204 protein-coding genes and 8 pseudogenes (1 of these 212 running past the window's edge) are annotated in these 225,521 nt (G+C 73.8%); 94 read left to right on the plus strand and 118 right to left on the minus strand.

Going from position 1 to position 225,521, the window contains the following annotated elements; all coding sequences use genetic code 11:
• Positions 1-364: 364 nt before the first annotated feature.
• From ACZ7C5_RS12665 to secD, 4 genes are all read left to right on the plus strand, one after another.
• Complete coding sequence (locus ACZ7C5_RS12665) at positions 365-2,593, plus strand: hypothetical protein (protein ID WP_470322555.1); 2,229 nt, start codon at positions 365-367, stop codon at positions 2,591-2,593.
• Positions 2,583-3,920 (plus strand): hypothetical protein, encoded by a 1,338-nt coding sequence (locus ACZ7C5_RS12670; RefSeq protein WP_470322556.1) that lies wholly within the window; start codon positions 2,583-2,585, stop codon positions 3,918-3,920. The genes ACZ7C5_RS12665 and ACZ7C5_RS12670 overlap by 11 nt, the downstream gene beginning before the upstream one ends.
• A 275-nt stretch (positions 3,921-4,195) precedes the next feature.
• Entirely contained in the window at positions 4,196-4,630 is a 435-nt protein-coding gene (locus ACZ7C5_RS12675) for a hypothetical protein (RefSeq protein ID WP_401081912.1), read from the plus strand.
• Between the two features lie 177 nt (positions 4,631-4,807).
• Complete coding sequence (secD, locus tag ACZ7C5_RS12680) at positions 4,808-7,132, plus strand: protein translocase subunit SecD (protein ID WP_470322557.1); 2,325 nt, start codon at positions 4,808-4,810, stop codon at positions 7,130-7,132.
• Positions 7,133-7,658: 526 nt separating this feature from the next.
• Here secD and ACZ7C5_RS12685 read toward each other — a convergent pair.
• Positions 7,659-8,147, minus strand: coding sequence for a DUF4265 domain-containing protein (locus ACZ7C5_RS12685; protein WP_470322558.1), 489 nt, complete (start codon positions 8,145-8,147; stop codon positions 7,659-7,661).
• Positions 8,148-8,297: 150 nt separating this feature from the next.
• Between ACZ7C5_RS12685 and ACZ7C5_RS12690 the strand changes: the two genes are divergently transcribed.
• Positions 8,298-8,453: a hypothetical protein gene (locus ACZ7C5_RS12690; protein WP_470322559.1), complete on the plus strand. Its 156-nt coding sequence runs from the start codon at positions 8,298-8,300 to the stop codon at positions 8,451-8,453.
• Positions 8,454-8,779: 326 nt separating this feature from the next.
• Positions 8,780-9,262, plus strand: coding sequence for a GNAT family N-acetyltransferase (locus tag ACZ7C5_RS12695; protein ID WP_470322560.1), 483 nt, complete (start codon positions 8,780-8,782; stop codon positions 9,260-9,262).
• 47 nt (positions 9,263-9,309) lie between these two features.
• Here the strand turns inward: ACZ7C5_RS12695 and ACZ7C5_RS12700 are convergent.
• Positions 9,310-9,435, minus strand: a pseudogene (locus tag ACZ7C5_RS12700) (IS630 family transposase); the annotation flags it as partial.
• Between the two features lie 138 nt (positions 9,436-9,573).
• Positions 9,574-10,563 (minus strand): alpha/beta fold hydrolase, encoded by a 990-nt coding sequence (locus ACZ7C5_RS12705; RefSeq protein WP_401081933.1) that lies wholly within the window; start codon positions 10,561-10,563, stop codon positions 9,574-9,576.
• 153 nt (positions 10,564-10,716) lie between these two features.
• Between ACZ7C5_RS12705 and ACZ7C5_RS12710 the strand changes: the two genes are divergently transcribed.
• Positions 10,717-11,346 carry a helix-turn-helix domain-containing protein gene (locus ACZ7C5_RS12710; protein WP_470322561.1) on the plus strand — a complete coding sequence of 210 codons (630 nt, stop codon included), beginning with the start codon at positions 10,717-10,719 and terminating at the stop codon, positions 11,344-11,346.
• Positions 11,347-11,550: 204 nt separating this feature from the next.
• On the opposite strand, the gene ACZ7C5_RS12715 is transcribed toward ACZ7C5_RS12710, so the two are convergent.
• Positions 11,551-12,318, minus strand: a complete 768-nt coding sequence (locus ACZ7C5_RS12715) for a methyltransferase domain-containing protein (protein WP_470322562.1) — start codon at positions 12,316-12,318, stop codon at positions 11,551-11,553.
• A 13-nt stretch (positions 12,319-12,331) separates the two neighbouring features.
• Between ACZ7C5_RS12715 and ACZ7C5_RS12720 the strand changes: the two are divergent.
• Positions 12,332-12,514, plus strand: a pseudogene (locus ACZ7C5_RS12720) (EF-hand domain-containing protein); the annotation flags it as partial.
• Positions 12,515-13,182: 668 nt separating this feature from the next.
• Here the strand turns inward: ACZ7C5_RS12720 and ACZ7C5_RS12725 are convergent.
• Positions 13,183-13,761 carry a hypothetical protein gene (locus ACZ7C5_RS12725; RefSeq protein ID WP_401081942.1) on the minus strand — a complete coding sequence of 193 codons (579 nt, stop codon included), beginning with the start codon at positions 13,759-13,761 and terminating at the stop codon, positions 13,183-13,185.
• 360 nt (positions 13,762-14,121) lie between these two features.
• Between ACZ7C5_RS12725 and ACZ7C5_RS12730 the strand changes: the two genes are divergently transcribed.
• From ACZ7C5_RS12730 to ACZ7C5_RS12745, 4 genes are all read left to right on the plus strand, one after another.
• On the plus strand, positions 14,122-15,123 hold the full coding sequence (locus ACZ7C5_RS12730) for an ABC transporter ATP-binding protein (protein ID WP_401081945.1): 1,002 nt from the start codon (positions 14,122-14,124) through the stop codon (positions 15,121-15,123).
• Positions 15,123-15,965: an ABC transporter permease gene (locus ACZ7C5_RS12735; RefSeq protein WP_401081948.1), complete on the plus strand. Its 843-nt coding sequence runs from the start codon at positions 15,123-15,125 to the stop codon at positions 15,963-15,965. The genes ACZ7C5_RS12730 and ACZ7C5_RS12735 overlap by 1 nt, the downstream gene beginning before the upstream one ends.
• Positions 15,966-16,036: 71 nt before the next feature.
• On the plus strand, positions 16,037-16,813 hold the full coding sequence (locus ACZ7C5_RS12740) for an ABC transporter permease (RefSeq protein ID WP_401081951.1): 777 nt from the start codon (positions 16,037-16,039) through the stop codon (positions 16,811-16,813).
• Between the two features lie 108 nt (positions 16,814-16,921).
• On the plus strand, positions 16,922-17,548 hold the full coding sequence (locus tag ACZ7C5_RS12745; protein ID WP_401081954.1) for a glycosyltransferase: 627 nt from the start codon (positions 16,922-16,924) through the stop codon (positions 17,546-17,548).
• A gap of 274 nt (positions 17,549-17,822) precedes the next feature.
• Here ACZ7C5_RS12745 and ACZ7C5_RS12750 read toward each other — a convergent pair whose 3' ends face one another.
• Positions 17,823-17,993, minus strand: coding sequence for a hypothetical protein (locus ACZ7C5_RS12750; RefSeq protein WP_401081957.1), 171 nt, complete (start codon positions 17,991-17,993; stop codon positions 17,823-17,825).
• 83 nt (positions 17,994-18,076) lie between these two features.
• Between ACZ7C5_RS12750 and ACZ7C5_RS12755 the strand changes: the two genes are divergently transcribed.
• The 4 genes and pseudogenes from ACZ7C5_RS12755 to ACZ7C5_RS12770 form a co-directional block, all read left to right on the plus strand.
• Positions 18,077-18,208 (plus strand): hypothetical protein, encoded by a 132-nt coding sequence (locus tag ACZ7C5_RS12755; RefSeq protein ID WP_401081960.1) that lies wholly within the window; start codon positions 18,077-18,079, stop codon positions 18,206-18,208.
• Positions 18,208-19,341: a methyltransferase domain-containing protein gene (locus ACZ7C5_RS12760; protein ID WP_401081963.1), complete on the plus strand. Its 1,134-nt coding sequence runs from the start codon at positions 18,208-18,210 to the stop codon at positions 19,339-19,341. The genes ACZ7C5_RS12755 and ACZ7C5_RS12760 overlap by 1 nt, the downstream gene beginning before the upstream one ends.
• Positions 19,342-20,010: 669 nt before the next feature.
• Positions 20,011-20,520: a hypothetical protein gene (locus tag ACZ7C5_RS12765; protein WP_470322563.1), complete on the plus strand. Its 510-nt coding sequence runs from the start codon at positions 20,011-20,013 to the stop codon at positions 20,518-20,520.
• 274 nt (positions 20,521-20,794) lie between these two features.
• Positions 20,795-21,040, plus strand: a pseudogene (locus ACZ7C5_RS12770) (peptidase inhibitor family I36 protein); the annotation flags it as partial.
• 125 nt (positions 21,041-21,165) lie between these two features.
• Here the strand turns inward: ACZ7C5_RS12770 and ACZ7C5_RS12775 are convergent.
• Complete coding sequence (locus tag ACZ7C5_RS12775; RefSeq protein ID WP_470322564.1) at positions 21,166-22,011, minus strand: alpha/beta fold hydrolase; 846 nt, start codon at positions 22,009-22,011, stop codon at positions 21,166-21,168.
• A gap of 526 nt (positions 22,012-22,537) precedes the next feature.
• Here ACZ7C5_RS12775 and ACZ7C5_RS12780 point away from each other — a divergent pair.
• Entirely contained in the window at positions 22,538-23,113 is a 576-nt protein-coding gene (locus tag ACZ7C5_RS12780; RefSeq protein ID WP_401081972.1) for a hypothetical protein, read from the plus strand.
• 518 nt (positions 23,114-23,631) lie between these two features.
• On the opposite strand, the gene ACZ7C5_RS12785 is transcribed toward ACZ7C5_RS12780, so the two are convergent.
• Both ACZ7C5_RS12785 and ACZ7C5_RS12790 read right to left on the minus strand, forming a co-directional pair.
• A complete protein-coding gene (locus ACZ7C5_RS12785) occupies positions 23,632-25,863 on the minus strand; it encodes a glycoside hydrolase family 3 C-terminal domain-containing protein (protein ID WP_470322565.1) in 2,232 nt (743 codons plus the stop codon).
• 29 nt (positions 25,864-25,892) lie between these two features.
• Positions 25,893-27,125 carry a glycoside hydrolase family 1 protein gene (locus tag ACZ7C5_RS12790; RefSeq protein ID WP_470322566.1) on the minus strand — a complete coding sequence of 411 codons (1,233 nt, stop codon included), beginning with the start codon at positions 27,123-27,125 and terminating at the stop codon, positions 25,893-25,895.
• A 220-nt stretch (positions 27,126-27,345) separates the two neighbouring features.
• Between ACZ7C5_RS12790 and ACZ7C5_RS12795 the strand changes: the two genes are divergently transcribed.
• The gene (locus tag ACZ7C5_RS12795; RefSeq protein ID WP_401081981.1) at positions 27,346-27,972 is read left to right on the plus strand and encodes a TetR/AcrR family transcriptional regulator; all 627 of its coding nucleotides are present in this window, start codon (positions 27,346-27,348) and stop codon (positions 27,970-27,972) included.
• Between the two features lie 133 nt (positions 27,973-28,105).
• On the opposite strand, the gene ACZ7C5_RS12800 is transcribed toward ACZ7C5_RS12795, so the two are convergent.
• The 7 genes from ACZ7C5_RS12800 to ACZ7C5_RS12830 form a co-directional block, all read right to left on the minus strand.
• Positions 28,106-28,516: a hypothetical protein gene (locus tag ACZ7C5_RS12800; protein WP_401081984.1), complete on the minus strand. Its 411-nt coding sequence runs from the start codon at positions 28,514-28,516 to the stop codon at positions 28,106-28,108.
• A 93-nt stretch (positions 28,517-28,609) separates the two neighbouring features.
• On the minus strand, positions 28,610-29,527 hold the full coding sequence (locus ACZ7C5_RS12805; protein ID WP_401081986.1) for an aminoglycoside phosphotransferase family protein: 918 nt from the start codon (positions 29,525-29,527) through the stop codon (positions 28,610-28,612).
• Between the two features lie 48 nt (positions 29,528-29,575).
• Positions 29,576-31,921 carry a PP2C family protein-serine/threonine phosphatase gene (locus ACZ7C5_RS12810; RefSeq protein ID WP_470322567.1) on the minus strand — a complete coding sequence of 782 codons (2,346 nt, stop codon included), beginning with the start codon at positions 31,919-31,921 and terminating at the stop codon, positions 29,576-29,578.
• 88 nt (positions 31,922-32,009) lie between these two features.
• Positions 32,010-34,766, minus strand: a complete 2,757-nt coding sequence (locus ACZ7C5_RS12815) for a HAMP domain-containing protein (RefSeq protein WP_470322568.1) — start codon at positions 34,764-34,766, stop codon at positions 32,010-32,012.
• 176 nt (positions 34,767-34,942) lie between these two features.
• A complete protein-coding gene (locus ACZ7C5_RS12820) occupies positions 34,943-35,320 on the minus strand; it encodes an STAS domain-containing protein (protein WP_470322569.1) in 378 nt (125 codons plus the stop codon).
• Positions 35,321-35,459: 139 nt separating this feature from the next.
• Positions 35,460-35,957, minus strand: a complete 498-nt coding sequence (locus ACZ7C5_RS12825) for an ATP-binding protein (RefSeq protein ID WP_470322570.1) — start codon at positions 35,955-35,957, stop codon at positions 35,460-35,462.
• 11 nt (positions 35,958-35,968) lie between these two features.
• Positions 35,969-36,337 carry a metal ABC transporter substrate-binding protein gene (locus ACZ7C5_RS12830; RefSeq protein WP_470322571.1) on the minus strand — a complete coding sequence of 123 codons (369 nt, stop codon included), beginning with the start codon at positions 36,335-36,337 and terminating at the stop codon, positions 35,969-35,971.
• 511 nt (positions 36,338-36,848) lie between these two features.
• Here ACZ7C5_RS12830 and ACZ7C5_RS12835 point away from each other — a divergent pair.
• The 7 genes from ACZ7C5_RS12835 to ACZ7C5_RS12865 all read left to right on the plus strand — a co-directional run bounded on the left by ACZ7C5_RS12835 (position 36,849) and on the right by ACZ7C5_RS12865 (position 43,074).
• Positions 36,849-37,532, plus strand: a complete 684-nt coding sequence (locus ACZ7C5_RS12835; protein WP_470322572.1) for a phosphoribosyltransferase — start codon at positions 36,849-36,851, stop codon at positions 37,530-37,532.
• Between the two features lie 86 nt (positions 37,533-37,618).
• On the plus strand, positions 37,619-38,176 hold the full coding sequence (locus ACZ7C5_RS12840) for a GNAT family N-acetyltransferase (RefSeq protein ID WP_470322573.1): 558 nt from the start codon (positions 37,619-37,621) through the stop codon (positions 38,174-38,176).
• A 305-nt stretch (positions 38,177-38,481) separates the two neighbouring features.
• Positions 38,482-38,943, plus strand: a complete 462-nt coding sequence (locus ACZ7C5_RS12845) for a hypothetical protein (RefSeq protein WP_401082009.1) — start codon at positions 38,482-38,484, stop codon at positions 38,941-38,943.
• Positions 38,944-39,072: 129 nt separating this feature from the next.
• Positions 39,073-39,498 carry a hypothetical protein gene (locus ACZ7C5_RS12850; protein WP_470322574.1) on the plus strand — a complete coding sequence of 142 codons (426 nt, stop codon included), beginning with the start codon at positions 39,073-39,075 and terminating at the stop codon, positions 39,496-39,498.
• A gap of 60 nt (positions 39,499-39,558) precedes the next feature.
• Complete coding sequence (locus tag ACZ7C5_RS12855) at positions 39,559-40,650, plus strand: PLP-dependent cysteine synthase family protein (protein ID WP_470322575.1); 1,092 nt, start codon at positions 39,559-39,561, stop codon at positions 40,648-40,650.
• A 50-nt stretch (positions 40,651-40,700) separates the two neighbouring features.
• Positions 40,701-41,936, plus strand: coding sequence for an MFS transporter (locus ACZ7C5_RS12860; protein WP_401082859.1), 1,236 nt, complete (start codon positions 40,701-40,703; stop codon positions 41,934-41,936).
• 253 nt (positions 41,937-42,189) lie between these two features.
• Complete coding sequence (locus ACZ7C5_RS12865; protein ID WP_470322576.1) at positions 42,190-43,074, plus strand: S1 family peptidase; 885 nt, start codon at positions 42,190-42,192, stop codon at positions 43,072-43,074.
• A 71-nt stretch (positions 43,075-43,145) separates the two neighbouring features.
• Here ACZ7C5_RS12865 and ACZ7C5_RS12870 read toward each other — a convergent pair whose 3' ends face one another.
• Positions 43,146-46,385: a cytochrome P450 gene (locus ACZ7C5_RS12870; RefSeq protein WP_470322577.1), complete on the minus strand. Its 3,240-nt coding sequence runs from the start codon at positions 46,383-46,385 to the stop codon at positions 43,146-43,148.
• Positions 46,386-46,557: 172 nt separating this feature from the next.
• On the opposite strand from ACZ7C5_RS12870, the gene ACZ7C5_RS12875 reads away from it, so the two are divergent.
• Positions 46,558-47,241 (plus strand): helix-turn-helix transcriptional regulator, encoded by a 684-nt coding sequence (locus ACZ7C5_RS12875; protein ID WP_470322578.1) that lies wholly within the window; start codon positions 46,558-46,560, stop codon positions 47,239-47,241.
• A gap of 50 nt (positions 47,242-47,291) precedes the next feature.
• On the opposite strand, the gene ACZ7C5_RS12880 is transcribed toward ACZ7C5_RS12875, so the two are convergent.
• On the minus strand, positions 47,292-48,104 hold the full coding sequence (locus ACZ7C5_RS12880; RefSeq protein WP_470322579.1) for an SAM-dependent methyltransferase: 813 nt from the start codon (positions 48,102-48,104) through the stop codon (positions 47,292-47,294).
• 54 nt (positions 48,105-48,158) lie between these two features.
• Between ACZ7C5_RS12880 and ACZ7C5_RS12885 the strand changes: the two genes are divergently transcribed.
• Positions 48,159-48,572: a MarR family winged helix-turn-helix transcriptional regulator gene (locus tag ACZ7C5_RS12885; protein WP_401082029.1), complete on the plus strand. Its 414-nt coding sequence runs from the start codon at positions 48,159-48,161 to the stop codon at positions 48,570-48,572.
• Positions 48,573-48,619: 47 nt separating this feature from the next.
• Here the strand turns inward: ACZ7C5_RS12885 and ACZ7C5_RS12890 are convergent, their stop codons facing one another.
• The 12 genes and pseudogenes from ACZ7C5_RS12890 to ACZ7C5_RS12945 form a co-directional block, all read right to left on the minus strand.
• On the minus strand, positions 48,620-51,373 hold the full coding sequence (locus ACZ7C5_RS12890) for a hypothetical protein (RefSeq protein ID WP_401082031.1): 2,754 nt from the start codon (positions 51,371-51,373) through the stop codon (positions 48,620-48,622).
• A gap of 164 nt (positions 51,374-51,537) precedes the next feature.
• Entirely contained in the window at positions 51,538-52,869 is a 1,332-nt protein-coding gene (locus ACZ7C5_RS12895) for an aldehyde dehydrogenase family protein (RefSeq protein WP_470322580.1), read from the minus strand.
• Complete coding sequence (locus tag ACZ7C5_RS12900) at positions 52,866-54,260, minus strand: carotenoid oxygenase family protein (RefSeq protein ID WP_401082036.1); 1,395 nt, start codon at positions 54,258-54,260, stop codon at positions 52,866-52,868. Before ACZ7C5_RS12900 ends, ACZ7C5_RS12895 begins: the two co-directional genes overlap by 4 nt.
• A gap of 141 nt (positions 54,261-54,401) precedes the next feature.
• On the minus strand, positions 54,402-58,703 hold the full coding sequence (locus ACZ7C5_RS12905; protein WP_470322581.1) for an nSTAND1 domain-containing NTPase: 4,302 nt from the start codon (positions 58,701-58,703) through the stop codon (positions 54,402-54,404).
• A gap of 10 nt (positions 58,704-58,713) precedes the next feature.
• Positions 58,714-59,064, minus strand: coding sequence for a CU044_2847 family protein (locus ACZ7C5_RS12910; protein ID WP_317620260.1), 351 nt, complete (start codon positions 59,062-59,064; stop codon positions 58,714-58,716).
• A 126-nt stretch (positions 59,065-59,190) separates the two neighbouring features.
• Positions 59,191-60,030: a formylglycine-generating enzyme family protein gene (locus tag ACZ7C5_RS12915; RefSeq protein WP_470322669.1), complete on the minus strand. Its 840-nt coding sequence runs from the start codon at positions 60,028-60,030 to the stop codon at positions 59,191-59,193.
• 210 nt (positions 60,031-60,240) lie between these two features.
• The gene (locus ACZ7C5_RS12920; RefSeq protein ID WP_401082862.1) at positions 60,241-62,127 is read right to left on the minus strand and encodes a sulfatase-like hydrolase/transferase; all 1,887 of its coding nucleotides are present in this window, start codon (positions 62,125-62,127) and stop codon (positions 60,241-60,243) included.
• 147 nt (positions 62,128-62,274) lie between these two features.
• Complete coding sequence (locus tag ACZ7C5_RS12925; protein WP_470322582.1) at positions 62,275-63,123, minus strand: DUF4389 domain-containing protein; 849 nt, start codon at positions 63,121-63,123, stop codon at positions 62,275-62,277.
• Between the two features lie 200 nt (positions 63,124-63,323).
• A complete protein-coding gene (locus ACZ7C5_RS12930; RefSeq protein WP_470322583.1) occupies positions 63,324-64,199 on the minus strand; it encodes a PhzF family phenazine biosynthesis protein in 876 nt (291 codons plus the stop codon).
• 133 nt (positions 64,200-64,332) lie between these two features.
• Positions 64,333-64,482, minus strand: coding sequence for a hypothetical protein (locus ACZ7C5_RS12935; protein ID WP_401082048.1), 150 nt, complete (start codon positions 64,480-64,482; stop codon positions 64,333-64,335).
• 381 nt (positions 64,483-64,863) lie between these two features.
• Positions 64,864-65,568 carry a GNAT family N-acetyltransferase gene (locus tag ACZ7C5_RS12940; protein WP_401082050.1) on the minus strand — a complete coding sequence of 235 codons (705 nt, stop codon included), beginning with the start codon at positions 65,566-65,568 and terminating at the stop codon, positions 64,864-64,866.
• 163 nt (positions 65,569-65,731) lie between these two features.
• Positions 65,732-66,345, minus strand: a pseudogene (locus ACZ7C5_RS12945) (GntR family transcriptional regulator).
• 629 nt (positions 66,346-66,974) lie between these two features.
• Between ACZ7C5_RS12945 and ACZ7C5_RS12950 the strand changes: the two are divergent.
• From ACZ7C5_RS12950 to ACZ7C5_RS12970, 5 genes and pseudogenes are all read left to right on the plus strand, one after another.
• Complete coding sequence (locus ACZ7C5_RS12950; RefSeq protein WP_401082056.1) at positions 66,975-67,337, plus strand: hypothetical protein; 363 nt, start codon at positions 66,975-66,977, stop codon at positions 67,335-67,337.
• A 123-nt stretch (positions 67,338-67,460) separates the two neighbouring features.
• Positions 67,461-68,084 (plus strand): CAP domain-containing protein, encoded by a 624-nt coding sequence (locus tag ACZ7C5_RS12955; RefSeq protein ID WP_470322584.1) that lies wholly within the window; start codon positions 67,461-67,463, stop codon positions 68,082-68,084.
• A gap of 162 nt (positions 68,085-68,246) precedes the next feature.
• Positions 68,247-68,486: pseudogene (locus tag ACZ7C5_RS12960) on the plus strand (NUDIX hydrolase); the annotation flags it as partial.
• Between the two features lie 20 nt (positions 68,487-68,506).
• Positions 68,507-69,220: an NUDIX domain-containing protein gene (locus tag ACZ7C5_RS12965; protein WP_401082062.1), complete on the plus strand. Its 714-nt coding sequence runs from the start codon at positions 68,507-68,509 to the stop codon at positions 69,218-69,220.
• The gene (locus ACZ7C5_RS12970) at positions 69,217-69,474 is read left to right on the plus strand and encodes a hypothetical protein (RefSeq protein WP_470322585.1); all 258 of its coding nucleotides are present in this window, start codon (positions 69,217-69,219) and stop codon (positions 69,472-69,474) included. Before ACZ7C5_RS12965 ends, ACZ7C5_RS12970 begins: the two co-directional genes overlap by 4 nt.
• On the opposite strand, the gene ACZ7C5_RS12975 is transcribed toward ACZ7C5_RS12970, so the two are convergent.
• Positions 69,447-71,123 (minus strand): hypothetical protein, encoded by a 1,677-nt coding sequence (locus ACZ7C5_RS12975; protein ID WP_401082068.1) that lies wholly within the window; start codon positions 71,121-71,123, stop codon positions 69,447-69,449. The genes ACZ7C5_RS12970 and ACZ7C5_RS12975 overlap by 28 nt on opposite strands.
• Positions 71,124-71,343: 220 nt before the next feature.
• Here ACZ7C5_RS12975 and ACZ7C5_RS12980 point away from each other — a divergent pair, with 220 nt between their 5' ends.
• The 3 genes from ACZ7C5_RS12980 to ACZ7C5_RS12990 all read left to right on the plus strand — a co-directional run bounded on the left by ACZ7C5_RS12980 (position 71,344) and on the right by ACZ7C5_RS12990 (position 73,061).
• Positions 71,344-71,829 (plus strand): NUDIX domain-containing protein, encoded by a 486-nt coding sequence (locus tag ACZ7C5_RS12980; RefSeq protein ID WP_401082071.1) that lies wholly within the window; start codon positions 71,344-71,346, stop codon positions 71,827-71,829.
• A gap of 5 nt (positions 71,830-71,834) precedes the next feature.
• On the plus strand, positions 71,835-72,053 hold the full coding sequence (locus ACZ7C5_RS12985) for a hypothetical protein (RefSeq protein WP_401082074.1): 219 nt from the start codon (positions 71,835-71,837) through the stop codon (positions 72,051-72,053).
• Between the two features lie 63 nt (positions 72,054-72,116).
• Positions 72,117-73,061, plus strand: a complete 945-nt coding sequence (locus ACZ7C5_RS12990) for a GNAT family N-acetyltransferase (protein ID WP_470322586.1) — start codon at positions 72,117-72,119, stop codon at positions 73,059-73,061.
• A 560-nt stretch (positions 73,062-73,621) separates the two neighbouring features.
• Here ACZ7C5_RS12990 and ACZ7C5_RS12995 read toward each other — a convergent pair.
• Entirely contained in the window at positions 73,622-74,002 is a 381-nt protein-coding gene (locus ACZ7C5_RS12995; RefSeq protein ID WP_401082080.1) for a winged helix-turn-helix domain-containing protein, read from the minus strand.
• The gene (locus ACZ7C5_RS13000) at positions 73,999-74,661 is read right to left on the minus strand and encodes a hypothetical protein (protein WP_401082083.1); all 663 of its coding nucleotides are present in this window, start codon (positions 74,659-74,661) and stop codon (positions 73,999-74,001) included. Before ACZ7C5_RS13000 ends, ACZ7C5_RS12995 begins: the two co-directional genes overlap by 4 nt.
• A gap of 260 nt (positions 74,662-74,921) precedes the next feature.
• On the opposite strand from ACZ7C5_RS13000, the gene ACZ7C5_RS13005 reads away from it, so the two are divergent.
• The 4 genes and pseudogenes from ACZ7C5_RS13005 to ACZ7C5_RS13020 all read left to right on the plus strand — a co-directional run bounded on the left by ACZ7C5_RS13005 (position 74,922) and on the right by ACZ7C5_RS13020 (position 78,705).
• The gene (locus ACZ7C5_RS13005) at positions 74,922-75,545 is read left to right on the plus strand and encodes a DUF5753 domain-containing protein (protein ID WP_401082086.1); all 624 of its coding nucleotides are present in this window, start codon (positions 74,922-74,924) and stop codon (positions 75,543-75,545) included.
• A gap of 479 nt (positions 75,546-76,024) precedes the next feature.
• A pseudogene (locus ACZ7C5_RS13010) lies at positions 76,025-76,651 on the plus strand (alkaline phosphatase family protein); the annotation flags it as partial.
• Between the two features lie 148 nt (positions 76,652-76,799).
• On the plus strand, positions 76,800-77,210 hold the full coding sequence (locus ACZ7C5_RS13015; protein WP_401082101.1) for a hypothetical protein: 411 nt from the start codon (positions 76,800-76,802) through the stop codon (positions 77,208-77,210).
• Between the two features lie 109 nt (positions 77,211-77,319).
• A complete protein-coding gene (locus tag ACZ7C5_RS13020; protein WP_470322587.1) occupies positions 77,320-78,705 on the plus strand; it encodes a cellulose binding domain-containing protein in 1,386 nt (461 codons plus the stop codon).
• A 139-nt stretch (positions 78,706-78,844) separates the two neighbouring features.
• On the opposite strand, the gene ACZ7C5_RS13025 is transcribed toward ACZ7C5_RS13020, so the two are convergent.
• From ACZ7C5_RS13025 to ACZ7C5_RS13085, 13 genes are all read right to left on the minus strand, one after another.
• The gene (locus tag ACZ7C5_RS13025) at positions 78,845-79,369 is read right to left on the minus strand and encodes a peptidylprolyl isomerase (RefSeq protein WP_470322588.1); all 525 of its coding nucleotides are present in this window, start codon (positions 79,367-79,369) and stop codon (positions 78,845-78,847) included.
• Positions 79,370-79,622: 253 nt separating this feature from the next.
• Positions 79,623-80,105 carry a GNAT family N-acetyltransferase gene (locus ACZ7C5_RS13030; protein ID WP_401082109.1) on the minus strand — a complete coding sequence of 161 codons (483 nt, stop codon included), beginning with the start codon at positions 80,103-80,105 and terminating at the stop codon, positions 79,623-79,625.
• A gap of 81 nt (positions 80,106-80,186) precedes the next feature.
• Complete coding sequence (locus tag ACZ7C5_RS13035; RefSeq protein WP_470322589.1) at positions 80,187-83,132, minus strand: carbamoyl phosphate synthase preATP-grasp domain-containing protein; 2,946 nt, start codon at positions 83,130-83,132, stop codon at positions 80,187-80,189.
• Positions 83,133-83,292: 160 nt separating this feature from the next.
• Complete coding sequence (locus tag ACZ7C5_RS13040; RefSeq protein ID WP_401082115.1) at positions 83,293-84,639, minus strand: MFS transporter; 1,347 nt, start codon at positions 84,637-84,639, stop codon at positions 83,293-83,295.
• A gap of 4 nt (positions 84,640-84,643) precedes the next feature.
• A complete protein-coding gene (locus ACZ7C5_RS13045) occupies positions 84,644-85,594 on the minus strand; it encodes an inositol monophosphatase family protein (protein ID WP_470322590.1) in 951 nt (316 codons plus the stop codon).
• A complete protein-coding gene (locus ACZ7C5_RS13050; RefSeq protein WP_401082121.1) occupies positions 85,591-86,049 on the minus strand; it encodes an NUDIX hydrolase in 459 nt (152 codons plus the stop codon). The genes ACZ7C5_RS13045 and ACZ7C5_RS13050 overlap by 4 nt, the downstream gene beginning before the upstream one ends.
• A gap of 79 nt (positions 86,050-86,128) precedes the next feature.
• Entirely contained in the window at positions 86,129-87,280 is a 1,152-nt protein-coding gene (locus ACZ7C5_RS13055) for a DegT/DnrJ/EryC1/StrS family aminotransferase (RefSeq protein ID WP_470322591.1), read from the minus strand.
• Positions 87,281-87,358: 78 nt separating this feature from the next.
• The gene (locus ACZ7C5_RS13060) at positions 87,359-88,357 is read right to left on the minus strand and encodes an NAD-dependent epimerase/dehydratase family protein (protein ID WP_470322592.1); all 999 of its coding nucleotides are present in this window, start codon (positions 88,355-88,357) and stop codon (positions 87,359-87,361) included.
• Positions 88,358-88,478: 121 nt separating this feature from the next.
• Entirely contained in the window at positions 88,479-90,821 is a 2,343-nt protein-coding gene (gene hypF / locus ACZ7C5_RS13065; protein ID WP_470322593.1) for a carbamoyltransferase HypF, read from the minus strand.
• Between the two features lie 16 nt (positions 90,822-90,837).
• Entirely contained in the window at positions 90,838-91,863 is a 1,026-nt protein-coding gene (hypE, locus tag ACZ7C5_RS13070; RefSeq protein ID WP_401082133.1) for a hydrogenase expression/formation protein HypE, read from the minus strand.
• A 252-nt stretch (positions 91,864-92,115) separates the two neighbouring features.
• Positions 92,116-92,706: a cysteine hydrolase family protein gene (locus tag ACZ7C5_RS13075; RefSeq protein WP_401082136.1), complete on the minus strand. Its 591-nt coding sequence runs from the start codon at positions 92,704-92,706 to the stop codon at positions 92,116-92,118.
• A gap of 205 nt (positions 92,707-92,911) precedes the next feature.
• Positions 92,912-93,394 carry a hypothetical protein gene (locus tag ACZ7C5_RS13080; RefSeq protein ID WP_401082139.1) on the minus strand — a complete coding sequence of 161 codons (483 nt, stop codon included), beginning with the start codon at positions 93,392-93,394 and terminating at the stop codon, positions 92,912-92,914.
• Positions 93,395-93,534: 140 nt separating this feature from the next.
• On the minus strand, positions 93,535-94,482 hold the full coding sequence (locus ACZ7C5_RS13085) for a LuxR C-terminal-related transcriptional regulator (protein ID WP_401082142.1): 948 nt from the start codon (positions 94,480-94,482) through the stop codon (positions 93,535-93,537).
• Positions 94,483-94,664: 182 nt separating this feature from the next.
• Between ACZ7C5_RS13085 and ACZ7C5_RS13090 the strand changes: the two genes are divergently transcribed.
• The 5 genes from ACZ7C5_RS13090 to ACZ7C5_RS13110 all read left to right on the plus strand — a co-directional run bounded on the left by ACZ7C5_RS13090 (position 94,665) and on the right by ACZ7C5_RS13110 (position 98,081).
• Positions 94,665-94,856: a hypothetical protein gene (locus ACZ7C5_RS13090; protein ID WP_470322594.1), complete on the plus strand. Its 192-nt coding sequence runs from the start codon at positions 94,665-94,667 to the stop codon at positions 94,854-94,856.
• A 69-nt stretch (positions 94,857-94,925) separates the two neighbouring features.
• The gene (locus ACZ7C5_RS13095) at positions 94,926-95,546 is read left to right on the plus strand and encodes a response regulator transcription factor (protein WP_470322595.1); all 621 of its coding nucleotides are present in this window, start codon (positions 94,926-94,928) and stop codon (positions 95,544-95,546) included.
• Positions 95,530-96,579, plus strand: a complete 1,050-nt coding sequence (locus tag ACZ7C5_RS13100) for an alpha-hydroxy acid oxidase (RefSeq protein WP_401082151.1) — start codon at positions 95,530-95,532, stop codon at positions 96,577-96,579. Before ACZ7C5_RS13095 ends, ACZ7C5_RS13100 begins: the two co-directional genes overlap by 17 nt.
• Before the next feature lie 201 nt (positions 96,580-96,780).
• Positions 96,781-97,113, plus strand: a complete 333-nt coding sequence (locus ACZ7C5_RS13105) for a PadR family transcriptional regulator (RefSeq protein ID WP_188295301.1) — start codon at positions 96,781-96,783, stop codon at positions 97,111-97,113.
• Positions 97,110-98,081: a hypothetical protein gene (locus ACZ7C5_RS13110; RefSeq protein ID WP_470322596.1), complete on the plus strand. Its 972-nt coding sequence runs from the start codon at positions 97,110-97,112 to the stop codon at positions 98,079-98,081. The genes ACZ7C5_RS13105 and ACZ7C5_RS13110 overlap by 4 nt, the downstream gene beginning before the upstream one ends.
• Positions 98,082-98,342: 261 nt before the next feature.
• Here ACZ7C5_RS13110 and ACZ7C5_RS13115 read toward each other — a convergent pair whose 3' ends face one another.
• Positions 98,343-99,434: a hypothetical protein gene (locus tag ACZ7C5_RS13115; protein ID WP_470322597.1), complete on the minus strand. Its 1,092-nt coding sequence runs from the start codon at positions 99,432-99,434 to the stop codon at positions 98,343-98,345.
• A 361-nt stretch (positions 99,435-99,795) separates the two neighbouring features.
• Between ACZ7C5_RS13115 and ACZ7C5_RS13120 the strand changes: the two genes are divergently transcribed.
• Positions 99,796-101,298 (plus strand): FAD-binding oxidoreductase, encoded by a 1,503-nt coding sequence (locus ACZ7C5_RS13120; protein ID WP_470322598.1) that lies wholly within the window; start codon positions 99,796-99,798, stop codon positions 101,296-101,298.
• A 165-nt stretch (positions 101,299-101,463) separates the two neighbouring features.
• Here ACZ7C5_RS13120 and ACZ7C5_RS13125 read toward each other — a convergent pair whose 3' ends face one another.
• A complete protein-coding gene (locus ACZ7C5_RS13125) occupies positions 101,464-103,872 on the minus strand; it encodes an ATP-binding SpoIIE family protein phosphatase (RefSeq protein ID WP_470322599.1) in 2,409 nt (802 codons plus the stop codon).
• Positions 103,873-104,024: 152 nt separating this feature from the next.
• On the opposite strand from ACZ7C5_RS13125, the gene ACZ7C5_RS13130 reads away from it, so the two are divergent.
• Positions 104,025-104,231 (plus strand): hypothetical protein, encoded by a 207-nt coding sequence (locus tag ACZ7C5_RS13130; RefSeq protein WP_470322600.1) that lies wholly within the window; start codon positions 104,025-104,027, stop codon positions 104,229-104,231.
• A gap of 147 nt (positions 104,232-104,378) precedes the next feature.
• A complete protein-coding gene (locus ACZ7C5_RS13135; RefSeq protein ID WP_470322601.1) occupies positions 104,379-105,743 on the plus strand; it encodes a M14 family metallopeptidase in 1,365 nt (454 codons plus the stop codon).
• Positions 105,744-105,876: 133 nt separating this feature from the next.
• On the opposite strand, the gene ACZ7C5_RS13140 is transcribed toward ACZ7C5_RS13135, so the two are convergent.
• From ACZ7C5_RS13140 to ACZ7C5_RS13150, 3 genes are all read right to left on the minus strand, one after another.
• A complete protein-coding gene (locus tag ACZ7C5_RS13140) occupies positions 105,877-106,860 on the minus strand; it encodes a hypothetical protein (protein WP_470322602.1) in 984 nt (327 codons plus the stop codon).
• A 196-nt stretch (positions 106,861-107,056) separates the two neighbouring features.
• Positions 107,057-108,142, minus strand: coding sequence for a HEAT repeat domain-containing protein (locus tag ACZ7C5_RS13145; protein ID WP_470322603.1), 1,086 nt, complete (start codon positions 108,140-108,142; stop codon positions 107,057-107,059).
• A gap of 118 nt (positions 108,143-108,260) precedes the next feature.
• Entirely contained in the window at positions 108,261-109,229 is a 969-nt protein-coding gene (locus ACZ7C5_RS13150) for a proline dehydrogenase family protein (RefSeq protein WP_401082178.1), read from the minus strand.
• A gap of 133 nt (positions 109,230-109,362) precedes the next feature.
• Between ACZ7C5_RS13150 and ACZ7C5_RS13155 the strand changes: the two genes are divergently transcribed.
• Positions 109,363-110,322, plus strand: coding sequence for a GlxA family transcriptional regulator (locus ACZ7C5_RS13155; protein ID WP_470322604.1), 960 nt, complete (start codon positions 109,363-109,365; stop codon positions 110,320-110,322).
• Between the two features lie 611 nt (positions 110,323-110,933).
• Here the strand turns inward: ACZ7C5_RS13155 and ACZ7C5_RS13160 are convergent.
• The gene (locus ACZ7C5_RS13160) at positions 110,934-111,179 is read right to left on the minus strand and encodes a hypothetical protein (protein ID WP_401082184.1); all 246 of its coding nucleotides are present in this window, start codon (positions 111,177-111,179) and stop codon (positions 110,934-110,936) included.
• Positions 111,176-112,333: an inorganic phosphate transporter gene (locus ACZ7C5_RS13165; RefSeq protein ID WP_401082187.1), complete on the minus strand. Its 1,158-nt coding sequence runs from the start codon at positions 112,331-112,333 to the stop codon at positions 111,176-111,178. Before ACZ7C5_RS13165 ends, ACZ7C5_RS13160 begins: the two co-directional genes overlap by 4 nt.
• 175 nt (positions 112,334-112,508) lie before the next feature.
• Here ACZ7C5_RS13165 and ACZ7C5_RS13170 point away from each other — a divergent pair, with 175 nt between their 5' ends.
• Both ACZ7C5_RS13170 and ACZ7C5_RS13175 read left to right on the plus strand, forming a co-directional pair.
• Positions 112,509-113,240, plus strand: a complete 732-nt coding sequence (locus ACZ7C5_RS13170) for a DUF7873 family protein (protein WP_401082190.1) — start codon at positions 112,509-112,511, stop codon at positions 113,238-113,240.
• A 519-nt stretch (positions 113,241-113,759) separates the two neighbouring features.
• Positions 113,760-114,335 carry a helix-turn-helix domain-containing protein gene (locus ACZ7C5_RS13175; RefSeq protein ID WP_401082193.1) on the plus strand — a complete coding sequence of 192 codons (576 nt, stop codon included), beginning with the start codon at positions 113,760-113,762 and terminating at the stop codon, positions 114,333-114,335.
• A gap of 30 nt (positions 114,336-114,365) precedes the next feature.
• Here the strand turns inward: ACZ7C5_RS13175 and ACZ7C5_RS13180 are convergent, their stop codons facing one another.
• Together ACZ7C5_RS13180 and ACZ7C5_RS13185 are read right to left on the minus strand one after the other, a co-directional pair.
• The gene (locus ACZ7C5_RS13180; RefSeq protein ID WP_401082196.1) at positions 114,366-115,286 is read right to left on the minus strand and encodes a dihydrodipicolinate synthase family protein; all 921 of its coding nucleotides are present in this window, start codon (positions 115,284-115,286) and stop codon (positions 114,366-114,368) included.
• A gap of 1 nt (position 115,287) precedes the next feature.
• Complete coding sequence (locus tag ACZ7C5_RS13185; protein WP_401082199.1) at positions 115,288-116,088, minus strand: aldolase; 801 nt, start codon at positions 116,086-116,088, stop codon at positions 115,288-115,290.
• Between the two features lie 472 nt (positions 116,089-116,560).
• On the opposite strand from ACZ7C5_RS13185, the gene ACZ7C5_RS13190 reads away from it, so the two are divergent.
• Both ACZ7C5_RS13190 and ACZ7C5_RS13195 read left to right on the plus strand, forming a co-directional pair.
• Positions 116,561-117,172, plus strand: coding sequence for a hypothetical protein (locus ACZ7C5_RS13190; protein ID WP_401082202.1), 612 nt, complete (start codon positions 116,561-116,563; stop codon positions 117,170-117,172).
• A gap of 71 nt (positions 117,173-117,243) precedes the next feature.
• Positions 117,244-118,065, plus strand: coding sequence for an ATP-grasp domain-containing protein (locus ACZ7C5_RS13195; RefSeq protein ID WP_401082205.1), 822 nt, complete (start codon positions 117,244-117,246; stop codon positions 118,063-118,065).
• 58 nt (positions 118,066-118,123) lie between these two features.
• On the opposite strand, the gene hypE (ACZ7C5_RS13200) is transcribed toward ACZ7C5_RS13195, so the two are convergent.
• The 15 genes from hypE (ACZ7C5_RS13200) to ACZ7C5_RS13270 form a co-directional block, all read right to left on the minus strand.
• A complete protein-coding gene (gene hypE / locus ACZ7C5_RS13200) occupies positions 118,124-119,197 on the minus strand; it encodes a hydrogenase expression/formation protein HypE (RefSeq protein WP_401082871.1) in 1,074 nt (357 codons plus the stop codon).
• A gap of 79 nt (positions 119,198-119,276) precedes the next feature.
• The gene (gene hypD / locus ACZ7C5_RS13205) at positions 119,277-120,410 is read right to left on the minus strand and encodes a hydrogenase formation protein HypD (protein ID WP_470322605.1); all 1,134 of its coding nucleotides are present in this window, start codon (positions 120,408-120,410) and stop codon (positions 119,277-119,279) included.
• Entirely contained in the window at positions 120,407-120,697 is a 291-nt protein-coding gene (locus tag ACZ7C5_RS13210; protein WP_401082211.1) for a HypC/HybG/HupF family hydrogenase formation chaperone, read from the minus strand. Before ACZ7C5_RS13210 ends, hypD begins: the two co-directional genes overlap by 4 nt.
• 6 nt (positions 120,698-120,703) lie before the next feature.
• Positions 120,704-123,016, minus strand: a complete 2,313-nt coding sequence (hypF, locus tag ACZ7C5_RS13215) for a carbamoyltransferase HypF (RefSeq protein ID WP_470322606.1) — start codon at positions 123,014-123,016, stop codon at positions 120,704-120,706.
• Positions 123,013-123,840 carry a hydrogenase nickel incorporation protein HypB gene (hypB, locus tag ACZ7C5_RS13220; protein WP_401082217.1) on the minus strand — a complete coding sequence of 276 codons (828 nt, stop codon included), beginning with the start codon at positions 123,838-123,840 and terminating at the stop codon, positions 123,013-123,015. The genes hypF (ACZ7C5_RS13215) and hypB overlap by 4 nt, the downstream gene beginning before the upstream one ends.
• A 5-nt stretch (positions 123,841-123,845) precedes the next feature.
• Entirely contained in the window at positions 123,846-124,226 is a 381-nt protein-coding gene (gene hypA, locus ACZ7C5_RS13225) for a hydrogenase maturation nickel metallochaperone HypA (RefSeq protein ID WP_470322607.1), read from the minus strand.
• Positions 124,227-124,385: 159 nt separating this feature from the next.
• Complete coding sequence (locus tag ACZ7C5_RS13230; protein ID WP_380354177.1) at positions 124,386-124,490, minus strand: DUF6893 family small protein; 105 nt, start codon at positions 124,488-124,490, stop codon at positions 124,386-124,388.
• Positions 124,484-124,993, minus strand: coding sequence for a hydrogenase maturation protease (locus tag ACZ7C5_RS13235; RefSeq protein WP_401082224.1), 510 nt, complete (start codon positions 124,991-124,993; stop codon positions 124,484-124,486). Before ACZ7C5_RS13235 ends, ACZ7C5_RS13230 begins: the two co-directional genes overlap by 7 nt.
• Entirely contained in the window at positions 124,990-126,420 is a 1,431-nt protein-coding gene (locus tag ACZ7C5_RS13240; RefSeq protein ID WP_470322608.1) for a hypothetical protein, read from the minus strand. Before ACZ7C5_RS13240 ends, ACZ7C5_RS13235 begins: the two co-directional genes overlap by 4 nt.
• On the minus strand, positions 126,417-127,061 hold the full coding sequence (locus ACZ7C5_RS13245; RefSeq protein WP_401082230.1) for a DUF6084 family protein: 645 nt from the start codon (positions 127,059-127,061) through the stop codon (positions 126,417-126,419). The genes ACZ7C5_RS13240 and ACZ7C5_RS13245 overlap by 4 nt, the downstream gene beginning before the upstream one ends.
• Positions 127,058-127,705, minus strand: coding sequence for a DUF5947 family protein (locus tag ACZ7C5_RS13250; protein ID WP_470322609.1), 648 nt, complete (start codon positions 127,703-127,705; stop codon positions 127,058-127,060). The genes ACZ7C5_RS13245 and ACZ7C5_RS13250 overlap by 4 nt, the downstream gene beginning before the upstream one ends.
• Entirely contained in the window at positions 127,702-128,169 is a 468-nt protein-coding gene (locus tag ACZ7C5_RS13255; RefSeq protein ID WP_401082236.1) for a thioredoxin, read from the minus strand. Before ACZ7C5_RS13255 ends, ACZ7C5_RS13250 begins: the two co-directional genes overlap by 4 nt.
• Positions 128,166-129,953, minus strand: a complete 1,788-nt coding sequence (locus ACZ7C5_RS13260; protein ID WP_470322610.1) for a nickel-dependent hydrogenase large subunit — start codon at positions 129,951-129,953, stop codon at positions 128,166-128,168. The genes ACZ7C5_RS13255 and ACZ7C5_RS13260 overlap by 4 nt, the downstream gene beginning before the upstream one ends.
• A 125-nt stretch (positions 129,954-130,078) precedes the next feature.
• Positions 130,079-131,143, minus strand: a complete 1,065-nt coding sequence (locus ACZ7C5_RS13265) for an NADH-quinone oxidoreductase subunit B family protein (protein WP_401082242.1) — start codon at positions 131,141-131,143, stop codon at positions 130,079-130,081.
• A 133-nt stretch (positions 131,144-131,276) separates the two neighbouring features.
• On the minus strand, positions 131,277-132,965 hold the full coding sequence (locus ACZ7C5_RS13270) for an enoyl-CoA hydratase-related protein (protein WP_470322611.1): 1,689 nt from the start codon (positions 132,963-132,965) through the stop codon (positions 131,277-131,279).
• Positions 132,966-133,111: 146 nt separating this feature from the next.
• On the opposite strand from ACZ7C5_RS13270, the gene ACZ7C5_RS13275 reads away from it, so the two are divergent.
• Together ACZ7C5_RS13275 and ACZ7C5_RS13280 are read left to right on the plus strand one after the other, a co-directional pair.
• Complete coding sequence (locus tag ACZ7C5_RS13275; protein WP_401082248.1) at positions 133,112-133,543, plus strand: GNAT family N-acetyltransferase; 432 nt, start codon at positions 133,112-133,114, stop codon at positions 133,541-133,543.
• Between the two features lie 76 nt (positions 133,544-133,619).
• The gene (locus ACZ7C5_RS13280; RefSeq protein ID WP_470322612.1) at positions 133,620-134,090 is read left to right on the plus strand and encodes a hypothetical protein; all 471 of its coding nucleotides are present in this window, start codon (positions 133,620-133,622) and stop codon (positions 134,088-134,090) included.
• Positions 134,091-134,121: 31 nt separating this feature from the next.
• On the opposite strand, the gene ACZ7C5_RS13285 is transcribed toward ACZ7C5_RS13280, so the two are convergent.
• The 4 genes from ACZ7C5_RS13285 to ACZ7C5_RS13300 form a co-directional block, all read right to left on the minus strand.
• Positions 134,122-136,059, minus strand: coding sequence for a DUF8189 domain-containing protein (locus tag ACZ7C5_RS13285; RefSeq protein ID WP_470322613.1), 1,938 nt, complete (start codon positions 136,057-136,059; stop codon positions 134,122-134,124).
• Between the two features lie 126 nt (positions 136,060-136,185).
• Positions 136,186-136,761 carry a TetR/AcrR family transcriptional regulator gene (locus tag ACZ7C5_RS13290; protein ID WP_401082257.1) on the minus strand — a complete coding sequence of 192 codons (576 nt, stop codon included), beginning with the start codon at positions 136,759-136,761 and terminating at the stop codon, positions 136,186-136,188.
• A 29-nt stretch (positions 136,762-136,790) separates the two neighbouring features.
• Positions 136,791-138,203, minus strand: a complete 1,413-nt coding sequence (locus tag ACZ7C5_RS13295) for an amidase (RefSeq protein ID WP_470322614.1) — start codon at positions 138,201-138,203, stop codon at positions 136,791-136,793.
• Positions 138,190-138,399: a hypothetical protein gene (locus ACZ7C5_RS13300; RefSeq protein ID WP_401082264.1), complete on the minus strand. Its 210-nt coding sequence runs from the start codon at positions 138,397-138,399 to the stop codon at positions 138,190-138,192. The genes ACZ7C5_RS13295 and ACZ7C5_RS13300 overlap by 14 nt, the downstream gene beginning before the upstream one ends.
• Positions 138,400-138,581: 182 nt before the next feature.
• Here ACZ7C5_RS13300 and ACZ7C5_RS13305 point away from each other — a divergent pair, with 182 nt between their 5' ends.
• Positions 138,582-139,472, plus strand: a complete 891-nt coding sequence (locus tag ACZ7C5_RS13305) for an MBL fold metallo-hydrolase (protein WP_470322615.1) — start codon at positions 138,582-138,584, stop codon at positions 139,470-139,472.
• A gap of 216 nt (positions 139,473-139,688) precedes the next feature.
• A complete protein-coding gene (locus tag ACZ7C5_RS13310; RefSeq protein ID WP_401082270.1) occupies positions 139,689-140,489 on the plus strand; it encodes an MgtC/SapB family protein in 801 nt (266 codons plus the stop codon).
• Here ACZ7C5_RS13310 and ACZ7C5_RS13315 read toward each other — a convergent pair.
• Positions 140,470-141,234, minus strand: a complete 765-nt coding sequence (locus tag ACZ7C5_RS13315; protein ID WP_470322616.1) for a PP2C family protein-serine/threonine phosphatase — start codon at positions 141,232-141,234, stop codon at positions 140,470-140,472. The two genes, ACZ7C5_RS13310 and ACZ7C5_RS13315, sit on opposite strands and share 20 nt — an antisense overlap.
• A 383-nt stretch (positions 141,235-141,617) precedes the next feature.
• Between ACZ7C5_RS13315 and ACZ7C5_RS13320 the strand changes: the two genes are divergently transcribed.
• From ACZ7C5_RS13320 to ACZ7C5_RS13335, 4 genes are all read left to right on the plus strand, one after another.
• A complete protein-coding gene (locus ACZ7C5_RS13320) occupies positions 141,618-142,097 on the plus strand; it encodes a signal peptide protein (RefSeq protein WP_401082276.1) in 480 nt (159 codons plus the stop codon).
• A 319-nt stretch (positions 142,098-142,416) separates the two neighbouring features.
• Positions 142,417-143,841, plus strand: coding sequence for a collagen-like domain-containing protein (locus ACZ7C5_RS13325; RefSeq protein ID WP_470322617.1), 1,425 nt, complete (start codon positions 142,417-142,419; stop codon positions 143,839-143,841).
• 271 nt (positions 143,842-144,112) lie between these two features.
• Positions 144,113-144,637 (plus strand): tetratricopeptide repeat protein, encoded by a 525-nt coding sequence (locus ACZ7C5_RS13330; RefSeq protein ID WP_470322618.1) that lies wholly within the window; start codon positions 144,113-144,115, stop codon positions 144,635-144,637.
• On the plus strand, positions 144,634-145,908 hold the full coding sequence (locus tag ACZ7C5_RS13335; protein WP_470322619.1) for a glycosyltransferase: 1,275 nt from the start codon (positions 144,634-144,636) through the stop codon (positions 145,906-145,908). The genes ACZ7C5_RS13330 and ACZ7C5_RS13335 overlap by 4 nt, the downstream gene beginning before the upstream one ends.
• Positions 145,909-145,962: 54 nt before the next feature.
• Here ACZ7C5_RS13335 and ACZ7C5_RS13340 read toward each other — a convergent pair whose 3' ends face one another.
• From ACZ7C5_RS13340 to ACZ7C5_RS13425, 18 genes are all read right to left on the minus strand, one after another.
• Complete coding sequence (locus ACZ7C5_RS13340; protein ID WP_470322620.1) at positions 145,963-147,213, minus strand: zinc ribbon domain-containing protein; 1,251 nt, start codon at positions 147,211-147,213, stop codon at positions 145,963-145,965.
• 3 nt (positions 147,214-147,216) lie between these two features.
• Positions 147,217-147,780, minus strand: coding sequence for a phage tail protein (locus ACZ7C5_RS13345; protein WP_401082291.1), 564 nt, complete (start codon positions 147,778-147,780; stop codon positions 147,217-147,219).
• The gene (locus ACZ7C5_RS13350; RefSeq protein ID WP_470322621.1) at positions 147,777-149,738 is read right to left on the minus strand and encodes a putative baseplate assembly protein; all 1,962 of its coding nucleotides are present in this window, start codon (positions 149,736-149,738) and stop codon (positions 147,777-147,779) included. Before ACZ7C5_RS13350 ends, ACZ7C5_RS13345 begins: the two co-directional genes overlap by 4 nt.
• A complete protein-coding gene (locus ACZ7C5_RS13355) occupies positions 149,738-150,175 on the minus strand; it encodes a GPW/gp25 family protein (RefSeq protein ID WP_401082297.1) in 438 nt (145 codons plus the stop codon). The genes ACZ7C5_RS13350 and ACZ7C5_RS13355 overlap by 1 nt, the downstream gene beginning before the upstream one ends.
• A complete protein-coding gene (locus ACZ7C5_RS13360; protein WP_188294800.1) occupies positions 150,172-150,492 on the minus strand; it encodes a PAAR domain-containing protein in 321 nt (106 codons plus the stop codon). Before ACZ7C5_RS13360 ends, ACZ7C5_RS13355 begins: the two co-directional genes overlap by 4 nt.
• Before the next feature lie 75 nt (positions 150,493-150,567).
• Positions 150,568-152,346 carry a VgrG-related protein gene (locus ACZ7C5_RS13365; protein WP_401082301.1) on the minus strand — a complete coding sequence of 593 codons (1,779 nt, stop codon included), beginning with the start codon at positions 152,344-152,346 and terminating at the stop codon, positions 150,568-150,570.
• Positions 152,343-153,080 (minus strand): CIS tube protein, encoded by a 738-nt coding sequence (locus ACZ7C5_RS13370; protein WP_188294798.1) that lies wholly within the window; start codon positions 153,078-153,080, stop codon positions 152,343-152,345. The genes ACZ7C5_RS13365 and ACZ7C5_RS13370 overlap by 4 nt, the downstream gene beginning before the upstream one ends.
• A 65-nt stretch (positions 153,081-153,145) precedes the next feature.
• Positions 153,146-153,571, minus strand: coding sequence for a phage tail protein (locus ACZ7C5_RS13375; protein WP_188294797.1), 426 nt, complete (start codon positions 153,569-153,571; stop codon positions 153,146-153,148).
• 114 nt (positions 153,572-153,685) lie between these two features.
• Positions 153,686-154,192 carry a hypothetical protein gene (locus tag ACZ7C5_RS13380; RefSeq protein ID WP_470322622.1) on the minus strand — a complete coding sequence of 169 codons (507 nt, stop codon included), beginning with the start codon at positions 154,190-154,192 and terminating at the stop codon, positions 153,686-153,688.
• A 2,832-nt stretch (positions 154,193-157,024) separates the two neighbouring features.
• A complete protein-coding gene (locus ACZ7C5_RS13385) occupies positions 157,025-157,183 on the minus strand; it encodes a DUF6760 family protein (protein WP_181970396.1) in 159 nt (52 codons plus the stop codon).
• Complete coding sequence (locus tag ACZ7C5_RS13390; RefSeq protein WP_401082310.1) at positions 157,180-157,701, minus strand: hypothetical protein; 522 nt, start codon at positions 157,699-157,701, stop codon at positions 157,180-157,182. Before ACZ7C5_RS13390 ends, ACZ7C5_RS13385 begins: the two co-directional genes overlap by 4 nt.
• Positions 157,698-158,138, minus strand: a complete 441-nt coding sequence (locus ACZ7C5_RS13395; protein ID WP_401082313.1) for a phage tail protein — start codon at positions 158,136-158,138, stop codon at positions 157,698-157,700. Before ACZ7C5_RS13395 ends, ACZ7C5_RS13390 begins: the two co-directional genes overlap by 4 nt.
• 99 nt (positions 158,139-158,237) lie before the next feature.
• On the minus strand, positions 158,238-159,770 hold the full coding sequence (locus ACZ7C5_RS13400; RefSeq protein ID WP_470322623.1) for a phage tail sheath family protein: 1,533 nt from the start codon (positions 159,768-159,770) through the stop codon (positions 158,238-158,240).
• Between the two features lie 174 nt (positions 159,771-159,944).
• Positions 159,945-162,092 carry an ATP-binding protein gene (locus ACZ7C5_RS13405; RefSeq protein WP_401082319.1) on the minus strand — a complete coding sequence of 716 codons (2,148 nt, stop codon included), beginning with the start codon at positions 162,090-162,092 and terminating at the stop codon, positions 159,945-159,947.
• Positions 162,089-162,799 (minus strand): Pvc16 family protein, encoded by a 711-nt coding sequence (locus ACZ7C5_RS13410; protein ID WP_401082322.1) that lies wholly within the window; start codon positions 162,797-162,799, stop codon positions 162,089-162,091. The genes ACZ7C5_RS13405 and ACZ7C5_RS13410 overlap by 4 nt, the downstream gene beginning before the upstream one ends.
• Complete coding sequence (locus ACZ7C5_RS13415; protein ID WP_470322670.1) at positions 162,796-165,981, minus strand: hypothetical protein; 3,186 nt, start codon at positions 165,979-165,981, stop codon at positions 162,796-162,798. Before ACZ7C5_RS13415 ends, ACZ7C5_RS13410 begins: the two co-directional genes overlap by 4 nt.
• A 303-nt stretch (positions 165,982-166,284) precedes the next feature.
• Entirely contained in the window at positions 166,285-166,431 is a 147-nt protein-coding gene (locus tag ACZ7C5_RS13420) for a hypothetical protein (protein ID WP_401082325.1), read from the minus strand.
• A 60-nt stretch (positions 166,432-166,491) separates the two neighbouring features.
• Complete coding sequence (locus tag ACZ7C5_RS13425) at positions 166,492-167,418, minus strand: LysR family transcriptional regulator (protein WP_401082328.1); 927 nt, start codon at positions 167,416-167,418, stop codon at positions 166,492-166,494.
• Between the two features lie 114 nt (positions 167,419-167,532).
• Between ACZ7C5_RS13425 and ACZ7C5_RS13430 the strand changes: the two genes are divergently transcribed.
• Positions 167,533-168,060, plus strand: a complete 528-nt coding sequence (locus ACZ7C5_RS13430) for a DapH/DapD/GlmU-related protein (RefSeq protein ID WP_401082877.1) — start codon at positions 167,533-167,535, stop codon at positions 168,058-168,060.
• Positions 168,061-168,196: 136 nt separating this feature from the next.
• On the opposite strand, the gene ACZ7C5_RS13435 is transcribed toward ACZ7C5_RS13430, so the two are convergent.
• From ACZ7C5_RS13435 to ACZ7C5_RS13460, 6 genes are all read right to left on the minus strand, one after another.
• Positions 168,197-168,787, minus strand: a complete 591-nt coding sequence (locus ACZ7C5_RS13435) for a hypothetical protein (RefSeq protein WP_401082330.1) — start codon at positions 168,785-168,787, stop codon at positions 168,197-168,199.
• Positions 168,788-168,894: 107 nt separating this feature from the next.
• Positions 168,895-169,509 (minus strand): hypothetical protein, encoded by a 615-nt coding sequence (locus ACZ7C5_RS13440; RefSeq protein WP_470322624.1) that lies wholly within the window; start codon positions 169,507-169,509, stop codon positions 168,895-168,897.
• A gap of 93 nt (positions 169,510-169,602) precedes the next feature.
• A complete protein-coding gene (locus ACZ7C5_RS13445; protein WP_401082336.1) occupies positions 169,603-170,043 on the minus strand; it encodes a hypothetical protein in 441 nt (146 codons plus the stop codon).
• Between the two features lie 185 nt (positions 170,044-170,228).
• On the minus strand, positions 170,229-170,375 hold the full coding sequence (locus ACZ7C5_RS13450; RefSeq protein ID WP_401082339.1) for a hypothetical protein: 147 nt from the start codon (positions 170,373-170,375) through the stop codon (positions 170,229-170,231).
• Positions 170,363-170,626, minus strand: coding sequence for a hypothetical protein (locus tag ACZ7C5_RS13455; protein WP_401082342.1), 264 nt, complete (start codon positions 170,624-170,626; stop codon positions 170,363-170,365). Before ACZ7C5_RS13455 ends, ACZ7C5_RS13450 begins: the two co-directional genes overlap by 13 nt.
• Positions 170,623-170,991: an ATP-binding protein gene (locus tag ACZ7C5_RS13460; protein WP_401082345.1), complete on the minus strand. Its 369-nt coding sequence runs from the start codon at positions 170,989-170,991 to the stop codon at positions 170,623-170,625. The genes ACZ7C5_RS13455 and ACZ7C5_RS13460 overlap by 4 nt, the downstream gene beginning before the upstream one ends.
• Positions 170,992-171,279: 288 nt before the next feature.
• Here ACZ7C5_RS13460 and ACZ7C5_RS13465 point away from each other — a divergent pair, with 288 nt between their 5' ends.
• Positions 171,280-172,128 carry a helix-turn-helix domain-containing protein gene (locus ACZ7C5_RS13465; RefSeq protein ID WP_401082348.1) on the plus strand — a complete coding sequence of 283 codons (849 nt, stop codon included), beginning with the start codon at positions 171,280-171,282 and terminating at the stop codon, positions 172,126-172,128.
• Positions 172,125-172,346: a DUF397 domain-containing protein gene (locus ACZ7C5_RS13470; protein ID WP_401082350.1), complete on the plus strand. Its 222-nt coding sequence runs from the start codon at positions 172,125-172,127 to the stop codon at positions 172,344-172,346. Before ACZ7C5_RS13465 ends, ACZ7C5_RS13470 begins: the two co-directional genes overlap by 4 nt.
• Before the next feature lie 202 nt (positions 172,347-172,548).
• On the opposite strand, the gene ACZ7C5_RS13475 is transcribed toward ACZ7C5_RS13470, so the two are convergent.
• Positions 172,549-173,286 carry a response regulator transcription factor gene (locus tag ACZ7C5_RS13475; protein WP_401082353.1) on the minus strand — a complete coding sequence of 246 codons (738 nt, stop codon included), beginning with the start codon at positions 173,284-173,286 and terminating at the stop codon, positions 172,549-172,551.
• A gap of 216 nt (positions 173,287-173,502) precedes the next feature.
• Between ACZ7C5_RS13475 and ACZ7C5_RS13480 the strand changes: the two genes are divergently transcribed.
• From ACZ7C5_RS13480 to ACZ7C5_RS13515, 8 genes are all read left to right on the plus strand, one after another.
• Positions 173,503-174,906: a COG1470 family protein gene (locus tag ACZ7C5_RS13480; protein WP_470322625.1), complete on the plus strand. Its 1,404-nt coding sequence runs from the start codon at positions 173,503-173,505 to the stop codon at positions 174,904-174,906.
• 417 nt (positions 174,907-175,323) lie between these two features.
• The gene (locus tag ACZ7C5_RS13485) at positions 175,324-175,917 is read left to right on the plus strand and encodes a sigma-70 family RNA polymerase sigma factor (protein WP_470322671.1); all 594 of its coding nucleotides are present in this window, start codon (positions 175,324-175,326) and stop codon (positions 175,915-175,917) included.
• 105 nt (positions 175,918-176,022) lie between these two features.
• Positions 176,023-176,976 carry a MerR family transcriptional regulator gene (locus ACZ7C5_RS13490; protein ID WP_401082359.1) on the plus strand — a complete coding sequence of 318 codons (954 nt, stop codon included), beginning with the start codon at positions 176,023-176,025 and terminating at the stop codon, positions 176,974-176,976.
• 162 nt (positions 176,977-177,138) lie between these two features.
• On the plus strand, positions 177,139-177,888 hold the full coding sequence (locus ACZ7C5_RS13495; protein WP_401082362.1) for a hypothetical protein: 750 nt from the start codon (positions 177,139-177,141) through the stop codon (positions 177,886-177,888).
• A 96-nt stretch (positions 177,889-177,984) separates the two neighbouring features.
• Positions 177,985-178,626, plus strand: coding sequence for a DedA family protein (locus ACZ7C5_RS13500; RefSeq protein ID WP_470322626.1), 642 nt, complete (start codon positions 177,985-177,987; stop codon positions 178,624-178,626).
• 272 nt (positions 178,627-178,898) lie between these two features.
• Positions 178,899-179,150, plus strand: coding sequence for a hypothetical protein (locus tag ACZ7C5_RS13505; protein WP_401082367.1), 252 nt, complete (start codon positions 178,899-178,901; stop codon positions 179,148-179,150).
• Between the two features lie 223 nt (positions 179,151-179,373).
• The gene (locus ACZ7C5_RS13510; protein WP_401082370.1) at positions 179,374-179,775 is read left to right on the plus strand and encodes an SsgA family sporulation/cell division regulator; all 402 of its coding nucleotides are present in this window, start codon (positions 179,374-179,376) and stop codon (positions 179,773-179,775) included.
• A 166-nt stretch (positions 179,776-179,941) separates the two neighbouring features.
• Entirely contained in the window at positions 179,942-180,256 is a 315-nt protein-coding gene (locus tag ACZ7C5_RS13515) for a hypothetical protein (protein WP_401082373.1), read from the plus strand.
• 15 nt (positions 180,257-180,271) lie between these two features.
• On the opposite strand, the gene ACZ7C5_RS13520 is transcribed toward ACZ7C5_RS13515, so the two are convergent.
• Positions 180,272-181,255 carry an aldo/keto reductase gene (locus tag ACZ7C5_RS13520; RefSeq protein ID WP_470322627.1) on the minus strand — a complete coding sequence of 328 codons (984 nt, stop codon included), beginning with the start codon at positions 181,253-181,255 and terminating at the stop codon, positions 180,272-180,274.
• Between the two features lie 200 nt (positions 181,256-181,455).
• Between ACZ7C5_RS13520 and ACZ7C5_RS13525 the strand changes: the two genes are divergently transcribed.
• From ACZ7C5_RS13525 to dnaE, 5 genes are all read left to right on the plus strand, one after another.
• Positions 181,456-181,818 (plus strand): hypothetical protein, encoded by a 363-nt coding sequence (locus tag ACZ7C5_RS13525; protein WP_401082379.1) that lies wholly within the window; start codon positions 181,456-181,458, stop codon positions 181,816-181,818.
• A 2-nt stretch (positions 181,819-181,820) separates the two neighbouring features.
• Positions 181,821-182,384: a hypothetical protein gene (locus ACZ7C5_RS13530; protein WP_401082382.1), complete on the plus strand. Its 564-nt coding sequence runs from the start codon at positions 181,821-181,823 to the stop codon at positions 182,382-182,384.
• A 41-nt stretch (positions 182,385-182,425) separates the two neighbouring features.
• On the plus strand, positions 182,426-183,367 hold the full coding sequence (locus ACZ7C5_RS13535) for a transporter substrate-binding domain-containing protein (RefSeq protein ID WP_470322628.1): 942 nt from the start codon (positions 182,426-182,428) through the stop codon (positions 183,365-183,367).
• Positions 183,368-183,508: 141 nt separating this feature from the next.
• Positions 183,509-184,846 carry a cryptochrome/photolyase family protein gene (locus ACZ7C5_RS13540; protein ID WP_470322629.1) on the plus strand — a complete coding sequence of 446 codons (1,338 nt, stop codon included), beginning with the start codon at positions 183,509-183,511 and terminating at the stop codon, positions 184,844-184,846.
• Between the two features lie 181 nt (positions 184,847-185,027).
• Entirely contained in the window at positions 185,028-188,582 is a 3,555-nt protein-coding gene (gene dnaE, locus ACZ7C5_RS13545; RefSeq protein ID WP_401082391.1) for a DNA polymerase III subunit alpha, read from the plus strand.
• Positions 188,583-188,972: 390 nt separating this feature from the next.
• Here dnaE and ACZ7C5_RS13550 read toward each other — a convergent pair.
• Positions 188,973-190,007: pseudogene (locus ACZ7C5_RS13550) on the minus strand (AMP-binding protein); the annotation flags it as partial.
• A gap of 195 nt (positions 190,008-190,202) precedes the next feature.
• Here ACZ7C5_RS13550 and ACZ7C5_RS13555 point away from each other — a divergent pair.
• The 4 genes from ACZ7C5_RS13555 to ACZ7C5_RS13570 all read left to right on the plus strand — a co-directional run bounded on the left by ACZ7C5_RS13555 (position 190,203) and on the right by ACZ7C5_RS13570 (position 193,079).
• The gene (locus ACZ7C5_RS13555) at positions 190,203-191,363 is read left to right on the plus strand and encodes a type III PLP-dependent enzyme domain-containing protein (RefSeq protein WP_401082397.1); all 1,161 of its coding nucleotides are present in this window, start codon (positions 190,203-190,205) and stop codon (positions 191,361-191,363) included.
• Between the two features lie 124 nt (positions 191,364-191,487).
• Positions 191,488-192,138, plus strand: coding sequence for a hypothetical protein (locus ACZ7C5_RS13560; RefSeq protein WP_470322630.1), 651 nt, complete (start codon positions 191,488-191,490; stop codon positions 192,136-192,138).
• 9 nt (positions 192,139-192,147) lie between these two features.
• Positions 192,148-192,276, plus strand: a complete 129-nt coding sequence (locus ACZ7C5_RS13565) for a hypothetical protein (RefSeq protein ID WP_401082401.1) — start codon at positions 192,148-192,150, stop codon at positions 192,274-192,276.
• On the plus strand, positions 192,261-193,079 hold the full coding sequence (locus ACZ7C5_RS13570) for a hypothetical protein (protein WP_470322631.1): 819 nt from the start codon (positions 192,261-192,263) through the stop codon (positions 193,077-193,079). The genes ACZ7C5_RS13565 and ACZ7C5_RS13570 overlap by 16 nt, the downstream gene beginning before the upstream one ends.
• A 30-nt stretch (positions 193,080-193,109) precedes the next feature.
• On the opposite strand, the gene ACZ7C5_RS13575 is transcribed toward ACZ7C5_RS13570, so the two are convergent.
• Complete coding sequence (locus ACZ7C5_RS13575; protein ID WP_470322632.1) at positions 193,110-193,316, minus strand: hypothetical protein; 207 nt, start codon at positions 193,314-193,316, stop codon at positions 193,110-193,112.
• A gap of 127 nt (positions 193,317-193,443) precedes the next feature.
• Between ACZ7C5_RS13575 and ACZ7C5_RS13580 the strand changes: the two genes are divergently transcribed.
• Positions 193,444-193,965: a pyridoxamine 5'-phosphate oxidase family protein gene (locus ACZ7C5_RS13580; protein ID WP_401082407.1), complete on the plus strand. Its 522-nt coding sequence runs from the start codon at positions 193,444-193,446 to the stop codon at positions 193,963-193,965.
• A gap of 78 nt (positions 193,966-194,043) precedes the next feature.
• On the opposite strand, the gene ACZ7C5_RS13585 is transcribed toward ACZ7C5_RS13580, so the two are convergent.
• The 7 genes from ACZ7C5_RS13585 to ACZ7C5_RS13615 all read right to left on the minus strand — a co-directional run bounded on the left by ACZ7C5_RS13585 (position 194,044) and on the right by ACZ7C5_RS13615 (position 203,049).
• On the minus strand, positions 194,044-195,573 hold the full coding sequence (locus tag ACZ7C5_RS13585; RefSeq protein WP_401082410.1) for a GMC oxidoreductase: 1,530 nt from the start codon (positions 195,571-195,573) through the stop codon (positions 194,044-194,046).
• Positions 195,570-197,054: an FAD-dependent oxidoreductase gene (locus tag ACZ7C5_RS13590; protein WP_401082413.1), complete on the minus strand. Its 1,485-nt coding sequence runs from the start codon at positions 197,052-197,054 to the stop codon at positions 195,570-195,572. Before ACZ7C5_RS13590 ends, ACZ7C5_RS13585 begins: the two co-directional genes overlap by 4 nt.
• Positions 197,051-197,482: a hypothetical protein gene (locus ACZ7C5_RS13595; RefSeq protein WP_470322633.1), complete on the minus strand. Its 432-nt coding sequence runs from the start codon at positions 197,480-197,482 to the stop codon at positions 197,051-197,053. Before ACZ7C5_RS13595 ends, ACZ7C5_RS13590 begins: the two co-directional genes overlap by 4 nt.
• Positions 197,479-198,909: an aspartate aminotransferase family protein gene (locus ACZ7C5_RS13600; protein ID WP_470322634.1), complete on the minus strand. Its 1,431-nt coding sequence runs from the start codon at positions 198,907-198,909 to the stop codon at positions 197,479-197,481. The genes ACZ7C5_RS13595 and ACZ7C5_RS13600 overlap by 4 nt, the downstream gene beginning before the upstream one ends.
• Positions 198,906-200,423 (minus strand): NAD(P)/FAD-dependent oxidoreductase, encoded by a 1,518-nt coding sequence (locus tag ACZ7C5_RS13605; RefSeq protein ID WP_470322635.1) that lies wholly within the window; start codon positions 200,421-200,423, stop codon positions 198,906-198,908. Before ACZ7C5_RS13605 ends, ACZ7C5_RS13600 begins: the two co-directional genes overlap by 4 nt.
• Positions 200,420-201,655, minus strand: a complete 1,236-nt coding sequence (locus tag ACZ7C5_RS13610; protein WP_470322636.1) for a DegT/DnrJ/EryC1/StrS family aminotransferase — start codon at positions 201,653-201,655, stop codon at positions 200,420-200,422. The genes ACZ7C5_RS13605 and ACZ7C5_RS13610 overlap by 4 nt, the downstream gene beginning before the upstream one ends.
• A 164-nt stretch (positions 201,656-201,819) precedes the next feature.
• Positions 201,820-203,049 carry a GNAT family N-acetyltransferase gene (locus tag ACZ7C5_RS13615; RefSeq protein ID WP_401082427.1) on the minus strand — a complete coding sequence of 410 codons (1,230 nt, stop codon included), beginning with the start codon at positions 203,047-203,049 and terminating at the stop codon, positions 201,820-201,822.
• Positions 203,050-203,421: 372 nt separating this feature from the next.
• Here ACZ7C5_RS13615 and ACZ7C5_RS13620 point away from each other — a divergent pair, with 372 nt between their 5' ends.
• The 4 genes from ACZ7C5_RS13620 to ACZ7C5_RS13635 all read left to right on the plus strand — a co-directional run bounded on the left by ACZ7C5_RS13620 (position 203,422) and on the right by ACZ7C5_RS13635 (position 208,960).
• Positions 203,422-203,733 (plus strand): hypothetical protein, encoded by a 312-nt coding sequence (locus tag ACZ7C5_RS13620; protein ID WP_188298395.1) that lies wholly within the window; start codon positions 203,422-203,424, stop codon positions 203,731-203,733.
• Positions 203,734-203,888: 155 nt separating this feature from the next.
• Positions 203,889-206,930 carry a non-ribosomal peptide synthetase gene (locus ACZ7C5_RS13625; protein ID WP_470322637.1) on the plus strand — a complete coding sequence of 1,014 codons (3,042 nt, stop codon included), beginning with the start codon at positions 203,889-203,891 and terminating at the stop codon, positions 206,928-206,930.
• Between the two features lie 126 nt (positions 206,931-207,056).
• The gene (locus tag ACZ7C5_RS13630; RefSeq protein WP_401082434.1) at positions 207,057-208,283 is read left to right on the plus strand and encodes a hypothetical protein; all 1,227 of its coding nucleotides are present in this window, start codon (positions 207,057-207,059) and stop codon (positions 208,281-208,283) included.
• Between the two features lie 101 nt (positions 208,284-208,384).
• Positions 208,385-208,960 (plus strand): TetR/AcrR family transcriptional regulator, encoded by a 576-nt coding sequence (locus ACZ7C5_RS13635; protein WP_401082436.1) that lies wholly within the window; start codon positions 208,385-208,387, stop codon positions 208,958-208,960.
• 223 nt (positions 208,961-209,183) lie between these two features.
• Here ACZ7C5_RS13635 and ACZ7C5_RS13640 read toward each other — a convergent pair whose 3' ends face one another.
• Positions 209,184-209,867, minus strand: a complete 684-nt coding sequence (locus ACZ7C5_RS13640; protein ID WP_470322638.1) for an MBL fold metallo-hydrolase — start codon at positions 209,865-209,867, stop codon at positions 209,184-209,186.
• A gap of 137 nt (positions 209,868-210,004) precedes the next feature.
• On the opposite strand from ACZ7C5_RS13640, the pseudogene ACZ7C5_RS13645 reads away from it, so the two are divergent.
• Both ACZ7C5_RS13645 and ACZ7C5_RS13650 read left to right on the plus strand, forming a co-directional pair.
• Positions 210,005-210,823 (plus strand): annotated as a pseudogene (locus ACZ7C5_RS13645) (helix-turn-helix domain-containing protein); the annotation flags it as partial.
• Between the two features lie 171 nt (positions 210,824-210,994).
• Entirely contained in the window at positions 210,995-212,137 is a 1,143-nt protein-coding gene (locus ACZ7C5_RS13650; protein WP_401082451.1) for an NADH:flavin oxidoreductase, read from the plus strand.
• 242 nt (positions 212,138-212,379) lie between these two features.
• Here ACZ7C5_RS13650 and ACZ7C5_RS13655 read toward each other — a convergent pair whose 3' ends face one another.
• Both ACZ7C5_RS13655 and ACZ7C5_RS13660 read right to left on the minus strand, forming a co-directional pair.
• Positions 212,380-213,942 carry a DEAD/DEAH box helicase gene (locus tag ACZ7C5_RS13655; RefSeq protein ID WP_470322639.1) on the minus strand — a complete coding sequence of 521 codons (1,563 nt, stop codon included), beginning with the start codon at positions 213,940-213,942 and terminating at the stop codon, positions 212,380-212,382.
• A gap of 370 nt (positions 213,943-214,312) precedes the next feature.
• Positions 214,313-214,516 (minus strand): cold-shock protein, encoded by a 204-nt coding sequence (locus tag ACZ7C5_RS13660; RefSeq protein WP_045694210.1) that lies wholly within the window; start codon positions 214,514-214,516, stop codon positions 214,313-214,315.
• A gap of 501 nt (positions 214,517-215,017) precedes the next feature.
• Between ACZ7C5_RS13660 and ACZ7C5_RS13665 the strand changes: the two genes are divergently transcribed.
• Both ACZ7C5_RS13665 and ACZ7C5_RS13670 read left to right on the plus strand, forming a co-directional pair.
• A complete protein-coding gene (locus ACZ7C5_RS13665) occupies positions 215,018-215,245 on the plus strand; it encodes a hypothetical protein (protein ID WP_188301407.1) in 228 nt (75 codons plus the stop codon).
• Between the two features lie 210 nt (positions 215,246-215,455).
• On the plus strand, positions 215,456-215,851 hold the full coding sequence (locus tag ACZ7C5_RS13670) for a hypothetical protein (protein WP_401082458.1): 396 nt from the start codon (positions 215,456-215,458) through the stop codon (positions 215,849-215,851).
• A 31-nt stretch (positions 215,852-215,882) separates the two neighbouring features.
• On the opposite strand, the gene ACZ7C5_RS13675 is transcribed toward ACZ7C5_RS13670, so the two are convergent.
• Both ACZ7C5_RS13675 and ACZ7C5_RS13680 read right to left on the minus strand, forming a co-directional pair.
• Positions 215,883-216,455: a hypothetical protein gene (locus tag ACZ7C5_RS13675; protein WP_401082461.1), complete on the minus strand. Its 573-nt coding sequence runs from the start codon at positions 216,453-216,455 to the stop codon at positions 215,883-215,885.
• Between the two features lie 144 nt (positions 216,456-216,599).
• Positions 216,600-216,779, minus strand: coding sequence for an Lsr2 family DNA-binding protein (locus ACZ7C5_RS13680; protein WP_401082886.1), 180 nt, complete (start codon positions 216,777-216,779; stop codon positions 216,600-216,602).
• A 498-nt stretch (positions 216,780-217,277) separates the two neighbouring features.
• Here ACZ7C5_RS13680 and ACZ7C5_RS13685 point away from each other — a divergent pair, with 498 nt between their 5' ends.
• Complete coding sequence (locus ACZ7C5_RS13685) at positions 217,278-218,156, plus strand: nuclease (RefSeq protein ID WP_401082463.1); 879 nt, start codon at positions 217,278-217,280, stop codon at positions 218,154-218,156.
• A 67-nt stretch (positions 218,157-218,223) separates the two neighbouring features.
• On the opposite strand, the gene ACZ7C5_RS13690 is transcribed toward ACZ7C5_RS13685, so the two are convergent.
• The 3 genes from ACZ7C5_RS13690 to ACZ7C5_RS13700 all read right to left on the minus strand — a co-directional run bounded on the left by ACZ7C5_RS13690 (position 218,224) and on the right by ACZ7C5_RS13700 (position 221,563).
• Positions 218,224-219,999 (minus strand): glycoside hydrolase family 3 protein, encoded by a 1,776-nt coding sequence (locus ACZ7C5_RS13690; RefSeq protein WP_401082466.1) that lies wholly within the window; start codon positions 219,997-219,999, stop codon positions 218,224-218,226.
• Positions 219,993-220,757 carry a tyrosine-protein phosphatase gene (locus ACZ7C5_RS13695; RefSeq protein ID WP_470322640.1) on the minus strand — a complete coding sequence of 255 codons (765 nt, stop codon included), beginning with the start codon at positions 220,755-220,757 and terminating at the stop codon, positions 219,993-219,995. The genes ACZ7C5_RS13690 and ACZ7C5_RS13695 overlap by 7 nt, the downstream gene beginning before the upstream one ends.
• 206 nt (positions 220,758-220,963) lie before the next feature.
• Positions 220,964-221,563 carry a TetR family transcriptional regulator gene (locus ACZ7C5_RS13700; protein WP_401082471.1) on the minus strand — a complete coding sequence of 200 codons (600 nt, stop codon included), beginning with the start codon at positions 221,561-221,563 and terminating at the stop codon, positions 220,964-220,966.
• Between the two features lie 236 nt (positions 221,564-221,799).
• Between ACZ7C5_RS13700 and ACZ7C5_RS13705 the strand changes: the two genes are divergently transcribed.
• The 4 genes in view from ACZ7C5_RS13705 to ACZ7C5_RS13720 are tightly spaced (each overlapping or abutting the next) and all read left to right on the plus strand, a layout consistent with a single transcriptional unit that may run on beyond the window.
• A complete protein-coding gene (locus tag ACZ7C5_RS13705; RefSeq protein WP_401082473.1) occupies positions 221,800-223,359 on the plus strand; it encodes an ABC transporter substrate-binding protein in 1,560 nt (519 codons plus the stop codon).
• The gene (locus ACZ7C5_RS13710; protein ID WP_401082476.1) at positions 223,356-224,324 is read left to right on the plus strand and encodes an ABC transporter permease; all 969 of its coding nucleotides are present in this window, start codon (positions 223,356-223,358) and stop codon (positions 224,322-224,324) included. Before ACZ7C5_RS13705 ends, ACZ7C5_RS13710 begins: the two co-directional genes overlap by 4 nt.
• Positions 224,311-225,306 (plus strand): ABC transporter permease, encoded by a 996-nt coding sequence (locus tag ACZ7C5_RS13715; RefSeq protein WP_401082479.1) that lies wholly within the window; start codon positions 224,311-224,313, stop codon positions 225,304-225,306. Before ACZ7C5_RS13710 ends, ACZ7C5_RS13715 begins: the two co-directional genes overlap by 14 nt.
• A protein-coding gene (locus ACZ7C5_RS13720) for an ABC transporter ATP-binding protein (RefSeq protein ID WP_401082482.1) crosses the window boundary here: on the plus strand, positions 225,303-225,521 show its start. It continues 822 nt past the right edge of the window; 219 of the gene's 1,041 nt are visible here — the first part of the coding sequence; the start codon lies at positions 225,303-225,305; its stop codon lies off the right edge, out of view. The genes ACZ7C5_RS13715 and ACZ7C5_RS13720 overlap by 4 nt, the downstream gene beginning before the upstream one ends.

The raw sequence follows: 225,521 nt of genomic DNA on the forward strand, positions 1-225,521 counted from the left end.
AATTCCTTTTTCTGGAAGATTTTCCGGGGCGGGAAAGTCCTGGGGGGCTTTTAGGATAATCCTCCACACAAAACCCCGGGGGCCCCCCCCCCCGGACCCCCCCCCTCCGGCCCGGCCCGCCCCGCGCCATGGGGGCGCGGGGCGCCCGAGTACGGACGGGCGACGCGTTCGCGGACCGATCCGGCCACGCACACGTCGGTGACGACGCCGTACACCAGCACTCGGCTCACTTTCCGGCCGCGCCCGTGACGCCGCCCCCGATCCCCCTCCCCCGCCTCGCGCCGCCCCCGGGGACCGGGGGCGTCCGCCCTCGTCGAGACCAAGCCCAGGTAAAGTGACCGGCCGAACCACCGGGAGGGCGCAGATGCGGACACCGACAGGGATACGGAGACGGACCGGGATATTCCGGGCCCGGACGGGCACGGCGCTCGCGGCGCTCGTACTGCTCGGCAGCGCCGGAACGGCCGTCGCGGCCGACCCTAGCGCCGGGCCGAGCCCCGCGGCAGCGTCCACGGCGACCGCCACCGCCGCGCCGAGCGGTCAACCCGCCGGCGGCACAACCCAGGCCGAGCGCCTGGCCGAGGAACTGCGCAAGAACCCGGTCTACGTCTCGGCCGCCGAGCCGCGCCGGCTTCCGCGCTCGCTCGCCCCGGAGATCGCCGCCCTCGCCGAGCGCACCGGCGTCCCCACCTACGTGCTGGCGCTGCCGGACGGCGACGCCGCGCTGCTCGCCCTGGTGCACGACCGGCTCGGCGCGGACGGCCTCTACGTGGTGATCAGCGGCTACGGCCTCATCACCGCGACCGCGTTCGGCGTCGACGTTCCGGTGGACGAGGCCCGCCGGGTCTCCCTGTACGGCACCCCGTACAGGGCCGGGCCGCTCGCCGGGTTCGAGAACTTCGTCGACGCCGTCGCCTCCGGCAAGGACCGGGCCGCCGCCAAGGCCGAGGAAGTGTACGGCCGGTACCGCGACAGCGACCGGCCCAGCGCGTACATCAGCGCCACCGACCGGCAGAACCAGAACCTGCTGCTCGGGCTGGCCGTGGTGGTGATCCCCGGCCTGGTGCTGGCCCTCGGCCTTCGCCTCTCCCTCCGCCGGACCCGCTCCTCCGGCGCCGACCCCGCCCGGAAGACCGGCCGGAAGGCTGGACCCAAGACCGGCCTGAAGTCGGGCAGGAAGCCCGCCGTCAGCCTGGACAAGGGCCCGGAGGTGGTGCCCCCCGCTGCCCGGACCCCGGGCGCCGGGTGGCGCCTCCGCGGCCTGCTGCCGGTGACACTGCTGGCGACGGCCGCCGCCGTGTTCGGCGTGGTGCACTACGCGCCCACCGCCTTCCCCCAGGTCATCGACAGCCCCTACCTGAACGTCACCCAGGCGGACCTGAACGCCCGCGTCGACGAAATCGCCACCGGGCTCACGGCCGACCCGGTCTACCAGGACCCGTCCGGCCCCGACGCCCTGACCGCCGCCGACCTGCCCGCGATCCGGCAGCGGCTCACCGAACTCGCCCCCAAGGGCCCGGTGCACATCGTGGTCACCTCCGCCGACAGCGACGGCGAGACCCGCTCCGACCGCGACCTGCTGCTCGCCCTGATCCACGAACGCACCGGCCGCAACGGCGTCTACATCCTCGTCGACCAGCTGACCGGCGTGATCGGACTCGACAGCTACGGCACCGGCCAGGACACCCTGCACCGCTTCGCACGCGTACCGACGGACGTCAAGTACGCGCGCGGCGAAACCAAGGGTCTGAACGTGGCACCGCGGCTGAACCAGGTGCTGGACGCCGTCGCCGCCGCCGAGCCGAAGCCGGGCTACGATCCCGCGGAACGCGACACCACGCTGCCCCCACTGCACGACAACCGGCTGCCCGCCCTGTTCAGCAACGACTTCGGCGGCGGCATCGCGCTCGGCGTGATGCTGCTCGGCGTCCTGCTGTTGCTGGCCTGGGCTGCCCTCGCCACCGCCCGGGCCGTGCTCCGCTCCCGGCGCGCCCGCGCGGCCGGCTCCTCGCAGCACACCAAGCCCCGGCACACCGGCCCGCTGCCGTCCCTGCGGCACCTGCGTGCCCGGGCCGGCGAGGGCGTCCGCGAACTCGCCGCGCGACTGGCCGCCGCCGACCAGGACGCGCCCGGCCGCACCCGCGCCTGGGACTGCCTGGACGCCGCCGGACTCCTCGCCGACAGCAGCGGGCAGCACCCCGACGGGTCGGCCGAGGCGGGCGACCTGGCCGCCGTCGTGGTACTCGCCGAGGCCGGGCTGGCCGCTCTCCGCGGCCACCTCCACCCCACCCTCTGCCGGCTCGACCCGCTGCACGGCGAGGCCACCGGCGGCCGGGTGCCGGCCTGGTTCGCCGAGCTCGGCATCGGCCCCCGGTCCGCGCAGTTGTGCCCCACCTGCCGGGACGCCCTCCGCAGCGGCGGGGCCGACCAGGCCGCCCGTGCGGGCCTGGCCCGCGACCGGCTGCTGCGCCTGCCCGGGGCGGACGACCGCACCCGGACCGCCTGGGACGAGGCCGGGCAGATCCTGCCGGCCGCCCGCGAAGGGCTCGAAGCACTCATCCTCAGGGCCAGGGAGTCCGCCAGTGTCCAGTGACCACCCGACCGTCCGCCACCCGTCCGCCGGCCCCGACCGGCGCCTGCTCGGAGGGCTGTTCGCCGCGCTGCTGACGGCTTGCGTGGCATTGCTCGGCACCGGCGCCCCCGCCCGCGCGGACAGCGCCGGCCCCGGACCGACCGCCACGACCATCGCCGAGGCGCTGGCCACCAGCCCGGTCTACGTCGACCCGTCCTTCGCGGCCGCCGTCACCGCCTCCCAACAGCGGGAACTCGCCGACCAGATCGCCGCGACCGGCCTGCCCATCAAGGTGGTGCTGGTGCCGCTGAAGAAGGGCGACGCGTTCGGCGGCAGCGCCAAGGGCCTGGCCGCGGTGCTCCAGGAACGCCTCGGCCAGCCGCAGTTGATCCTGCTCACCAACGACGAGTACGTGAGCTGGCTCAAGGGCACCGAGTGGCCGAACGACACCCACCAGACCCGCGACTCGGCCATGGCCGTGGGCATGCTCAAGGAACTCAAGGATGCCGGACTGGCCGCCCGCGTCGGCCGGGCCATCGAACTGATCAAGACCGGCCAGGGCACCGCGGTCTACAAGGCCGAGGCCGCCCGGGTCGACCGCGAGTACTCGGCCCGGCCCAAGGCGAAGGACCAGGCCGCCGACTCCTCCTCCGGTGGCCAGGGGACCCTGCTCGCGGTCGCCGCGGCGCTGGTCCTCGCCGTCGGCGGTGCCGCCTTCCTGGTGCTCCGCCGCCGCTCGCCCCGGCACACCGCCTTCACCTTCCCCGACGCCGTCTTCGCCGCCGATCAGGCCGCCGACGAGGCCGGGCTGCGCCGGCAGGCCGCCGCCGAGGTGCTCGCCCTCGGCGAGGCCGTGGACGGCGCCGACGGGGCCACCACCCCCGGCCTGGGCCGCGCCCTGGACGCCTACGACGCGGCCGGCCGGGTCCTGGACGCCGCCCGCGGCATCCCCGACCTGGCGGGCGTGCTCGCCCTGGCCGCCGAAGGACGCTCCGCGCTCGCGGCCGAACCGCGGCTTCCGCTGTGCTTCTTCGACCCCCGGCACGGCGCCGCCGTCCGCCGCACCACCTGGCGCCCGCTGGGGCGCCGGGAACGCGTCGACGTCGCCGTCTGCGAGGACTGCGCCCAGGCCCTGCGCGCCCGCCGCGCACCCCAGGTGCTCGCCGTCCGCGACCAGGGGCGCACCATCCCCTACTTCGAGATGCCCGCCGACCGCAGCCTCTGGGCCGCCACCGGCTACGGCTCGCTGCTCTCCGGCCCCGACGACACCCTCGCCGCCCGGGTCGGCACCGGCGAGTTCAGCCGGGCCCGGCAGCAGTCCGAGGACCGCGGCGCGGCCAAGGACTGAGCCCGGGAGGGTTTTCTGACGGAGCGCCGCTTCCCCGGGGGAACCGGCGCTCCGTCGTTCTGCCGTTCCCCTGTTCCGCCGGCCGTCCGACCGTCCGGGGAGGTGCAGCCGGTGGACGGGTCCGTCCGGGCCGGGTGGCGGCCCCCGCCGGACCGTGGCCCCGGCCAGTCCGCTCCGCTCCGCCACCCGGCCTCCCCCGCCGCGGGGCCGTCGCCTACAGTGAGAGGTTCTTGCGGACAGGACCGGGTGACGGCACGAGCGGGGAGGGGTCCGGAGTGGAGCGACGCGTACGCCGGACCGCGGCCGCCGCGCTGTCCTGCGCGTTCCTCGCGGTCTGGGCCGTCTGCCAGGTCCTCCTCGGCACGGCGACGGGCCCGGCGCAGCCGGTTCCTGACGCGGCGCCCGCCATCGCCGCCCCGGCCGCCCCCGCCCCGACCGCCCCCGCCGTACGGCTCGGCCCGGCGGGCGCGGAGGTCCGGCGCGCAGCGGACCACCCCGGCTTCGATGTCGCCCGGCGGCAGACGGCCACCGCCGAGCCCGGCGTCCGGCTGCCCGCGCTCCCGCCTGCCGCGCTCCCGGCCGCCCGGACGGACGTCCCCCGGCCCCGGCCCGGGGTGTACGCCCCGGGGCCGCGTCAGGAGCGGGCGCCGCCGTCCGGCCACTACGACCCCCGCCACACCCGCGGTCCTCCCGCCACCCGGTCCAGCTGACGTCTCACCGCGCCCGCCGACCCGGGTGCCGCGGCCTGTCCGCGGCCCGGACGGGGAGGACTCCGGCCACCGTGCCCGGAGCGTTCCCGGCGGCGCGCCGTCCCCTCGCGTCCGCCCGTCCCGGGTGCGGCGTCCCCCGCGGACGCCCGGCTCCCGCGGACCGCCCGTGGAGTACCCATGCCCACTCGCCGTGCCACGTTCTGGCGCGCGCTCGTCGCGCTCGCCGTCGTCGGTGTCTCGCTCTACGTCGCCCTGACCACCCCGCCCCGCCTCGGCCTCGACCTGCGCGGCGGCACCCGGATCGTCCTGGAGACCCAGGACTCGCCCACCGTCCGCGCCGACGCGGACGCCACCGACCGGGCGCTGGAGGTGCTGCGCCGCCGGGTCGACGGCCTCGGCGTCGCCGAACCCTCGCTCGCCCGCGCCGGGGAACAGCGCATCGTCGTCGAACTCCCCGGTGTCCAGGACCCCCGCGAGGCCGCCGGGGTCATCGGCCGCACCGCCCAGCTCACCTTCCACCCCGTCACCGCCGCCGCCGACGGCCCGGCCGGCCCCCCTGCGGCGGACGGCTCCCGGGTCCTCGCCGACCCGGGCCTGCCCGGCGGCCACCTGCGGCTGGGCCCGCCGGTGCTGACCGGTGACGGCGTCAAGGACGCCTCGGCCGTCCTCGACACCCGGACGGGCCTCGGCTGGAGCATCGACCTCTCCTTCCGCGGCTCGGCCGGCGACGCCTGGGCCCGGCTCACCGGGGAGGCGGCGTGCGCCGCCCCGGCCGACCCCGCCCGCCGGGTCGCCATCGTGCTCGACGACCGCGTCCTGTCCGCCCCCGGAGTCCAGGACAGCGTGCCCTGCGGGCAGGGGATCACCGGCGGTTCGACGCAGATCACCGGCGGCTTCTCGGCCGACGAGGCCCGCGACCTCGCGGCCCTGGTGAAGGGCGGCGCCCTGCCCGTCCCGGTGACGGTGATCGAGCAGAGCACCGTCGGCCCCACCCTCGGCGCCGAGGCGATCCGGGCCAGCGCCCTGGCCGCGGTCATCGGCCTGCTCTGCACCGGGGCCTTCATCATCGCGGTGTACCGCCTGCTCGGGGTGCTGGCCACCGTCGCGCTCGCCCTCTACGGACTGATCTCGTACGCCGCCGTGGTCTCGCTCGGCGCGACGCTCACCCTGCCCGGACTGGCCGGCTTCGTGCTCGCCATCGGCATGGCGGTGGACGCCAACGTGCTGGTCTTCGAACGGGCCAGGGAGGAGTACACCGCGCCCCGGGCGGCCGGCCCGGGCAAGGAGCGCGACCTGCGGCGCCCGCTCCGCGTCGGGTTCGCGAAGGCATGGAGCGCGGTGGCCGACTCCAACGTGACGACGCTGCTCGCCGCCGGACTACTCTTCGTGTTCGCCACCGGCCCGGTCAAGGGCTTCGGGGTGACGCTCTCGATCGGCGTGCTGGCCTCGATGTTCTCGGCCATGCTGATCACCCGGCTGCTCGCCGAGTGGGCGGTACGACGGCCGGCCGTCGCCCGGCGGCCCACCCTGACCGGCATGGCCACCGTCGGCCGGCTCCGGACCCGGCTGACCCGGCGGCCGCCCCGGCTGATGCGCCACCGGCGGCGCTGGCTGGGCGCCGGCGCAGGGCTGCTGCTGCTCGCCCTGGCCGGGATCGGCGGGCGCGGCCTGGACTTCGGCGTCGAGTTCACCGGCGGCCGGGTGGCTCAGTACACCGCCGCGCAGCGGGTCGACGCGGACGCCGCCCGTGCGGCGGTGGTCGACGCCGGGTTCCCGCAGGCCGTGGTGCAGACGACCGGCGACACCGGCGTGTCCGTCCGCACCAAGGAGACCGGCGACGACCAGCAGCAGCGCATCCGGGAGGCACTCACCGACGTCACCGGCGAGTTGTCCGTGGAACGCGACGAGCTGATCGGGCCGAGCCTCGGCAGCGAACTGCGGGGCTACGCGCTGGCCGCGCTCGGGCTCGCGGTCGCCGCCCAGCTGCTCTACCTCACGATCCGCTTCCGGTGGACCTTCGCGGCCGCCGCGGTGATCGCGATGGCACAGGACCTGCTGCTCGTCCTCGGCCTCTTCGCCTGGCTGGGCAAGCCGGTGGACAGCGTCTTCCTGGCCGCACTGCTCACCATCGTCGGGTACTCGGTCAACGACACGGTGGTGGTCCTGGACCGGCTGCGCGAGCTGCGCCGGACCGGGACGAAGGCGAGCTGGGCGGACCTCGCGGACCGCGCCGTGGCGCAGACCCTGCCCCGGACGGTGAACACCGGCATGGGGGCGCTGTTCGTCCTGGTCGCCCTGGCGGTCCTCGGCGGCGACTCGCTCGCCGACTTCTCGGTGGCGCTGCTGGCCGGGGTCCTGGTGGGCACGACGTCGACGGTGTTCACCGCGATGCCGGTGGTCGTGCTGCTCCAGGGCCGGTTCCCGGACCGGCCGCGGGAGGCCCGGGCGCCGCACACCACGGGCCCGGCACGGCCGCGCGACCACAACGGGGCGGTGGTCTGAGCACCGCTCGCTCCGCCCCCGGAGCCCCGCCGGGGAGCGGTGCCCCGGCCGCGCGGGACGAGCCGTCGGTTCCTGTGCGCGGTGCGCCTCGGAGCACCCTGACGAGCCGTTCCCGGTAGGCCAGGGGACAAGAAAAGGTGAAGCGTGGACCCCCTGGCCGACCGACCAGGGGGTCCTTGCCGTCGCCGAGCGATCCCCCACGGGGTCCACGTCGTGGGGGCAGGTGGAACGGGGCGCTCTCCAGACCCAGCACGGCGTGCACCCGGCCGATCGTCACTCGGAGGGGATCCCCCTTCAGCCCGGCCGAGCCTGGGACATCCATCCTGAGAACACACCCCACCCAGTGTGTCGAGAGCGTGACCGTGGCGTTCTCGAAACCCGGCGGCATCACTCTCCCGTGACACGGGGTGCTCTCGCCGCTGAGTGACAGGTGCTCACGACTCACGGAGCCAGCCATACGAACGCCGTAGTCCGGGCAACGCTCCGGGTCCGCGGCCACCGCACTGAAACACCGCCCGCGCGTCCCTCACACTGAGGCCGCGGCCTTCCAGGCGGCAGTGACACATCCTTCCTCCCAGTCCCACCACTCCTTGGCCGCACCGTGCTCCAGGAGCTTCCGAATCCTTGGGAGGTCCGCATCCGGTGGGACGTCCAACGCGACCATCCGATACTGCTCGATCCCCTCACCCGTCGTGCCGAGTCCGTGAAAGACCTCAAGCACGCTCTGCCGGGCAGCGGCCGAGCCCTCCTCCTTCAGCACGATCAACCGGATCGTGCAGTTCTCCGACGCCTGGACCGTCTCCCCGGCCCAGCGCACGCCCTCCTCGTCGATCTCCACCCGGATGACGTCCTCGCAGGCGACACCGCGCACGAACCAGGGGGTGTTGTCGAGCCGCACCGTCCCATCGCCGAGGTCGACTGCCCACAGGCTCTCGACACTCGCCGACGGCCAGCCGTCCTCGTCCACGTTCATCCGGAAGTGGACCTCCACATGGTCGTCGCTGATGTTCGTCACCGCGCCATCATCCAGCCCGAGACGGCCGTTCTGGCGGACCGGCGGCAATCCCCGCCCGGTCGAGGAAGGTGTCGTTGACATCGTCCTGGCCGGACTTCCCGGCGCCGAGTGGGATGAAGGACCTGTCCTGAGACCACGGGCGAGCTCGTCATGTTCGACGCCGCCTACTCCGGCACCGAGGTCGGGACTCTCGCGGACAGCACCGTTCTCGAACTCCGCGCCGGCCGCTACCGGGTGGACTCGGCAAGCATCGAGCCCGACCACCTGACGTCCTTTCGCGTCCACCGATTCGTGGAGCTGCCCTGACCTGAGGTCGGTGCAGGGAAGATCAAGCGGTGAGGTCGGATTCCTCCTGCCACCCGCTCAGCCGTCGCCGCGTGCCCCTCACGTGCACGTGGAAACGGCGGTTCGGAAGGCGGGCCAGGGTGGTTACTGAGCTCATCGTTTCAGGGTGACGAGCAGTCGGAAAGGTCTGCGTCCGTCGCAGGACCTCACTAACCTGCTGTGCATGGAATGCTTCGCCTCCCGGCGCATGCGCTGCTGAGGGCTCACTCGCCGCCCGCCTTCGCCGCGAGCGAGCCCGTCGATGCCTGTCCCTCCGGTTGTCGACCCCTCAGCGAGAGGCGCATTTCGTGATCATCCGCAGCTTCGAGCCGCGTGACCTTCCGCGGCTGACCGAGCTCACCATCGAGACCTTCGGGCCGTTCTACGAGGACTCCTTCCGACCGCTGGTCGGCGAGGTCGTCTTCACCCGGCAGCACGGCCAGTGGCGCGAGGACTACCACACTCTCCTCACCACGCTGCACACCCCGGAGCACAACAAGCACGCCGCCGTCGCGGACCTCGACGGACAGATCGCGGGCTATGTGGGCTGGGAGATCGACCCCGCCCGCGAGCACGGAACCATCGGCATCCTCGCCGTCGACGCGCACCACCGTCGTGACCACCTGGCAACCGAGCTGTGCGAGCACGCCTTCGGCCACATGCGTGCCCACGGAGCCGTTTACGCCGAAATCGGAACCGGCGGCGACGAGTTCCACGCCCCGGCCAGAGCACTGTACGAAAGCCTCGGGTGCATCAAGCTGCCCGTGGCCGTGTACTTCCGCGAACTGTAGCCCCGCGACCGGAACGCCGGCCGTGCCCTCAGGGCATGGTCGGCGTTTCAGGGCACCCTCGGCGGGTCGAGGCCGAGGCCGGTCCCGGCGAGGAAACCGTCCAGGACGGTTGGTCGGTACCGCAGGCGCTTGAGCCGGTTGCGTACCGGGGCTTCGAGCCGGTCGAAGGCAACGAAGACGGGTGGAGGTTCCACCACCCTGCTCGCGCCGGGGGACGCGCGGCGCTGGGCGGACGTGAGGTTCGGGCGACGCTCCGGGGTGTGTCGGCCGAGGATCTCCTGCGACGGCGCCTGAAGGGCACACCCGAGGGTTCAGCCCTGGAGGGAGGCGAGCCAGTCGGTCAGCAGGCTGTTGACCTCCTCGGGACGCTCCTGCTGGATCCAGTGTCCGCAGCCGTCCAGGATGTTGCCGGAGGCCAGGCCGGGGAGGGTGGTCGGGTAGGCGTCGATCGCGTCGGCCATCCAGGTCGTGGAGGCGTCCAGGGCGCCGCCGATGAACAGGGACGGCTGCTTGATCGGGGCGCCGGCGTACGGGGCGAGGTCCTCCCAGTCGCGGTCCATGTTGCGGTAGCGGTTGAGGGCTCCGGTCATGCCGGTGCGCTCGAACTCCGCGGCGTAGACGTCGAGGTCGTCCTCGGTCAGCCAGGCGGGCAGCTTGCCGCTGGGGAAGCGGTCGCGCAGCCGGCCGCCGGTGCGGGCCACGAAGTGGGGGTCGGGCTCGCTCGGGGCGGGCATGGTGTCGGCGGACATGGCCGCGTAGAAGCCCGCGAGCCAGCCCCGGAGGTCGGGCTCCATCTCGGCTTCGGCCCGGCCGGGCTCCTGGAAGTAGGAGACGTAGAACTCCTGGTCGCCGCCCATCCGCGCCAAGACGTCGGTGGGGCGGGGGCCGCCGGGTGGTGCGTAGGGGACGCTCAGCAGTGCGACGGCGCGGAAGACCTCGGGGTGCAGCAGGGCGGAGGCCGCGGCGATGCTGGAGCCCCAGTCGTGCCCGACGATCACCGCCCTCTCCTCGCCCAGGGCGCGTACCAGGGCGACGTTGTCCGCCACCAGGTCGAGCATCCGGTAGGCGTCGGTCGCGGCCGGCTTGGAGGAACGGCCGTAGCCGCGCACGTCGAGCGCCGCGGCCCGGTACCCCGCCGCCGCGAGGGCCGGGAGCTGGCGGCGCCAGGAGTACCAGGACTCGGGGAAGCCGTGGACGAGCAGGACCAGCGGTCCGGTGCCCTGTTCGACGAGGTGCAGGCGCCCGGCGGGTGCCTCGATGGTGCGGTGGCGCAGGTCGGCGGACGGCATGGGCGGGTGCATGGCATCTCCTCGGTTCACGGGCGGCCGCGGTTACCCATTGATCTTGTGGTGGGGCGGCCTCCCGACGCGAGCACCGTTGCCATTCTGGCAAGCTGGCAGGGCAGGGCAGGGCTGGGCGGTGGAGGCCGCACGGCTGGAGAGAGCGGGGCGACGGTGACGGACGACGGCACAGCCGACACGCTGGCGGCCATGGGCCCCCGGCTGCGGACCGCGCGCGAGCAGCGCGGCGCCACGCTCACCGACGTCAGCCGCACGACCGGCATCTCGCCGAGCACGCTGTCGCGGATCGAGACCGGTCGGCGCAAGCCGACCCTGGAGGTGCTGCTGCAGCTCGCGAAGGTGTACGGCGTCTCCCTGGACGAGTTGGCCGGCACCGCGCCCGTCACCGCACCCGGACCGCGCATCCGGACGCCGCAGGGTCCCGGCGGCGACAAGGTGGTGCTGCCGTTGACCCGGTACGTGGGGGGCCTGCACGCCCACAAGCACGTCCTGCCCGCCGTCGACGCGCCGTCGTCGCGGCCGCGGCAGGTCTCCCACGACGGGTATGAATGGCTGTGCGTCCTGTACGGGCGGCTGTGGCTGGCGCTCGGCGAGCAGGACCTCGTCCTGAGCGCCGGGGAGACGGCTGAGTTCGACACCCGCACCGCCCACGGAGTCGCGAACGCCGAACCCGGCGGACCGGTCGAATACCTGATCATGTTCGGGCCGCAGGGAGAGCGCCTACGACCGCGCACCCGCGCGTCCGGATCACGTCGCGGGCCCGGACCGCGCCGGTCCGGATAGAACCGGTGATTGGCACGACTCACGTATGAAGGCAACTCGAAGTAGGTCGTTGGCCGCCCCGGTCTGGGCGGGAATGGCGGCGCGGCCGGCCTCGCGCGGCTCCTGAAGGCCGGAATGGGGCATGGCCCCCCGTCCTGTCCGCGAGCCGGTGCGGGCACCACCGAGGCGGGGCAGCCCGCCGTCGGCCGGTGGACCGTTGCCTCCTCAGTTCGCGGGGCGGTGTCCGGAGGTGGCGACGACGGCGATGGGGAAGGAGAGGTGGCCGGGGTCATCGATCTCCTCCAGGCCGGCGTGCACGTCGGCCTCTCTGAGCAGTCCGGTGCTGACGAGTCGGGGGGCGACCGCCTGAATGGTCAGCCGGGAGAACTCGGCGATCGGTGATCCGGCGTGGAAGGCGGGAAGGTCCGCTTCGGACCGTACGTGCTCGTAGCCGGTGTCGCGCATGGCGGCCGCCACCCGCACACCCCAGGTGTCGTCCATTCCGAAGGATGTGGCGAGGGAAGCCCACCAGGCGTCGATGACCCGCCTGAGCGGGGAGGACGCGGGCAGTCCGTGCCGAGGGAAGTGGACGAGGTCCTCCACCAGGAGCACCCCGCCCGGGGCCAGCCATGGCAGCATCCGCTGGATGATCCGCTCGCGTTGAGGCAGGTGCATGAGCACGGCGCGCGCGTGGATCAGCTGGAAGGCCCCCTCCGGGAAGGCGTCCTCCGTGACGTCGTGCACCAGCACCGCGAGGTTGGCCGGCACCGGTTCCCGGACCAATGCCACGTCCAGGTCGGTCGCGGTGACACTCCCCCGGTGACAACGCGCGGCCATCCAGTGGGCGACGGTGCCGGCGCCGGCGCCGATCTCCAGACAGGACCAGTCGGGCGCGATCTCGGCGGCTTCCAGCCGTCGCCGGGTCTGCGGGTCGAAGGCGCGGCTCAGGGCGTCGAGGCGGGCCCTCTCCTCGGGGCGCCGGTGCGTCAGCACGTCGGGGACCCGCTTCCTCGACCTGATGATCGCATGGGGCTTCGACGCACCCAACATCCACGCGCTGTTCGACGCGTTCGAACCGGATGCCGCCGACCGGATCACGGTGACCGCCTGGGCCGACGGCATCCGCGACTACTACACGCCCGGTCTGGCCGGCATCCCCGGCGACCGCCTGGTCTCGCTGCCGGTCTGACCCGGCCACCGCACGGGAGGGCGGACACGCGGCCCGCTCCGTCCGAGGCCGACTGCCGTCCGGCTGGCGGGACGATCTCCTGCCCCTCGGCGGACCCGGCTCCTGGAGATCCCGTCGCCTACCACGCCGCCACACAGCGAAGCGACGAACTCTCTGACGGGCAAGGCCGATCGGGCTGTTCTCCGGTCAACTGCCCGTACAGCGGCGCGACCACCGCGCTGGGGGAGGCCCGAGGCCGCCCCCGGGAAACGCGGTAGCGTCACCGGATCCGGCGGAGCCGCCATCCGTTTCTCCGCCTGACCGCCAGACGGGCCTCAGCCTCCCACTCCGGGTGGTGCGTGCACTCTGGCGGAGGGTTACGGGTGTTGGCGAGCACCGTGTCGAGTCGGTCGCGTGCCGCGGCGAGGTCGGTGATCCGTTCGCTGATCCGGGCGCGTTCGGCCTCCAGGTGGTCCAGGAGCCCCGGCGCCGCTGTCCCGGAGTCCACACAAGGCAGCACCTCGCGCCTACGACTCGCCTCCGACCCCGCTGAGCTGTCCGGCTCCACGACCCCCGGCCGGCCCCGAGGCCGGGTGCGCCAAGCACCGAGTCGGGGAGGTGTTCGCGGCGCCGGGCCGCCGGCACGAGCGCGCGAGGCGCGCCTCCGGTGGGGTCCGCCCCGTTGCGGCCTACGGTTCACAGTGGCTTTCCCTGATGTGCCGCAGCTCGGCCAGGCTGCGTGTGGCCTCGCGCAGCCTGGCCCGCCGCAGCTCGGTGGCGTCGGGAACCGGTGTGCCACGGAGCGTCTTGTTCTCGATGCCGGAGCCCAGTTGGCCCCACAGCTCGGCCACGATCGCCACCAGGACGTGAATCAGCTCCTCCGACTCCGCGACGCCTGCCTCGGCCAGCTGCTGGGCGTGCCTGGCCCGGTCGAGCGCCTGCTGCACCATCGACCGTTCCGCCGCCGGTGACGGGTACGCCGCAGCCGCCTGGACCGCCTGTTCGTGCAGGTGGCCGGCCTGGGTGAGCAGCTCCTTCCGGGCAGACGGGTCCTTCGTGAGGTCATGGACCAACTGCTGGAGCAGGTCCCAGGGAATGTCCTTCCCCGCGGAGCGGTACTCGCTCCACGTGGTCCTGCCCGCCGGATACCGCTGGGCGAGTTCACGGACGGTGAGTCCGGAGGTCAGCTGGCGCACGAACCGGGCCAGCGCGTCGGCCTGCTCGGTCTCTCCCTTGAGTCGCCCCTGGGGGCGGCCGGTGCTTCCCACTCTTCGCTCCCGTCTGTCCGCGGCCAAGTCGGGTTGTCCGCAGTTCACTTGGGACTCAGCCGTTTTTTGTAGACGGACAATTAAGCATGGGCAACTCTGGGATCTCCACCTGGTCTTCGGACAACTTGCCGGAGTTCTTCACGGAGAGCGCTGCACCCGCCGGCGAAGGGCCCGTCGAACCGCTCACAGGGGACCTCATCGCCGCGGTCGTCTCCACGCGTGCCCGCCTCGGTCCGGCGGGCACCTTCGCCATGGAATACGGCACCCGCCCGGGATGCGAGCCCGGCTGCCGGGGATGGCCCGCGACCGACCGGAACGTCCCTCCCGTTCGGCCGTCCGTTGTCAAAGGAAGGGTGTCGTGTGTCGCTGATCGAAGTGGCGGGCCTGGTCAAGGAGTTCCGGAGGCCCAAGAGGATCGACGGGCCGTTCGGCGGCCTGCGGACCCTGCTCACCCGCCAGTACACGAGCAAGCTCGCCGTCGACGGCATCGAATTCTCGATCGGTGAAGGGGAGTTGGTCGGGTACCTGGGGCCCAACGGCGCCGGCAAGTCGACGACCGTCAAGATGCTCGCCGGGATTCTGCGGCCCACCGCCGGGCACCTGGAGGTCGCCGGGGTCGTTCCCTGGCGCGAGCGCGAGCGGCACGCCCGCAACATCGGCGTCGTCTTCGGCCAGCGCAGCCAGCTGTGGTGGGACCTTCCGCTGCGGGACTCCCTGGAGACGGTGGGCAGGCTCTACGGAGTGGAGCGAACCCGCTACCGGCGGAACATCACCCACTTCACGGACATGCTGATGCTGGGCCCGTTCCTGGACACGCCGGTGCGTCAGCTGTCCCTCGGGCAGCGCATGCGCGGAGACCTCGCCGCCGCGATGTTGCCCGAGCCGCGGATCCTCTTCCTCGACGAACCCACCATCGGGCTGGACATCATCGCCAGGGAACGCATGCGCGAGTTCATCGCCACCCAGAACCGGGTGCACGGCACCAGCGTGGTCCTGACCACCCACGACCTCGGCGACGTCGAGCGGCTGTGCACTCGTATCATCCTCATCGACGGAGGCCGGGTGCTCTACGACGGCGCCGTCGACGAGCTCAAGACTCAGTTCGCGCCGCACCGGGAACTGGTGTTCCACCTCGCCGAAGGCACCACGTGGCAGGGCGTCGACCTGCCCGGCGTCGAGTGCGTGCGGTCCGGTGCCGCCGAACCCGGGGTCGTCTCACTCCGCTTCGCTCCGAAGGAAACCCAGAGCCCGGAGATCATCGCCGCCGTACTGGCCCGGCACCGCGTCACGGACCTGTCGATCACCGAGTCGGCCCTCGAGGGTGTCATCCACCGGATCTACTCCGGAAGCGAGGGCGGGTGATGAGGCCCTCGGCCCGGCTGGGACCGCGTCAGCGCCTGGCGGCGTACACCGCCCTGGCCCGTGTCCAGGCGCGCAGCCAGTACGCCTACCGGAGCGACGTCCTCTTCGGCCTGGCGGGCCTGTTGCTCCAGATCTACATGCTTCGTCTGGTGTGGACCGCCGTCTACCCCCGCTCGGGAAGCGCGACTGTGGAGGGGGGACACGAGATCACCCTCGCCACCCAGATCACCTACGTCGTCCTGGCCTCGGTGCAGTCCTGGCTCACGGATTCCGGGGGACTGTCGACGCTCCAACTACGGGTGCGGGAGGGCGTCGTGGCCCTGGATCTCGCCCGCCCCGTCCGCTTCACCTCCCAGATGATCGCCGCCAGGGCCGGCAGCACCCTCGCCATGGTTCCGTTCGTGGCCGTCGCGCTGGTCTTCTCCGTGCTGGCGGGCGGCGCGCAGGCCCCCGCCTCCGCCACGGCGATGCTCGCCTACGTCGTCAGCCTGGTTCCCGCCTACAGCAGCGCCCTCCTGCTGGGCGTGATCGTCGGCATGATCTCGTTCTGGACCCTGGAACTGGACGGGGTCTACTCCGTCTACCTGATGACGGCGCGCTTCTTCTCCGGGGCCCTGGTGCCGTTGTGGTTCATGCCCGACTGGCTGGCCGACGTGACCCGCCTGCTGCCCTTCCAGACCATGGTCTACATCCCCACTGCCCTGTACCTCGGCCAGATGCACGGGACCCGCGACATCCTGCAGGCACTGGCCGTCCAGTGCGCCTGGGCCATCGCGCTGTGGCTGGTCCTGAGACTGGTGTGGCTCAGGGCCCTGCGACGCGTCGTCGTGCAGGGGGGGTGACCATGACGCCCCCGGGAGACTCCGCGCCCTGTTCCGCCGCCCGTCCTGTCCCACGTCCGCTCGCGTTCCGGTTGCTGCTGCACGTGGCCCTGAAGGCCCAGCTCCAGTACCGCGGGAACCTCCTGGTCGGCTGCGTCGGCGGTGCCGCCTTCCAAGGAGTGGGTCTCGTTTTCATCTGGGTCGTCTCCACCCGTTTCGGGACGGTCGGCGGATGGTCCATGGCGGAGATCTGCCTGTTGTACGGCATGCGCCTGACATCGCACGGCCTCTGGGTGGTACCGGGCAACCAGCTCTTCTATCTCGACCTCACCATTCGCACCGGCGAGTTCGACCGCTACCTGGTCCGCCCCACCGGGGTCCTGCTGCAACTGCTCTGCCGACAGGCGCACCTGCCGGCGGTCGGTGACCTGCTGACCGGGGCCGCCATCCTCGCCGGCGCCGTCTGGAACCTCGACCCGCTGCACTCGGCGACGGCCCTCCTCTACCTCGTGCCGGCCCTGGTGGGTGGCGCGATGGTCGAGGGCGCCGTCCAGATCGGTATCAGCGCGCTGTCCTTCCGAACCCTTTCCAACCGCTCCCTGCGTTCGGTGGTCGACAACGTCATGAACACCTTCGGGGGCTACCCGCTCACGGTCTTCCCCGGGCCCACCCGCTTCGTACTCACCTTCCTCGTGCCTGTCGCCTTCGTGGCCTACCTGCCGGCGACCGCGTTGATCGGCAGGGCCGGTGACCTCCGTGTCCCGCTCTGGCTCGTCCTGGCCTCGCCGTGCGCCGGGCCGCTGCTGCTGTGGCTCGCGCTGGTGTTCTGGCGGTCGCAGGCCGCCTTGTACTCCAGTTCCGGGACATGAGGATCCTGCAAGTGCACGCCGCCCCGCGGGCGTTCCCGTGGGGCGGACGAAACGCGCCGTCCTTCCGGTCGGGGCGAATCCTCCGGAAACGGAAGAGAGGACCATCACGTGTCGATACCCCGGGTTTTCCACCAGGTCTGGATGGGCGGTCCGATGCCGGAGCGGTTCCGCGCCTACTCCCGCAGTTGGCAGCACCACCACCCCGACTGGGAGTACCGGCTGTGGACCGAGGACGACCTCGACCCCTCCCGTTCCGGCTTCCTCACCAATGGTGACGCGTTCGTCGCGCTGGACAGCTGGTCGGAGAAGTCCGACGTGGCACGGTACGAGATCCTGCTGCGCCACGGCGGCATCTACATCGACACCGACTTCGAGTGCCTGCGCCCCCTGGACCGTCTCCTCGGGGAACTGGATGTCTTCGCCGCCAGTGAGGACGGCGTACACGTGTCGACGGGCATCATGGGTGCGGTGCCCGACCACCCGTTCATGGCCGCCTGTGTGCAGGAACTGCCCCTCAGGGTCAAGGAGTTCGCCGATGCGAATGCGGCGTTGAAGACCGGTCCCGGACTGGCCACCACCGTCTACAAGCGGCTGTCGGAGGAGGCCGGCCGATCGGCGATCACGGTTTTCCCGAGCGAACTGTTCTATCCGTACGGATTCAACGAGAAACACCGGGCGGGCGAGGAGTTCCCCGACGCCTACGGCGTCCACCACTGGGCCGCCAGCTGGATGTAGCGAACCGGCGTGGCCCGAAGCCGGGGGACGGCCGAGGACCCCTCCGTGGGCATCTCCGCAGCCGGCGCCGCGCCATGGGAGACGTGGCCTGACCACGTGGCCTGACCCTGTGATCAGGCCACCGAGCCCGACGACGCCCAGGAGATCCGGGCGAACACCGCGCGAGGCACATCAGGTGCCGGCCGCCGCAAGGTACGCAGGACCGGCAGGGAGCGCCATTCCGAGCATGTGATGCTCCCCCGCCGGAGCTTGCGGCGGTAGCCGCCTCACCCGGCTACGGTTCGAGGCCTTCGAGCCAGGCGACCACGGTCAGGGACCGTTGCAGGTGCGGGTCGAAGGCCTTCGGGTTCGCGTCGGCCAGCATGCGGTAGTGGCGGACGGCTTCTTCGCTGGCGGCCAGGCCTTCGGCCCGCCGGCCCATCTCGCCCGGCGGCAGCGGATCCACAACCGTCCCATTCACTTTGAGTGTCGGATCGACTACGCTCCGCCCAGCGGATCTTCGGAGCGTCATGCAGGAGGAGGAGCACCGTGGGCGACGAGAACAAGGGCGGTCCGAACGACGGCAAGGGCGGCTCTCACGCCAAGCCCGGCGGCCCTCGGATCGGCCCGATGCCGAACCCGGACGGGCAGGGGCCGGCTCCCGATCCGAAGCACAAGTGATGGCCGCCGGCGTGCAGGCCCGGCTGATCGACCAGTTGGAGGCCTCGGGCGCGCTGACCCCGGACTGGCGGGAGGCCTTCCTCGCCGTCGGCCGCCACCTGTTCCTCCCGGACCTCTTCTGGGCGAGCACCAGTGACGGCTACGAGCGCTGCGACCGGGCTAAGACTCCCGAGCGGTGGTTCGAGCTCGCGTGCTCCGACGTGGCGATCGTGACGCAGTGGGATGACGGTGCGGACGGCGGGCCGCGGGAGCCGACGTCCTCGGTGTCCATGCCGACGATGGTGGCCTCCATGCTGCGCGACCTGGACGTCCACGAAGGCCACAAGGTCTGGGAGGGCGGGACGGGCCCGGGCTGGAACGCCGCACTGCTGGCCCGGCGCCAGGGTGCGCACAACGTGGTGACCGTGGAGCTGGACCCGGAGGTCGCCGCCCAGGCCGCGGCGAACTTCCGGGTTCTCGACGCCGTCCCGACCGCGGTGGTGGGCGACGCGGCGGACGGGTACCCGCCGGAGGCCCCGTACGACCGGGGGATCCTCACCTGCTCGGTGCGGGAGGTCCCCGCAGCCGTGATCGGACAGATCCGGCCGCAGGGCGTGCTGGTGCTGCCCTTCTCGCCGCTGTTCGGGGGCGGAGCGGTGGCCCGCCTGGCCGTGGCCGGCGACAGCGCCGAGGGCCCGTTCACCGGCTCCTCGGCGTTCATGCGGATGCGGCAGCAGCGCTACCAGGCTCCGCCCGTCGACGACTACCTGCCCGGTGACTGGCCCGGGGATGCGGTGCAGGAGTTCACCGATCTCAGCCCGCTGAGCGTCGTCGACGACTGGCTGGCGTCCTTCGTCGTGGGTTTGGGCGTGCCCGACGTGTACTACCGGCGCAGCGACGGCGACGGGATGACCACCCTGTGGTTGTTCGACACGGGCGTCACGTCGTGGGCGACGGTCGACTACGTGGACGGCGCGGAACGGTACGAGGTTCGGCAGTCGGGTCCTCGCCGGGTGTGGTCGGAGGTCGAGGACGTCGTCCGGTGGTGGGAGAAGGCGGGCCGGCCGGGCTTCGAACGGTTCGGGCTGACCGTGGACGGGGAGCACCGGGCGTGGCTGGACGAGCCGGCGAACCTGATTCCGGCCACACGGTGACCGTCTGATCTGGTGCCAGCTCCCTGACCCGCGGCTTCAGCTGCGGGCCAGGACGCACTCCCGCACGCACCGCTCGCATGGCGCTGCGGGCCGCCGGCCGGCCCGTGCCGGGCTGCGGGGTGGATCAGCTCGCGTCCGATGGCGTCGCGCTCACCGGCCGGCCCGTGCCTGTTCCCGGGGCCAGGGAACAGGCACGAGCGCGCGGTCGCGGGGGCGGGGCTGAAGCTGTCTCCGGGCGCACGGGCCGGCCCCGTCGTGACCTGCGAGGCTTCGGGCGTGACCCATTCCGCGGGGCAGGCGCGCTACCGGCGGCCGACGATCGCTTCGGCGGCCGTGTGGCGGGAGGACGGATCCTCGGGGCCGCCCGGCGTCCTGGTCACGATCGAGTCGGGGGTGAAGTTGCTGGTCCTCCGCGCGGCTGACCGGAACACACTCAGGAGGGACAGAAAGGGGCGGAACCCGCTTTCGCCTGCGCGGGCCGATCCAGGGACTCTACGGTGTCCACAGCTGCATGACCACAGGTCAGGCACTCAAGGAGTGGGTGAGGCAGAACCGCACCGGTCCTGGCCGTCGGCCGGTCGACCTGCCGCCTGTAGCGGGGCAAGCCTGCCCTCCACCGACCGTTCACCGCGCACCTGGCGGCCACCGATCATGAGGAGAACCGACGACATGACCATCGACAAGCCTGCCCTCGGCAACGCGGTGAAGGCGGTCATCGCCGCCGCGCACGCCGACGACCCGGCGGCTCTGTACCAGGCGGTCATGCCGCCGGGAGGCACGGATACACCTCCGGCCGAGGCCACGACCTGGTTCGGGTCGCTCCTCATCCGACTGGCGCTCGTCGCTGCGGCCTCTTCGGACCTGGATCGGGGCTGCCCCCGGGAGGCCGTCTCGGGGTGGGTCGGAGAGGTGTTGGGCCCGCCGCCCACCCCGGCGCTGCTGCGGGCCGCGGATCCCGGCCGCATCGACCACGTCGAAGCGGCGAACGCCGCGGCGGACTACTCCCGGAGCCGCGAGTACGCCGTCGACCTGATCCGGGTGGGCTTGACCGAGCCGGATCAGGACCCGGACGAACGAGGCGTCGAAGCCCACTGCGCGGTGACGAACGACAAGAACATCCGGATCATCGTGATGGCGCTACTCGGCCGACTCGCCACCGCTCCGGGCGGGCAGGGTTGACGGTGCCTGCCGTGCCGCTGGTGCGAAGACGGCCCGGTCCCTGTGCCCGCGGTGGATCCGCTACGTCGACTGCGAAGCCCAGCGGGCGGAAGAGACCTGGCCGTTGTGCCCGTCCGACGCGTTCGTCTCCGTGAACGGAGCTGCCGGCGGCCGAACTTCGCCGAGACAGACCAGCGGGCCGGCGTCTCCTGGGGCGCCGGCGTTTGCCGCCTCGACAGTGCAGGCGGAAAACCGGGCCGCCGACACCTACCTCACATCCGGGTAGGGCAAGACCGCCTGCCCGTCGGGCCGGCTGTGCCTCTACAAGGACATCAACTACAACGGGGAGGCAGCGCTCCGATCCCGGTCACCCGCGCCAAGGTGTCCTCCCTGCAGTTCCTCTCGTAGGCTCCAATCCCCTGCCGCACCGGCCTCGCGGGGTCGGTGCGGCCGAAGTGCGCTGGGCGATGGACGAGTGCTTCCAGGCCGCCGCCCGCGGCTGCCAACGCCGGCTGCACACCATCGACGGACAGCCCGGTGAAGACCGCCCCTGATCCGGCACCAGCCCGCCACACCCACCACGCGCAGCCTCTGAGCAGGCAAAGCGTAGTACTGGACCCGGCCCCGGGATGCGGGGACAGTGCTTCCGCGCGGGATGGAAGCGGGTCAGCCCCAGAACTCCCGCAGGACGGCGTTGACGGCGGCGGGCTCCTGGGTGTGCGGGTAGTACCCGGGCACCCGCAGCAGGCGGCCCGCGAGGGAGTCGGTGAGGGACTCGGCCACGGCCATGAGGGGGAGCCCCACGTGCTCGCGGTACGCGGCCGGCGCGGGCTCCCAGGTTCCGCAGATCACCAGAACCGGCAGGGCGGCGCCCCGGATCACCTCCAGCGGGATTTCCGCCTCCCAGACGGGCCGTTCCCCCATGGAGGTGGCGACGGCACGGAGCCGGCGCGACGTGGGCTCCGGCATGTCCATCCCCAACCCCTCGGTGGACGCACGCAGATACTGCTCCGGCGTGACGCCGTCCAAGCTGCCCGGGGCACCGTCGCGGACCCGGTCGAGGAGGTCGGCGACGACCGGATGGTGCGCGGCGGCGGTGAAGGCGGAGGGCTGGATGAGGGCAAGGGAGCGGACGAGGTCGGGCCGGCGCGCGGCGGCGATGAGCGCGGCGACGGCGCCGTTCCCGTGCCCCACGAGATGGGCGCCGCCGAGCCCCTCGGCGCGGGCCCCGTCGCCGAGGACCTCCACCACGTCCGCGGCGTCGACGTCGAAGTCGCTGCGCGCGGTGTCCGGGCTGTCGCCGTAGCCCCGGCGATCCATCAGGAGGAGCCGTCGGCTGTCCGCGAGGGGCCGCTGCCCGGCGAACCCGTACGTGGAGTCGCTGCCCCAGCTGAAGATGCTGTGGACGAAGAGGGCGGGGGCGGCAGCGGTCGTCGGGACCACCGAAGCTGTCGGGGTCCGGCCTTCTCCGGCTCGATCGCGGTCATCCCACACGGTCACGTGCACCGCCATGGGTCATCCTCCCGAAGCCGAGAAACATCACCTCACGTGAGACTAACGGATCGTTGCGGAATGACGTGGTGCTGGACCACCTTCGGGGCCCTGACGGAGATCGGAGCGGTTCGCGAGCGGCACATGAGCGGCACATAGACGGCACACGAGCGGTTCGCGGACAACCCGAGCCGCTCGCGGCCGGCGGCCGTCCCCGGCCCGCGCCCGTACGAACCCGCCGACTTCCGCCCGAACGGTTCGGGCACCCCGCTTCGCCGGGCTCCCCGTCCGCCCGCCCGACGACCGGCCGCGGCACCCGCCCTGGCGGCAGCCGGGCCGCCACCGGCGACAGCCACCTCGACCAGCGGCGGATACCTCGACCCGGCCTTCTCCGGCAGCGAGTCGCCGGCCGCCCACCGCACCCGCTTCGGCATCACGCCGGAGCGCCGTCCCCGTCCCCGGGCCGGGGAATCCCGGCGTCCGGATCATGGCCGGTTCTCCGCCAGGGGGCAGACGGGACGGTCCCGGCTCCCTACGCTGCCCGCTCATGCGCACACCCCACTCCGCGACAAGACGCGTCGGCGTCGTCGCCGTCCTCGCCCTCCTCGTCAGCCTGATGGGCTTCGCCCCGCAGGCGTCCGCCACGGCCTCCGCCCAGCCGCCGTACTTCACCTTCAGCGTCGACCACCCCACCGTGACGCCCGGCCAGACCGGCACGCTGACCGTCACGTTCACCAACCGCCAGGCCGTCGACGTGACCTTCCTCTACATCTGGCTGCCCATGGTCGAGGCGGGTCCACAACCCGCCCCCGGCACCCGGGCGGTGCTCACCGGGTGCTCCGGCCAGGTGAGCTGGTGCGACCTCGGGCGCTGGGAGCCCTTCGGACTCCGGGCCCTCATGAACCTGACGGCGCCCCTGGTGCCGATCGCGCCGGGCACCAGCCGGACCATCACGCTGACCTACCAGTACCCCGCCACCTCCGACTGCACGGTGCACCCCGTCGTCAGCTTCGCCGCGCACTACTTCCACTTCGAGTACGGCGACGGCACGCAGGCCTACGACGGCTCGGAGTTCCCCGACCCGCCCGTCACCAGCACCCTGGTGTGCCCGCCCACGCCGTAGGGGCCACCGCTCCCCCGCCGACCGCCGCGCCGCAGAGCCGCAGAGCCGTGCCGGAACGGCTCCCGGCGTACGAGTCCCGGCAGTGGCCGGACCGGGACCGCTCCAGGGACGTGCTCGGCCTACCGAGCCGGGAATCGCGCGACATCTCGCCGCAACGACGGTGAGAGATCAACCAGTTCCGAGACGATCAGACGAAGCTCGCACCCGAGTTCGAGTGACCCGAACGGCCGTCCGACACCCCCCGGGGTACTCGAACTGCTTTCCCGGAAGGACTCGTCGATCGAGAACTGGTTGCCGCCTCCCGTGCGCGCCATGGTCGACCTCCACAACCCTCATACGGCTTGACGTGCTCTGCTGAACGGTTCCGGGGAGCCCGGGCCTGAGCGCGCCGCCCGGAGCGCTCAGGCGGTGAGCGGTGGGTCCGTCGGCCCGTTGCCGCCACCCCGGCCCCGTGGCAGGGCCCGCGGCCCCCTTCGCGGCATCAGCCGCTGAAAGGGGCCACAGGCGCGCGCGAGGGCCTATCCGGCGCTCAGGTCGCGGTGGGCCTCGACCAGGCGGGCGATGTCGGCCGCGGTGATGCTGCTGGTGAAGGCCGGGATGCGGCTGACCGGGAGGCCGGCGCCCATGGACATCAGCGGGCTGTCCTCGGCGATGCCGACGGAGGCGGCCATCTCCTGCATGGCGGCGCCGATGATCTGCGCGCCCAGCGGGTCGGCCAGCCACTCGCCGAGGGTGGAGTCCGCGGTGAGCGGCCGGCGGAAGCCGTCGCCGGGGCAGGTCACCGCCGTCCGCAGCCGGACGTCGCGCGAGGAGGCGCCGATCCGCAGGTCGAAGTCCCCGGTGTCGACGCGCCAGCGGTGGTCGAGCACCGACCAGTGGGCGAAGGAGCGCTCGTCGAGGGCGATGGTGATCCGGGTGCTCTCGCCGGGCTCCAGGAAGACCTTGGCGAAGCCCTTGAGCTCGTGCTCGGGGCGGCGCAGCCGGGGCGCCCGCTCGTGGACGTACAGCTGGGCGACCTCGGCGCCGGCCCGCGCACCGGTGTTGGTGACGGTGAAGGAGACGTCGAAGCGGTTGTCCCCGGTGACCGTCACCTCCGGGTCGCCGTACCCGAAGGTGGTGTAGCTCAGGCCGTGGCCGAAGGGGTGGGCGACGGGCAGGCCGAGGCTGTCGTAGTGGCGGTAGCCGACGTACAGCCCCTCGCCGTACTCGACCTGGCCGTCCCCGCCGGGGAAGTGCAGGTGGCTCGGGTTGTCCTCCAGCCGCAGCGGGATCGTCTCGGCGAGCCGGCCCGAGGGGTTGTCCAGGCCGAACAGCAGCCGGGCGAGTGCCGAGCCGCCGGCCTGGCCGAGCAGCCAGCCCTCCAGGACCGCGCCGACCCGGTCCTGCCAGGGGGTGAGTCGGACCGGCGCGCCGTTCGAAAGTACGACCGTGACGCGGGAGTTGACGGCGGCGACGGCGTCGATCAGGGCGAGCTGGTCGGCGGGCAGGCCGAGGTCGGTGCGGTCGAAGCCCTCGGACTCGGCCGACTCCGGCAGGCCGAGGAAGAGCAGGACGTGCCGGGCCGCGCCGGCCGCCGCCACCGCCTCGGCGACCAGCGCCGGGTCGGGCGCGCCGTCGAGGGTGAAGCCGGGCGCGAAGCCGATCCGCTCCGGGTCGGCGGCGAGGGCGCGCAGCGCGTCGAGGGCGCTGTCCAGCCGGGTGGGGACGACGTGCGAGCTGCCGCCGCCCTGGAACCGCGGGGTGCGGGCGAACTCGCCGATGACGGCGACGGTTTCGCCGCTCCCGGGGTCGAGCGGCAGCAGGCCGCCGTCGTTCTTGAGCAGGACGGCGCACTGGGCGGCGGCGGTGCGGGCGAGGTCGTGGTGCTCGTCCTGGTCGTAGCCGGCGCCCTCGACCCGCGCGGCGGCGGTGCGTTCCAGGAGGGTCAGCACCCGCCGGGCGGCGGTGTCCAGGGCGGCGGGGTCGAGGGTGCCGTCCTCGACGGCCGCTACCACCTCCGCCTCGCGTCCGGACGGCGGCATCTCCAGGTCGAGGCCGGCCGCGAGGGCGGCGACCCGGTCGCCGACCGCTCCCCAGTCGCTGACCACCACGCCGTCGAAGCCCCACTCCTCGCGCAGCAGTTCGGTGAGCAGCCGGGAGTTCCGGGAGGCCGGGACGCCGTTGACGGCGTTGTAGGCGCACATCACGGTGGTGGGGCGGGCGGTGGTGACGATGTGCTCGAAGGCGGGCAGGTAGATCTCGCGCAGGGTGCGCTCGTCCACGTTGGCGCTCACCCGCAGCCGGTCGGTCTCCTGGCTGTTGACGGCGAAGTGCTTGAGCGAGGTGCCGACGCCGTGGGACTGCACCCCGTGCACCACGGCGGCGCCGATCCGCGCGGTGAGCAGCGGGTCCTCGGAGAAGTACTCGAAGTTGCGACCGCCGAGCGGGGAGCGCTTGATGTTGACGCCGGGGCCGAGGACGACGGAGACGTTCTTGGCGACGGCCTCCGCGCCGATGGCCCGGCCGATCCGCTCGGCCAGCTGCGGGTCCCAGGAGGAGCCGAGGGCGCAGGCGGGCGGGTAGCAGGTGGACGGTTCGCTGGCGCCGATGCCGAGGGCGTCGCCGTCCTCGGGCTGCTTGCGCAGGCCGTGCGGTCCGTCGGTGAGCGTGACGGCCTTGATGCCCGCTTCGGGCAGGGCCCTGGTGTGCCAGAAGTCTCCGCCCGAGGTGAGGGCGGCCTGCTGTGCGATCGTCAGGTTCTCGGAGGTCATGCGGGAGCTCCTCGGTCCGGGAAGGGGGGTCAGTTGGCGGCGGTGGGCAGGACGCGGCTGCGGCCGGCCGCGCCGAGCCAGGCGGCGGAGGGCTTGGGCGTACGGGCGAAGGTGTGGCGGTCGACCGCGATCAGGCCGAAGGTGGGGGCGAAGCTGCCCCACTCGTAGTTGTCCAGGGCGCTCCAGTGGAAGTAGCCGCGCACGTCGGCGCCGTCGGCCATCGCGGCGGCCATTGCCTGGAGCGCTCCGGCGGTGTAGGCGACCCGGCGGCTGTCGTCCGCGGTGGCGATGCCGTTCTCGGTGACGATCAGCGGGACGCCGGGGGCGGTGGCGGCCGCGTGCCGCAGCGCGTCGCCGAGCGCGCCGGGGTAGAACTCCCAGCCCTTCAGGGTGAGTTCGGCGTCGTCCCGCACCGGCAGCGGCCCGTCGGGGCCGATCAGGGTACGGGTGTAGGCCTGCACGCCGAGCCAGTCGTCGCCGCGGGCGGCCTCCAGGAAGACGTCCTCGCGCGGCCGGAGGTAGGCCTCGCGGGCCGCTTCGCCGCCGGGCAGCGCGTGGCTGACCTGGCTGGCGACGGACCAGCCGGTCCGGACGTGCGGCGCGCGGGACTTGACGCCCTCGACGGCCAGCCGGTGGGCCCGGACCAGGGCCTCGGTGGCCTCCTCCCCCGGCAGCGGCAGACCGGCGGTCGGAAAGGCGTGGTCGCCGGGCTCGGTCTTGCCGAGCATCAGGTCGAGCAGCGGGACCATGATGGCGATCATGTTGGGCTCGTTGATGGTGCAGACGTGGTCGACGCCCTCGGCGTAGACCGGCGCGGCGGCCTCGACGTAGCGGGCGAAGGCCTCCCCGGAGCCGGCGGCGGTCCAGCCGCCGCGCTCGGCGAACCAGCGGGGCGAGGTGAAGTGGTGCAGGGTCACCATCGGGCGCAGGCCCCGCTCGTGGGCGCCCTCCACCATACGGCGGTAGTGGGCGATGGCGGCCTGCGAGAACTGTCCGGGGGCGGGCTCGATCCGGGCCCACTCGATGCTGAACCGGTAGTCGGTGAAGCCGAGTCCGGCCAGCAGGTCCATGTCCTCGCGCCAGCGGTGGTAGCTGTCGCAGGCGTCGCCGCTGACCTCCTGGATGTGGCCGCCGCCGGCGGCGGCGCCCTGCTCCATCGGCCACCAGTCACTGTTGGTGTTGCCGCCCTCGGTCTGGTGGGCGGAGGTGGAGGCTCCCCAGAGGAAACCCTCGGGCAGGGGGGTGTGGTGCGAGCCGGTCACGGTCTCTCCTTGGGTACGGGCGGAACGGTGGAACGGTGGTTCGGGGTGCGTCGGGGTGCGCCAGGGAGGAAGGGTGGGCGATCTGCCATGACGGCCCTCAGCCGCTTCGCACAGGGGGCTGGCCTCACCATAGGCACGAAAACATGACAGCACAACGGTTTCGCCGGTGAAAACCTGACGCCGATAGGTGTTCGTGCCCGGGAGCGCTAGACTCCCCGCCATGAGCAAGCCACGAGGGCCCTACGCCAAGACCTCGGCCAAACGGCAGGAGATCATCGACGCCGCGCTGGCGGCCTACGCCGAGGCCGGCAGCCGAGGCGTCTCGCTGCGCGACATCGCGGCCAGGGTCGGCATGACGTACGCCGGCGTCGTGCACCACTTCGGCAGCAAGGAAGCGCTGCTCACGGCCGTCCTGGAAGCCCGCGACGCGGCAGCGGCGGAGATGTTCGACCCGTTCGGGAACGGCGCCGGCCTACCGCACTCCGCCGTCCTCACCCACAACGCCTCCACCCCTGGGCTGGTCAAGCTCTTCGTGGACCTCGCCGCCGCGGCCGCCGAACCCGAACACCCGGCCCACGACTTCTTCGAGAACCGCTACGAGCGGTTCCGCACCCGCATCGCCGACCGCATCACCCGTGGCGTCGAGGACCCCACCGCCGTGGACCCCGAGTGGCTCGCCCGCATCCTCATCGCCGCCGCCGACGGCATCCAGCTCCAGTGGCTGCTCAACCCGGACATCGACATGGCCGCCGACATGGACCGCCTCGCCGACACCCTCCTCGGCCCCGCCCTCCGACCCTCCCCGCCGCCGCCGTCGGACGCCCCGTCGCCGTCGGACGCCCCGTAGGCACGGCCCCAGCCGCGCCGGCACCCCGGTGACCACCGGCCGGTGATCACGTCAGGGGCGGCCACACCCGGCCACCCGAGGCAACGCGGAGTCCACGGCGACCTCCCGGGACCGGATCGAAGCCGGCGGGCGCTCAGTGCCCGAACATGCGCCGGATCCGGCCGCCCGGTCGCGCCGCCGTCTCCCGGCCGCCCTGTTCGGCGGCCCGCTCCTCCGGCGGCATCCGCAGCTCGTCGGTGCCGCCCACGGCGCGGTCCTCGGAGGCGGCCCGCCGCACCGGTCGCGCGGTGCGCGAGGACCGCGCGGTGCGCCCGGCCCGCCGGGACAGCCGGGAGTGCCGGGACAGCCGCATCATCGCGAGACCGAGGCAGAACAGCAGCGCCAGCGCCACACCGGCGAGGAAGATGCTCAGGCTGTTCAGCGTCACCAGGTCGCTGCCCAGGATCGTCACCTGGTAGTCGGGCCCGCCGGAGAGGTTGTCCGCGACCAGCAGTCCGACGAACGCTCCGGACGCCGCCATCAACAGAAGTCCCAGCAGCAGCATGGGGATCGACCCCTTCCCTCGTGGTCTCGGTCATCCCCCTCGTCCGGTCGCGCCTACCCGGCCGGGGCTGCCCCTAACGGCCACGGCGAGCCCTCAGCGTCCGGCCGTGGCGACGAGGCGGCGCAGCGCGGCGTGGGCGGGCGGGCCCCAGGTGGGCTTGCCTCCGGGGCGGCCGTGGTCGCCGGCGTCCCCGATGAGGATGCACGAGAGGGAGCGGAGCACCGCCCAGCCGCGGGCGCGGCGCAGGGTCGCGGCGTCCTGGCCCGGCCGGTAGGCCGCGTGGAAGCGGTCGACGGCACCGTCCGGCAGCAGGACCCAGGGGGCGGCGAGGTCGCAGGCCGGATCACCGGCGAAGAGGTCTCCGAAGTCGATCACGCCGCAGAAGGTGCCGTCCGCGGTGAGGACGTTGGCCGGGTGCAGGTCACCGTGGAGCCAGAGGTCCCGGCCCGCCCAGTCAGGTGCGGCGACGGCGTCCTCCCAGACCGCGCGGACGGCGTCCGGGTCGGGGAGCAGGCCGAGCCCGGCGGCCCTGGCGAGGTACCTGGCGAACCCCTCGGCGTGGTCGGCCAGCGGCCCGCCGCGGCCGCGGCCGGCGGGTGCCCCGGCCGGGGCGGGGCGGTGCAGCGCCGTCAGGAAGGCGGCCAGCGAGTCGGCGGCTTCCTCGGCCCGGGTCGCGGGGGCCCGGTCGGCGGGCTCGCCCGGTACCCAGGTGGTGACGATCCAGGGCCGCGGGAACCGCCCGGAGGGCTCACCGAGGCGCTGCGGGACGGGAACCGGCAGCGGCAGGTGCGGGGCGAGGGCGGGCATCCAGGTGTGTTCCTTGCGCAGCAGCGCGTCGGCGGACTCCGTCGCCCAGGGCAGCCGGACGGCGAGGTCGTCACCGAGCCGCCACAGCTGGTTGTCCCAGCCGCGCGCACCGAGCCGCAGCGGCCGGTCGGCCAGGTCGGGGTGCTGGTCGCGCAGCAGGTCCCGGATCAGCTCGGCGGTGACTTCGGTCTCACTGTGGGTCATGCGCGGCAACGGTAGCCGGGCAGGGCGCGTGACACCCCGTAAAGGCGGCTACTCGGTCTGGACGGCGATCAGGCAGGTGTCGTCGTCGGTGTCGGCGGGGCTGAGTTCGAGCAGCCGGTCCAGGTACAGCTCCAGGTCGGGACCGGGGGCGCCCGCCGCGCGGAGCAGCTGCTCCACCGACTCCTCCACCGGCCGGTCCCTGCGCTCGACCAGCCCGTCGGTGTAGAGCAGCAGGACGTCGCCCGGGTCGAGCCTGGCGGTGTGCTCCTCGTACGCGGCGTCGTCCAGTGCGCCGAGCAGGACGCCGTGCGGCAGCGGCAGCACCTCGGCGCCGTCCGCGCCGAGCCGGATCGGCGGCAGGTGGCCGGCCCGGGCCCAGCGCAGCTCGCCGCTGGCCGGGTCGAGCAGCACGCAGACGGCGGTGGCGGTGATCTGGCCCGGTTCGCGCAGGGCGACGGTGTTGGCCCACGCCAGCAGCCGGCCGGGGCCGGCCCCGGTGACGGCGAGGCCGCGCAGGGCGTGCCGCAGCGCGACCATGCCGGTGGCCGCGCCGACGCCGTGCCCGGCCACGTCCCCGACCGCGAGCAGCACCCGCCGGTCGGGCAGCACCAGCACGTCGTACCAGTCGCCGCCGACCCGGTCGCGCTGGGCGGCGGGCCGGTAGCGCACGGCGGCGTGCAGGCCGGTGACGCCGAGCGGGGGCGGCGCGGCCGGCAGGATCGCCTGCTGGAGCCGGAGCGCCAGCTGCGCCCGCTCGGCCGACTCCTGCTCGCTGTCGGCCAGCCGCTCCCGGGTGGCGCCGAGCGCGACCTCCGTCCAGTGCTGGGCGGAGACGTCGTGGTAGGCGCCGCGGACGGCGACCAGCCTCCCCGTCTCGTCCACCACCGGTTCGGCGATCACCCGGGTGAAGCGGTGGGTGCCGTCCGGGCGGTCCAGCCGGACCACCGCTGAGGCGGTGCGGTGGTGGTGCCGGACGGTGTCCAGCAGGCGCCGGACCGCCGGCCGGTCGTCCGGGTGGGTGTGCCGTACGAGCCGGTCCAGCGGTACCGGCGGGGCGTCCGGCGGCAGCCCGTACAGCTCGTGCAGCCCGTCGCTCCAGCGGATCAGGCCCTCGGCGGGGCGTTCCTCGAACCCGGCCACCCTGGCCAGCCGCTGGGCCTGCCGCAGCAGGGCGGTGCGTTCGTCCTCCGCGTCCTGCTCGTCCTCCAGCTGCCAGCAGACCAGCAGCCGGCCGCCGAGCGGGACGACCGAGAGCAGGACGGCCGCGGGGACGGCGGGCCCGTCGCCCCGGAAGGCCAGCCGGATCGGCTCGGCGGTCGACGGCACGCCGGTCTCGTACGCGCGCAGCACCCGGTCGAGCAGTCCGGCGGCGCAGGCGACCGGGTAGGTCTCCAGCAGCGAGGCGCCCTCCAGTGCCTCCCGGGGGCGGCCGAGCGGGTCGCGGAACCGGGCGTTGACCCGCAGCAGCGTGAAGTCGGCGATCCGGTCGGCCCGGGAGACGGGCGCCAGCAGCATCGCGGGGGCGGGCAGCCCGTCCAGGAGGGCTGCGGCCTGCTCGGGGGCCACCGGCTCCGGGGGCGGGCCGAGCAGGGTCGCGCAGAGGTCGGCGAGGGCGTACAGCTCGCGGCGCTGGGCCCGGCCGAGCACCGGGGCGGGGACGGCGGGCGGCCAGAGCAGTTCCAGGGCGCCCCGGCGGCGGCCCCCGTCGAGCAGCGGGAGCACCGCCCGGTGGGCGCCGGTGCCCACCGAGGGCCCGTCCGTCCCCGGCTCGCCCGTCCCCGGCCCGCCCGGCCACAGCTCGGCTCCGCCGTCGACGACCAGCCGCGCCGGGGTGGGCACGCCGGGCGGCACCCGGGCCCAGTCGACCGCCTCCTCGACGGTGAGCCCGGCGTGCGCGGTGAGGGCGAGCGCGCCGCCCGGCAGCCGCTGCCAGACGGCGACGGCACGGACGCCGAGGGCCGCCGCGGCCTGGTCCAGCACGGCTCCGGCCGCGTGCTCCAGGTCGGGCGCGGCGGCGAGCGCGGGCACGACGGGCGGACCGGCCTCGGACGGCCCGACCGTCGGCGGTGCCACGGCCGACGGCTGCGGTTCCGGCTCCGACCGCGGCTCCGACTGCGGCTGCGGCTGGGGCTGCGGCTGGGGCTGGGGCAGCCCCGCGATGTCCGCCGCCAGCGCGAGCACCGGCACGCCCGCCTCCCGCGCCAGCCGCGCGAGGTGCACGGCCGCCTCGGCGACCGGCAGGCCGAGCCGCTCGGCCAGGATGCCGGTGGCCAGGTCGACGGCGGCCCGGGCCCGGGCCTCGGCGTGCGCCCGGGCGGCGGCCGCCCGGAGGCGCCGGACGGTCTCGGCCAGGGCCCTGGCGGTGCGCTCCACCGGGTCCTGCCCGGCGGTCACGGCAGCTCCCTACGCCGGGTCGCGGGGGCTGCGCGCCGAGCGCGGGTGCCCGCGGGGTGGGACGCGATGCGCCCCGGCCGGGGGACGGTCATGACGGATGCCCGCCCAACGGCAGGTACAGGGTGAACCGGCTGCCCTCCCCCGCCGTGGACCGGACCGTGAGGGTGCCCCCGAGCAGCCGGGCGAGCTCCCGGCTGATCGACAGCCCGAGGCCGGTGCCGCCGTAGCGCCGCGCGGTGGAGCCGTCGGCCTGCTGGAAGGCGTCGAAGATGGCGCCCAGGTGGGTCGCTTCGATGCCGATCCCGGTGTCGTCCACGTGGAAGGCCACCGCCGCGTGCGTCCCGCCGGACCCGGGCGGCAGCTGCGCCCCCTCGACGTGCTCGATCCGCAGTTCGACCCGCCCGGTGTCGGTGAACTTGACGGCGTTGGAGAGCAGGTTGCGCAGCACCTGGCGCAGCCGCGCCTGGTCGCTGACGATCCGCTCCGGCACGGCCGGGCCGACGGACACCTCGAAGGCGAGCCCCTTCTCGTCGGCCGGCGGCCGGAAACCGGACTCCACGTACTCCAGCAGCTCGCGCAGCTCGAAGGGTTCGATGACCAGCTCCATCTTCCCGGCCTCCACCTTGGACAGGTCGAGAATGTCGTTGATGAGCTGGAGCAGGTCGGTGCCGGCCGAGTGGATCACGCCCGCGTACTCGACCTGTTTGGGGGTGAGGTTGCCGCCGCTGTTCTCGGCGAGCAGCTGGGCGAGGATGAGCAGGCTGTTCAACGGGGTACGCAGCTCATGGCTCATGGTGGCCAGGAACTCCGACTTGTACAGCGAGGTGCGGGTCAACTCCTTCGCGCGTTCCTCCAGTTCCTGGCGGCCCTGCTCGATCTCCAGGTTCTTGGCCTCGATGTCCCGGTTGCGCTGGGCGAGCAGCGCGGCCTTCTCCTCCAACTCGGCGTTGGAGCGGCGCAGTTCCTCCTGGCCTTCCTGCAACTCCTCGGACTGGGCCTGGAGTTCCGCGGTGAGCCGCCGGGACTCGCTGAGCAGCTCGTCGGTGCGGGCGTTGGCCAGCAGGTTGCCGAGGTTGACCGCGCAGACCTCGGCGAACCGGCTCAGGAAGTCGCGGTGGACCTGGGTGAACGGGTGGACGGAGGCGAACTCCATCACGCCGATCAGCCACTCCTCCAGGGCGATCGGCAGGATGACCAGCGAGCGGGCGTCGGCGGCGCCCGCGCCGGAGGAGACGGTGGCGTAGCCGGGCGGCAGCTCGTCCACGGTGACCGTTCGCCGGGTCCTGGCGGCCTGGCCGACCAGGGACTCCCCCGGCCGCAGCCGCCGCCGCTCCCCGACCGGGCGGCCGTAGGCGCTGAGCAGCGCGAGTCCGGGGCCGTCCGGGCCCTCCTCGGCGAGGAAGAAGGCCCCGTACTGGGCGCCGACCAGCGGGGTCAGCTCGTCGGCTATCAGCCCGGCGACGGCGCGGATGTCCCGCCGGCCCTGGATGGCGGCGGAGAAGCGGGCCAGGTTGGTCTTGAGCCAGTCCTGCTCCTGGTTGGCCAGCGTGGTCTCGCGCAGCGACCCGACCATCGCGTTGATGTTGTCCTTGAGGTCGGCGACCTCCCCGGAGGCGTCGACGCTGATCGACCGGGTCAGGTCGCCGGCCGCGACGGCGCTGGTGACCTCTGCGATCGCCCGGACCTGCCGGGTCAGGTTGCCGGCCAGCTCGTTGACGTTCTCGGTGAGCCGCTTCCAGGTGCCGGAGACGCCCTCGACCCTGGCCTGCCCGCCGAGTCGGCCCTCGCTGCCGACCTCCCTCGCCACCCTGGTCACCTCGGCGGCGAACGAGGACAGCTGGTCGACCATCGTGTTGACGGTGGTCTTCAGCTCCAGGATCTCGCCGCGCGCATCCACGTCGATCTTGCGGGTGAGGTCGCCCTCGGCGACGGCGGTGGTGACCTGGGCGATGTTGCGCACCTGGCTGGTCAGGTTGTGCGCCATGAAGTTGACGTTCTCGGTGAGGTCCTTCCACGTCCCGGAGACACCCCGGACGGTGGCCTGACCGCCCAGGATGCCCTCGGTGCCGACCTCGCGGGCGACCCTGGTCACCTCGTCCGCGAACGAGGACAGGGTGTCCACCATGGTGTTGATCGCGTCGGCGAGGGCCGCGACCTCGCCCTTGGACTCGACGGTGATCTTCCGGGAGAGGTCGCCGCGCGCCACGGCGGTCGCCACCTCGGACATCGAGCGGACCTGGCCGGTCAGGTTGGAGGCCATCACGTTGACGTTGTCGGTGAGGTCCTTCCACGTCCCGGAGACACCCCGGACGTCCGCCTGGCCGCCGAGCCGGCCCTCGCTGCCGACCTCGCGGGCCACCCTGGTCACCTCGTCCGCGAACGAGGACAGCTGGTCGACCATCGTGTTGACGGTGTTCTTGAGTTCCAGGATCTCGCCGCGCGCGTCCACCTCGATCTTCTGGGTGAGGTCGCCGCGCGCCACCGCCGTGGTGACCTGGGCGATGTTGCGCACCTGCCAGGTCAGGTTGCCCGCCATCGCGTTCACCGAGTCGGTCAGCTCCAGCCAGGTCCCGGTCGCGTCCGGCACCCGTGCCTGCCCGCCCAGCCGGCCGTCGGTGCCGACCTCCCTGGCCACCCTGGTCACCTCCGAGGTCACCCGGGCGAGCCGGTCGGCCATGCCGTTGAAGACCTCGGCGATCTCCCCGAGCGCCCCTGGCCGGCCCGGGACGAGCCGGGTACGGAAGTCCCCGTCGCGCACGGCCGTCAGCCCGGCGAGCAGCTGCCGCAGCGCCTGCTCGGCCGGATCGTCGTCCGCCGGGGTTCCGCGTACCGGGTGCTCGTCCATCCGTCCACCGTCCGGATCGCTCGCACGGCCGGGGCACGCCGTCCGGGCACTCGGCCCCGAGGGCGGCGGGGCGCCGCCCTGCTCCCACTGTGCCACCGTGCGCCGGGGGGCGACACGCGAGGCGGGGCGGTGCTCCGGGCCGGAAGGCCGGCACGGGACTCCGGCCGGTACGGGACTCAGCCCGGCTCCGGTACGGTCTCGCGGATCGGGAAGGCGTCGGTGGCGCCGGTGAGTTCGAGCATCCGCAGGCTCAGCGGCCGGGGCCTGGCCAGCTCGATCCGGCTGTCGTCCACGGCGGCCCTGGCCTTGGCCCGCAGCAGGACGTTGAGCCCGGTGGAGTCGCAGAACTCCAGCCCGGCGCAGTCCACCACGACCACGGTGGCCGGCGCGACGAGCGCCCGGTCGACGGCGGCCCGCAGCTCGGTGACCGAGTCCAGGTCCAGCTCGCCGAGCAGCACCAGGACGGTGCCCAGGGCCCACGGGCGGACCTCGACGGTGAGCCCCTCGGCCCGGTCGACGGCCGGGCTCGCGGGATTGCGCGGGTGCTGCGTCATGGCGGCGGGCTCCTCTCGCGCGGTCCGGCCCCGCGCCGGCCGACGGGCCGACGCCTCGCACCGGCCGCGGCCGGCGATCACACCCACGCGGCTGTCCGCTGTGGCGCGCCGGAAACCCCGGCGCGGACAGGGGCTCCGGTCAGCCCGGCCGCTCCGGCTCCCCGACCCGTCCCCCGTCCGCACCGGCCGCCGCCAGGGCCGGCGGGCGCGGCACCTCCAGCCAGACCAGCTTCCCGCCGTCCTCGGGCTGCGAACCCCAGGCGCGGGCGAGCCGGTCCACCACCCGCAGCCCGTGCCCGCCCGGCCGTCCCGCACCGGCGAACGGGCGCAGCCGCGGCGGGACGGGGCTGGCGTCCGCGACCTCCACCCGCAGCCGGGCGCCGTCCCAGTACAGCCGGAGTTCGCGCGGGCCGCCGGGGGCGTGCAGACAGGCGTTGGTGACCAGCTCGGAGACCATCAGCAGGACGTCCTCGGCCGCGGCCAGCCGCTCCTCGTCGACGGTCGGCAGCCAGTCCCAGGACACCAGCGCCCGCCGGCTGAACTCCCGGCTGCGCTGCACCGCGCCGGCGCTGCCTGCCAGCGCCAGTCTCCTGGCCTGCTCCCGGCCTGGCGGCCCACCGTTCCCGGGGCGGTCCACGGCCTGCCTCCTCAGCTCGGTCCGGGCGGCGGGGCCGGCCCGGCGGCGCCCTCGCCGGAGGCCTCAAGGGCTGTCCGGAGGGCGGGGTGGACCGGCAGCGCGCCGTCGGCGCCGGTGACGGCGAACGGCCGCGCCACCACGGGGCGCGGACCGGTCGGTTCCGGCCACGGCCCGGCCGCCCGGGTGTCCAGCCGGGCGCACTGCGGGATGTTCGGCCTGGTCGAGTCCCAGAAGCGCAGGCCGGCGAGGCCGGCGGGGTTGGCGGGGTTGGCGGGGTTGGCGGGGTTGGCCACGAGCCGCTCGATGCCGTCCGCCGACGGCGGGTGGGCGAGGGCGGCGCGCAGCCCCTCCGCGGTGTCGTGGTCCGGCTCCCCTGTCACGGCGACGATCCGTACCGGCCCCCGGTCGCCGGCCCCGATGCGCAGGTCGCCGGACTCGTGACCGCCGGTCGGTTCGCAGGGTTGCCCGGATGACCCCGGCTTGGCCCGCTCCCGGTCCGGTCGAGGCGGCGGGGCGCCGTCGGGACCATCGTCGCGCGCACCGTACCGGGCCGCGCGGACGGCCGTACCCGCGAGCACCCCGGGTACGGGCGGGAGCACCGTCCGCCGGTCGTCCATGCCCTGCGCCTGCCCCGGCCGCGCCGCGTCACACCATCAGGCCGGGGCCCGCCGGGCGGCACGCGCCGGATCGCCCCCGGGTCGTCCCCAGGCTCACGCCCCCTTGCCGCCACGCACGCCCCGGCTCACACCCCGGACGTTAGAGCCCGCCACGACGGGGAAGGCGCCGTGGTGGCGGGGCCGGGCGGGTGCTGCCCGCAGGCCGCCCGCCGCTCCGGCCCTCGGCCCCGTCCCGGCCGGAGCGCTCGACCACCTGGAGGACAAGGACAGGCCCGTGAGATTCCTCGACCGCAGCACCGCCGGACACCAGCTGGCCCGCAGGCTCGTCCCGCTGCTGGACGGGCGGACCGGCGCCGGGGTGGTGGTCCTCGGCCTCGCTCCCGGCGGGCTCCCGGTGGCCGCCGAGGTCGCCGAGGCCCTGGGCGCCCCGCTCGACGCCACGGTGGTCCGCGCGCTGGCCGTGCCCGGCCACGACCGCCCGGTGGGCGCGATCGCCGACGGCGATCCGCCGCTGTTCGACCGGTACACCCTGAAGAGCCTCGGCGTCACCTCGGCCGAGCTGGGCGCGAGCGTGGAACGGGAACGGGTCGAGGTCCGCCGCCGCGAGGCGCTCTACCGCCAGGGCCGGACCAGGCTCCCGCTGAACGGGCGCACCGCCGTCCTCGTCTCCGACGGCCTGACCGACGTCCTGACCACCCGGGCGGCCCTCCACGCCCTCGCCGCCGACCTCCCCGAGCACCTGATCCTCGCGGCACCGATCGGCGACGCCCGGGTCGCGGCCGACCTGCGCCGGGACGTGGACCAGGTGGTCTGCCTCCACCTGCCCCGCTACGCGCACGCCGCCGGCCCCTGGTACGGCGAGTTCCACGACGTCACCGACCGCGAGGCGGCCGTCCTGCTGCGCCGGCACTCCCCGGCCGACCCGACCCCGGCCGGCCACCCGGCGGGGCGGAGCTGACACGGCGGAGCTGACGCGGCCCGGGGCCCGGGGCCCGTCGGCAAAACCCGTTGCCCGGTGAGGGGTGTACGGACCATCCTCCCGTCATGGACCTTCCCCCGCACGTCATCGCCCTGGACGGACTGACCCTGCGCCGCTTCGCCGCCGAGTCGGACCTGCCCGAGTTCTTCGCCGTCATCGAGGAGTCGCTGGAGCACCTGCGGCCCTGGATGCCCTGGGTCGCCGAGCACAGTCACGCCAAGACCGCCGAGTTCCTCGGCCGCCGCGCCGAACTCTGGGCGAAGGGGCAGGACTTCACGTACGCGATCACGCGGGACGGCGCGATCGTCGGGGCCTGCGGGCTGTTCCGGCGCGAGGACACCCCGGACGACGTCCGGGAGATCGGCTACTGGCTGCACCCAGCCGCGACCGGGCACGGCCTCGCCACCAGGACGGCACGGGCCGTGGCCGACGAGGCCTTCCGGCTTCCCGGGGTGGCCTGGGTCGAGATCGTGCACGACCCGGCCAACCACGCCAGCGGCGCCGTCCCGGCCCGTCTCGGCTTCACCGAGCACCTGCGCCGCCCGGCCGAGGCGCTCGCCCCGGCCGAGACCGGCGAGGAGCTGGTGTGGCGGCTGGCCAGGGAGCACGCCCCGGCTGCGTGAGCCCGCCCTGGTGACCCCGGCGGTCCGCAGCCGTGGGGGAGGCGTGCGAACCGCCGGGTGCGCCGGCCGGACGGGACGATCCGGCGGCGCGGCGGGAGCGGGCGCGCCCGGAGCGCCTCGGGCTCCGGGCCCCGTCGTGGTCCCTCACCCACGACGTCGCGCGCTCACTCCCTCACCCAGGAGACCCTCCCCGTCCGCACCGATAACACTTTCTTTCGATTCCGCCGCCCATCGGGCACTTGACCATTCATCACTTCGATGGAGGCGTGCTGTGGCGGAGCGGGAAGTCGGGCTAGGATCACGACATGGTCACCGCCCGGTCGCCGTTGCGTACACGACGCGCCCACCCCCGAGGGGTGGCGGCGCGGCTGTTCTGGCTGGGCGCCCTGCTGATCGCCGTGTTCACGGCGCACGGGTTCGGCGCGGAGAACGGCGCCGGGCACACCGATCCGATCCGGATCGTCTTCTCCGCCCAGACTCCGGCGGCGGGCGACACCACACCGCCCTCGCACCACCACGAGAACCACCCGGAGCACGGCCAGGAGCAGGACCAGGAGCACGACGAGGACGCCGACCACCCCGGCGGCGACTGCCTGTCCGGGAAGCCCGAGGACGGGCCGGGCGCCGAGACCGCCTGGTCGGCCGCCACCGTCCCGCCCGCTACCGGGGAAGCCGTGCCGGCGCCCGGCCCTGCGGGCCCGCCGGCCGGATCCGCCGAGGCCGGACCACCCGAACTCCCGCACCGGATCGCCAACCTGAGGGTCTAGACCGGCCCGGGCCGCGCCCTGCCACGCCCCGCCCACGCGGCGGTGCGTGCCGGCGACCGCCGCCCGCGTCCGCTCCTTCCGACCGTCACCGATCCGCTGCCGCCTCGTGCGGCCGCGCGGAGTCCCGTCATGCCCGTCAGGCTCCTGGCCGCGCTCCTGCTCGGCCTGTTCTCCCTGCTGCCCGTCGGCTGCGCACCGCAGCACCTCGGCGCCCATCAGCCCCACTCCCCCACGGCGACCGCGCAAGCCACGACGTCCCCGTCCACGACCCCCTCCGATTCCGCGCCCACGTTCACGTTCGCGCCCGGGCCGGGCGGTGTCCCCGCCGACGCCTCGCAGCGCTCCTGCCCGGAGGAGGGGGACACCGCGCCCGCGCACCGGGCGCTGCGGTCCCCCGCCGTGCCCGTCCCCTCCGGCACCCTGCCTCCGGTCACCACCCCCGGCGTCGACCGGGCGCAGCCGCCGGCGGACCGCCCGGCGGCCCCCGTCGTGCGCGCCGCCCGTACCCCCGGGCCGAGAGGCCCCCTGCTGGTCACCGGTCGGTGGCGGATATAGCGGCTCGGCGTCCGCCCGAGCTGCCGAACGTTCCGCCAACCTCCCGACAGGAGACGAGACATGACGTCCCTCACCCATCGCACCGACGACCGCCCGGCCCTCGGCGGCCTGGTCGGCAACACCCCGGTCCTGCGGATCGGCGAGCCGCTGGCCCCGGCGGGCCGCGGCTTCTGGGCCAAGCTGGAGGGCTTCAACCCCGGCGGCCTCAAGGACCGCCCGGCCCTGCACATGGTCCAGCGGGCCCTGGACCGGGGCGAGCTGCGCCCGGGCGGCCGGATCGTGGAGTCCACCAGCGGCACGCTGGGCCTGGGGCTGGCGCTGGCCGGCATGGTGCACCGGCACCCGGTCACCCTGGTCACCGACCCGGGGCTGGAGCCGGCCATGACCAGGCTCCTCACCGCCTACGGCGCCGAGGTGGAGGCGGTCACCAGCCCGCACCCCCGGGGCGGCTGGCAGCAGGCCCGGCGTGACCGGGTCGCCGAACTGCTGGCCCGCCACCCCGGCTCGTGGTGCCCCGACCAGTACAACAACCCCGACAACACCACCGCCTACACCCCGCTGGCGCTCGAACTCGCCTCCCAGCTCGGCCACTTGGACGTGCTGGTGTGCAGCGTCGGCACCGGCGGGCACTCGGCGGGCACCTCCCGGGTGCTGCGCCAGCTCTACCCGGGCCTGCGGGTGGTCGGAGTGGACACCATCGGTTCCACCATCTTCGGCCAGCCCGCCCGCGCCCGGCTGATGCGCGGCCTCGGCTCCAGCATCCACCCGCGCAACGTCGCCTACGGCGCCTTCGACGAGGTCCACTGGGTCGCCCCGGACGAGGCCGTCTGGACCTGCCGCCGACTGGCCTCCTCGCACTACGCCACCGGCGGCTGGAGCGTCGGCGCGGTCGCCCTGGTGGCCGGCTGGCTGGCCCGCACCCGGCCCGCGGGCACCCGGATCGCGGCGGTCTTCCCGGACGGGCCGCAGCGCTACCTCGGCACCGTCTACGACGACGAGTACTGCTCCGCGCACGGCCTGCTCGACCGTCCGCCGGCGGACGGCCCGGACGAACTCGCCCGGCCCGACGAGCGGGAGGTCACCCGCTGGACCCGCTGCGCCGAGGTGGTCGACCCGCTGACCCTCCCGAGCGCCGCGGGCGGTGCCGGGTGAGGGAGCTGACCGCCCAGTTCCGCGGCCACGAGCGCAGCGTCCGGCTGCTGATGGTCAACCAGTTCACCATCAACCTGGGCTTCTACATGCTGATGCCCTACCTGGCCGCGCACCTGTCCGGCGGCCTCGGCCTGGCCGGCTGGACGGTCGGGCTGGTGCTCGGGGTGCGCAACTTCACCCAGCAGGGCATGTTCCTGGTCGGCGGCACGCTGGCCGACCGGTTCGGCTACAAGCCGCTGATCGTCGCGGGCTGCCTGCTGCGCACCGCCGGCTTCGCCGCGCTCGGCCTCTCCGCCTCGCTGCCCGCCCTGATCGCGGCCTCGGCGGCGACCGGGCTGGCCGGGGCGCTGTTCAACCCGGCCGTCCGGGCGTACCTGGCGGTGGCCTCCGGCGCGGGCGAGCGGCGGGTGGCCGCGTTCGCGCTGTTCAACGTCTTCTACCAGGCGGGCATCCTGCTCGGCCCGCTGGTCGGCATGGCCCTGACCGCGGTGGACTTCCGCACCACCTGCCTGGTCGCGGCCGGGGTGTTCGCGGTGCTCAGCGCGGTCCAGATCCGCTCGCTGCCGGCCCGCAGGGGCGACGGCCCCGCCGAGGTCCCGGAGCGCACCGGGGTCCTCGCCCAGTGGCGCGGAGTGCTGGCCAACCGCCCGTTCCTGCTCTTCGCGGGCGCGATGACCGGCTCGTACGTGCTGTCCTTCCAGGTGTACCTGGCGCTGCCGCTGGAGGTCCGCCGGCTGGGCGGCGACGGAAGCGGCGGGACGGCGGCCACGGCGCTGCTGTTCGTGGTGTCCGGGCTGGGCACGATCCTGCTCCAGACCAGGGTCACCGCCTGGTGCCGGGCCCGGATCGCGCCGGGCACCGCGCTGGTCGCGGGGGTCGCCGTGATGGGCGCGGCCTTCCTGCCGCTGCTCGCCGCCTCGGCCCTGCCCGTCCCGGGCGCGGGCCCCTGGCGCTGGGCATCGGCCGTCGGACCGCCGGCCCTGGCCGCGTTCCTGCTGGCCCTGGGCACGATGCTGGCCTACCCCTTCGAGATGGACACCGTCGTCCGGCTCTCCGGGGACCGGCTGGTCGCCACCCACTACGGGCTCTACAACACCGTCTGCGGGGTCGGCATCACCCTCGGGAACCTGCTGACCGGCGCGGCCCTGGACGCCGCCCGCGCGGCCGGGCTCGCCGCGCTCCCCTGGCTCGCGCTGTGCGCCCTCGGAGTGATCTGCGCGCTGTCCCTGCACGCCCTCCACCGCGGCCGGCGACTGGCCGGGCCCGAGCCGGTGCCCGCCCGGTAGGGCCTCCGGCTCCGGCCGCCGGGAAGCCGCCGAACGGCGGATCCGCGGGCTCCCTCCCCGGCCCGCGGGTCCGCCGACACCCCCTCAGGAAGCTTGTACCGAACGGTCCGTTTCCTCATACTTCCGGTCAGTGTCTGTCAGGAGCAGATCATCCGCCGCGCTTCCGGAAAAGCCCCGGCCGGACTCCGCCCACCGCCTGACCGCGCTTCACGGCCCCGACCCCCAGGGCCGCTCACCCCCCAGGAGGAGATCGGTGAGGACCACGCGCAGGACCCCCCGCACCGGCACCACACGCCACTTCCGCCTGCTCGCCGCGGCCCTCGGCCTGCTGACCGCCACCGCGGTCGTCGCGCCGGGCGCCGCCGCCGCCCCCACCCGCACCGCACCGCCGGAGCAGTTGTCGGCGGTCAGCGAAGCCGTCCTGAACGCCGAGGTCGACGGCACCGCCTGGTACGTCGACGAGGCCGCGGGACGCGTCGTGGTGACCGCCGACAGCACCGTGTCCCCGGCGTCGATCGCCAAGCTGATGGGCGCCGCCGGGCCCGCCGCGTCCACCCTGGCCATCCACCGGGTCAGCGGCGTGTTCACCCCGCTGGTCGCCGCCGGCGACGCCATCTACGGCGGCCAGTACCGCTGCTCGCTCGGCTTCAACGTGGTGAGCGGCAGCACCCACTACTTCCTGACCGCCGGGCACTGCGGCAACGTGGCCTCCGACTGGTACACCGACGCCAACCACACCACCAGGATCGGACCGACCGTCAGCACGACCTTCCCCGGCCACGACTACGCCCTGGTCCGCTACGACAACTCCGCACTCAGCCACCCCGGCGGCTTCACCTCCGCCCCGAACGCCTACGTCGGCGAGGCGGTGAAGCGCACCGGCTCGACCACCGGCACCCACGGCGGCTCCGTCACCGGGCTCAACGCCACCGTGCGCTACACCGGCGGCGGCACCGTCACCGGCCTGATCCAGACCAACGTCTGCGCCGAGCAGGGCGACTCGGGCGGCCCGCTGTACGACGGCGCCAAGGCGCTCGGCCTCACCTCGGGCGGCAGCGGCGACTGCACCGCGGGCGGGACGACCTTCTACCAGCCGGTGAACGCGGCACTCTCCGCGTACAACGTCAGCGTGTACTGACCCCCGGCCGTCCGAGCCGTCGGCCCGCCGCACCGGTGCGGCGGGCCGACGGCCGTGTCCGGGGCGACCGGTCAGCCCGCGTACACGTCCTCGACGTACCGCCCGGCCTCGATCAGGCCCTGGAGCCAGGCCTGCGCCCGCTGCTCGTCGGCCCCCGGCGTGCGCTCCCGGTACAGCGCCCGGAAGGCCGCCCTGACGCCCGGCGCCATCCTGGCCCCGTCGCCGCACACGTACACCTCGGCGCCCGCGTCCAGCAGCTCCCAGACCTCGGCCGCCTCGGCCGCGATCCGGTCCTGCACGAAGCGCCGCCCGTCCTGCGGACGCTCGCTGAAGGCCGGCCGCATCGAGACCGCGCCGGCCGCATCGGCGGCCTCCAGCTCGCCGCGGTGCAGGTAGTCCGCGTCCGCGTCGTCACAGCCGAAGTAGAGCAGCGCCGGGGCGAGTTCGGCCCCCTCCGCGAGCAGCGCCCGGCGGTCCGCGACGGCTCCCCGGAAGGGCGCCAGGCCGGTCCCGGCCGCGATCATGACCACCGGTGTGCGGTGGCCGATCCGGAACGCCTCCCGGCACGGCTGGATCCGCGCCAGCACGGTGTCGCCCACGGCCACCCGGTCGAGGTGGCCGGAGCCGGTGCCGCGGAAGGTGCCCCGGCCCGAGCGGGCCGGACCGCTGAGCACCGAGACCATCAGCTCCACCTCGTCCGGACGGCCGGTGGGCGAGGAAGAGACCGAGTAGTGCCGCGGCCGGATCGGGGGCAGCAGCTCCAGCAGCACCGGCCAGGTGAGCCGCTCCTGCACCGCGGGGTGGTCCTCGATCAGGTCCAGCAGGGTGCGCGGGTCGTCCTCGGGCAGCGCCTCCAGCGCGGCCCGCTCGGGCGGGCAGGGGTTGAGCGCGGCCAGCGCGGCGCGCTGCCCGGCGCTCGGTCGGTCCTGCAACTCGACGTGCCGGGTGAGCAGTTCGCGCACCGTCAGCGGCCGGTCGACGGCCGGTCCGGTGCGCCGGTGCGCCACGATGCCCAGCACCGTCTCCGGATCCGCGCCGAACAGCTTGGCGGCGCGCTCGACCAGCACCGGGTCGTTGGCCGGGAGCACGGTCAGGTGGTCGGCGGTCCGGTAGCGAGTGCCCTCCGGCAGCGCGAGGCGGACCAGCCGCTTCACCCGGTGGTAGGCGGGGTCGGTCAGGCTGCCGACGGCGGTGACGGTCAGCTCGGCCATGTCGTGCCGGGCGGCCAGCGCGGCCAGCGGGCCGCCGGTCACCTCGGTCACCGAGTACGCCGCCTCCGGCTCCGACGCGGCCGGGGCGTCGGCGTCCCCGTACCGCGCCAGCAGGGCCTCGCGCAGCTCCTCGGTGAACTGCCGTACGGCGCCCGCCAGGTCGCCCGAGGCGTCGGCCTCGGCGCGGGCCAGCAGCCGGGTGCCGCCGAGCGCGGCGAGCCGGTCGTCGATCAGGGCGGGGACGCGCTGGTAGGTCGCGGCGTAGGTGCGGTCGCCGATGCCGAGCACCGCGTACTCGACCCCGGCGGCCGACCGACCCGCCTCGGCACCGCCGACCCCGTCGGTCCCATCGGTCCCATCGGTCCCATCGGTCCCCTGAGACTCCCGGGACTCCTGGAGCCGGCGGACGAAACGGGCCGCGTCGTCGGTCGGCTGCCCGTTGTACGAGGCGGCGGTGACCACCACCGGCCGGCCGGTGGGCAGCCCGTCCGCGTACGCGTCCAGCGGGGCGATCTCGGTCTCGCAGCCGAGGTCGGCGGCGGCCTCCGCGAGCTGCCGGCTGAACTCCCGGCAGGCCCCGTAGTTCGAGCCGTGCAGGAGCAGCAGTCCGGTCCCCCTGCGGACCCTCCCGGGGCGCTCGGCCGGCACGCCGACCCGCCGCTCCACGGCCCCCGCCGCGGCGGAGACCGGGAGGGGCGTGCGCCGGGCGAGGCCGAGGGAGAACCCGTCGGGCTTGATGGTGAGCGTCTGCTTGAGGCTCAGCCGGTAGTCGGCGTGGTCGATCAGCCGGTAGCGGTGGACCAGCATGCCCAGCAGCATGACGGCCTCGTGCAGCGCGAACTGCCGTCCGATGCAGGCGCGTTCGCCGGTGCCGAAGGGCTTGAAGGCGTGCGGGGAGCGGCCCTGCTCACGCTCGGGGTCGAACCGGGACGGGTCGAACAGCTCCGGGTTGTCGCCCCACGCCGGATCGCGGTGCAGCATCGGCGTGCTGACGAAGACCGTCTCCCCGGCGCGCAGCGGGATGCGGCCGCCGAGCAGGGTGTCCTCGCGCGCCTCCCGGCTGAACGCGGGCGCCGTCGGCCACAGCCGCAGCGCCTCGTTGAGCACCTGCCGGGTGTGGCGCAGCCGTCCGACGTCCTCGTAGCCGGGCTCGGGATCGGCCTGGTCGCCCCAGAGTCCGTCCACCTCCCGCTGCACCTGCCGCAGCACGGCCGGGTTCTTGACCAGGTAGTACAGCGCGAAGGAGAGCGCGCCGGAGGTGGTCTCGTGGCCGGCGATCAGGAAGGTGATCACCTGGTTGCGGATGTTCTCGGCGTCCAGCCGGCTGCCGTCCGAGGGACGCACCGCGCCGAGCATCAGGCCGAGCAGGTCCTCGGCCGGGCCCTGGACGCCCTCTCCGGCGCGGGCGGCGATCACCTCGTCCACTACGGCGGCCAGGTAGTCGGCGTCGGCCCGGAAGGCGGCGTCGCGCTCGCGGTGGTCCGCCTCCGGGTCGCGGGTGAGCCGGGTCATCGCCCAGTCCAGGCAGCGCACCATCGCCTCGACGAAGGGGTGCGGCTCGTCCCGCTCGAAGGAGCCGAAGTCGAAGCCGAAGCCGGCCAGCCCGATGGTGTCCAGGGTCATCCGGGTCATGTCGCCGGGCACGTCCACCGGCAGCCCGGCGCCCTCCCTGCGGTCCCAGGAGGCGACCAGCCTGCGGGCCACCCGCAGCATCACCGGGTGGTAGGTGCGCATCGAGCCGAGCGCGAAGGCGGGCATCAGGATGTCGTGCGCCCTGGCCCAGTTGGGCTCGTCGTTGTAGGCGGTGAACAGGCCGTCCCCGGTGAACTGGCGGACGTTCTCCAGGCCGGGCCCGATCGACTTGGTGAACCGGGTCTCGTCGGCCAGTTCCTCGACCAGTTCCAGCCCGCTGACGATCAGGGCGTCCCGGCCGTGCAGCCGCTGGCAGAAGACCGGGCCGTGCTCTCTGGCCAGGTCCATGGTGCGCAGCATCGGGACGGCGACCGGCGGCGCGGACGAGATGTCCACCAGGGGGACGGCGCCGCGCCCGGCCCCGGCCACGTGCTCGCCCTCGGTCGTGCTCTCCACGGTATCGGTCATCGGTGGACCCCTCCCACGGCAGGAAACGTATCGCTTCCTCCACTCTGCGCCCACCGGGCGGAACCGCGGACGGCAGTCACTACATGATTGTGTAGTGCCAGGGGTGCCCGCGGACTTGCCCACGGACCGTCAGCTCTGGTGCGCGCGGGCGCCACGGGGAGGAGAACCACACATGCGAACGAACGAGGGCTGCGCGCCCGTACCCGACGGCAGCCGGGACCCCGCGGTGATCTGGCGCAACCGGGCGCTGCGGCTGCTGGACCACGTGCCGCTGCCGATCGTGGTGTGCGAGTTCGGCGGTCGGATCCTGATCGTCAACCGTGCGATGGCGGCCGAATTCGGCCGGTTGCCGGGCGAGTTGCACAACCGTAGGATTCTGGAGTTCTTCACCCTGTGGGACAGCGCCACGCTCCAGGCGCTCACCGAGGCCGTCCGGATGCACCGCCGCTCGCGGTACCCGGCGCGGGTCTCCTGGACATCGGTCGGCGGACGCGAGCGGCACGGTGAGATGACCGTCGACCTGGTCGGCGACACCCCGGAGCAGATCCCGAACCTGCTGATCTCGCTGCGCGCCGCCGAGCCCGCGAGCGAGGCCACGCCCGGCCCGCGGGCCGAGGTCAGCCCGGTCGAGGCGCGGATCCTGGCCGCGGCGGCCCGGGGCGACACCACCGCGCAGATCGCCCGCGAGATCGGCGTCACCACGGACGGGGTCAACTACCACCTGGCGCGGCTCTCCCGCCGCTGGCGGGTCCCCAACCGCACCGCCCTGGTCGCGCGCGCCTACGCCACCGGCGTCCTGGCCGCCGGGACCTGGCCGCCCCAGCCGGCCCGACATGACGAATCGTCAGTTCGGTGACCGGGCAGGCAACTTCTTGATCTGGGGCGGGCAGGCCGCCGGCAGCGGTGTCAGCCGGTCGGGCGTCGCCGCGCCTCGATGAACGCCGTGGTGGCCGACGGGTCCGGAAGCGAGCGCCCGTGCTTCTCCCCGAGCCGCACCAGGGTGGTGACCTCCGTCGTCCAGCCGTGCCCGTCGAGCCAGCCGTCGGTGCCGGGCCCGAGCCCGCCGCGCCACAGTGCGGTGAGGTGGGCCAGCTCCGGGTCGTGGGGCGTGCGGCTCACGTCGCGGCCCTGCTCCAGCAGCAGCCGGCTACCCGGGGCGGCCAGCCCGGTCACCGTCGTGAGCAGGGCGGCCGCCTCCTCGGCGGTCAGGTAGACCAGCAGTCCCTCGGCCAGCCAGGCCGAGGGGCGCGCCGGGTCGAAGCCCGCCGCGACCAGCCGGTCGGGCCAGCGCGGGTCCCGCAGGTCGGCGGGCAGGGCGGTGCGTCCGGCGTGCGGCGTGGCGCCGAGCCCGTCCAGCACCTGCTGCTTGAAGGCCAGCACCGGGTCCAGGTCGAGTTCGAACACCCGGGTGCCGGCCGGCCAGTCCAGCCGGTACGCGCGGGTGTCCAGGCCCGCCGCCAGCAGCACCACCTGGTCGGCGCCGGCGTCGAGCAGCCGGTCGTCGTAGTGGCGGGTGCGCAGGATGCCGTGGGCGACCAGGGCCCTGCCGAGGCTGCTGCCCGTACCGGAGAAGTCGAGCGGCAGTCCGGCGGCGGTGACGAACGCGGCGGCGTACGGGTCGACGAAGAGCGGGGCGGGACGGGAGCTTTCGTAGGCCCGCACCCGGGCGACGGACAGGGCGGTGCGGGAGACCGGGCTGAACGGTTCTGAGGTCGTCATGCCGGGCAATCTACATCGCCACCGATGCATCAGTGAAGATGTATTCTGTCGGACATGGACGGCGTGCAACTCCTCAGACTCGGCAAGCGGTTGACCGAACTCGGCCGCGCCCTGATCATCGACCCGGCCTCCGAGCATCTCACCGCCGGGGAGATCGCCGTCATCGCCGACGTTTACCGCCACCCCGCCACCTCCGTCCAGGAGATCCGGGTCAGGACCGGCTTCGCCCAGAGCCACGTCTCGGTCTCCGTCGCCCGGCTGCGCGAACACGGCCTGCTCGACGCCGCCCCCGACCCGGCCGACGGGCGGCGCACCCTGCTGACCGCCTCCGAGGTGGCCAGGGACGCCATCCGCTCGCACGTCGCCCGGCCCGCCGAACCGGTCATCGCCAAGGCCCTCCCGGACCCGGAGCAGGCCCGCCGGGTCACCGAACTGCTCGACGAGCTCGCCGGCCTGCTGCTGCCCTGACCCGCCCCCCGGGCCCGCGTGGCCGGCGTGGCCGACGGCCGGAACGGTCAGCTCGCGAGGATCCCGGCCAGGCGGGCCGATTCCGTCCGGACCCGGCGGGGTGCGGCCGGTACGGCCAGGGCGTCGAGTACGGGCAGGGTGGTGCGGATGCCTTCGGCGGCCGCGCACTCGGCGGCCAGCACCAGGGCGTCCGCCAGCCCGCGTCGGCCGGGCTCGGCGGCGAGCCCGGTGATCAGGGCCGCGAGCACCTCCCACACCGTCCGGCCCGCGCCGCCGCGCGCGGCTTCGGCCAGGACGGGAAGGACCCGGTTCGGCTTGGCCACGGACAGCTGCCAGAGCTGCGCGAGCCAGGCACCGAGCGCCTCCGGCCGGAGCCGGCCGCGTGCGGTCATGGCGAGCACGGCGTCCAGCGCGGCGGTGCGGTGATCCGCCCCGACGGCGGTCAGCCCGTAGGCGAGCAGCAGGTGGCTCACCGGGCCGAACTCGCCCGGCAGCTCGGCGACCCGGGGCAGCAGGGGGTTGGTGCCCCCGGAGCCGCTCGTCGTGTCCGCCTGGAGCACCCCAACCGGCAGGCCGTGTGCGGCGACGGCCTCCGGGTGCCAGGGCGCCGCCCAGGGCAGGTGGGCGAGTTCGGTGGGCTGCGTCACGGCCACTCCGTTGAACCGGCCGGTCTCGGCCGGGTCGGGGAGGGTGTGGACCAGTCCGGTGACGCCGTCGGGTGCGGGCTCCCCGGTGACGGCGTGCGGGGCGATGCGCGGAAGGGTGGGCGGGGTGAAGCCGTTGTCGAGGCTCCGCTCGGGCATGGCCGGGGTCTGGACGTGGAACCGGTCGGGTGCCGGCGGCGCCGTGTCGGGAGGCAGGGCCCAGCCGAGTCCGGCAGCGGTGGCGCGGACGGCCGGCAGCGCGTGCGGGGGCACCCGGAGGAGCGACTGGGCCAGGTCCGCGGGCCACGGGCGGGCGCCGGTGACCCGGTAGGCCGCGAGCCGTTCCCTGAACACGGCGGGGTCGATCGTGCCGTCGCCGGCGGTGGGGGTGGCGAGCAGCAGCGGCACCGGTGCGTCGGTGATCCGGCACGCCGCTTCGTTGGCGCGCACTGCGGGGATCACGGCTGGGGTGCGCAGGTAGAGCGGGTAGCCGAGCAGGTCGGTCGCCTGCGCGGCGGACTCCCGGGGTCGGCCGGTCAGGGCGTCGAGCAGGCAGCCGAGTGCTCCGCCGACGCTTCGTGCCTCCCAGACCGGCACCGGGTGGTCGACGCGGCGGGCGGCGAGCGGGGCGAGGGCCGTCCGCAGTGCGGCCGGGTCGCGGTGGTGCTCCGCGACGAGGGCGGCGAACACGACCTCGAACTCACCGGGGCCGGGCAGGCGGTCGGCCATCAGGGCGCCCAGCCGCTCCGTGAGGTCGAGCGGCCCGGCGGGGGCCGTCGGCAGCGCGGCGGGCCCCGGGTGTGCGAGGGCGACGGGTGCGTCGTCCTGCCGTCCGGCGGTCGCGTCCGGGACGGCGAGCAGGCGGCGGGCCTCCGGCTGGAGGGCGGGGCCGAGACCGGTGGCGGCGGCGCGCACGGCCTCGGCGGTGGCGGGGGTGGCGTGGGGCAGATGACGGGCGACCAGGCCCAGGGCGCGTTCCTGGACCGCGGGGGCCGGGTGGGTGAAGGCCACGGCCACGGCGGGCAGCAGGCCGTCGGCTCCGGCCGGGTCACGGCGCAGCGCGGCGTCGGCCCGGCTCAGCTGGGCGGTGGCGAGTGCCTTCTCCGGGCGGGCCAGTACCGCGGCGGTGAGTTCGGTGAACAGTTCGGCCGACAGCCGGGTGTCCACGGTGTGCAGCGCCGCCTGGGCGGCCTTGGCGGCGGCGGGCGCGCCGTCGGCGGCCAGCCGGACGTGGTCGCCGGCCCGGGCGAGGACCTCCTCGGCGTCGGGTGCCAGCGCCGCGTACAGGTGGAGGAATCCGCGCAGGTTGCCGGGCCGGTCGCCGCGCAGGAGGCGCCCGAGGCAGCGGTCGATCAGTTCCGCGCGGTCGAGCAGGCCTTCGCCGGCCAGGGCGGTGAGTGCCGTGGGCCATGCGTCGTCGGGCCCGGACCGGGCGGCGTAGGGGTCGGCGAACTCGGTTCCGACGTCCGGGACTTCGAAGAGCCGGCGGACGAGTTCGACGAGCCGGGGCTGGGCGCGCAGCCAGGAGAGCAGGGTGTCGTGGTGCGGAACCGGTTCGCGCAGGCCCCGGTCGGCGAACCACTCGCCGATCTCGCGGTGGTAGGAGGAGCGCACCAGGCTGCCTTCGCGCATCCAGCCGGTCACGTAGCCGTCGGTGGCGGGGGGTTCGGCGCCGGACCAGACGGCGAGGCCGTGCAGGATGAACCAGCGGGAGCCGTCGCCTCGCGCGGGCAGCCAGGCGGCGAGCCGGCCGGCGAGTTCGTGGTGGAACGCCGCGTCGCGGTGCGGCCGGAGCAGGGCCAGCAGGAGGGTGTGGAGGTCGGGGTTGGTGGACCCGCCGCCGGGCCGCGGCCAGGTGATGTCAAGCAGACGGCGGGTGGTCAGCCAGTCGTGGGCCTCCGCCGCGGTGGCGGCGGAGAGGATCCCGGCGAGTTGCAGGGCGGCGAGCTGGTCGTACGCGGCGACGTAGCGGGGGATGTCGTCGGAGGAGAGTTCGCGCACCAGCTCGGTGCGGAGCCTGAGCAGCGGTGTGCGCAGGTGGCGCAGCTCGGTGGCGGGTACGGGGAAGAGCCGGTCGACCACGCCCTGCGGGATCCGGGCGGCGATGAGCGCGCGCACCTCGTCCCAGCCGATCGGCTCGCTCGTACGGTCGGTCACGACACCCCTCCACTGCTCCGGCTGGTATCGAGAACCTAGCGCGGCTCACTGACAGTCGCGCCGGAGGGTGACGCAGTCACTGTCGGCGATGGCAGGACGTCGGGCGGCGGAACGTCGGGCGGCGGGAGTCCGACAGGCCCCCGCCGCCGTCCGCCGGGCACGGCTCAGCCCAGCGGCACGTCCATGCAGGCCCTGCGGTGGCTGAAGGTGTCGATCGACCAGCGGCCGTGGTACCGGCCGGAGCCGCTCTCCCCCACCCCGCCGAACGGAAGCTCGGGGATGCTCAGGTGGGCCACCGGGAGGCCGAAGTTCAGGCCGCCGGAGGAGGTCTCCTCGGCGAGCCGGCGCCGGGTGTCCCCGTTGTCCGTGAAGGCGTAGAGCGCCAGCGGGTGCTCCCGGTCGTTGATGAGGGCGATCGCCTCGTCGAGGCCGGCGACGTCGAGGATCGGCAGGACGGGGCCGAAGATCTCCTCCCGCATCACCGGGGCGTCCGGCTTCACCTCGGCCAGTACGGTGGGCGCGATGTAGCGGTCCGCGCGGTCGTGCCGGCCGCCGAACACGGTGCGTCCCGAGTCGAGGAGGGCGACGACGCGGTCGAAGTGCCGCTCGTTGACGATCCGTCCGTACTCCGCCGACCGGGCCGGGTCGGGGCCGTACAGGTCCTCGACCGCCCGGGCCAGCGCTCCCTCCAGCGCACGGGCCGTCGCCGGGTCGGCCAGCAGGTAGTCGGGGGCGACGCAGGTCTGCCCGGCGTTGGAGAACTTGGCGCGGGCCACCCGGGCGGCGACGACCTCGGGATCGACGTCCCGGTCGACGAACACCGGTGACTTGCCGCCCAGTTCGAGGGTGACCGGGGTCAGGTGCTCGGCGGCGGCCCGCATCACCACCCGGCCGACGTCGGCGTTGCCGGTGTAGAAGACGTGGTCGAAGCGCTCGGCCAGCAGGGCGGTGGCCGTCTCCCGGCCGCCCTCCAGCACCGTCACCGCCGCCGGGTCGACGTACCGGGGCAGCAGCCGCGCCAGCAGCGCCGAGCTGGCCGGCGCCAGCTCGCTCGGCTTGACCAGCACGGTGTTGCCCGCGGCGAGCGCGCCCGCCATCGGCACCAGCGCCAGCTGCACCGGGTAGTTCCAGGGCGCGATCACCAGGACGGTCCCGAGCGGGTCGTGCCGGGTGTGGGCGGTCGTTCCCGGCGGCAGCCGGGTGAGCGCGGAGGCGGGCACCGGATCGGGCTGCAGCCACTGCTCCAGGTGCCGCGCGGTGTGGTCGATCTCCCGTACGGTGGAGTCGATTTCGGCGCGGTCGGCCTCGGTGCGCGGCTTGCGCAGGTCGGCGTGGAGGGCGTCGGCGATCTCGTCGCGGTGTCCGGTCAGCAGGGCGCACAGCCCGGTCAGCTGTTCGGTGCGCCAGGCGAGCGGCCGGGTGCGGCCGGTGCGGAAGGTCGTGCGCAGCCGGGCGACCGCCTCGGCCGGGGTGGGCTGACTGGGCTGGGTGTTCACGGGGATTCCTCTCGGACGACGGGGTCGGGGATCCAGCTGCCGTGGAAGCCCGCCGGTACCCGTACCGGCAGGTGGACGGTGGCGATCGGGGCGCCGGTGAAGTCCTCGGCGGAGAGGACGAGCAGGTCGCTCGCGCCCCGCCCTGGGTCGTGGACGTAGGCCAGCAGGTAGCCGTCGTCCTCGCTCCGGGCGCCGTCCCTCGGGACGAAGGAGACCTCTCCGGCGTGGCGCCCGGCGCCGAGCTGCCGCACGGTGCTGCTCTGCCGGCCCAGGTCGTGCTTGATCAGCGCGTCGCCGGCGGTCTCCGGGGGCAGGTCCTCCCGCCGGTCGGTCGCGGCGAGGTGGCGCAGCAGGTCGGTGGCGACGGTGGAGTACCCGTAGCGGTGGGCGCCGCCGACCACCGCCGGGCTGACGGCGGGGAACTCCTGCGGCCGGTCGTCGAGCCGGGTCTCGGTGACCTTGCCGGAGACGGTGTCGACGGTCCAGCGGTCCAGGGTCGGGCTGCTCTGGCCGTCCAGCGCGCCGCCGGTGAACATCCTCGGGTAGCGGACCACGTCGATGACGACCCGGTCGCCGTCCTCGTGGGCGTTGAGCGTGTGGAAGACGAAGCAGGGCTCGACCTCGAACCAGCGGACCTCGGCGCCGTCGCGGGGCAGCAGCCCGACGCGGGCGCCGCCGGTGTCGTTCCAGACCGCCGGATAGGTCTTGCGCGCCAGGTTGTCGGCCGTGCCGAGCCGCGCCGAGAGGTCGAGGACGACGGCGAAGTTCCGGGTCAGCGCCATGTCGTGGACCACCGGCCGGTGCGGCATCGGGATGTCCACGGCCCGGGTGACGGCGCCCTGCGGGGAGAGCACCAGGTGGCGCAGGTCCGCGCTGTCCCGCTGCCAGGTGATCGCGTGCAGTTCGCCGGTGACCGGGTCGAGCTTGGGGTGGGCGGCGAACCCGTCGGGCAGCGTGCCGCAGAAGTCGCTGGCCCCCACCGTCTCGATCTCGTAGGAGAGTTCGTACGGGCGGAAGCCGCCCTCGACCAGCGCGTAGGTGCGGTCGGCGTGCCCGATCACATGGGTGTTGGGTGCGACGTCGGCGATCCGCGGCGCGGCGCCGGGGCGGGCCCGTTCCCCCAGGGCCTCGGCCACGGCGGCGCTGCGGACCAGCCGGTTGCGGTACCACCTGGCCCGCCCGTCGAGCAGCCGCACCCCGTGCACCATGGCGTACCCGGCGAACAGGTGCCGCGGCCTGAGGTCCTCCGGCCGCATCCCGTTCGGGCCGTTGCGCAGGTACCGGCCATTGAGCTCGGCCGGGACGGTGCCGGTGACCGGCAGGTCGAACGCGGTGACTTCCGCGCCGACCGGGGCGTAGGCACCGGTGAACGGATCGATGACGGTGGACACCCGCTGACTCCTCCAGGCCGCTTCCGACTGCCGCTGCCCCCGCGGAGCAGCGTTAGTCGGATCAACGACCCACCCACCCTCCGGGTGACGGGCGGCGGGCGGGAACCCGGCCGCCGCGTCCGCCGGGCGGGCGCCACGGGGTCACGTCGTCGGCGCCGCGCAGGCGTCCGAGCGGCTGCCCGGGGGCAGGAGCTTGCGCTCGGTGGCGGTCAGGTCCCTGGCCGCCAGCGCACAGGCCCGTTCGCGCCAGGTCTCCGGGTCGAGCGGCAGCACGTCCACGGCCGAGCCCTCCACCCAGGCGAGCCGCCCGCCGTCCTGGGACCAGTCGCCCGTGGCCCCGTAGCCGGGAGTGAAGTGGTACCGCTCCGCACCCCGGTCCACGTCCCAGAAGGTGAACGAGTTGGCCGTGGCCGTGGTGCTCAGCCAGGACGCGGAGGGGAAGCCGTTGAGCCACTGGACGCCCTGGTAGGCCAGCGTCCGCCAGGTGTGCTCGTCCATGTCGCGGATCCTGAGGCCCCCTGCGGTGGTGACCACGGCCAGCAGCCGGCCCGTCCGGTCGAAGGCCATCTGCCGGGGTGTGCCGTTCCCGGAGTCGAAGGTCTCGACGACCTTGCCCTCCTTGAAGTCCCAGATCTGGATCTCGTCTCCCCCCGTGCGGACCGCCGCCTGCTGCCGACCGGGACGGGCCACGCCGAAGACACTGGCGGCCGCGGTCGACAGCTCGACCGGTTCCTGGGTCGACGGCCGGTAGGTGCGCCCCGCCTGGGTGCCGGTCCCGAGGTCCCAGCGGGACACGTAGGAGACGGCCGAGACCACCGCGTGGTCGTCGCCGTCGAACCAGACGTTGACCCAGGCCGGGATCTCGCCCGTCCGGGGATCGGCGCGCGCCGGGTCGATGCCGGGGGGAGCGGGCAGGTCCAGGCGGCGGGCTTCGGCGAGTTCGGGGCCGGTGCCGCCCTGTTTCAGGTCCCACACCAGGACCCCGAGGCCGTCGGTCGTGACGGTCAGCAGCCGTCTGCCGTCCGGGCTGAAGATCGGGTAGCTGCGCGCGAGCGGGGTCGAGGGGCGCAGTGCCGCGAGCTGGCGACGGGTCTTCAGGTCCCACAGGCGCAGGGTGGCGCCGTCCGCGTCGATGCCGGCGACGCGTTCGTGGTCCACGTTCACGGTCCTGATCAGGCCGGTGAGCATGGCGGTGTCGAAGGGGGTCGGCGCGGGCACCCGGGCGACGACGAGGGTGCCGCCCGCGCTGACCGCCACCCTCATCGCGTCGGGAGGGCCCGCGAGGCTCACGGCCGGCGGTGTGGCCGAGTCGCCGACGACCTCGTCCTGCTGGGCCGGGGCGGGCAGGTCGAGCGTGGCCGGCCGGCCCTCCTGGAGGTCCAGTACCAGGAACCGGAACCGGCCCAGCGTGGTCCCGAACCGCTGGACGGGGTTGATCAGGTAGCGCCCGGTCCGGTCGAGCCTGGGCACGTACAGCGGGCAGACCAGGCTCAGTTGGCTCGTGTCGTACTGGTGCTTCACCTTGGGCGGCCCGGTCAGGTCCCAGGCCTGGAGGACTCCTTCGGCGGTGCACCGGACGAGCGTGGAACCGTCCGCGCTGACCGTGACCTGCCCGGCCTCCTGGCCGCCCCAGGGCTCCTCGTCGAGGCGGCCGTCGGACAGCTGCCAGCGCACCAGTCGGCCGTTCGCCCCCGCGGCGGCACCGTCCGGGACGATCCGGCCGATCACGGCGGCGCCGTCCGGCCCGAACCAGGCGTCCGAGACGTGCCACCCGGCGGGCGGCGCGAGCGTGCCGCCGGCCCGCGTTCCGGTGGCCGTCTCCCACACCGAGACCCCTTCTCCGGGAACGGCCGCGAGCAGCCGCCGCCCCGTGGCGTCGAAGCGGAGGTCCGTGGCCGGCCTGGCGTTGCCGTGGGCCTGCTCGATGTCCCGCAGCCTCACCGTCCGCCAGCGGCCGTCGGTCTGACGGGTGCCCGCCGTGACGAGGCCGTAGGGGGTGGAGGTCGCGATGGTGCGGCCGTCGGCCGTGGCCGTGACCCGCCGGACGTCCCCGTCCCGGATCTGGGAGAGGGCCGGAGCGCCTGTCCCGAGGTCCACCCCCAGGAGGTCGCCGGAGAAGAGGCCGACGGTGACGCGCCGGCCGTCCTCGCTGAGGAACGCGTCCCGGATCTCGCCCCTGCCCTCCAGCGCGATCCGCTCGACGTGCCGCATCCGGACGTACTGTTCGAACAGGGCGGTCTGCGCTTCGGGGGTCGGGGCCGTGTGATAGGCGGCGGCGCTCATCAGGGCCGAGGTGGTGAGCGACACGTCGTCGAGCCGGCTCGCGAGCTGGGCGAGCTGCGGGGAGGCGGCCCGCCGCAGGTCCTCGTCGAGTGCGCCGTTGGCCCTCAGGAGCAGGGTGGAGGCGACGACGGCGACGGCGAGCAGGACGCCCAGGGTGGAGATCCCCGCCTGCCGGCGCCTTCTGGACCAGCGGGCCCGGGCCGCCTCCTGAGCCCGCCGGGCCAAGCTTGCTTCGAGGAATTCCCTTTCCGGTGCCGAGAGTTCACTCGCCCGCTGCTCGGTCCTGGCAACCGCGGTGTCGAGCAGCGCGCCCGTCAGGAGCTGTTCCCCGGCCCGGCCCAGCTCGTGCCAGCGCTCCAGGTCGTGGCGGAAGTCGGCGTGCCAGGTCAGGAACTGCCGGTCCCGTTTCACCTGGCCGGCCAGGGTGTCCCAGGCGCCGATGAGCGCCTCGTGCGCCAGCTCCACGGTCTGGCCGCGCTCCGGGTCCGCGCCGACGACCAGGATCCGCCGCTCCGCGAGCCGGACGGCGATCCGCCACCGCTCCTCCCCCGCCTCGGCCCGGCCCAGCACCGCGCGCAGCGGGGCCTCGCTCCCGGGCACCAGTCTGACCAGCGCGGTGAGCAGGCGCAGGGCGTCCTCCCACTCGGCCTCCCCGACGCACTCGCGCCAGGCGGCCTCCGCGTGCCGGCCCAGGGCGCCCCGCACCCCGCCGATCTCCTCGTACGCGGCGAACCTCAGCCGGCCCAGGGCCCGTTCGTCCCAGAGCCGGGCCAGGACGAAGCCCAGCAGGGGCAGGGCGCCGGGCTCGGCGCCGGCGTCGTCCAGCATCCGGGCGACCAGCCCGGGGTCGTACGAGACGGCGGGGATCCGGGCGAGCGGCCGCAGGATCACCTCGGACATCTGGGCCCTGCTCATCGGCAGCAGTGGGCGGACGGCGGCCCGGTCCAGGGCCGGGCCCAGGACGGGGTGCGACAGGGCCGTGTCCAGGAAGTCGGCCCGGAGCGTGACGAGCACCCGCAGCCCCGGCGGGTGCGGGTCGGGGAACAGCAGCCCCACCGTGTCGTCGTCCGCCCGCCGGGGGTCGGTCAGCACCGCCTCGGCCTGGTCGAGGACGACGAGCAGCCGGCCGGCGCGTTCGCCCAGGGCCGCCCGGGCGATGGCCGCCAGGCCGTGGCGGGTCAGGGACTCCTCCAGGTGCCGCAGCCCGGCCTGTTCCAGTGGCCGTTCCGGCCGGGCCAGCCGGGCGAGTTCCACCGCGAGGGCGGTGCGCACCGGTATCCCGTCGGCGGCCCGCACCACCAGGACCTCGTGGCCCCGGGCCCGCATCCGCGGCACCACCGCGGCCAGGGCCAGTGAGGACTTGCCGCAGCCCGAGGGGCCGACGAGGGCCACGCAGGGCCGCGGTCCCGCGTCGAGGAGCGCGGTCACGTCCGCCGCCTCGGCGTCACGGCCGAAGTACACCTCCGCGTCCGCCTCCTGGTAGGTGCCCAGGCCCCGGAAGGGGGCGGCCGGAGCCAGGACCGGGGCGAGCGGCGGGACCTGCGCGATCAGCGTCCGCGTGGGGATCATGAAGCTCTGCCGGTCCCCGGAGAGCTGGGCGATCACGACCATCCCGACGACGGCCCCGACCTGCTCGTCCCAGACGGGGCTGCCGCTGAAGCCCCTGTCGACGGGGACGCCCTGCCGGTCGGCGCCCGAGAGCTGCACCCACCCCTCGGCGGTCGCGCCGCGCAGCCGCCCGGCGTGCCACACGCCGCCGGGGGCGCTGCCGGGGAAACCCGCGACCCGCACGGAGTGCTGCCACACGCTCGCCGGCGAGGCCATGGCCAGGGGGGTCGCGCCGGGGACCGGTGCCGCCAGCCGCAGGACGGCGACGTCCCCGGTGCCGTCGGCCCGGATCGGGACCCAGTGCGCCACCTCCGCCGCGACCGGGCCGCCGGTGCCGGACAGCGGCCGGTCCAGGGTCAGGGCCCCCGCCGGCGCCGTGGCCTGGGTGCGCGGCAGCCCCAGCGCGTCGGTGACGACGTGGGCGCAGGTCACGGCCAGGTCCGGGGCGACCAGGAAGCCGACGCCGCCGGGCGTCCCGTCCGGGCCCGCGACGCGGAGGATGGCGGAGCCCAGCGCGGCGTCCGCGTTCGCGGCCCCGCTCGCGGTGCTCATCCCGCGCCCGTCACGGAGTGTCGCGCGGGGCCGGGGAGTTCCACGTCAGGGTCACCGAGAAGTTGGCCTCGGTGGCCGTGCTCGCGATCACGATGTCCGCCTCGGCCGACAGGGAGACGCCGAACTCCAGCGTGATCTCGTCCGGCCGGTGGACGAGCCCGCTCAGCCGGCCCACGAAGCTGTCGGCGACCGGCCGGATGCCGTCCAGCATCTCCCCGAAGGAGCGCGACGCCCGCGCCACGGATCCGTTGCCGCGCCCGACCCGGGTCAGCGACTCGTCGACCTCACGGATCTGCACCCGCAGCACCCCGTCGGTGCCGTCCCCCAGCGGGACTTCGACCGTACGCACCTCGGCACCCACGCCCCGACCACCCTCCCCCGTCGACCGGCAGCCCTGTTCCCTTCAACGTTCGCACGGGGCGGGCGAGTTGCGGCAGGTCCCGGAAGCAGGTGCGCCGGGGATGGCCGAAACCCGACCACCGGGCGCTCAGCGGACGTCCGCCGCGCACCGGAACCCGGCGTGCCCGCTGGAGCTGTCCGGGCTGTTCGCCGTACGGGCTCCGACCCGGTAGCGGTTGCAGTAGGAGCGGTGGCACATGTGGGAGCCGCCGCGGATGACCCTGTCGCGGCCGTCCGCCGGGCCCCGGGGGTCGACGGCGCCGGTGGCGTGCTCGGTCGACCACCAGTCGGCGCACCACTCCCAGACGTTGCCGGACACGTTGTACAGCCCGAAGCCGTTCGGTTCGAAGGCGTCGACGGGGGCCGTGCCGCGGTAGCCGTCGGCCGCGGTGTTCCTGGCCGGGAAGGTGCCGCGCCAGATGTTGCAGCGGTACTCCCCCTCCGGGTCCAGCTCGTCGCCCCACGGGTAGCGGCGCTGCTCCAGGCCGCCGCGCGCCGCGTACTCCCACTCCGCCTCGGTCGGCAGGCGCTTGCCCGCCCAGCGGCAGTACGCCTGCGCGTCGTCCCAGGAGACGTGGACCACCGGGTGGTCGCCCCGGCCCTCCAGGGAACTGCCCGGGCCCTCGGGGGCGTGCCAGGTCGCGCCGGCCACACCGCACCACCACGGGGTACGGTCCGGGCGCGGCGCCCCCCGGCGCAGTGCGGCGGGCAGGAAGCCGGCGAACACGTAGGACCAGCCCAGCCGTTCGGCGTCGGTCCGGTAGCCGGTGGCGGCGGCGAAGGCGGCGAAGTGGTCGTTGGACACGGCGTGGGCGTCGATCCGGAAGGCGCTCACGCGGACGGGGCGGACCGGTCCCTCCCCGTCCCCGGCGAAGCCGTCGGGGTCGGCGGAGCCCATCAGGAACTCACCGCCCGGCAGGTCGATCATCGTGTCCCGCAGGCCGGCCCCCGCGGTGGCGGGCCGGGCGGCCGGCCGGAGGGGGAGGCTCGTGGCGACGGGGGTCACGGCGGTCCGGGCGGGCCCGCAGCAGGCGTGGGGGGCGGCCGGGGTGTCGGGGTCGGGCATCGTACGGTCCTGTCATGAGGCGCGGGGGGCTGCCGGACGGCGTGGCCACCGCCCGGCAGCGGGGCGGGGCGGTCAGGCCGGGTCGGTGCCGCCGGGTACGGCCCCGGGCGTCCGGTTCCCGGCCGCGGCGGCGGCACGGGGGTCACCGGCCGCGGCGGCCCGGGCGATCATGCCCTCGATGTCGAAGACCCTGGCCTGGGGCGTGTAGCCGCCGTCGATGCGCAGGAGCAGGTAGCGGGCCGCGTTGCCGACGTACTCCAGGGGTTCCCCGGCCGCCGCGGCCACCACGTCCCGGTGCGGGGCCACGCTCTCCGGGCCGAGCGCGGTGAGGGCGTCGAGGGCTTCGAGCCGGAGGCTCTCCGGGTGCGCGGGAGCGGCGAACCCGGCCAGGAGGGCGACGGCCGCCGGGTCGCCCGTGTGCTTGGCGAGTGCCTCGGCGCCGGCGACGCGCACGTGCGGGTCGGGGTCGCCGGTGGCCGTCCTGCGCAGGACGGCGGTGGCCTCAGCGGTCAGGGCGCCGGCGGCCAGGGCCAGCAGGCCGATGGCGCCCCAGCGGCGCACGGTGGCGTCCGGGTCGGCGAGCGCGGTGGTGAAGCGGGGAATCCTCGCGGGGTCGCGGTGGCCCACGGCGTCCGCGATGTCGAGGATGCGGGCGAGCGGGTAGGCGTCGGCGGCGCGGGAGGCGTCGTAGCCCTCGGCGGGAGAGCCCTCCGGCAGGAAGCCGTTGTCGTGGACGGCGAGGACGTGGGCGCGCAGCGCGTCGTCGAGCCGCTTCTCGGCCTCGGCGTGGGCCGGGTCGCCGGCCAGGTTGCGGACCTGGTCCGGGTCGGCGACGCAGTCGTACAGTTCCACGCCCGGCTTCTCGTGCCAGAAGGCGTCCTGCACGTCGGTCAGGCGCCCGGCGAGGTGCTCGGCCTCCCAGGACCGGTAGCCGGCCGCGAGCCAGGCGAAGGCCTGGTGCGTTCCGTAGGGCCGGTGCGGGGCGTAGTTGCGGATGTAGCGGTAGCGTGCGTCCCGGACGGTGCGGATCAGGTCGGGGCGCTCGTCCATCCGGTTGCGCATGGAGAAGGCGAGGGCGCCGGCGGTGTCGAAGGAGGTCCGGGCGAGGCTCTCGCCGCCCATGTGCGCGGGCGTCTCGCCGCCGGCGAGTGCGACCAGGGTGGGCGGGACGCGGATCGTGGAGACGGCGGCGTCGACGCGGGTCCCGGGGGCCGGGAAGCGGTGCGCGTGGCGTTCCGGGGCGGCGACGATCAGCGGGACGTGCAGGCCCTCGTCGTAGCACCAGCGCTTCGAGCGGGGGTTGACGCCGCCGTGGTCGGAGGTGTGGATGACGATGGTGTTGTCGAGTTCGCCGTCCTCCTCCAGTTCGGCGAGGAGGCGTCCGACGAACGCGTCCATGCCGGCGATGTGCCGGTAGTAGTGGGCGAAGTCGCCGCGGATCTCGGGGGTGTCGGGCAGGTAGGCGGGCAGGCGGACCTCGGCGGGGTCGACGGTGGACTCCTCGCGGCCGAACACCGCGCTCTCGTGCGTCGGGTCGTAGTTGAACACCGCGAGGAACGGGGTGCCGTCGGGCCGGCCGCGCCAGTGCGCGGTGCGGGAGGAGTCGTCCCAGACGGCCTGCGGGTCGGCGTCGCAGTTGTAGTCGGTCTTCGCGTTGTTGGTGCAGTAGTAGCCGAGGCCGCGCAGGAGTTCCGGGTACGTGGTCATCCACTCCGGGAGGTGCGGCCTGGCGCGCTGGGAGTGGGCGGGGCCGTGGCTCTCCGGGGCGACGCCGGTCAGCAGGGCGAAGCGCGAGGGCGCGCAGACGGGTGCGGGGCTGTGGGCGTTCGTGAAGAGCGTGCCCCGCTCGGCGAGGGCGTCGAGGTGGGGGGTGGTGGCGAGCGGGTCGCCGTAGCAGCCGAAGCGGGGCGGGCAGTCCTCGCTGACCGTGAACAGGATGTTGGGCCGGGAGGAGCTCATCGGGGTCACGACCGGAACGGAACCACGTCCCGCCGGTCGTTCTCAAGGCCCTCTCGGGGCCCGGTGCGATCCTTCGGCTTCCCGTCATCCACTGTTGGCATTTCTGCAACTTGGCAGTACTGCCACTTTACGGCGCGGCCTCGCGCCTCAACGCTCCGTGACGCCCGGGCGGGCTCCGAGGCCCGTCGCCGGCGGGCCCGGCACCAGCGGCGCGCCGACCCGCTCGGCCGGGTCGACGCCGTCGTCGCGGTCATCGTCGTCCGAGTTCACCGAGGCGGTGACCGAGCCCGTCGCCCAGGAGACCAGGCCGAGGATCAGGAAGAGGACGACCAGCCCGCGCCCGGCGCCGCTGAGCACCAGCGGCCGGGTGGCCGACACCCGGCCCTCCGGCTCACTGCCCGGCTCCTCGCCGAACAGGCCCTTGGGGTAGGCGGAGGAGAGCATCACCAGGTAGGCGGTGTAGCGCATCCGGTAGCGCAGGATCGCCGTCGTCGCCTCGTACAGCGGCTGCGGCATCCGGCCGAGGATCAGCACCACCAGCCAGAGGACGAACGCCGCCATCCACCACCCCGCGTACACCAGGCCCTGCACGATCGACGCCGGGATGACCAGGATGATGCGGAACAGCACGGCGAGCCGGTTCAGCTCCCCCGGCCGCAGCCCGACCTGCACCGGGTACTCGGGCGCCTCGAACCGGAACGGCGGGTAGCGGTCCACGGTGAGCATCAGGTACGCGGTGACCCGGGTGTCGTACGGGAGGAACGCGGACAGGTAGTCCGCCACGAAGCCGGGCAGCCGGCCGAGCACCAGCGCGCCGAACCAGCCGATGACGGTGACGAAGAACGCCACCACCGACAGCACCCACACCACCACGAACTGCGGGATCAGCAGCAGCGCGCGCAGCAGCACCGTCCAGCGGTTCTGCGGACCGGGCGCCGGTATGTCCAGCACCGGACGCCACTCACGGCTGACGGGGGCGGGGGGAGCCTGCCACATCCGGGCCTCCACGGTCTCGGCACGACGGGACCCGGCGGTCGAACCCGGCCGGGTCCCTCCGAAGATCGCAGCACCCCGCCCACGCCGCGCGCCACGCTACGCCGGACGGGTCAGCAACGGCGCCCCGACGGGGTCGGCTCGTTCCCGGCCGTCCGGCCTGGTCGCGCCGGGTCGACGAGTCGCCGTCCAGACGGCGGACCTCAGGCCCGGCCGGCCGTCCCGTCCAGCATGAGCCGTCCCTGGAACAGGGTGCGCACCCCGCCGCCGACGCTTGCGAGCAGACCTCGATCAGCCTGCCTGCGGACGTTCACCCGCATTCTGGCAAGGCCGAGTTCGGCCGTGCCCTGGACGATGTCGAACGCCAGGGACTCCTCAGGCCGTCCCTGCTCCGCGAGCCATCCCGCCACTGCCAGCGCGGCCGAGCCGGTGGCCGGGTCTTCCGCGCACACCGGCTCGGGAACGAAGACCCGGGAACGGACTTCGGGCAGCCGCGGGACGAACACGGCCACCCCGAAGACGTCGGCCAGTCCGGGGACCCGCCCGGCGAGCGCCGCGACCTCGAGCGGCCGGGCTTGAGCAGACGGAAGATCGGCGGCACTCACCGGGAGGCAGACGAACCCGAGTCCAGCCGATGCCAATCGCACCGGCCCCACGGCCGCGTCCGGAGCAAGCCCCACTGCCTCGCACACGAGATCCGGCGCGACGGGCGGACCCACCTGACAGGGCCGTTCCTCCAGGGCCGCACTGTCCGCTCCCGGCCCCACCCGCGCGCGGACGATCCCGCCGCGCGTGCGCATGGCCACCCAGCCAGGCGTGGCCAGACCCTGCTGCACCGCCACGGCGGCCGCTCCCACGAGCGGATGACCCGCGAAGTCCAACTCCACGTAGGGAGTGAAGGTCCGCACGTCCACCTCCCCGTCGTCACCGCCGCGCAGGAAGACGGTCTCCGGCATGGCCAGGCGGGCAGCCAGTCGCTGCATCAGCGCATCGTCACACGCGGTATCACACAGGACCACGCCGAGCGGCCCCCCGGTCAGGGGCCCGCTTCCGAACACCTCGACCAGCTTGAACTCCATGCCCATCCTCACCAGATCCGTTCCGAGCCTCGGCGGCGTGGCTCGTCATCGCGGTTTCCTTCCGGACGACTCGGTCGTCATCGGCCGGGCCGCTGCCTGTGCCCGTCGTGGCCGGCGCCGGCGGACACGCCGATCACCGGGCCGGCGGGGTCAGTTCGCGCGGGACGGCCGAGGCGAGTGCTGCGTCCAGGGCGCCGATCCGGTCAGTGTCCGGGTCGTGCGGCGGGCCCACCGGAGCCCGCGTCCGCACCCGCGGATCCATGCCCTCATCGACGGCCCTCACGATCTGGACTGTATATCCAATCTGTACTGAGTGTCCACATCGACCGCCCGGCGCCCCGGCTCGCCGAGCCTGGGAGGCCCACCCCCGCCGGCCGCGGTTCGAGGCGGCACTCTGCCGGGCATCAACGACCCAACCGGCCCGGGACGGCCGCTGTTCGCGTTCTTCGCGGCGATGGCGGAGACCGAACGGGAGGACATCCGCGAGTCCACCCTCGAAGGGCTCGACACCACCGCCCGCAAGGGCAAGCACGGTGGCCGACCGCCGGTCGTCACCGACGACGGATCCTCGGCCCGCACAGGACGAGTCGGCTCACAGCCCGTCAGAAACGCTCACGGCAACCCCGGTTCTTCGGATCCGTTCCCACTCGGCCCCCGGACCCCGTCACGGCGTCCGGAACCCCCGGAAGGTCACCGGCTTGCGGGTCTCGAAGCCGAGGCGCTCGTAGAGGGCGATCGCGCCGGTGTTCGCCTCGGCGACGTGCAGGAACGGGCGTTCGCCGCGGGCCGTGATCCGTGCGGCGACCGCACCGACCAGACGGGCGGCGTGGCCGTGGCCGCGTGCCTCGGGGGCCGTGCAGACGGCGCTGATCTCGGTCCACCCGGGGGGCCTGAGCCGTTCGCCCGCCATCGCCACCAGGGCACCGTGGTCGCGGACGCCGAGGTAGGTGCCCAGTTCGTGGGTGCGCGGCCAGAACGGCCCCGGCTGGGTCCGCGCTGTCAGGCCGAGCATCTCGGGCACGTCGTCCGCGCCCAGTTCGACGACCCCGGTGTCGGTCCCGGCGTCAGGGTGACCGGGCCGGTCGCCGTCGGGCCGGATCATCTGGCGGCCTTCGAGGACGAAGACCGGTTCCCAGTCCGCCGGCGGCACGGCCGGGCTGCTGAACATGTCGGCGAACTCGCCCGGGCCGAGCAGTCGGGCGAGGTCGGCCCAGGCCCGCGAGTCCGGATCGGCGGACACCGCGGAGAAGGTCGAGACGCCCGGCACGTAGGTGAAGGCCCCGCCGAGCCGGCGGCCGAGATGCGCGTGGTGACCGCGGAGCGATTCGCCCACCGGATCGTCGAGGGCGGCGACAGGGCGGTTCACCATCGTGCTGTACCTCCGGTGTCGGACGGGAAGATGAGCCGACCTGGGCGGTGCCGCCCGGCTCCGGGGTGCCACCGGCCGGGTACCCGACCGGCCGGCGGGCGGCGTCCATCCTACCGGCCGGGGCCTCCGCCACGGAGAACACGACCGGACGGGGCCGGTCCCGTCAGGGTGTCCGGACCGAGGCGCCCAGCCGGTAGTCGTGGGCGGAGAACGCGGCGGCGACGGCGAAACGGTCCGCCCGTACGAGCGTCTGGCGCCATTCGACCGGACGCCCGTCGGCGTCGTGGCCGAGCCGGTCGATCGCGAGCAGCGCGGTGGTCTCGGGGCAGTCGAGCAGGATGCGTTCCCCCGGCCGGGGACCACGGCGCGGATGCGTTCCCAGCCGCCGTAGATGCGGCTGCCGCAGTGGCGTTCGAGCTCGTCGTAGAGCGAGGTGGGGGTGAAGTCGACGTCCAGCAGCGGGTGGGCCACGTCCGCGGGGAACCAGGTCCGGTCGACGGCCAGCGGCTCCTCGTCCGCCAGGCGGACGCGTTCGAGGTAGACCAGCGGCGTGGACTCCTCCAGTCCCAGCCTGGCGGCGATGACGCCGTCGGCGCGCCGGTCGAGCGCGCGCACCACGCTGCGCTGGACGGCGCCGACCTCCACCAGCGCGGGCACCGCGAGGAAGCCGCCGTCGACTCCCAGCAGCCCGGTCACCGGCCCCAGGCCGGCGCCGGCCACGACCGTGCCCGGGAGCCCGCCCCGGCCGCCCGCTGGCCGCAAGACTTGTCCGTACATTTTGCCTCGCAGGCATGACGCCCCGGTCTGGCCGGGTCAGACCGGGACGTCCACCCGCGCGCCGAGGAGAGTGAGCCCGAACAGGACGATCCTCGGCCAGGCGCCACGTCGCGATCCCGACCGGCGGCCGGAGTCCGTTCAACGGGCGGCTCGTCGGCTCCCACCTGCGGCGCTCGGCACGGTGCTGGCCGGCGACGACCCGCAGGGTGACGGCACCCTCCTTCGTCACCCGCATGAGGCGCGGTGATCCCGTACACCGCACCCGGGCGGCCGGACGGCTGACGTCGACGGCGCCGGCCTGGCGTCCCCGGACTCCGGAGGCGGCCGAAGGTACGCCGCCTCCACAGAATGGCGGATTCCGACCGTAACGCCACCGACCGCGTGTCGCTCGGGTTCCCTTTGTGTTCTCATCACTCAGGGAATCGACTCGACCACTCCTCGTACGCGCCGGCCCCGGCAAGCCAGGGCGGGTGCGTACGAGGAACTCACCGGCACGGCCCTGGAAGTCGCCGGCCTGCCCGCCGCCTTTCCGACGCCGGCCGCCCACCGCCGCCGTCACCCGGCGCCTTCCAGCAGGGCGACGACGGCACCTCCACCCTTCGAGATCCCACACCACAAGGAGTCGACACATGGCCACCGTGACCCTGAAGACCTACGCCAACCAGCAGGCCGCACAGACGGACCTCAAGACCTACGTCGAGGGCACCCGGCTCACCAACCTGAGCCAGGCGCTCAACGCCGCCTACGACGGCAAGGGCAAGGACAGCGGGAAGCACACCGTCGACGGCGGCGACGTCCAGGTGCTCCACGCCAGCGCCGGCAAGGCCGGCGTCACGAGCGTCACGCTCTTCTACTTCTTCAACGGCACCGAGTTCCGCCTCGTGGCCCTCGGCGAGCACGTCTCCTCCGACCGGTACAAGATCGACACCGACCTCGGCCAGGCGGCCTCACCGTTCCAGAAGAAGAAGACGGTCGGCCCGAAGGGCAGCTGACCCACGACCCGGGTCCGCAGGCCGGCGAAGCCCGCGGGCCTGCGGACCAACAGGCGGGTGCCGTGTCCTCCTCCTCCGTGCCGCGTTGAATTCCTTGATCAGCGAACGAGCGAGGAGCACGCGATGGGACACCGCATCCGAAAGGCCGCCTTGGCGGCGGCCGTGGTCACGATGATGGCGGCACAGTCCGCGGCGGCCGGCCCGTCGATCCCCGACAGGACCGACGCCGCGTTCCAGCAGGACTGCCTGACCGCCCTCAACACCGCGCGGGCCGCACACGGCGCCCCCGCCCTGACCACCGACCAGAGCGCCGTGGACGTCGCCAGGCGGCGGGTGCAGCAGCAGGGCCCCGACGGGCAGCTGAACCAGCACACCGGCCTGCCCCTCGGGTACGGCGAGACGCTCTACTCGGGTTCCGCCGGCTCCGAGCTCAAGAACCCCGACCAGGCCCCGCACACCTGCGGGGACGCGGTGGCCAGGTGGTACAGCGAACACCGAAGCTACGACTACGCCGACCCCGGCCACTCGACCGACGGCAGGGAGACCGGCAACTTCACCATGCTGGTGTGGAAGTCCACGACGAAGGTCGGCTGCGCCAGGGCGGCCGACTGGCACCACGACGGCGAGTGGTACTGGTACGACACGTACGTCGTCTGCGACTTCACCCCGCAGGGGAACGTCAGAGGCCAGTACGCGGAGAACGTCCTGCCCCCGCAGTCGGCCACCGGGCACGGGCACCCCGCGTAGCGGCCCGGCTCGGCCGTGCCCATCACCCGCACAGGCCTGCCCGACGGAGCGAGGAGTCCCCCGGTGATCGACTTCACGGTGCTGACCGACCTGGCCTTCCGCGAGGGCGTCGAGCGGATCGGCGTCGGCGTCGTGGTCCGCGACGCCTCCGGCCGGGTCCTGATGATCCGCCGGGCCGTGCACGACGTCCTGCCCGGGCTGTGGGAGTACCCGGGCGGCGGCCGGGACGACGGCGAGACGGTGGAGGCCGGGGCGGCCCGGGAGCTGGCCGAGGAGACCGGCCTCACCGGCCTGCCGCTGGAGTACGCCCGGCGCCTGGACTTCACCAGCCAACGCGGGCTGCGCGTACGCCAGTTCGTCTTCACCACGGTCGTCAGGGACGGCACTCCCATCACCCTCTCCGCCGATCACGACGGCCACCGGTGGGCAGAGCCCGGCCGACTGCCAACCCCCATGTCATCATCCGCCGGCGCCTGGTCGCCGTCGTCCACGAACAGGCCGGCACCGGGCAGCCCGTCCCCGCCTGCGGCCACGTCTTCGACGGCGGCGTCCTCACGCCCGAACAGCAGTCCCGGATCCGCCTCGACCCGGCCGAGCACACCGAGTGGCGCTTCGAGACCGCCCACGACTGGCACACCCACCTGAACCCGGACCGCTACCGGCGGCTCCTCCGGATCCTGCGCGCCCACCGCTCCGGCACCGCCTCCTACCTCGAACTTCCGGGCCCCGCCGACGACTTCGAGGGCATCATGGTCCTCGTCACCGACCCTGCCGGACGGCTGCTGATGCACCACCGCGACGACAGGCCCGGCATCGCCTGGCCCGGCTACTGGACCCCGATCGGCGGGTGGCGCGAGGCCGACGAGACCCCCGAGGAGACCGCGGCCCGCGAGGTCCGCGAGGAGGCCGGAATCACCATCACCCGGGCGCGGCTCGTCCCCGGCCCGCAGCACCACCACGTCTCCCCGCTCGTCCGCGTCCTGCACGCCGTCTGGGACGGCCCGGAGCGCGACCTGCGGCTCGGCGACGAGGGCCTGGCCGTACGCATGGTCCCGTTCGACGAGGTGCTCGACCTCAAGGTCCCGCCCTACATGCACCACTACCTGCCGCTGCTCGCCGCCGGGAGCACCTCGTGACCCGGCCCACCGACCCCGGCCACCCGTCGGACACCGCGCCCTGCGCGGACCCCCTGATGCTCGTCGTCGGGGTCCACCTCGTCCTGGCCAACGACGGCGTCCTGCGCGACTCCCCGGCGGCCTCCATGGCCGCGTCCCGCCGCCTGCTCGCCCACTTCCTCCGGTCCTGCCCGCCGACGGACGGCCCACCTCTGCCCCCGCCCGCGCCGCTCAGCCTGCACGACCTCTACGAGCCACCGCACCGAACGGGGTGACCGCCGACGGGGGCGTGGCTCCGCCGCAGAAGCTCCTCGCGTTCGGCGTCCGGGATCGTCATCGACTCGGCGAGCACGGCGGCGAGCGCGTCCACCTGGGTGTGGTCGACGCCGGCGCGGAAGAGCCACCGGATGCTCTCGTCGCGCGTGACGAGGTCGATCGCCAGCTGCGCGCTCCCGTCCTGGGCGGTCGCCGCCCGGACGTACCGCACGTGGTCGATCGGGATGTCCCGGCGGATCTCGCCCTGTTCGAGGAACGCGCTGGTCCTGGCCGTGATGACGCGGCGGTCCGTGACGGCGACCAGCGCAGTCGCCGCGGCCTTGTCCATCGCCGCCGCCAGTTTCGCCTTCGCTCCGCCGAGGATCGCGGAGATCGGCCCGAGGGCGTCGAGCTGGTCGGGGAAGCCGAGGACCCGCAGGGTCTCCCCGTCCTCCAGGGACCACCGCAGGACGCGGAGGTACGGCTCGGGGTCCAGTGTTCCGGGTGCGCAGAGGATGCCCGGGGCCTTGAGCGGAGGGGCCGGCGGACGGAGGGCGTCGGCGAGGGGCTCGATCACCTCCAGAAGACGGACGGAGGTCTGGCGGGCCGCCTTCGAGTCCCTCCGCTTCGCCGTCAGCGACTGTGACAGGGCGTCGCGTCCGGGGAGGGCGGCGGTGATGCGCAGCTCCCGGGTCAGTGCGGCGACGAGGCCCGTCGTCTCGGCGAGTGCGGAGTCGAGCTCCGTGCGGGTGTCGCGCGCGATGACGTCGGCGTACCGCGCCTCGTCGGCGTCTTCACGTCCGGCCGCCGCCGCCCGCGCGGCGCGCAGCGCCTGGTACCCGGTCCATGCCTTGACGGAGGAGAGCAGGGCGTTGGCGTCGAAGACGACGGCCTCGGCGTTCGTCTGAAGGTACTCACGGTGGTGGCGAGGGTCGGACCGGTCGATCTGCCCGACGTGGTCGCGGACGTTGTGCCGGTACAGCTCGAGCTGCTTGAGCAGCAACGGTTCACTGCCCGCGAGGCTGTCCCACAGGGAGGTCGGGACCGATTCGACCTCCCGTGCCTGCTCGACCGCGCGGTCGACGGCGGTGACGAGCCCCGTCAGTTCGGCCCACTGCTCCTTGCGGATGGTGGTGAGCACCTGGCTCGTCAGCGCGATGTTGGTCCTGACCAGTCCGGTGATCTCGCCCAGCTGCGTCTGAAGGGCGATCATGGCCAGCGCCGGTCCGACCGCGGCCGCCAGCTGCGCCGTGCTCGCCGCGGTCACCGGGATGAAGCGGGCCTGGGCGAGAGTGCCGGAGGAGAGCACCGTGCCCAGGTTCATGCCGTCCTTGACGGCGAGCGTTCCGCCGGCCTTCAGCAGGGCCTGGGTCGCGTCGCTGAGCCGGTAGAGCCCCTGCAGCCCGGCGACCGCGTTTCCGAGGTTGCCCGCCACGGTCGCCGTGTTCCCGATCGAGGCGAGCACCGTGGCGATCCGCTCGCGGTCGGCGGCCGGCACCAGCCGCAGGTCGATCGGATCGGGCCCGAGTTCCGCCGGGACCTCACCGAAGACGGCGGCAACCCCCGGGAGCATCTCCGCCAGGACGGTCGACACCGTCGTCGGGTCGGCGGTGCCGCTCCGGCCGTCCTCAGGCTCGACGGTCTCCGGCGGGTCCGAAGGGTGCTGCATGCGATGTCCTTCCCCAGGGGCGCGCAACGGCCGGAGGTCCTCGGCGTTGACCGCCGAATTCTACGGCTCGGCACCCGCGGCGTCGGCGCTGCGCCGAAAGCCCGGCCACCAGCGCGAGGCGTGCCTCCTCCGCTACGCTCACCCCGACCTCGACCCGCTGCTCCGCCCCGCACCGACCGCCCGAAGTCCCCGTCCGCCCAACCGTCTTGGAGGTAGCACCGTGGAGAGCCTTCGCCAAGCCGTAGCCGTGATCGTCCACGACCGGGACCAGGGCCTGGTCGCGACCATCCACTACGCCGCGGACAGCTGGGGCACCACTCCGGCCTGGACGATCCCCGGCGGCAAGGTCGAGGTCGGCGAACGCCTCGACGCGGCCGCCGCCCGCGAGCTGCGGGAGGAGACCGGGCTGCTCGTCGAACCGGAGGACCTGCGGCTCGTCCACACGGTCCAGGTCCGCGACGGCTGGGACGGCCAGGGGCCGTTCCTGCTGTCCGTCTTCCTCGCCACCACCTGGCGCGGCGAGCTGACGAACACCGAGCCGGACAAGCACCTCGGCGTGTTCTGGTCCCCCGCCGACCGGCTGCCGCTGCCGATGTTCCCGACCGCCCACGCCGCCCTCACCCTCCACCTCTCGGGCGGCCGGGGCTTCTCCACCTACGGCTGGGACGACGAGCCCTTCGACCCGCGCACGCTGATCGGCGGGTGAGAGCGGTGGGCCGACACGGGCGACCGCCCGCCCCGCGGCTGCCGGACGACACCGACGCCCGGCTGCGCGCCATCGCCGACGGACGACCCGTCGTGGAGGAAGGCGTCGTCACCTTTCCCGGCGGCACCGTCCCGTACGCCTACCGGACGGTGCACAGGCCGGACGGCACGACCGACCGCCACCTCGTCCGCCTGGATCCCCCGCCGCCGCAGCCGTTCCACTGACCGGCTGCCGGCGGTCGGACAACACGGTCGACAGGGCGAGACCGGTTGACGCAGAGTCTTGTCATGGCTGATCTCTCCTCCTCGTCGTTCCCGGTTTCCTCGTCGTTCCCGGTTTCCTACTGGTCGCGGGCGGCGACCGTCGCCGATGCCCGCGCTGTCCACGAGTTGGTCGCCACCTGCGAGCGCGAACTCCTGGGCCGTCCCGAGACCGAACGCGACCGCATAGCCGCGGACCTCGGACTGCCCGGCCTCGACCCGGCCGTCGACACGCTGCTCGTGTACGACGCGACCGGGCGTCTCGTCGGCCGGGCCTGGGTGCACGGCGGCCGACGCAGTGCGGTCGACGTCCACCCCGGCCACCACGGGCGGGGGCTGGGCGGCGCACTGCTCGACTGGGCCGAGACACGGGCACGGCAGGCGGGCAGTGAACGGCTCAGCCAGACGGTCTGGGACAGCGACCGGGCAGCGGTGGAGCTGTTGCGCTCGCACGGGTACGAGCCGTTCGTCACCCAGTGGCAGCTGGAGATCCGGATGCCGGCCGAACCCGTGGTGCCCGCCCCGCCGCCCGGCATCACCCTGCGCTGCTTCCGGCCCGGTGACGAACGGGCCGCGTACCGGCTCACCGAAGACGCCTTCGACGAGTGGCAGAAGCGGCGGAAACCCTACGAGGAGTGGGCCCGGCACACCGTCGAGCTGGACACCTTCGCACCGGCGCTCTCCCCGCTGGCGTTCGCCGGCGATCAGATGGTCGGCGCCGTGCTGTCGCTGAACGTCCCGGACACCGACGAGGGATACGTCGAGCGGGTCGCGGTCCGCAAGGATCACCGCAACCAGGGGATCGCCCGGATGCTGTTGCAGGCGTCGTTCCGGGCCTTCTACCGCCGGGGCCGCCGGACGTGCACGCTGTGGACGCACTCGGAGACCGGTGCGCTGTCCCTGTACCAGCGGGTGGGCATGACGGTCCGGAGCAGCTCCGCGGTCTACGGCAAGGCACTCGGCGGCGAGTGACCCGAACCGCGTGTGCGGGCCCTGCTGGAGCTGCCAGGCCGCAGCTAGGACAGCGTCTCGGCGACGCCGGGCGTGAGCCAGTGCAGACGCTCGGCCAGGCCGGCCTCCCCGAAGTGGGCGGTCGTCTCCTCACGGCCCTCGGTGAAGTGCTCCCCGGACCGCTTTCCCGCACCCGCGGGGTCAGCCCAACCACGACGGGTACATCGACTTCACCGACCCGTTCTCCCCGCACGCGCGGGGGTCGGCCACCTTCCGCTGTGGCCGGCGAGCCCACCCACGAGCCCCGCGCCGAGTCGGTCGCCCCTCCCGGCCCGGCTCCGTCGCCGGGGCGAATGGTCGCGGGGAGCGTGGCAGCGGTGGCGGCGTACGGCTTCGTCCTCATCCTGCCGATGCCCCACGGTACGGGCGTCTGCGTCATGCGTCCTCCTCGTATCGATGGTGCCGGATCGCTGCCACCGCCTCGCCGCTGAGCGGGACTGCCTTCGAGCCCGCGCGGACGGAAGGCACCGACGGCCCGACGGGGGGGTCGGTCGTCACCCGCCCGGTCGTCGCCGGCGGGCTCAGCCCGGCGCGGGGGCTGCCCCGGAACCGGGGTCGGCTTCCCCCTCGGACCCCTCCTGCCCGCCGGGCACCGCGGGCCCTTCGAGCTGGTGGATCAGGGTCTTGAGCGCCGCGATCTCGTCGTTCAGGGCCTTCCTGCCCGCCTTGGTGAGTTCGATCCAGGTGCGGGCGCGTTTGCCCTCGTAGCCCTTGTCGATCGTGACCAGCCCCGCCTTCTCCAGGACCGCGAGGTGCTGGGAGAGGTTGCCGGCGGTGAGACCGAGCGTGCCGCGCAGGAACGTGAACTCCACCCGCCGGGCTTGCTTGGACACCGCGAGGATGCCCAGGCGCACGCGTTGGTGCACGACGTCGTCAAGGCTGCTGGTGGGGTGTTCACTCATGCGGCGGACCGTACCCGGACCCGCTGCAGAAGAGCGAGCCCGAGTCCGCCGAACAGCAGGATGCCCCCGTCGAGCAGCAGGCCGGGGAGGAGGCCCCACGGCGACGGGTCGGGGAGGGTGCCGGAACTGAGCATGGCGGCCAGGTATCCGCAGGTGATGGCGAGGAGCGGCCAGCTCCGCTCGATCCAGGCGAGCAGCAGCAGCGCCAGGCCGATCGTGCCGGCCGGGCTCACCACCGTGTTGAAGAACAGGGCGAAGGGCGACGGCCCGTGGAGGTCTCCGAGGAACCCGGGATGCTGGGCCGTCCACACCACGTAGACGGTGATGAGCACGACCAGGACCAGACCCAGCGCCAGGTACGGCCCCACCCGGGTCCCCAGACCGAGCCGTCTGGCTCGACGCAGGTAGAACCAGCTGATCGCGGCGTAGGCGAGCACCAGCGCCACCGGCCAGTACCACATGGCCGGCGGCAGGCCGCCGGGATGGTGGTCGCCCTGGCCGTAGCGGACCACCGGCGCCGCGCCCAGCCGCACGGCGGCGAAGACGAGGAGGGGGAACCAGGCACCGCGCTGCTCACGGCGGACCCGGTCGACGAGGGCCCGCTTCATCGCCAGGAGGTGGCGGGGGTCGCTCGGGGGTGGAACAGGGTGAGTCGTCATGCGGAAAGGTTTGCATGACAAACCAGTTGTGTCTAGAGATTCATTTGCAGCAAGATCAACGAGGGCGGGCGAGCCACCCGGAGCGCCGCATCAACGAGACGCTTCTGGCGTGTCCTCAATGCACGTTCACCAGACCGACTTTCGGGGGCTCCTGGTGAGAGCAACAGAGAGCCATACTGGGACACGCTCGCCGCAGGCTCGGCCTGACGACCCCGGGCCCGACCGGCGGCTCCGCCGACCGCCCTTCATGGAGGAGCCCCATGCCCGACCCCGTCTCCGCTGGCCCGGCCACGTCCGACCCCGACTGGCCCGCCCTGCTCCGGCAGGGCACCGGCCCCACCCAGGCCGCATTCCGCGCGCTCGTCGAGCAGACCCGGCACTACCACGGCTACAGCCCCGACCTCGTCTGGGGCAGCCTGCAGACCCGCGCCTACGCCGAGGAGGTACTGCGCCTGGTCGTCGACCTGCACGCCGTCCCGCGCGACATCGAGGCCGGCGCCTCCGAACGCGTCGCCCGCGCCCAGTACATCGGCCAGGACGGACGGACCTACCACGTCCTCCTCGGCGAACAGGCCCTGCTCACCGGCATCGGCGGCCCGGCCGTGATGCGCCCCCAGCTCGAACACCTCCTGGAGACGATGTCGTCCCGGCCCGGTCTCCGCCTCGGCATCATCCCCGCCCGCGCCAGGCTCACGGTCTACCCGGGCGACGGCTTCGGGATCTTCGACGGCGCCCGCGTCGAGGTCGAGGGCTACCGGGGAGGCGAGACGATCACCGACGAGCGCGTCCACCTCTTCCACCGCGCCTTCGACCGGCTCCGCGAGTCCGCGGTGTACGGGGAGGACGCTCGCGCCGTCATCACCTCGGCGCTCCGGGCTACCTGATCGGGACGCGGGAAGCCGCCCCGGTGAGGCCCAGGCGGAAGGGACGTGATCCTCGGCCGTCCGGCCCGTCACCCCGTCAGATCCTCCGCCCGATCGCCAGGTACTCCGCGAGGTGAGGATGCGCAGCGCGTCGTGGGAGAGTTGCTTCCGCAGCCGTGGATGCGATCACCGAGACCGGGCAACCGTCAAGTTCGGCTAACCAACCTGTCCATCCGCGTTCCGCTCCCACCACGCAGGCCGAATCGGCGGACCTACAGAGCAACAGTGGCCCTCGCCAGGCCGATCGTGACACGATGTGCGAGCAGGTCTGACACCTCGACAACGTGTACAACGGATCAGGCGAAGCCTTCACTTGCACACCCGGCAGAGTGGTCAAGAAAGTGCAAAGCCCCTTCTTCGCCGCAGGTCGCGAAGGGTACTCCCCGCACCCTCGGGGGTCAGCCGTGGAGCGGGACGTACGCCGAGCGGTTCATGACGTACTCAACCGCGCGCTGCGCGCGGCCGGCCTCCTCGCGGTGCACGCGCAGGCCGGGATGGAGTACCTCGACCCGACCACGTCGCGGGCGTTCGCCGTCGCCGACCACCAGGTCGCCCACATCTACGTGCGCGACCCCGCCGACCTGCCCCTGGTGGAAGGCCTCGTCCGGGCGCTGCCCGGCGTGGAACGCGTCCTGGACACCGCCGGCAAGGCGGCGCACGGACTCGACCACGCCCGGGCGGGCGAACTCGTCGCCGTCGCCGCACCCGACGCCTGGTTCACCTACTACTACTGGCTCGACGACGCCCGCGCCCCGGACTTCGCCCGCTGCGTCGACATCCACCGCAAGCCCGGCTACGACCCCGCCGAGCTCTTCCTCGACCCCGCCGACCGCCTGGTCGGACTCCGCGTCGCCACCGCCCTCGCCCGCCGACGACTCGGCCTGCGCTCCACCCTCTCCGTCATCCCCCTCGACGCCGGCCACGTCCGCGGCAGCCACGGCCGCCTCCCCGACCACCCCGACGACGGCCCCGTCCTCCTCCTCTCCGACACCACCCGCCTCCCCCGCCTCCGGCCCCGCTACGCGGCCACCGACCTGCCGGAGCTCCTCCTCCGCCTCGCGGGCTGACCGGGTCCGGCGTACGGCCCGTCCGCACGGGCCCGGACAAACTCCCTGCGCTCCGCAGATGGGCCGTCACCTCGGCCAGGAGGACGGGCTCCCGCTGTAACCGTCACCCTCCGGTTGCGAGTGTCGTCCGGATCCGTATCATCTGCGCATGCCATCTGCCGCGACACCGTCCGGGCCCATCTACAACATGAGCCGCGCCGTTCCCGAACTCGGCCGTTTCCAGGACGCCGCGAAGGCCGGGAACTGGACGGCGATCCGCGCAGGATTCGCCTCCCTCGACAACCAGCAGGACATCGCCGCGGCCGCGCGGACCGTCGCCGAGGTTCCAGCGGTGGCCCCCATGTTGAAGGCGGCGGTCAAGGCCGCGGGCGACACCCCTGACGCAGTGCTGCCCCACACCCTGCTGGCCTACAACCACATCCGGCTCGGCTGGACCATCCGCACCAGCTACCGCGCCAGACACGTCTCCGCGTCAGCCACTCCGCGGGGCGGACGGCCGCGTTCCGGCCGATCGGGCGGTGCGGGGTTGACGGGGAAATTGGTCTATGCCACTTTCTGATCGCGCGGCCCGCCACCACCTCCCCCCACCGCTCGACCCGAGGTGAAACCGGGCTCCCCTCCGCCGGTGCCGCGCGCCGTCCCCCACGTCAGGAGAGGAACCCCACCCCATGAGCACCCGAACCACCCGCCGACGCCCCCGCGTTCGCGCGGTGCTCGCCGCCGCCGTCGCCGCCGGGCTCGGCGCGAGCCTCCTCGGCGCACTGCCGGCGGCCGCCGCCGGCGAGACGCTCGCCGTGCAGTACCGCAACGGCGGCAGCGGCACCGCCCAGGCCGCGCCGTGGCTCAAGGTCGTCAACACCGGCTCCGCGCCGGTCGCCCTCAACCAGGTCAAGCTGCGCTACTACTTCAAGGCCGACTCCCCCCCGGCCGCCTACCGCTTCGCCTGCGACTGGGCCGTCCGGGGCTGCGCCAACGTCACGGGCACCTTCGGCACCATCGGTGAGCCCGGCGCGGCCGCCGACCGCTACCTGGAGATCGGCTTCACCGCGGGCGCCGGCACGCTGGCCCCCGGGGCGGACAGCGGGGACCTGCAACTGCGCTTCCACCGCTCCGACTGGCAGTCGGTGGAGCAGGGCGACGACTACTCCTTCGGCAACACACAGACCGGGTACGCGAACTGGGCCAAGGTGACCGCCAGCGTCGGCGGCGCCCAGGTCTGGGGCACCGCCCCGACCGCGCCGACCGTCCCGACCGGTGCGGTGCTCTTCGACGACCTCGACTACGCCGGCCACGACGACCCGGCGCTCGCCGCCCACGGCTGGAACGCGCGCTCGGGCGGCGGCGGTCCCGGCGTGGGCGGGGCGGCCTGGGCGCCCGAGAACGTCACCTTCGCCAAGGCGGCCGGGAACTCGGTGATGACCCTGCGGACCACGACCGCCGGCAGCGCGGAGTCCACCCGGCAGAGCGAGTTCCACAGCCAGGCCACGAAGTTCCGCAACGGCACGTACGCCGCCCGGGTCCGCTTCTCCGACGCCCCGGTCTCCGGCCCCGACGGCGACCACCTGGTGCAGAGCTTCTTCGCGATCAACGACCTCAAGGCCCCGATGGCCGACGACTACTCCGAGTACGACTTCGAGTACCTGCCCAACGGCGGTTGGGGCGAGACCTCGAACATCTTCTTCGCCACCTCGTGGGAGACGTACGGCCCCGAGCGCTCCGACAACGTGTACACCACGGCCCGCACCTCGTTCGACGGCTGGCACGACCTCGTCCTGACCATCGACGACAGCGGCATCGTCTACTACGTCGACGGGGTCGAGTTCGCCCGCCACGACGCCCGCTACCTCCCCGAGCGGCCGATGGTCATCGCCTTCAACCAGTGGCTCACCGACCTCACCGGCCGGGCCGGCACCGAGGAGCGCGCCTACGAGGAGCAGGTGGACTACGTCCTGCACGTCAAGGACCAGGTGCTGACCCCCGCCCAGGTCGGCGCCGCCGTGGCCGGCTACCGCGCCGCGGGGACGTCCTTCACCGACTCGGTCCCCGCGTCCTGATCCGACCGCCGACGGACCGACCGACCGACGGGCCGACCGACGGACCGTCGGGGGCGATCCGACCGGGCTTGGCGCCTCCGCTCCGTTCCACGGAGCCGACGGCGGCCGTCCGGGCGGATCGCCCCCGAGTCCTCGCCACTCAGCGGGTCTCGATCACGACCTTCTCGATGACGACGTCCTGCACGGGGCGGTCGTTGCGGCCGGTCTCCGACGTCGCGATGGCGTCGACGACCTTCTGACCGGCCGCGTCGGCGACCTCACCGAAGATGGTGTGCTTGCCGGTGAGCCAGGTGGTCGGCCCGACGGTGATGAAGAACTGCGAACCGTTCGTCCCGGGCCCGGCGTTGGCCATGGCCAGCAGATAGGGCTTGGTGAACGCCAGGTCCGGGTGGAACTCGTCCGCGAACTTGTACCCCGGCCCACCGGTCCCGTTGCCCAGCGGGTCACCGCCCTGGATCATGAAGCCCTCGATGACCCGGTGGAACACCGTGCCGTCGTACAGCGGCCCGTTGCTCGGCCGGCCCGTGTTCGGGTCGACCCACTGCCGCTCGCCCGTGGCGAGCTCCACGAAGTTCTTGACCGTCTTGGGGGCGTGGTCCGGCAGCAGCCGGATCACGATGTCGCCCTTGTTGGTCTTCAGCGTCGCGTACAGCTCTTCCGCCATGTCGGTCCTTCCGTCGTCACCCATGTGGCGCGGCCAGTCTCCTGGCTGCCCGGACCGGCCCCGGGCCGACGACACGACATCTCACCCACACGAGTGGCCCCGGGAAGCTCCCGCCTACGGAGGCCCACGCCTCCCACCGGTCCGGCGGAAGCAGGCCGCACGGTCGCCTGTGCGAGGACCCGGACATCCTGCGGCACCAGGAACACGAGCGATCAGCCCACATCGGCGCCTGCCGGCCACAATCCCCCGTCCGTCACAGCGGCAGGGACATCACCAGGTCGGTGGTGGCGAATCCGAGCGAGGTGTACAGCGCGATCGCGGTCTCGTTGTGCGCGAAGACGTGCAGTCCGATCCGTACCGCGCCGAGTTCACGCGCGAGGTCGGCGCCCGCGAGCATGACCGCCCGGCCGTAGCCGCGACCGCGCAGCCCGGCGTCGATCTCGATGTCGTGGACGAAGGCCGCGGTCTGCGTGCCGTGCGGGCGCAGGTGCAGCCAGAAGATGCCCACCCGCTCGCCGCTCACGGCGTCCCGGGCCAGGCAGAGACGGGTGTCGTCGGTGGCGAGCCCGTCGGGCAGCAGCTGGGCCAGCTTCTCCGCGGACCTCGCCGCGGCCTCCTCGGCCGTCCAGTTGCCCGAAGTCACGTTGCTGGCGGCGTACTTGGCCACGATGTGGGCGAAGTAGGCCTGGAATTCGGCCTCGGTCATCGGGTCGAGTCGCACCTGCGGAGACGTCACCGTCCGGAGGCTACCCGAGGCCCGGCCGCCGCTCCAGACCGGGTGCGCCGCTCAGCCCGCCCCAGGTCTCAGGCGGGTCGTTCATCGCGCCCGCCTCTTCGCGTACTCCTGTAGGGAGGACACCCCCGGGGCGCCGCGGCTCTCGGCCTCGATGCCCTGGACGGCGGCGGCCAGGCCCAGGACCGTGGTGACGCACGGGATGCCCCGGATCGCAGCGGCGGTGCGCAGGGCCCGGCCGTCGTCCGGGGCTCCGGGCCGGGCGGGTGCGGTGCACGGGGTGGTGACGACGAGGTCCGGCTCGCCTGCCAGGATGCGGTCGACGGCGGTGGGCTCGCCGTCCGGGCCCGGTCCGGCACCGGGTCTGCGGACGGTCCTGGCGGGAACGCCGTTGCGCCGCAGGACGTCCGCGGTTCCCTCGGTGGCCAGGATCTCGAAGCCGGTGTCGGCGAGCACCTTCAGCGGCAGCACCATGACCCGCTTGTCGCGGTCGGCGATCGACACCAGGGCCCGCCCCTTGGCGGGGAGCCGGGGGTGGGCGGCGGCCCGCGCCTTCGCGTAGGCCGCGCCGAAACCGGCGGCGATGCCCATCACCTCACCGGTGACGGCCGTCTCCGAGGCGGGTGAGGTGGCCGGGCAACCGCCTTCGCCCGTACGGAACCCGGGCCGGGGCAGCGCCGTCGCCCTGACCGCGATCGCCGTGCCCGGCGGCGGTGTTCCACCGTCGCCGGCGGCCGGCAGTGTCCCGTCGGCGCGGAGTTCGGCGATGCCGGCTCCCAGCATGATCCGGGCCGCGGCCCCGGCCAGCGGCACTCCGGTGGCCTTCGAGACGAACGGCACGGTGCGGCCCGCCCCCGGGCGCGCCCCGCGCACGTGCAGAAGACCGGCGGCCAGGGCGAACCGGACGGCGATCAGCCCGTGGGCGCCGATCCGGGCGGCCAGTGCCTCGGTGGACTCGCGGATCCGGGCGAGGTCGGCGCGGCCGAGTGTGACGGGCGGCAGGGTGCAGGCCGGGTCGCCGGAGTGGCCGTGCTCGCCCTCCACGTGCTCCGTGATGCCGCCCACGTACAGTTCCTTGCCGTCGTAGAGGGCGTCGACGTCGATCACCGTGGCGTCGTCCGGAAGCCGGCGCGGCGGGTCCGGGAGTGGCGGGGAGGCCGCTGGGGTTCCCATGATCGGCACGCCGGCCTCGGCGAGCCGGTCGGCGAGGCCGAGCGGGGTCTCGCCGCCCAGGTGCAGCAGCACTCCGGCGACCTCGCCGGTCGCCTGCTCGGCGGCCACCACTTCGAGCACGTCCTCGAAGGTGAGCGGCTCGCAGTACAGGCGGGGGCCTCCGTCGGCTCCGGAGGCCGGGGCGCAGTGGACGAGGACCGGGTCGTAACCGGCGGCGGCGAGCGCGGATCCCGCGTGGGCGCACAGGTAGTCGGAGTCGATGCCGTGGCCGGTCCGGGTCGGCCCTCCACCCAGGATGATGATCTTTGGTGGGGTGTCGGTGGACGGCTGCGAGAGTGCCCCGGGCTCAGCGGCGTAGCTGGAGTAGCGGCATCCGGCCGAGGTGGCGGGGTACCCGGGGCGGATGCCGAGGACCCGGCGCAGCTCCCGCACCGCCTCCTCCGACATCCCGCGCAGCCGGGCGATCCGGGCGTCCGACAGGCCGTGCCGCTTCGCCAGCCGCAGGGTCTGCGGCAGGGCGGCGCCGCGCTCCTCGGCGACCAGCCGCGCCACCTGCTCGACGCGCGCGATCTGCTCCAGGAACCACGGGTCGATGCCGGTGGCGGCGGTCAGCTCGTCGACGGTGGCACCGGCCCGGATGGCCTGGTGCACCTGGTTGATGCGGCCGTCGGCGGCGAGCGGGCGCAGCGCCTTGTGGAGGGCCTCGGGGAAGGACCGGCCGATCGCCACCGACTCTCCCCCGGACGCGAACCGGGACACCCTGACGACCACGTGGTCCGGGCTCGGCTCACCGATGGGCGGGGGCTGCGCGATGGTCTGGCCGCGGAGCCCGTTCAGGCGATGTCCGGGCAAGTGGAGTTCGCGCAAGGTGTGCCCGAGCGCCAGCCTGGTCGCGATCCGGGCGAGCGGGAGGCCGGTGGCCGTGGCGGCCAGCGCGCTGGAGCGGGTCGTCCCGGGCTTCGTCGCGACCGCGGTCATCCGGCCGGTGCGCGGGTCGACCGCGAACCGGACGGTGACGCCGCCGGTGACGCCGAGCCCGGCCGTCACGGCCGCGGCGGCGTCGCGCATCCGCCGGTGGTCCCGTTCGGAGAGCGTCATGGCCGGGGTGACCGCGATGGAGTCGCCCGCGTGGCTGCCCATCGGCTCCAGGTACTCGGTCGACCCGACGACGGCCACGTCGCCGTCGCGGTCGCGCAGGAGCTCCAGCTCGAACGTCTTCCAGCCGAGCAGGGATTCCTCCAGCAGCACCTCCCCTGCGGGGCCCGCGGTCAGCGCGGTGTCGGCCAGGGCGGACAGTTCCCGCCGGTCGTGCGCGACGCGCGGGCCGGTGCCCCCCGCGTGGTGGACGGGCCATACAGCCACCGGGTAGCCGAGGTCGTCCGCCGCCGTCTGACACTGCGCCGGCGAACGGCAGATCACGCCACGCGCCACCTCGGCGCCGGCCCGCCGGGCGATCCGCCGGAACGCGCCCCGGTCCCGGCCGGCCCGGATGGTGTCGATGTCGGCACCGATCAGCTCGACGCCGTAGCGTGCGAGCACTCCGGACTCGTGCAGGGCGAGCGCGATGGCCAGTGCGGTCCGCCCGCCGACGGTGGGCAGCAGGGCATCCGGCCGCTCCTTGGCGATGACCTTCTCCGCGGTCTCGGCCGTCACCGGTTCCAGGTAGGTGGCGTCGGCCTGTTCGGGGTCGGTGGTGATCGTCGCCGGGTTGCTGTCGACGACCGTGACGCGGAGCCCCTCCTCCCTGAGCACCCGGCACGCCTGGGTTCCCGCCGAGTCGAGTTCGGCGGCCTGGCCGGTGGTGACCGGACCGGGTCCGATCACCAGCACCGACCCCGGTGCACTGCGCCGTGGCACGGGTCCCACCTCCCCTTCTGGTTCCGGGCGGACGGCCTTCCCCGGGGCACCATGCGCACGGGGTCGGGTACGGACGGGGATCGGGTACGGACGATGGCAGGTGCGGAAGGGCCCGGGTACGCAAGGGCCCAGGTCGGCTGGGGCCCGGGGACGGGCGGGGTCAGGTGCGGACGGGGGCGTCACCGGTGACCGGCCGGTCGTCCGGGACCGTCCAGCGCCGGCCGTTCTCCCAGTAGGACTGGACCTCGTCCAGGGAGCGCCCCTTCGTCTCCGGCGCCAGCGCGTACACGAAGAGCCAGGACAGGACGGTGACGCCGAGCAGGACCACGAACGTCAGCATCCCGCCGACGGCGTCGAGCAGGCCGAGGAAGAACTGGGCGACGAGCAGGTTCGCGGTGAGGTTCGTGAGCAGCATCGCCGACGCTCCGGCGCCCCGCAGGTGGTCCGGGAAGCCCTCGGCGGCGAAGATCCACACCACCGATCCGAAGCCGAAGTTGAACCCGACGATGAAGACGACCAGGCCGAGGAGACCGACGGCCGCGGCGGCGTCGGCGGCGAACATGACCACCATCAGCGCCTGTCCCAGGGCCATCAGGGCGGTGCCCGCGAGCAGGGCGGGGCGCCGTCCGAAGCGGTTGAACCGGTCGATCGTCAGGGCGCAGACCAACGCCGCCGCGGCGCCCGCGAGTTGGACCAGGCCCGGCAGCACGAGCAGTCCGAAGGAGTCCGTGTAGCCCATGTGCTGGAAGATCCGCGGGCCGAAGAACACCACCGCGTTGATGCCGGTGGCCTGGACGAAGAAGCCCAGGACGACGACGAAGACCGTCAGCGTCCGGTAGCGAGGGCCGAGCATGGTGCGCAGGGTGCCCGGCCCGCGCGGGGCGCCGGCGGCCGGGCCCGCCCGCCGTTCCCGCCGGAGCTGGTGCCAGCGCTCGGTCTCCGGGAGCCGGGTCAGCAGCACGGTGCTGGCGAGGGCGAGGACGCCGGGAATCGCGAGCATCAGACGCCACTGCCCGCTGCCCATCAGGAGGTAGCCGCAGAGGTAGCCCAGCGCGCACCCGAAGGACGTCGCCACCTGGTACAGGACGGCGATGCGTCCGCGGGCGCGGGTGGAGGCGGATTCGGCGATGAAGATGGGCATCGCCACGATCGCGACGCCCATCATGGTGCCCTGGACGAGCCGGCTGGCGTCCATCCACACCACGTTCTGCGCGGTGACGGCCAGCGCGGTGGCCGCCACGTAGAGCAGCGCCAGCCAGATCAGGGTGGCGCGACGGCCGAGGGTGACGACCAGTCTGCTGCCCAGCAGCACGCCGGCGATCCAGCCGGCCGAGGTCGCGGCGTACAGCGAGCCCTGCTGGGCGGTGGTGAGCCCGAAGTGGTCCGTGACCAGCAGCAGCGCGCCGGCCATGGCACTGGCGTCGTAGCCGCCGGTCACTCCCTTGAGGACGGCCAGGAGGCCGACTCCGGCGTCCTGTCCTGGCCGGGCGGCGGGGATGGGGTTCACGGGGTCAGTCCCTTCCGTCCGCGGGGCCGCGTGCCGCCGCATCGCCCTCGGCCGGCGCGTAGCCCCCGGCCGTCACCGCATCGCCCTCGGCCGTGACCGCGCCGTCGACGGCCGCCGCCCGCACCGCGGCCAGCAGGGAGGGGTGCATGTCGGCCGAAGCGAGGCAGACCTCGAAGACCTGGTCCGCCTTGTCGAGGGGGCGGGTGAGGTCCAGGGGCCGGCCTTGCAGATCGGTGCAGGTCCCGCCGCACTCCCGGAGGACGCAGACGGCGGCCGCCACGTCCCAGATCCGGCAGCCGCGGTGGACGAACGCCGCGTAGGCGCCGTCGGCCACCATGCAGATGTCGAAGACGCTGTTGCTCATCCGGACACCGAGGCAGGTCGACCCGATGGCGGCCACGAGCCGGCCTTCGGCGGCCATCAGCTCGGCCGGGCCCTTGTCCATCCCGTAGGCCACCAGCGCGCGACCGGGCCCGGTGGCCGGGAGCGGTCCGAGCGGGCGCCCGTTCCGGGTGGCGCCGCGGCCGGTCCGGGCGACGTACACGGTGCCGAACGCGGGCAGCGCCAGTCCGCCCGCGAGCACCCCCCGGGGGCCGACCGCCGCCACCATCACCCCGAACAGGGGGCTGCCGGCGGCGTAGTTGCTGGTGCCGTCCAGCGGGTCGACGACCCAGGTGACCTCCTGGTCGCCCGGGGTCGCGCCGCTCTCCTCCTCCAGGATCGCGTGCCCCGGGTACCGGTCGGCGATCCGCCCGGTCAGCAGTGCGCCGAGGGCCAGGTCGGCGTCGGTGACGATCTGGTTCTCGTCCTCCGGCTTGACCGTGCCCCGGGCCGTGCCCCGGACCTGGCCCCCGTCCGTACCCGGGCCGCCGCCGCGCATCCGGACGGCCAGCTCGGACGCCTCGCTCAGGACGGAACCGATGAACTCCGCGTAGTCCGCGGCCGGCGGGCTCACTGCTCGGCCCGCGTGTACCGGGCGAGGATGGGGCGTTCCGGGCTGATCACGGTGTCCGGGATCTCGTCCGGGGCGAAGAAGCGCCAGGCGCTGTTCTCGGTGGTGTCCAGGGCGACCACGGCGTCCTGCGGCAGCCTGGCCGTGTAGGCGGCGGTGACGTTGTAGATCTCGTCGCCGTGCGGATAGCGGTAGTAGTACTCCACTCCGGAGAAGACCCCGAGCAGGTGCAGCTCGCCGACCTCCAGACCGGTCTCCTCCTTCAGCTCGCGCCGCCCGGTCTCCTCGAAGGATTCCCCGGGCTCCATGAGTCCGCCGGGCAGTCCCCAGCCGCCGGTGTCGGCCCTCTCCAGGAGCAGGATCCGGCCGGCCGGGTCGGTCACCACGACCGAGGTCCCGGGGAGGATCAGCGGCCGGGTTCCCACCAGCCTGCGCAGGTCTGACACGTAGTCGTTCACGATGCTGTACCACCACTTCTGTGCTGTGCCGGATCGTTGGCCAGTCGTTGCCCGTCCGCTCCGCCGACGTGACGACGGCTCAGCCGGACGTGTGGAGCTCGGTGACAAGATCGCAGATCTCATCGACGAGATCCGCGGGCATATGTGAGAAGAGCGGCAGGGTGATCACGCTCGACGCCAGTTCCTCGGTCACGGAGAGCTCCGTGCCGACGGGAACGCCCCGGTACGCGGTCTGCTGGTGCAGCGCGGGGCTGAAGTACCGGCGGTTACTGACGTTCTCCCGGTGCAGGCGCTCGGACAGCGCGTCGCGGCTCATCCCGAACCGCGCACCGTCGACGCGGATCCCGAGGTCCTTGTACGAGCTCGCCGCGCCGGCCGGGAGCTGCTGGAACTCCAGGCCGGGCAGGCCGCCCAGGCGCGAGCGGTAGCGCTCCACCAGGGCCCTCCTGACGTCGAGCCAGCGCGGCAGGGCCCTGAGCGCGTGCGTCCCCATGAGTCCGGACACCTCCGTCATCCGGCCGTTGAGCCCGATGACGCGGCTGTCGTAGTCTCCGGGGTTCCCGTACTCCCTGGCCGTCCGGAGTCTGGCGGCCAGTGCCGTGTCGTTCGTGGCGATCAGCCCGCCCTCCCCGGTGCTGAGGGTCTTCGTCGGGCTGAGGCTGAACACCTCGGCCACGCCCTTGCCGCCGACCATGCTCCCGTCGGGGTAGCGGCTGCCGAAGCCGTGCGCGGCGTCGAAGATGAGCGGGATGCCCCGGGAGTCGCACAGTTCCTGCAACCGGTCCGCGTCGCACGGGGCTCCGAAGGTGTGCATCCCCATCACACCCGCCACGTCCGGGAGCACCGGGGCCAGGGCCTCCGGGTCGAGGGTCCAGGTGCGGGGGTGGGACTCGGCGAACCGTACGCCGTGACCCGCCCAGTCGACGGCGTGGCCGGACGCCATGAACGTGAAGCTCGGGACCGCGATGTCGCCGGTCAGGTCCAGGCAGCGCAGCACGAGCATCAGGCCGGTCGTGCAGTTGCTCACCGCCACGGCACTGGCGACGCCGAGATAGGCGGCCGCGGCCTCCTCGAACTCGCGGACGTGCCGGCCGTTGGTGAGCATGCCGGACCGGAGGATCTCCTGGAAGGCGGGGCCCATCCCGGTGTCGAGGTCGATGGTCGGGCGCGCCAGCGGGACGAGTTCGGGGAAGCGTGGTGGGCGGACGGTGCTCTGCGGGATCTGCGTCATGGAAGGGCTCCTCAGGGCTTGGTCGTCGACGGCGTCCGGTCACGGCGTCCGGTCGCGGCGTCCGGTCACGGCGTCCGGTCAGAGCGCCCGCGTCCGGACGGACCCCTCGCGCCGGGCGACCGCGATCTGGTGGTTGCTGTACCGGGCGGCGCCGAAGTCGGCGAACTCGCCGTCGCGCATGGCGTCCCGGATGTGGCGCACCGTGTCGACCACCCGCAGGCTCGGGCTGAATCCCAGCTCCCGGGCGATCGGATCGAAGTTCACCCGGTAGTTGCGCGGGTCCGTCTGCTCCTTGCGGATCTCCACGCCGGTGCCGGGCACCTCCTCGGCGATCAGGTCGCCGACGGCGTCCATCCGGTAGTTCTCCTCGCGGGAACCGCAGTTGTGGACGGTGGTGCCGATCCGCCGGACATCGCCGAGGGTGAGCTGTACGGCCGCGGCCGCGTCCTCGACGTGCAGGAACGGGCGCCACTGGGTACCGCCGTGCACGGTGACGGCACCGCGTGCGACGGCGTTCGCCGTCATGACGTTGACGGCGAGGTCGAACCGCATGCGGGGCGAGAGGCCGTGGATGGTGGCGAAGCGCAGCAGGCGGGAGGAGAGCATGTCGTGCGGCAGCGAGAGCAGGTAGTGCTCGGCCATCACCTTGGACTCGGCGTAGACCGACTGGGGTGCCAGCGGCGACCAGGCGTCGACCTCCCGGTCGCCGGTGACCCCGTAGTTGCTACAGGTCGACGCGAAGACCAGGGACCGCACGCCGGCCCGCCGGCAGGCCTCGGCCACCTGGATGGTGCCCCGGTAGTTGACCTCCCAGGCCGTGTCCGGGTCGACGCCGCAGGCGGGGTCTCCCACGATGGCCGCCAGGTGCACGACCGCGTTCACGCCCTCCAGGGCCTTCTCCCAGGAACCGGTGTCGCGGACGTCGCCGTCGACGTAGCCGATGCCGGGCAGGTCGAGTTCCGGGCCGCCGACCATGCCGTTGTCGACCACGACCACTTCCGCTCCGGAGCGGGCGAGTCTGCGGGCCAGCACCGACCCGATGTACCCGCGCCCTCCCGTGATCAGGTACCTCTGCATTGCTCGTTCTCTCCTCGCTCTGCCCGTCCGCGCTCCCGGGGGGAGGCCGCGGCAGCCGGGCGCGCACGGTCGAAGGTGGATGTCGGGGGCTGGTCCGCCGGCCGAAGGCGGTCGGGCGCGTTCACGCCCCCGCCAGCCGGGCGTCGGCCACCACGATCTGGCCCAGGGAGATGCCGCCGTCGTTGGTCGGCACCTGCTGCTGGCAGTACGCGTCGAACCCCGCCTCGCGCAGCTCCACCAGGCAGTTGACCAGCAGGAACTCGTTGAGGAAGACGCCGCCGGACAGGACGAGCTGCCGGGTGCCGACCTCGCCCAGCGCCCGGCAGCGCTCGACGACCATGTCGACCACGGCCGAGTGGAAGCGACGGCTGATGACGGCGGTGTCCAGGCCGGCCGCCAGATCGGCGGCGAGCGCCCGGACCGTCGGGCGGGGATCGATCTCCGTCACGCCGTCCCGGGGCGTCGCGCCGAAGCGGTAGCGCTCCTCGGGCCGCGCCATGGTGAAGTCCCGCCCGAGCAGCCCCTCCAGCTCGATGGGGCCCTGCGCCTCGTACTCGGCGTGCGTGGTGAGGGCGAGCAGGGCGGCCACGGCGTCGAACAGCCGGCCCATGCTGGAGGCGGGCGGGGAGTTGACGCCGCGCCTGGCCATGGTGGTGAAGACGTGGCGCTGCCGGTCGTCGAGGGTCTCCAGCACCGGGAACGCCGCGACCGCCGCGGCCGGGTCGCCGAACGCGTCCAGGGCGAGGGCGAAGCCCGTCCTGATCGGTTCGGTGACCGCCCGGTCGCCGCCCAGGAGCGGCAGGGTCCGCAGGTGCGCGACCCGTTCGGCCTCGCGGAGGTCACCGACCAGGATCTCGCCGCCCCAGATGGTGCCGTCCAGGCCGTAGCCGGTGCCGTCGAAGATCACGCCGATCGTCCGGCCCGCGAGGCGGTTCTCCGCCATGCAGGACGCCATGTGCGCGTGGTGGTGCTGCACCTGGACGACCTGCTCGAAGGTGTCCCCCTGCCGCTCGGACGCGAAGCGGGTCGCGCGGAACTGGGGGTGCAGGTCGACGGCGGCGTGCCGCGGGTGGAGGTCGTGCAGGGTCGCGAGGTGCCGGACGGCCGCCTGGTGCGCGCCGAAGGTCTCGTCGTTCTTGATGTCGCCGATGTGCTGGCTGACGTAGACGCGGGAGCCGCTGCCCAACGCGACGGTGGTCTTCAGTTCGGCTCCGTAGGCGACCAGCGGAGCCAGCTCGGTGCCCACCTCCACCGGGTACGGCGCGTAGCCGCGGGCCCGGCGGATGAAACTGACCAGTGGGGCGCCGAGCCGGGCGTGCTCGGAGTAGCGGACGATCGAGTCGTCGACCCGGACCTCGATGTCGCGGTCGTTGTAGAGGATCAGGTCGGCGACGTCCAGGAGTTGCTCCAGCGCGTCCTCGTTGCGGTACACGATGGGGTAGCCCGAGATGTTCCCGCTGGTCATGACCAGCGCGTCCAGGCCGGCCCGATCGACCAGCAGGTGGTGCAGCGGCGCGGAGGGAAGCATCACCCCGAGGTTGGGGTTGCGTGGGGCGACCTGGTCCGGCAGGCCCCGCCCCCGCTTGCGGAGCAGGACGATCGGGCGGGCGGGCGAGAGCAGCAGCTCGGCCTCGGGCGGGCGGACCTCGGCGAAGGACGAGACGGTGTCCAGGTCACGGGCCATCACCGCGAACGGCTTGGAGTCGCGCCGCTTGCGGGTCCGCAGCCGGGCGACCGCCTCGGCGTCGCGGGCGTCCACCGCGAGGTGGAACCCGCCGATGCTCTTGACCGCGACGATCCGGCCCTCGGCGAGCGCGGCCAGCGCGCCGGTGAGCGCCGCCGCGCCCTCGGCCGACGTCACCCCGGGGCCCGCGAGCAGCAGCCGGGGGCCGCAGTCGGGGCAGGCGTTGGGCTGGGCGTGGTAGCGCCGGTCCAGGGGGTCCCGGTACTCGGCGGCGCAGGGCGGGCACATGGTGAAGCCGGCCATGCTGGTGGCCGCCCGGTCGTAGGGCAGGTCCCGGATGATCGAGTACCGCGGGCCGCAGTTGGTGCAGTTGACGAAGGGGTAGCCGTGGCGCCGGTCCGCGGGGTCGCGGAGTTCGGCGAGGCAGTCGGCGCAGACGTAGGAGTCGGCGGGGACGATGGTGCTGCGGACGCCGCCGTGCCGGGACTCCCGGATGACGAAGGCCTCCGCCCCCGCCGCGTCGGGGCCCAGCTGTTCGACCCGGACGTCCGTCACCCGCGCCTGCGGCGGCGCCTCGGCGCTCAGGCCCTCGGTGAACCGGTGCACCTGTCCGGCCCGGCCGGCGACCTCGATCAGGACGCCCTCCGGGTCGTTGAGCACCCAGCCCGTCAGGTCGTGCCTCAGTGCGAGCTTGTAGACGAAGGGCCGGTAGCCCACGCCCTGGACCACGCCGCGGACGCGGATGCGCCGCCGCTCGTTCGCCTCGCTGTTCGTCGTCATCTCCTCGTGCCCCCGTTCAGCACAGCCGCGGCAGCTCGGAGCCCTCGAGCTCCTCGACCACGGAGTCCCGGCCGTCCGGACCGCGCATCAGGACGACCGGCTCGGCGTCCTGGGTGACCTCGCCGATCGTGACCGCTTCCGCGCCGTACCTGTGCGAACGCAGCGCCGCCAGCACCTCCTCCTCGGCCGCGGGGTCGACGAACAGGCACAGGCACCCCTCGTTCGCGGAGTGGATCGCGTTGATGCCCAGCATGTCCGTGGCCATCACCGTCTCGAACTGGACGGGGAGGCTGTCCTGTTCGACGCGGATCGTGAGCCCGGACGAGCCGGCGTACTCGTGCAGGACGGCGGCCAGGCCGCCCCGGGTGACGTCGCGGACCGAGTGCACCGCCCCCGCGCCGACCGTGGACAGCAGCCCGTCCAGGAGTCCGTTCAGCGGCGCGCAGTCGCTGAGCACGCGCTGCTCGAAGCCCAGCCCCTCACGGATCGACAGCAGGTGGACCGTGTGGTTGCCGATCGGTCCGCTGAGGATCACCCGGTCGCCGGCCCGGACGTCGCGCATGCGCAGCGGCTCCCGCTCGAAGACGCCGACACCCGCGGTGTTGATGTAGATCTGGTCGGCCTCGCCCTTGCGGACGACCTTGGTGTCGCCGCAGACGATCTGGACCCCGGCCTCGCGCGCCACCTCGCGGATCGAGGTGAGCACCCGGACCAGGCGCGGGATCGGCAGGCCCGTCTCCAGGATCAGCCCGAGCGTGAGGTAGAGCGGGCGCGCGCCGACCACGGCGAGGTCGTTGACCGTGCCGCAGACCGAGATCTTGCCGATGTCGCCGTTGCCGAAGAACGGCGGGTCCACCACGAACGAGTCCGTGGTCATCGCGATGCGCCCGGCGGGGATCGACAGCATCGCGCTGTCCTCCATCTCGCCGATGTACACGTCGCCGAGGGTGTCGACGATCAGGGAGATCAGCTCGTGACTGAGCTTGGCGCCGCTGCCGTGGTCGAGAAGGACCTGGTCGGGGCCGCTCACCGCGCTTGCCATCTGCACGTCCTGCCTTTCCGGTACGGGGGGATGGGGATCACGGAACCCGGCGCCGTGGGCGGCGGGTCGGGAACGGCGCCCGGCGCCGGGTTCCGTCGGATGTCCGGTCGGATGTCCGGTCGGATGTCGGGTCGGATGTCCGTCGGATGTCGGGTCGGATGTCCGTCGGATGTCCGTCGGACTTCGTCGGACTTCGTCGGACTTCGTCGGACTTCGTCGGACGCGGGTTCCGTCGGACGACGGGAAGGACCGTTACGGAAGGGTCTTGGGGATCCTGCGCGGGAGCTCGCCCTTGGCGTCGAGGGTGTCCAGGACCTCCCGCGAGTCCGCGACGGTGGCGCAGTACCCGCTCAGCCAGGTGAGCGAACGGTCGCGGTCCGCGGCGTTGTCGGAGACCACGCAGTCGGAGGCCACCCAGACGTTGTAGCCGCGGAAGAAGGCGTCGGCGGCGGTGGTCTGCACACAGATCTGCGTCTGGAGCCCGGTCACCAGCACGGTGTCGACGCCGGCCGCCTGGAGCAGGTCGTGCATCTCGGTCTCGTAGAAGCCGCTGTCCTTGGTCTTCTCGACGACCACGTCGCCCTCGGCGAGGAAGGCGGGGAGGATGGCCGCCCCCTCGGTGCCGCGCTGGAGCGGAAGGGTTCCGTCGGCCCGGCGGTTCGCGTTCGGGTCGTCGGGCAGGTTGATCAGCTGGAGGTGGTAGACGACGTGGCCGCGCTTGCGCATCTCGTCCAGGAACCCGGTGAAGCCGGGCTGCGCGGCGGCCATCACCGCGGCGCGTTCGGCGGTCAGGGTGGTGACGTCGCTCTGCAGGTCGTTGGTGAGCACGGCGATCTTGCCCATGGAGGCTCCTTGTCCGGATGAGCGGCTGGTGAAGCGGGAGGCGAGAGAGCGCGGCAGCGGACTCCTGGGTCCCGGCGGGCTGATCGCCCGGTGCCGACTCCTTGAGAATGAGGGGAACCCCCCATTCCCGGCTACCGATCGGGACAGGCCTGGACGGCCCTGGACACCCCCGAGGACAGGTCCTTCCCCACCGGTCCCGAAGGGGTCATCGCGCCTCGGCCGGGCGGACGGCGATCCGCAGCAGGACATGGCGGGTACCGGGTTCGTGGCGCAGTACCGCGCGGGACCCGGGCGGAAGGTAGAGCACCTCGCCCCGGAGCAGCCGCAGCACGAGCGGCTTCGCGCGGTCACCGGTCGCGTCCGCCGGGTCGGGCTCCCCGCCCGGGGCCACCTCGACGCCACTGGCCCCGGACTCCTGAAGCACCACCAACTCGCCCTGATCCAAGGCCAGCTGGGTGAACGTGCCGGTGGGCGGCCCGGCCGCCAGCCTGACGACGGCCCGGCCGAGGAGCCCGGCGAGCCCGTCCGCCAGGACCGAGCCCAGGTCCTGCGCCGGGACGCCGCCCACGGATGCCGGATCGCACTCCGGCCACAGGACCGCCGGTCCGCTCCCGTCCCGTGCCGAGACGAACCTCGCGAGTTCCTCCAGGAAGCCGCCCTCGTGCGGCTCTTCCGGTCCCCAGTGCATGTCAGCCCCTTTCGAGCCCGGAGGACGATTCCTCCGAGTCCTACATGGTGGGCGTCCGTCACGCGTCAGGGCAGTCAAGTGGTTCCGGTCCCCAGCCGGCCGGCAGGCCGGCGCCCGGGGCCTCGTGGACGCACCCGCGCTCAGTCGGGCAACAGCCCTGCCCGCACCGCGGCCACGCCTGCCTGGAACCGGCTCTCGACGCCCAACTGCTGCATGATGTCGGCGATGTGACGGCGAGCCGTGCGCAGCGACATGCCGAGGCGCCGGGCGATGGCCTCGTCCTTGAGACCGGCCGCGAGGAGTTCCACGATGGTGCGGTCGATGTCCTGGGCGACCTTCTCCAGGCCTTCGGCGGCGGCGACCGCGAAGGGCCGGGCCCGGTCCCAGGTCTGCTCGAAGATCTCGCAGAGGTAGGCGACCAGCCACGGCTGCCGGACGGCCACCGAGCCCCAGGAGTCGTCGTCGGCCGGGACGAAGGCCAGCTGCCGGTCGAAGACGATCAGGCGTCCGAACAGCTCGTGGCTCGTCCGGTACCGGCCGCCCAGGCGCGAGGCGGCCTCGACGTACGCCTGGCTCGGGCCGTTGAAGCGGGCCGTGTGGTGGTAGAGCGTACGCATCCTGATGCCGCGCCCGAGCAGGGCCCGGTCCCGGACGAGCGCCTCCTGCATGGCCTCCGGGCTCCGGCTCCCCCCGCCGGGCTGACTGGCCAGCACCTCCGTACGACACCGGTCGGCGGCGTGGTTCAGCGCCGACCGCACCTCCGCGAGGCTGGTGAGGACCTCGACGCCGACGTCCCGGTGCCGATCGACGCCGTAGTAGTACGGCATGAAGCCGGACAGCAGGACGCGCCGGTCGGCGATCCACTCCTCCTCCCTGCGGATCCGGTCCTCGCCCGGCGCGGCCAGCTGCGCCATCGCCACCTCAGGGGGGATCGCGTAGCCTGCCCCCGCCCCGGCGGGGAGGGGCGAGATCAGACACAGTTCACCGAGCCGCCGCAGCGCGGCCACGGCGCTCTCCACGGGGACACCCAGGGCCGCGGCGACGGATTCGGGGTCCACCCGGCGGTGCACCAGGACCCACTGGTACACCCGCGCTTCCAAAGGATCTGCCGGTAAGTCGGATTCAGCCGGATTGCCCACGATCGTCCCCCGTTCCCTTTGGTGCCATGCAGTTTGATGAGGCGTCTTCATCATGGTCCAGACAACAAGCCGGTGAAAAGCTCACCGCCAAGCGCACACCGGCTTCGTCAGCGCACCCCGAGGGGACTTCCGTGAAGCGCATCTCCACCACCGCCAGCCTGCTCGGCACCACCGCTCTCACCTGCACACTGCTCCTCCTGGGCACCGCACCCGGCAACGCGGCCGCGGACGCCGGAGGAGCGTCCACGCCGCCGCCGTACACGGTCCTCGCCGACACCTCCTGGGGCGGCCTCGCTCCCTGTGGCCCAGCATGCGACAAGTGACCGTCCAGCCGCGTTCACCCATGGCTTGACCGGACCGGAACCCATGGCTCGACCGACCAGGAGGGCCCGATGACCCCACCGACGCAGCCCGCCACCCTCTCCGCCCGCGAAGTCGAAGTCCTGGAACACCTCGCCCAGGGACTCACCTACGGTGCGATCGCCCGGCGCCTGCACATCAGCCCCCACACCGTGGAGACCTACCTGCGCCGCATCCGCGCCAAGACCGGCTCGGCCAACCGCACCCAGCTCGCCCTGCTCGCCCTCGCCCCCGAACGGTCCCTGCCGACCGGGCACCGGCCCGACCAGCACCTCCCCCACCCGGTCGTGCCCGGCGCGGCCGGCGCACCCTCCGCCCCCGACCCGGCGACGGCCACCACGCCCGCCGAGTTCGTCAGACAGCTGCGCCTCCTGAAGGCCTGGGTGGGGGAGCCCTCGCTGCGCCGGCTGGAACGGCGGACCGGACTCCCCCGCAGCACCCTCGCCCGGTCCCTCGACGTCCGCCACAACCGCCTGCCGCCGCTGGAACGGGTCATCACCATCGTCCGCGCCTGCGGCGTTCCGGCCGCGGCCGCCGACCACTGGGCGGACCACTGGAGGCGGATCCAGATGCTAGCCTGCCTGCCGCAGGACACCGCGGAACCCGCCGGACGACACCCGTCACCAGGAGCTCCGGATGCACGAGTCCGATAACGCCGCCCCGGACGAGGACGAACGATCGGCCCGCGCCCGGCTGGACCCGGGCGCCTACGACTTCTACGCGACCGGCGCCGCCGGAGAGGTGACCCTCCGCGAAGCCGAACAGTCCTGGCGGACGCACCGCCTCCTCCCCCGGATCCTCAGGGACGTCTCCGCGGTCGACACCGGCCTCGACCTGCTCGGCAGCCGGCTCTCACTCCCCGTCCTGCTCGCACCGACGGCGTTCCACACGATGGCGCACCCCTCCGGCGAAACCGCCACCGCCGCCGGGGCCGCCGCCGCCGGCTCCCTGCTCGTGCTCTCGTCCCGGACGACGCGCCCGATCGAGGAGGTCGCCGCGGCCGCCGGCGCCTGGTGGTACCAGGTCTACGTCCTGCGCGACCGCGACCTGACGTTCAGCCAGGTGGAAGGGGCCGTCCGCGCCGGAGCGAGCGCGCTCGTCCTGACCGTCGACGCTCCCGTCGTCGCACGGAAGGCCAGGCGGAGCCACCCGCTCCCGCTCGCCGACGGAGACCTGCGAACGCGCGCGATGGCACCCGGCACCCGCTCACCGGACCGGGAGCAGGATCCGTCCATCGGCTTCGACATCATCGGGGAGCTGAGGCGGGTCTCCGGCCTGCCCGTCGTGGTCAAGGGCGTGCTGCGTCCCGATGACGCCCGGTCCTGCGTCCGGGCCGGCGCGGCGGGGATCATCGTCTCCAACCACGGCGGCCGGCAACTCGACCGCGCCCTCTCCTCCGCGGCCGCCCTGCCGCCGGTCGCCGCCGAAGTCGGCGACGACGTACCGGTCCTGGTCGACGGAGGCATCCGCTCGGGGATCGACGTCCTCACCGCCCTCGCCCTGGGCGCCCGGGCCGTCCTGATCGGCCGACCGGTCCTCTGGGCACTCGCCACCGGGGGCAGCACCTCCGTCCGGGACCTCCTCACGGCACGCCGCGCGGAGCTGGCCGAGGCCATGGCCCTGGCCGGCGCCCGCAACCTGCGCGAGGTCACCGCGGACCTGCTGGCGCCCCGCCACGACGCCTGACAGCGAGGATGCAGGTCACACCGCCCGCGGATCGGCCGCCTCCGCTACTTCCGACGCCACGGCACCGCATGGCGCCAGCCCAGCGAGAGCATCTGCGACACCCTGCGCCTTCCGCGCCGTCCGGCGCCCCTGAGCGCACCTGCCCTTGCCAGACACTACGGTCACCGTACTATTGTGGCGGTCGTGACGAAGAAACGCTCCATGCAGGAGCCCACCTTCCTGCTGCTCACCGCCCTCGCCGACCAGCCCCGGCACGGCTACGCCCTCGGCGACGAGGTCGCCGCGATCTCCGACGGCCGGGTACAGCTCGGCGCCGGCACCCTGTACGGGACCCTGGACCGGCTGCTCGCCGAAGGCCTGATCCGGGTCGAACGGGAGGAGACGGTCCACGGGCGCCCCCGCCGCGTCTTCGCCCTCACTCCGACCGGCACCCAGGCCCTCACGGACGAGAGCGAGCGACTGCGGGCCGCCCTCCGTGAGGCCGACCGGCGCCTCGCCGTCACCCGGACCAAGCTCGCGGGAGGCCTGGCATGATCCCGCCCCGGAACCACCACGACCACCAGCCCGTCCGCCTGACGGCCCGTCTGCTGCGCGGCGCCCTCGCCCTCTACCCGGCCTCCTACGGCGCCCACGCGCTGGCGGAGGTCGCCGACCACGCCGAGCGCCGCGTCCGCACCGCGAACCCGCTCGCCGGGCTGCGTGAGGTCGCCGATGTGGCGGGGCACGGAGCCCGGGCCCGGTTCGGCCTGGTCTCCCACCGGCCGACGGGCCTGGCCCTGGCCACCGCGGCCCCGCTCGCCGCGGCACTGGCCGGCGGCTACGCCGCCGTGCACCTCTGGTGGGCCGTGCGGGCCGCCACCGACCCGGACAGCGGGGCACGCGTCGGATCACTCGTGGCCGCGCTGGCGCTGCTCGTCCCGGCGGCGCTGATGGCCGTCACGGCCCTGGCCGGCCGATGGACCGCCGCCAGGGCCCTGGCGGCGGCCACCTTCGTCCTGGCACCACTGCCCGGCCTCCTCGTCCGCCCCGAACTGCCCGGCGTGCACATCCCGCTCACCTACGGTCTCGGCGGCGCCGACGCCGCGCTGTTCGCCCTCAACGCCCTCGTGCTGCTGATCGCCCCGCCGGACCGCACCACCCGACCCCGCTCCGCCGTCCCGTGGGCGGTCGTGACCACGCTCGTGGCCTCGGACGTCGTCCTCGCCCTGACCCACGGCGCCGGCGCGGCAACGGCCTTCCGCACCACGTTCCACCTCGCCGCCCCCGTGGTCGCCGGCGCGGCCGTCGCCTGCACCGCCCGCACGGTCCGCTCCGCGGCCCTGACCGCGGCCGTCCTGGCCGTGCCACCCCTGATCGCCCCCACGCTAGTGGTCCACACCGTCATGAACCCGACCGCCGTCGTGTTCCCGGTGCTGCTGTTCACCGTCGGGTACTCGGTCGCCCTCGCCGCGGTCCGCCTGGCGGGCCGGCTCTCCCCGCGGACCGACCCGCAGCAGCCCTGACCCCCGGCACCCGCCACGCCTTCACGCCCTGCCCGCAGCACTGCCGGCAGGGCGTGAAGGCCTCGTGCGATGCCGGCGAGGACGCGCTGTGGGGCGCCTCCACCAAGAGGATCACCGGAGAACTGCGGCTGCTCCGCCGAGTGGGTCGAGGGCGTCCCGGTCCCCCGCTGCCTCGGCGAGCCCTCCGACGACGCCTGACTGCGCCGCCGCCCCGTCCCCGCGTCACCGCGGCCCTGCCGGCCGAGCGGAGCGGACGCCCTCTCAGCGCTGGTGCGGCTTCCGCCCGCGCTGCTCCGCCACGCCCGGAGTGAGGTGCGCCGGCTGCTCTGCCGCCGGGGCGCCTCGCCGCCCCTGGGCGGGGCTGCCGGAGCGTAGCCGTGCGGCGGTGGCCGACAGCTGGATGGCGGGTCCTGGTCTCCGAAGGGCGCGGCCCATGGCCACCAGCCCGGGGGCGTCCACCTCGGCGGCCGACCGTGTCGGGGCTTCTTCCTGCCGGGGCCCACCACCGAGGACCAGCAGCGCCTCCGCCGCGGGCAGACTGTTCGACCGCCGTACGGACCGGCTGTAGACGCCCGCCGCCGCGCCGAGTGCGAGGAGGGCCTCCGCGCTGGGCAGCGCGACCCGGTCGCGGCGGAGGCGGTCGGCCGCCAGCTGGGCGAGCCGGGCGATCGTCTCGCACGCGCGGACCGACACGGTGCGGAGGAACTCGGACACCCGCTGGTCGCCGAGGAGGCGGCCGGCGGACTCACCGGCTCTTTCGGCGAGCGTGTGCCAGAGCCGGGAGACCGCGTCACGAACGATGCGGACCTGCTGCCACTCGGGGACACCGGTCAGGGATTCGGCGTGCCGGTCGGCGTCGCGGAGCGCGGCGTCGACGGCGGTCGCCGCGCTGCGCGCATCCGCCCGGCCCGGTGCGGCGGCGGCCGTCGGCTCCGCCCCGTCCGGGAGCGAGGCGACGTTCTGCCACCGGACGTGGAGAGCCTCCACATCGGCCTCCAGGACCGCGCGCAGGTCGTCGGCGGTGCCGCGCCCGTCGGGCACGGTCTCCTGCCACGCCTGAGCCACCTCGCGAAGCTGCGCTCCGAGGTCCGGAAGGTCCACGGCTCCCGCTGCCGGCCGGCCCTCCGGCTGTCCGACGGCCGGCTCTTCAACCCACAGGGGCAGCTCATCCATGCTCATCGCTTCCTCGGCGGCGTCTGCCGTCTCGTCGTCCGTACCGGAGCGCCGCCCCTCCAGGAGCCCCGCCACGAGCCCGGCCGCAGCGGCGTTCGCCTCGGCCGGCTCGTCCCGGACGCTCTCGGCGGGCACCGGCGGCACGCCGAGGGCAACGTCCTCCTGCTCCGGTGAACTCATACGACGAAGGGTCATGGCCGCCTGTCTGCCGTACACGGGACGGAGCGTTCGACGCGAACGCCCCCGAGTGCTGAACACATCCGGTCTAGCACGCCCCTGCTCACACCTGACAGCCGGTCGCCCACCGGACCTCCGATTCTCAGGCCAAACCGCCCGCCGGAATGGCAATCCAGCCACGTCGTTGACGAACGGTTCACCACACGGGATCCAGACGGGGTCCAGGCGGGGTCCACCCAGTACCGCCCGGTCCCGCCCGCCGCCGCGCTCCCGGAAGGCGCAGCTCCGCAGGCCCGGGTGGCGTCGCTGCGTGACGATCGGCTGGACAGCACCCGTGCGCCGGCCGCCGGGAGAAGGGCGAGCCATGACCATGGACCGACGACGTTTCCTCGCGACCCTCGGCGCCGCCGCCACGGCGGTGGCCACCGGCGGTGCCCCCGCCCGGGCGCTCGTGGCCTTCCCGGCCCGCGCCCGCAGCCTGGCGGCCGGGCCGCCCGACTGGCGGGCGCTGCGAGCACGCCTGGGCACCCGGCTGGTGCTCCCGGCGGACCCCGGCTACGGGACCGCCCGGCTCGCGTACAACACGCTGAACGACGGTCAGTCGCCCGCCGCCGTGGCGCAGTGCGTGTCGGCCGACGACGTGCGGGCCTGCCTGGACGTGGCACGCGGGCACGGGATCCCGATCGCGGCCCGCGGCGGCGGCCACAGCTACCTGGGGTACAGCATCCCCTCCCGGGGCCTGGTGATCGACGTGCGCCGGATGGCCGATGTCCAGGTGCACCCCGACGGGACCGCCGAGGTCGGCGCCGGTGCCCGCCTGATCGAGGTGTACGCGGCGCTGGCCCAGGCGGGCCGGCTGCTTCCGGGCGGCAGCTGTCCGACCGTCGGGGTCGGCGGCCTGACCCTGGGCGGCGGCATCGGTGTGCTGACCCGCAAGTACGGGCTGACCTGTGACCGGCTGGCCTCGGCCGACCTGGTCACCGCCGACTCGCGCCTGCTCACCGCCTCGCCCGCCACGGAGCCCGACCTGTACTGGGCGCTGCGCGGCGGCGGTGGCGGCAACTTCGGCGTCGTGACCCGGTTCGGCTTCGCCACCGCCCCCGCGCCCGGCCTGACCGTCTTCGTGCTCGGCTTCCCGGCCGGCTCGGTGACCGACGTGCTGGGGGCCTGGCAGCAGTGGGTGGCCGGGGCGCCGTCCGAGCTCTGGGCCAGCTGTCAGATCTCCGGCGGCACGCCGCCCGGCTGCCGGATCGTCGGCTGCTACGTGGGCGACCCGAGCGGCGCGAACCCGCTGCTCGACCGCCTGGTGACGGCGGCCGGGACCACCCCGACTTCGCGCTCCGTCTCCCCCAGGGACTACCTCGGCGCGATGAAGTTCATGGCGGGCTGCTCGAACGACACCATCGCCCAGTGCCACCCCACCTGGGAGGGCGGCGTCCTGCCGCGGGCCGGATTCGTCGCGGTCTCCCGGATGCTGGGCCCTGCGCCGCTCGATCCGGCGGGGGTCACCTCGCTGATGGCCGGCCGCACCGGCGTCGACCTGCTGCTGGACTCCCTGGGCGGCGCGGTCGGCGGGCTCGCCCCGGACGCCACGGCGTTCCCGCACCGCGACTCGCTCGCCGGCGCCCAGGTCTACGCCGCCGCCACATCGCTCAACGAGGACCGGGTCCGGGCCACCGTGAACACGATCCGCGACGGACTGGCCGATCTCGGCGCACGCGGCGCGTACGTCAACTACATCGACGGCATGCTGCCCGACTGGGGCCGGGCCTACTACGGCGGGAACCTGCCCCGGCTGAAGGACGTGGCCCGCCGCTACGACCCGGACGGCGTCTTCGCCTTCCCCCAGTCCGTGGCGGCCGCCTGACGCCGGAGGGCCGCCGGCGCCACCTCGCCACCTCCACCCGGCACCCGGGCCCTGCCCGCCTCCGTACCGAGCCTGCGCACCCCACCGTCCTGATCCGCGTTCCGCCACCGGGGCGCAGCCGCGCCCGGGATGCGCCCGGAATGCGGGATGCCACCGGGGTGCCGCCTACCTCCGGTGCGGGGGCAGCGGCAGCTCGAAGAAGACGACCTTGCCGACCGCCTTGCGAGCGGTGCCCCAGCGCTCGGCGAGCTGGGCGACCAGCGTGAGGCCGCGGCCGATCTCCTCCCACACCTCGCCGGGCTTCAGCGAGGGCAGGTTGTGGTTGTCGTCGCTGACCTCCACCAGCAGCCGGTCCGCCCTGATCAGCTGGAGCTGCACCCGGTCCCGCGCCACCCTGATGGCGTTGGTCACCAGCTCGGAAACCAGCAACTCCGTGGTGTCCCTGAGGACTTCGAGGCCCCAGGCGGAGAGCTGTCCGACCACCAGCCGTCGTGCCCGCGCCACCTCGTCCGGCTCGGGTTCGAGCTGCCAGGTCGCCACGTCGGCCGGCGGGATCCCGGTGAGACGCGCCGCCAGGAGCGCGATGTCGTCCTCCCGCTCGCCGGGCTGGAGGCGGTCCAGAAGGGCGTCGCAGGCCTGCTCGGGGCTCTGCCGCGGATCGATCAGGCTGCCGCAGAGCGCGGCCAGGCCCACGCCCGTGTCCCCGCCGCGGACCTCGACGAGGCCGTCCGTGCAGAGCACCAGCATCGACCCGTCCACGACGTCGACGGCCGCGGTCAGGAACGGCACTCCGCCGACCCCGATCGGCGCCCCGGACGGGATCCTCAGCAGCTCGCTGGTGCCGTCCGGACGTACCAGCACCGGGGGGACGTGGCCGGCACCGGCCAGTTCGCAGGTGCGGTTGATCGGGTCGTAGACCGCGTACAGGCAGGTGGCGAGGTGCTCGGGCCCGAGCTTGTGGGCCAGGTTGTCCAGGTGGCGCAGCAGCTGCCCCGGCGGCAGGTCGAGACCTGCCAGGGCGTGGACCGCGGCGCGCAGCCGCGCCATGGTCTGCACCGCGTGGAGGCCGCGGCCCATCACGTCGCCGACCACCAGGGCCACCCGGCTGCCCGGCAGCTGGAACGCGTCGAACCAGTCGCCCCCGGCCCCTCCCCGGCGCTCGCCGGGCAGATAGCGGTGGGCCAGCCGCATGCCGGCGATCGCGGGCGGCAGCTCCGGGATCATCGACCGCTGGAGGGTCGCCGCCACCTTCAGCTCCGCGCCGTGCAGGCGCGCGATGTCCATGGACAGGGCCGCACGGACGACGAGGTCCTGGAGGTGGTCCGCGTCGCCGTGGCCGAAGGGCCCCCGGCCGGCCTGACGGACCAGCGTGACCACGCCGAACACCGTGCCGCGGACGCCCAGCGGCAGCGCCAGGACGGAGCCTCCGACCGCTCCCGGGAGCGAGGAGGCACCGGCGTCCGAGGCGGCCGTCCCCCGGGCGGTCGTCCCGGGCCGCATCACCGGGACGAGCACCGGGGCGCCCTGTTGCAGGGCCCTGCCCCGGGGAGTGGCGCCGGGCGCGGTCAGCAGTGTCCCCTCGCCGGGCTCGTCGCTCCACTGCTCGGCGCCGGGGGTGAAGGCCAGCGAGACCCGGCGCAGCAGCGTACGGTCGTCCGGCCTGCCGGTGGGCAGCTCGGCGTCGTCCGTCAGCCCGGCGACCAGGTCCACCGAGACGAAGTCGGCCACCCGGCGGACCAGCAGGCCGGACAGTTCCCCGGCCACCGTCGCCAGGTCCAGCGACCGCTCCACCCGCTGCCCGAACTCCCGGTTGAGCGCCATCCGCACGGACTCCAGCTCCACGTGCGGCGGCTTGAGCCGCCCGGCGGCACGCTCGGCGTCGAGCGTCGCCTCCGCCGCCAGCAGCCGGGCCTCCAGCCGCACACAGCGCTCCTCCGCCACGTGCTTGAGCGACTGCGCACGCGCGAGTTCGGTCCGCAGCGCCTCCAACTCCGCCTTGAGGCCCAGTAACTCGTCCCTGACCCCGCTCGCCCCGCCCGGCTCCCCGTCCGACTCCTCGTACAGCTCCAGCGCGCCAACGGCACCCGAGGCGTAGCGGGCGGCGGCCCAGTCCGCCTCCAGCTGCCGGTAGCGCTGCTCGGCCTGGTGGGCCTGCGCCTCGGTCGCCTCCAGCGCGCGCAGCAGGTGCCGCTCGCGCACGCTCGCCAGGTGCAGCTCCCGCTCGGCGGATCCGAGCTTGTCCCGCAGCTGTTCGACGTCATGCCGCGAGGCGTTGCGCACGCGCAACGCCTCCATCCTCAAGTGGTGCGCCTGGTCCTGGACTTCGGCGGTCACCGACTGGCCGCCCAGCTCCCCGACATGGCGCAGCAACTCGTCGACGAACTCCTTCGGGGCGATGCGCTGGCCCGTGAAGTACCGCGAGACGGAACCCTTGTCACGGTTGCAGCGGGCCGCGTAGCGGGTCAGCGTGGTGTCCAGGACCGCGAAGAGCCGGCCGATGAACTCGATGAACGCCCGGACTTCCGCCTCCGGCGGGCCGAAGGGCTCCGAGACGTCCCTGTGCCGATCCAACACCCGCGACTCCCCGATCACAGCCGTGCCCGCCCGCCACGCCGTTGCCGCCGATCGGCAACGCGTTGCCCGTGGCGCAACGCCCGCGCCGCACGAAAGCGTAGGCGGTGAACCCACGTCGGTGAACCCAAGTCCTCGCAGTCGAAGGAGAATCGATGCTTCCCGCCGCCCTGCACCGGCTGGCCGCGCGCCAGCGTACCCTCATCGTCGCCCTGGGGCTCGTCCCCCTGGTCATGGTGATCGCGGTCTGCCTGCCCGCGCTGGTCCTGCTGCCCGCCCTTCCCGGAGGGGTCGCCCGCTGCTCGACCCTGATCACCCTGTTCAGGGACTGGACGGAGGCCGTCCTGACCAAGAGCCGCTGAGCCGCCGGACCGGGGGTGCCGGCCTCCGCCGCCGCGCCCCCTCTCCGAACGTCTTGACGAACGCATGACATTGACGGACCATCAGGCTGGCGCGCGCCTCACCTCCTCCACCGCTCCGCTTTCACGGACCCCCACAGGAGGACAGTCATGCGACTGCCCCGCCGAGGGAAGCCCGCCACGGCCACCGCCGTCCTGCTGGCACTCGCCCTCGCCACCCCGCTCACCGCCCAGGCCGCCTCCCCCGACCACCCGTCGGCACCCTCCGCCGCCCCGGCGGACACGGCCGCCGACACCGCGCGGCAGTACCGGCTCGACGGCCCGCGCACGGTCGCCGACCGCACCGCCGTCGCCGCCACCGGCGCCTCCGTCGACGCCGTCCTGCCCGAAGCGGTGATCGTCACCGCCACCACCGCCGAGGCCGCCCGGCTGCGCGCGCTCGGCTGGTCCCCCGTCGCGCTGCCCGGCCCCCGCCACGGCGCCGGGCCCGGTGACGAAGGCCTGGCCGGGCCGGTGTACGACTTCCCCCAGGCCGACTCCGGCTACCACAACCACGCCGAGGCGAACGCCGACATCGACGCGGTCGTCGCCGCGCACCCCGACATCATGAGCAAGCGCGTCATCGGCACCTCCTACGAGGGCCGGCCGATCGTCGCGGTGAAGATCAGCGACAACGTCGGCACCGACGAGGACGAACCCGAGGTGCTGTTCACCGCCCACCAGCACGCCCGGGAGCACCTCACCGTCGAGATGTCGCTCTACCTGCTGCACGAGTTCGGCGACAAGTACGCCACCGACAGCCGCATCGCCGACGCCGTCAACAGCCGGGAGATCTGGGTGATCCCCGACCTCAACCCGGACGGCGGCGAGTACGACATCGCGACCGGCCGCTACCGCAGCTGGCGCAAGGACCGTCAGCCCAACACCGGCACCGGCAGCGTCGGCACCGACCTCAACCGCAACTGGAACTACAAGTGGGGCTGCTGCGGCGGCTCCTCCGGCTCCACCTCCAGCGAGACCTACCGGGGCGGCGCCCCGGAGTCCGCCAAGGAGACCAGGGTGGTCGCCGACTTCGTCCGCAGCCGGGTCGTCGGCGGCAGGCAGCAGATCACCGCTGCCATCGACTTCCACACCTACAGCGAGCTGGTGCTCTGGCCGTACGGCTGGACCACCGCCGAAACCGCCCCCGGCATGACCGCCGACGACTACAACACCTTCGCCACCCTCGGCCGCAGCATGGCCGCCACCAACGGCTACACCCCCGAACAGTCCAGCGACCTCTACATCACCGACGGCGCGATCGACGACTGGCTGTGGGGCGCCCAGCGGATCTTCGCCTACACCTTCGAGATGTACCCCGGCCCGAACGGCAGCAGCGGCTTCTACCCGCCCGACGAGGTGATCGGCCGCGAGACCAGCCGCAACCGCGAGGCGGTCCTGCGCCTGGTGGAGACGGCCGACTGCGTCTACCGCGTGATCGGCAAGCAGCAGCAGTACTGCGGCGTCTCCGCCTGACCGGCCACCCCCGCACGGGCCGCGGCGCGAGCGGGAGCACCCACCGCTCGCGCCCCGGCCGATGACGCCGGGCGGGCCGTTCACGCCGTACCGGCCCGGAATCCCGGAGCCCCCGGCGCCCGGGCCGGGCGGCTCAGCCGCGGGCGGCGCGGCCCCCGGCCTCGCGCGCACCGCGCACGTCACAGGACCGTCCTGTCCCGGCCGAAGCACAGGTGGCCAGGCACTGGCCGAGGACGTAGCAGCGCAGGTCGATGTCCTCGGGCAGGGCGGGCGCGGCGCCGGGGAGGGCGACGGCGCCGACCGCGACGACGAACGTCCTGCTCACCGCGTCGCTCCCCTTCTTGGTCTGCGGGGCCTGGAAGAGCAGGTAGCGGGCCAGCAGGTAGTCCTCGGCGGTGAGACGGGGACGGGCCAGCAGGTCGAGGGCGGCGGCGTGCAGGACGGCGCTGTCCCGGGGAGTGGGCGAGGCGGTGTAGACCGGGTTTCCGCCGCGCTCCATCCAGGACGTGTTCAGGCCCCGGGCCGCGTACCTGGCGGTGAGCTCGGCGTCGGTACGGTGAGCGGCGTCGCCCCGCAGGATGCGGTTGCCGGCGACCAGCCGTCCGTCCGGCAGCAGCACCCGGTTCTGGAGGGTGTCGCCCTCGACGCCCTCGACCGCGAAGCGTTCCTCGGCGAGACGGCCGTAGCGGACCATGGCCTCCCAGGCCGGGGTCGCGAGGCCGCCGGTGAAGGCGTGCGCGGCCTGGTCCCACTGCGCGCCCTCTCTCAGCCGGCCGACCTCGCCGAGGCGGTCGTAGTTGGTGTCACCCTCCCGGATCGGGGTGCGAAAGCGCTCCGGGAAGAAGGCGATCCGAGTGCCGGGACGCGGACCCATCGTGACGGCGAGACGGTAGCGCCAGTCGACCAGGTGCGCGTGGACGGCGGCCAGCGCGGCCACCCTGGCCGGCCGCCCCGGAGCGGCCTCCCACCTCCGGGCCAGCAGGCCGGCCGCCTCGGTGGCGGCCTTCGCCTGCTCGACGGCGAACGCGCGGGCCTTGACCTGTCGGGCGGGGTCGGCGAAGCGCAGGGCGAGCGGACTGGTGGGGAAGTCGCCGGGGGCGATCGGTGCGGTGGACATGGATCTCTCCTCGTCGGTCGAGCACGCCGGTCCGGCCGGCGGGCCGGGGCCGTCCGCCTCCACAGGCGGCCATGTGCCCATCCTGCCGGGCGAGTTGCACCATACGGCCGACGAGCAGTGGGCAGCCGTGAGTCCTGAGCACCTGCGCGGCGGCCCCGTCCGGCAATGCCGTGACGACCGGCCTCCCCGGCGACGCCTACCTCGAAGACTCCGGGAGGCCGTCAGCCCGCGGTCCGCTCACGGCAGTACCGGTGAGGTCGGCCACCACCAGCTCGGCCGCCCGCGCCGGGTCCCCGCCGGCGCGGGAGAGCAGTGAGGCCACGTCGTAGACCGCGTCTCCCGACTCCCGGTGGGTCACCTGCATGCCGTGCACCGACTCGTAGCGCGGTGAGCTGAGAGCCGCGCCGAGGTCGGAGCGCAGCCGCTCCAACTCCACGACGACCGTCCAGGCGTCGCCCTCCATCCGGGCCCGCCGGACCGGGTCGCAGGCCGCGATGACCCGGTCGGTCTCGGGTGAGTCGGGCTCACAGGTCTCAAGAGCCGGCAGGAGTTCGGGGACGCCCAGAATCGCCGCTGCCTCAAGGATGAAGGCGCGGTTCCCGTCGTCGGATGCCAGCAGTCGCGCGATCAGCGGGACGGCCCGTGGATCGTGCCGCCTGGCCAGCCCCCGCGCGCCTTCCTCCCGGACCTCGTCGCACTCGTCGGTGGTGCAGGTCCAGAGCGCGTCCCTGATCGCGGTCGTGTCGTGCTCCAGCTGGAATCCCAGCGTGAAGGCCGCCCAGTTGCGGACGTCGGCGTCCTGGTCCCGGGTGAGCCGGATCAGCGCCCGGACATCGGGCCCGTCGGCCGACCCGCTGTTGGTCAGGCTGAGTTCCGAGGCGACCTGACACCGCACCTCGGCCTCCTCGTGTCCGGAGAGCCTCACCAGCACCGGCACGGCGCGCGAATCCTGTGACCGGCCCAGGCCCCGGGCGAGGGACAGCAGCACGCAGGTCTCCGTCTCCACGTCGGCCCGCGCCATCAGGGCGGTTGCCACCTCGCTCCGCAGATCCTCGTGCGCTTCGGCCAGGCTCCCCACCAGATCGGCGCCCACCTTCCGCTCCAGGACATCGGCCGACCCCAGCAGCCCCGCCCCACCGCGCCAGGCGGCCTCGCCGCCCTCCCGCTGCGCCGTCTCCCAGACCAGCCCCCAGTAGGCGTGGCAGTCGTCGTCCGCCTCCGAGTCCCGCGCCACCCGCGCCACACTCATCAAGCGCCCCACCAGCCCCGCCACGTCGTCCATGCGCGCATTCTCGCCCGGAAGGCCCGCCGCCGGACACCGGATTTCCACACCGGGCACCTGGTCGTACGGCGGAGCCCGCCCCCGACGCGACGACTCGCGCCTGGGAGCGGACGCCCGGTCACCCGGCCGCGTCGACGAGGGCTTGGAGGACGCGCTGGGGGTCTTCGGCGAGCCGGTTGCAGACGTAGAGCCACCATTCGGTGCCGAAGACGATGTACTCCCGCGTGGGGTGCCCGCGTTCGGCCATGGCGTCGAGGATGCCGGGCCCGAGGCCGAGCAGTGTCTCGAACTCCCACGGGGCACCTTCACGGCCCGTCCCGCCGATCCGCTGCTCGATGCGGTCGATCAGGTCCCGGTCGTGAGTGGCGAAGGAGCACAGGTGGCCCGAGTCGGCCAGCTGCTGCGCGTACGTCAGGTAGGCGGCGCGCAGGGCCGGCGAGTCACGGTGGTGCGCGATGGTCTCGGGCTCAAGGAAGGCGCCCTTGACCAGGCGGATGCGGCCGGGTCGGCCGAGCAGCTCCGGCAGGTCGTCCGCGGTGCGGTGCAGGCGTGCCTGGACGGTGAGACCCACGTGGTCGAACCGCTCGCACAGCCTGCGGTGCAGGTCCAGCACCGCGTCGGTGCGGTCGGACCCCTCGGCCGAGATCACCATCTCCCGCCCGGTGACGGCACAGGCCTGGGCGATGCGGGAGGCGTTGGCGAGGGCGAGCCCGGCATCGACGACGAGGCCGATGTGGGACAGGTCGAGGGAGATCGAGCAGCCGGACGGCAGCAGCCGGGCGGCGGCGAGGAACACCTCGGTCTCCTCCGTGGCCCGCCGCGCGTCACGGCAGCTCTCGCCCATGTACTCGACGTTCACGCGGTGGCCGGCCGCCAGGACCTGCCGGGCGCGGTCCAGGGCGTCCGGCAGGGTCTCACCGGCCACGTACCGTCGGGCTGCCTTGCGGGTCAGGGGGCCCAGGACCGGATCGCCGGGGATGCGCCACTTCAGGTCCTCGTCGAGCGCGAGTGCGCGCAGGACCTGGGCCGCCCGCGCCGGGAGGGCGGTGGTGGAGTCGGAGGTGGAGCCGGGGGTGTGCATGGTCATCGGGCGCCTAGCTGTTCGCATACTGAAGAGGGGTACGCCCCTGAGCCTCGCAGGACGGGCCGCCCGCGGGCAGTGGCAGAAACGACGGATAGGCTGGAATTCCTGCCAACCGGTTCGAGGAGGCCCGAAGCCGATGCTCCGTGATGTCGCCGTCCTGGCCCTCGAAGGCGCCCACGCCTTCGAACTGGGCGTGTTCTGCGAGGTCTTCGGCATCGACCGCGGCGACGACGCGTTCCCCGTCTACGACTTCGCCCTCGTCTCGGCCACCGGCGACAGCGTGCCGACCCGGCACGGCTTCGAGGTGCGCGCCCGGCACGGGCTGGAACGGCTGGCCTCCGCGGACCTCATCTGCGTCCCGGCCTACGACCCGGGCGTGCGGCAGCCGGACGCCCTCGCCGACAGCCTGCGGGCCGCCGTGCGGCGCGGCGCTCGCGTCCTGAGCATCTGCACCGGCGTCTTCCTGCTGGGCCAGGCCGGGCTGCTCGACGGACGGCGCTGCACCACCCACTGGCGCTTCACCGGGGAACTCGCCCGCCGCCACCCCGAGGCCCGGGTCGAGTCGGACGTGCTGTACGTCGACGAGGACCCGGTCATCACCGGCGCCGGCACCGCCGCCGCGGTCGACACCTGCCTCCACCTGATCCGCAAGGAACACGGCAGCGCCGTCGCCAACGCGCTCGCCCACCGCATGGTCGCACCCCCGCACCGCGACGGCGGCCAGCGCCAGTACCGCGAACGCCCCGTACCCCGGGACCGGACGGGCTCCCTCGCCCCCGCCCTGGCCTGGATCGAAGCCAACCTCGACCGGGACCTGACCGTCGAGGCGATGGCCCGCCACGCCGGCCTCTCCCCGCGGACCTTCGCCCGGCACTTCCGGCAGGAGACGGGGACCACTCCGCTGCAATGGCTCACCGGCCAGCGGGTCCTGCTCGCCCAGCACCACCTGGAGACCACCCACGACCCCGTCGCCGCCATCGCCCACCGCGCGGGCTTCGGCAGCATCGACAACCTCCGCCACCACTTCGCCCGACGCCTCGGCACCACCCCCCAGGCCTACCGGCACGCCTTCGCCGACCCACCCGCCACCGCCTGACACCCGCCCTCGCGGCTCAGCCGACGAACGGCGCTCGACAGCACGACGCCCCCGCGATGCCAGGATCCCGCCGGCCCCACGCGGGCCATGCAGAACCTGGTCACCCGAACCTCCCCCGGAACCGGCGCCTGCCCCTCGACCACGTCGACGAACGCCCGACCGCCATCCGGACCCAGGCGACGGCTGACCCCCGCGGGTGCGGGGAGGACCACTCCCCCTTGGGGGCGCAGGGGATGTACACCGGCTGACCCCCACGGGTGCGGGGAGGACAAGAACCACGCGCGCAAGGCCGCCCTCGCCGACGGCTGACCCCCGCGGGTGCGGGGAGGACTATGATCGGAAGCCACGATCGTCGGATGGTGCCGGCTGACCCCCGCGGGTGCGGGGAGGACACTTCGCGACCTGCGGCGATGCGACGGCTTTGCCATTTCATTGCATGACTTGGAGCGCCGCCCCGCGGAGCCCCCAACGTAACCCGTAGAGCTGTTGAGGCGTCAAAAGCGCGCTGCGAACGATCCCACGGGCGAGCTCGGCGGGGCAAGCTGCCGAGCTGCCGCGGCCCGCCGCCACGCTGCCCGCAGGGGTGGACGGTCAAAGGCAGCGGTGTGCGCTCAGCTGTGGCGGACGATCAGGAGGATGCCCCACCCGATCGCCGCGAGGACCACCGCGAAGCACACCGCGGCCACGGCGTAACCGCCTACCCCGGCAGTGGCACGTACGCCCCCGTCCCCCTCGGCCCCGGCCGCCGGGTTGAGGGCGCGCACGGCGATGGCGAACAGCGCGGGCAGCCCGGCGCCGGCGAGGAAGCCGACCACGACGATCTTCCAGAGCGCCTCCGGGTCGATCCAGGAGTTCACGGGGCCACCTTGTCGCTGGGGGGCGGCACCGGGACGACCGAGCCGGTCCACGCCGCGTTGACGTTCTCCGGGGTGACGGCCGGGTAGCGGGACGCGATGAAGAAGGCGACCGAGGCCAGCACCAGGACGGTGAAGACACTCACCACGCCGACGGTGCCGCCGATCCCCCGGGCGGTCCAGTAGGCCAGCGCGCCGACCAGTGCCGCGGCCGGGAGGGTGAGCAGCCAGGCCACCACCATGCGGCGGGCGATGTTCCACCGCACGACCGCGCCCCTCCTGCCGATCCCCGATCCGAGGATCGACCCGGTGGCGACGTGGGTGGTGGAGAGCGAGTAGCCGAAGTCGGCGGAGCAGAGGATGACCGCCGCCGAGGCCGACTCACTGGCCATCCCCTGCGGCGGTTCGATCTCCACCAGTCCCTTGCCCAGCGCCCGGATGACCCGCCAGCCGCCGATGTAGGTGCCCAGGGCGATGGCCAGGGCGCAGGAGGCGATCACCCACACCGGGGCCTTCGCCCCACCGCCCAGCCTCCCGTCGGCGATCAGGGCCAGGGTGATGACGCCCATGGTCTTCTGCGCGTCGTTGGTGCCGTGGGCCAGCGAGACCATGCAGGCCGAACCGACCTGACCGCTCCGGAAGCCGCGCGTGCGCGGGCCTTCGGCGACGCCGCGGGTGAGGCGGTAGACGAGGTACGTGCCGAGCGCCGCGACCGATCCCGCGATGACCGGTGACAGGGCGGCCGGCACGATCACCTTGGCGACGAGGCCGTGCCACTTGACGGCCGAGGTGCCGGCCGCCGCCACGGTCCCCCCGACCACGCCGCCGATCAGCGCGTGCGAGGAACTGGAGGGGATCCCGAGGTACCAGGTCGCCAGGTTCCACAGGATGCTGCCCGTCAGGCCCGCCACGACCACGGTCAGCGTCACGCTCTGGCTCTCCACCAGGCCGCTGGCGATCGTCGCGGCGACCGCGGTCGAGAGGAACGCACCCACCAGGTTCAGCACCGCCGAGACGCCGACCGCGACCCGCGGCGGAAGGGCGCCGGTGACGATCGAGGTCGCCATGGCGTTGCCGGTGTCGTGGAACCCGTTGGTGAAGTCGAAACCCAGCGCGGTGACCACCACCAGCGCCAGAACCACGTCATTGCCGGTCACGGGGTCGAACCTAACCCGCTGACCGCCGCCGATCCGCTCTCCTCACCACCCGGACGCGCCGGGAACCGGGGGCGCCATCCGATCGGCCCTACCGGAGGCCGGGGCCCCACAGGGCCGGCAGGGTGATCGGTAATTCGGTGTCGCCCATCCGTTCGAGGCTGCTAGCGTCCCGGACGTGGCAAAGCTGAACCAGATCATCGCCGTCGAAAAAGGCGTCAAGTCCAAGTCCTTCCAGGAGCTGACCCAGGCCCACCAGGACCTGCAGAAGCCCGCGCTGCTGGCCGGGATCTCCCGCACCTACCAGCCCAAGGACGAGGAGGGCGAGCAGCTGCCGCCCGAGGCGACCCGTGTGCAGCTGAAGGCCGAGGACATCCTGCGGTCCACCGCGAACACCCTCACCCGGCTGTTCGACGTGACGGCCACCAAGGACTGGGCCAACGTCGACGCCCGCGCCGACGTGGTGGTGGACGGCCAGGTGCTCCTCGCCCAGGTGCCGGTGCCGTACCTGCTCTTCCTGGAGAAGCAGCTCACCGACCTGTTCACCTTCGTGAAGAAGCTCCCGGTGCTGGACGCCGCCGAGTCCTGGAACCTCGATCCGTCCACCGACTCCTGGAAGACCGAGCCGGTGCGCACCATCCGGACCAAGAAGGTGCCGCGCAACCACGTCAAGGCCGAGGCCACCGAGAAGCACCCGGCCCAGGTCGAGGTCTACTACGAGGACATCGCGGTCGGCTACTGGACCACGGTCAAGTTCTCCGGCGCGCTGCCGGCCCGCCGGGTGAACGAGCTCGCCGAGCGGGTGGAGAAGCTCCAGCAGGCGGTCAAGTTCGCCCGTGAGGAGGCCAACGCCGTCGAGGTCACCGACCGGAGGGTGGGCGACGCCGTCTTCGGCTACCTGTTCCGGTAGCCCCATGATCGCCCGTCCGGGGAGCCGGGCGGGTGCACCGGGCGCGACAACGACCCGTACCGGGAGAACCGGGCGGGTGCGCTGCGCGGTGCGAAAAGCTGACACTGATGTTGAAGCTGACCAGGGGTCACAGTGGAGGTTCGAATCCTCCCCCCGGCACCACCGGCCGGGGTAGCCCAAACCAGGCAGAGGCAGGCCCCGTGAATCTCAGGCTCTCGCTCCAGTCTCAGCATTCGCCGCCGAACACCGGATCGACCGGGTGTGGACGAATATCGACGAATGCAGGTTCGAGTCCTGTCTGTGCCGCTCCGTGGCACGGTAGTTCAAAGGCAGAACGCGTCGATTTCAATCTGATCCACGGCCCTTAAACGTGCCGGTGTGCGCAATTGGGCGGCAAACAGGGGCCCGGGAGCTGGCTACGCTCCCGGGTCCTCTCGCGTTCCGGTACGGGGGTGGCGCGGCCGTCCGGGTGGCCGGGCCGATAATGGACCGAACGATTCCGTGGGTGAGAGGTGGCACATGGCCGGCAGGTTGCGGGTGCTGAGGAAGCAGAACCGGCTCAGCCTGGAGGCACTCGCCGAGCAGGTCGGCGTCACCAAGAGCTACCTCTCCAAGGTCGAGCGCGGCATCAGCGACCCGTCGATCTCGACGGCGCTCAAGCTGGCCCACGCCCTCAACGTCGACGTCGGCCGGCTCTTCTCGGACGAGGTGGAGCCCGAGCTCGTCACCGTCGTCCGAGCCGGCGAGCGCACCCCGATGGGCGCCGGGGCCGGCTCCGGCGCCTCGCGCTACGAGGGCATCGCGACCGGGCTCGGCGGCAAGCAGATGGTGCCGTTCATGATGTATCCGCCGACCGCGCCGACGGACTCGCCGTTCAAGTCGCACATGGGCGAGGAGTTCTTCTTCGTCCACGCGGGCACGGCGGTACTGGAGTTCCCCGAGCGGAGCGTCGAACTCGGTCCCGGGGACAGCGTGTACTTCAACTCGGCGCTCCCCCACCGCTGCCGGAGCACCGGGCCGGAGCCGGCCGAGATCCTCGTGGTCATCCACGACGACCCGGCCGGCCCCTCGGACCGGGTTCCCACCCTGCCCTGACGAACCCTGCCCTGACGTGTCGGGCCGACGTCAGCCCTTCGGCCCGGCGTCGGCGGCCAGGGCGACCCCCGCGGCGGACAGCAGCGCGGCCAGTCGCTCCGTCCGCGCCCCGTCCAGCGGCAGCAACGGGCGCCGGGGCTCGCCGACGTCCAGGCCGCACAGGGCCAGGCCCGCCTTCACCGTGGTCGGCAGACCGCCGCCGAGCAGGAACTGGAGCACCGGCAGCTGCCGGTAGAACACCTGGCGGGCCGTGTCCGGATCGCCCTCGCGAACCGCCCGGTACAGATCGAGGGTGAGGTCGGGGATGACGCAGGGCGCCGCCGTGCACCAGCCGGCCGCACCGGCCGCGAACGCCTCCAGGGCCAGCGGGTTGGACCCGTTGTAGAAGGGCAGCGCGCCGTCGGACAGCTGGGTGAGCCGGTGCATCCGCTGGATGTCGCCGCTGCTCTCCTTGACCATGGTGATGTTCTCCACCTGGTCGACCAGCCGGTGCATGAGCTCCGGGGTGAGGTCGACCCCGGCGGTGGCTGGGTTGTTGTAGACCATCAGCGGGATGCCGATCGCGTCGGCGATCTCGGTGTAGTGCCGGGTGATCTCGCGCTCGTCCAGCCTCCAGTACGAGAGCGGCAGCACCATCACCACGTCCGCCCCGGCCTGCTCGGCGAACCGGGCGCGGCGGACGGCGCTTCGGGTGGTGAGGTCGGCGATGCCGACGACCGTGGGCACCCTGCCCGCGACGGCCGACACCGACGCCTCGGCGGCGGTGTACCACTCCTGGTCGTCGAGGTAGGCGCTCTCGCCGGTGGAGCCCAGCGGGGCGATGGCGTGGCAGCCGGAGCGGACCAGCCGGTCGATCAGCTCGGTGAGCCGGGCGAGGTCGAGGGTGCCGTCGGCAGGGGAGAACGGGGTCACCGGGTAGGCGATGATCCCCTCGAGGACGGTGGTGGCCATGTCAGGAGTCCTTCCGGGTGGCGAGGGCGTCGCCGTGGCCGGCCCGAAGGGCGCGGCGGGCGTAGTACGCGAAGTTGGCCTGGCCGCGCTTGGGGGTGGAGATCCAGTCGTGCGCCTCCTGGGCGAGCAGTTCGGGGATCTCCTGGATCTTCCCGGCGGCGCCGGCCAGGAGCTGGAGCCTGGCGGCCCGTTCGAAGAGCAGGGCCAGCGTGCACGCCTCCTCGACGGTCCCGGTGGCGACCAGCTGGCCGTGGTGGGCGAGCAGGAGCGCGCGCTTGTCGCCGAGGGCGGCGGAGATGATCTCGCCCTCCTCGTTGCCGACCGGGATTCCGGGCCACTTCTCCAGGAACGCGCAGTCGTCGTACAGCGGGCACATGTCCATGTGCGACACGACCAGGGGGGTCTCCAGCATCGAGAGCGCGGAGATGTGCAGCGGGTGGGTGTGGATGATGCAGTTGACGTCCGGCCGGGCCCGGTAGACCCAGCTGTGGAACCGGTTGGCCGGGTTGGCCATCCCGTCGCCTTCCAGGACGTGGAGGTCCTCGTCGACGAGGAGCAGGTTGTCCTCGGTGATCTCGTCGAAGCCCAGGCCCAGGCGCTGGGTGTAGTAGGTGCCCGGACGCTCGGCCCTGGCGGTGATCTGGCCCGCCAGCCCGGAGTCGTGCCCGGCGTCGAACAGGATGCGGCAGGTCAGGGCCAGCTTCTGGCGCACCGTCCAGCCGTTGTCGGGGATCGCGGTCTCCATCCGCTGGTGGGCCAGGTTCACCAGGTCGGACTTGCCCGTCTCGAACGTGTCGGCCATCGCCGTCGTCCTCCTTCGGTCTTCGGTCGAACGCTCCCGCCGGGGCACTGGGCGCGGATCACCCCCGGCGGGCGCGGGCAGCGGCAAGCCGCCCGGCGCAACCGCGGAACCCCGGAAGGACACATATTCCACTTTAGGACACAACGTGTCCTCACGTCGAGAGAGGTCCAGCAGCGGGGCGCCGAGGTCGGCCGCCGGCCCCCGGCCAGAGGGTGCACGAGCGGACTACCGCACGCAGACCCCGGACAAACGGGAGGACCGTCTCCGGCTGACGAGAGGTCCGCTGGCGTCACGGTTTCTCCGGAGGAGGCCGAGCGTTCGCGCGGCGCCAGGCCCGCTGGCCGTGACCGTGACCGTGGGTGATGACGCGTCTGGGCTCATCGGGATTGCCGTACACGAAGGGGCCCGGAACGCTGGGGGCGGGGAGGGAATCCGGGGGGGGAAGCACCCGGAAGATCAGGAGTCCCCACGCATGTCCCCGAAGAGGATCGCCGCCGTCGCCGTGGGCATCGCCGGCGCCGTCGTGCTGGCGACCGTCGCCTACGCGGGCGCGCCCGTCACCCTGAACATGGCCACCGGCAGCGCCGACTGCACCGTCTCGTGGACGAAGGACGGCGTCACCTTCAAGCCCCTCACGCCCGGCAGCAGTGCCTCGGCCTTCCTTGACAAGGACGCCACCGGCACGGTCACCATCGACCTCACCGCCGTCGGCAACCCCGTCACCCTGGCGAACTCCGTCTACATCCGGACGGCGGCCAAGGGCGGCTTCAGCCTGACCGACGCCGCCGGCCACTACGTCCAGGCCACGAACCTCGAAGGCAGCCTCTCCGGCGACAGCACCTTCGTCGTCCAGACCGGCAGCGACCCGGCGGGCACCCGCATCCCCGTCTACGACATCCCCACCCGGCCCCAGATCACCCCCGACGTGCAGTCCCTGGTCCCGCCCCGGGTCGACCTGGCGCTCTCCGACATCCGGATGATCGTCCTGCCGGAGTTCGCCACCGTGATGAACCAGACCTTCGGCGACGGCACCATCCAGCCCGGCGACCAGCTCGGCACCTGCACCGCCCAGACCACGTCCTGACCGCCCGGCCGCCGGCGCGGCCACCGCCCCCCGGTAGATTCGCTCCCCCACCACCGACCGAGGGAGCGCCCGTGCCCGACCGGCCCAGCCTGCTGTACGTGACGGACCTGGCCTACCCGGCCCGGGGGCGGCGGTACGGCGACGAGGACGTCCTCCTCACCTCCCGGCTGCGGGAGTGGTTCGACCTGGCCCTGTGCCACCCGCTCGACGCCCGGGCCCTGATGGGGCGCTTCGACGCGGTCGTGGTGCGCAACAGCGGGCCGGTGCTGCACTACCGGGAGGAGTACGCCCGCTTCCGGGCCCGGGCCCTGGCCGACGGCGTGCGGGTCTACAACCCGCTGACCGGGCGGGGTGACATGGCGGGGAAGCAGTACCTGCTGGAACTCACCGAGCAGGGCCACCCGGTCATACCGACCGTCGACCGGCCGCAGGACCTCGGCCGGCTGCCCGCCGCCGACCGCTACGCCGTCAAGCCCAAGGAGGGCGCCGACAGCATCGGCCTGCGGTTCCTCACCCGCCGGGAGCTGGACGGTCTCGAATGGGGCGAGGTGCTGGTCCAGCCGCGGATCGACTTCCGCTACGAGGTCTCGTTCCACTTCGTGGACGACGCCTTCCAGTACGCCCTCCACACGCCCGACCCGGCCCTGCGCTGGGTGCTGGAGCCGTACGAGCCGAGCGCGGCCGACCTGGAGTTCGCGCGCGGCTTCGTCGGCTGGAACACGCTCGCCCACGGGATCCAGCGGGTCGACGCCTGCCGGGCGCCGGACGGGCGGCTGCTCCTGGTCGAGCTGGAGGACCTCAACCCGTACCTGTCCCTCGACCTGGTCGCCGACGAGGTCAGGGAGGGCTTCGTCGGAGCGATGTCACGGTCGCTGCGCCGCTTCCTGGGGTGACCCCGCCGACGCGCCGCCCCGGGAAGCCTCTCCCGGGGCGGCGCGAACACCGGGGGCGTCAGCAGATCCGCGGCAGCTGTTCGCCGATCGGCAGGTCGACCACCCGGGTACCGCCGAAGCCGGTGCGGGCGACGACCATCCCGGGGTGGTCGGCGACACACTCCCCGATCACCACCGACTCCGCACCGTCCGGGTGGGCGCGCATCGCGGCGAGCACGGCGTCCGCCGAGGTGCGCGGGACGAAGGCGACCAGCCTGCCCTCGTTGGCGATGTACATCGGGTCCAGCCCCAGCACGGCGCACGCGTTGGCCACCGGCTCGGGGACGGGGACAGCGCGTTCGCTGAGCACGACGCCGACGCCGGCCGCCGTCGCGATCTCGTTGAGCGACGCCGCCAGGCCGCCCCTGGTGGGGTCGCGCAGCACGTGCAGGTCGGCGGTGGCGGCGAGCATCGCCTCGACCAGGCCGCCGAGCGGGGCGGTGTCGCTGCGCACCTCGACACCGAACTCCAGGCCCTCCCGGACGCTCATGATCGCCACCCCGTGCAGCCCGATCGGCCCGCTGACGATCACCACGTCACCGGGTACGGCGCGCTGCGGCCGGATGTCGACTCCGGCCGGGACGATCCCGAGGCCGGCGGTGTTCAGGTAGACGCCGTCGCCGTGCCCGGCCTCGACCACCTTGGTGTCGCCGGTGGCGATCTCGACCCCGGCGGTGCGGGCGGCGGCGCCGATCGCCCGGGCGACCCGGTCCACCACCGCCATCTCCACCCCCTCCTCCAGGATGAAGCCGCAGGACAGGTAAGCCGCCCTGGCCCCGCTCATGGCGAGGTCGTTGACCGTGCCGTTGACCGCGAGGTCGCCGATGCAGCCGCCGGGGAAGAACAGCGGCCGAACCACGTAGGAGTCGGTGGAGAAGGCCAGCCGGGCACCGCCCAGTTCCAGGACGGCGGAGTCGCCGAGCCCGGCGAGCACCGGGCCGCCGAAGGCCGGCGCGAAGAGGTTCTGCACCAGTTCGGCGGACAGCGCCCCGCCGCCGCCGTGGCCCATCACCACCCGGGGGTGGTCGCGCAGCGGCAGCGGGCAGCTCCACCCGGAGAAGTCGGGCTGCTCGGAGGACCGCTCGGAGGGCAGTTCGGCAGGCCGCTCGGCGGGCTTTCGGCCCGGCGCCCCGCCGGGCAGGTCGGTGAGCAGTTCGGTGACCAGGTCGATGTCAGCCAACGCGAGTCGCCTCCTGGGCCTGGACGGACGTACCCGGCACACCCAGCCGCCGGTACAGGTAGTACGCGGCGCACGCCCCCTCGCTGGAGACCATCGTGGCGCCGAGCGGTGTGCGCGGTGTGCAGAGCGTGCCGAAGGCCTCGCACTGGTGGGGCTTCAGCAGCCCCTGAAGCACCTCGCCGCTGCGGCACTCGGCGGGCTCGCGGGTGGTGATCCCGGAGACGTCGAAGCGGTGCTCGGCGTCGTGGTCCCGGTAGCGCGGCGAGAGCCGCCAGCCGCTCCGCGGGATCATGCCGATGCCCCGCCAGGAGCGGTCGGCCACTTCGAAGACGTCCTCCAGCATGGCGCGGGCCGCCGGGTTGCCCTCGGCCCGTACGGCCCGCGGGTAGGCGTTGTCGACGGTGTGCTCGCCGCGCTCCAGCTGCCGTACGGTCCGCCGGATGCCCTCCAGGATGTCCAGCGGTTCGAAGCCGGTGACGACGATCGGCACCCGGTGGCGCTCCGCCAGCGCCGGGTACTCGGCGGTGCCCATCACGCTGCACACGTGCCCGGCGGCGAGGAAGCCCTGGACCCGGCAGTCCGGGGAGTCCATGATCGCCTCGATCGCGGGAGGCACCCGGACGTGCGAGACCAGCATGCTGAAGTTGCGCAGGCCCTGCTTTCGGGCCAGGTGGACGGCCATGGCGTTCGGCGGGGCGGTGGTCTCGAAGCCGATGCCGAAGAAGACCACCTCCCGGTCCGGGTTCTCCCGGGCGATCCGCAGGGCGTCGAGCGGCGAGTACACCACCCGGACGTCGCCGCCCTCGCCGCGGACCCGGAACAGGTCCCGGTCGGTGCCCGGCACCCGCAGCATGTCCCCGAAGGAGCAGAAGATCACCTCCGGCCGGGCGGCGATCGCCAGCGCCCGGTCGATCACCTCCAGCGGGGTGACGCACACCGGGCAGCCCGGACCGTGGATCAACTCGACCTTGTCCGGCAGCAGTTGGTCGATGCCGTGCCGGATGATGCTGTGCGTCTGACCGCCGCAGACCTCCATCAGCGCCCACGGCCTGGTGACCGTCGCCCTGATGTCGGCGAGCAGCCCGGCCGCCAGCTCGGGGTTGCGGAACTCCTCCAGGTACTTCACCGTCCGGCCTCCTCGACCGCGTCGACCCCCGCGGCTTCCCACGGGTCGCCGAACTCCTCCTGCAACAGCCCGAGTTCCTCGAAGAGGGCGAGGGTGCGCCGGGCCGACTCCTCGTCCAGCCGTTGCAGCGCGAAGCCCACGTGGACGATCGCGTACTCACCCACCGCGAGGTCCGGCAGGTACTCCAGGCAGACGTCCTTGACCACGCCGCCGAAGTCCATCACCGCCATCCGGGCTCCGTCCCGTTCACCGATCTCCGTCACCCTGCCGGGCACAGCCAGGCACATCCGCTCTCACTCCTCCCGGGTGGCCGACGACCTGGCGGCCACCATCAGCTGGCCGAGTGCCAGCCCTCCGTCGTTGGGCGGCACCCGGCGGTGCCGCAGTACGGTGAAGCCGTCCTCCCGGAGGCCGCCCGCGCAGGCCGAGGAGAGCAGCGCGTTCGCGAAGACGCCGCCGCTGAGCGCGACCGTGCTGGTGCCGTACCGGCTCCGGGCGGCGGTGCAGATCCGTCGGACCAGGTCGGCCACCGCGCCGTGGAAGCGGGCGGCGACCAGCCCGGCGGGGGCACCCGCGGTCACGTCGGCCACCACGGCGGCGAGTACCGGCCCGGGGTCGGCGGTCCAGCCGTCCGCCCGCGTCGGCAGGCCGAACCGGTAGCCGTCCGCACGGCCGAACTCGCAGGCCGCCGCCTCCAGTTCGATCGCCGCCTGGGCCTCGTAGCCGGCCCGCTGGCAGATCCCCGCGAGCGAGGACACCGCGTCGAAGAGCCGCCCCATGCCGGAGGTCGGCACACAGTTCAGCCCTCGCTCCAACTGGCGCCCCAGCAGCCGTAGTTCATGCTCACCACAGGCCCGGACCGGCGGCAGTCCCGACGTCCACGGCAGCCCGGCAGCGCGCAGGTGCGCCAGCGCCGTGCAGTACGGGCGTTCGACGGCCGCGTCCCCGCCCGGCAGCGGCACGTAGCCGAGGTGGGCGAGGCGGCGGAACCCGTCGTAGTCGGCCAGCAGCACCTCGCCGCCCCAGATCGTGCCGTCCTCGCCGTAGCCGGTGCCATCGAAGGCCACGCCGAGCACCGGACGGCCGCCGTCCAGGCCGTGTTCGGCCATCACCGCGGCGATGTGGGCGTGGTGGTGCTGGACCCGGTGCACCGGCCGTCCGGCGGCGGTCCGCTCGGCGTGCCGGACCGAGCGGTAGCCGGGGTGCCGGTCGGCGACCAGCAACTCGGGCCGCACCCCGCTGACGGTGCCGAGCTGCTCCACCGCCCGGTCGAAGGCCCGCAGCGTGGCCAGGTCGTCCATGTCGCCGATGTGGCCCGACAGCCAGGCGTAGCCGCCCTTGGCCAGCGCGAAGGTGTTCTTGAGGTCACCGCCGACCGCCAGCACCGGGCGGACGGGCACCGGCAGCGGGATCGGCAGCGGCGCGTAGCCGCGCGAGCGGCGCAGCGGCAGCTGCTCGCCGTCCACCACCCGCACCACCGAGTCCTCGCACGGGACGTGGATCGGCCGGTCGTGGGTGAGCCAGCCGTCGACCAGCGGGGCGAGCCGGTCCAGCGCCTCCCGGTCGTCGGTGACGATCGGCTCGCCGGAGAGGTTGGCGCTGGTCATCACCAGCAGGTCGGGCCCGGGGGCGGCCAGCAGCAGGTGGTGCAGCGGCGTGTACGGGAGCATCACCCCGAGGTCGGGGCTGCCCGGTGCCACGGCATCGGGGATCGGCCGGCCGGTGCGGCGCAGCAGGACGATCGGCCGGGCCTGGCCGGTGAGCAGTTCCCGTTCGACCGGGTCGACGGGCAGCAGGGCCTCGACGGTGGCGAGGTCGCGGGCCATCACGGCGAAGGGCTTGGCGCGGCGCCGCTTGCGCCGGCGCAGCAGGGCGACGGCCGTGGCGTCGCGGGCGTCGCAGGCGAGGTGGTAGCCGCCGAGGCCCTTGACGGCGAGGATCGCGCCGTCGGCGAGCAGCCGCCGGGCTTCCGAGAGGGCCTGTTCCCCGCCCGGTGCGGGGCGTCCCGGCACGGTCAGGGCGAGGGTGGGCCCGCAGGCGTGGCAGGCGACGGGCTGGGCGTGGAAGCGGCGGTCGGCGGGGTCGGCGTACTCCCGGGCGCAGTCCGGGCACATCGGGAAGCCGGCCATGGTGGTGTCGGACCGGTCGTACGGCAGGCCGGTGACGATGGTGTGCCGAGGGCCGCAGTTGGTGCAGCTGATGAACGGGTGGCGGTGGCGGCGGTCGGCCGGGTCCGCGAGTTCGGCGAGGCAGTCGGCGCAGGTCGCGGTGTCGGGTGGGATCAGGGTGGCGCGTGGGCCGTCGGGGCGGGACGGGAGGATCCGGAAGCCGGTGGCGCCGGTGGCGGTGAGCGGGGTGTGTTCCACCGAGTCCACCTGGGCGAGCGGCGGGGCGTCGCCGGCCACCCGCCGGCAGAAGGCGTCCAGGGCGTCGCGACGGCCCTCGATCTCGGCCAGGACGCCCTCGCCGGTGTTGGTGACGGTGCCGGCCAGGCCGAGTTCGCCGGCGAGCGTGTGGACGAACGGCCGGAAGCCGACGCCCTGCACCAGACCGCGGACGGCGACCCGGCGCCGTTCGCGGTCGAGCCCGGGGTGACCGGCCGTCACGCGCGCTCCCCCACCGCGGAGTGCCCGTGGTGATGACCGTGCTCAGGCCGGTGCTCAGGCCCGTGCGCGTGGTCGTGCGCGTGGCCGTCATCGTGCTCGTGCTCGTGCTCGTCATCGTGCTCGTGCGAGTGCGGCGGCGCCGCGGCCATCACCGGCCGGTGTGGCTGCGCCCCGTCCAGCACGGCCAGCGCCCGGTCCAGCAGCACCCCGACGCCCTCGCCGGTGCGGGCGGAGGTCTTCAGCACCTCCACCCCGGGGTTCACCCGCCGGACGTTGGCCAGGAACGCCGGCTCGTCGAACTCGGCCGCCGCGGCCAGGTCCGTCTTGGTCACCAGCACCAGGTTGGCCAGCCCGAAGGCCGTCGGGTACTTGAGCGGCTTGTCCTCGCCCTCGGTGACGGAGGCCAGCACCACTCGCAGCGTCTCGCCGAGGTCGTAGGAGGCCGGGCAGACCAGGTTGCCGACGTTCTCCACGAACAGCAGCCGGCACTCCGGCGGCAGCCAGCCGTCCAGGTGCCCGGCGAGCATCCGGGCCTCCAGGTGGCAGAGCCCGTCGGTGAGCACCTGCTTGACCGGTGCGCCCGAACGGGCCAGCCGTCGTGCGTCGTTCTCGGTGGCGAGGTCGGCGGTCAGCGCGGCGACCGCCACCCCGCGCCGCCGGGCCAGCCCCAACTCGGCCTCCAGCAGGGCGGTCTTGCCGCTGCCGGGGCTGGACAGCAGGTTCACCGAGGCCGTCCCCCGCGCGGCCAGGGCCGTCCGCAGGGCGCGGGCGCTGTCGTCGTTGCGGGCGAGGACCGCCTGACGGAGGTCGACCGTGCGGCACATCGGTATCAGCCTTTCTGTTCGGCCGGGACGCCGGCTCTCTGCGACCACTCGACGTCGAGGATCTGCAACTCGCGCCCGGACAGCAGCTCGACGCCGCCGCCTCCCGAGCAGCTCGGGCAGCCGAGGTCCGGCGGCATGCCGACCGCCCACTCGACCGCGCAGGGGGTGCAGCGGGCCCGGGCCGCGACGGACTCGGTGTCCAGCCCCGCGCCCGCCACCAGGGTTCCGGTGCAGGCCAGTTCGAAGCAGAAGTCGAGGGCCTCGGGCACCACACCGGCCAACTCGCCCACCCTCAGCCGTACCCGTGCCACTCCCGGGGCGCCGTGCTCGCGCGCGGCCGCGTCCACCTGCGCGACGACGGCTTCGGCGATCGACATCTCGTGCATGGATCCCCAATCGGTGCGAGGCGCGCGGGTCGCGGAGAGCAGGGCAAGAGGGGGAAGGGCGAGGGGCAGCGGCCCCCATTACAGGGCCCGGTGGCGGCATCGGCCCGAAGCCGCGCCGCCACCGGGTACGGGGCTGCGCCGTTCGCAGCAGTCCGCGGCTCACATCCGGGAGATGTGCAGGTACCGCTTGATGTCCGGCAGGCTCTGCCAGACCAGTGCGCCGATCCCGGCCAGCAGGGCGACGCAGAACAGTTTCCTCAGCATGGTGTCGTCTCCTTCTCCGGCTGCGCGGCCTCGTCCACGACCCGCAGGACCACTCGGACCGCCTCCTCCACGGCGGCGGCGACGGGCTCGCTCAGCCCGATCCCTTCCTCCAGCGAGGCCGGCTCGCAGCCGACCACCAGTACCCGTGCGGGCGGCTCGCCGCCGGTGCCGGCGGCGAGCGTGGCGAGCAGCGCCAGCACCGCGTCCGGCCCCATCCGGTGCCCGTCCAGGACCGGCACCTCCGACGGCCGTTCGGCGGCCGGCTCGATCAGGTAGACCGTGCCGGGCGCACCGCCGCGGCAGGTGGCGTCCACCAGGACGGCGGTGTGGTGGCCGTCGAGCAGGCGGTAGGCGAGGTCCACCCCGCGCACGCCGACGTCGACCACCTCCACGCCCGCCGGCAGCGGGTGGGCGGACAGCCGCCGTACGGTCTCGACCCCGAAGCCGTCGTCGCCGAGGAAGACGTTGCCCACCCCGGCGACCAACACCGTCCGACGCGTCACGGCCCCTCCAGCGGAACGACCCCGGCACCGGACCCGGCACCGGCACCGCGAGCAGCCCCGGGAGCGCCCCCGTCGAGCGGCGTGACCTCGTCGGGCTGGAAGTAGCGGAAGCGCCCCTGCGCCCGCCACAGGTCGGCGCCCGGGTCGTCCTCCACCGTGACGGCCAGGTGCACCGAGCCGTCGAGGTCGTGCAGCACCGCCTCCACCACGCCGGTGCGCCCGTCCAGGAAGAGGTCCTGGGCGTCGGTGCGCCGGCGGCCCGGCCGCAGCAGCACCCGGCTGCCGGCGCCGACCTCGCGGCCGTCGACCAGCACCCGGTCCCGCTCCGGGTCGACTGCGGGGTCGTCGGCCGGGTCCCACCAGGGCTGGTCCGCGCCGGCGGCACCGGTGACCTCGCGCAGTCCGCGGATGGCGCCGTGCAGCCGCTCCAGCACCTCTGGCGGCATGGACTCGGCCAGGTCGATGACCGCGCCCGCCCTCTCGTCGGTGCCCCTGGCCTCCCGCTTCTCCTCCTCGGTCAGGGCAGCCGTGCGCAGCGCCAGGATCTCGTCGATCTCGGTGGCGTCGTACAGGGTGCCGAGGCTCTCGGGGGCGATCCGCGGGTGGTCCTCCAGGATGATCGGCGAGGAGAGCACGACCCGGCGCTCGCCGTCCGGGCCGACCAGCACCGGCCAGGTGCGCTCGTTGCGGCAGCGTTCGACGGCGGGGCGGGCCCACTCGGGCGGGTCGGTGACGGACAGGAAGCGTCCGTGCTCCAGTCCGAGCAGCAGGTGGGCGGAGACCAGCGACCGCGGCAGCGCCTGGTCGCGGGTGGCCCGCCGGAGCGGCATCCAGGCGGAGGTGTTCTCCACCTCCACGGTGAGCCGCTGCGCCCGGTACGGGCCCGGCAGTTCCTCGGCCCGCAGCCAGACCAGGCCGTCGACCTGTTCGCGCCGCCGCACCAGCCGGCCGACGACGGCGCCGTGTTCGTGCACCAGCCCGGTCTCCCCTATGCCCGGCAGCCGGAACGGCAGTTGCACCCCTTCGCCCGCCAACTCCTCGACGGGTACGACGAGTTCGATCCGCTCCTCGACGCCCTCGTCCCACTCGACGAGGTCCCGGTCGGCCAGCTCCAGCCGCTCCACGGACTCGAAGCCGACGGCGGTGGCCTTCTCCACGGTGCGCCGCTGGACCCGCAGGAAACGCAGTTCGACCGCCAGCACGTCGCCCTCGCGCGCCTCCATCAGGCACTCGGTGCGCTGGTGGGAGTGCTCGCCGCCCTGGGCGGTGTACTCGGGCGGCACCAGGACGCCGAACTGCCAGCGCAGCCGGTTCTTGGCCGCCGAGGCGCGGTACGGGTAGAGCACGTAGCCCTCCAGCAGCACCGCGTCGGCGATCTGCCGGGCGGCGGCGAAGCCCTGCTCGATCCGCTCGGGGTAGCCGCTCACCGGGCCGTCCCCTCGATGGCCGCCGTCGTGAGCAGCTCGCGCACGGTCGCCTCCCAGGAGGGCAGGGCCCGCCGGGAGCGGTAGGCCAGCAGCTCGTCCATCACGTCGTCCGGCAGCCGCAGCCAGCCGCAGCCGGGGAAGTGCCGGTCGATCGCCTCCCGCCAGACGCGCACCGGCATCCGCACCCTGGTTTCCCGGTCCCAGGGCACCGGGCTGACCTGGAAGCCGCCGGGGCCGGCGAAGGCGGTGCCGGAGAAGAGCAGCAGCAGGGGCGCCTCGCCGCCGTCCAGTGCCCGGAAGTAGCGGGCCGAGGCCACCTCCTGGTCGTAGGTGCACGGCACCGTGAGGTCGATCTCGGTGTCGCCGGTGAAGCCGGGCACCAGCAGCGGCACGGTGGCGAACTGGATCGGGTTGAGCGTGGTCGCCCACCGCTCCCGCCCGCCGAACAGGTCGGTGAGCCGTTCGCCCTCGGTGTCGCCGTACGGCCGGCGGCCGGGTTCGATCCGCAGCTGGCACTGGAGGGCGAGGGCGTGCACCCGGGTGTCGGCCGGCGCCGTGATGCGCAGCCGGAAGACCAGGGCCGGCCCGGCCGCGTACGGGTCGGAACGCACGCCGGTGCAGGCGAAGCCGAGCGCCGTCACGCCGTCACCGCCGCGGGCAGCGGGCGGGCCAGGGCGGCCAACTTGGCGAAGAACTCGTCGAGTTCGGCCCGTGCCTCGGCGCCGCCGTCGAAGCCGTGCCAGCACCGGCGCAGCCGGCCGACCAGTTCGTAGCAGACGTCGATCGGCACCAGGAGGCAGGTGACGTGCTCCCCGGTGCGGCGCAGCAGCAGCGCCTCGACGTCCGGTTCCAGGGCGGCGGCCAGCCGGCTGCCGCCGAGGGCGCGCTGCCAGGTGTCCTCGTCCAGCTCGCTCTCGGTGGCGCCGGCCGGGCCCGGGTAGAAGGCGAGCAGCTGGTCCAGCACGGTGTTGCGGAACAGGAAGGCGGTGCCGACCGGGATGCCCAGTGCCGACCAGGCCCGCTGGTCCAACTCCCCTGCGGGGTCGGTGAGGTAGCGGTCCGGCACGGCGCGGTAGCGGCCGCCGGCCGCGCCCGGCTGCCGGAACAGCAGGCCGCAGGCGGTGCAGGCGCAGGCCAGGGCGCGTTCCTCGACGTCCACCAGGTGGCGGTGGCCGGCCGGGAGGTCGTGGCCGCAGAAGGCGCACTGCTCGGGGCGCGGCGGGGCCGGTTCGCGCAGCCGTTGCAGCAGGGCGGTGCCGTCGCGGGAGATCCGGCGGGTGTTCATCGCACCTCCGCGGCCGGCTGCGGGCGGGTGCCGATCTGGAGCAGCTGCGGGGCGCGTTCCAGCTCGACGGCCGTCACCTCGGGTGCGTGGCAGGCGAGGGCGGCCTCCACGTCCTGTTCGCCGCAGCCGCAGCCGGTGGCCGTGCGGCGCAGTCGCAGGGTGCCGGTGGCCGGGTCGAAACCGGTCACCTCGACCCGCTCGGGCAGGTTGGCGAGGGCCCGGTCGATCCTGGCGGTGAGGTCCTCGGGGTGCAGGTCGTGCAGGAGCAGCAGTCCGGCGACGGCCGGGTCGTCCAGCATCCGGTCCAGGGCGGGCGGGGGCAGCGCCGGGACCAGCCTGGCCAGGCCCTGGCCGTAGAACTCCATGAGTTCGCGGACCAGTTGCTCGCCCGCCTGCTCGGCTCCGGTGTCGGTGAGGGCGTCCAGGGCCTGCTGGATCCGCAGGCCGGTCTGCTCGGCCGTCATGCGGTGAGTCCGCTCAGGCCGGTGGGCACGTGCATGGTCTGCACGGTGCGCCCGCCGCCGACGTACATGTGCACGCCGCAGGGCAGACAGGGGTCGAAGCTGCGTACCGCGCGCATGATGTCGATGCCCTTGAAGGTCTCCGGGGGGTTCTCCTCGAAGATCGGGGTGTTCTGCACGGCGTCCTCGTACGGTCCCGGGGTGCCGTAGCTGTCGCGGACGCTGGCGTTCCACGGGGTGGGCGGGTACGGGTGGTAGTTGGCGATCTTGCCGTCGCGGATCACCATGTGGTGCGAGAGCACGCCGCGCACGGCCTCGGTGAAGCCGCAGCCGATCGACTCGTCCGGCACCTCGAAGCGCTCCCAGGTCTGGCTGCGCCCGGCGCGGACCTCGTCGAGGGCCTTCTCGGCGAAGTGCAGGGCGCAGGCGGCCGCGTAGGCCTGGAAGTAGGTGCGGGCGCGGTTGCGCTCGATGGCGTTGCTCCACTGCGGGATCTTCCACTCGAAGGTGGCCTCGGGCTTGGTCATCGAGCGGGGCAGGTTGATCCGCACGCTGTGGCCGGTGGCCTTGACGTAGCCGATGTCGACCAGCCCGGACAGGGCGGTGGACCACAGGCGGGCGATCGGGCCGCCGCCGGTGTCGAGGGCGAGGTGGTCCTTGCCGTCGAACCAGCGCGGGGACATCACCCAGCTGTACTTGCCGTCGAAGTCGCGTTTCTGCGGGGCGGGGATGGTGTGCTGGTTCCACGGGTGCCGGGGGTCGACGGGGTTGCCGAGCGGGTCGTGGGTGACGAACAGGTCCTTGCCCTGCCAGTCCTCGTAGTAGGAGCTGCCGAGCAGGATGCGGATGCCGAGGTTGATCTGCGTCAGGTCGTTGGTGACGAGCTTGCCGTCCACCACGACGCCGGGGGTGACGAACATCCGCCGGCCCCAGTCGGTCATGTTGCGGTACGTGAAGTCGCAGTGGTCGGGGTCGTTGAGGCTGCCCCAGCAGCCGAGCAGGACCCGGCGCCGGCCGACCTCCTCGTAGCCGGGCAGGGCCTCGTAGAAGAAGTCGAAGAGGTCGTCGTGCAGTGGTACGACCTTCTTCATGAACTCGACGTAGCGCATCAGCCGGGTCAGGTAGTCGGTGAACAGCTGCACCGTGGCGACCGTGCCGACGCCGCCCGGGTAGAGCGTGGAGGGGTGCACGTGGCGGCCCTCCATCAGGCAGAACATCTCCCGGGTGTACCGGCTGACCTGGAGTGCCTCGCGGTAGAACTCGCCCTCGATCGGGTTGAGCGAGCGCATGATGTCGGCGATCGTCCGGTACCCGTGGTCGGCGGCGTGCGGGGCCTCGGTGCGCTCGGCCTGTTCCAGGACGCCGGGGTTGGTCTCGCGGACCATCCGTTCGCAGTAGTCGACCCCGACCAGGTTCTCCTGGAAGATGTTGTGGTCGAACATGTACTCGGCGGCCTCGCCGAGGTTGATGATCCACTCGCCGAGGTGCGGAGGCTTCACCCCGTACGCCATGTTCTGGGTGTAGACGGAACAGGTGGCGTGGTTGTCGCCGCAGATCCCGCAGATCCGGCTGGTGATGAAGTGGGCGTCGCGCGGGTCCTTGCCGCGCATGAAGACGCTGTAGCCGCGGAAGACCGAGGAGGTGCTGTAGCACTCCGCGACCCGCTTCTGCTTGAAGTCGATCTTCGTGTGGATGCCCAGACTGCCCACGATCCGGGTGATCGGGTCCCACGACATCTCGGTCAGGCCGCTGCCGTCGCCGGCCGCCCTGGTGGTCGGTGTTGCCATCGTGTCTGTCGTGTCCTTGTCTGCGAGCGGGGGTCTGTGCGAGCGGGGGTCTGTGCGAGCGGGGTCGGCGAGCGGGCCTGGGTCGGCGGCGGGCCGCGCGCCCGACGGCGCGCGGCCCCGGGGCGTCACCAGGGCGGACGGTAGCCCGTGGTCAGGTGGCGGCCGGTGTGGCGCCACTTGGGTTCCTTGTCCAGGGTCTTCAGCGTGATCGCGCGCAGCCGGCGGATCAGCGAGCCGTACGCGCTGCTGGCGTTGGAGGAGACCCGGGAGCCGGGCGGCGGGTCCATGAAGGGCATGAACTTGTCCGGGAAGCCCGGCATGGTGCAGGCGATGCAGATGCCGCCCACGTTCGGGCAGCCGCCGATGCCGTTGGTCCAGCCGCGCTTGGTGACGTTGCACTTCACGACCGGGCCCCAGCAGCCGAGCCGCACCAGGCACTCGGGCGTGCCGTAGTCGGTGGCGAACTGGCCCTGCTCGTAGTAGCCGCCGCGGTCGCAGCCCTCGTGGACGGTGGCGCCGAACAGCCAGGCGGGCCGCAGCTTGTCGTCGAGCGGGATCATCGGCGCGGAGCCGGCCAGCTGGTAGAGCAGGTAGGTGAGCGTCTCGGCGAAGTTGTCGGGCTGGATCGGGCAGCCCGGCACGCAGACGATCGGCAGCCCGGCCTTGGACTTCCAGTCCCAGCCCAGGTAGTCCGGCACGCCCATGGCGCCGGTCGGGTTGCCGGCCATCGCGTGGATGCCGCCGTACGTGGCGCAGGTGCCGATGGCCACCACGGCGGTCGCCTTGGGGGCGAGCCGGTCCAGCCACTCGCTGGTGGTGATGGGCTGGCCGGTGGCGGGGTCGTCGCCGAAGCCGCACCAGTAGCCCTCCTCCTTGATCTTCTCGTTGGGGATGGACCCCTCGACGACCAGCACGAACGGCTCGATCTCGCCGCGTTCGGCCCTGAAGAACCACTCGACGAAGTTGTCCGCGCCCTGGACCGGGCCGCACTCGAAGTCGATCAGCGGCCAGTGCACCGCGACCTTGGGCAGGCCGGGCAGGGCGCCGGTGACGATCTCCTCGATGCTCGGCTGCATCGCGGCGGTCAGCGAGACGGAGTCGCCGTCGCAGCTGAGGCCGGCGTTGATCCAGAGAATGTGCACCACGTCGGTGTCGGTCTGTTCCGCTGTGGCAGCTGTTGCAGCACCCATGAGGATGCCTCCTCGGGGATGGGAGCCGGACGTATTGGCTCGAATGCCAGTCATAGCAACGGCCGGGGCCGCGCGCCGGTCCGCGCGGCCCGGGCCGGCGCCGGAGGAGGCAAGCCGGGCGGGTCCGTTCGGGTCACACGCGCGCCGCGGCCCCCGTCGCTACCGGGCGCTTGCGGACGAACGCGGATCGCAGCGCGTGGTACGGCGATTCGGGTGTGAAGAACTGCCGGTGCATCACCGCGAGCTCCTCCTCCCGGTAGGCGTCGAGCGGCTTGGCCCGCTCGTCGGCCTCCCGCGCGGCCTTCTTCGCCGCGATCCGCTGCTGGGTGGTGGGCGAGGCGGCGAGCAGCCCGGCCAGGTGGGCCGCGCCCGGCCCGAACTCCTCGGGGCCGCAGCCGAGCACCCGGTCGACCAGGCCGATCCGCTCGGCGGCGGCCGCGGACAGCGGCAGTGCCTGGTGGGTCAGCCGCTCGGCCGCCGCCGGGCCCACCCGGCGCGGGAGGGTGTACGTCCAGTACTCCGACCCGTACAGCCCCATCAGCCGGTAGTGCGGGTTGAGGACGGAGCCGCCGCGGCACCACACCTCGTCCGCGGCCAGCGCCAGCATCATCCCGCCGGCCGCCGCGTTGCCCCCGATCGCGGCGACCACCAGCCGGTCGGTGGTGGTGAGCACCGCGTCGACCAGCTCGTCCATCGCGGTGATGTTGTCCCAGGACTCGGTGGCCGGGTCCGGCGCGGCCTCGATGACGTTGAGGTGGATGCCGTTGGAGAAGAAGTCCCGGCCGCCGCCGAGCACCAGCACCGAGGTCGGGCGGGCGGCGGCGAAGCGGTACGCGGCCAGCAGCCGCCGGCAGTGGCCGGTGGACATCGCGCCGCCCGGGAACGAGAAGCGCAGGAGGCCCACCGGGCCGGCCTCGCGGTAGCGGATGTCCGACCAGACGGGGCCGTCCCGCTCCTCCGGCATCAGCGGCGCCGGGACCTCCGGCAGGGCCGGCAGCAGGCCGCCGAGCGCCGTCGCCGCCGGGAGCTTGACGCCCGCGGGGCCGCCGGGCGTGCGGCGGCGCAGTTCGGCGATCCACACCGCGCCGTCCACCGTCGCCCGGCACACCGCGCCGGTCCGGGTGGCGAGCAGCTCGCCCGGGGCGCCGCGCAGCACCGGCTCGCGGTGCCCGCCGTGCAGGTACCACTCGCCGCCGCACAGCCGGTCGAGCACCCCGGGCCTGGAGTCCGCGGCGCGGAGCCGGCGCAGCACCGCCTCGGTGGGGTCCGCCGTCCAGTCGATCCGGCGCTCCTCCTGGCGCAGGACGGGCCGGGTGCGCACGGTGGCGCTCCAGCCGGGGCCGGACTGCCGCTGCGGCTGGTACGTGCCGGAGGCGAAGCGCTCCACGGCGAGCAGTGCGGCCGCCACCGCCGCGTCGGCGACCTCGTTGCGGTACAGGTCGCTCTTGCCGTACTCGGGCAGCAGGCAGGGCGCCCAGGCCCAGACCGGTCCGGCGTCCATCTCCGCCTCGGCCTGGAGCACCGTGACGCCCCATTCGGTGCGGCCCTCCTGGATCGCCCGGTCGAGTGAGGACGGGCCTCGGTCGCCCGGCGGCCCCGGGTGGACGATCAGGCAGGTCAGCCGCGTCCAGATGTCGCGCGGGATCGCCGTGCGCAGCATCGGGGCGAGCACCAGGTCGGGCCGCAGGCGGCGCACCGAATCACGCAACTCCACGTCGTCACCGGCCAGTTGGAGGTCGACGGTGTGGCGCCGGTCGCGCAGTTCGGCGTGCAGCCGCTGGCTGAGGCTGTTGAACGCGCTGGCGAGGAGAAGAATCCGCATGTCCGCCTCCGATGGGGTGGGGCTCCGGGAACCCGGCGATCATCGCCTCCGTCCGAGCGACCCCCTGCCCCGCCCGGCATGTCGCACCGCGCGTTCACCCGAGCGGCCGGAACGGCGCGGGCGCACCCACCGATAGAATGTAAGCCATGAACTCGATTACTGACCCTTACGAACTACGCGCCGGTGTGCCCACCGTCGAGGTCTTCCGTCGCCTGCGCACCGACGCCGGCCTCTCCGACAAGGCCCCCGAGGCGGTCGCGCTCGCCCTGCCCAACACCTGGTACGGCGTGGTCCTCCACCACGCGGGCGAGCCGATCGGCATGGGCCGGATCATCGGCGACGGCGGCACCGCGTTCCAGATCACCGACATCTGCGTGCACCCCGCCCACCAGGGCCACGGCCTCGGCCGGCGCATCATGGCCGCGCTCACCGGGGAACTGGAACGCCGGGCGCCCGCCACCGCGTACGTCTCGCTGATCGCCGACGGCCCGGCACGATTCCTCTACGAGAAGTTCGGCTTCGCGGACACCGCCACCCACGGCTCGATCGGCATGTACCGCCTGATGGACGGCGGCTGACGGCCCCGCCGGCGGCACTGTCGGTGGCGCCGTGTGTACTGGGGCCCGACCCGCTGTCCGACCCGGAGGTGCCGCCGTGGCCCGTCTGTACGTCCGTTCCGGCCTCGACCCCGACGAGCCGGACGCCCCGGTGGCCGTCCTGGTCGCCGACCCCGACGGCACCCCCGGGGAACAGGCCGTGGAACGGCTCGGCGGGAACTGCTACGAGGGCGACGAGGTCCTCTACCTGGTGCAGACCGACGGCTGGGCCGAGCACGCGTACGCCGACGGCCGGCTCACGGTCGGCATCGCCGTCCACCCGGCCGTGCTGGATCGGACGGAGAGCAACCCGGCGGACTTCCCGCTGCGCTCGGCCACCGACCCGGAGGCCCTCGTCGTCCTGCGCGCGGAGGCGGCCGTCGCCCCGGAGGTGGCCGACCGGCTCTCCGAGGGCGCGATGGTCCTCGTCGCCGCACCGGACACCCCGCTCGACGACCTCCTCGGCCCCGACGGCGACTGGCCGATGCTCCTCGCCCCGCCCCCGCCCGCGCCCCCGATACAGCCGTAGCCGTAGCCGTAGCCGGGGGCCGGGCGGGCGGTCAGAGCGGGAGGGCCTGCCAGCTGCCGAAGGCGGTGGGCGTCGTGCCCGTGCGGTAGTGGACGCGGCCGTCCGTGCCGATGGCGAACAGGTGGAGGACGCCGGCGCCGTCGACGGTCGCGGCCGGGTGGTCGAGGACGGTGCCGCCGAGGTCCTGCCAGGGGCCGTAGCCGGAGTTCGGGGCGTTCTGGGCGGTGGTGCTCACGCCGCCGCCGCGATTGCGCTCGAACAGGACGACCCGTCCCGCGAGGGTGGCCGCGGCCGGCTCGCCCACTCCCCCGTGTCCGCCGAGGGCGGCCGGGGCCTGGCTCCACGAACCGCCGGGCCGGACCTGGTAGCTGACCAGCATCGCGCCGGTGCCCACCTCGCGGTACGCGAGTTCGATGCGGCCGTCCTGGTCGAGCGCGGCCTTGGGCGGGCTCGCCGGCCGGGCGCCCGGGATCGCGCCGGGGGCGCCGAAGGCACCGTTCGGAGCGCCCTGCCGCCAGCCCAGGATCCCGTTGCGGGTGCTCGCGAAGACCTCGATCGCCCCGGCGCCGTCGCGGATCGCGGTGACCGGGTCCTGGAGGTCGGTGCCGCCCAGGTCCGCCCAGGTGCCCGCCCACGCGCCGCTCGGGGCGCTCTGCCCGGTGGTGCTGAGGCCGCCGCCGCCGTTCTTGACGAAGATCTCCAGCCGCCCGTCCTGGGAGGCCGCCACCACGGGCACACCGACCTGGGACTCGTTGCCGGACCCGGCGTTGGGGTTGCCGTGGTCGGTCCACGCGTCCGACCACCAGCCGTTGGGCGTGCCCTGCGGCAGGGAGACGATGTGGTGGTCGGCCAGGCGCCGGGCGAAGACCTCCAGCCGGCCGTCGGCGTTGGTGCCGAGCGTGATGCCGGGGGCCAGCCGCCCGCCCGGGTCCGCCAGCCGCAGCGGGCCTCCCCAGCTGCCGTCCGGCTGACGCCAGGACGTGTGGAGGGCCCCGGCCCGGACGACGAAGACCTGCGGCCGGCCGTCCTGGTTCACCCCGGCCCAGGAGGTGCCCCGCGACCAGCGGTAGTACATCCGGGAGAACCAGGAGGGCAGGTAGTTCCCCGACGAGTGGTCGTGGCTGGCGTACGCGGCGAACACCGCGTCCTTGGTGGCGGTCGTCGGCTGGTCGAGGTTGGCCGGGCAGTCGCCGATGTTGTAGTCCCGGTAGTTCACCTGGATCAGGGAGCCGCCGTACAGCCGGCCCGCCTCGCCCGCGAACTTCGCGGCGGCTACGTGGTCCCTGTGGTCGCCCGAGTAGCGGCTGTCCGGGAGTTCGTCCTGGGCCCTGAGCACGGTCGGCCGGTACGTCGCCATCAACTGGAGCAGCACCTCGACGACGTCCGCGGCCGTGTAGGTCGACGGCCCGGACAGCGGGCTGCCGACCGGGACGATCGTGGTGTCGGTGGCGCCGGCCAGGACGTCGCCGAGCTTGGCGTCGTGCAGGTTGAGGAAGACCAGGTGCACCGGCCGCCCCTTGAGGACGTACCGTTCGACCTGCTTGCCCGCCACCGTCCAGGCCTCGACCGTCCAGTGCCCGACCTCGTCGGTCGCCGGGTCGGTGTCACCGACCCCGGCCATCCGGGAGTAGGCGTTGACGGCGCCCATCTGCCGGTTCCAGGTGCGCAGCGGCTCGCCGGCGGTGTCCCAGCAGACCGTGGCGCACGGGTCACCGCTCCCGTTCCCGGCGGTGACGAACACCGTGACGGAGGGCGTGCCGTCCGCGATCGCGCTGGACAGGTCCGGGTTCATGAACAGGATGTCGTCGTCCTCGTGCGCGACGACCTGCATGAACAACGGCCCGGAGCCGATGGCCCCAGCCGCGCCCGGGGCGGCGGCCGCGCGGGTCTCGGTACCCCTGGCCAGGACGGGCGCGGCGAGGGCGGTGAGCGCGACGGAGGTGAGGAGTTGCCGTCGTCCGACTGCCATGCGATTCCCCCAGTCGTGAGGTCGGCATGTGTCCATGCCAAAAGGAGGTTAACGCACGGACGGGCGCGCGGTGCCGCACTTCGCACAGCGCGCATTCACGTTCCGGCCAAGGGATATGACTGCTTGTCAGGCCGTCTCACCGGGCGGATCGCCGAGGAGGCCGGCGACCAGCCGACGGGCGTAGTCGGCGTCGAGGCCGGAGGGGCGGAAGAGGATCCGGTACATCAGGGGGGCGACGACGCGGTCCATCGCGGTCTCCACCTCGGGGGCGTCCTCGCCGCGGGCGCGGGCCCGGGCGAGGACGAGGTCGAGCTGCTCGGCGGCGTAGGCCGAGCACTGGCCGGCGTTGCCGCCGTCCGGGTCGCCGAGCAGGGTGTCACGGACGTAGGCGCGGCCGGAGGCGGAGCCCATCTCGTCGAGGAACTGTGCGGCCCAGGCCGTGAGGTCGGCGCGCAGGTCCCCGCGGTCCTGCGGCTCGGCGTCGGGGCGCAGCCGTTCCACCGCGACGTCCGACAGCAGCTCGGCGAGGTCGCCCCAGCGGCGGTAGACCGTCGACGGGGTGACTCCGGCCCGCTGGGCGACCATCGGCACGGTGAGCTGTTCCCGGCCGACTTCCGCGAGCAGCTCACGCACAGCGGTGTGCACCGCCTCCTGGACCCGGGCGCTGCGCCCACCCGGGCGGACCATCTGCCGAGGACTCATACCGTCATCTTAAAGCGCAATCCTTGCGTTTAGCCCGGGGGTCCGTCCGCGGGGAGGACCGGTGCGAGCGACCGCGCGGGCTGCGTCCGCTCGTAGGCGTGGCCGACCCGCAGCAGGGTCCGCTCGCCGAGCGGCCGCCCGAGCAGTTGCAGGCCGATCGGCAGGCCCGCCGCGTCCCGGCCGACCGGGACGGACAGCGCGGGCACGCCGGTGACGTTGGCCGGGGCGGAGAGCCGGACGTAGGCGTCCGCGACGCTCTCGACGGTGCCGTCCGGCCAGGTGACCGCCTCCTGGCCGGCCCGCACCGCCGTCATCGGGACCGTCGGGGCCGCGATCACGTCGACCTCCGTCAGGAGTCGCGCCCAGGCCTCCCTGATCAGCGTCCGGGCGCGCTGGGCGCGCAGGTAGTCGACCGCGCCGATCAGCTCGCCGGCCTCCAGCAGGACCCGGACGTCGGCCTGGTACAGCTCGGGGACGGTGCGCAGCGTGGCCGCGTGGTAGGCGCTGGCCTCGGGCGCCACCAGGCCCCACAGGGTGGGCAGCAGGTAGCGGGCCATCGGGATCTCGACCTCGACGAGCCGGGCGCCGAGCGCCTCCAGCCGGGCGACGGCGCGGTGGACGGCGGCCGCCACCTCCGGGTCGACGTGGTCGACGTAGTAGTCGGCCGGCACGCCGACGCGCAGGCCCGTCAGGTCCGGGTCCGGCTCGGGCCGGTAGTCGACGGCGGGGGCGGCCGACGAGGCGGGGTCGCGCGGGTCGTGGCCGACGAGGGCGCCCAGCACCAGGGCGGCGTCCTCGACGGTGCGGGTGATCGGGCCGACGTGGTCGAGGGACCAGGACAGCGGGGTGACGCCGTGGCGGGGCACCAGCCCGTAGGTCGGCTTGAGGCCGACCATCCCGTTCAGCGCGGCGGGCACCCGGATCGACCCGCCGGTGTCCGTGCCGAGCGCGAAGGTCGCCGCACCGGAGGCCACCGCGACGGCGGATCCGCCGCTGGACCCTCCGGCGATCCGGTCGCGGTCCCAGGCGTTGCCGGTCTGCGGGGTGGTCAGGCCGTAGGCGAACTCGTGGGTGTGGGTCTTGCCGGCCAGGACGGCGCCGGCGGCCCGCAGCCTGGCGGCGACGGTGCTGTCGGCGGTCGCGCGGTGGCCGTCCCGGACCCGGGAGCCGGCCGTGGTGGGCGTTCCGGCGACATCGATCAGGTCCTTGAGGCCGACCGGGACGCCGTGCAGCGGCCCCCGGTAGCCGCCCCGGGCGATCTCCCGTTCGGCCTCGCGCGCCGTCTCGCGCGCCTGGTCGCGGGCGACGGAGACGTACGCGCCGAGGTACGGCTCCACCCGGTCGAGGCGGCCGAGGACCGAGTCGACCAGTTCGACCGGGGAGAGCCGCCGCTCGCGGATCTCCGTCGCGGCGGCGGCGAGGGTCAGCTCATACGGCTGCATCGGGGTTCTCCCCTCCCGCGCGGTAGACGGAGGCGGGCGGGGTGTCCCCGAAGTCCAGCTCCCGCAGGACGGCGACGACGGAGCCGATGTGCTCGGCGGTGGCCGCCACCGCGGCGTGGCGCTCGGCCGGCAGGGCGAGTCCGGCCCTGGCGGCCCAGCGGGCCGCCTCGGGCGGGGTGAGTTCCGTGGGGTCCATCGGTTCGCTCCTGTTCGTGGGCGGCTTGGCGCCATGTCGGTTCGGCGCCTCGGCAGCTTGGCGGCCGGGGCGGAGGCCGGGCACCCCCGCGCCAAAAGCCAAGAATTTGCGTTAGTGCGACTGTAGGTTCTACCGTCGCGCTAACGCAAACGCATTGCTTTTACAGCGGAGGATCCGTCCCCATGCCCAGCACCCCCATTCCCTCCTGGACGGTCGGCGACCTCACCGTCCACCGCATCGACGAAGTCCCGCTGCCGCCCGCGACCGGACCGTGGCTGCTGCCCGGCGCCACCCCCGAGGTGGTGGCCCGCCAGGACTGGCTGCGCCCCGACTTCGCCGACGCCGACGGTGTCCTGCGCCTCGACAGCCACAGCTTCGCCTTCGTCCTGGACGGGCTGCGCGTGCTCGTCGACACCGGCATCGGCAACGGCAAGGAGCGGGCCGACCCGGCCTGGCACGACCTGCGCACCGACTACCCGGAGCGGCTCACCGCGGCCGGCTTCCCGCCCGACGCCGTCGACCTGGTGCTCCTCACCCACCTGCACGCCGACCACGTCGGCTGGAACACCCGGAAGGCCGACGGCGCGTGGGTGCCCACCTTCCCCCACGCGCGCTACGTCACCGCCCGCGCCGAACGGGAGTTCTGGGCCGGGTACGCCATGGACGAGGCCCGCACGCAGATGTTCCGCGACTCGGTGCTCCCGGTCGAACGGGCCGGGCTGCTGGACCCGGTCGACGTCCCGGCCGGGGGCCTCGAACTCGCCCCCGGCCTGCGTCTGGTCCCCACCCCGGGCCACACCCCGGGGCACGTCGCGGTCGAACTGACCAGCCGCGGCCGGACGGCGCTGATCACCGGCGACTGCGTCCACCACCCCGTCCAGCTCGCCCACCCGGCCATCGGCGCGTGCGTCGACATCGACCCTCGGCAGTCCGAGGCCACCCGCCGGGCGCTGCTGGCCTCCCTCGCCGGCACCGACACCCTGCTGCTGGGCACCCACTTCGCCCCACCCACCGCCGGGCGAGTCGTCCCCCACGGTGACGCCTACCGGCTGCGGCCCGTCCACGCGGCCTGAACCCGCTGCCTGAACCCACCGGCCGCGAGGGCGCCGCCATCGCGACGGCGCGCCACCGCTCGCGCCTCCCGTTCGCCCCCCGACCTTCCAGTGGACTCGTCCGAGCGCCGGTCCGATCAGCTGACGAGTCGTAGGGTCGAGGGCACCCGCTTCGCCGAACCGGGGTCGTGCCCGCCCCTCCGGGGAGCGGGCGGGACGAGTGGACGGCAGGAGGAGTTGAGGACACTGGGCGCGGTCATCGAGCCCTTCGGGCAAGGATGGGTCCACTTCACCGACTTCGGCATCGCCCTGGTGCTGGCCAGCGCGATCGGCCTGGAACGGGAGATCAGACAGAAGGCCGCCGGGCTGCGCACGTACACGGTCGTCGGCCTCGGCGCGGCGCTGTTCACGCTGGTGAGCAAGTACGGCTTCAGCGACGTGGTGCGCTCCGGAGAGGTCACACTGGACCCGTCCCGGATGGCCGCCCAGATCGTCTCCGGGCTCGGCTTCATCGGCGCCGGGGTGATCTTCGTCCAGCGCGGCTCGATCCGCGGGCTGACCACGGCCGCCACCGTCTGGCTGACCGCCGCGATCGGCACGGCGGCCGCGGCAGGACTGCCGCTGCTCGCCACCGCGGCCACCGCCGCCTACTTCTTCGTCGGCTACGTGCTGCGGCCCCTGACCCACCGCCTGCCGAGGCTGCGCGCCCGGCCGGCCACCTGCCGCATCACCTACACCGCGGGGCACGGCCTGCTCCGCACGCTGCTCGTCCGGATCACCGCGGAGGGGTTCACCGTCGCCGAACTGGCCGCCGTGGAACCGGCCGCCGCCGACCGGCCCGCCCCGCCGGGCGATCCGGACGACGGCCACCCCGACCCGGACGACGGCCAATGCGGAGGCGAAGGTCCCGGCCCGGACGGCCGGATCGCCGAGGTGACCGTCACCCTGCACGGCCGCGGCGACCTGCCGGCACTCACCGCCGAACTGGCCCGGCTCCCAGGCGTGCTGGGCTGCGCGATCAGCCGGATCGACGACTGAGACCGGCCTCCGTGCCCTCCACCGGGGGCCTGCGGACGGCGAGCAGAGCGGTGTCGTCCGTCAGCCGGCCGCCGGTGTGCCGCAGGACGGCCGCGGCGACCTCGTCCACCAGGCGCCCGGGATCGACCACGCCGAAGCCGCCCGCCAGCCGGTCCAGGTAGTCGCGCAGGGAGAAGAAGGCACCCGCCCGGTCGCGGGCCTCGGTCACCCCGTCCGAGACGATCAGCAGCGTCTCGCCCACACCCAGGCGCAGCCGCCGGACCTCCGGCAGCCCCCGGCCAGCCGGGCCAGCCCGAGCGGGGCGCCGTCGCCCGGCGGCAGCTGCCGTACACCCCCGGGGCCGAGGACGTGGGGGGCTGTCGTGGCCGAAGTTGACCACCTCCACCTCCCCCGGCGCATCCGCGGGGAACCAGACGACCACCGCCGTGGCGAACCGCTCCTCCCGCTCCCCCAGCTGCTCCGCCAGCAGGTTCTGCCGGTGCAGCCGCTCCTCCAGCCAGGACGCGACGGTGGCCAGGTCGGCCTCGTGGAAGGCGGCCTCCCGGAAGCAGCCGACCAGGGCCGCCGCGGAGGAGACCGCCGGCAGGCCCTTGCCCTGGACGTCGCCGAGGAGCACCCTCGCCCCGAACGGGGTGGCCAGCACGTCGTAGAAGTCGCCGCCCACCCGGGCCTCGACGTCCGCGGCCAGGTAGCGCGCCGCCGAGTCCACCCCGCCCCAGCCCGGCGGCACCGGGCGCAGCACCACCTGCCGGGTGGTCTCTGCGGTGCCCTGGAGGTGGGGCGGACGTAGGCGGCGGCCTGGGCGCGCAACATGCTGATCGGCACCGAGAGCAGGGCCCCGGCGATCACCAGCAGGAAGTCCTCGCGAGGCCGCCGGGCCGGGGTTGCGCCCAAGGTAAGGGGACAGGCCGCGGCGGGGGCGGCGCATCGGCGTCGTGGCTCCGCCGCCCGCACGTTCGGCCCAGTCCGGCCGCCTCCCCAGACGTTCCTTCCGGGCCCGGCGCCCGCTCACCGGGTGCGGCCTTCCGGGTGCGGCCTTCCGGGTGAGGGGGCAGGGTGGTGGGGCACCGATCCGCCAGGACCGTCGGAGCGCTCCGCGCCCCCCGGCCGTCGACCGCAGGAGGCGCCATGCGCACCCGGAAGATCCCCCGTCGCAGCCTGGCCCTGGCCGCCGCCCTCGCCGCCCTGCCGGCCGCCCTGCTCACCGCCCCGGCCCAGGCGCAGACGGCGACCGGCGCCCCGCCGGTCGGCTTCGTGGAGCTGCCCGCCTCCTCCCTGCCGTCCGGCCACGCGACGCGGGCGCTCACCGTCACCTACCGCAACGACGCCTCGACGGACCGGACGGTGGCCCCGCAGATCCTCGTCGAATCCCCCGCCACCGGCCCCTTCCTCAGTCCGTCGAGCATCCGGCTCGAAGCCCAGTCCCCCGACGGCCACTGGCACACCACGCCGCTCGCCAGCCAGACCGGCACGCTGTACACCGCGCTCGTCCCGGCGAAGGTCGTCCTGCACGGCCACCGCACCCTCACCGAGCACTACCGGATCACCGTCGTCGCGTCGGCCCCGGTCCAGGGGACGGTCGAACCCCGGGTGGCCGTCTACGGCTGAGGCGGCTCCGCCGCCGCGGTGGTGCCGGGCGATGCCGCCCGCCACCACCGGTTCATGCCCGTCGCCGTGAGCGGGCGCCAGACCCCGCCCGACTGTCACCGGCTGCCCCGAGGTGACGGGCACTCGGATCCGGGTGTTCCGGCGCGTCGAACCCGGGTGGGTGACATTCGGCGGGCAACGGATGGAACGCACCCGAGGTGCGGGCGACGCCCGAAACATACTGATGCCACCCGATGACCGTCGCGGCGCACCTGCGCATACCCGCAGGTCCAGCCCGCACGACGGTGTCCGTGCATCGCCTCTCAGGAAGTTCCCGTCCATGAACAAGAAATCCCTCCGAAGATCCCGTGTCAGATCCATCGCCATGCTGTCGACAGCCGCCGCCCTCGCCGCGACCGTCAATCTGGCATCGACCACGGCAGCGCTGGCCGACGCGATCACACGATCCGTCAGCACGGACCATGCGAACGTGCCGGGCCCGAACGGCGCCGTGACCTCCGACCTCGTCCACCGCATAGCCACGCGAGGCTCCGGCGGAGACCACTGCTGCGAGGACCACTGCGGCTGCGGCCACTCCTCCGGGCAGCAGGGTCCGCAGGGCAGCCAAGGCGCCCAGGGCAGCCAGGGGCCCGTCGGAGCACAAGGGGCCCAGGGCAGCCAGGGGAACCAAGGTTCCGTCGGCGCCCAGGGCTTCCAGGGAACCCAGGGCACCACGGGCGCTCAAGGTGCCAACGGGGCTCAAGGTGCCACTGGTGCTCAAGGTTCGCAGGGCACCACCGGCACCCAAGGGGTCCAAGGTACGCAGGGCAGCCAAGGCGCCGCCGGTGTCCAGGGGACCCAGGGCGTCGCCGGCACCCAGGGCGCGCAAGGCTTCCAGGGTGACCCGGGCACCATCGGTGCCCAAGGCAGCCAGGGAATCCAGGGTGCCACCGGCGCCCAGGGCGCAACAGGCAGCCAAGGAACCCAAGGCGTCCAGGGCACCACCGGCGCCCAAGGAACCCAAGGCACCCAAGGCGACCCGGGCACCACCGGCGCCCAAGGAACCCAGGGAACACAGGGCGCAACCGGCGCCCAAGGCGCAACAGGCAGCCAAGGAACCCAAGGCGTCCAGGGCACCACCGGCGCCCAAGGAACCCAAGGCACCCAAGGCGACCCGGGCACCACCGGCGCCCAAGGAACCCAGGGAACACAGGGCGCAACCGGCGCCCAAGGCGCAACAGGCAGCCAAGGAACCCAAGGCGTCCAGGGCACCACCGGCGCCCAAGGTTCAACCGGCGCCCAGGGAACCCAAGGCGCAACCGGCGCCCAGGGAGCACAGGGCGTCCAGGGCTCCACCGGTGCCCAGGGGTCACAGGGCACCCAAGGCAACCCGGGCACCACCGGCGCCCAAGGAACCCAGGGAACCCAAGGTGTCACCGGTGCCCAGGGCTCTCAAGGCACCCAAGGCGCGACCGGCAGCCAGGGGTCGCAGGGCACCCAGGGAGCGCAGGGCTTCCAGGGCACCCAGGGGCCGGCCTCCGGAGCGCAGAGCGTGGTCATCACGGCCACCGGCACCGGTACCGCCACGGCGGTCTGCCCCACCGGGACGCACGCGGTCGGCGGTGGCTTCCAGGGGCTCGCCGTGAACGTCACCGCCAGCGAACCGGTCGGAGGTTCGGCCACGTCGCCGGCCACCGGATGGCAGGTCAACAGCCTGGTGGCACCGCTCGCCCAGGTCACCGCGTACGCGGTGTGCGCGCCTTAGGCACCCATCGGGAATCCGGTGGTGCCCGCGCCTCCGCCCGCGGAACACCCTCCAGCTCACTCGGCTCCGCCTCCCGCGGGCCGGGTGAGCTGCCCCATAGGAACGGCAAGGTGGAAATCCTGTGAAACGAAGATGGTTATGGAAGGGCCTCGCCGTCACGGTGGCCGCCGCGGCGGTGGCGGGCTGGCTCCACCTGGCCACAGGCGGCGCCACGGGCACGGCCCCGCCGGGTCCGGGGGCGGCGGGTCCAGGGGCGGCGGGTCCAGGGGCGGTGAGGTCCGCTCCCGCCGCGGTCCCGCCCGGCGAGGTGCTGCTCCAGGAAGGGATCAAGCAGGGCGAGTTGAGGAACCACGACCTGGCGGAGAGCATCTTCCGCCAGGTCCTGACGCTGGATCCCGGCAACAAGCTGGCCTGGTACAACCTCGGTGTCGTCGCCCAGCAGAACAACCGCTCCGCCGATGCCCTCACCGCCTACGACAGCGCGCTGAGGACCGATCCCGGGTATCAGCCGGCGCTCTTCAACAAGGCGGTCCTGCTCGGGCCGGACGACACCGACCAGGCCGTCTCGATCCTGCGGAGGATCGTCGCCGCGGACCCGAAGGCCGCCACCGCGCATCTGAACCTCGGCTACGACCTGGCGAAGCAGGGCCGCCGTGGTGAGGCCGAGGAGTCCTTCCGGACCGCCGTCCGGACCGACCCGTCGCTACGGCCCCTCGTCCCGGAGGAGTTCCGGGACTCCGTGAGCACGGATCCGACCTCAGAACCGACAGCCCCTCAGACAGGTGCCAACCGATGACCCCGCTCGCCACACCGAAGTTCTCCGTCTTCACCCCGAGCCACCAGCCCCGCTTCCTCGACGAGTGCCTCGCCACGCTCAAGGCGCAGAGCCGCTCGGACTGGGAGTGGATCGTGGTGCTCAACAACGGCGCGCGATGGCGGCCCGAGCATCCGGACGACCGCATCAGGGTGGAGGTCAACGACGGGATCCGGGGCGTCGGGGCGGCGAAGCGCCGGGCCTGCGAGCTGGCGAAGGGCGAGATCCTCGTGGAGCTCGACCACGACGACCTGCTGGCCGGCGACTGCCTGGCGGAGCTGGCGACGGCCTTCGACGACCACCCCGACGTGGTGTTCGTGTACAGCCACACCGCCCAGATCACCGAGGACGGCGGCCGGGACGACTCGCGCTTCAACGAGGAGCACGGCTGGCGGTACGAGGAGACGGAGGTCGACGGCCGCCGGCTGTTGCAGGTGCTCGCCATGGCGCCGACCCCGCACAACGTCTCGTACATCTGGTACGCGCCCAACCACGTGCGGGCGTTCCGCAGGCTGGCCTACGAGCAGGTCGGCGGGTACGACGCCACGCGCACCGTGCTGGACGACCAGGACCTGATGTGCCGCCTGTTCCAGGCCGGGGACTTCCACCACATCGCGCGCTGCCTGTACCTCCAGCGGATGCACCCGGGGAACACCCAGCGGGACACGGAGGTGAACGCCCACATCCAGCGCGAGACCGTCGCGCTGTACGACAAGTACATCGAGGCCAACGCGCTGGCCTGGACGAAGCGCCGCGGGCTGCTGGCCCTGGACCTCGGCGCGGCGCACCGCAAGCCGCCCGGCTACCTGGGGGTGGACCAGTACCCCGGGGAGGGCGTCGACCTCGTCGCGACCCTGCCGGGGCGCCTGGACCTCCCGGACGACTCGGTCGGCGTGCTGCGGGCGGTGGACTTCCTGGAGCACGTGCCCGAGAAGATCGCGCTGATCAACGAGCTGTACCGGCTGCTGGCCCCGGGCGGGATGCTCCTCACCATGACGCCCAGTTCGGACGGCCGGGGGGCGTACCAGGACCCGACCCACGTCGCCTTCTACAACGAGAACTCCTTCTGGTACTACACGGACGACCAGTACCGGGCCTTCGTCCCGGAGATCCGGGCCCGGTTCCAGAGTTCGCGGCTGGTCACGTACTTCCCCACCGAATGGCACTCGCGGAACAACATCTCCTACGTCGTGGCGAACCTGATCGCGATGAAGGACGGCGCCCAGCGGTGCGGGGGTCTCCTGCTGGTGTGAGGGGCACGGGCCCGGGACGGCCGCCGGGTGCGTGGGACGCGCCCGGCAGCCGGCTCAGGTGCGCTTGAAGAACTCCACCTCCGCGAGGGCGATGGCGCGGTCGGGGCCGGTTCCGGCGGCCTCGCGGACGGTGAGCCTCACCTGGGTCACGTCGCTGATCCCGGTCGGCACGGTCTGCGGGCCCGGCTGGTCGTTGAGCGAGACCTGTTGGGTGTGGACCTCGCCGCCCTTCTCGGTGACCTCCAGGGTGAGGACGGTCGGGCGGGCCTGCTGCCGGAACTGCTGCGGGTCCGCGGAGCCGCCGGTGTGGATGATCAGGTCCACCAGCCGGAACGGGGTGCGGAAGGAGAAGGTGACGGAGTCCCCGGTCGCGGGCGCCCCCCAGTAGGTGTTGCTCAGGCCGTCGTCGGCCGCGGCGGCCGGATGGCCCTCGGCCGCGGCGCTCGCCGAGGTGGCGGCCGGGGTGACCGGCGCGGTGCCGCGGAGCTTGTCCAGCACGTCCTGGAAGCCCCGCTGACCGGCCGGGTACAGCAGGACCCCGGCGACGACCAGCGCGATCAGCACGAGCAGGGCGATGGTGCGGCGCAGCGCGTTGCCCGAGCCGCCGATCCGCACCCGGCGCCGGAACGGCCAACGGGTGCGCCACCAGGGCAGTTCGGGCGCGGCGGCGGCGGTGGTCAGCGGTGCGGCGCAGCGGCGGCAGAACTTCCGCTCGGGCAGGTTGGGCGTGCCGCAGCGGGGGCAGGGCGGGCCGTCCTGGGTCTCGGTGGCCTCGGCCGCGCGGACGACGGGACGGGGTGCGACGGGCTTGGCGGGCTGGACGGCCACCGGGTCGGCCACCGGGTCGGCCCGCGGTTCGGTGGCGGGGGCCGGTGGCTGGGCGGGGGCCGGGCGGACAGGGGCGGTGCCCGGGCTCGGGGGTTCGGCGGCGGGCGGGGGCGTCGGCTCGGCGGTGGTGGCGGGGACGGGTGGCTCCTCGGCCCTGGGCTCCGGCCGGGGTTCCGGCCTGGGTTCCTCCTTGGGTTCCTCCTTGGGTTCCCCCTTCGGCTCTGCCTTGGCGCGTGCCGTGCGCCACGACCCGTTCCGCCGCGTGGTTCCGGCGGGCGCGGGCTCTGGTGCGGGCGTCGGAGCGGCCGTCGGAGCGGCCGTCGGCTCGGGCGCGGGCTCGGCGGGTGCGGGCGCGGTCGCGGGCACCGCCGCAGGCGCGGCCGCGGCGCCGCGCGACCAGCCGAGGTAGGCGCCGCAGTTGCCGCAGAAGTCGTCCCCCTCCCCGTTGGCCGTTCCGCATTCGGGGCACACCGGCATCCGTCAGCCCTCCGTTCGCCCGGGTGGGCCGGGCAGGATCTCCACCCGGCAGGTCAGATGGACCGGACAGCCCGCCCTGACGACGGATCGCACCTGGTCCTCGTCCGGTGCCGGACCGCGCAGCGGCCAGACCCGGACCAGCACGTCCCCGCCCGGGGCGGGCGGCAGCCCGGCGTCCGGGTCGGTGGACCAGGAAGCGCCACCGCCGTCCACGATCTCGGCTCCGGCGCCGAGCACCAGCCGCAGCCGTTCGGTGAGGCCGCGCCGGGTGCCGCGCCAGCGGTGCAGTTCCACGGCGCGCTCGACCACCGCGCGGCGCACCTCCACGGGCCAGGCCGGGTCGGTCTCCACCGCGACCCAGGAGGCCAGCCAGTCGAGGAAGTCGGCGGGGGCGAGGCCCGGCCGGAAGTACGCGGGCAGGTTGTCCAGGGTCGCGAAGACCGGGGCGAGGACGGTGTCCAGGCCTGCCGTGAACCGCTGGGCGAGGTCGTCGTCGGCGAAGAGCGCGGGCAGCAGCGCGCCGATCGGGTGCGGGCTGGGCAGCCCGGGGACGGCGGCACGGGTCATGACGCCCCGTCCTCGGCGACCGCGGTGACCACGACCTGGTGCTGGTGCGAGAAGACCAGCGCGTCCGGCGGGACCTCGACCCGCTCGGCGGGCGCGCCCCGGCGCCCGGTGATCGGGTCCGCCGGGAAGAGCCGCAGCTCCTCGACGCCCGCGACGGGCGCGACCCGCTGGAGCACCGCGAACACCTCCCCGTACTGCACCGCCCGGCCGAACGGCCAGCCGGTGCCGTCGGCGCCGCCGCGCAGCGGGTTGAGGTACCGGTACAGCGCGGCGAGCACCTCCTCGCGGACCCGGTCGGGGTCGGCGGAGCGGGTGGTGAGCCGGGCGACCACCGTCACGCCCTGGTAGGTGGGCGGCTGCACGACGAGCCGGGTGCCGATCAGCCGCCGCTCGTCGAGGGCCGTGGCGACGGCGGCCAGCAGCTTTTCGTCGGGGATCAGCTGCTCGAACCGCAGCCGGTCGCCCTCGTCCGCGACGGCGTCCGGGACCACCAGCACCCGTACCGCCCCCGCCTCCGCGCCGCCGGCCGGGACACAGCTGACCCGGGCGGCGGACGGCGCCGCCTGCCGGGCGATCAGCTCGAAGTCCCCCGCGGTGACGGCGCGTTCCTGGAGGCGCAGCTGGTGCGGGGCGCGCGCCTTGGCGTTCTCGACGGTCTCGCCGTCGACCCCGCCCCTGGCCGCCTCCCGGTTGTCCACCCGGGCGATGTACGGGACGGAGCTGCGCAGCACCGTGACGGTGTTCCTGGCGACGTTGCCCGCGATCCCGCCGCCGGTGCGGTAGTGCGGGACGCGCAGCTGCGCCCCCTTGGGCGGTACGGCGCCGAAGGCGCGCAGGCTGCCGTCGGGTTCGCGGACCGCGGGCGGGAAGAGGAACTCTCCGGTGGTCGCGTCCAGCACCACGTGCCGGTCGGCGGGCGAGGACTCGCCGAAGTGCTCGACGACCGTCCACCGTTCCCAGCCCTCGCCGGCCGCGACCTCGACCACCGGGGGCTCGCCGTCGAGCAGCACCGGCGGGCGGGCGAGCCGGAAGCGCTGGCCGGCGACGCCCTCGGAGGAGCCGAGCGGCGCGCCGGTGACGGTCTGCGCGTGGACGGCGGTCGCGGTGCCGCCGACGGTGAACACCTCGGCCCGGCGGATGGTCGGGGACTCGGAGTAGAACGGCTGGCCCGGACGCGGCTCGGTGACCCGGCAGCGCAGCCAGCCGGCCCGGCGGCCGGCGACCACCGAGGCGGTGTGCCCGGCGGGCACGAACACCACCACCTCGCCGGGCCGGTTGAGGCCGCCGGTGGTGTCCTCGCCGGTCTCGCACGGGATCCAGCGCGCGCCGTCCCACACCTCCCAGGCCAGCGGCGGCTGGCGCGGGTCGACGCCGACGCCCTCCACCCGGCTGTCCAGCCGGACGACCAGGATGCAACGCGGCACCACGGCCGGCAGGGCGAGGAGCATGGCGTCCCCGGCCACCGGGCGGTGCTGGAAGCAGGGCACGTCCGTACCGTCGGCCAGCCGGGCCGTGACGTCGGACTGCTCGCCGGAGGCGGAGACGGTGACCAGCCGCTCCAGCGAGCTGGGGACGACCGGGAGGTCCTCGGCGGTGGAGAAGACCACCGCCTCGTCGGTCTCGGTGCGCAGCGTGGAGACCTCGGTCCCGGCCCGCAGCAGAACCGTTTCCGGCTGCGGGGCGGAGAGCCAGAAGTCGACCTCGGCCCGGGCCGCGGCGGGCGGGAAGAGCCGGATGCCGAGCAGGTCGAGGAAGGCGGCGTAGTTCTTCTCCGGCACCCGGTTCAGCCGGTAGAGCAGCTGGTCGACCAGGTAGGCGAAGGTCTCGATCAGGGTGACGCCAGGGTCGGAGACGTTGTGGTCGGTCCACTCGGGGGCGCGCTGCTGGACGTACCGTTTCGCCTCGTCGACGAGCTGCTGGAAGCGGCGGTCGTCCAGGTTCGGGGAGGGCAGGGCCATCAGCTCGCTCCCCCGGCCGTCGTGGCGAGGGCGTCCGCGGCCGGGTGCTCGGGGATGGTGTAGAAGGGGAAGACCAGGTTGCGGCGGTCGTTGGTGGCCCGCACGGTGTAGTGGACGTCGATGTAGAGCGTGCCCTCCTCGACGCTGTCGAAGGCGATCACCACGTCGTCGACCTCGATCCTGGGCTCCCAGCGCTCCAGCGCGATGCGCACCTCGCGGGCGATCCGCCCGGCGGTGGTGCTGTCCCCCGGGGCGAAGACGTACTCGTGGATGCCGCAGCCGAACTCGGGGCGCATCGGCCGCTCGCCGGGAGCGGTGCCGAGGATCAGCCGGATCGCCTCGGCGAGTTCGCGGTCGCGCTCCACCATGCCGATGCCGCCGGTGGCGTTCACCCGGAGCGGGAAGGCCCAGCCGCGGCCGATGAAGCTGCCGGTCATGCCGCGCCCCCGATCAGGACGTTGAACGCGCCGGCGACGATGGTGGCGCCGCAGGTCGTCTTGTCGCCCATCCGGGCGGCGGGCAGGCCGCCGATCAGCACCACTCCCCCGGTGACCGCGCCCGGCGAGGGCATCACGAGGTTGCCGGGGCCGAGCGCCAGGTGCGGGGGGACGACGCAGGCGTGGACGGTGCCGACCACGGCGGCGGGCCGGCCGCCGATCAGCACGGTCGCCACCTTGAGGGCGGCGCCCGGCGGCGGGGTGGTGAGGGCACCGCCGTGGTCGGTCGGGTCGCCGGTCCGGGCTGCGGGGGGCATCTGCGGTCTCCGTTTCCGTGGGTGCCCCGCTGGTCGTGGGCACGCGCTTGCTGCCTTACTCGATGTGACGTTCCGTCAGTTGATCCGCACGAGGGCCCCCTTGAGCACCGCCTGGGCGCCGCCGTCCACGGTGACCGCCGTCGTGCCCCGCACGGTGACCGATCCGCCGCGCACGTCCACCGTCCCGGTGCCCGCGTCCAGGGTGATGCCGGAGGGGGTGAGCCGCACCGTGCTGCCGGCCGAGCCGCCGAGGCCGTGGACGGTCAGCACGATCTCGCCGCGCTGCTGGTCCAGGCTGACCTCCAGCTTCCCGTTCCCGCTCGCCAGGTGGACGCCGGACCTGCCGCCCGGCACGTCCAGCAGCTCCATCCGGTGGCCCGAACGGGACACCACGGAGCGGCGGTTGACCTTGCCGGAGCCCGCGTCGACCAGCGGCACGTCGTGCGGGGAGGGCCGGTCCACACCGTTGTAGAGCCCGCCCAGCACGTACGGGCTGTCCAGGTCGCCCTGCTCGAAGCCGACCAGCACCTCGTCGTTGACCTCGGGGCTGACCACGCCGCCGCCGCCGGCGCCGCCCCACTGCACGGTGCGCACCCAGTCGGAGACGTAGGTGTCGTCCAGCCAGGGGAACTTCAGCTTCACCCAGCCGCGCTGCCCGCCGCCCGGCTCCCGGACGTCGGTCACCACCGCGACGGCCAGGCCCGGCATCCGCGGCCCGCGCGGCGGGGCGTTGCCGCCGCTGGTCAGCCCGGCCAGCGAGCGGTCCGGGGCCGCGCTGACCACCACGGTGGTCCGGTAGCCGCGGAACGGTTCGAGCAGGTGGCGCACCCCGGTGGCGGTGTAGCGGCCGGAGAAGGCGGCGCCGACGTTCCCCAGGGCGACCGCGGTGCCGGCCCGCAGCCGCGGGTTGCCCTCGGCGACCACCTCCAGCTCGCCGAAGCCGGCCGCCACCGAGGCGGCCAGCGACCCGGCCACGGCGGCGGTCTCCGCCTGGGTGCGGTACGGGGTGTCGGCGACGGTCAGCTTGGCCTTGCCGGGGAAGGCGGAAGCCACCACCGAGGGGCTCATCCCCGGCTGCACGGTCCTGGAGGTCACGGCCGGCTCGGTGGCGACCAGGGCGCTCTTGGTGGTGACGTTCCAGCCGCGGGCCTCGACCGTGTCCGCGCCGCCGGCCCCCGTCAGCACGCCGCGCAGCTCCAGCAGGTTGCGGCCGTACTCCAGCACCAGCGGGTTCTGCGGCGCGGGGGTGGAGGGGGCCGGCGCGCCGGAGGCGGGATCGGGCCGGACGAACTCCAGCTTCCCGTCGTCGTCGACCCGCACCTGGGCGCCGCTCTCCTGCGCCAGGAACTGGAGGAACTCCCAGTCCGGCACGTTCGCCTGGGAGAGCTGCTGGTGGACGACCGGGAAGGCGTCGACCTTCCCGCAGGTCAGGCCCGCGCCGGTGGCGACCTGGCGGACGATGTCGGCGGTCGTCATGTTCCGGAAGGCCTTCACCCGGCGCCCGCGCATCAGCCGGTGGGTGACCGCCGCGGCCCGCACCACGGTGTACGAGCCGGTGGTGTCCACCTCCAGCTCCAGCGCGGTCACCTCGCCGGTGAACAGCCGGGCCCGGGTGTTCCCCTGCACGGTGACCACGGAGATCCGCAGCGGGGTGCCGATGGTGATCCCGGTGGCGGAGAGGAAGGTGTGGTTCGCGTCCCGGAAGCTCAGCACCGCCGTGTCGGGCAGGCCGACGCTCTCCTCGATGTCGCAGGAGACCAGCTGGGCGGCCCAGACCGGCGGCAGCGGGCCCGGCGCCTCGACGACGGGATCCGCGGCGAAGGACCGGCCGCCCCGGGCCTCGGGTGTGGTCACGGCCGACCGCCCTGGGGCTGCCCGGTCCGGGTGAGTTCCTCGATCCCCGGCACGATCAGGTCCACGCCGGGGACCAGCGTCAGCGGATCGTCGATGTCGTTGGCCTCCGCGATGGTGCGCCAGGCGGTGGCGTCGCCGTACGCGCGCCAGGCGAGCAGCGGCAGGCTGTCGCCGGCGATCACCCGGTGGGTGCTGCGGGCCTCCGGCGAGCCCGAGGTCGGGTTCTGGCCAGCCGGGTCGACGCTCGCCTCGTCGATGCTGAGCGAGCAGACCGCCCGCAGCGGCTTCCCGTCGACGTCGAACAGCGAGTAGGTGACCGAGAGGCCGGTCAGCACCCCGTTGAACGACGTGGTCTTCAGGGTGCCCCAGTCCAGCCGGATCCACGGGCTGGCCGGCGTCTTGCGCGCCAGGCTGGCCGGGGTGGGCACGCACGCCGTCATCAGCTGCTCCACCGCGCGCTCCACCGAGTTGTCGTGGGTCGCGGTGGAGTCCAGGAACACGTCGAGGGAGAGCGAGCGCGGACCGCTGCCGACGAACTCGGGCAACGCGGACTCGCCCGCCATCCGGGACGGGGTGCGCCGCCACTCGGTGGTCTTGCGCAGCACCAGCGTCGCCGGGTTGAACTGGAGCCTGAGCCGCGCGAGCACGCCGCCGGGCTGGGCGCCGACCGTGGATGGGGGCTCCATGATGGTCAGTTGGGCCCGGGTGACGCTCGCGGGGACCGCTGGGGACATCCTGGTGCTCCTTCCGTGGGTCGAGGGGGCTCGCTGAGGGGACTCGCTGCGGGGGCGGGTGGAGGTCAGGAGGGGCGCAGGCCCGCGTGGGCGATCTCCAGGGTCTCCATCGCGGCCAGGGAGTTGGCGGGGTCGAAGGACGGCCCCTCCCAGCGCACCGGGACGATCCCGAGCACCTGCCAGCCGACGATCCGGCTCAGGTCCGGCCGCAGCGCCACGATCTCGCCGTCCTTCGGCTCGACCTTCCGGACGATCTCGGACAGCCAGCGGGCGATCTTGGTGGTGTCGGCGGTGACCGCGCGGGTCAGCGTGATGTTCGACCAGGTGATGCGGCCCGGCAACTGCCAGGCGAACCCGTTGTTGCCGCCCTCCGCGTACTGCTCGATCTCGACCTGGGCGCCGAGTCCGGAGCAGGTGGTGAACTCGCCCAGGTCGTTGCCGCCGATGGTCAGGCTGAAGAACACACTGGACGCGAAGATGGTGTCGGTCATCGGTTCCGCTCCCTGCTTCCGGTCACTTCGCTGCGGCCTCCTGTCGGCCTTCCGCCTGGTCTGTGTTCTGCGCTGCGCTCGGCTCGGCGCTCCGAGCTGCCTTCCGGCGCGGGCTCAGCGGCGCATGTCGTACGGTCTGCCGCCGCGCTCCCTGCCCCTGCGCAGTTCGGTGCGCAGCAGTCGGCCGACGGGTTCGACCAGGCGCCGGGCCAGTTCGTCCAGGTCGGAGGGGTCGGCGGCCGGATGCGTGGCCGGCGCGCCGGGGGTTCCGCCAGGGGTTCCGCCGGGGGCCCTCGCGGGCGCCGGGGCGGGCTGGGACGACGGGGCGAGCTGCACCGTGGTGGGTGTGCGCGCCGGCACGGCGGTCAGCGGCACCCCGGTCAGGCCCGCCTGCTCGGCCACCCGCTGCAACAGCCGCGCGGTGCCGGGTGGGTGCGACGCGGTCGGTACCGGCGGCGCGGACGGGGCGGGCCGTACGGCGGCGGTGCTCGTGGCGTGGCCGGGCGGCAGCAGGGCGCGGGAGACGACGGGCGCGGCCGCGGTGGCGGTGTACGGGCCTGGTGCCGGGTTCGTGCCCGCGACGGCGGGCGGCTGCGCCGGGGCCGGCTGCGGAAAGCGCAAGGGGGTCGGAAGGCGCTGGATCGACGGAGTCGTCACGGGCCTGAGCCGGACGACCGGCGGGCGCGGGGTGCTCACCCGTGCGGACGGCGGGGTGGCGGCGCCAGCCTGAGGGGCGGGGTGGTCCGCGCTCGTGGCACTGGGCTGTCCTGCCCATGGCGTCGCGGGAGCGCTCATGGTCGGGACTGCCGCAGGGGTTCGGCCGGGCGGGGCGTGCGGCGGGTCCGCGGGGGCCGCCGCGGTCGGGGTGGCGGCGGGCGCCGCCGGACCTGCCGGAGCCGACGAAGCAGACGGAGCCGACGGACGCCGGGAGAGGGAACGTTGCACCGCGGCCATGAGCCCGCGCGACGCCTCCGCACCGGCTGCGCCGCCCGGCCGGGTGGCCGCCGACGGGGTGCGGGGCTGCGCCGGACTCCCCTGCGAGGCGGGCTCCCTGGTCGCGGTGCCGCTGCCTCCGGCGCCCGGCGAGCGCCCGGAATGCGCACGTGGACGCGAGCGCTGCGGGACGGCCGCGACTGCGACTGCGACTGCGGCTGCGGCTGCGGTGGCAATCGGCTCGCCCGCCGGTCGGCCGTCCGTACGGGACGCGAGCGCGTGGGGCCAGACGGCCCGGACCACGGGTGGCGCCGGCGTCGGGACGGCACCGGTGGAAGCGGTGGCGGTGGTCGTGAACGGTACCGGCGGGGTGGCGAGGACGGCCGACAAACGGCGCTCGCCGATCAACCCGCGTCTCTGGCCGGTGAGTTGTACGGCTCGCCGCACGCCAAGGCCACCAGGGGCCGGGCGCGCGGGAACCGTCACGGGAACCACCGGGCGGCTGCCTCCGGGCCCGGCCGGCTGCGCAGCGGGCGTTCCCGTTCCGGGGAACGCCGATGCGCGCCTGCCGCGTTCCGTACCCGGCTGTGCACCCCGGCCACCGGCGGCCAGGGTCGCCGGACCGACCGGTCGGCCGTCGCCGGAGCTCCGGGTGGCGCGCTGCACGGGCAGCCCTTCGCCGGCCGCCGGTGCGACGACGGCCGGGGCCGCGTCGCTCGCCACCGGGGCCGTGATCCGCTGGACCGGGCGGTGCCCGCCGAGCAGCGGAGCGGCTGCGCCCGGCACGGCTGCCGTCGGTGGCAGGGCGTCGAGCGGCGCGCCCAGGCCCCCACGGGTACGGGCCGGGGCCGGTTCGGGCTGGACGACGGGCGCGGTGCGGTCGGGAGCCGGTGTGGGCATGCTCGTCGCGGACGGAGTGCGCCGGACCGGCGCGCCGGCGGCGGAACCACGCTCGGACCGAGGCGGTGCCACGGCACCGGGCGCGGCAGCTGGGCGCGGGCGCTGGGCCGGGGTCGACTCGGCACGGTCGGGGCTCGGCACGGACGCACCGGTTCCGGACGGTGCGCGCTGGACGGGTGTGCCGGCGGCGGAACCAGGTTCGGGCCGAGGCGGTGTCACGGCGCCGGGCGCGGCAGCCGGACGCGGGCGCTGGGCAGGAGTCGGGCCGGGCTGGATCGGCTCGGCACGGTCGGGGGCCGGCGCGGACGCACCGGTTCCCGGCCGCGTGCGCTGAACCGGCGTACCGCCGACGGACCCACGCCCGGCCCCGGACGGTGCGGGGGCGGTGCCGTCCCGGCCTCCGCCTCCGGACGGCCAGACGTCAGCGGACCCACCTGTCTCCGAGCCGGTGGACCTCGCGTCGGCGGGGACGACGGGCATGGCGGGGACACCCGGAGCAGCGTCAGGGGCTCGCGGGCCGCCGGTGGCCACGGGTGTGGCACTCGCGGGCAGCGCGGTCAACGGCGCACCGAGTACCGGACGGGCCGGTGCGGCAGGGCCGGGCACAGCGGCACGCTGGACCACCCCTCCGGCCGGCCCGCCGGGGGCGGGCACGGCCGCACCGCTGGCGAACGGGCGGCGCGCACCGGCGACCGCGTCGTCCGTCACCGTCGCGGGCCGCGCCGCCTCCGTACCCCGTCCCGGTGGCTCGGCAACGGCATCCGGCGTCCTGTCCGTTCCCGGGATCACCGTCCCCGGGATCACCGTTCCCGGAATCACCGTCCCCGGGATCACCGTCACCGGGCGCATCGGCAGCGACCTCGGGCGCCGCGCCACGACCAGCGGGGCGCCGACGGAACGCGGACGCACCGGGCGGCCGGCCGGGACCACCGGATCGTTCCGGCGCGACGGGGCGGTGACCGCCCCGGGCGTCCCCTCGGCAGGAGCCGGTGCCGACGCCGGCGCAGCAGACTTCTGCGAACTTCCGCTCACCCCAGCGGACTTCGGCGCGGCGGGCACCGGCCCATCGCCGCCCCCGCCCGCCGGACGCGGCCCCGACCGCACCGGAAGCCGCCGCGGCCGGACGGACCGCTGGACCGGCCGCGCCGGCCCTCGTCCCCCCGACTGCCCTTCTGCCGCCGACGCTTCGGCCGCCGGCTCCCCCGGGGGCACCGGCACGACGAGCCGATCCCCGCCCGTGAGGACGGGCGCCGGAGAGCCCGGCCCCGACACCGCCCGCAGGATGCCCGCCGGGGCGGTGGGCAGGACCGCGTGGCCGAGCGGGCCGCACAGCGAGGGGTCCTGCCACGAGGCCAGCCGGGACCGGAACGCCAGGCCGTCGCTGACGCCGTGGGCCGGCCCGGCCAGGGTCGGGACCAGCGGCGCCACCGCGCGCCAGCCCCCGTCCCCCGCCGCCGGGCGCCGCCGGACGGTCGCGGTGCCGCCCGACGCACCGCCCGACCCGTCGGAGACCGCACCCGGAACAGCGCCGGAGGCACCGTCGGAGAAGGCGCCGGAAGCACCGCCGCCGGCCTCACCGCCCCTCCGGCGGGCGATCCAGTCCCGAAGCCCCACCCCGGTTCACCCGCCTTCGCTGATGCGGGTGTTGAGCCGCGCGATCTCCCGCACCCACTGCCCGCGTTCGCGGTGGGTCAGGTCGAGGATGTCCTCCCGCTGCCAGTGGAAGTGGTAGGCGATGTACGCGATCTCCTCGTACAGCCGAGCAGGCGCGTACGTCACGATTCCCCCAGGCGCCCACCGGCGAGGTCGACCTCGAAGGCGCCGTCGCAGTGCGGGCAGGTCACCGCGGCGCGCGTGTGGCCTTCGCTGTTGATCCGCTGGTAGAGGTCCTGGAGGAACGCCACGTCGGTGGCGTACATCCGCTCGACGACCCCGGCGTGCACGTCGGTGATGTCGCCCAGCCTGGTGATCACGTGGCTGAGCAGCACCACGCTCAGGTATGCCGGGTTCTCCTTGACCCGCAGGTCGATCTGCGGCATCAGCTCGTCGCGGGCGGTGGCCAGGCGCATGGTGCCGTGCCGGTGCACCGTGCCCGCGTCGTCGACGTAGCCGAGCGGCAGCTCGAACTCGAACTCGGTGCGTGGCCCGTGCCCCCTGGGCTGTGCCACTCCCGGATGCGCGGGGGCCGACTGTGCCGCTCCCGGATGTACCGGGGCCGACTGCTGCGGCGCGGTGTGCTGCGGGAGCGGGGCCGGAGCCTGTTCCAGCAGTTCCTCCAAGGCGATCTTCCGCCTCATTCGACGCTGATCTCCTCGAACACGATGGTCACGGTCTCGGTCGCGGGGCTGGACTCGCCGGCGCTGAGCGTCGGGCCCTCCCAACGGCTCGCCCACGCGTTGATCAGCTGGATCCGCCGCAGGGTGGCACCGGTGGTGTCCTTGACCTCGATGGTGAGGTTCTGCCGCGCGGTGTTGATCGCCCCGTTGTTGAGGGTCTCCTTGATCCAGTCCGTGAACGCGCCGCTCTTGTCCAGGCCGCGGGTGATGGTCACCTCGCCGGGCAGCCGGGCGCCGGGCTGCTTGCGGACGATCAGCTTGCCCTCCTGCGTCACCTGCTTGTACTCGACGACGTCCTGTTCGACCGTCAGGTTGCTGATCTCCTTGACGGACTCGACGTTGTAGCCGCCGAGTTGGACGCCGAATATGTGTGTGGAGAGCGGATCGCCTTCAGCCATGGCCTACTGTCACCTTCCGATGCGAGGGGCGCCGACGGGCGCCCGGAGTGCCGGGAGTTCAGGGAGTTCAGGGGTTCCGGGGGTACCGACCGGGCCTGGTCACTCGTTGACGAGGCTCGTGCTGTCGGAGAACTGGGACAGCCGGAACACCACGAACTCCGCCGGCTTCACCGGGGCGACGCCGATCTCGCAGACCACCTGTCCGAGGTCGATGGACTCGGGCGGGTTGTTGTCGCGGTCGCACTTGACGTAGAAGGCCTCGGCCGCGGTCTGGCCGAACAAGGCCCCGCGCCGCCACTCCTCGGTGAGGAACGCGGTGATGTTCCGGCGGATGCTGGACCACAGCCGGTCGTCGTTGGGCTCGAAGACGACCCACTGGGTCCCCAGGAGGATCGATTCCTCCAGGTAGTTGAAGAGCCGGCGCACGTTCAGGTAGCGCCACGCCGGGTCGGAGGAGAGGGTGCGCGCGCCCCAGATCCGGATGCCGCGCCCGGGGAACGCCCGTACGCAGTTGACCCCGATCGGGTTCAGCAGGTCCTGCTCGCCCTTGCTGAGGCGGATCTCCAGGTCCACCGCGCCGCGGATCACCTCGTTGGCGGGCGCCTTGTGCACGCCGCGCTCGGCGTCGCTGCGCGCCCACACCCCGGCGACGTGGCCGCTCGGCGGGACCAGCACGTTGCGGCCGCTCGCCGGGTCGAACACCTTGATCCACGGGTAGTAGAGCGCGGCGTAGCGGGAGTCGAAGCCCGCCTCGTCGTTGCGCCAGGTGCGCATCCGCTGGGCGTTCAGGCCGGGCGGCGGGTCGAGGACGGCGATCCGGTCGCCCATCTGCTCGCAGTGCGACATCACCGCGAGCTGGACGGTGCGCAGGCCCTCGTCGTCGAGGTCGCCGCGCTGGTAGGCGCTCATCAGGTCGGGCACCGCGACCATGGTGATCTCGTCGATCGCCTCCAGGCCGCCGAAGCCGGTCCTGGCGGCGGAGTCGCCGACGTACTCGGCGGGGTCGAGCCTGCCGACCGGGGCGGCGGCCGGCGCGGGGGCGGCGGCGAGGGCGTGGCTGCGGCGCTCGGGTCGGCTCGGCGCGGTGCCGGGCTGCTCGGCGACCGCGACCAGCTTCGACTCCCGCAGCTGGGTGACGACGTAGCCCTTGGTGCTCTTGCGGGTCGAGACGTCGTAGGTCTCGACGACCTCGGCGCCCCGGCGCACCAGCAGCCGGAACCGGTCCTCGGGGACGTTCTCCCCCTCCGGGTCGGCGACTTCGACGGAGACCTCGCCGCCCGCACCGGGCAGGGCGGAGAAGAGGAAGCCGGCGATCTCGACGGGCGGGGCGGCCGGCACGGCGGGGGCGGCGCCGGGTGCCCGGCGCGCCGGGTCGCCCACCCGCACGACGTACGCGGAGCCGCCGCCGTTCGCGAAGAAGCCGTACACCGAGTGCGCCAGGTAGGTGCCCTCGGTGAAGCCGCCGAACCGCTGGACGTACTGGTCCCAGTTGGTCACCAGCGTGGGCTCGTGGAAGGGGCCGGTCTCGGCGAAGCCGACGAACGCGGCGACGGCCGTGCCGACGCCCTCGATCGGCCGCGCACCTGACTGGACCTCCTCCACGTACACACCCGGGGTGAGGTAGGACGGCATACGCGCTCCTTCGCCTGGCCAGTCGCTTCTCGCCGGTCATTCGCCCCGAGTCTGCTGCCGGGGCCCGCCCGGGGACATGTCCCCAGGTGCCGGACCGGGGGCAGGAACGCTGCCCCGGCGGGCACCCCGGCGGGCACCCGGCGGGCGCCCGCGCCGCCCCGGACGCACCAGGGGTCAGCCGTGCGCGGTGTCCCCGAGGGCGCGCAGCCATGGCCCGAACTCGCTCTCCAGCACCAGCCGGCCGAGCTTGCGGTACTCGCCGACCACCGCGGAGACCAGCTGCGCCATGCCCAGCGGTTCGCCCGTTCCGGCGGCCAGGTAGGCCGCGGAGACCGCGCAGGCCCGGATGGAGCCGCCGGTGAGCTCGAAGTGCCGGGCGCAGAAGTCCAGGTCGAGGTCGTCGCCGCGGGGCAGCAGCGGCCCCAGGCAGCGGTCCCACAGCAGGCGGCGCTGCGCCTCGTCCGGCAGCGGGAACTCCGCGATGACGTCCAGCCGGCGGGTGAACGCCTCGTCGAGGTTGGCCCGCAGGTTGGACGTCAGCACCGCGATCCCGTCGAAGGACTCCATCCGCTGGAGCAGGTAGGCGGTCTCCACGTTGGCGTGCCGGTCGCGGGCGTCCTTGACCTCCGAGCGCTTCCCGAACAGCGCGTCCGCCTCGTCGAACAGCAGCACGCCGTTCACCTGGGCGGCCTCGGTGAAGATGCGCTCCAGGTTCTTCTCGGTCTCGCCGATGTACTTGTCCACGACGGTGGAGAGGTCCACCACGTACAGCTCCATGCCGAGTTCCGCGGCGACCACCTCGGCCGACATCGTCTTGCCCGTGCCGGACTCCCCCGCGAACAGGGCGATCACCCCGTTGCCGCGACCGCCGCCGGGACGCATCCGCCAGCGTCCGAGCACCTGGTCGCGGTGCCTGGCCCGCTGCACGAGTTCGCGCAGCCGGCCGGCGGTGGGGGCGGGCAGCACCAGGTCGGCCCAGCCGACGGCGGGCCCGATCCGGCGGGCGAGGCGGGCCAGGCCCGCGGCGTTCTGGGCCCGCACCGCGGTCCGCAGGTCCTCGGCGCGCACCGGGCGCCGCTCGGCGGCCGCCGTCCGGGCCGCGACGTCGGCGGCCCTGGTCAGCTGGTCCTGGTCCAGCCGGTAGCCGGCCACCGCCTCGGCCAGCTCCTCGCTCAGCTCGCCGGCCGGGCCCCCCGCCAGCGCGTGGGCCCACTGCCCGGCCCGCTCGCGGGCGTCCGGCGGCGGGACGGTGACCACCACGGGGGCGGCCGCCGTCCAGGCCGGGTCCCAGACCTGCGGGCCGTGCACGATCAGCGGGACACCGGCCAGCGCCGCGCACAGCTCGCGCAACAGCGCGGCCCGCTCGGGCCGTTCGGGTTCGAGCCGGTCCAGGGGACCGAGCACCACGCCGCCCCCGCCGAGCCGCGCCTCGCGGGCGAGCACCCGTACGGTGGCCTCCGGCGGGCGGGCGGCGAGCGCGGCGGCGTCGATCACCAGCGGTGGCGGGCCGCCGGCCGCGAGGGCGGCCACCGCCGGCGGGCCGCCGTGCCCGCCCCGGTCCAGCAGGTGCACCAGTCCGCCGTCGGCGGCGGCCGCGCGCAGCCGCTCGACAGGCTTCCGGGAGCAGGGTGCGGCGCGGTGAGCGAGGCCGGCCAGGGCGCCGTCCGGTTCGTCGTCGCCGAGCAGGTGGGCCGTCACCCGGTCCGGCACGCGCAGGGGGCGGGAGAGCAGCGGGCGCTCCGGCTCGGCGATCTCCAGCAGGCCGCCGGCGATCAGCGGGGCCCGTACGGAGAACCGGAAGCGGCCGGCGCCGGCGCCGGGCAGTCCGCACAGGTCCAGGGCCAGGCCGACGGTCGCCCGGCGGCGGGTCAGGTCGTCGTTGAGGTAGCCGTAGAGCTGTTCGAAGCGGGTGTCGAGGTCGGGGGCGAGGGCGACCAGCAGGAGGTCGAGGTCCAGCGGGAGCAGCCCGAAGGCGGCGCTCAGCGAGGCGAGCCGGGAGCCGGGCGGCGGCGCGGGCCCGTCGACGGGGTCCGCGGTGTCCCGGTGCACGGTGGCGGAGGCCGCCAGGATGCGTTCCACCGCCTCGGGGCCGAGGTACTGGCCGCGGTACGGGTCGTCCGGGTCGGGGTCGTCGGCGCGGCGCTCGCGCACGGCGGCGCGGACCCGTTGCTCGATCCGGTGCAGCCGCTCCCAGAGGTGGTCGTGGCCCGGCGGTGCGGGGTTCGGCGGCGCCGCGGCGTCCACTGACGGCGCGTCGCTCTCCTGGTACGTGCCGTTCGCCGGGCGCCCGCCGTGCACCGCCGGGTCGAGGTCCACGCTCATCGCGCCCTGCCCCGCGGCCGGCGGCCGGGCGGCAGCCCGCGGTCCCTGGGCGCGGCGAAGCCGTCCGTCCCGGGGTCCGTGGCACCCTGGTAACGCAGTCGGCGGCCCGGGGCCCCGGCGGGTACCTCGCCCTCCGGGGTGGTGTCGCCGGCGCGCAGCACCAGCCCCTCGGTGACCGGCGGGCCCGCCGGGCCGCGTTCGCCGGGCAGCGGGGCGAGCACCCTGAGGTCGACCGAGGGCCGTAGCTCCCCGCCGAGCGAGGACCAGACGTCGGACACCGACGGCAGGCCGGTGTCGCGCCCCGCGATGTCCAGCCCGACGGTCAGCCCGAGCTCGGCGAGGGTGCCGGTGAGCAGCCGGGCGGGCAGCGTGTCGATGGCGGTCAGGCACTGCAACACCTCGGCCAGCAGCCGGTGTTCGTCCTGTGGCCGGTTGGTCCAGGCGGTGACCAGGTAGGCCAGCTCGAACCAGCGGGGCGCGGGGCGGTGCCCCGTCACCAGGCCGTCCGCGTCGTACTCGGCGACGGTGCCGGCCTGCCGGCGGCCGGTGTCCTCGCGGAGCCCGTAGAGGAAGACGCTGACCGTGGGCGCGTTGCGCCGGGCGGCGAAGTCCCGGGTGGGCGCGTCGAAGACCACCTCGATCCCGCGCTCGGGCAGACCGGTCTCGGCGAGCAGTCGCCGCAGTGCCTCGTCGACTTCGTGGATCACCGCCGCTCCACCTCCCCCGGCGGGCCGATGCTGCCCTCGACGACGAGGAAGGGGCAGGTCACCGGGGAGAATCCGGGGCCTTCGGCGGTGATGGTGCGCGGTCCCGGCTCGTCCTTGGGGAGGATGAGCAGCTGCCCGGCGAAGGTCCCGTCGGCCTTCGGGCGGGTCGGGGCGGCGTCGGCGGTGAGGCCGGGGTTCCAGGTGAACTCGACGGGTGCGCCGGGCGGGAAGTCCACGCCGCGGACCGAGGTCACGAAGCCGGGCTTGCCGATCGCCGGCACCGCGACGATGCGGGGCTGGAGGATGCGCAGCGGGGTGCTCGCCCGGTGCGGTCCGGGACTGGCGTCGGTGCCGGTGGTGGTCAGCTCGGCCGTGATCACGGTGTCCAGGGCGGCCACGGGTGACAGTACGACGCGGACCACCGCGCTGCGGCCGGGGGCGAGGTCGCTCACCGTGCAGCTCCCGGCCCGGCAGCCGGGGGGCAGGGCCTCGGTGGGCACGCCCGCGGGCAGGCCGAGGGTCAGGCGCAGTCCGGTCGCCAGGGCCTGGCCGCCGTTGCGCACCGTGTAGCTGACGGTGACGCGGCCGCCGACGTAGCCGGGGTTCGGCTGGGCGCCGACCGTGACCGCGGGGCCGGCCTGCGCCGGCGGTGCGGGGGCCGGGACCGGCGGCGGGGGCGGCGGCGGTGCGGGGGTGGGCGTGGTGGTGGGTGTCGGGGCCGGGGTCGGCGTGGGTGTCGGGGTGGGTGTCGGCGTGGGCGAGGCGGTCGGTGAAGGGGTGGGCGACGGCGAGGGGGTCGGCGGGGCCAGCACCGGCAGGAAGGTCGAGGCGGAGTCGTCCTCGGGGTTCGGGTCGGCCACCGTGCCGGTGACGCTCCAGCCGAACTCCTGGGTGCCGGTCCTGGTGCCGATCAGGGTGGCCTTGACCTTGACCACGGCGCGCGGTGCCAGGGTGCCGAGTTCGCAGCGCAGCGCCGCCGCGTCGCACGTCCCGGTCGGGGTGCTCAGGCCGCCGAGCCGGGCTCCGGTGGGCACCGAGACGGTGAGGACGGTACCGGGCGAGGGCGCGGGGCCCTTGTCGGTGACGGTGATCGTCACCTCGGTGCCGCCGTCGACGGGGACGGCCGGGGTCCGGTCGGGTGCGGTCAGCGTCAGGTCGACGGACTGCTGGACGGCCGGTTCCTTCTGGCGCCCCGGCAGCCGCCAGTCGAGCGGGCTGAGCTTGCCGGTGGCGAAGTCGTAGAGCCCCAGCCCCTCCGGGGAGTTGGGCGGCGCGGCCCGGCGGGAGGTGAGCACCAGCTGCGCGCTGTCGGCGGTCCAGGCGACGTCGCGGGGCTGGAAGGGCCCGTTGCCGGAGGCCTCGGGCAGCGGCCGGGTGCAGGCGCCGCTGCCGAGGCCGGTGGGCAGGACCACCGTGCAGTCGCCGCCGGTGGGCGAGGTGACGACCACTCCGTCCTGCCGGTTGTCCCCGCCGTCGCCGGCCTTGCGGTTGAAGGCGATCCGGCGGCCGTCGGGGGCGAACGCCGGGCTGTCGTCGATGACGTTGCAGCTGCCGGGGCAGGCCGTCCGGCTCAGGTCGGTCTGCCGGGTGAGGTCGTCGGCGGGCACCGTCCAGACGTGCGCGTTGCCGGCGTTGCCGTTCACCACGGCGGTCCTGGAGAAGGCGATCAGCTTGCCGTCCGGGGACCAGAAGGGCTGCCCGTCGGAGCCGCCCTGCCCGCCGGCCGGCGGCTGGACGGTGCCGACGATCCGTCCGGTGGCGATCTCGGCGATCAGCACCCGTCCGGGCCGGGCGGGCTGCTGGCCGGTGGCCGGGGCACTGCGGCTGAACACGATCAGCCGGCCGTCCGGTGAGACGGACGGGTCGGTGTCCCGGTCGTTCGGGCCGCGCCCGGCGAGGTTCATCGGGTGCGGGTTCGACCCGTCGGCGTCGGCGAGCCAGATCCGCTGGATCCGTCCGGCCGGCCCGTCCTCGTAGCGGGTCACCACGATCTGCCGGCCGTCGGGCGTGTAGGCCTGGCGTTCGTACCAGGGGTCGTAGCCGGGGCGGGGGTGGAAGAGCGGGTCAGCGGCCGGGTCGGTGCTGGTGACGGTGCCGGCGGCCGGGTCCTCGCGGAGCACGCTGATGCCCAGGTCGCGCGGGTCGGACCCGTCGGGGCGGACGTCCTGGAGGTCGGCGACGTCGGCGGCGGAGGCGCTGGTCTGCTCGACCACCGGGCCGCCCCCGTTCTGCGGGCCCAGCCAGGTCGGTGAGGCGATCAGCCGGTCGGCACTGTGGAGCAGCCTGGGCGCTTCGCAGTTGCAGGTCAGCGCGTGGTAGAGGTTCACCACCGGAGGCTTGGACGGATCGGGGACCGGGGCCGGGTCGGGGGGTGTGAGCAGGTCGGCGCTGAGGAAGAGGACTCCGCTGCCGTCGGCCAGCCAGCCGGCGGAGCCGGTCTTCCAGGTGGAGCCGGTGCCGGGGAAGAACGCCTTCTCGGCGCCGGTGGGCGTGGTGAGGATCAGGGTCCTGCCCTGGTCGCCCTTGTCCCAGGTGTAGACGATCTCGTTGCGGTGCGCGTCGGTGTCGACCGGGTTCCAGGTCGGGTCGATCGCGTCCCCGGTGGTCACGTTGCTGACCTTGGTCGGCGCGCCGCCGGCGAACGGCCGCAGGTAGATCTGCCGGTGCGCCGGGTCGCCGGTGCAGGAGTACGCGATCCACCGGCCGTCGGGCGAGACGGTCGGGTGGGTCTCGTCGGCCGCGCCGTCGGTGATCCGGCGCAGTCCGCCGCCGTCCCGGTCGACCGCCCACAGGACGTGCTGCGTCCCGCCGTCGCCCCCGCGCGGCTCCAGGGACTCGAAGACGACGCCCTTGCCGTCCGGGGCCAGCGCGGGGTGGGCGGTGTCCATGCCGGTGGTGAGCCGGTGCACCGCGCCGGCCGCGTCGCGCAGGTAGACCTGGGGCAGCGGGCCGTCCCGCAGGCTGGTGAAGACCAGTTCGTCGCCGCGGGCCGAGGGGTCGCGGTCGAAGTGGACCGGTCCTGGCCCGAACAGCGGGGTGCTGGTCTCCGCGCCGGTCACCCGGCCGAGGCCGCGGTGGTTGGTGCCGGCGTAGGTGATCCGCCCGGCCGCCGGGTCGACCGCGGCGACCGGGGCGGCGGCGGCGGTGCCCTGCCCGCCGGGGGCGGCTCCGGTCAGGGTCATCAGGGCCGTCGCCAGCGCGAGCAGCACCGCGACGGCGGCCCTGGCCGGCCGCCGGACGGAGCGGGGGGTGGCGGTGGCGCCGATCACGCTCGACCTCACAGGTTGCGGGGGCGGTCTCCCCGGCAGTGTCCCCGGTGCGGCGGCGCGGCGGGAGAGCCCGGGCACCCGAGGCGGGGGAAGCACCCGGTGTCCCCAAAGGGCAGGCCACCCGGACCTGGCACCTCGCGCCCGGCCCCTCGCGCCCGGCCCCTCGCGCGAGAAGTCGGCCGGTCCGACTTCCGGTGCGGGCCTTCGCCGCCGCGCTCAGTCGAAGCGGATGTGCCCGACCCCGGTCCAGGCCCGCCGGACGCGTCCCCGGAGAACGCTGTCGGTGTTCGGGGCGAGGGTCAGTCCCGAGGAGGCGGCGATCCGGTCGGCGACCTGCGGGACCGTCAGCCGGTCGGTCCACACCTGCCGGGCGAACTCCTCGTCGCGCAGCCGCTCCAGGCACAGGCTGAATCGGTCGTCCGGTCAGCAGCCTACCCAGTCCGGTGCCCACACCTCGTCGGGGGTTCGCAGCGAGGCACGCACATGGTCGCGCAGCGCGGTCAGCACGGGGTGCTGGTCTCCACTGCGGGACAGCAGCACGTGCGGGTAGACCGGGGTCGGTTCGTGCAACGGGATGCGCCGCAGGTCGTGGCTCTGGGGCCACAGGTACCGGTCCCCGCTGCCGACGAGGGTGGCCAGTGACGCCGAGTCGGCCAACGCGTCCATCAGGGCCTCGTCACCGAAGTGGGGTCCGAGCGCGTCGATGCTCAGTCCGAAGGTCTCGGACAGTGCCTGGTAGAACGCCGCCCACTCCGTGCCCGGCGTGATCCCGGGGATCCAGATGCGGTGGCCGGCGAGGTCCGCGGGCCTGACCCGGGGCGCGCGCGCCAACGGGTGGCCGGGCCCGACCAGGAGCTCGAGGGGGGCGTCCAGAAGTCGTTCGGCGCGGATCCCGGCCGGGACCTGCTGTGCCGGCAGGGCGCGGAAGGACGCGTCGATGCTCCCTTCGAGCACCGCCCGGGTGGCCTGGGCGGCGTTCTCGTTGCCCAGCGTGACCACGTCCAGGTTCATCTCGGGATGGGAGCGGTAGAACCGGTAGACGGCCTGGGCGGGAGCGATGCGTCGGTTGAGGACGTCGACACGCAAGGGCCGGCTGCCGGGGCGCACGGCCCGCTCGGCCTGTTCGAGAGCTGTGAGGGCCTTCATGGCGTGCGGCCGGAAGACCTGCCCGTCCAGGCTCAGCCGGGAGCCGCGGGAGGTCCGCACCAGGAGCGTGACCCCGAGGTGTCGCTCCAGGGTCGCGATCCGCTTGGAGACCGCCTGCTGGCTGATCCCCAGCTCGTCCGCCGCTGCCTGGAACTGGCCGGTCTCGGCAACGGTCACGAACGTCCGCAGCGCTTCGGCATCCACGCCTCCACCCTACTTCCACAACGATCGGTTGTGTCTGATGGGCCGTGAGGTTGTTTGATCGCGTGCTCCGCGGGGTGGTGGGATCAACGCATGTCGACCCGCACAGACCAGGTCATGTATGTCCGGACGCCCGAGTTCACGCGTCACGTGGAACGAGTGGTGGAGGTGACCGACGCGACGTCCCGGCTGAACGCGCTGCCGTTCAGCGACCACGAAGGTCGTGCCGAACTCCTTTCCCTCGTGTTCGGGGGCCCGCTCCCGGAGTCGGTGACGATCTACCCGCCGTTCTTCACCGAGCACGGGCTGAACACGACGTTCGGGGAGAACGTCTTCGTCAACCAGGGATGCACGTTCATGGACGGGGGCGGGATCCGCATCGGCAGCGGTGTCATGATCGCCCCGAAGGTCAGCCTCATCACCGGGGGGCACCCTCTGCCCCTCGCCGAGCGCCGTGAATACCTCTCCTTCGCCCCGATCGCCATCGAGGACGACGTCTGGATCGGGACGGCCGCCGTGGTCACGCAGGGCGTGACCATCGGTGCCGGCGCGGTGGTCGCCGCCGGCGCGGTGGTCACCCGTGATGTTCCTGGCGGGACCCTGGTCGCGGGAGTCCCCGCCCGGGTGGTCAGGCCGATCGGCTGAGCCCGGCGGGGCAGAGCAGCACGCCGCGGTCTGATCCCGATGCACCTGATCCCGATACCCCGTCACGCCCGACCGGCCGGCATTGGAACCACGTCCGGCCCCCGCCGCCCACCGGCGACAGCACCGTGGACACGCCCTATGCCGGCGGGAAGTCGACGGCCTCGACGGCCTCGACGGCGTCCACGGCCTGGACGGCTTCAACGGCTTCGCGGTGGAGGTAGACGGTGCCGCGACCTCGGTGCCGCTCGACGACGGTGCCCTCGGCGATCCACCGCTTCAGCCACCGGCTGTCGTCGCCCCGGCCGAAGGCCAGCCGGTCGGTGGCCAGCAGCGGCAGGATCCGGGTCTTCGAGAGGCCCGCCGCCCCCGCTTCGCGCAGGGTGTCCAGCACCTGGGCCTCGGCCCGCTGGTCGTAGAGGTCTCCCGGGGTCGGCATCTGCCGGATGCGCACCCCGGCCCCTTCGAGGTCCGCTCCGGACCGCTCCGCCCAGTCCGTCACGTAGGCGTCGACGGCGTCCTCGTCGTCCGTGCCCAGCACGTGGCCCAGACAGCGGAGGTAGACGTCCTCCTGGACGGCGCTGAGGGTGTGGTTCACGCCCGCGAAGGTCGCCGTGCCGCGGAACTCGCTGTCGGTGAGGGCCTTCTGCCACGCGTCCCGGCGGAGTTGCAGGACGTGCCTGACGATCGCCTCGGCGGCGTCAGCGGGAGCAGCGAAGGTCGAGGTCATGCCATGACCGTACCGGAACCGGGCGGCCGTCGATCACTCCCCTCGAACGCGCCGTCGAACGCGCCGTCGGTCACGCCGTCGGTCACGCCGTCGATCGCGCCCGGCGCCTACGCGTCGAAGGTGATCGCGGGTGTATCGGCGTTCCGCGCGAGGAAGTGCAGGAGGTTGGCGTAGCCCCGCGCGTCATCGATCGCCCGGTGGGTGTGCTCGACCTCACCGAGCCAGTGCGCGGGCAGCTCCGGCGTCGGAAGGTCCGCGACCGGTCGACCCGTCAACGCCGCCGTGTACGAGCGCAGGCACAGAGCGGCCCCGTCGAAGAGACGGTCCTCCTCGTACGGGCCCTGGTGAAGGCCGTACGGAGTGAACCGGCGCAGGTAGTAGTCGATCCACGTCCCGTCGAAGGACAACGGTGACGCGGCGAACACCCGCCGGCCCGGCAGCGCCCGGATCCACTCCACGTACCGGCGCATCACGCCGGCGACGGGCTCCGGGTTCTCCGTCGCGGCCTCCCAGGTGCCCGGCTCGGAATCGAACCACTCCTTCGTGCGCGGGTTCGGCGCCGCGCCGGGGAGCGGTTCGAGAACGGCCTCGAACTCACCGAAGGTCCGCCCGTCCGTGGTCGTGGCCACGGACGCGAAGGACCGCATCGAGTTCGGGCCAGCCCACGGGCCGTCGACCTCGATGTCCGTGACCACGTAGGTCCAGTCGCTCAGGTGGGTCATGCGCTCGACGGTACCGCCAAGGCCGGCCTCCGTCTTCGGACTTGGGCCCATTCACAGCTCTCCGGCATCTGCCGTCGAGCCACTGCGCCGGGGCTATCCGGGACCGAGAACGGGATCGATCTCCGTCAGCGCTTCAGACAGCTGACGGGCGCCGCGAGCGACGCGGTCGTCGGTGTCCCGCGACAGTTCCTCACACAGCCGGAGCGCGTCGTCCCGGTCGCCGGCGAAGATGCCGAACACGTCGAAGACCACGGTGTGGATCCAGTCCTCGTGATTCGGATCGGCGACCGCCAGCGCGGACGCGACCGTCGCCAGCCCGGCCCGGTCCCTTCGCCGGAGCAGGGCTTTCGCGGTCACCCTGGTGACGTTGGTGTCACCGGGGTCGAGGACGAGGTCCAGCAGTGGTGCGGCAGCTTCCCGCATCTCGGCGAAAGCGGCGAGGCCGTGACCGGCAACCGCCCGGTCCCGGTAGTCGTCACTTCGCCCGAGTGCGCCGAGTGCCACGACGACGGCAAGCCGCAGCTCCCTGTCCATCCGAACTGCCCACCCCTCCAACGGTTTCCACGCAAAGTAGCACCGAGGTTCCTGGCCGGGTTTCCGTCCTCGCAGCCGGAACCGTTTCACCACCGTGTTGCACGAGAGGTCGGCCAGGCCGACTTCCGGTGCGCGCCTTTCGCCGCCCGGGCGGTTCGGCCGGGCGGCGTGGGCGGGGCGGGGTTTCAGGCCACCGGTTGGTGGCCGGGGGTGGCGGTGGGGGTGTCGTCCCCGGGATGGGGCATCCGCAGGGCGGCGACCGCGCCGAGGCCGACGACGGCGATGGCGAGGATCAGGAGGGACGGGAGGGCGAGGTCGATCAGGAGTCGCACGGGGCCTCCTCGGCCTTCTCGTAGTGACGGAGGATCGCGAGGAGGTTGAGGACGGTGCTGGCCGGAGCAGCGCCGAAACGGACCAGGACCCGGCCGTCCACGACGCTGTCGACGGCGAGGGACGGCCAGATGAGGCCGAACCTGCGGCCGCGCTCGCGGAGTTCGCCGAGCAGGGAGGCGACCTCCGGCTCGGTGTAGGTGCGCATGATCGCGTCGGCCGGCCCGGTCGGGCGGCGGTGGTCGGCGGTCACGCGGCGGCGTCCAGCTCGAACCAGCAGGTCTTCCCGGACTTCCGGGGCTCCGTGCCGAAGCGGTCGGTGAGGGCGCGGACGAGGCGCAGACCCCGGCCGGAGACCGCGAGGAGGTCGGAGCCGTCGCGCTGGATCGGGACGATGGGGCTCCCGTCGCTGACGGAGACCCGGAGCACGTGGTCGAGCAGCGCGATGACGACGAGCGGCGCCGCGCTGCCGCCGTGGCGCCAGGCGTTGACGAACAGTTCGAGGAGCGCGACCTCGGCATCGGCGACCAGGTCGGGCTCCCACCCGGCGCGCGCCGTCAGCTCGCGCAACTCCTCGCGCGCGGCCGACCAGTCAGGGGGGATTTCGAGGGAAGACACGGTGAAACCTCCGTGGGGCTTCAGAGATGGCCATCGATCGAGCAAACGCGCGATCGAAGTGATGGCATGACGGAAGAGCGCAGCCGAACTGCAACGCCAGTCACTCACTGCACGCGACCGGCTACACTCAGCATGACGTGAGAGCCATCACATATGCAAGCCAGCTCAACTAATCTGCAAAATCTCATATTGAACCGGAACTCGGTGCCACTCTCTGTCAGTTGTCGGTAGCGCCTATGCGATCAACAAGGGCAGACTGGTCCACCGAGAGGTCAGGAGGGGCATCGCATGGCGGTATCAACCGTTCGCCGTCGTCGGCTGGGCGAGGAGCTGCGAAGGCTCCGCGAGCAAGCGAAGATCGCCGCGGACACTGCGGCTGAAGCCACCGGCATGAGCCTGGCCAAGCTGAACCGGATCGAGAACGCCCGCACCGCGGCCAAGATCGAGGACGTCAACAAACTCCTCGACCACTACGGTTGCGACGACGAGGAGTTCCGCGCCGGCTTGATCGCCATCACGAAGGACGGCAGCAAGCGCGGCTGGTGGCTGAGCTACCGCGACGTGATCAACGTCTCCGCGACTGACCTGATCATGCTTGAAACCGAGGCTTCGACTTTCAAGACCTACGAACCCGCCTTCATTCCGGGGCTCTTCCAGACCGCCGAATACGCCCGGCTGGTCATCGACCGCCTCCGGACCACGAAGGCGGGGACGGTTGACGACCTCGTGCAGGTCCGAATGGCACGGCAGTCCATCCTGACCCGCCCGAACCCGGTCGAGGTCTGGGCGGTCATCCATGAAGCCTCGCTCCGAGCCGTCGAGAATCGCCCCGACATCATGGGCCCGCAACTCGACAAGCTACTCACGCTGAGCCGGTTGGCGAACGTCAACATCCAGGTGATGCCTGCGGGTGCGGCAGTTCACCCGGGCATGAGCGGTGCGTTCGCCCTACTCGGATTTCCTCAGCGGAAGGACCTCGACGTCGTCTTCGTCGAAGGCATGCTCGCCGGATTCTGGATCGAGGACCCGACCGACGTCGAGCTGTACCGGGCGAAGTTCCAGGAGATCACGGCTGAAGCCCTTTCCGTCGACTCCTCGCTCGAGTTCATCACCGCACAGAGAGAACGGATCAAGTGACCCACTACTCCAATGCTGCCGCGACTGGCTTCACCTTCCGGAAGTCCAGCTACAGCGGCGGCAACGAGAACTGTGTCGAGTACGCGCTCCTCCCCGAGGCGATCGCAGTCCGGGACAGCAAGGACCCCTCCGGCCCGGCCCTGGCCTTCGACCGGGCGGCCCACTCATCCTTCATCGCCGCCATCTCCACCGGAGAGTTCGACTTCGGGCTCCTCTGAACACTCCCCCGGCCCCAGGCGGTGCCTCGCCCCACCCCGCGAGGCGCCGCTTCTTCTTGCCCATCAGCTTCCGTAGGGCGGCGCACACCCTCACTGGCCCCGGACAAGGCGGGCCCTCCGCCGCCGTGGCCCGCCCTCCCCCGTAGGAAGCGGGCACGTTCCCCCTTCCGGGCGCCGCCGGTGGCCTCCCTGGTCAGTACAGCTAGATCAGCCCGCGCCGCATGGCGTAGCCCACGGCGTGTGCCCGATTGCGCAGGCCGAGGCGGGTGATGATCTCGTGCAGCACGTTCTTCACCGTGCGTTCGGAGTACGACGTCTTGGCGGCGATCTCGCTGGTGTCGAAGCCCTCCGCCACCAGCTTCAGCATCTCCGCCTCGCGGGCCGTCAGTGTCGAGAGGGTCAGGCCGCGCCCGTCGAGCATGGTGCGCTGGAGGATCCCGATCCGGTCGAGCAGTTCACCGAGCAGGTCCCCCGGCATCACGCCCTCGCCGTTGGCGAGCGCGGTGATGAGGTTCACCAGCCGGTCCTGGTCCGCTTCCGAGCGGCGCAGCACGGCGGCGACCCCGTTCTCCACGATGGTCTGTAGCCCTCCCGCCTCGAAGTGGCCCACCACCAGCCCTATCCGGCCCGAGGTGGCGAGCCGCAGCCGCCGCAGGTGCTCGGTGACCGTCTCGGTCAGGGCGTCGACCACCAGCAGGGAGACCTCCGCCCGTCCGGCCTCGCTCTCGTTCAGCAGCTCCACCTCGGGCCGCTGGCGCAGCTGTTGGACCACGCCGGTCTGGAGGATGAGGTCCTCGGCGTACACCGCCACCCGTATCTGGGTGCGCCTGCCGCGCAGTTGCTCGGGGACGCGCGGGGCGGCGGCGCTGCCGGGGCGCGGCGCCGTCCCGGTCCGGCGGGGGGTGACGACTTCCTCACGGGTCGTGTCCGTCGACGTCATCGAACTCTCCATTCTCCGAAAGCCTGCGAGGGGACGACCGGCCGCCGCGAGGCGGAGCCGGCCGGGGGCTTGGGGGCGGGGCGGCGTGCGGCGCGGGACCGCTCCCGCGGTGGCACCGGACGGGGTGCCTGGTCGGTCCGGACGGGCAAGGGCTGTGCCCACAGCTTGCCCGCCCGGCCCTCTCCTCCGGGCGCCGCACCGCCCTACCGTCACGCTATGACCACATCCGCCGAACTCGGCCTGCCCGCACTGACGGTGGCCCCCGGTGGCGTGGCCACCACGACCCTGACGGTACGCAACGACCTCGACATCGTGGAGGCGTACACGCTGGAGGTGGTCGGCGACTGTGCCGCGTGGACGACGGTCGAGCCGGCCCGGGTCTCGCTCTACCCGGGGACGTCCGAGACGGTGACGGTCCGGCTGGCACCGCCGCGCTCGGCCGCCACCAGGGCCGGCGAGTTCCCGCTGGGCGTCCGGGTGCTGCCGGTCGAGCACCCCGAGCTGGTGACGGTGCCGGAGACCACGGTCACCGTGACGCCGTTCCAGGAGTTGCGGGCCGCGCTCGCACCGCGCCGCCGGCGCGGCTGGCTGCGCGGGCGCTACCGGGCGTCGGTGCGCAACCTGGGGAACGCCCCCACCGGTGTGGCCTTCACTCCCGGGCAGGCCGGGGAGGAGCTGGGGTTCCGGGTCACCCCGGAGAAGCTGCGGCTGGAGCCCGGCGAGTCCGGGGAGGTGCGGGTGCAGGCGCGCGCCCGCAAGCCGATCTGGTTCGGCAAACCGGCGAGCTGGCCGTTCGAGGTGACCGTCGGCCCGGAGGAACGGGCGGACGGCAAGGACCCGAAGGACGGAAAAGACGGCAAGGACGGCAAGGGCGCGGAGAACAATCCCGGTGCCACCCCCGAGGCCGCCACGCCGGAGCCCCAGAAGCCGGTGCTGGAGGGCGAGTTCCTCCAGCTGCCGATCCTCCCCCGGTGGCTGCTGGTGCTCCTGGCGGCGCTGATCGCGCTGCTGCTGGCCTGGTTCGCCCTGGTCCGCCCGGCGGTCCGCACTTCGGCGAAGCAGGCCGCCGAGAAGGCCGTCGCCCAGCAGATCGCCACCCCGGCCCCGCCGGCCGCCACTCCGGCCGACGGCGTCCCGGCGTCCCCGTCCGTCGGGAACACCCCCGGCGGCCAGACCAAGCCCGGTTCCGGGAGGCCGACCACGGGGCCCGGCAGCCAGGGCGGTCCGGGCGCCGGCCCTGCGGTCCCGGGGACGGGGCAGCAGATGTCCGAGACGATCGACGTGCAGGCAGCGAACGCCACTGCCGCGACGGGCAGTTACCCGGTGCCGCACGGCAAGGTCCTCGACGTCAGCGACATCGTGGTCTCCAACTTCCAGGGAGACCAGGGCCTGGTGACCATCACGGCGGGCAACAGGACGATCGTCACGATCGCCTTGGAGACCTTCCGCAACCAGGACTACCACTGGGTGACTCCCATCCAGGTCCCCGAGGACCAGGCGGTGACCGCGAACGTGACCTGCGAGGTCCCGGGCACTCCGGCCTCGGGCAAGCAGGCGCCGACATGCCACGAACTCGTCAACGTCAGCGGGACGTTGAGCGACATCCGGCGGGGGAACTGAACCGGCGCGTGCAGGATGCCCTTCCCTCCCCGGGCAACCGGGCGGGAAGGGTGCGCCGGATGCCCCGTTGATACCGACGGGCCACTTCCGACCCGTTCGTCTCCGAAACCTCTTTTCTCCCCGTATCTCCTCTCACATCCCGTGACCATGTCAACACCCGACGGACACTGTCGCAGCGCACACCCGTACGGACAAAGCCACCTCACCCGTCTTGCCCGGAGGGTCTGTCCCCGCGGGGCAGTCGGCCTGTCCGTCGAGGGCAACCGGGCTGCCCTCCGCGGGCCGTGAGGGCCTCGCCCCCCCGGGAGTGAAACGCTGCACAAAGGCTGCGTGTGGTCCCGGACCGCCGAAACGCTGCACAGTGCGGACGTGACCACGCGAGCCTGCCCGTGCCCCGGCGCCGGGCCCTTCGACGCCGTGCCAGACGCCGTACCCGCCGCCGCGCCCGCCACGGTGGCGGCCACGGAGCTGGGCGGCCTGGTCGCCGCGGTGGCCAGGGGCGACCAGGCGGCGTACGCGCGGCTGTACCGGGCGGTGGCCGCACCGGTGTACGGGACCGCGCTGCGGACGCTGCGCAGCGCGGCGCACGCCGAGGAGGTGGCCCAGGAAGTGCTGCTGGAGGTCTGGCGCACCGCCGCCGCCTACCGGCCGGCCCGCGGCACGGTGACGGCCTGGGTGCTCACCATCGCGCACCGCCGCGCGGTCGACCGGGTCCGCGCGGCACGTGCCGCCGCCGACCGCGAACTGCGCGTCGCCCTGCGGGAGCAGCCGATCCGCGAGCCGGGCGCCGAGCCCGTCCCGGAGCAGGTCGAGCGGGCCCACGACGCCCTCCGGGTCCGCTCCGCGCTCGCCCGGCTGAGCGGCGTCCAGCGCGAGTCGCTCGTGCTGGCCTACTACGGCGGGTACTCGCAGCGCGAGATCGCCCGGGCGCTGGGCGTGCCGCTGGGCACGGTGAAGACGCGCATGCGGGACGGGCTGCTGCGGCTGCGGGCGGCCTTCGACGGCGGCTGACCCCGGACAGACCGGGGAGGGGCCACGGACGGGCCACGGACGGCCGCCGAGGATCATGGAAGCATCGCCGGACACCGGCACCGGGACGCCGGTGGAAGGAGACCGATGGACACCGACGCGGCGGGCATGCCGACCGGGAGCGTGGCCCGGCTCCTCGGGGTCTCCCCCACCACGATCCGCTCCTGGGAACGCCGCTACGGCATCGGCCCGTCCCGGCGCGACGCAGGCCACCACCGCCGCTGGAGCCCCGCGGACATCGCCCTGCTCGAAGCCATGTGCCGGCTGGCGGCCCGCGGGGTGCGCCCGGCCGAGGCGGCCAGGGCCGTCCTGGCCGCCCACCGGGCGACGGCTCCCGAGGGCCTGGTGCCCGGGCCGTCCGTACGCCCCGGCCCGGCCGGCGGCCGCACCTTGCGGATGGGCGCGGTCCGCCCCGAGTGCCGGGGCCTCGCCCGGGCCGCCGCCCGCCTGGACTCCCCCGAAGTCGCCCGGATCCTGCGGGAGACGGTGGACTCGCTCGGGATCGTCGACGCCTGGACGGACGTGATGATGCCCGCGCTGCGCGCGACCGGCCGCAGGTGGGCCGCCTCCGGCGAGCAGTACGTCGAGGTCGAGCACCTGCTGTCCTGGCACGTGTCCACCGTCCTGCGCGCCGCCGCCGTACGGCCCTCCAGGCCCAGGCCCGCGCCGCCCGTGCTGCTGGCCGCGATGCCCGACGAGCAGCACAGCCTGGCGCTGGAGGCCGTCGCGGCGGGCCTGGGCGAACGGGCGCTGCCGTTCCGGATGCTGGGCGCGGCCGTCCCGCCGGGGGCGCTGCTGGACGCGGTGCACCGGATCGGCCCGGGCGCCGTGATGCTCTGGTCGCAGCTGCCGCTCACCGCCGACCACGAGCTGGTCCGACGGGTGGCCTGCGCCGGGTGGGGCCCGCGCGGCTCCCGCGGCCGGGCCCTGGTCCTGGCCACCGGCCCCGGCTGGGGCCGCGCCCGCCTCCCGGACGGCGCCGCGGGCCCCCGCACCCTGGCGGGCGCCCTCGACCTCCTGGAGCGGACCGTCACCGCGTGACCGGGGGCGCACCGCCCGACCCACCCGATCGGGTGAACCTGACTGCCCTGCCCATCCGGCGCGCCGTCGGCGCCGAACCCGCCGTGCCGACAGTCGGGCAATCGGGCTGTCGGGCGATCGGCAAGTCGGTCAGGACGAGGTCAGGACGAGATAAGGAGTGCGATGAACACGGCCCTGAGGACGGGACGGGAGCTACGGGTCCGGCCCGCGACCCGCGAGGACCGGGCCCAGGTGGTCCGGCTGATCACGGCCGACCGGCCTCCCGCGCCCTTCGCCGCGGTCCCGGACACCGCCACCGGCTGGGAGCCCCGGTCCGACCGGACCGTCCTCGTCGTCCAGGACGAGGACGAGGACGGCCGGCTCCGGGGCGCCATGGCCGTCCACCGGCGGAGCACACCCGGCCGTCTCACCGGGGGTGTCGCCTGGCTGCACTGCCGCGAGGCCCCGGACGCCGCCGCGCTCCTCGTCCGCACGCTCCTGGCGGGCAGCGGCGGGCTGACCGCCGTCACGGCCTTCACCGACCCCCCGCCGTGGCCGCCCCACCTGGCCGGTCTGCCACTGCACGCCCGGCCGGTCACCACCCGGGCGTTCCTCGCCCACGGGTTCCGCACGATGGACCACCGTCTGCTGCTGCACCGCCCCGCCGTCAGCGCCGGCACCGGTGCCCCGCCCCTGTGGGTGTCCCCCGAGGGCACGCTCCACCCTGGCCCCGGCGCCGCCGGACCGCCCGCACCGGCCGTGCTGTGGCGCCGCAACCTGCCCCGCGCGCTGGACGAGCTCGACCGCGGCGGCGGACGCGACGTCCTGGCCGGCGTCGACCTGCTGGCCCCCGGGGCCTGGGAACTCTCCGCCCTCCTCGCCGGGTTGGCGTTCGAGGAGGTCGACCTGCTGCGCTCGCTGGTCCTGGCCTGAGCCCGCGCCGTTCCCCTCCGGCGTCGCCGACCCGCCGACGGCGCCGCACACTGGACGGAGGCGGAGCGGGACGCGCGATCCCGAACGGGGTGGCCGATGAAGTCGATCACCGACTGGCTGAGCGGTCTGTCCGGCCCGGTCGGCTACCTGGTCGTCGCGGGCCTCGTGTTCGTCGAGGACGCCCTCTTCTTCAGCTTCGTCGTCCCCGGCGAGACCGCCGCCGTCCTCGGCGGGTTCCTCGCCCACCAGGGCAGGATCGAGATCGGCTGGATCGTCCTGTTCGTGGTCTGCGCCGCCGTCCTCGGCGACACCGCCGGCTACGAGATCGGCCGCCACCTCGGCCCGAAGATCGTCGACTCCCGGCCGATGCGGCGCCACGCGGACCGGGTCGACCGCGCCCAGGACCTGATCCGGCGGCGCGGGCCGGCCGCCGTCTTCTTCGGCCGGTTCGTCGCCTTCTTCCGCGCCATGGTGCCCACCCTGGCCGGCATGTCGCGGATGCCCTACCGCCGGTTCCTCCTGTTCAACGCCCTCGGGGGGATCCTCTGGGGCATCGGGTTCACCCTTCTCGGCTACTTCGCCGGCGCCGCCTACAGCCGGGTCGAGAGCACCGTCGGCCGGGCCCTCGCCCTGCTGATCGCCGCGCTCGTGGTGGTCGCCCTGGTCGTCTGGTACGTGCGCCGGCGCAGGTCCGGGGCCCGCACGCCGGCCGGGGACGACCGGGACGTAAAGCGCTGACACGTCGCACCGGGCCCACCGGCCGGACGGGGGCGGTGGCGGGGGGACGGGCGCGGCGCCGGGCCGCGCAGTGGCCGGTACCGCCCACCCGCCGCCTCCGGCAGCGCGGCATCAGGCCCCGGGTTACGGTCGGAAGGCCGACGACCGCCCGAACCGGGACCGCGCCGCGCCAAGGCGCCCGGCCTTCTCACCCCCGGTTGCGACCGGACATCCGGGGCAGCCGCCCGGTGTCCCGGCCGCTGGAACCCAGCACCCGGAAAGGGGAACGAGCCATGACCGAACCCGACGACCACGGAGCGCAGCCGGACGAGGCGACGCAGGAGCGGTCCGCCGAGGAACGCGCGATCACCTCTCCCACCCCGGCCGACGTCCGGGCGAAGGCCGAGGGCCGCGTCGGAGCCCGGGAGCGCTCCGCCGAGGAGCGCTCGATCACTTCTCCCACCCCCGCCGACGTCAGGAGGAAGGGGCAGTCGGAGGAGGACGAGGACGAAGAGCCGCCCGCGGCGGACACCGTCGCGCCGTGAGGCCCAGCGCGGGCGGACCGTGAGACCCGCAGCGGGCGGAAGCCCCGCCCCGGTGCCCCGTGGAGCCCAGGGAACGCCGGAGCGGGGCTTCGGGGCGTGCCGGACCGGGCGACGTCCGGCGCGAGGAATGCGCGACGGGCGCGCGGGTAACCGAGGGCTGCCGCACCGGCCTTCGAGGCCGCGGCGCAGAGCCGCCGCCCCTATCCGAACGGGAGTTCGCCGCATGACCGTCGCCACCTCCTGGTCCACCGCCGTCACGCTGCCCGAAGGTCCGTTCCCGGACGTGGCCGTGGAGGCGCAGCTGCGTTTCGACACCTCGCTGCCGTACGCGGTGTGTCTGGCCTTCCCACCACTCGGCGACGACGACGGAGCGCGCTGGACCTTCGCGCGCGACCTGCTGGACGCGGGCTGCCGGGCCCCCGTCGGCTGCGGGGACGTGACGGTGGCGCCCGGGCCGGCGGGCCGGGTCCTCGTCACCCTGCGCTCGCCGACCTCGCGGGCCGTGATCAGCATCCCCGCGAACGTCGTGACGGCCTTCCTCCAGGACACCTTCAGCCTGGTGCCGGCCGGTGCCGAACCCGGGCACCTGGACATCGACGCCGCCCTCGTCCGCCTCCTCGCCTGAACAGGCCCGGACTCGCTCGAACTCGCCCGATCCCGCCCGAACCGACGCGGACCCGGCATGCCCCCGGGCGGCCAGGGTAGACGGGCCCGCGGCGGCGGACCCGGCCCGGTACTCCCCTCCCCGTGGGGCCGGGCCCGCCACCGGAACCGAAGGAAAGGAGCAGACCATGACCGACCAACCGCTCTCGCCGACGGTCGACGGCCCCTCCCTCTTCGCCGTCGCCGTGCCCGCCCTGGCCATCGCCGTGCTGCTCATCGGCGCGTTCGCCTGGGGCAGCCACCGCCTCGCCCGCCACCGCCTCGCCCACCACCGGCCCCCGAGGCCGGCCGGGAGTGCGGCCGGGGCCCGCGCCGACTCCTGGCGCGCGCCGGAGGACGACGCTCCGCGCCACGCCGCACGGCGGCCCGCCGGCCGTGCGGCCGAGCAGCCCCCGCAGCGGCGGGCTCAGCACGCGGACCGGCCCCGACGACGACCGTCGTAGGGGCCGGCCGGAGGTTCACCAGCGGCCGTGCACCTGGGCCCGGATCCGCCGGTCGTACAGCTCGCGCACGGCGGCCAGGGTGGTCGGCGGCAGCGGCGCCAGGCCGGCGGCGGCCGCGTTGCCCCGGGCCTGCGCCACGTTGCGGGCGCCGGGGATCACCGTCGTCACCCCCGGCTGCTGGGTGACCCAGCGCAGCGCCGTCTGGGCCGCGCTCGCCCCCTCGGGCGCGAGCGCGGCGAACTCCGCCGCCGCCTCGACCCCGGTCGCGAAGTCCACCCCGGAGAAGGTCTCCCCCTGGTCGAAGGACTCGCCGAGGCGGTTGAAGGTGCGGTGGTCGTCCGGGGCGAAGACGGTGTTCTCGCGGTAGCGGCCCGACAGCAGCCCCGAGGCCAGCGGCACCCGCGCGAGGATGCCCACGCCGGCCGCCTCGGCGGCGGGCAGCACCTGCTCCAGCGGCTTGAGCCGGAACGCGTTCAGGATGATCTGGACGCTGGCGACGCCCGGGCGCGCGATCGCGGTCAGTGCCTCGGCGCAGGTCTCCACGCTCACCCCGTAGGCGGCGATGCGCTCCTCCGCCACCAGGGTGTCCAGCGCGTCGAACACCTCGTCCGAGGAGTAGAGCGGCGTCGGCGGGCAGTGCAGCTGCACCAGGTCGAGCCGCTCCACTCCCAGGTTGTCCCGTGAACGGTCGGCCCAGGCCCGGAAGTTGGCGAGGTCGTAGTGCTCGGGCCGCTGCTCGACCCGGCGGCCGAACTTGGTGGCGACGAACACCCCCGCGTCCGGGCGCTCCTTCAGGAAGCGGCCGATCAGCCGCTCGCTGCGGCCGTCGCCGTAGACGTCGGCGGTGTCGAAGAGGGTGACGCCCGCCTCCACGGAGGCCTCCAGCACCGCGAGGGCGTCCTCCTCCCGGACGTCCCCCCAGCCCGCTCCGAGCTGCCAGGTGCCGAGTCCGACCATCGATACGGGGCGGCCGGTACGGCCGAGTACGCGCTGTTCCATGGGGCGAGCCTCTCACGCGGCAGCCCGCCGCTCCACGGGCGCGTCCTCGTGCCGACGGCTCTGACCTGCGGAACCGTCCGGCCTCCGGCGCCCGGACAAGCGCCCCCAGGAAGCTGCGAGCGCTCCGTCATTCCCCTCTCCGAGGGCGCACCCCTTGCCGTATGATGTGCCAACATCACGCAATTCACGGGGAGTTGACGATGGACGACGTGATCACGACGGGGCTGAGTGCGCTGGTCACCCTCATGGTGAACGCCGGATGGAGCACCATCAGGGACAGGGTCCGGGGAATCCTGTCGAGGCACCGGGCGGTGGAGCAGGTCGAGGAGGACACCGAACTGGAACAGCTCCGCGAGTCCCTCCGGCTGCCCGGCGGCGGGGAGGGCTTCTCCGACCAGGACCGGCAGCGGGTCCTCGGGCTCTGGCGGATCGGCGATGCGGCCCCGGACCTCCAGGAGCTGGCCGCCCAGCTCTCGGCGGGCCCGCTCAACAGCACCTCCATCGTCAACAACGGAAAGATGGTCAGCCACAGTGGGAGCGGTGACCAGCACATCACGTTCTGACCATGGCTGAGAACCCTCCACCGGAGACCGGGGGAACGGCCCCCGGAGCGGCCCGCGCCACCAACGACACCACCCTCGTCAACACCGGCCACGTGGCCAGCCACAGCGGCAGCGGAAACCAGACCGTCCTGCTGGTTCCCCCTCGGTCGAAGTCACGGATGAGGGTGGCGGCACCGGTGGTGCTCGTCCTGCTGGTGGCCCTGGCCGTCGCCGCACTGTCCTACGACTGGAACGGCCCGGAAGGCCCGCCGGTGATCCGGGACTTCCAGAACTACCTGGGCATGAGTCCGGGCGGTGACCCCGCACTGATCACCCTGGAGGTCCCGTCCACCCGCACGCGGGTGACCCTGTCACTCGACGTGCACGACGCCACGTCCGCCTCCAACTGCGTGCCCGGAACCCGGCTCAGGGCGAACGGCTCCCTGGGGAACCAGCTGGAGGTACGCAAGGCCGCCTCGGGCTTCACCGTCAGCCTCCCGCCCGCTTCGGGGACGGTCACGGTGACGGTGGCCGTCGAGAACGAGGACCGTGGTTGCAGCCTGAACCTCTCCGCCAAGGTCGCCTGAGACCTCGGCGGTCCATCCGGTCCGACCGAACTGGGGGACGCATGCGCACACTCGTCAACGGCACCGGACGGCGGATCGGACTGTCCGTGCTGACCGCGGCCGCCGTCCTGAGCGGGTGCGGCGGCGGAGGCGGCGGCGGAGGCGGGACCGTTCCTCCGCAGCCCGTTCCTTCGCCGCCCGGTCCCACGGCATCGACAACCCAGCCGGCCTGGCTCGGCGAACACGTGAACATCGGGGTGAAGAACGACCAGCCCGGTCTCAACCTGAAGACGGCGTACTCCAGCTCCGGATTCGATCTCGACCTGGCGAAGTACCTGGCCGAGAAGATGGGCTTCAAGCCGAACTTCATCGACATTCCCTCGAACGAGCGGGAGTCCAAGCTGACCAGCGGAGCGGTCCAACTCGTCATCGCCTCCTACTCGATGACGCCCGACCGGCAGGCTCTGGTCGACTTCGCCGGCCCCTACCTGAAAACCCGGCAGACCCTGCTCGTGCGGTCCGACGACAACAGGATCACCGTTCCCGGCGACGTGGCGAAGAAGCACATCTGCACCGTGACGGGAAGCACCTCCGCCGCCGGCGTGCCCTCGCCGTCGGGCCCGACCCCGGCCGGACTCATCCCCAGCTCCCTCTACTTCCACACGGACTTCGCCACCTGCGTGCAGGACCTCCTGGAGAAGCGGGCGGACGCCGTCTACACCGACGCCACGATCCTCTACGGCTTCACCCAGCTGTACCCGGGGAGGATGAAGGTCCTGCCCCTCACCTTCGGCGCGCTCAACTACTACGGAGTCGGGCTCCAGGCCGGCCATCAGGACACCTGCCGCACCATCATGAGACACGTCAGGGAGTTCCTCAGGGAGAAGTGGGTGCAGCACTTCCGGGACAACCTGCCCAGCATCGTCGCCGCCGACCCGGTCTTCACCAACGACTACCAGCCCGACAGCGAGTCCGACGTGGACCGGTACTCCCACTGCACCTGAGCCCCGGACCACCGATCCGGACCGGCGGCCCGCACCGGCCGACGGTCGTCGGCCATTCGGACCAATCCACCTCGCAGGCGGCTCCGAACCCGGGTAGGAGCATCCGACCACCCCGACGGCACCACCTGCGAGGCACCACCCGTGACCGTATCGATCGCCCTGTTCACCCAGGACCTGCGACTGCACGACAACCCCGTGCTGCACGCCGCCAGGGCCGCGGCCGACCGGGTCGTCCCGCTGTTCGTCCTGGACCCGGCCGTCGAGGACGCCGGGTTCGCCGCGCCCAACCGGCAGGCGTTCCTGGCCGACTGCCTCACCGACCTGGACGCCTCGCTGCGCCGGATCGGCTCCCGGCTGACCGTGCGCCGCGGCGAGCCCGCCGAGCAGACGGCCCGGGTCGCCGCCGAGGCCACGGGCACCGAGGCCGGTGGCGCCGCCACCGTGCACGTCGCGGCGGGCGTCAGCGGCTTCGCCCAGCGGCGGGAGGCACGGCTGCGGGCACTGTTCGGCGACCGGCTGCACGTCCACGACGCCTCGGTGACCGTGGTCCCGCCGGGCCGGATCACCCCGGCCGGCCGTGACCACTACGCGGTCTTCACCCCGTACCACCGCGCCTGGCAGCAGGCGCCGCGCCGCACGGTGCTGCGCGCCCCCCGGGCGCTCGACACCCCGGGCGGCCTCGGCAGCGAGAACCTGGTCCTCACCGGGCCGCTCTCGCCCGCGCTGCCGCCCGGCGGCGAGACCGCGGCCAGGGCGCGGTGGCGGCGCTGGGACGTCGACGCGTACGCCGAGGTGCACGACGACCTCGCCGCCGACGCGACCTCCCGGCTCTCCCCGTACCTGCACTTCGGCTGCCTGTCCCCCACCGAACTCGCCGAGCGCGCCCTGCGGCACGACGGCGAGGGGGCCCAGGCCTTCGTCCGGCAGCTCGCCTGGCGTGACTTCCACCACCAGGTCCTCGCCGCCCGCCCGGACGCCGCGCACCGCGACTACCGGACCCGGGACGACCACTGGCACCGGGACGAGCGCGAGGCCGAGGCCTGGCGGCAGGGCCGCACCGGCTACCCGATCGTCGACGCCGGGATGCGCCAGCTCGCCGAGGAGGGCTGGATGCACAACCGGGCCCGGCTGCTGACCGCGGGCTTCCTCGCGAAGAACCTGTACCTGGACTGGCGGATCGGGGCCGCCCACTTCCTGTCGCTCCTGGTCGACGGCGACGTGGCGGACAACCAGCTCAACTGGCAGTGGGTCGCGGGCACCGGCACCGACACCCGCCCCAACCGGGTGCTCAACCCGCTGCGCCAGGCCGACCGCTACGACCCGGACGGGGCGTACGTACGCCGCTGGGTGCCCGAACTCGCCCACCTGCCGGGGCGCGCCGTGCACCGCCCCTGGCTCCTCGACGCCGACTACCCGGCCCCGCTGATCCCCCCGGACGCCCTCACCGACCGCCTCCGCCACGCCCGCGGCCTCGACTGAGCCCGGCCACGACGGGTGCGCACCCGGTGCCGGTGGCACGCGGCACCGGGCGGGCCCACGCGTTCGCCCATACCAGACCTCGCGGCCGGGGGCCCGCCTCCCCCCGGCCCGGCGTGTCGTTCACCCGGACCGACTAGCGTTGGCCCCTTCCCCGAACGAGTCCCGCGAGGAGCACCGCACCGTGTCCGACAGCTTCGCCCACCTGCACGTCCACACCGAGTACTCGATGCTCGACGGGGCCGCCAAGAACGGGAAGCTGTTCGCCGAGGCGGAGAGACAGGGCATGCCCGCCATCGCGATGAGCGACCACGGCAACATGTTCGGTGCCTACGAGTTCTTCCACGCCGCCGCCAAGACCTCGGTGAAGCCGATCATCGGCATCGAGGCGTACGTGGCGCCGGCCTCGCGCTTCCTGAAGAAGCAGGTGTTCTGGTCGCCGGGCGGACAGCGCCCCACCGGCGCCGACGGCGAGGGCGGCAAGGACGTCTCCGGCGGCGGCCGCTACACCCACATGACCATGTGGGCACAGAACGCGACCGGCCTGCGGAACCTCTTCCGGCTCTCCTCGACCGCGTCGATGGAGGGCTACTACATGAAGCCCCGGATGGACCGCGAGCTGATCGCCGCGAACGCGGCCGGCATCATCGCCACCACCGGCTGCCCGTCGGGCGAGGTGCAGACCCGGCTGCGGCTGGGGCAGTACGAGGAGGCGGTCAAGGCCGCCGGCGCCTACCAGGACATCTTCGGCAAGGAGAACTACTTCCTGGAGCTGATGGACCACGGCCTGGACATCGAGCGCCAGGTCCGCGAGGACCTGCTGCGGCTGGCGAAGCAGCTGGACATCCCGCTGCTGGCCACCAACGACTCGCACTACGTGACCGCCGACCAGGCCGACGCCCACGACAGCCTGCTCTGCGTCGGCGTGGGCAAGAACAAGGACGACCCGAAGCGGTTCAAGTTCCAGGGCACCGGCTACTACGTCAAGACCTCCGAGGAGATGCGCGAACTCTTCCGCGAGCTGCCGGAGGCCTGCGACAACACGCTGGCGATCGCCGAGCGGGTCGAGTCGTACGAGGAGGTCTTCACCTACGTCGACCGGATGCCGCAGTTCGACGTGCCCGAGGGCGAGACCCAGGCCTCGTTCCTGCGCAAGAAGATCGAGATCGGCCTCAAGCACCGCTACGGGGACAGCCCCGGCCAGGACGTGCTGGACCGGATCGAGCTGGAGATGGGCGTGATCACCCCGATGGGGTTCGACGCCTACTTCCTCGTGGTCGCCGACATCTGCCAGTACGGCCGGGACAACGGCATCCCGGTCGGCCCCGGCCGCGGTTCGGCGGCCGGCTCGATGGTCGCCTACCTGACCGGGATCACCCAGCTGGATCCGCTGGAGCACGACCTGCTGTTCGAGCGGTTCCTCAACCCCGAGCGCATCAACCCCCCGGACGTCGACATCGACTTCGACGACCGCCAGCGCGACCAGATGGTCCGCTACGTGACCGAGAAGTACGGTGCCGCCTACACCGCGCAGGTCAACACCTTCGGCACGATCAAGGCCAAGGCCGCCGTCAAGGACGCCAACCGCATCCTCGGCTACCCGTTCGCGATGGGCGACCGGATCACCAAGGCGATGCCGCCGGACGTCATGGGCAAGGGCGTGCCGCTGGCCGACCTGTTCGACGAGAAGCACCCCCGCTACAACGAGGGCACCGAGATCCGGGCGCTGTACGACAACGAGCCGGACGTCAAGAAGATCATCGACACCGGGCGGGGCATCGAGGGCCTGATCCGCGGCACCGGCGTGCATGCCGCCGCCGTCATCCTCTCCTCCACCCCGCTGCTCGACCTCATCCCGCTGCACATGCGGGACAAGGACGGCGTGATCATCACCGGCTTCGACTACCCGTCGTGCGAAGCCATGGGCCTGATCAAGATGGACTTCCTGGGCCTTCGGAACCTGGGCATCATCGATCACTGCATCAAGATCGTCAAAGCCAACCGGGGCGTCGACGTCGACATCGAGAAGATCCCCCTCGACGACCCCACCACCTACCAGCTGCTCGCCCGCGGCGACACCCTCGGCGTCTTCCAGCTCGACGGCGGCCCCATGCGCGCCCTGCTGCGGCTGATGAAGCCGACCGAGTTCGCCGACATCTCCGCCGTCTCCGCGCTGTACCGGCCCGGCCCGATGGGCATGAACTCCCACACCAACTACGCGCTGCGCAAGAACAACCAGCAGGAGATCATCCCGATCCACCCCGAGCTGGAGGAACCGCTCAAGGACGTCCTCGGCCCCACCTACGGCCTCATCGTCTACCAGGAGCAGGTCCAGCGAGCCGCCCAGGTGCTGGCCGGCTACAGCCTCGGACAGGCCGACCTGCTGCGCCGCGCGATGGGCAAGAAGAAGAAGGAGGTCCTGGAGAAGGAGTTCGTCCCCTTCCACGCGGGCTGCCAGGAGCGCGGCTACTCGGACGAGGCCATCCAGGCGGTCTGGGACGTCCTGGTGCCCTTCGCCGGCTACGCCTTCAACAAGTCGCACTCCGCCGCGTACGGCCTGGTCTCCTACCAGACCGCCTACCTCAAGGCCAACTACCCGGCCGAGTACATGGCCGCGCTGCTCACCTCGGTCGCCGACGACAAGGACAAGATGGCGGTCTACCTGGCCGAGTGCCGCCAGATGGGCATCCGCATCCTGTCCCCCGACGTCAACGAGTCGGTGGTCGACTTCACCGCCGTCGGCAGCGACGTCCGCTTCGGCCTCAAGGCCGTCCGCAACGTGGGCGTGCCCGTCATCGAGTCCCTGGTGCGCACCCGCGCGGAGAAGGGCAAGTACACCTCCTTCCCGGACTTCCTGGACAAGGTGGAGCTGGTGGTCTGCAACAAGCGCACCGTCGACTCCCTGGTCAAGGCGGGCGCCTTCGACTCGCTCGGCCACACCCGGCTGTCCCTGAGCACCGTGCACGAGACCGCGATCGACGCCGTGACGGGCGTCAAGAAGCAGCAGGCGATCGGCCAGGACGACCTCTTCGGCGCCCTCGACGGCGACTCCGGCGGACCGGCCATCGGCCTGGACTTCGAACTGACCGACCGGGAGTGGCCGCGTCGCCAACTGCTGAGCCTCGAACGGGAGATGCTCGGCCTCTACGTCTCCAGCCACCCGCTCGACGGCGCCGAGCACATCCTCTCCCGCAACCGCGACAGCTCCATCGCCGAACTCCTCGGCTCCGGCCGGACCGAGGGGGAGGTCCGGCTGGCCGGCCTGATCACCGCCGTCGACCGCCGGATCAACAAGGCCGGGAACGCCTGGGCGATCATCACCCTCGCCGACCGCGACGGCTCGGTCGAGGTGCTGTTCTTCCCCGCCACCTACAACCTCATGGCCGACCAGATGATCGAGGACAACGTCATCACGGCCCGGGGCCGGCTCAACGAGCGCGACGGGTCGCTGAGCATCTTCGGCCAGGAGATCACGACCCTGGACATGTCCTCCGCCGAACTCGGCACCAAGCCCCCCGTCCAGATCACCGTCCCCGCCGCCCGGATCACCCCGGGCGTCGTCAGCGAGCTGAAGCTCGCCCTGGAGGCCCACCCCGGCGACGTCCCGGTGCGCCTGCTCACCACCAACTGGGACAAGGACACCCTCTACGAACTGGGGTTCCTGGTGAACCCCGACAACGGCCTCGCCTCCGACGTCAAGACCCTCCTCGGCACCCACGCCTGGGCCGGAACCGCGTAGCGGCCGGGCCGACGACCACCGGGGCCCTCGGCGCCGCGGGCTCAGAAGTACGGCGGGCTCAGAAGTACAGCGGGTGCAGGCTGCCCGAGCCCGCGACGCCGAGGCGCTCCTCGTGGCCGGTGCGGACGAACGCGGCGGCGAGGCCGCCGTCCACCGCGCCGAGGGCCAGGTCGTGCCGGGGGGCGGTCCGTCCGGGGTGGCGCGCAGCCGCGGGCTGGGCAGGTACTCCTGGACGAGCCAGCCCTCGGCGCCGGCGCGTTCGACCGCCTCCTGCCACTGCGCGTCGCCGGTCGCCGGCCCGATGACCACGCCGCGGCCCCGGGTGTCCAGCGGGCGTTTGAGCACGTGGTGCTCGCGGTCGCGGGCGATCCGGCACACGGTGGCGTCGTCGCGGATGGCCACCTCGACGCCGGGCAGCGGCCGGCCCGCGGAGCGCAGCCGTTCCGGGTACCGGACGTCGTGGTCCGCGGCGTCCAGCTGGCTGATGCTGCCGGCCTCCGTCTGGCCGTAGATCTGGTAGAGCACCGGGCCCAGCCGGCGGACGGCCTCGGCCAGCCTGGCGGGGGACGCCCGGCAGGCGCCGTAGGGCAGGCTGGTGAGGCTGGCGAGGTCGCGCCGCCCGAGGTCGGGGTGGTCGAGCAGTCGGTGGAGCAGCGGCAGCAGCAGGTACAGCCGGGTGATCCGCTCGCGTTCGACCGCCGCCAGCACCTCGCCGGGCTCGAAGCAGTCGTGCAGCACGACGGTGCCGCCGGCGGCGAGTGTCCGGTCGGCGAGCCGGCCGGGCCCGTGGGCGATCGGGGTGCACACCAGGAGCCGGTGGGCCGGCCCGGCCGCCCGCCGCCAGGCGCCGGCCTGCGCGTAGCTGACGCAGACGCCCTTGGGCGGTCCTGTGGTGCCGCCGGTGGGGCGGATCAGGCAGACGTCCTGCGGCCGGGCGGCACCGGGAACGGGCTCCGCCGGCTCCCGGGCGGCCGCCGCGAGCAGGTCCTCGCCGGCCTCGGCCGGGCCGAGGGTGACCAGGTCGGCCGCCCCGGCCGTCGCGGCCAGGGCGGCGGCGCCCGCGGCGGACCGGGGGTCGGCGACCAGTACGTGGGTCTCGGCGTCGCGGACCAGCCCCGCGCGCATCCTGACCGGCGCATCGCCGTGGAACCGCACGACGCGGCAGCCGAGCAGGTGGGCCGCGCAGCGGGCGGCGATGGTCTCCGGCAGGTTGCCCGCCAGCAGGGTGACGGTCCGCCCCGGCCCTGCCCCGCGTGCCCGCAGCGCCCGGGCGGTGCGCAACTGGGCGTCAGGCCCTCCCAGTCCACCACCTCCGCCCGCAGTCCGCGCCCGCCGAGCTCCTCGCAGAGCGTCCGCATCTCCGCGTTGCCCTCGCCCCGGCCGACGATCCACACGTCCGCGACACCCGTCGCACCCATGGCGCACTCCTCACGCTCCGCCCCCGCAGGGCCCGTCAGCTCCCCAACGCCCCTGCGCCGCCCGGGGTTACGGCTCCCATCCGTGCACGCACCTCCACCGGCACCCGCACACCACGCCTCACATGAGGTGGCACTGACAACCCGCCGGCGCTGGCCTATCGTGCTTCACAGCCGTACGAACCGAGCCCGGAGGTGGTGCACCGTGCTGAACGATCGTTTGCGGACTGGGGCGCTGGAGGTGGCGGAGCGCTGCGCGACGCCGTTCTACCTGTTCGACCTGGCGGAACTCGACGCCGACTACCGGGAGATGGGGCGGATCTGGCGCCGGGAGTTCCCGCATCTGACGGTGGCGTACTCCTACAAGACCAATCCGCTGGCGGCCGTGACCCAGCGGCTGGCGGCCCTGGGCGGGACGGCGGAGGTGGTGTCCGGGGCCGAACTCTCCCTGGCGCTGGCGGACGGCTTCGCACCCGGGCGGATCGTCTTCGACGGACCGGTGAAGAGCCCGGCCGACCTGGCCCAGGCGGGCCGCCTCGGAGTGCCGGTGCAGGTCGACTCGCTGACCGAGCTGAGCGACCTGCTCGCGCTGCCCGGCGAGCACCCGCCGGTCGGGCTGCGGCTGTCCACCCGGGGCGCCGGCGGCGCGTGGTCGCGGTTCGGGCTGCTGCCGGACGAGGTGGTAGGGGCACGGGAGTTGCTGGCCCGGGCCGGCCGGCCGGTGTGGGGAGTGCACGCCGGGGTCACCACGCTGTCGGACCCCGAGGCGTACCGCGACGCGCTGGTGTCCTGGGCGGAGGTCATCCGGGACCTGGCGAAGGCCGCCGAGGGCCGGCTGACGGTGGACGTCGGCGGCGGCTTCCCGCCCCGCGGCGTCCCCGGTCGCGGTTGGGAGGTGTACGCGGCCGCCGTCGCGGCCGGGTGCCGCGAGGCCGGGCTGAGCCCCGACGAGCTGGACCTGCTGATCGAGCCGGGGCGCTCCCTGGTGGAGCGACACGGCGCGCTGGTCTGCCGGGTGGCGGTCCGCAAGTCCCGTGAGGGGCGCGAACTCCTGGTGCTGGACGGGGGAACGAACCTGGCCCGCACCGTGAAGAGCCGGGCGCACCCGATCGAGTTCCCCGCCGCGCCGGGCGACCTCGGCGGACGGTACCGGCTGCTCGGCGCAAACTGCTACGAGGCCGACGTGTTCGCGGACGAGATCGCGGGGCCCGCCGGCGCGGCGCCCGGGGACGTGGTGGTGATCGGCGGCGCCGGCGGCTACGACCAGCCGTTCGCCCACCTGTGGGTGCGGCACCGGCCACCCGTCCACGCGCTGGACGGCGACGGCTGGACGGTCGTCCGGGAGCGGGGCGACACCATCCGGTAGGCGCCCTCCGGCACCCGCACGTCCGAGTGCCGGTGCCGCACCGCCCTCTTGAGATCGCGTAGCCGGATGACTACGCTCGATTCGCCGTCCGGGCTTCCGACCAGACGAGGACGTGACCGTTCCCATGGCTGACGACGACAGCGGGGCCGCCGACGGCGAGAGCTGGCCGGGGCTGGACGAGACGTTCACCCGGCAGGTCGCGAAGGTCGGCACGACGCCGGAGGGGCGGGCGCTGGCCGAGTCGCACACCGTGGGCGACCCGGCCGCCGGCAAGGCCCGGCCGCTGGGGCTTCCGCTGAGCCTGCGGCCGGGCCTGCGCGGACAGTTGGAGGAGTTCGTCGCCGCCTACCACCGCATGATCGAGGTCATCGTGGCCGCCTGGGAGCACGACCCCCGGCTGCGGCGGGTGAGGTCGAGCCGCAGCAGGTGCACCCGGGTTTGCGACGGCCCGACCCTCCGCCGGATCACCCGGGACCGCGAACGGTACGTCCTCAAGAGCCCGCTGGACGCCAACGGCCGGGGCGTGGTCGTCGGCGTGGAGACCGGCGACGCCGCCTGGGCCGAAGCCGCCGCGCTCGCCATCGCCGAGGGTTGGCTGGTCCAGGAGTACCTTCCCAGCCCACGGCTGCGCGACGGCTCCGACGGATCCTCCGCCCACCACGACCTGGCCCTCGGCGCCGTCGACGGGCACCTGGTCTCCGCCTTCGTCCGCACCGGCCACGAGGCCCGGCTCAACGTCGCCCGCAGCGGCCGGCTCCACCCGCTCTACCTCTGAGGAGCCGCCGTGGACGACGTCCCGGTCTTCGACCCGGACCGCGACCTGACCGCCCTCCCGGGCGTGGCTCCGCACCCCCTGCACGCGGTGCTGCTGAAGGCCCACGACGAGGTCCGCCGGGGGTGGAGCAGGAGCTGATCCGGTCGGCCGCCCCACCGTCCGCGCCGTTCCCGGTACTTCCGGCCATCGGCGTGCTGCATCCGGTGGCCGAGCCGTTCCTGCGGCAGCGCGTCCTCACCGCCGTGGACTGCCTCCAGCGGATCGTGCGGGCCTATCCGGGAAGCCCGGCCCTCCAGGACTTCCTGGACGTGCCGCCGGTCCTGCACCGCCGGATCGTGCGCCACCCGCGCCCGGAGTCCCTGACCGTGGACTTCTGCCGGCTGGACCTGTTCGGCGACCGGCTGGGGACCGTACGGGTCCTGGAGTTCAACGCCAGCAGCCCCGGCGGCGTGATCGGGGCCGGCATCGTCGCCCGGCTCTGGCGCCGGACGCCCGGGATCGGCGCGCTCCTCGACCAGTGGCGGGCGCCGGGCGGCCGATTCGAGGACGAGAACTGGTTCGCCGAGCGCGCGACCCTGCGGACCATCGTCCCCTGGAGCCGGAAGCTCGGCGACGGCATCACCGTCGAACAGGCCGCCGCCGGGCGGACCCGCCTGGTCCTCAAGGCCCCCTACGGGTACTTCGGCAACAGCGTGCGCATCGGCTGCGAGCACGGGCCTGAGGAATGGGCCGAACTCGTTGGCCCCCCACAACACCAGGGCTGGCTCGTCCAGGAACGCGTCGCCCCCGCCGCCGTCGGCGCCCTGACCCGGGACCTGTGCGTCGCCGTGCTCGACCGCACCGTCCTCGGCTACTTCAGCCGGGCCGGCCGCAGCAGCCTCGTCAACCTCGCCCGGGGCGGCGGGGTACAGACCGTCCTCAGCTCGTTCCCCGCCGCCTGACGCCCCGGAGCCGCGCCGCCGGTCGCGGCCCTACGCCGTGGCGCCCGTGTGCAGGAGGTGCGCGACGCGGCTGAGGCCGACGGCGTGGGAGGCCTTGAGGAGGGCGACGTCCCCGGCGACGAGCAGGGTGCCCAGGAGGGCGAGGAGCGCGTCGGGGTCCGGGACGGGTTCCGTGCGCGGCCGGGCGGGTCGACGCCCTCTTCTGGCCTGCGCCGGGCCTCGGTACAGTGAGAACACGCACCAGTGAGAACACGAGGAACCGGCGTCCCGGCGCCCGGCCGCAGGACGCCCGGCGGAGCGACAGGTCCGCCCCCCTTGCCTGTGCGACCCCGTGGCAGCTCAAGCTCACCGAACCGGAGGCACTGTGCCCAGCTCGGACGACGAACTCTGCACCTCCGCACGCGACCTTCTCCGCTCCACGCGCTACCTGACCCTCGGCACGGCCTCGCCGCAGGCCGTGCCGTGGGTGAGCGCGGTGGCCCACGCCTGGGACGACGAGGACCGGTTCTACTGGATCTCGGGGCTGGACACCCTGCACTCGCGCAACATCGCGGCCAATCCGGCGGTCGCGCTGACGATCTACGACTCCAACCCGGCCGGCGGGGGCGGCGACGCGCTGTACGCGCTCGCGCAGGCCGAGGTCCTGGAGGGCGCGGACCTGGTCGAGGGCTGCGAGCTGTACTACCGGCGGCGCTACCCGGACGAGGCGGCGCGGGCGCGGCGCTCCCGCCCGCCGCAGGACTTCACCGGGGACTCCCCGAGCCGGATCTACCGCGCGCGGGTCACCGCCTACTCGATGCTCTCCCCCGACGGTCACCCGGTCCACGGCGACGAGGTCAACTACCGCGTCACCATCCCGTTCAGCACCAAGCAGCTCGCCGACTGAGTCCCCGGGCGACACCTCCGGCCCGCAGCCTGGTCGACCAGGCTGCGGGCCGGACGGGTTGGCGTTCGTACGCCGGCCTCAGGCCAGCACTCCCCCGGCGATCCGGAAGGCGTTGGCGGCGATGGTCAGGGCCGGGTTGACGGCCGCCGACGAGCAGAAGACCGAGGAGTCCGCCACCCAGAGGTTGTCGTGCTCGTGGGTGCGCCCGGCCGGGTCGACCACGCTGGTGGCCGGGTCGGTCCCCATCACGGCCGTGCCGCACTGGTGGGAGTTGGTCTCGATGCCCATCCGCCGGGTGAACACCAGCGGGTAGCCGGCCGCGCGCAGCGAGCGGGTGGTGCGCCGGACCAGCTCCTGGTGGGGGCCGAGGTTGTTGGGCTGCCAGTGCACGGTGATCCGCCCCGCGGTGTCCAGGGTGATCCGGTTGTCCCTGGTCGGCAGGTCCTCGCTGGTCAGGTAGAGGTCGAGGCTGCGGCGGGTGACGAACCGCCGGACCGCGGTGGGCACGTTCGGGCGGGCCGCGCGCACCATGGGCTCCTGGAGCTTGCCCAGCATCTGGACGTTGCCCAGCGGGGCACGGCCGTTCCTGGCGAGGTACCAGTCGTTCAGGCCCAGCGTCTTCTGGAAGACCGCCCGGTTGCGGTGGGCCGGGTCGGCGGCGACCAGGAAGGTGCTGTTGTGCACCATGTAGTTGCGCCCGACCCGGCCCGATCCGTTGGCGAGGCCCGAACGCAGCAGCAGCGCCGCGGTGTTGACGGCGCCGCAGGCGAGGACGAAGCGCTCGGCCCGGATCGTCAGCTCCTTGCCGTCCCTGGTCGCCACGGCGTGCGTCACCCGCCGTCCGGTGGCGTCGGTGTACAGCCGGCCGACCAGGGTGCGGGTCAGCAGCCGGACGTCACCGGAGGCCAGGGCGGGGCGCAGCGCGCGGACGTCGGCGTCGCTCTTGGCGCCGAGCATGCAGGGGAAGCTGTCGCAGGTGGCGCAGCGCACGCAGTCGCCGCCCTCGCGCAGGTCGATGCCGGTCGGCAGGTGGAAGGGGTTCAGGCCCTGGCCGCGCAGCCGGTCGGCGAGGTCGGCGACGGCGCCCTCGTGTGCGACGGCCGGGTGGGGGTAGTCGGTGGAGCGCCAGGGGTCGGTGGGGTCCTCGCCGCGGGTGCCGTGCACCCGGTAGAGGTCCTCGGCCCGGGCGTAGTGGGGTTCCAGGTCGGCGTACTCGATCGGCCAGCCGGACGTGTCGCCCTCGGCGTGGGCGACCTGGCCGAAGTCGGTCTCGCGGAAGCGCGGGAGGGTCGCTCCGAAGACCTTGGTGTTGCCGCCGACGTAGTAGTGGACGCCGGGGCTGAAGGGCCGGCCCTGGGCGTCCTGCCACTGGTCGCCGTTGCGGTAGCGGCCCTGGACGAACACGGCTTCCGGGGACCAGTTCTGTTGTTCGCGCGGCAGGAAGTCGCCGCGTTCGACGACGAGGATCCGCGCGCCGGAGGCGCTGAGCGCGTGGGCGAGGGTGGATCCGCCCATGCCGGAGCCGAGGATCGCGAGGTCGCAGGTCACCTCGGGGCCGTCCGGCTCGATCACGCCAGGGAGCCGGTGCGGTGCCAGGTCGTCCGTCATCCGGTGGTCTTCTCCTGTCGGGTGGTCTGGAGCAGCCGTTCGGTGATCTCGTGGGCGAAGGCCATCACGGTGCCCTGGGGGCTGATGCCGGTCGCGCCCGGGAGCACCGAGGCGTCGCAGAGGTGGAGGTTGTCGAAGCCGTACGGTCTTCCGGCGGCGTCGCAGAGTCCGCCGCGGTCGGCCGCGCCCATCGGGCAGGAGGCCATGGCGTGGACGGAGACGAGCGGCCAGTCGGCGAGGGAGCTGTGTTCGGCGCACTGCCTGGCCTCGTCCTCCGAGCGCAGCGGCGGGCCGGGGAACGGGGGGTGGATCTCGGTGGCGCCGGCGGCGAGGAGCAGCCGGGCGGTGAGGTGGAGCGCGGAGCGCAGCTTGGTGCCGTCGTCGGCGGTGAGCCGGTGGCGCAGCAGTGTGTGGCCGCCGGGCAGGGCGGTGACGGAGACCGGTCCCTCGACCCGGACCTGTGCGGTGTACAGGGCGACCCGGTCGAGGTCCGCCAGCAGGGTGTTGACGGTCTGCGGGTCGTGGCCGGCCAGCGCGGCGGCGAGGCCGCCGGGGGTGAGGTTGGCGGGCATCACCAGCAGGCCCTGGTCCTGGAAGTGCTGGAGCTGGGCGGTGAAGATGGTGCCGCTGGTGGCCCGTACGGGCTCCGGGAAGCGGGCGACGACCTTCAGGTTGACGTGGACGGCGGTGCGCCGGCCGGCGTGGCGGCGGTGGATGCCGCTGCGCTGGAGCAGGGCCGGGCTGCCGATCGGTCCGGCGGCGAGCACCACGGTGCGCGGCCGGTAGGTGAGCGGTTCGCCTTCGGGGCCCACGGCGCGGACCTCGGTGACGGTCCGGCCGTGGTGGCCGAGTTTCAGGACCCGGGTGCGGGGGTGGATGCGCGCGCCGTGGCGTTCGGCGGCGGGCAGGTAGCTGAGCATCATGCTCTGTTTGGCGCCGGAGGGGCAGCCGGTCGGGCAGCGGTTGGCGTGCGAGCAGCCGGGTGCGGCGCGGCGGGCCGTGGCCCAGTGCCAGCCGAGCCGTTCGGCGCCGTCGGCGAGCAGGCGGGAGTCGCGGTTGCCGTCGCCGGGGTGCTGGGCGGCGACGCCGAGGCGGCGGGTGATCTCGCGCAAGTGGCCGTCCAGGTCGGTGTGGCGGTAGCCGTCGGTGCCGGCCCGGTGGGCCCAGCGGTCGAGCAGTTCGGCGGGTGGTTCCCAGAGCAGGCCGCCGTTGACGACGGTGGTGCCGCCGACGCAGCGTCCCTCGCCGAAGGCGATGACGGGCCGACCGTGGATGGGGGCCAGTCCGGCGTGGCGGTAGAGGCGGCGGAGGTTCTGCGCGGGTGAGGCGGCCGCGATCTCGGCCGTCGTGACCCGCGGGCCCTCTTCGAGGACGACGGTCTCGCGGCCGGCCCGGGCCAGGCCGAGGGCGGCGACGCTGCCGCCGGCGCCGGAGCCGATCACGAGGGCGTCGCAGTCGATCGGGCGTGCCGAGCGGCTCATCGGGAGACCGCCCGGCCGGCGGTCCGCGGCGCCTGGAGGTAGTGCCGGGCCGGGTCGTCCCCGGCGGGGTGGAATCCGCCGGTGTCGGGCCCGGTGCGCCTGGGCGTGGTGGCCGCGGCGGCGTCGAGGCCGCTGTACAGCGCGAGCGTCTCCGTCGTCCGGACGGCTCGGCCGAGCAGCGGCAGCCGTTCCACCCGTCTGAGCCCGGCCAGCAGGGCGGCCGGCGGGGCGGTGGCGGGGCGGCGGCCGGTCAGCAGCAGGAGTGCGAGCGGTACCAGGCGCAGGGCCAGCGCCAGGCCGGCCCGGTAGTGCGGGGCCAGTTCGGCGAGGCTGCCGAGGACGTGGGCGCGTGCCGCGGCGCGGGGGCCCGGCGGGCTCAGGGCGGGGTGGCGCAGCGACCAGATCCGCAGGAGGAGGTCGACCGTCACGGGCGTAGCCTCCCGGCGGCGAGTTCCCTGGCCAGTCGGCCGAGCAGGCGTACCGCGCCCTGTCCGAGCACCTGGTCGAGTGCCCGCAGGAAGGTTTCCGCCTCTGGTTCCTCGGCGACCAGCGGCGGCGCGACGATCAGTGGCAGGCCGTGGTTGGAGCCGAAGAAGGTGAGCACGCCGTGGTCGCGGTAGAGGGCGGCGATCACCGCTCCGGTGATCGCCTTGGTGCGGAGCCTGGCGTCGCGGCCGAGTGCTGCCGGGAGCAGCGGCAGCAGCCGGTCGAGCGAGGCCGGTCCGGCCTTGAGGAAGACGCCGTGCAGGGCGCCGGACCCGGCGGTCGAGGCGACCAGGGAGGGGTGCCGGCGGGCGATGTCCCGTAGGCCCGTCTCCAGGACGGCGCCGAGTTTGCGGGCGCGCCCCGGGTAGTCGTCCTCGACGGCGACGGCGACGGCCTCCAGCGCGGTGGCGGTCTCCTCGCCGAATCCGTAGTAGGTCGTGCTGTGCAGGGTGGCGTCCTGGAGGTTGTCGTAGGCGCGGCGGAAGACCGGTTCGCGGGCCACGTACCCGGCGATGGACGCCTTGCCGCCGCCGAAGGACTTGGACATCGTCACGACGTCGGGGACCAGGCCCGGGTGGTGCATGAAGTAGAAGAGCGCGCCGGTGCGGCCCCAGCCGGTGTAGACCTCGTCGAAGATCAGCACGATGTCCTGCTCGGTGCACAGCCGGCGGACCTCGCGGAGGAACTCCCCCGAGCACTCGCGCAGGCTGGACGCGCTGAACGGCTCCAGCACGACCGCGTAGACGTCGCTGCCGCCGTCGAGTGCCCGGTGCCGTTCCAGCGCGAGGGCGAAGGAGTCGAGGTCGCCGTAGCCGAAGTAGTCGGTGCCGGGGATCCTCGGGTAGTCGAAGTGGAGTTCGGGCGAGGCGGTGAGGCTGCCCGCGCCGAGCAGTTTGCCGTGGAACGAGATGTCGGTGTGCAGCACCGTGCCGCGGCGCCCCGCGTGGTACTTGTAGGCGAGTTTGACGGCGCCTTCGACCGCCTCCGCACCGGAGTTGGGGAAGTAGCTGATGGCGAGGTCGCCGGGGAGCAGCTTGGCCAGGTTGTGGCTGAGGGCCGCGACGTAGGGCGAGAGGTAGTTCTTGTGGACCTCCATCCGGCCCTGCTCGGCGAAGCGCCGGCGGGCGGCGAGGATCCTCGGGTGGTTGTGGCCGTGGTTGAGGACGCCGATCCCGCCGGTGAAGTCCAGGATGCGCCGTCCGTCGCGCAGGGTGATCCAGCAGCCCTCGGCGCTCTCGACCAGGTCGTGCCCGAAGCCGAACGCGCCGACCAGGGAGACCTGGCTCCGGCTGACGAAACTCCGGTAGAGCGCGTGCACCTGGTCTTCCGTCAGGTTCTCGGCGGCCGCGATGTCCAGCAGGTCGTTCATACCGCCTCCTTCGTCGGTGTCGTGCGGAGCCCCGCGCGCTCGCGGGTGCGGATCCGGTCCGCGATCAGCCGGCCGGCGCTCCGGCCGTGCCGCACGGCGTAGTTGGTGCCGCGGTCCTCGGGGAAGACCTGCGCCATGCTCGACATGTAGAGGCCGGGCACGGCGCACTCGACCCCGGGGACGCGCCGCGAGTAGCCGGGGGTGATCACCGGCTGGGCGTGCTCCGCCCGCCAGACGTGGTAGCGGTGCACCCAGTCCTCGCGGAACCGCGGGAACATCCGGCGCAGGTGGGGCAGGCTGTGGCGGAAGACCTCCTCGTCGCTCATCCGGTACAGCTCGGCGTCGACCGGCAGGTACTTCGACAGGTAGACGAGGTGCCGGCCGCCGTAGCGCTCCGGGGCGTCGAGGTTGGTGTGCTCGATGACGCCGACGTAGGGGAACTCCGGGTCGGTGACGTTGAGCCAGTAGGTGTCGGACAGGGCCCGGCGGTTCTCCAGGACCAGGCACAGGTTGGCCAGGTACGGGACGGAGCGCAGCCTGCGCACCAGCCCGGGGAGGGCGGGGTGGGCGCCGGCGTCCCCGTCGAGCATCCCGGCCAGCAGCCCGGGGGCGGTGGTCACCAGCACCCGGCGGGCCCGCAGGGTGCGGCCGCCGATCCGGACGCCGGTGACGCCCCGCTCGCCGACCAGCACCTCGTCGACCGGGCTGCCGGTGTGCAGTTCCACCCCCAGCTGCCGGAGCCGGTCCTGCCAGGCGTCCAGCAGGGCGCCGGAACCGCCCCGCAGGTAGTGCAGCACCTCCTGCCCCGAGCGGGACCGGCTGCCGCCCCGCAGGTGCAGCTTGGTCCACATCCAGGTCGCGCCGACCTCGGACGCGTAGGAGCCGAACTTGCCCTCCAGCAGGGGTCGCCAGACCACCTCGAAGGCCCGGCGCCCGCCCAGCCGGACCAGCCACTGCTCGGCGGTGAGCGACTCCAGTTCGCGCCAGTGCCGCACCCGGCCGGCCCGCAGGGCCGACAGGCCGAGCCGCACCCGGTCGACCGGGGGCAGCGGGGCGAAGCGCAGCACGTCGAGCGGGCTGGAGAGGCGGTACACCGAGTTGGCGTGGTAGACGCCGGTGCGGGTGGGGTGGCGTTCGATCAGGTCGGCGCAGCCGAGTTCGGCGCAGAGCCGGAAGATCTCGCGGTCGGAGTCGAACCAGTGGTGGTAGAACCGCTCCAGCTGCCGGTCGCCGACGGTGAAGGTCTTGGCGAGGCCGCCGATCCGGCTCGACGACTCCACGACCCGGCAGCGCAGGCCGGCCAGGGCGAGTTCGTGCGCGGCGGCCAGACCGGTGAAGCCGGCGCCGACCACGATCACGTCGGCGTCGTCGGGCACCCCGTCGTCGGGTATCGCGTCGTGGGGCACGCCGGCGTCCGGCACGTCGGCGTCCGGCACGTCGGCGTCGTCGAAGCCGGGCACCGCGTCCGTGTCCTCCGGCCGACCGGCGTGGTCGGCCGGATCGGCGGCGGTCACCGGCCCAGCACTTCCGACACGGCGGTGTCGAACCGCTCGGCGACGGCCTCGACGTCGGCCAGGGTGCTGCGCGCGGTCAGACCGAAGTCGGCGGCCAGGTAGGTGTCGGTGAGGCCGATGGTCAGCGCGACGGAGCGGGCCAGGACGGAGTCGGTCTGCGGCAGCGCGCCGGCCCGGTAGTCGTGCCGCACGTTCTCGGGCGGCCGGCGGAAGGGGCTCGGGCGGGCGTCGCCGGCCATCAGGGCGGTGAGTTCGGGCAGGCCGCCGTAGTAGTGCTTGGGCGACTGGAGCAGTGGGCGGGTGCCGAGCTCCTTGGCCACGGCGTCGGCGCTCGCCGCGTCCTCGAAGACGTACACCAGCAGGGTCGCGCAGTCGCCGTCGGCGTCGTGCAGCAGGCGCGGGCGCAGGCCCTCGTGGGCCGGGATCGCGGCGGCCAGCGCCCTGGCCAGCGTCCGGTTGTGCTCCAGGATGGCGTCCAGACGGCCGAGTTGGGCGCGTACCACGGCCGCCGTGAACTCGTTCATCCGCAGGTTGAGGCCGAAGAGCTGGTCTCCGTCCGCGCTCTCCTGCCCGTACGGGTACCAGCCGTGGTGGTGGAAGGAGTACGCCCGCTGGAAGGTGCGCTCGTCCTGGGTGAGCAGGAATCCGCCGTCGCCGCCGGTGATCACCTTGAAGATGTTGGTGGAGAACGCCCCGGCCTGCCCGAAGGTGCCGACCGGACGACCGCGGTACGTCGCCCCGCAGGCCTGGGCGGCGTCCTCCAGCAGGAACAGCCCGTGGTCGTCGGCCAGCTGCCCGAGAGCCGACAGGTCGCAGGGCGCGCCGAGCATGTGGACGGGCATCACGGCCCTGGTGCGCGGGGTGATCCTGGCCCGGACGTCGGCCGGGTCGAGGGTCAGCGACTCGTCGATCTCGGCGATCACCGGGGTGGCGCCCGCGAAGACGACGGCCGAGACGGAGGCGGCGTACATGTAGCCGGGCACGATGACCTCGTCGCCCGGTCCGATGCCGAGCGCGGCGAGCGCGGCCAGCAGGGCGGAGGTGCCGCTGTTGACGCCCAGGCAGTACGGGCTGTCGAAGCGTGCGGACAGCTCCTGCTCCAGGCCTCGGACCTGGGCGTCCACGCCCGGTGGGCGGGAGTGCGCGTCGGAGGTGGCGAGCCAGGAGTCGACGACTTCGAGGAGGTTGCGTCGCTCCTCGGCGCCGAAGTACGAGTATCCGGGACCAGGCATGAGGCTCCTAGGGGCGTCGATCGGTGGTCGGTCGGATGTCGGGGAGGGGACGGCGGCCGCCGCGCTCCGGCTGGTGCGCGGGCGGTCCGGCGTCACAGCGTGATGGTGGGGCCCGGCGTCAGAGGACGACGGGGCCCGGTAGGGAAAGGGGATGAGGCCCGGCGTCAGAAGACGATGGGACAGAACGGGGCCGGGTCGTGGCGGAACGCCGTGGCGGCGGCCCTGACCGCGCCCGGGCGCAGTTCGCGCACCAGGCCGGCCCGGGCGAGCTGCACCAGGGAGGTGCCGCCGAGGTGCAGCGAACCCAGTTCCCGGGCCGTCAGCTCCAGGTCGGCCGGCGCGGTGGTGGGCCGGCACTCGCCGCCCTCGGCGCCGGTGCGCAGCCGGAACCGCCGCTCGTTCCAGGGGCAGAGCGGATCGGTGACGTCCAGGACGATGTCGGTCTCGGTGGCGTAGCCCCGCTGCTCCAGCGCCCGGTCGACGTCCACCAGCCGCACGTGCAGCTGGTCGCGCAGGACGGGCGCGGCGCTGCGGAGGTCGGTGAGCAGGGCGAGCACCGGGTCGTCCACCGGCCGGTCGGCGACCACGCTGCCGGCGAGGTCGACGTCGAGCAGGGCGTGCCACAGCGCCGCGCCGGAGGCGGGATCGCGGGCGAACAGCTCGCGCACCGACACCTCGTAGCGCGGTACCGAGTCCACCCAGGCCGAGGTCAGCCGGTAGAGGGCGTAGCCGGACGGCTCCCCCTCGTCCTCGGCCACCATGCAGAGCAGCCGGCCGGATCCGCCCCGGTGGTCGGGCAGGTCCAGGACGGCCCGGGCGGCCCAGACCGCGTCCCGGCGCAGCATCCCGGGGCGCTCCCCGACGCACTGCGCGTACACGGCGGCGATCGCCGCGGCGTGCTCCTCCGGTCCGCCGATCCGGACGGCCCGATCGCCGCCGTCCACGCGCAGGTCACGGGCGTGCCGGGCGATCCGCACCTTGACGGCCTGGCTGGCGAGGCCGAACCCGAAGCGGCCGTAGATCCCGGCCTCGGTGGTGTTGAGGGCGGCCACCGCCTCGGCACCGCTGTCGTGCAGGGTGTGCAGGACCCGGCGCACCATCGCGCTCATCACGCCGCGCCGCCGGTGTTCGGGCGCGACGGTCACGTAGCCGAGGCCGGCCACCGGCCGGGGACCGCCCGGCAGCGTCATCTCCAGGGAGTAGACGGCGCAGGTCCCGCAGGTGCGGCCGCCGGTCCGGGCGACCACCGAACGTTTGGGTTCGAAGATCGACGCCGCCGAGGCGTGGTACTCCGCGGAGTGCTCGTAGCCCCCGTACGCGAGTTCCGCGACCGGGAAGACGTCCTCCCAGGAATCTGCGGTAGATAGCTCCGGAACGGCAGAGAATTCGGGCATGCGTGTCACACGCTCCTCACTTACTGAAGATCCCTGGAATTCAGATCATGACGGTCCGGAATATGAGACGGCGCGTTTCCAGAGACAGGTAGACCAGCGCACACGGGTGTCCGGTGACCGGACCACGTCAGAAGTCACAGGTATATCACGATCGAACCACGCGGCGTCAAGAAGCAGGAACTGCCCCACTGTTCACTGGTCCGAAACGGTGATCGGCGTTCTCAACCGGAATTCGATGGTTCGCATCCAGCACTCTTGTGATCACTGGAAGATTCACTCAGACTCGGCTGCGGCGGATGATCCCTGGTACGCCAGCGATCCATTCTGATCCGCCCTCTTGCCCGTTTCTCTGATCACAGCGAGGAGACAGGTATGTCCAACCCCAGGTTCATCGCCGGGAACACTCCCATCGACGCGTGGCAGCAGCACGTCGAGGAGGACAACGGCACCGGCATCTACATCGACGTCGACACCTCCGCCGGCAACTTCAGCGAGACGCCCGTCTACACCGCCAACCTGTGCGGCCGCGACTCGATGTGGACGACCACCGGCGGCAACACCATCTACACCCCGACGTCGAAGGGCTTCCGGATCTACGTCCGCTGGCAGGACGGCCGGCCGCTGCCGGTCGAGTACGCGGTGAGCCACAGCTGGTACATCAGCTGGGTGGCGACCGAGGTCTGAGACCTGCCCAGGTCCCGCTGAGGCTCTGATCCGCTCCCGGGCCGGCCGGCGCCCGCACCTGCTGCGGTCGCGGGCCGGCCCGGTCGCGCCGGGTCCCGTCCCTGTCCCCGTTCCCGCCTCTGCCTCCGTCCTCGTTCCGCAACCAAGGGAGATCCATGCGAGCCCCCACCGAGCGGCAGCTGGGCCAGTTCTGCGGCGACACCGTCCCCCACCACCCGGACGTCACCGCCTGGAGCCTCATCGAGGCCGCGGCCGCCCGCACCCCGCACGCCGTCGCGGTCGAACACCCCGGCGGCACCCTGACCTACCGCGGCCTCATGCAACGGGTCGACGCCCTGGCCGGCCGGCTGGCCGACGCCGGGGTCCGCCGGGGCGACTTCGTACCGCTGGTGATGACCGGCGGCCCCGAACTCCCGGTCGCCATGCTGGCCGTGATGCGCTGCGCCGCGGTGTTCGTCCCGCTGGACGAACAGTGGCCGGGCCCTCGCCTGCACCCCATGGTCGACGCGTGCGACCCCGCCGCGATCCTGCTCTCCCCCGGCGCCGCCCAGGACGGCTGGGCCGCCCCGGTCCTCACCGTCGACCCGGTGTCCGGCACGGACCCCGATCCGGCCACCGCGGCGGCGGACGCCCGCCCCGCGCGGCCGACCTCCGCGCCGCCCCGACCCGACGAACTCGCCTACGGCTTCTACACCTCGGGCTCCACCGGCACCCCCAAGTGCGCCCTCAACCTGCACAGCGGCCTGGCGAACCGGCTGCTCGCCATGGGCCGCCGGTTCGGTTCGTCCCCGGGCAACGTGGTGCTCCAGAACAGCCGGCACACCTTCGACTCCTCCCTGTGGCAGCTGCTCTGGCCGCTCACCTGCGGCAGCCGGGTCGTCATCCCCCGTGCGCACGACATCCTCGACCTGACCGCCACCGTCGAGGTCATCGAACGCCACCGCGTCACGATGACCGACTTCGTGCCCACCATCCTCACCGCCCTCGTCGAACTGCTCGACTCCCAGCCCGAGTTGGTGGACGGTCTGGCGAGCCTGCGGATGCTGCTGGTCGGCGGCGAGGAGATCGCCCCGGAGAGCGTACGGGCCCTGCAACGGCTCCTCCCGCACCTGCGGGTGACCAACACCTACGGCCCCACCGAGGCCTCGATCGGCTCCGTCTTCCACGAGGTGACACCGCAGGACCCCTCCCCCGTGCCGATCGGCCGGCCGATCGACAACACCTGGGCGATCGTGCTCGACGAGCACGGCGAAGCGGCCCCCGCAGGGGAGATCGGCGAGATCTGCATCGGCGGCGCGTGCCTGGGCACCGGCTACCTCGGCGACCCCGACCGCACCGACCTGGTCCTCGTCGAGAACCCGTTCCCCGAGTTACCCGGGAAGCGGATGTACCGCACCGGCGATCTCGGCCACCACGACACGGACGGGCTGCTCTACTTCGACGGCCGGCGCGACCAGCAGGTGAAGATCGGCGGCGTGCGGGTCGAACTCTCCGAGATCGAGCACGCGATCACCTCGCACCCCTCGGTGCGCGAGGCCAAGGTGCTGGTCAGCGACCACGGCGGCGGACAGCACCTGGCCGCCTTCGTCACCGTACGGGGCGAACTGGCGACGAGCCGGCTCAGGTCCCACATCCGCGCGCTGCTGCCGGCCGAACTCATCCCCAAGCGGTTCATCAGGCTCGACGCCGTCCCGGTGAACGGCAACGGGAAGACGGACCGCAAGGCCCTCGCGGAACTCCTGAAGGCCCCGGGACCGACGGAGCCGAACGGCTGGGCCGCCACCGGGAGCGGCACCGAACGCACCCTCGCCGAACTGTGGAACGCCCTGCTGCCGGAGCCCGTCACCAGCCCCGACGCCGACTTCTTCGACAGCGGCGGCGACTCGCTGCGCGCCCAGCGGCTCGCCCTCGCGGTATCGGCCCGCTTCGACACCCCGCTCTCGATCCGGGACATCGTCCACGCGCCGACCATCGCGCTCCAGGCCGCCGCGCTCGACGGCGGCCGCGCCCTGCCCGCCGCGCCGGCCGCCACCACGGCATCCGCCACCGACCTGACGCTGCCCGCCGACATCCGGCCGGCCGGCACCCCGTCCGGGCCGCCGCGGCACGTGCTGCTCACCGGCGCGACCGGGTTCGTCGGCGCCCAGCTGCTGCACGACCTGCTGGACCTGACCGACGCCACCGTCCACTGCCTGGTCCGCGCGGACGGCCCGGACGCGGCACGCCGCCGCCTGACCGACGCGTTGCACGGGTACCGGCTGTGGCGCGAGGGAACCGGCCACCGGATCGACGCCGTCCCCGGCGACCTGAGCAGCCCCCGGCTCGGCCTGAGCCCGGCCGACCTGCACCGGCTGGCCGACCGGGTCGACACCGTGGTGCACGCCGGAGCCATGGTCAACCTGGTGCGCGGCTACCGCGCCCACCGCCGCGCCAACGTGAGCGGAACCGTGGAACTGCTCCGGCTCGCCGCCACCGGCCGGCCCAAGACGGTGCACTTCGTGTCCACCCTCGCCGCCTGCCCGCCGCAGCCGACCGGCGGCATCGCGGTCCTCGAACGGCCGGTCCCCGCCGGCCTCACCCCCGACACCGGCTACGGCCAGTCCAAGTGGGTCGCCGAGCGCCTGCTGGAGGCCGCCGCCGAACGCGGCATGGCGGTCGCGGTGCACCGGCTCGGCGAGGTCATGCCGGCCACCCGCACCGGCATCCCCAACCCCGGCTCACGGGTCGAACTACTCGTCCAGGCCTGCCTGCGGGTCGGCGCCTACTTCACCAGCGACCTGACCACCGACTACACCCCGGTCGACCACGTCGGACGGCTGCTGGTCACCGCCGTCAACCACCGCCGGCCCGGCTACTTCCACCTGCTGCGGCCCGGTCCGCTGCGCCTCGACGACGTGCTCGGCGCCTTCGGAACCGCCTTCGGCCTGCGCGAGGTCGAGTACCGGGAGTTCTGGCAGGCCGTCCACCAGGCCGCGGCGGCCGACCCCGACAACCGGCGGCTCGCGGGGGCGCTGGCCCTGCTGCCGGTGCCGGAGACCCGCCCCGCACGGTCACCGATGGCCTTCGAGGACGCCGCCGCCCGCTTCGGCACCGACCGGGCCGAGGAACTCGCCGCCCTCGCCGACGCCCGGAGCATCCCGTCCAACCGGCACGGGCTGCACCGCTACGTCGCCCACCACCAGGAACAACGGGGATGACCGGGACGGAGCGGGCACCGGCGGGCGCGCGCCGGTCAGGGGGACTCACTACCATGACCTGACCGACCACCACCTCGCCGGCCGGCGCTCCGCTCCGCCGGCCACCACACCAACCGGGGACCAGCCGTGACCGTGCCCGCCACCAGGCATCCCGGCGCCGACGTGCCCGCGGCCGGTCCGGCGCCCGGTGGCGGCCGTTGGGCCGCCGCCGAGGCCGGCGTGCTGGCCCTGCCCCGCTCGCGGCGCGGCGGGCGCGGGCCGAGCCCGCTGCGGATCCTGCGTCAGCAGCGCCGCGAGGCCGCCCACGAGGGCTATCTGGCGTTCCTTTTCGACCCGCGTGAGCCGCACGGCCTGGGCGCGGAGTTGCTGGCCGCCCTGCTGGCCCTGGCCGGCCTGCCGGAACTCGCCGCCGATCCGCTGCTGGACCGGTCCTCCGTGCACCGGCAGGTGCGCGGTGCCAAGAGCCGGCCGGACCTGGTCGTCACCGGCCCGGCGGCCTCGGTCGTCATCGAGCTGAAGATCGACGCCCCGGAGGGCGACGCCCAGACGTCCCACCAGGGCGACGACTTCGCGGACCTGCCGAACCCGGTGTTCGTCTACCTCACCCCGACCGGCCGGCCGCCGGGCGACCCGCGGTTCCGCCCGGTCTCCCTGCGCGACCTCGCGGGCGAACTGGCGCGCCTGCTCGCTGCCCGGTCCTCCCGACCGTCCCGGCCGGACGCCCCCGGGCGGCGCCACGCGGACGACTACCTGAGCGACTTGGAGACCACCGTGGGCATCGGCACCGACGACGACGAGGACGCCGCCTTCTGGATCACCCACTCCACCGCGCTCCTCGCGGCCCAGGAGGCGGCCCGCCGGCTGCTGAGGCAGCTGCCCGCGCGCTCCGTCGCACCGCTCGGAGCACTCGCCGCGGAACTCGGCGGCGACCTCGCCGTGACCACCGTCGACTACAAGGCCGTCGGCGGCAGTGGCAGCTACCCGGAAACGGCCGTCCTCGTCAGCCGGCCCGAGTGGCTACGGGACGGCAGCGCCGTGCTCGGGTTCGGTCTCGGCATCCGCCGGGAGGACGACGGGCACCCCGGCCCCGATCCCGACGCCGGGAACCTCGCCCCGTTCCACGGCGTCTACTGCACCGATGCCACCCTCCGCGAGGCCATCGCCCTCCGGTTCGTCTCCAACGGGTGGGGCCGGCGCTGGGGGTGGTGGCAACGCCTGGAACTCACCGCACAGCCCGCGGGCACCGGCTTCGTCGACCACACCACCGCCCGGCTCGCAGGCCTGGTCCGGGAGACCTGGCGGGAACGGGCCGCCACCGTCGACCTCCTGTGGGCCGCGCACCACGCGCCGTAGCGCGCCGAGCCACCCCCACCGCCCCGCTGCGCTGCGCTGCGCTGACCGGTGTTTCAGGAGACGGACGGCCCGACGCCCGCACCCCGGTAAGGTGGTGGCTCATGGCCAGTCGTAAAACGTCGATCTTGGAAGCAGCGGCGCGGGTGATCGCGCGGCGCGGGGTGCGCGGACTGCGGGTGGAGGAGCTCGCGGCGGAGGCGGGTGTGTCCACCGCGCTGATCTACTACCACTTCAAGGACCGCACCGGGATCCTCCGGCAGACGCTGGAGTTCATCAACGACCGGGCGGGGCGGTACACGACCGAGCGCGCCGCGGACGCTCCGCCGGCCCCCCGCGAAGAACTGGAGCAGACCCTGCTGCTGGAGCTCCAGGACACCGTCGAGGTGCGGGAGAACAGCACGGCCTGGGGCGAGCTGCGGGCGAGCGCGGTGTTCGACGAGACGCTGCGCGAGGACCTGGCGCGGGCCACCCGGATCTGGGTGCAGGAGATCGCGGAGCTGCTCGGCACCGTACGGCCGATGTCCTCGGCGGTCGCGCTGGCCGGGGCGGCGGAGCGGCTGACCGCGCTGCTGGAGGGCCTGAGCACCCGCTGGCTCAGCGGCAGCCTGCCGCTGGCGCACGCCCGTACGCTCCTGGCCGACGCGATCGACGCCGAGGTCGACCGCCTCGGGTCCTGACCCGTACCGGCCGTCCGCCGGGCGTCACTCTGCGCAGTGAACACGTCAAGGATGAGTCAAGGCCCGCCCGCGAGTTTGACTGATTTTTCAGTCAATGCAAGCCTGAAGCGCAGGAAGGGTGCCGCCGGGCCGTCCCCGCGCTGCGCCGCCGCGTCGCGGCGCGAAGAGTGGAGTCGGCGGCCCTCGGCACCCTTCCCGGCACCGTCGCACGATCTGGAGACCCTCATGACCCACTACCGCGATGACCGTTCCGCCGAGCCGTACCCCTGGGGTCCGGCGGACGACGCGCGTGGCGCTCCGCGGCGCGGCCGAGCAGCCGGTGCCGGGTGACGCGGGACTGCGCCGGGTCCTCGCAGAAGCAGGAGTTGGTGTCCGGCTCGGCGATCTGGAGCGCGGTGTGCACCAGGTCCCCGACGAACAGGGCCCGCTCACCGCCGGATTCCAGGGTGAGCACGGACGAACCGGGAGTGTGCCCGGGCGCGAGGTCGAGCCGCAGGTTCCGGTCGATCCGGTACGTCCCCTCCCACAGGCGGGTCAGCCCGGCCCGGTGGACCGGAGCGACGCTGTCCTCGGGCCGCACCCCGGCGGCGGCGAGGTTGCCGAGGTAGTCCGTGTCCAGCCGGCTCCACACCGGCGCGTACGGCCGCTCCTTGTGATTGCCCACCCCGGTGTCGACCAGGATCGCGCGCCCCTCGCTGCGCAGCAGCCAGGACTGGACCGCCGTCCGGCACTCGTCCGCCACCGGGTCCCAGAAGTCGGGCGCCAGCCGGGCCCGGTGCTCCTCCCACGAGCCGTCCGGGCTGTCCGGGAAGAACCGTCCCGGCGAGAGCCCGGCCGAGCCGTAGAACTCCTTGATCCGGGTGACGGTCACGTCACCGAGGGTGATCTGTTCCGGGTTCCGATCCATGGGTCCGTCCTCGGGGTCCGGGGCACAAGGCCGACTGGGACCGAGCCTGGGCCCCCGGAGCGGCACCCGCCAGACCCGGCCCTTCCTATCCCTCGCGGGGTGTGGCTGGACCGCACCGCGCGTCGAATACTGGGCGGATGAACGGACCCGGACCTCTCGGCGCCTTCCTCCGAGCCCGACGGGCGCGACTGCGGCCCGAGGACGTCGGCCTGCGCGAACTCGGGCCCCCCAGACGGGTGGCCGGGCTCCGACGCGAGGAGGTGGCCCAGCTGGCGGGCGTCAGCGTCTCGTACTACACCCGGCTGGAACAGGGCCTGTCCCGCGGGGCCTCGGCCGAGGTGCTCGACGCGATCGCCCGTGCCCTGCTGCTCGGCGACCACGAGCGCGGGCACCTCGACCGGCTCGCCGCCGCCGCCCGCCACGCGCTCCGGGCGAGCCGCCCGCGACCCGAGCGGCTCGCGGCCGAGACCCGTGACCTCCTGCGCGCCCTCGACGACGTCCCGGCCGTCGTGCTCGGCCGCCGTACGGACGTGCTCGCCTGGAACGCCCTCGGGCACGCCCTGCTGGCCGGGCACGTGGACTTCGGCGGCCCGGACGACCCGGCGGGCCGCCCGAACCTGAGCCGGATGCTCTTCCTGGACGCGCCCACCCGGGAGCTGTACGCGGACTGGCAGCGCAAGGCGCGCACGGTGGTCGGCAATCTGCGCACCACCGTCGGCAACCACCCGGAGGACCCGCTGCTCGCCGGGCTGATCGGCGAACTGACGATGAGGAGCCCGGAGTTCGTCGCCCTGTGGGGCGACCACCGGGTGGCCCCGTGCGACACCGACGCCCACCGGCTGCACCACCCCCTCGTCGGCCCGGTGACGGTGACCCAGCAGATGCTGTCGATCGCCCGGTCACCGGACCAGACGCTCATCGTGTACACCGCCGCCGGTTCCTCCTCCGGCCGGGCCCTCGCCCGCCTCGGCCGGACGAGCGGCCCCGGGAGCGTGGCCGCCGACGCGCAGTGGCGCGGATCACAGCGGGATTCGCACGGGACGCGAAATGCGGGGCCCGCCGGGGCGGTTGGCAGGGGCGACCGTTCCCGTCCCGGCGCACACCACCGCTCTCCACGAGGAATACCCATGACCGTCACCGAGTCGTCCGTCACCGAGTCCGCCGCCTCCCGCGCGGCCGGGATCCTGTCCAGGCCCGTCACGATCAACGGGCTGACCGTGCCCAACCGCATCGCGATGGCGCCGATGACACGCGCGTTCTCCCCGGGCGGCGTCCCCGGCGAGGACGTGCGCTCGTACTACGCCCGCCGCGCCGCCGCGGGCGTCGGCCTGATCGTCACCGAGGGAACGTACGTCGGCCACGAGTCCGCGGGCCAGAGCGACACCATCCCGCGGTTCCACGGCGAGGAGCAGCTGGCCGGATGGGCCCGGGTCGCCGAGGACGTCCACGCGGCGGGCGGCACCATCGTCCCACAGCTCTGGCACATCGGCATGGTGCGCAAGCAGGGCGACCCGCCGTTCGCCGACGCCCCCGCGATCGGCCCGTCCGGCATCCGCCTGGACGGCACCGAGGGGGCGGGGCGGGCGATGACCCGGGCGGACCTGGACGCCGTCGTCGGCGCGTTCGCCGAGGCCGCCGCGGCCGCCGAGCGGATCGGCTTCGACGGCGTCGAGCTGCACGGCGCGCACGGCTACCTGCTCGACCAGTTCCTGTGGGCGGGCACCAACCGCCGAACCGACGCCTACGGCGGCGACCCGGTCGCCCGGACGAAGTTCACGGCCGAGCTGGTCGCCGCGGTGCGTGCGGCCGTCTCCCCGGACTTCCCGGTGATCTTCCGCTACTCGCAGTGGAAGGCGGAGAACTACGACGCCCGCCTCGCCGACACCCCCGCGGAGCTGGAGGCGATCCTCGCCCCGCTCGCCGAGGCCGGCGTCGACGCCTTCCACGCGTCGACCCGCCGCTACTGGGTCCCCGAGTTCGACGGCTCGGACCTCAACCTCGCCGGCTGGACGAAGAAGCTCACCGGCCGCCCCGCCATCACCGTCGGCTCGGTCGGTCTCGACGGCGACTTCGTCCACGCCTTCATGGGCGAGGGCGCGTCGGTCCAGGGCATCGACAACCTGCTCGACCGGCTGGAGCGCGACGAGTTCGACCTGGTCGCCGTCGGCCGCGCCCTCCTCCAGGACCCGCAGTGGGCCGCCAAGGTCCTCTCCGGCCGCTTCGCCGACCTGCGTCCCTACGACGCCGCCGCGATCCGCACCCTGAGCTGACCACCGTGCCCCAGGGCCCGGCTCGCACCGCGAGCCGGGCCCTGGGCGCGCCAGGGCGTGTCTTGTGGATCTTGTCGGATCAGGGCGCGGCGTTGGGGTGCGTGCATCGCAAGGCGGAGGAAGGAGTCCATGCGGTGGGGGCACCTCCCGGCCGAAGGCTGGGGGCCATCGGCGACTGACGACAACGCGGCGAGGTGCGTGCCCCAGCGTCGCGCACCCGGCAAGGATCCGCAAGACACGCCCTACACGGCGAAGGTGGGGCGCCTGGGCGCCCGGCGGCGGCCGGAGGAGCCCTGGTTGTCGCGGCCGGCGCCGGCCCTGGTGTCTCCCGCGGGGCGGCCGCGGCGGCCACGGCTCCCGGACGGGCCGCGGCGGGGACGCTCGACGACGGGGTCGGGGACGACGGTGGGGACACCGGTGGGCACGCGGGCGCCGGTGATCCGGGCCAGGTCCTCGTCGCCGGCGCTGACCCTGGTGGTGACCGGGGTGATGGCGGCCGTTGCCATCAGGCGGGCCATCGCGCGGCGCTGGTTGGGGAGCACCAGCGTGACCACGGTGCCGGACTCGCCGGCCCGGGCGGTGCGGCCGCCCCGGTGGAGGTAGTCCTTGTGGTCGCCCGGCGGGTCCAGGTTGACGACGAGGTCGAGCCCGTCGACGTGGATGCCGCGGGCGGCGACGTTGGTCGCGACCAGGGCCGTGACCTGCCCGGTTCGGAACTGCTCCAGGGTGCGGGTGCGCTGGGGCTGGGCCTTGCCGCCGTGCAGGGCCGCGGCCCTGACCCCGTTCGCGAGCAGGTCCTCCACCAGGCGGTCGGCGCCGTGCTTGGTGTCGATGAACATGATCACCCGGCCGTCGCGGGAGGCGATGTGGGCGATCGTGGCGTTCTTGTCGAAGTTCTGCACGTGGAGCACGTGGTGCTCCATGGTGTTGACCGCTCCGGCGGACGGGTCGACCGAATGGGTGACCGGGTCCTTGAGGAAGCGCCGCACCAGCCGGTCGACGTTGCGGTCCAGGGTGGCGGAGAACAGCATGGTCTGGCCGCCTTCGGCGACCTGTTCGAGGAGTTCGGTGACCTGCGGCAGGAAGCCCATGTCGGCCATCTGGTCGGCCTCGTCGAGCACGGTGACGGCGACCCGGTCCAGCCGGCAGTCGCCGCGCTGGATCAGGTCCTTGAGCCGGCCGGGGGTGGCGACCACGACCTCCGCACCGCGGTTCAGCGCCCATGCCTGGCGGCCGATCGGCGTGCCGCCCACCGCGGTGGCCATCCGCAGGCGCACCGCGTGGGCGTAGGGGGTGAGGGCCTCGGTGACCTGCTGCGCGAGCTCGCGGGTGGGGACCAGCACCAGGGCCAGCGGCTGGCGCGGCTCGGCCCGCTGCCCGGCGGTGCGGGCCAGCACGGCGAGGCCGAACGCGAGGGTCTTGCCGGAGCCGGTGCGGCCCCGTCCGAGGACGTCGCGGCCGGCCAGCGAGTTCGGCAGCGTCTCGGCCTGGATCGGGAACGGAGCCGTGACGCCCTGGCGGGTCAGCACCTGCAGCAGCGCCTTGGGCATGTCCAGCTCGTCGAAGGACGCGGCGGCCGGCAGTGCCGGGGTGGTGCTCACCGGCATCGCGAACTCGCCCTGCACGGACGAGCCCTGGCCGGCGCCGCGACCGGACGGGCGCCGGCCCCCGGCGGGCCGGGCGCCGTAGAAGGATCCGGCACCGGAGCGGGAGCCGCCGCCGGAGCGGGAGCCACCGCCGGAGCGGGAATTGCCACCGGAACGGGAATCGGCGTTCTGGTAGGAGGAACGACGGGAGCGGTTCATACGGGAAACCTTCCTCGGGGCGGCACGTTGCGAGGAAGGCTCCGGGGCGCGGGGCGCCGCGGGAGACCGCAAGGGAACGGGCCGGAAATGTGACGGTCGGAGCGTGGACGGTGGAACCGTGCGGCACGTCACCTACGGTCGGCGCTCACCGCGGAGGGCGGGAGCGAAGAACCTCTGAACCGTGAGCTGTCACGGCAGGGCGCCGATCCGGACGCGGCGCTGAGCGTCTCGCGTGGGGATGGCCGCCGGTGGCGGAGCCAGGGGGCCTGAGCGGCCGGGGGGTGCCTCGCGGCGCCATGCCGAGGGGCCCGTACCGGGCGTGTGCGCGGTACGGGCCCCTCGCTGCTTGGCGGGTGCCGTGGCAGAAGAACTACAGCGGGCGGATGTTCTCGGCCTGCGGGCCCTTCTGGCCCTGCGTGACGTCGAACTCGACCTTCTGGCCCTCGAGCAGCTCACGGAAGCCGTTGGCGTTGATGTTCGAGTAGTGGGCGAAGACGTCGGGGCCGCCACCCTCCTGCTCGATGAAGCCGAAGCCCTTTTCCGAGTTGAACCACTTCACGGTGCCATTAGCCATTAAAAATCTCCTTCAAGGGGCTGTCCGAAGCCCGCACAGTGCGGACTTCGAGTCGCCGCGGGAAGCACCCACCCGGGGAAGAGCCGGGAAACAAAATGCGCCTGCGAAACATCAGCAGGCGCACACAAAGTTCATGGGAACCACTACTGCAACTAAAACGACTCTAGCAGGCCGGAGCGCGCCGCGGGCGAATATTTCGCTCCCGGTTTCCGGGAGACGCCCCCGGGGCCGCCGGCCCGGGGGCGTCCGGGCCGTCAACGCGCCGCGGCGGCAGGCCGGTTGGACGGCCGCGCGGCGTCCGCGCCGAGGGCCGGAGGAAACGGTCCCGCGGGCGCGGCGGGTCCACCCGCACCGGGACGGCGCCGGGCCGGCGACCGCGGCGCGCCAGCCGGCACCGATCGGGGGCGCGCCGGACGGCGCGCGCGGCATTTCGGGGTCCCACTCGAACTCGGGGGCGCCGAGAAGACCCGTTCCCGGGGTTTCCGGCGCATACTGGAGGGGATGACGAATTTCTCAGCAGTCCGCCGCCCTCTGCCGAGCAGCCCCTTCAAGGCCCCGCCGGAGGCACCCCGCAAACATTTCGCCGTCGGCGACCGAGTCACCCATGACAGGTACGGCCTCGGCCGGGTCATCGGGGTGGAAGGTGACGGCGACACCGCCGTGCTCGTCGACTTCGGATCCCAGCAGGCACGCATCACGCCGCCGTACAGCGCGATGTACGCCCTCTGACCCCGGACGCTCCCGGCTCTCCGGCCGGCGGTGCGCACGCCTCACGGGCGGAGCGCTCCGTCCGGGCGGTGTGATGCCCTGCCCCGGTACCGTCCACGCGCCGGTACCGGGGGCCGCTGTGCCATGCCCCGGCGTCGCGCAGGTGGCGGGCCGGGGGCGAACCGGGGATGTCCGTGCGGGCGGCTTCCGGCGGGCACTATCCTCGGGTCCATGTCGAATCCTGATGAGCTGCTCGTCGACATCGCCGCGATGGTGGAGTCCGAGTGCAGCAACCAGATGCCCCTGACCGTGGTCGTCCCGGGGGCCGTCATCACCGGCCGGCTGGCACCGGAGAGCCTGTGGAACGAACGGGTGGCCGAAGTCCTCGCCGCCTCGGACTTCCTGAAGCCCTTCGCCGCCCTGTTCGTGGCGCCCGCGACCGCCGACGGTGAAGCGGCGGTCGAAGAAGTGCCGCCGCCCGCCGCGCGGCCGACCCACCTGCACCTGCACGTCGCCCGCATCCTCCAGGGCAGTTACGGCCTACCCCACACCGGTGGCATGTACCGCATCGCCATCGCCGACATCAGCAGCTGGTCGGTGGGAGACCTCAGCTACTCCGATCAGTGACGCCTCGCCCGGGGAGGCCGGCGCCCGGCGGTCAGCCGCTCCAGGAGGTGGTCGACGTGGTGGGCCTGGCGGCTCCTCCGGTGGCCGTGCCCCTGGCCCCCGGGGCCGCGGGCCGCTGAACGTCGGCCCCGCCGCCGGAGGTGGTCGTCCGGACACCCGGGCTCCCGGCCGTGCCGCCGGCCGAGGTCCGCGGCACGGCCGGGGCCGCCGGAGGGCGGTGCGCCGCGGTCGTCCGGAGCGCGGTGGGGGCGGCACCGGCCGACGGCCGGCCACCGCCCGGGGTGGTGCGCTCGATCCGCAGCACCAGGTTGCGGTCCCTGCGGTCGTCGGCCAGGTCGCGGTTGCGGCTGTGCACGACCTGCGTCGGCACGCCGCGCACCTCCTCCCAACGCCCCTGCACCGCGCGGATGTTGGGGCACCACTCGCCCTCGTGGCGGTGTTCCAGGTCCAGCTGCCAGCTCTCCGCGTCGACGACGTGCACGGCGCCGACCTCCCCGGGGACCTCCACCGGCGCACCGCCCCTGACCGTCACCACCGCCCGCTGCGGCCACCGCCCCTCGACCGCCGTGACCGTGATCCGACTCGGTCCCTGGTACCAGGCCATCGCTGTCCTCCCGCGTCCGTCCTCGCGCCGGCTGCCCACCGGCCTCAGTCGGTACCACGGACGGCACCGCCCCCGGGGTTCGGTCCGGCCCCGCGGACGGAGCCGGACGGAGGCGGAGTCGCGCCGGGCGGCCGGACACGGGGCTCACAGTGACGCTTCGCAGGCCTCGCGCAAGGCCGAGGGGACGCGCCCGCGCTCACTGACCCCGAAGCCGTTCGCACGGGCCCATCGACGTACCGGCTCGTCCTGCGGACGGGGATCGCGCCTTCGGGCGGCGGAGCCGGTCCAGTCGCCCGAGGAGACGCCCTCCAACCGGTCCGCCATGTGCTGGAAGAACGCGGACAGGGACGGGTACTCGCCCTCCTCGGGGGACGATCCCTCGCTCCAGGACCCCACCGTTCCGGTGCCCGCGTTCAGGAACGTTCCGTGGAAGCCGTCCAGCTCCGCGACGATCGGCAGTCACTCCCGGCGCCAGGGCCGCTGGTCGGGATCCCCGGACGGTTCCCACTCCGCCAGGGCCGTCAGGTGGGCGTGGACGCGCTCGATGTCCATGAGGCCGAGCAGGAGCCCGCCATCCGGGACGACGTCGCCCCAACCCGCTGTGACCAGGCATGATCCGAAGCCGGCCGCGCTGCGGGCTCCCGGAAAGCACTGCCCGGATCGTACGTGCGCCCACCGACAGCCGTCCGAAGCCGTCCGGAAGCCGGGGGAACGGCCGCGCCCGCACGCGTCGACGGCCCGTCAACTCGCCGATGGCGCGGTTCCGTGGTTTGCCCGCGAAGCACATCACAATGGGTCGCGACTCGACTACGGGAGCCACTCATGACGATGACCCTCATCAAGGGCCGCTACCAGATCAAGAACTTCGAGCCGGACGGCGACACCGTCCACTTCCTCCCCGACGACCCCGGCTTCTGGCCCGAACTCCCCGGCGAACACAGAGTCAAGCGGGACGTCCACGGCGGCGCCTCACTGCGGTTGGACGGGATCGACGCGCTGGAGACCCACTACCAGGGTGCCGGTCCCGACTTCGTGCACCAGCCGCTCGGGCTGGGCGCCCACGGTGCCCGGGACGCCCTGCTGGCCTGGCTGGGCTTCACCGACGTGACGCAGGGAGCGGACGAGACGGTCACCTCCGCCACACCGGAGACCGTCGCCGGATTCATCCTCACCGGCGGCGCCGACACCTACGGCCGCTGCGTGGCCATGGTCGGCAGGGGCGCGCCCGTCCCGGACGCCAGAAGCGGAACGGTGCTCAAGGTCGACGTGCCGCTGCTGCACCAGACCGCCAACCACGAACTGCTGTCCCGCGGCCTGGTCTACCCGACGTTCTACTCGAACCTGCCGAGGGACCTGCGCCTCGACATGGCCGCCACCGCCCGGCAGGCACAGGCCGCGAAGGCCCCCGGCAGCGTCTGGGCCAACGACGTCACGCACAGCGGAGCCACCATCGAGGACCTCGGCTCCCTCACCGACGACCTGGTCATCCTGCCGAAGCTGTTCCGGCGGCTGGCCGACTACCTGCGGCTCTTCGGCCCCGCCCTCGACTGCCTGCCCGCCTACCTGGCCGGTGCGGGCGACGAGTTCTTCCTCTCCGACCAGAGCACCTCCACCGTGGGTCTGCAACGCGTCGTCGACGTCCACGACGACACGGTCAAGCTGCGCCCCGGCATCGAGGACATCGTCTTCGTCGAGAAGTGACCGCAGACGCCCGTAACGGGGCCCCGCCACCGGTGGGTTGGGTGGCGGGGCCCCGGCGCGGGGTGGCTCAGCTTCCGGTGCCGGCGCGGTGGCCGTGGCGGAAGAGCGGGGCGCGGGTGTCGAAGGGGACGTCCTCGCGGGCCGCGGCGACGGCGGCGTCGGAGGCGGGCAGGTCGAACGGGAGGGTGGCGGTCATCGGGGCGCGGCCGAGGGCGGCGTCCAGCACCACCTCGTCCGCGGCGCCGAACTCGCCGAGCAGCAGGGCCGCGTGCGGGGCGAGCGGGGTGAGCACGGCGGGCCGTTCCAGCTGGGCGGCGAAGACCGTGGGGACGACGGCGGCCAGCGCGGTGAGGCGCTCGGCCTCGGCCGGTTCGAACTCCAGCGAGCCGCTGTGGAAGTGCTGTTCCAGCATGCCCTCGCGCCGCTCGTACGGGGTGGCGAGGCGGACCACGGCCAGGTCGGCCTGGGCCGGGTCGTCCACGACGGTGCCGTACCGGGCGGCGACGGCGGGGTCGACGCCCTCGACGTACAGCCGCGATCCGGTCCGCGGGTGCCCCGCGAGGTGGACCACGGAGCGGCGCTGGACCTCCCGGCCGAGCGCCCGGCCGGCCTCGGTGCCGACCAGTTCGGCGGCGGCGTCCGCGTCGACGTACGGGTCGTCGAAGAGGCCGAGCCGGAACTTGTCGCGCAGGATGCGGCGGACCGACTCGTCGAGCCTGGCCTCGGTGACCGCGCCGGAACGGACGGCGGTGAGGATCAGCTCCGGGTCGGTCTCGCCGCCGAGCTGGTCGGCGCCCGCGTCCAGGGTGAGGACGACCTGCTCGGCGACGGCCAGCTCCTCGACGCCCCAGTGCCGCGGGGGCAGCGTGACGACGCCGGGGACGGCCATGCCGGTGATGGCGTTGAAGTCGGTGCAGACCACACCGTCGAAGCCGTAACGCCCGCGCAGCAGGCCGGTGATGACGTCCCGGTTGAAGTTGGCACCGACCTCGGCGAGGCCGCTGCCGGAGGGGATCGCGTAGGCGGGCATGATCTGCGCGGTGCCCGCGGCGAAGGCCGCCTCGAAGGGGCGCAGGTGGGTCTCGAACTCGCCGCCGGGGTAGACCAGTCGGCGTCCGGCCGCGAAGTGCGAGTCCTCGCCGCCGGCCTGCGGGCCGCCGCCGGGGAAGTGCTTGGTCATGCAGGCGACGCTGTCCGGGCCGATCCGCTCGCCCTGGAGGCCCTCGATGTAGGCGGTGATCATGCGCGAGGCCCGCTCCGGGTCCTCGCCGAAGGTGCCGCTGATCCTGGCCCAGCGGGGCTCGGTGGCGAGGTCGGCCATCGGGTGGATGGCGACCCTGATGCCGACGGCGCACAGCTCGCGGCGGATCAGGTCGGCGTAGCGGTGCACCAGGTCGGTGTCGTCGGTGGCGGCGAGGCCGATCGGCTCGGGGCCGGTGCTGAAGCCGCCGCCGACGTGGGCGGTGGCCGGGTTGGCGGAGAAGCCGTGCCGGGGGTCGGAGGAGAGGGTGACCGGGATGCCCAGCCGGCCGGCCGCGGCCAGGTCCTGGACGTGGTTGTTCCAGTCGGCCATGGTGCGCGGGTCGGGGACGGCCATCATGGCGAAGTGGGTGAGGCCGCGCTCGGTGATCAGGTTCGCGCCGGACGGGAACGGCGGGTGCTCGCCGGGGAGCATCCGGCCGTGCAGCATCAGGGCGGCCTTCTCGGCGAGGGTCAGCCGGCCGAGCAGGTCCTCGACCCGCTCCTCGACGGGCAGCCGCGGGTCCTCGTAGGGCTCCATGGTGCCGTTGTGGTTGAGGTCGCGGAACGGGGTGCCGTCGGTGTGGTGCAGGAGGGTCAGCATGCCGTCACCCCGGCGGTGTCCGCGGCGGCGGTACCGGCTGCCTTGGCGGTGAAGGCGTCCAGGGTCCCGGCGGTGACCCCGCAGGCGGTCAGGAAGCCGGCGGCGCCGCCGTGCTTGACGCGGACCAGCTCCAGGAAGGTGCTCATCGCCCCGGCCGGGGCCTCCAGCAGCGGGGCGGGGATGCGCAGTTCGCCGGCCTCGACCTGGTTGAGGGCGGCGCGGTTGCGGTCGGCGAGACCGGCCCAGATCTGCTGGATCGCCTCGTTGGTGCGGGCGTAGTCGGTGACGATCTCCTCGGCGGGCACCCCGAGGAGCTCCAGCAGCAGCGCGGTGAGCAGCCCGGTGCGGTCCTTGCCGGCCGCGCAGTGCACCAGCACGCCGCCGGGGCGGACGGTGGCCTCGACGGCGGCGGCGAGGGCCTGCGGCGCGGACTCGGCCATCAGCAGGTAGAAGGCACCGAGGTCCTCGGCGGTGGTCATGGCGCGCATGGACTGCTCCAGCGCGTCGTTGGCGGGGTTGATCCGGGCGGCGACGACGGCGATGTCGGCGGCCTCGACGGCGGCCCAGTCCTCGGGGCTGCTCTCGGCCTCGCCCCTGAGGTCGACGATGGTGGTGATGCCGTGCTCGCGCAGCTGGGCGACGACGGTCTCGTCGGCGGCGGGGAAGGGCTGGGCGGAGCGGAACAGGGCACCGGGGCGGATCCAGCGGCTCGCGGGGTCGGTGAGCGTCGCGGGGTCGCGGAAGTTGACCAGGGACATGGGGGGCCTTTCGGAACGTGCGAAGTGCGGGTACGACGTGCGGATACGAAGGGTGTGACGAGAGGTGTCACCAGGGGTGCGGCGAAGGCGCGCGGCGGGGCCGCGCGAGGGGGTGACGGGGTGACGGAGGGCGTGCGGTGCCGACCGGGCGGCCGGCGGCGCGCCCGGGGGTGGCGGGGTGTGACGGGGTGTGGGGCCGGTCCGGGTCAGCCCGCCGCGGCGAGCACGTCCCGGTAGGCCCTGACCCAGTCGGTCAGCCTGCCGCTCTCCGGGCCGGTCAGGACGTGGCGCCGCACCATGCCGCCGAACATCGCGCCGAGCGCGGTCGGACGCAGGTCCTCGACCGGGTCGACGCCGAGCCGCTCGGCGGCGATGGTGACGGTGCGTTCGATGAAGGCGTCGATGACGACCAGGGCGTAGTTGTGCACGGAGTGCACCTCCAGCAGTCCCTGGCGCAGCCGGCGGCGCCGGGCGGTGTGCTCGACGGACTCCTCCAGCCGTCCGCCGGTGACGGTCACCGCGTGTTCGAGCGCGCCCCAGAGCGGGAGTTCGGCCGAGGCCTCGGCGAACGCGTCGAGCAGGACGTGACCGAAGTCCCAGCCGAAGAGCAGGGCCTCCTTGGCCGGGTAGTAGCGGAAGAACGTGCGGTGGGCGACGTCGGCGCGGCGGCAGATCTGGTCCACGGTGGTGCGCTCGTAGCCCTGCTCCTCGAAGAGGTCGAGCGCCGCGGTGCGGATGCTGTCGCGGGTGCGCGCCTTCTTGCGGTCGCGCATGCCCGGCTCCGCCACGGTGTCCGTCCCCTGCATCGTTCTTCCGTTTCCGTTCGGTGAGTCGGGTGTGGATGGGGCCGCCGAGGGGGCGGCTGTCTGTACCGAACCACGTCCGACCGTGCTCGCTCAAGGCGAGCGCCGACTCTTCGGGGTTTCGTCATCTTGAATTTGCACAACTGCCTTTTGGCAGTACTGCCACTTCCGGAATGGTGTGGGTCGTCGGCGGCCGAACTCCCCCCGGGCCGCCCCCGCACTCCCCGAACCGAGGAACCATGAAGCGGCACACCCACCTCCTGGTAGCAGCGGCCTGCACGGCCGCGCTCACGCTCACCGCCTGCTCCGCCTCCGACGACGCGATGTCCGGCAGCGGCGGCACCGCCGGGAACACCGGCGCGGCGGGCGACGGCCCGGCCGTGGACGGCGGCACCCTCAAGATCGGCCTGGACCGGCCGTTCACCAAGCTCGACCCCGCCGACGGCACCCTCACCTCGATGCCGATGATGATCCTCGCCAACGCCCTGTACGACCCGCTGATGGTCAACGGCGACAACGGCACCGTCCAGCCCTACCTCGCCAAGTCCTTCACCCCCGACGCGGACGCCAAGGTCTGGACCCTCGACCTGCACGAGGGCGTGAAGTTCAGCGACGGCAAGCCGCTGGACGCCCAGGCCGTCGCCGACCACGTCGCCCGGCTCAGCAAGCCGGAGAGCAAGTGCGCGTGCGCCGTCGACGCGGCCGCCATCGCCGCCACCGCCGTCACCGGACCGACCACCGTCAGCTTCACCCTCAAGTCTCCCGACGCCGGCTTCCCCAGCCTGTTCACCCGCTCCCTCGGCTACGTCTCCGAGGCACCGGCCGGGGACGCCCCCGCCGTCGGCTCCGGCCCGTACACGGTGGAGAGCGTGCAGCCCGGGGTCTCCGCCACCCTGACCCGCAACCCCGCCTACTGGGGCGCCAAGGGCCACGCCGACAAGCTCGTCTACCGGGTGCTGCCCGACGCCGACAGCCGCTACCAGTCGCTGCGCTCCGGCGACACCGACCTGGTCTGGACCGAGACGCCCAGTCAGCTCAAGCAGGCCGCCACCGACGGGCTGCGCACCGCCACCGGGCCCGGCTCCACCAGCACCGTCCTCTTCAACACCAAGGCCGCCCCCTTCGACGACGTGCGGGTCCGCCAGGCCGTCCAGTACGCGATCGACCGCGAGGCCGTCGAGAAGGTCGTCTACCTCGGCCAGGGCACCGTCTCCGACGGCCCGATCGGCTCCCGCTCCCCGTACCGGACGGACGCCCGGTACCCGGCCCGCGACGTGGCCAAGGCCCGCGCCCTGCTCGCCGAGGCCGGGCACCCCGACCTCGCCTTCGACTACCTCATCGACGGCCGCCCCGAGGGCCAGCAGCGGGCCACCGTGATCCAGCAGATGCTCGGCGAGGCCGGCATCAAGGTGACGATCAAGCCGCTCGACAGCGCGGGCCTCGGCACCGCGATGCTCCAGCGCAAGTTCCAGGTGATGGACTTCATCACCAGCATGTTCGGCGACACCGACACCGCGCTCGCCAGCCTCTACCTGCCGAACTCGCCCTACAACTTCACCGGCTGGTCCGACCCCGAGGCCCAGCAGGCGATCGCCGAGGGCCGCTCCTCGATCGACCCCGCCAAGCGCGGCGCGGCCTACAACCGGGCCGCCGCCCGGGTCGTCGGCGAGGCGCCGATGGTCTTCCTCACCGAGAACACCCTCGGCTTCGTCGGCGCCACCAAGGTCGGCGGGCTGCCCGACCTGTCCAAGCGCACCGTCCTCAACCTCTCCCCGGCCACCCTGTGGGTGAAGCGATGACCCCTCGCACCCGCACCGCGCTGCGGTACGGCGGGCAGCTCGGCCGCGCCGCGGCCGTCCTGCTGCTGGTCGCCCTCGGCGCCCTGACCCTGCCCCACCTGATGCCGGGCTCCCCCGCCGTCGCCGCCCTCGGCCCCACCGCCACCCCCGAGCAGATCTCCGTCTACGAGGCCGGACTCGGCCTGGACCGCAACGTGTTCGCCGCCACCTGGCAGTGGATCGGCGACGCCCTGCACGGTGACCTCGGCCACTCGCTGTCCACCGGCGCCGCCGTCACCACCGAACTCGCCGACCGCATCCCCGTCACCCTCGAACTCTTCCTCGCCGCCCAGGTGGTGGCACTCGCCATCGCCGTGCCCGTCGCCCTGGTCTCCGCCTGGCGGCCCGGCGGCCTCTTCGACCGGATCGCCACCGCCGGCACCTTCGCCTGGCTCGCCGTCCCCGGCTTCGCCCTCGGCCTGCTGCTCATCTGGATCGCCGCCGTGCAGCTGCGCATCCTGCCCGCCACCGGCTGGACCCCGTTCACCGAGGACCCGGCCGAGAACCTGCGCCACCTGGTGCTGCCCGCGCTCACCCTCGGCCTCACCGAGGCCGCCGTGTTCACCCGCGCCCTGCGCGGACAGCTGCTCGACACCCTCGACCAGCCGTACGTCGCCGCCGCCCGCAGCCGCGGCATGGGCACCACCCGGCTGCTGCTGCGCCGCGCCCTGCGGCCCTCCAGCCTGCCGCTGGTCACCCTGGTCGGGATCGGCATCGGCACCTCGCTGGGCGGCTCGGTGCTGGTCGAGTCGCTGTTCGCGGTGCCCGGCGTCGGCAGCCTGGCCTCCGGGGCCATCGCCGGCCGGGACTTCCCCGTCGTCCAGGCCGTGGTGGTGGTCAGCGCCGTCGGCGTGGTCGCGGCCACCCTCGCGGTCGACCTGCTGTACCGAACGATCGACCCGAGGATCGCCCATGACCACCGCTGAGACCGTGAGCACCGCCGCGAGCGCCGGCCCGGCCGCCGCGACCCCCGCGGCCCCCGCCGTCCGCACCGCCCGCCGCCGGCCCCCGGCCGGCGTGCTCGCCGCCGCGGCCTGGCTGGCCGTGGTCGCCCTCGCCGCCCTGCTGCTGCCGCTGCTGCCCGGCTTCGACCCGCTGCACGGCGACTTCGCCCACCCCGCCGCCGCCCCCGGGCCCGGCCACTGGCTGGGCACCGACGCCGCCGGACGGGACGTCCTGCAACGCACCGTCGCCGGGGCCCGCGCCTCCTTCACCGTCGCCGCCCTGACCATCCTGGTCGGCCTGCTCGGCGGCGGCGCGCTCGGCCTCGCCGCCGGCTGGTTCCGCGGCCCGGTCGACAAGGTGATCGGCTTCGCCACCGACCTGCTGATGTCCGTGCCCAGCCTGATCCTGGTGATGATCGTGGTCTCGCTGCGCGGCCCGAGCCTCACCGTGATCGGCACCCTGATCGGACTGTTGACCGTCCCGCACTTCACCCGGGTGGTGCGCGCCGTCGTGCTCTCGCTCAGCGAGCGCGGCTTCGTCCAGGCCGCCCGCATGCTCGGCACCACCCCGCTGCGCATCCTGCGCCGCGAGATCGTGCCGCACGTCGTGCCGATCGCCCTGACCTTCGCCTTCACCGCCACCACGGTCGCCATCGTCGCCGAGGGCTCGCTCAGCTTCCTCGGATTCGGGCTGCGCCCGCCGGAGCCCTCCTGGGGCGGCATCATCGCCGAGGGGCGTACCACGCTGGGCAGTTCGCCGTGGATCTCGCTGGCACCCGCCGCGGTGCTCTGCCTGACCGTCCTCGCCCTCAACTACCTCGGGGAGCACCTGCGCCCGGGGGGTCCCGCCGCCACGAAGCCGGCCGTCGCGAGGCGCGCCGCCAGGAAGTCCGGCACCACGAAGACCGCCGCGACGAAGACCGCCGCGACGAAGACCGCCGCCACGAAGGGAGTGCGCGGATGACCTCCGCCCCCGTCCTCGACGTCCGCTCGCTGGACGCCGTCCTGCACACCCCCGACGGCCGGACCCTGCACGTCCTGCACGGCGTCAGCCTCGCCATCGAGGCCGGCGAGTGCCTCGGCGTGGTCGGCGAGTCCGGCTCCGGCAAGTCCGTGCTCGCCCGCACCGTCCTCGGCGTCGAGTCCCGCACCACCAGGGCCGTCGCCACCGGCGAGATC

The organism is Kitasatospora sp. NPDC036993 (assembly GCF_055607525.1).

What these genes read in the sequence shown, in the direction of transcription:
- ACZ7C5_RS13465 (WP_401082348.1), top strand. Translation starts at nt 171,280, where the DNA reads ATGGCGGTATCAACCGTTCGCCGTCGTCGGCTGGGCGAGGAGCTGCGA.
- ACZ7C5_RS13525 (WP_401082379.1), top strand. Translation starts at nt 181,456, where the DNA reads ATGGACGACGTGATCACGACGGGGCTGAGTGCGCTGGTCACCCTCATG.
- ACZ7C5_RS13435 (WP_401082330.1), bottom strand. Translation starts at nt 168,787, where the DNA reads ATGACCTCGACCTTCGCTGCTCCCGCTGACGCCGCCGAGGCGATCGTC.
- ACZ7C5_RS12815 (WP_470322568.1), bottom strand. Translation starts at nt 34,766, where the DNA reads ATGGACGAGCACCCGGTACGCGGAACCCCGGCGGACGACGATCCGGCC.
- ACZ7C5_RS12760 (WP_401081963.1), top strand. Translation starts at nt 18,208, where the DNA reads ATGGCCGCCGGCGTGCAGGCCCGGCTGATCGACCAGTTGGAGGCCTCG.
- ACZ7C5_RS13705 (WP_401082473.1), top strand. Translation starts at nt 221,800, where the DNA reads ATGAAGCGGCACACCCACCTCCTGGTAGCAGCGGCCTGCACGGCCGCG.
- ACZ7C5_RS12920 (WP_401082862.1), bottom strand. Translation starts at nt 62,127, where the DNA reads ATGAGCTCCTCCCGGCCCAACATCCTGTTCACGGTCAGCGAGGACTGC.
- ACZ7C5_RS13685 (WP_401082463.1), top strand. Translation starts at nt 217,278, where the DNA reads ATGACGATGACCCTCATCAAGGGCCGCTACCAGATCAAGAACTTCGAG.
- ACZ7C5_RS13585 (WP_401082410.1), bottom strand. Translation starts at nt 195,573, where the DNA reads ATGACGGACGACCTGGCACCGCACCGGCTCCCTGGCGTGATCGAGCCG.
- hypE (WP_401082133.1), bottom strand. Translation starts at nt 91,863, where the DNA reads ATGGCAAGCGCGGTGAGCGGCCCCGACCAGGTCCTTCTCGACCACGGC.
- ACZ7C5_RS13180 (WP_401082196.1), bottom strand. Translation starts at nt 115,286, where the DNA reads ATGGCCACCACCGTCCTCGAGGGGATCATCGCCTACCCGGTGACCCCG.
- ACZ7C5_RS13340 (WP_470322620.1), bottom strand. Translation starts at nt 147,213, where the DNA reads ATGCCGGTGTGCCCCGAATGCGGAACGGCCAACGGGGAGGGGGACGAC.
- ACZ7C5_RS13660 (WP_045694210.1), bottom strand. Translation starts at nt 214,516, where the DNA reads ATGGCTAATGGCACCGTGAAGTGGTTCAACTCGGAAAAGGGCTTCGGC.
- ACZ7C5_RS13510 (WP_401082370.1), top strand. Translation starts at nt 179,374, where the DNA reads ATGACCGTCGCCACCTCCTGGTCCACCGCCGTCACGCTGCCCGAAGGT.
- ACZ7C5_RS13665 (WP_188301407.1), top strand. Translation starts at nt 215,018, where the DNA reads ATGACGAATTTCTCAGCAGTCCGCCGCCCTCTGCCGAGCAGCCCCTTC.
- ACZ7C5_RS12665 (WP_470322555.1), top strand. Translation starts at nt 365, where the DNA reads ATGCGGACACCGACAGGGATACGGAGACGGACCGGGATATTCCGGGCC.
- ACZ7C5_RS13490 (WP_401082359.1), top strand. Translation starts at nt 176,023, where the DNA reads ATGGACACCGACGCGGCGGGCATGCCGACCGGGAGCGTGGCCCGGCTC.
- ACZ7C5_RS13325 (WP_470322617.1), top strand. Translation starts at nt 142,417, where the DNA reads ATGAACAAGAAATCCCTCCGAAGATCCCGTGTCAGATCCATCGCCATG.
- ACZ7C5_RS13100 (WP_401082151.1), top strand. Translation starts at nt 95,530, where the DNA reads ATGCACGAGTCCGATAACGCCGCCCCGGACGAGGACGAACGATCGGCC.
- ACZ7C5_RS13115 (WP_470322597.1), bottom strand. Translation starts at nt 99,434, where the DNA reads ATGAGTTCACCGGAGCAGGAGGACGTTGCCCTCGGCGTGCCGCCGGTG.
- ACZ7C5_RS12860 (WP_401082859.1), top strand. Translation starts at nt 40,701, where the DNA reads ATGGTCAACCAGTTCACCATCAACCTGGGCTTCTACATGCTGATGCCC.
- ACZ7C5_RS12975 (WP_401082068.1), bottom strand. Translation starts at nt 71,123, where the DNA reads ATGCAGCACCCTTCGGACCCGCCGGAGACCGTCGAGCCTGAGGACGGC.
- ACZ7C5_RS13415 (WP_470322670.1), bottom strand. Translation starts at nt 165,981, where the DNA reads ATGACCCTGACCGGAGCCGCCCCCGGCGGGCAGGGCACCGCCGCCGCC.
- ACZ7C5_RS13135 (WP_470322601.1), top strand. Translation starts at nt 104,379, where the DNA reads ATGCGACTGCCCCGCCGAGGGAAGCCCGCCACGGCCACCGCCGTCCTG.
- ACZ7C5_RS13560 (WP_470322630.1), top strand. Translation starts at nt 191,488, where the DNA reads ATGGCTGACGACGACAGCGGGGCCGCCGACGGCGAGAGCTGGCCGGGG.
- ACZ7C5_RS13675 (WP_401082461.1), bottom strand. Translation starts at nt 216,455, where the DNA reads ATGGCCTGGTACCAGGGACCGAGTCGGATCACGGTCACGGCGGTCGAG.
- ACZ7C5_RS12780 (WP_401081972.1), top strand. Translation starts at nt 22,538, where the DNA reads ATGCGCACACCCCACTCCGCGACAAGACGCGTCGGCGTCGTCGCCGTC.
- ACZ7C5_RS13700 (WP_401082471.1), bottom strand. Translation starts at nt 221,563, where the DNA reads ATGCAGGGGACGGACACCGTGGCGGAGCCGGGCATGCGCGACCGCAAG.
- ACZ7C5_RS12785 (WP_470322565.1), bottom strand. Translation starts at nt 25,863, where the DNA reads ATGACCTCCGAGAACCTGACGATCGCACAGCAGGCCGCCCTCACCTCG.
- ACZ7C5_RS12930 (WP_470322583.1), bottom strand. Translation starts at nt 64,199, where the DNA reads ATGGAGTTCAAGCTGGTCGAGGTGTTCGGAAGCGGGCCCCTGACCGGG.
- hypB (WP_401082217.1), bottom strand. Translation starts at nt 123,840, where the DNA reads ATGTGCCGCACGGTCGACCTCCGTCAGGCGGTCCTCGCCCGCAACGAC.
- ACZ7C5_RS13500 (WP_470322626.1), top strand. Translation starts at nt 177,985, where the DNA reads ATGAAGTCGATCACCGACTGGCTGAGCGGTCTGTCCGGCCCGGTCGGC.
- ACZ7C5_RS13395 (WP_401082313.1), bottom strand. Translation starts at nt 158,138, where the DNA reads ATGGCTGAAGGCGATCCGCTCTCCACACACATATTCGGCGTCCAACTC.
- ACZ7C5_RS12845 (WP_401082009.1), top strand. Translation starts at nt 38,482, where the DNA reads ATGGTCACCGCCCGGTCGCCGTTGCGTACACGACGCGCCCACCCCCGA.
- ACZ7C5_RS13290 (WP_401082257.1), bottom strand. Translation starts at nt 136,761, where the DNA reads ATGAGTCCTCGGCAGATGGTCCGCCCGGGTGGGCGCAGCGCCCGGGTC.
- ACZ7C5_RS13120 (WP_470322598.1), top strand. Translation starts at nt 99,796, where the DNA reads ATGACCATGGACCGACGACGTTTCCTCGCGACCCTCGGCGCCGCCGCC.
- ACZ7C5_RS13430 (WP_401082877.1), top strand. Translation starts at nt 167,533, where the DNA reads ATGTATGTCCGGACGCCCGAGTTCACGCGTCACGTGGAACGAGTGGTG.
- ACZ7C5_RS13520 (WP_470322627.1), bottom strand. Translation starts at nt 181,255, where the DNA reads ATGGAACAGCGCGTACTCGGCCGTACCGGCCGCCCCGTATCGATGGTC.
- ACZ7C5_RS13130 (WP_470322600.1), top strand. Translation starts at nt 104,025, where the DNA reads ATGCTTCCCGCCGCCCTGCACCGGCTGGCCGCGCGCCAGCGTACCCTC.
- ACZ7C5_RS13295 (WP_470322614.1), bottom strand. Translation starts at nt 138,203, where the DNA reads ATGCAGCCGTATGAGCTGACCCTCGCCGCCGCCGCGACGGAGATCCGC.
- ACZ7C5_RS13625 (WP_470322637.1), top strand. Translation starts at nt 203,889, where the DNA reads ATGCGAGCCCCCACCGAGCGGCAGCTGGGCCAGTTCTGCGGCGACACC.
- ACZ7C5_RS13610 (WP_470322636.1), bottom strand. Translation starts at nt 201,655, where the DNA reads ATGCCTGGTCCCGGATACTCGTACTTCGGCGCCGAGGAGCGACGCAAC.
- ACZ7C5_RS13405 (WP_401082319.1), bottom strand. Translation starts at nt 162,092, where the DNA reads ATGAGCGTGGACCTCGACCCGGCGGTGCACGGCGGGCGCCCGGCGAAC.
- ACZ7C5_RS13250 (WP_470322609.1), bottom strand. Translation starts at nt 127,705, where the DNA reads ATGAACACCCGCCGGATCTCCCGCGACGGCACCGCCCTGCTGCAACGG.
- ACZ7C5_RS12795 (WP_401081981.1), top strand. Translation starts at nt 27,346, where the DNA reads ATGAGCAAGCCACGAGGGCCCTACGCCAAGACCTCGGCCAAACGGCAG.
- ACZ7C5_RS12995 (WP_401082080.1), bottom strand. Translation starts at nt 74,002, where the DNA reads ATGAGTGAACACCCCACCAGCAGCCTTGACGACGTCGTGCACCAACGC.
- ACZ7C5_RS13255 (WP_401082236.1), bottom strand. Translation starts at nt 128,169, where the DNA reads ATGACGGCCGAGCAGACCGGCCTGCGGATCCAGCAGGCCCTGGACGCC.
- ACZ7C5_RS13600 (WP_470322634.1), bottom strand. Translation starts at nt 198,909, where the DNA reads ATGAACGACCTGCTGGACATCGCGGCCGCCGAGAACCTGACGGAAGAC.
- ACZ7C5_RS13445 (WP_401082336.1), bottom strand. Translation starts at nt 170,043, where the DNA reads ATGGACAGGGAGCTGCGGCTTGCCGTCGTCGTGGCACTCGGCGCACTC.
- ACZ7C5_RS12805 (WP_401081986.1), bottom strand. Translation starts at nt 29,527, where the DNA reads ATGACCCACAGTGAGACCGAAGTCACCGCCGAGCTGATCCGGGACCTG.
- ACZ7C5_RS12705 (WP_401081933.1), bottom strand. Translation starts at nt 10,563, where the DNA reads ATGCACCCGCCCATGCCGTCCGCCGACCTGCGCCACCGCACCATCGAG.
- ACZ7C5_RS13400 (WP_470322623.1), bottom strand. Translation starts at nt 159,770, where the DNA reads ATGCCGTCCTACCTCACCCCGGGTGTGTACGTGGAGGAGGTCCAGTCA.
- ACZ7C5_RS12925 (WP_470322582.1), bottom strand. Translation starts at nt 63,123, where the DNA reads ATGTGGCAGGCTCCCCCCGCCCCCGTCAGCCGTGAGTGGCGTCCGGTG.
- ACZ7C5_RS13055 (WP_470322591.1), bottom strand. Translation starts at nt 87,280, where the DNA reads ATGACGCAGATCCCGCAGAGCACCGTCCGCCCACCACGCTTCCCCGAA.
- ACZ7C5_RS13695 (WP_470322640.1), bottom strand. Translation starts at nt 220,757, where the DNA reads ATGTCCCTGGTCAACTTCCGCGACCCCGCGACGCTCACCGACCCCGCG.
- ACZ7C5_RS13535 (WP_470322628.1), top strand. Translation starts at nt 182,426, where the DNA reads ATGCGCACACTCGTCAACGGCACCGGACGGCGGATCGGACTGTCCGTG.
- ACZ7C5_RS13020 (WP_470322587.1), top strand. Translation starts at nt 77,320, where the DNA reads ATGAGCACCCGAACCACCCGCCGACGCCCCCGCGTTCGCGCGGTGCTC.
- ACZ7C5_RS13285 (WP_470322613.1), bottom strand. Translation starts at nt 136,059, where the DNA reads ATGGCAGTCGGACGACGGCAACTCCTCACCTCCGTCGCGCTCACCGCC.
- ACZ7C5_RS13190 (WP_401082202.1), top strand. Translation starts at nt 116,561, where the DNA reads ATGTCCCCGAAGAGGATCGCCGCCGTCGCCGTGGGCATCGCCGGCGCC.
- ACZ7C5_RS12850 (WP_470322574.1), top strand. Translation starts at nt 39,073, where the DNA reads ATGCCCGTCAGGCTCCTGGCCGCGCTCCTGCTCGGCCTGTTCTCCCTG.
- ACZ7C5_RS13150 (WP_401082178.1), bottom strand. Translation starts at nt 109,229, where the DNA reads ATGACCATGCACACCCCCGGCTCCACCTCCGACTCCACCACCGCCCTC.
- ACZ7C5_RS13275 (WP_401082248.1), top strand. Translation starts at nt 133,112, where the DNA reads ATGAACTCGATTACTGACCCTTACGAACTACGCGCCGGTGTGCCCACC.
- ACZ7C5_RS13175 (WP_401082193.1), top strand. Translation starts at nt 113,760, where the DNA reads ATGGCCGGCAGGTTGCGGGTGCTGAGGAAGCAGAACCGGCTCAGCCTG.
- ACZ7C5_RS13145 (WP_470322603.1), bottom strand. Translation starts at nt 108,142, where the DNA reads ATGGACGACGTGGCGGGGCTGGTGGGGCGCTTGATGAGTGTGGCGCGG.
- ACZ7C5_RS13230 (WP_380354177.1), bottom strand. Translation starts at nt 124,490, where the DNA reads ATGCTGAGGAAACTGTTCTGCGTCGCCCTGCTGGCCGGGATCGGCGCA.
- ACZ7C5_RS13095 (WP_470322595.1), top strand. Translation starts at nt 94,926, where the DNA reads ATGACCCCACCGACGCAGCCCGCCACCCTCTCCGCCCGCGAAGTCGAA.
- ACZ7C5_RS13655 (WP_470322639.1), bottom strand. Translation starts at nt 213,942, where the DNA reads ATGAACCGCTCCCGTCGTTCCTCCTACCAGAACGCCGATTCCCGTTCC.
- ACZ7C5_RS12800 (WP_401081984.1), bottom strand. Translation starts at nt 28,516, where the DNA reads ATGCTGCTGCTGGGACTTCTGTTGATGGCGGCGTCCGGAGCGTTCGTC.
- ACZ7C5_RS13140 (WP_470322602.1), bottom strand. Translation starts at nt 106,860, where the DNA reads ATGTCCACCGCACCGATCGCCCCCGGCGACTTCCCCACCAGTCCGCTC.
- ACZ7C5_RS13335 (WP_470322619.1), top strand. Translation starts at nt 144,634, where the DNA reads ATGACCCCGCTCGCCACACCGAAGTTCTCCGTCTTCACCCCGAGCCAC.
- ACZ7C5_RS13590 (WP_401082413.1), bottom strand. Translation starts at nt 197,054, where the DNA reads ATGAGCCGCTCGGCACGCCCGATCGACTGCGACGCCCTCGTGATCGGC.
- ACZ7C5_RS12905 (WP_470322581.1), bottom strand. Translation starts at nt 58,703, where the DNA reads ATGAGCACCGCGAGCGGGGCCGCGAACGCGGACGCCGCGCTGGGCTCC.
- ACZ7C5_RS13005 (WP_401082086.1), top strand. Translation starts at nt 74,922, where the DNA reads ATGCCCGACCCCGTCTCCGCTGGCCCGGCCACGTCCGACCCCGACTGG.
- ACZ7C5_RS12820 (WP_470322569.1), bottom strand. Translation starts at nt 35,320, where the DNA reads ATGACGCAGCACCCGCGCAATCCCGCGAGCCCGGCCGTCGACCGGGCC.
- ACZ7C5_RS12940 (WP_401082050.1), bottom strand. Translation starts at nt 65,568, where the DNA reads ATGGTGAACCGCCCTGTCGCCGCCCTCGACGATCCGGTGGGCGAATCG.
- ACZ7C5_RS13530 (WP_401082382.1), top strand. Translation starts at nt 181,821, where the DNA reads ATGGCTGAGAACCCTCCACCGGAGACCGGGGGAACGGCCCCCGGAGCG.
- ACZ7C5_RS13370 (WP_188294798.1), bottom strand. Translation starts at nt 153,080, where the DNA reads ATGTCCCCAGCGGTCCCCGCGAGCGTCACCCGGGCCCAACTGACCATC.
- ACZ7C5_RS13390 (WP_401082310.1), bottom strand. Translation starts at nt 157,701, where the DNA reads ATGAGGCGGAAGATCGCCTTGGAGGAACTGCTGGAACAGGCTCCGGCC.
- ACZ7C5_RS13015 (WP_401082101.1), top strand. Translation starts at nt 76,800, where the DNA reads ATGCCATCTGCCGCGACACCGTCCGGGCCCATCTACAACATGAGCCGC.
- ACZ7C5_RS13650 (WP_401082451.1), top strand. Translation starts at nt 210,995, where the DNA reads ATGACCGTCACCGAGTCGTCCGTCACCGAGTCCGCCGCCTCCCGCGCG.
- ACZ7C5_RS12870 (WP_470322577.1), bottom strand. Translation starts at nt 46,385, where the DNA reads ATGACCGATACCGTGGAGAGCACGACCGAGGGCGAGCACGTGGCCGGG.
- ACZ7C5_RS12880 (WP_470322579.1), bottom strand. Translation starts at nt 48,104, where the DNA reads ATGACGACCTCAGAACCGTTCAGCCCGGTCTCCCGCACCGCCCTGTCC.
- secD (WP_470322557.1), top strand. Translation starts at nt 4,808, where the DNA reads ATGCCCACTCGCCGTGCCACGTTCTGGCGCGCGCTCGTCGCGCTCGCC.
- ACZ7C5_RS13640 (WP_470322638.1), bottom strand. Translation starts at nt 209,867, where the DNA reads ATGGATCGGAACCCGGAACAGATCACCCTCGGTGACGTGACCGTCACC.
- ACZ7C5_RS12735 (WP_401081948.1), top strand. Translation starts at nt 15,123, where the DNA reads ATGAGGCCCTCGGCCCGGCTGGGACCGCGTCAGCGCCTGGCGGCGTAC.
- hypF (WP_470322593.1), bottom strand. Translation starts at nt 90,821, where the DNA reads ATGACGACGAACAGCGAGGCGAACGAGCGGCGGCGCATCCGCGTCCGC.
- ACZ7C5_RS13375 (WP_188294797.1), bottom strand. Translation starts at nt 153,571, where the DNA reads ATGACCGACACCATCTTCGCGTCCAGTGTGTTCTTCAGCCTGACCATC.
- ACZ7C5_RS12885 (WP_401082029.1), top strand. Translation starts at nt 48,159, where the DNA reads ATGGACGGCGTGCAACTCCTCAGACTCGGCAAGCGGTTGACCGAACTC.
- ACZ7C5_RS13355 (WP_401082297.1), bottom strand. Translation starts at nt 150,175, where the DNA reads ATGACCGGCAGCTTCATCGGCCGCGGCTGGGCCTTCCCGCTCCGGGTG.
- ACZ7C5_RS13270 (WP_470322611.1), bottom strand. Translation starts at nt 132,965, where the DNA reads ATGCGGATTCTTCTCCTCGCCAGCGCGTTCAACAGCCTCAGCCAGCGG.
- ACZ7C5_RS13505 (WP_401082367.1), top strand. Translation starts at nt 178,899, where the DNA reads ATGACCGAACCCGACGACCACGGAGCGCAGCCGGACGAGGCGACGCAG.
- ACZ7C5_RS13080 (WP_401082139.1), bottom strand. Translation starts at nt 93,394, where the DNA reads ATGCACTGGGGACCGGAAGAGCCGCACGAGGGCGGCTTCCTGGAGGAA.
- ACZ7C5_RS12690 (WP_470322559.1), top strand. Translation starts at nt 8,298, where the DNA reads ATGTTCGACGCCGCCTACTCCGGCACCGAGGTCGGGACTCTCGCGGAC.
- ACZ7C5_RS13495 (WP_401082362.1), top strand. Translation starts at nt 177,139, where the DNA reads ATGAACACGGCCCTGAGGACGGGACGGGAGCTACGGGTCCGGCCCGCG.
- ACZ7C5_RS13475 (WP_401082353.1), bottom strand. Translation starts at nt 173,286, where the DNA reads ATGACGTCGACGGACACGACCCGTGAGGAAGTCGTCACCCCCCGCCGG.
- ACZ7C5_RS13300 (WP_401082264.1), bottom strand. Translation starts at nt 138,399, where the DNA reads ATGGACCCCACGGAACTCACCCCGCCCGAGGCGGCCCGCTGGGCCGCC.
- ACZ7C5_RS13110 (WP_470322596.1), top strand. Translation starts at nt 97,110, where the DNA reads ATGATCCCGCCCCGGAACCACCACGACCACCAGCCCGTCCGCCTGACG.
- ACZ7C5_RS12990 (WP_470322586.1), top strand. Translation starts at nt 72,117, where the DNA reads ATGGCTGATCTCTCCTCCTCGTCGTTCCCGGTTTCCTCGTCGTTCCCG.
- ACZ7C5_RS13635 (WP_401082436.1), top strand. Translation starts at nt 208,385, where the DNA reads ATGGCCAGTCGTAAAACGTCGATCTTGGAAGCAGCGGCGCGGGTGATC.
- ACZ7C5_RS12840 (WP_470322573.1), top strand. Translation starts at nt 37,619, where the DNA reads ATGGACCTTCCCCCGCACGTCATCGCCCTGGACGGACTGACCCTGCGC.
- ACZ7C5_RS13440 (WP_470322624.1), bottom strand. Translation starts at nt 169,509, where the DNA reads ATGACCCACCTGAGCGACTGGACCTACGTGGTCACGGACATCGAGGTC.
- ACZ7C5_RS13360 (WP_188294800.1), bottom strand. Translation starts at nt 150,492, where the DNA reads ATGCCCCCCGCAGCCCGGACCGGCGACCCGACCGACCACGGCGGTGCC.
- ACZ7C5_RS13210 (WP_401082211.1), bottom strand. Translation starts at nt 120,697, where the DNA reads ATGTGCCTGGCTGTGCCCGGCAGGGTGACGGAGATCGGTGAACGGGAC.
- ACZ7C5_RS13260 (WP_470322610.1), bottom strand. Translation starts at nt 129,953, where the DNA reads ATGGCAACACCGACCACCAGGGCGGCCGGCGACGGCAGCGGCCTGACC.
- ACZ7C5_RS13000 (WP_401082083.1), bottom strand. Translation starts at nt 74,661, where the DNA reads ATGACGACTCACCCTGTTCCACCCCCGAGCGACCCCCGCCACCTCCTG.
- ACZ7C5_RS13345 (WP_401082291.1), bottom strand. Translation starts at nt 147,780, where the DNA reads ATGACCCGTGCCGCCGTCCCCGGGCTGCCCAGCCCGCACCCGATCGGC.
- ACZ7C5_RS13105 (WP_188295301.1), top strand. Translation starts at nt 96,781, where the DNA reads ATGCAGGAGCCCACCTTCCTGCTGCTCACCGCCCTCGCCGACCAGCCC.
- ACZ7C5_RS12950 (WP_401082056.1), top strand. Translation starts at nt 66,975, where the DNA reads ATGGCCACCGTGACCCTGAAGACCTACGCCAACCAGCAGGCCGCACAG.
- ACZ7C5_RS13615 (WP_401082427.1), bottom strand. Translation starts at nt 203,049, where the DNA reads ATGCCCGAATTCTCTGCCGTTCCGGAGCTATCTACCGCAGATTCCTGG.
- ACZ7C5_RS13690 (WP_401082466.1), bottom strand. Translation starts at nt 219,999, where the DNA reads ATGCTGACCCTCCTGCACCACACCGACGGCACCCCGTTCCGCGACCTC.
- ACZ7C5_RS13075 (WP_401082136.1), bottom strand. Translation starts at nt 92,706, where the DNA reads ATGGGCAAGATCGCCGTGCTCACCAACGACCTGCAGAGCGACGTCACC.
- ACZ7C5_RS13265 (WP_401082242.1), bottom strand. Translation starts at nt 131,143, where the DNA reads ATGGGTGCTGCAACAGCTGCCACAGCGGAACAGACCGACACCGACGTG.
- ACZ7C5_RS13620 (WP_188298395.1), top strand. Translation starts at nt 203,422, where the DNA reads ATGTCCAACCCCAGGTTCATCGCCGGGAACACTCCCATCGACGCGTGG.
- ACZ7C5_RS13305 (WP_470322615.1), top strand. Translation starts at nt 138,582, where the DNA reads ATGCCCAGCACCCCCATTCCCTCCTGGACGGTCGGCGACCTCACCGTC.
- ACZ7C5_RS12775 (WP_470322564.1), bottom strand. Translation starts at nt 22,011, where the DNA reads ATGGCGGTGCACGTGACCGTGTGGGATGACCGCGATCGAGCCGGAGAA.
- ACZ7C5_RS12955 (WP_470322584.1), top strand. Translation starts at nt 67,461, where the DNA reads ATGGGACACCGCATCCGAAAGGCCGCCTTGGCGGCGGCCGTGGTCACG.
- ACZ7C5_RS13670 (WP_401082458.1), top strand. Translation starts at nt 215,456, where the DNA reads ATGTCGAATCCTGATGAGCTGCTCGTCGACATCGCCGCGATGGTGGAG.
- ACZ7C5_RS13060 (WP_470322592.1), bottom strand. Translation starts at nt 88,357, where the DNA reads ATGCAGAGGTACCTGATCACGGGAGGGCGCGGGTACATCGGGTCGGTG.
- ACZ7C5_RS13185 (WP_401082199.1), bottom strand. Translation starts at nt 116,088, where the DNA reads ATGGCCGACACGTTCGAGACGGGCAAGTCCGACCTGGTGAACCTGGCC.
- ACZ7C5_RS13350 (WP_470322621.1), bottom strand. Translation starts at nt 149,738, where the DNA reads ATGGCCCTGCCCTCCCCGAACCTGGACGACCGCCGCTTCCAGCAGCTC.
- ACZ7C5_RS12855 (WP_470322575.1), top strand. Translation starts at nt 39,559, where the DNA reads ATGACGTCCCTCACCCATCGCACCGACGACCGCCCGGCCCTCGGCGGC.
- ACZ7C5_RS13680 (WP_401082886.1), bottom strand. Translation starts at nt 216,779, where the DNA reads ATGGCGGACCGGTTGGAGGGCGTCTCCTCGGGCGACTGGACCGGCTCC.
- hypA (WP_470322607.1), bottom strand. Translation starts at nt 124,226, where the DNA reads ATGCACGAGATGTCGATCGCCGAAGCCGTCGTCGCGCAGGTGGACGCG.
- ACZ7C5_RS13480 (WP_470322625.1), top strand. Translation starts at nt 173,503, where the DNA reads ATGACCACATCCGCCGAACTCGGCCTGCCCGCACTGACGGTGGCCCCC.
- ACZ7C5_RS13710 (WP_401082476.1), top strand. Translation starts at nt 223,356, where the DNA reads ATGACCCCTCGCACCCGCACCGCGCTGCGGTACGGCGGGCAGCTCGGC.
- ACZ7C5_RS12915 (WP_470322669.1), bottom strand. Translation starts at nt 60,030, where the DNA reads ATGATCGACCTGCCGGGCGGTGAGTTCCTGATGGGCTCCGCCGACCCC.
- ACZ7C5_RS13025 (WP_470322588.1), bottom strand. Translation starts at nt 79,369, where the DNA reads ATGGCGGAAGAGCTGTACGCGACGCTGAAGACCAACAAGGGCGACATC.
- ACZ7C5_RS13715 (WP_401082479.1), top strand. Translation starts at nt 224,311, where the DNA reads ATGACCACCGCTGAGACCGTGAGCACCGCCGCGAGCGCCGGCCCGGCC.
- ACZ7C5_RS13320 (WP_401082276.1), top strand. Translation starts at nt 141,618, where the DNA reads ATGCGCACCCGGAAGATCCCCCGTCGCAGCCTGGCCCTGGCCGCCGCC.
- ACZ7C5_RS12765 (WP_470322563.1), top strand. Translation starts at nt 20,011, where the DNA reads ATGACCATCGACAAGCCTGCCCTCGGCAACGCGGTGAAGGCGGTCATC.
- ACZ7C5_RS13155 (WP_470322604.1), top strand. Translation starts at nt 109,363, where the DNA reads ATGCTCCGTGATGTCGCCGTCCTGGCCCTCGAAGGCGCCCACGCCTTC.
- ACZ7C5_RS13515 (WP_401082373.1), top strand. Translation starts at nt 179,942, where the DNA reads ATGACCGACCAACCGCTCTCGCCGACGGTCGACGGCCCCTCCCTCTTC.
- ACZ7C5_RS12875 (WP_470322578.1), top strand. Translation starts at nt 46,558, where the DNA reads ATGCGAACGAACGAGGGCTGCGCGCCCGTACCCGACGGCAGCCGGGAC.